The following is a 230,686-nucleotide window of genomic DNA, read 5'->3' as shown; positions in this document are numbered from 1 at the left end:
GAACTCCAAAAGAAGCTCAAATGGTTTTACACAAACAACCGAGAAAACCCTATAGCAGTCTTCATTTCGAAATTGCTAAATGTACAAAAGGTAACCTTAATCATGAATGGCGTAAATATGTTATTGGTATTTAGGCTTCGCTGAATAAGTTACAGCCATTTCTAAAATAACGGGTCGAAAAATACTATTTTTAACAAAAAATACACAATTTTATTCTAAAAAATCATTATAGCAAAGGGCAAGGAACAAAGATAAAATAGAAACTATAGTTGCTCTCTTGGGTTTCATAATGTCCTAATCAACTTATTTTTCGCTATATAATCACCTATTGTTTAACTAATTTTTCTTCTTTTTGAGGTTTTTTTTCTTTAATAGAAGGTATTTCTGGATCAGTCAGATCAATATAAATAATTCTCTCTTTAGGAATTTTAGAAGTAATTATTTTGAGTTTTTCTAAAACCATTAGTTGCTGGGGAAAGTTTGAGTTATAAGCACCAATATGAACTTTTCCTAACTCAGTGTTTAAAACAAGATTTGTAGGATTTTGCCAATCTATTTCCGTAATTTTCACGGTAGATTGATTAATTAATCGATATAAATCTTGCCAATAAGGTAAATAAACTTGTGGTGTCCCTAGAATTTTAAGATTAGGGAGTAGCTCAGTCTTTTTTTGCAACTTCTGATAAACATCACTAGAAACAAAAATACCATCCATATCAACGTATCCAATTTTCTTAAATTCTAGTTTTTTTGTTTTTGGAGATACTACCGTAGCAAAAGCTATAGCTACAGGTTTTTTTTCCTTCACTTTAAGAGTGAGACTTGGAGGTAATAATTCCCTTGTGACAACAATATTGGCTAAGGGAACTTTTTTTTGTAAATCTTCAGTTAATTTAGAAGTTGATAATTTTAAGAGGGATTGAGGATATTCCAAAGGAATTAGGCTACGAAGCTCTTCATCACTAAGTAAATCATTACCCTGTAAATTAATTTGTTGACTATCCTTTATCACCCAATGAGGAAGGGTTAAAACCCAAAAAACCACTCCTGTTAAGGACATAATCATCAAACTACGACTAGACGCTAGGAAATTTTCCCATCTACGTTGATTTTTAATTTCATCACGGCGAGACTTTAATCGAGTGGTAGAAACGGCAGTTTTAGAAGTCATTTCTTTAAAATTAGGAATTAGAATTTAAAACTTAATTATTACATTAAATTTGATTTAGTCATTTATTACTTGGGTAACTACTATTCATTCTCAGATTAGGAATTAAGCTGATTCTGGTTTAGGTAAAGATGATGGATGAAGCAACAATTCTGCGGTACTGCGTTTATCCACCATTTCTTTTGTAATAACACAATGTTGAACATCTTGTCGAGAAGGTAGTTCATACATAACATCTAACATGATTTCCTCTACAATTCCTCTTAATGCCCTTGCTCCTGTCTTACGTCGGTAGGCTTCTTGAGCGATCGCCTGAATGGCTTCAGGTTCAAAATCTAAAGTGACATTATCCATACCGATTAATTTTTGAAACTGTTTAACTAAAGCATTGCGAGGTTGGGTGAGAATCGAAATTAAGGTTTCTTCATTCAAAGAATCTAAAACGGCAACAACGGGCAAACGTCCTGCAAATTCAGGAATTAAACCAAAACGAACTAAATCATCAGGTTGTAATTGACGAGCGGCTTCGGAAACTCGTTGTTCTTTACTAATAGTGTCAGGGGGAATTTCAAAACCTAAAACTTTTTTCTCTTTATTTTGTTCAATGATTTTATCTAAGCCGACAAAAGCTCCACCACAGATAAATAAAATATTACTCGTATCGATAGTTATACAGTCTTGATAAGGGTGTTTTCTACCGCCTTGAGGTGGTACATTGGCTACTGTACCTTCCAACATTTTTAATAATGCTTGTTGTACTCCCTCCCCAGAAACATCTCTGGTTATAGAAGGATTTTCACTTTTACGAGCGATTTTATCGATTTCATCAATATAAATGATCCCTCTTTGAGCTTCCTCTAAATCTAAGTTCGCTACTTGTAATAAACGTAAAAGGATATTTTCTACATCTTCTCCTACATATCCTGCTTCTGTGAGAGTGGTAGCGTCAGCTATAGCAAAGGGTACATCGAGAATTTTTGCCAGAGTTTGTGCTAAGAGGGTTTTACCTGAACCTGTAGGACCAATTAAGAGAATATTTGATTTTTGTAATTCTACAGAATTGTCAGAATTAATTCCAAAGTCTTGATCCTGTTGAGTCACAGTTAGACGTTTATAATGATTATAAACAGCAACAGAGAGTACTTTTTTCGCTTCATCTTGCCCGATCACGAAATCATCTAATTTTTGTTTAATTTCGATAGGTTTTGGCAATTTATGGAAAGAAAGAGGTTTGCGGTTATTAGTGGTATTAGTGGATTTATGATGGGGTTTTGATTTTAAATGATCATTGGATCTGCTTGAGGGCATTAATTCTTCTTCTAAAATCTCGTTACATAATTCTACACACTCATCACAAATATAAACCCCAGGTCCTGCGATTAATTTTCGTACTTGTTCTTGAGATTTACCACAGAATGAACATTTTAGATGAGAGTCGTACTTAGCCATAAAATTAAAATTAAAAAATAAATATTAAAAAAATAGATAACTATAAAAGTTCACTGACATCTATAGATTGACGACTGAGGGGAAGATCTATACCGTCTCGGATAATAACTTCGTCAATGAGTCCATAATCTTTAGCTTCGGTGGAGGACATATAAAAATCTCTTTCGGTGTCTTCGCTAATCTTTTCGATGGGTTGATTAGTATGCTCTGCTAATAATTCATTTAACCTTTGTTTGATATACAGAATTTCTTTTGCTTGAATTTCAATATCACTGGCTTGACCTTGTGCTCCACCAAGAGGTTGATGAATCATAAAGCGAGAATTGGGTAAACCTAAACGTTTTCCTTTTGCACCACCTGAAAGTAAAAATGCACCCATACTAGCGGCAATACCATAACAAATAGTGGAAACATCTGGTTGAATGTGTTGCATCGTATCATAAATGGCAAAACCTGCATAAACTGAACCACCGGGGGAATTAATATAAATATAAATATCTTTCGTGGGATCTTCTGCTTCTAAATAGAGTAATTGAGCCACCACAGAATCGGCTAATTTATCGTCAATAGCTGTGCCTAAAAAAATAATTCTTTCTCTTAGTAATCTTGAATAAATATCAAAAACTTTTTCTCCCATACCTGAAGATTCAACTACCATTGGTACAGCATTGTTAATGATATTTTCTTTTCTGATCGAGTAGAGATTATGTTGATGATTATTGTCGGATAAAATTGGAGATGGTTGCGATTCTAGCATAGCTTTTTGGCAGTTACAGTGAAACCAAGTTTAAGTACTTATACTAAATATTATACTATTTCAGACAAATCTCGGTTATTTAGTCAAAATTTTTGTTAATTCCATTAACTTTTTTTATCGAATTCCCAAGAGATTAATCAAGGTTAATTTAAAATAAATTATGATCATGAAAATATTGAGAAATTGGCGTCGAAATTTACCTAAACCTTTACTTTTTGCTTTTTATGGTGCAATTGGTTGTTTAATCACTTCTTTATTTCTGGGAGAATTATTTTTATCTTTTACCTTTTTAGCATCCACTCCTGTAAGACAACCCCAAGCCATTGTTTTGTTGATTGATGCTTCGGGTAGTATGGATGACGGAAAATTAGAGGAAGTAAAAACCGCTGCCACAAATTTCGTTAAACGGCAAAATCTAACTATCGCTGAAACGAAGGAAAATCAAGATCAAATTGCAGTCATTGGTTTTGGTACAAAAGTTCATGTTACTACTCCTTTAACTTCTAATTTAAACACAATAGAGGAAGCGATCGTATTTGTTAACGATGGTGGTGTTACAAATATTGATTTAGGATTAGAAGCAGGGAGACAAGAATTAAGTCAAACTACTTTTCAGAAGAATCTATTGCTATTTACCGATGGAATCCCTAATTCTCCCATAGAAACCATAAGACAAGGGAAAATGATGATAAATCAAGGTATTAATTTAATTGCGATCGCCACGGGTGACGCTGATACCAAGTTTTTAAAGCAACTAACAGGGGATGAGAATAAAGTATTTTTCGCCAATGCAGGAAATTTTGATCAAGCCTTCCAACAAGCAGAAAAACTCATTTATAGTCAACAATTGATAGAATCAGGGGAATCAGGGAGTTATTCTTTAGTTTTTGGCACTTTACGCATTGGAATTTGGACTGCTTTACTATCTCTAGGTGTATCTCTTGCTCTTATGATCGGGCAAAATCATTATTTACACCGCCGTTTATTATCACCTCAAGAAGTCAGTTTAGGGATTATTGGCAGTTTAATGGCAGGATTGGTGGCTGGTAGTATCGGGCAATTAATCTTTCTTCCCTTGGCAAATATTGAAGTTTTAGCCTTTGTGGCAAGGTTGACGGGATGGGGAATACTTGGGGCATTAGTGGGAGGTGGAATGTCTTTTTTTGTCCCGAATTTAAACTTAGTTCGAGCTTTAATTGGTGGTTTAATTGGTGGTGTATTGGGAGCGATTGTTTTTGTAGTAATCACTAATTATTCCAGTGTAATTATAGGGCGTTTAATTGGTACAGTAATTTTGGGATTTTTTATTGGTTTAATGATAGCTTTAATGGAACAATTTAACCGTCAACATTCTTTAATTGTTCATTGGAATGAGAAGGAAAAACTACTATTTCTTTAGGAGAAAAATCAATACTTTTAGGATGCTCAAAAAATGCTCATATTTATTTACCAAAATCTCAAGGTTATTATCCTATTACCGCTAAAATTTACACTGAGAATAATCAGATAATAATGGAATATGATACAGAATATGCCCAAGCAAAAGGTATGAAAAAATTAAAGCATATTTTAAAGGATAAAGACTTGAGAAAATTAGGTTTTGTTTCTTTAGAATTTAATCAACAAAATAGCTAAGTAGCCATCTTAATCCAAAATTGCTTATATAGCCTCCCAGCTCCAAAGTTTGAGGAAGAATAGAGAAAAAAGTTTCCAAAATTGCTCATTTATTGGCAAAAAAACAATCAAATATATAACAAGATAAAAAATATACTAAACTTATGGAAGTAGAAGAAAAAACCTTAATTACAGCGGTTAAAGGTTTAACGAGACGGGTAAATATTAAAGTAGAACATTTACAAATCATTGATCAGGCTCTGAAATATCATAACTTTAATGGTGAATAATGGGATAAAATTCTCAATCGCAATAATATTAATTTTGCCCTAAAAGATAAGATTTATACGATGTAAATGGTAAGGCTTTTAACTTTAAGAGCGATCATTTCTCCTGATACAAGTATTGAATATTTGAGCTGGTTAAATTTAGGTAAAAAAAGTAATAATAAGCCTTTAAAATATAGTCTTAATTTTCAGCAACAAGTTTATAATATTTTCAAAAATAATAATTAATTATTAGTTATTTACTCTCAATTAAAAGAAGATATTAATATTATTATAAAAGAGCTAAAGAAGCCAAATAAAATTATACAATCATTAGATTAATTTATCTAAGATCATAATAATTTATGAAAAGATTCTTTTAATGGTTATTTATCAACAAAAAAACAATCTCTATTTAACAAAATTATATATGAATATATATTTCTTAAAAAGTTTGTCATTGAAAAGACTTTAACTGGTCATTTTGATAGTATAAATAGTGTAGCATTTAGTCCTGATGGTCAATATTTAGCTAGTGGTAGTGGGGATAATACTATTAAACTTTGGAATGTTAGTAATGGAAAATTAAAACAGACTTTAAATGGTCATTATAATAGTGTAAATAGTATAGTATTTTGTGCTAATAGTCAATATTTAGCCAGTGGTAGCTATGATAATACTATTAAAATTTGAAAGTTAAAATAATGATTTTTAATTAATATCAAAAAATAAGAATAATAAAATATTTTTATTGATTGATAATCATTTTAATATCGATATTTAATACGTAAACAATTTCTGGCAACGTTAATATTATCTTCTCTATTTATAATAAATTTAGAATAAATATTAACTTTTTTTGCTAATTCTTCTACAGTATAATTGACGATGATAAAGATAACAAGATAAATTTATCAAAAATTTTTGTTAACCTTGCATAAATAGGCAAAGTTTGACTGATATATAAAAAAGACTTAAACATCAACATTAAACCATGATTCTCAGTAAAATTTCCTCAAGGCAAAATCTTTTTAAAAATATTCTCGATAACTCGAAACAAGCCTTACAACTAGGTTTATGGGGTGCTTTAGGAGGTGCAATTGGTAGCATTTTTGGGGATATTCTCCTCAGTCGAAACAATGAAAATAACTCTTTTATCGCTGTAGTCATCAGTACAAGTTTTTGGTTTGCTATTATTGGAATGTCGATCGCATTTACTTTATTATTAGGTTATAGTTGGTATTTAAAAAAAGGTTTTCAGTGGTTAGAAAGTCTCAAGTCTGCTTTTTTACCAGGATTATTATCAGGTTTAATAGCTGGAGGTATCGCTCAAACTATATACACCATATTAGGCTCAACGGAAATATTAAGAGTCATATGTTGGGGAATAGCGGGAGGATTATTAGGTTTAGGTTTAAGTTTTCGCATCCCTAATTTAAACAAAATTCGAGGATTAGGAGGTGGATTTTTAGGAGGAATTATTGGTGGTTGTCTGTTTATCGCTTTTAGCCTTTTAGCAGGAGAAATTATTGGGCGTATTTTTGGATTAGCGGCTATCGGCTTTTTTATCGGTTTAATGATAATTTTAATTGAAGCGGCATTTCGGGAGGCATGGTTAATTGTGCATTATTCTGACAATGAGCAAAAAACTGTGACTCTTGGTAATCAACCAGTGATTTTAGGAAGTAGTAATAAAGCTCATATTTATTTACCAAAATCTCAAGGTTATACTCCCATCACAGCTAAAATTTATTTAGAAAATAAGCAAATTTTCATTAAATTCGATGATGAATATGGACAAAAAATGAAACATTTAACTCAAGAGTTAAATAATGGAGATAAAAGAAAGTTAGGTAATATTTCTATTGAAATTAAAACTCAATAAAATAACTATATATCGCTAAAAAAATGGTAGAATATACAGTCATAATTAAAGAAAAAGAAGATAATAAGCAATATAGTTATAGTCTTCAATTAAATCAAGATCAAGAAGACAATCCCGGAGTTATTTTTAGTGCTGAAATTATGACAAGTATGCAAAAACAACTAGAAATAAAAAGTATGGCTATATTTACTCAACATCAATTGCAACAAATAATGAATATTTGGATTGAAGATATAAAAGAGGGTTATCGCAATACTATTATTACTTTAAAATTGAAATCTATACTTGATGAAAGTTTAAAATTATTAAAAGATAATGGTAATCAAGATTTACCTAATTTTGTTGAACCTGATCTCGAAAATATTGAACCTTTAGGAGGTGTTTTACCACCTATATCTAGTATAATTATAAATTAGTATTTCTTTAAAAAATATTGCTAATAATTTATATTTTATATAAACAATTCTATAATCAATATAACCTATTAAGATAATAATTAAAATTTACAATGATACTGGTTCGTGAATAATTTTAAACTTATTATTTATTACTTATTTTTCTTTTCTAAACAAAATGGAATCACAACAACCTTTAATCGTAGAAATAACACCTCATCGAGAATTTTTAGCAGCAGATACTGCAGAGCAAAAACTGTTTATTATGGTTAAATTACGCCCCACAAAAGAAGTGGGAAATACTCGTCCTTCTACTGCCGTCAGTTTGTTAATTGATACCAGTGGTTCAATGTATGAAATTGTATCAGGTAATGCTCAAGCTACGGGCAATTTTATTACCTCTGATGGCAATCAATATCAAGAAGTTATTGGTGGTAAAAGTAAAATTGATGTTGTGATTGAATCTCTTAATAATTTAATTGACTCGGGATTACTTAATCAAGAGGATAGAGTTTGCTTAATTCAGTTTGACGATAAAGCTTCTACTCTTATTAATTTAACTCCGGCGACTCAAAAACAAGATCTTAAAAATGCCATTGCCAGATTGAAAGAATTTAGCGGAGGCACTTGTATGGGAAGAGGAATGGAAGAAGCACTAGGGATTTTAAAACAACAGTCAATGACAAATCGGAAAGCGATAATTTTTACAGATGGACAAACTTTTGATGAATTTGAGTGTCAAGAATTAGCTAAAAATTTTGCAGAAAATGGTATTTCTATCACTGCTTTAGGCATAGGAGAATATAATGAAGATTTGCTCATAAATTTGAGTGATACCACTGCGGGAAAAGTCTATCATATTGTTCAAAAAGAAGCAAAAGGTACACAAATACCAGTTGATAAAGTACCCCAAACAATTTTTGAAGAATATCAACAAACTATAAGTGAAGTTATTAATAATCTTGCCATGGGTATTAAAACTGTGAAAGGAGTAGAAGTAAGTCGTATTACTAAAGTATATCCAGATCAAGCAGAATTTCCTTTAAATCAACAACCCTATCATATAGGTTCGGCAACGGGCAAGGATGAAACTATTTTTATTCTTGAGTTTGATGTGGATAGTAGAGCTAGTTCTAGGGTTAGACTAGCACAATTAGGTTTAACTTATGATGTTCCTGCCCAAAATCGACGAGGGGAATTAACTCCTCAAAATATAGTAGTTCAATTTTTAGCCGGGCAAGGTGCTACTGCCGCAGTAGATCAAGAAGTAATGGGATATGTTCAACAAAGAAATATTAGTAAATTGATTGATGATGCTACAAAAATAGCAGAGCAAAATCCTGAGTTAGCTGAACAAAAAATGGAAACTGCCCGTCGCTTAACCGTTAAAATTGGGAATCAAGATATGTTGGAATCTCTCAATGAAGGCATTATTGAGTTACGTAAAACCCGTAAAATTTCTTCTGGTACTCGTAAAACTGTCAAAATGGGAGCGAAAGGTAAAACAGTAAAAATGTCAACTACTCAAATGAGTGAAACTCTATCTGATGAACAAATTAGACAAATTACAGGTACTTAATCAATTGACTATTTATAATTCACAATTAAAATGTATTTTACCATTGCTTATTATCTATTGTTTTTTATTATTAACTATCAATCATGACTATTACTTGTAACGTTTGCGGCTACGATCAAAATCCTGACGGTTTAGAATTTTGTGATGCTTGTGGTGCAGAATTAACTTATACTACTGTACCTACATCCCCTTCAATATTTCCTTTAACTTCAGAGCCTCATATCCTAGATCCTTTAGAAACTAATCCTACTGTCAAAATTAGCCCTTCTACTTCAGAATCGATTATTCCCAGTAACCCCCCTGAAACTTTTACTACATCAACAGATAATGTTACAGCTACAGCCAAGTTAATTGCGAAAACTCCTAATGCACCGATATCAGAGTTTTTGATCGAGAATTACGCCATAATTGGTATATTTGATCCTGATACTGGTCCTGTTGATGTGGATTTAGAGTATTTTTTGGGTAATGAGACAGTTTCTCGTCAACATGGTGAAATTTACTTCGAGAATAACCAATGGAAGATTAAAGATTTAGGCTCAACTAATGGTATTTTTATCAAAAAAGCAGGGCAAAATCGTTTTAATGCTCGTATTACCACTCCCGAAATTCTCGACAATGGAGATGAAATTGCGATCGCAAAAATTCGTTTTACTTTTACAACCATAAATTAATTGTAGCGTAGGCAATGGTGACGTTTTTTTGTTGAATCAAAGAGAAAATTGTAGAAAAATTAATGGAATTATTAACAATAGAAGAACAAAGTATTATTTTTTTAGAAAATATTGAATTAGAAATTATTAACTATTTAGGAAAACTAAATCCAAATATTTATTACTTTCAAGTTAAGATTATTAAAGGAAAAGAATCGAGTTTAGATAATCAATTAGGATTATTAAGAATAGGTGATATTAATAGTAATTTATCCTTAGAAATTGAATTAAGATCTCAATTACCTAATTATGGGATGATTAGCGAATTATGGGCATCAATAAATCATGACAATGTAATTGTGAATTTATCTAATTCTAATAATAACAAAGTTAACGAAGATGATAAAATGGCTAATCAAGATGATGAAATAGTACAATTATCAGAATTAGAAATAGATAAAGATAAACCTATTATTCATAGTCCTAATTTAGAGATAACAGATTTATATATAGAAAATCAACAGGAAACTAATATATTAATAAAAGATATTGAAGACAAAAAAGATAATTATTTAGAAGAAGAATACTATCCAGAAATAGAAGCTAATAATCAAGAATCCTCCGCAAAATTATTGGTTTTAACACCTTATCCCGATGAAGAAAATAACCTTGCTCAATGGTTAACAAAACCTCATACAGATGAAGAGTATTTATATATCATCGTACAACTTTGTCAATGCTTTTTTTATCTATCTCAAAACAGTTGGTATTGCTTAGATTTATTCGTAGAATTTATTATTGTTGGCACACCGATTAAGTTTTATGATTTAACTCATATTTATCCGAAAAATATTGAATTAAAGATAGGTTTTTTAGGTAAATATTCTGCCCCCGAATTAGCCTATAGTAAAGAGATTAATCAATTTATGAGTAGCTATGTTATCGGTGCATTAATGTATCAAATGTTTCACGATAATAAATTACCTAATCCTGACAATTTAACCATTAATTTAATTCCCAAAATTTATCAAATTTTGCAAGTTTGTTTATATTCTATAACAGAAGAAAGATACCCTTTAAATCAACTTTTAAAGTTACTCATTGAGATAAAAAATGATTTAAAAAAAATTACTATTTCATGGGAAAAAGCAAATAAATCTATACTAGGTTTATCTTTAAAAAGATTAGTTAATGAAGATAGTTATGGGATTAAACAACTAGAAATTAATCAAAATAATATTATTTTAGCGGGAATTGCCGATGGTATGGGAGGAATGGCACAAGGAGAATTAGCTAGTAAATTAGCAATTCAAACGTTATTAGAAACTCCCTTTAATTTTGACTTAAATAATCAAGAGAATCAAACCAATTGGTTAACAGAAATTTTCAATCAAGCTAATCAAAATATCAATAAAAAAGTAGAAGATGGAGGCACAACTTTAAGTGTTATTTTAGCCGTTAACAATCAATTAATAATTAGTCATGTTGGTGATAGTCGAATTTATTTAATTAGAAATAAAGACATAATACAACTCAGTGAAGATCATTCTTTAGTTAATATGATGTTAACTAGTGGGCAAATTACCTATGAAGAAAGTTTAGATCATCCTGACAGAAATGTGTTGATAAAATTTTTAGGCTCAAAATCCGTTTTGAGTGATGGTTATGTGCAAAACTTAAGTAAGAATTTTGATAAAATTTCCCTAACTTTAGAAGATAATGATTTATTAATTTTATGCTCTGATGGAGTTTGGGATTTAATTAGTAACGAAGAGTTTATTGAGTTATTTACTGAAGGAAATAATCTTCATTTTTCCATTGATAAAGTTATAGAAAAAGTTTTACATAAAGGTGCATCTGATAATGCAACAATCATCACTTTAAAATGCTCTATTCATCCTTATAAATTTTAAAACTTTTTAGTACACTCTTCAAAGTTTTCATAATTTATGGAAAAAACAAAGCTAAAGCGATAACTATAAACTTTCTTTTTTATTAATTTAATAATATATTATTAACATGACTATTCAATGTCCTGCTTGTTTAGAAAATAATCCTATTAGTGCAAGTCATTGTCAAATTTGTGGTTATTCTTTAGTTTCTGATAATGATTTTAAAAACCAAGGAAAAACTGTTAATAAAACTAACAATTCTCCTCATCATTTACTACCTAATACCTTATTATTTAATGGGCGTTATCAAATATTAGAAACTATTGGAGAAGGAGGCTTTGGTATTACTTATAAAGGAATATATTTAGCTAATCAAAGCATCGTAGCTATTAAAGAATTGTGGCCTGAAAAATCTGCTAGAGTTGATAATAATATAATTTGGTCATTCAATATTCCTCCTAAAGAAAAACAATTACAAATTTATAAATTTAAACTAGAAGCAGATAATCAAAAAAAGTGCAATCATCCCAATATTCCTAAAATCTATGATTGTTTTGAAGAAAATAATACTGCTTATATCGTCATGGAATTTATTGAAGGTAAATCTTTATTAAGTATTCTCAAAAATGAGGGCGTTTTAAGTGAAAGTAGAATTAAAAAATATTTTATTCAAATAGCAGAAGCCCTAACAATAATTCATCAAAATAATTTTTTACATCGTGATATAAAACCAGAAAATATTATTATTAATTCTCAAGATAAAGCTATTTTAATTGATTTTGGAGCGACGAAAGAATTTATCGATGGCATGACAAGTATCATGAGTACAACTTTAACTTTTGGATATGCACCCTACGAACAATATAGCACTAAAAGTAAAAGATTTGCGGCTACAGATTTTTATGCCTTATGTGCCTCAATGTATGAATTATTAACAGGTAAATTACCTGAAGATGCGGCAGAAAGAGTTGATTCTATTTTACATAATAACGGAAAAGATCCTTTAATTTCTCCTCGTCAATTACGTCCAGAAATTAGTTTTTTAATAGAGAACATTATTTTAACAGGAATGCGTATAAAAGTTGAAGAAAGATTTCAAACTGCACAAGAATTAATTAAGGCTTTACAAGGAAATTTTCTCTCTCCTTTACATAAGAAAGCTCAAGATTTTTTGAATCAAAATAACTTAATAGAATCCATAAAAGCCTATGAAAATTGTTTGCAAAATGAGCCAAATAATGATCAAGCAATGGTAGAATTAGCCTTAGTGCAACTTCATATTAATCCTCAACAAGCGGAAATTACAGCAAATCAAGTCATAAAATTAAATCCTTCTGACGGTAGAAGTTATGGAGTATTAGGATTAATGGCTTGTCGTCAAAAAAATTGGCAAAAAGCAGTATCAGATTTAAAAAAAGCCTCTCAGTTATCACCACAACAAGGATGGATTAAAAGTAATTTAGCATGGAGTTTAGGTAAGTTAGGGAAATGGGGAGAAGCGGAAACATTTATAAATCAAGCCTTATCCTTTGATGGTAATTGTACTTTTTCTTTAGGAGTAAAAGCATGGATTTTGACGCAACAACAACAATGGAAACAAGCCATTTCTCCAGCGACTCAAGCTATTTTTAAATCTAAACAATCTAATAACCGTAATAGTAAAGAATTGCAAACTTGGCTTTATCCTGTCCTTATTTTTGCCTTAAAACACGCAGTTATTACCAAAAATGCTCAAGATGTAGAAAAAAAAATTAATGATTTCTGTCAACAAATCCCTGACAGTGGTTATAGTTGGGCATTAAAGGCGTGGCATTGTGGAAAAGAAGGCAAACTAAATGAAGGGATTAATTATTGTCAAAAGGCTACTTCTTTTAGTAATTTTCCCCATTGGATTTTAATAAATCAAGCCATTATTCAAGAAAACTTACATCAAAGAGAAAATGCTCTTAATAGTTATCGACAATATTCTCAAAAATTTAATGACTATTATTTAGTTTATTTTCGTTTAGGTACTTTATTTGCTAATCAAAAACAATGGCTTAATGCTGAATCATATTTAGAAAAAGCTATTAAATTAAATCCTGATTATGCACCAGCTTATCATAATTTGGCATGGGTTTTATTTAATATTAGATCTAGTGATGGTGACATCGAAAATTCTCGTCAAGTTATGGCTAATTATCGTCAAGCTATTAGTTTATATTCTGCTAATAATTCTATGTATTCTATACAATTAAAAAAACTTTTTGATGATTTAAAAATCAAGATTTAATTACAACTATTTTGGCTAAAAAATAAGTCATTATTGAAGTTATGAAACCAACGATTGATCATTTGAGATTTTTTTTCTGATTTTAATAATGAATTGATAAAATTTTCCCATAATGGATCATTTTTAGAAATAATTAACCCATATTTTTCACAAGTTAATGGTGGTTGTGGTGTCAACACATAATCACTATTTTTGCCAATAAATATCTGTTGTGCCATTGATTGTCCTATTAGTAAAATACCATCATCAGCAAAACCATCTATTCTTTTCTGTATTACTGCTTGTAAAGCTCTTTGCGTACCTCTTATTCCATCAAATAATTGAAATGTTGCTTTAGGATATTTTTCTTTTATAAATACTTCTGTGTTAGTGTTATTTAATAAACCAATTATTAAATTTTTACCATCGGAGTTAATAAATTTTGACGCAATATCTTTTGAGGTAATAAACTGAATACCTGATATAAAAAAAGGTTCAGAAAAAGAAATTTTATAATCATTAATTGTCCTGATAGTGTTAGGTCCACATTCTAAATGAACTATACTATCTTCTACTATTTCAAAACGGTTATTAAGATTAGAAATAAAGACTTTAACGGTAATTATATTTCGATCAATAGTTTTTGTTAATTGTTCTCGAATTAAAGATACTAAATCAAAACAAATTCCTTGTAATTCTGAGTTATTGTTTCTATAACCAAAAGGAATAGCATCACTTCTTATTCCTACTTTTAATAATCCTGTTCGATTAATTTCTTCTAAAATATTTTCTGCTTTTGAAGGTTGTATATATAGGGAATTAGTACTAAAAAATAAGCTTATTATAAATAGCTGAAAAAATAATTTATTCTTCATCTTTGATATTAATAAAAAATATGATATTATTTTATTTTACAATTATATCACTAGAGTCAAATGGAAATATAAATTTAAAGATCTTTTAGGCAAAAAAAGCATATGTAAAAAAGTATATTTGCAATTACTAATGATATATTTTATCTTTATGTTTGAGCCACCCATGAGGATGTTTTCCTTGAGGATCTTTGTGTGTCCAATGAATTACTCCCCCTTGAGCATTCCACTCATATTCACCGAAAAAACTGACAACATCCCCAACTTTTAAGTTGTTAATTCGAGGAGATAAATCAATATTATGTGCTATTAGTAAAGTCTGACCAGTATTTAATTTCAGTATAAATCGTTGATGTTTACCACCTTCTAAATCATCTTTAAGTATTTTTATGACAACACCTTGACTCTGTACTTGAAAATTAGATATTTTTTTATTAAAAGCGTTTTTTAATAATTGATCACTGTTATTATTTTGGGCAATAATATTATCAGCTAGAGTTATTTTTATATGTTGAGGGAAAAAATATATTAAGAGAAAAAAACTAATAATAAAGACTAATTTTTTCATAGATTAATTTCAATAATGTTTAAGTCAATTCTCTCCCAGTATCCTAGTTTTCTATTCCCCTAGTCTCATCTTCAGCGACAATTACATGTCCAACTCCGATGATTAAGGGGGCAATATAATTTATGGATAAAAAGCTAAATTTGGTAAACCTAAATCTTCAGCCCATCCCATCATTAAGTTTAAACATTGAACAGCTTGTCCTGCTTGTCCTTTAATTAAGTTATCAATAGCTGACATAACAATAACTCTACCAGTACGAGGATCAACTTCAATCCCAATATAAGCTAAATTAGTGCCACAAGCCCATTTTGTCTGAGGATAAATACCATTACCCAATACTTTGACAAAAGCAGAATTACGGTAGAAAGCATTATAAATGGTTAGTAAATCTTCAGTCACTAATCCAGGATCTCTTAATGTACCATATACCGTAGATAAAATCCCTCTAGGCATAGGGATTAAATGAGGAGTAAATTGAACTTTTACATCGCTTCGGGCTAAATCTGAGCAAATTTGTTCAATTTCTGGAGTATGTCTATGTTTTGCTACTCCATACGCTCCTAGAGAACTATCTGCTTCTGCTAATAATAAATTAATTTTACCTTGTCTGCCACCGCCCGAAGTACCAGATTTCGCATCAATGATAATTGTTTCAGGCAACACCAAACCTTGTTTTAATAAGGGGGCAAGAGCAAGTAAACTAGCAGTAGGATAACATCCAGCACAACCAATTAAGGAACTATTTTTAATTTGTTCTCGATATAATTCAGGCAATCCATAAACCGCAGTAGCGGCAGTTTGATGATCTTCTCTTTCAGTTTTATACCATGCTGTATAGGTATCTAGATTTTTGAAACGATAATCAGCCGATAAATCTAATACTTTACATCCTTTTTCAATTAATTCTGGGGCAAAATCACAAGCCAATCCATTGGGTAAACCTAAAAATACCACTTCACAACGAGAGGCAATGGTGTCTAACTCAATAGGCTCAATTATCGTCTTAACTCGGTGTTGTAAGTGAGGATATAAATCGCCATATTCTTTTCCAGCACTACTATCACCGCCAAGATAAACTATTTCTATTTGAGGATGTTCTAATAATATTTTAACTAACTGTACACCACCGTAGCCTGACGCACCCACAATTCCCACAGATACTTTTTTTGATTCACCCATGATTGTTAATCTATAATTTCAACTTTTGCTGAATTTTAGTACGAAATCAACATTTTAGATCAATGGACTTTTTTGTGCATCTTATCCTCAGACAAAAATCAAAATATTAACTATATTTAACTCTTACACAAAGTAATGTTTAATATGCTATTTTTGAGGATAGACTTCATTTTATTTAATTGATAATATACTGGAGATAGATAATGAAAACTATTGTTATCGAATCATGAAAAATAATAATTTTGCTTCTTTTAAATCTAACAATGATAGTGAAAATAATCGAGACGAAAAATTAACATCAAATATATCTAATACTATCCCTGATAAACAACAAAAATTAGAACAAGAAATCATAGAAAATACACCCTATTTATATGTATTAATCATAGAGGATGGTAATGACCAGCGTCTGATCTATTTACAAGATAAAGAGTATGATATTGGTCGTCGTCATGATGCAAAAATTATTCTTCATGATCCCGCTGTTTCTCGACATCATGCCACCATTGTAAAAGAATATAATCAAGAAGAAAATATTTTTTTTTATAAAATTTTTGATGGTGATTTTTCTAAAAATTCTAGTACTAATGGTTTAATTATTAATAATAAAAAATATCAAAATAAATATTTAGAACATGGAGATTTTGTTAAGTTCAGTAATTCTGCCATAGCTCGATATTTTGTGATTGATAAAAACTCGGAAATAAAAAATATTTTTCATATTATTGATCAAGATAAACCATATAAAAAAGATGATATTTATAATAAACAAACTTTAACTAATCATTCTTATCATTTTAATGATAAAAACTTAGAAAAAGACAATATTGTTGAGTATATTTCTAAACTTACATCTTTTGCAGAGCTTAGTCCTTACCCTATTATAGAACTTAATTTAGAAGGAAAAATTACCTATTATAATCAAGCCGCTAGTTTATTATTTCCTAATCTAGTCGATGAGAACATAAATCATCCTATTTTATCAAATTTATTAAAAGCACACCATAAAATTCAAGGAAATTTATTTGTAAGAGAAGTTCATTATAATAATAAAATTTTTGAACAATATATTCATTATTTGCCAGATTTAAAACTCATTAGAAGTTATCTTTTTGATTTTACAAATAGGAAAAAAATTGAAGCCCAATTAAAAGACAGTGAAGCAAAATACAGGGCGGTTGTTGAGCAAATTGTTGAAGGTCTTTTTTTATTTACAGCACAAGATTTTATTATTATTGAAGCTAATATATCGGCTACGAAAATTTTAAAATATTCTTTAGAAGAATTAATTGGAGAAAATATTGAAAAATTATTACATACAGAGAAACAAAATTTTATTTATAACTTAGAAATTCTTAAAGAAACAAAAATTAGTTTTAGGCAAGAATTACAGTTCAAGGTAAAAAATAGTAATCCCTTAGATATTGAATTAAGTATAAGTCTAATTAACTATCAAAACAAATTAGTTTTTTGTTGTGTATTTCGAGATATTAGTAAAAGAAAAAAATTAGAAAATCAATTAAAGTATCAGGCTTATCATGATGGTTTAACAGGTTTATATAAACGCAACTTCTTTATGAATTTTTTATCTAAAACTTTAGCTAGTGCTGAAAGAAAAAAAAATATCGTAGCAATAATGTTTTTAGATATAGATTATTTTAAAGAAATTAATGATAATTATGGTCATAATATTGGGGATATATTATTACAACAATTTTCTCAAAGATTAAAAAATGCCCTTCGAGAAAGTGATTGTCTTGCCCGTTGGGGAGGAGATGAATTTGTTGCTTTAATACCAGATATTACTTCTTCTGATGATTTAATTATAATTATTGATCGTATTATAGAATCCGTAAACAATCCTTTTCTATGTGATGAATTAACGATAAAAGCTTCAACTAGTATTGGTGTCGCTATTTACCCTATACACGATGAAAATATTGATTCTTTATTAAAAAAAGCAGATCAAGCATTATATATTACTAAAAAAAATGGCAGAAACGGTTACACTATTTATCGTCAACCATAAATTAATAATAAGAAGAATAATAAAGTAAATATGTTAGAAATACCTCTTAATATTATCGAAAAAATTAATCAGTTAAAAACCACATTACAATCAGCCAGTTATGCTTATTATGTATTAGATAATCCTCTGATGGAAGACGTTATTTATGATCAACTTTATCGAGAATTACAAGAATTAGAAAATGAGTATCCTAGTTTAATTACCTTAGATAGTCCAACCCAAAGAGTTGGAGATAAACTTAATAGTCAATTAGATTCAGTTAAACATAATATCCCTCTTTATAGTTTAGAAAATGCCTTTAATTTTAATGAATTAAAACAGTGGGAAAATCGTTGGCAAAAACAATTAGAAAAAATTACCGAATTTAACTATATTTGTGAATTAAAAATAGATGGTTCGGCTATTGCATTAACTTATGAAAATGGTATTTTTATCCGAGGTTTAACCAGAGGGGATGGTATAACAGGAGAAGATATAACTAATAATTTACGTACAATTCATTCAATTCCTTTAAAGTTAAATATAGATAATCCACCACCAATTATAGAAATAAGAGGAGAGGCTTTTTTACCTTTACAAGAATTTAATCGTATTAATGAAGAAAGAGAAAAAAATGGAGAAAACTTGTTTGCAAACCCACGTAATGCAACGGCAGGAACTTTAAGACAATTAGATCCAAATATTGTTAGTCAAAGAAAATTACAATTTTTTGCATATAATTCTTATTTATTTTCAAAAAATGCAAATATTACCACTCAAAAAGAATCTTTAAATTTTCTTCAAGAAATAGGATTTTTGGTTAATCCTAATTATCAAAGTTTTCAAAATTTAGAGCAAATCAAACAATATTTAGATTATTGGGAAATAGAAAGAAAAAATTTACCTTATATGACAGATGGAGTAGTGGTAAAAATCAATCAATTTTCTTTACAAACAGAATTAGGATTTACCCAAAAATTTCCTAGATGGGCAATCGCAGTTAAATATCCAGCTGAAGAAGTCACAACAACGGTAGAAAAAATTACGATTAATGTTGGACGCACAGGTGCTGTAACTCCCATGGCAATTATGAAACCCGTACAAATAGCTGGGACAACAGTTCAAAGAGCTACTTTACATAATAGCGATCGTGTGCAAGAATTAGACATTAGAGTGGGAGATACTGTAATTATTCGCAAAGCTGGAGAAATTATTCCTGAAGTAGTGGAAGTAATCAAAGATCTACGTCCTTCTAATACGCACCCTTATCAGATGCCAAGTAATTGCCCTGAATGTGGTTCAACATTATTGCGTCCAGAAAATGAAATCGTCACTCGTTGTGTTAATAGTTCATGTCCAGCTATTTTGCGTGGCAGTTTGATTCATTGGGCATCCCGTGAAGCGATGGATATTCGAGGCTTAGGAGAAAAAGTAGTTATCTCTTTAATGGAATATAAATTAGTAAAATCTATTGCTGATATATATAAATTAACGTCGTTTCAAATTGCTGATTTAGACAGAATGGGAGATAAATCTGCTCAAAAATTAATTACCTCTATTGAAGATAGTAAAAAACAATCTTTTAGTAGAGTTTTATATGGTTTAGGAATTCGTTATGTTGGCGCAGTAAATGCTCAAATCTTAGCAGAAAATTTTAGTAATATTGATAATCTAATTCAAGCAAAACAAGAAAATTTAGAAGCTATTTATGGCATTGGGATTGAAATTGCTTCTTCTGTCGTAGAATGGTTTAAAATACCTGAAAATATTATACTCATTCAAGAATTAAAAAGTTTAAATCTTAATTTAGAAACTAAAAATAATACTCAAAAATTAGGCAATTTAGCTAATAAAACTTTTGTTATTACTGGCACATTACCGACCCTAAAAAGAAGTGAAGCTAAAAAATTAATTGAAAATGCAGGGGGAAAAGTTAACAATACAATCAGCACTAAGATTGATTATCTTGTTGTGGGAGAAGATTCTGGTTCAAAATTAGAAAAAGCACAAAAATTACAACTCAAAATTATTACTGAATCAGAATTATTAACTATGATTGATAATTCATAAATCAAGAATTAAAGCAAGGAATTCCTATAAAGTTTAGTAAATATTTTGAAAAATAATTAGAATGTAACGAAAAATTTTTTGGTGAAGGTAAAAGATAGGAGAAATACTTATTTTAAATATATCCCTAAAAACAAAAAATCTCCCAGATATTATAGTATCAGAGAGAAAAAATTAAATTATTTAAAATAGCTCAATATTGTCTGTTAGTTAGTTTTTAAAACAGGTGCTAACTTAATATTTTTTGCTAAACCTAAAAATTCTAAAATTTTGATAGTAAACCAAGTTAAATCAATTTCCCACCAGGCTAAACCATGACGAGCAGAATATTGAAACGCATGGTGATTATTATGCCAACCTTCACCGAAAGTTAGTAAAGCAACCCACCAACAATTACGAGAATAATCATTAGATTCATGACTTACATAACCAAATTTATGAGTAGCACTATTAACAAACCAAGTTACATGAAATACTAATACTAAACGGAGAAAAATACCCCATACTACTAAAGACCATCCACCCCACCAAAATAGAAATAAGCCTAATACAACTTGAATAGGGATAAAATATTTTTCACAAAAAAGGTAAAAAGGATCGTTTTGAATATCTTTTGTATATTTAGGAACATCTTTATTAGCGGGATTTTTAACAAACATCCATCCCATATGACTCCACCAAAAACCTTTATTAGAATCATGAGGATCTCCATCATGATCAGAATATTTATGATGAATACGATGTAATCCTACCCATGAAATAGGACCGCCCTCACAGGCTAGTGTACCACAGAAAACGAGAAAATATTCCAACCATTTTGGAGTATCAAAACTACGATGAGACACTAGACGATGATAACCTAAAGTAACGCCAATACAAGCCGTAAGCCAGTAAAGGAAGAAGGTTACTCCAACGGCACGCCAACTAAAATTACTAGGCAAAAATGCAAATAAAGCTATTAAATGAATAGTCGCCATGTAGATAATAATATGCCATGCGGGGGCAAGTTTTTCGGAAGTTGAAACTGTCATTTTTACGGTAAACTCTACTATATTTTTGTTTTATTATTTTGTATTGTTAAACAAGCTAAAATTATATGATTTTTTTAGATTATAACTGTGGGTAAAACCAAGCAAACAAATACAAAATCGATGCTAAGATTGATCATGCTAGAACAAGTTAAAGTTTCTTATTAGAACTTTAAATCATGACTTTATAGATTATAGACTATAAACCTAGATTAATAAATCATACTTTTTCCTCAAAATCTCTTATAACTATCTGGACTTATATTAACTAAATTTCACCAATTCTAACTTATAAGATGATCGATTAAATTTCACCGAAACACCTTACAATGAACAAAAATTTTTCTATCCGTTTTTTAGAAGAAATCCAAGCGAAACTTAGTCATATTAATCCTCATTCCTTAGAAATTATCGAGTGGGATCAAGTTTTTGATAATAACAATAGGATTAATACTATCAATACCACTAAATATCTACATAGCTATTTAGTTATTCCTGACTCCAAAGTTATACTATCACAATTTTTATCTGTTTGTAACCAAGAAGGGTGGGTAATTTTACCCATTGGCAATGGCACAAAAATTCATTGGGGAAAACCTGCTGATAATTATCATCTGATGGTTAGTACAAGAAAACTTAACGGTATTATTGATCATGCAGTGGAAGATTTAACGGTAACGGTAGAATCAGGAATGAAAATAAAAGATTTACAAAATTTTTTAAAGCTAAAAGGGCAATTTTTACCGATTGATCCTTGTTTTCCTGATTCTGCTACCATTGGGGGTATTGTGGCAACTGCTAATACAGGTAGTTGGAGACAACGTTATGGGGGTGTTAGGGATTTATTATTGGGTATTTCTTTTTTACGGGGAGATGGTGAAGAAGCCAAGGCAGGAGGAAGAGTAGTCAAAAATGTTGCTGGTTATGATTTGATGAAGCTATTTACTGGTTCTTATGGTAATTTAGGAATTATTACTGATGTGACTTTCCGTTTATTTCCTTTACCAGAAAATTCTCTAACTTTGCTCATAACTGGAAATAAAGAATCTATCTATCAGTTACAAAAAACCGTCTTAGCTTCTGGTTTAACTCCTACAGCAGCAGATTTAATGTCAGAATCTTTAGTCAAAACTCTTGATATAGATTCAGGATTGGGCTTATTATTGCGTTTTCAAGGTATAACCGAAAGTGTTGAGCAACAATCTTTACAAATAAAAGAGTATGCTAAACAACTGAATTTATCGATTCTAATCTATGAAAATCAAGCAGAATTAGACCTTTGGCAAGATTTACCTCAAAAAACTTATTTCACAGAATCTGAAGAGATAGTTACTTGTAAAGTCGGTATTTTGCCTAGTGAAGTTGTTAATTTAATGGAAAGAATAGAAGGTTTTGGTTTAATTAATATTAGTAGTGGTATTGGATATTTATGTTTTAATCATGGAATAAAAAGTCACCAAATAATTAATTTACGTAATTTTTGTGAAAATAAAAGTGGTTTTTTATCAATTTTAAGTTCTCCTATATCTTTTAAAAAACAAATTGAACCTTGGGGTTATGTCGGTGATGGTTTAAAAATGATGCACACTATTAAAGGAAACTTCGATCCTAATAATTTACTTTGCGATCGCATTTAATCCCATTTAATTTCATCAAAAATAGACAGGGAATTATTTATCAGCGATACTTTTTGCCGCTAAAATTCCGCCGATAAAACCGAATAAATGTGCTAACCATGAAACATGAGGATTAGAAGGTAAAACACCCCAAATCATACCCCCGTAAAGAAAAATAACGATTAAAGAAAGAGCGATAGAGGCTGGTTTTTTTTGAAAATAACCCCTCAGCATCAAAAAACCTAAATAACCAAAAATAATTCCACTTGCACCAACAGTAATAGAATTTGGTTGAGCAAATAGCCAAACTCCGATACCACTAACTATCATCGAATAAAAACTGACAAAGAAAAAATCATCAGTATCTTGTAACATTACAAGCCAAGCTAAAATAGCAAATGGTATTGTATTAGCAATTAAATGAGGAAAATCTGCATGAAGAAAAGGTGCAAGAATGATGCCTCTCAATCCGACTATATTTCTTGGAATGATACCAAAATAATCAAGGCGATCGCCAAAAAAGATTTGATTAAGAATTTCTATAATCCAGAAAATAGCAATAAAAGTACCAATTATATTGACTTGAGATTTTAACTCCTTAACAAACTCCTTCATATTATCTTCACTCATGAGTAATTTTCCTGTTGAGTTATTATTTCCATTTTATAGCGCTCGAAAGAAATATCTCCATAATTTACAGTTTCCATCGCAAAAATAGTAAAACCACATCGAGAAAAAACGGGTTGAGAAAAAAAACTGGCTTCAGTATAAAATCTAGTAATACCTTTTTTAATACCAATGTCTAAAACGTATAATAATAATTTTGTGCCGTACCCTTGACGAGTAAAATCAGGATGAAGATAAAAAGACGCAATATGTCCATCATTTTCTAAACCACAAAAGCCAATAATTTGATTATTTTTAAGCAATAAATAAGTATTAGCATTGAAAATAAAATCATGAAACTTACTGATATTATCAGGAAAAGATGACCAGGCAATCACTTGAGAAGGAGAATATAAACTAGGGGCAAGTTTTTTGACTGTATAAGTATATATTTCTCTTATCGTTTCAAAATCTTGTTCTATAGCTAAACGAAACATGAAGAATTAGGAATTAGAAATTAAGAATTAACAACAGTCAACTATTAACTGTCTCAATTATCATTTACAATACTTAACAATAACTTATTTTTATCATTAAAAATTATATGAGTGCCAAAGTAGAAATTTATACATGGAGTAGTTGTCCTTTTTGTCTTCGTGCAAAGGCTTTATTAAAACAAAAACAAGTAGATTTTATCGAATATTGTATTGACGGTGATAATCAAGGAAAAATGAAAATGTCAGAAAGAGCGAATGGACGTACTAGTGTTCCTCAAATTTTCATCGATGATAAGCATATTGGTGGATGTGATGACTTACATCAACTTAACGCTACAGGAGAATTAGATCAAATATTATCAGAAATTGATTAAGAATTGCACATAGAAATCAGAATCAGAAAGCAATAAAAATCAAAATCAATAGTTGAAAAATATTGGATTTGTTGAAAAAAAGTACTACTTTGACAATTTTTGTTAAAAACTAAAGATTTTTGACTTAATTTTGAAATAAAAACTTACGTTAAACAAATAATAACACTAAGCTAAAAGTCTTTAAAACCAATTAAATTATCTCAGAATATGAAATTTGTATTTATTATAGATCCCATTGCTCAATTAGATCCCACCCATGATAGTAGCGTAGCAATGATGGAATCTGCTCAAATATTAGGTCATGAAGTTTATATTACCTCCATTAATGAACTTAGTGTCGTTAACGGTAAAGCCTATGCACATTTACAATCCATCAATTTAAAACCCGTAGAATTGGTCAATAATCATTGGCAAGTAGAAAAAAACTGGTATTATCTCGGAGAATCAGCTTTTTCTCCCCTAGAATCTTATGATGTCGTATTAATGCGCAAAGATCCTCCTGTTAATACTCCTTATCTTTATGCTACCTACATTTTAGATTTAATTGACCCTGAGAAAACAAAAGTGATTAATTCTCCTCAGGGAATTCGTGCCGCTAATGAAAAAATGTATGCCTTACAATTTTCTTCGGTTATTCCTTCTACTATTGTTACCCAAAGTAAATCAGTTATTGCCGACTTTCTTGCCGAAAAAGAAGCTATAATTTTGAAACCCCTTGGTGGTAAAGCCGGAGAAGGTATTTTATTCTTACAACAAGGCGATCGCAATTTTAATTCCTTAATTGAAATTAGCACAAAACAAGGGCAAGAACCCATCATGGTACAAGAATATTTACCATCGGCAAAAGAAGGAGATAAAAGAATTATTTTATTAAATGGTAAACCTATTGGTGCAGTTAACCGTATTCCCACAGGAAAAGAATTTAGAGGGAATATGGCAGTAGGTGGTAGAGTTGCTCAAACACAAATAACTGAAAGAGAATTAACAATTTGTGAAGCCGTTGCACCGAGATTGATAAAAGACGGTTTATTTTTCGTTGGAATAGACGTAATTGGAGGGTATTTAACAGAAGTAAACGTTACCAGCCCTACAGGCATCAGAGAAATCGATCGCCTGAATGATGTAAAATTGGGAGAAGAAGTTATTAACGCACTTCTCACCTAGTAAAATATTCTGATAAAACTCAACGGAGAGAGAGGGATTCGAACCCTCGGTGGAGCTATAAACCCCACAACTTCTTAGCAGGAAGCCGCTTTCAACCGCTCAGCCATCTCTCCAAGACACATTTAAAAATTATAACAGAAAATAGTTATTTTTGGCAACATAAGTTTGAGAAAAATTAAGACTTGCTGAACATTTCCATGAAGAAAGTAAAAGATAAAGATACGGAGATAGGAAAAATAGAGAAAAATCGAAGTGTTAAAATTATTATGTTTCCTCGAAATAATTTACAGTTGTATTGTTTTTATAAAACCACCATATTTAACAAAACCAAAAGTTAAAGTTATACCGAGTATCATGAAAGCAATGATTAAAGGATAAAAGTTCATTAACCATAAAGCCATTAAGAATAAAGGAATCAAGTCAGCAAATAAAACAGCTATTTTTTCTGAGAAACTATAGGTTTGAAGACTAATATTTGCTGCTTCAACTACTTTTAATGGGGCAAAAAAATTAAAACAAAGTTGACTAATAATAACTAAAAAAGCTCCCCACCCTACAGAAAATAATGCCCAATAAAATCCCAATAATTCAATGATAATTGTCAAAATAATTACAAGCAGGAATTGAAATAATTTCTTTTGATCTGGATCATTTTTTGCTAAATAATAATATTTTAAGTCAACTACCGCCATTCTTGCTTGTTCTATAGAAAATAAAAAGAAAGCAAAAGAAATTAATTGATGTGATAAAATATTTACACTAAAAGATTGCCATAATAATCCTAAACTAACAGGAAAAAACAATAAAAAAATGATTAATTTAAGCCACAACATAAACTTTGATAATATTATAAATAATTAATAATCTAAATAAGTATCTTAATTTAAAATAAACATTTCTATTGCGAGATAAAAAACACAATTATATATTTTAATTTTATCTATATATTCAGATGACATAAAAAAAGATTGGTGTTAACAAAAAAAAATTTCTCGATAGATACTTAGTATTAAAACATTTCAAAATTATAACCTCCATTGGTTACAAGAGAACATTTAGGTTAGTTTAATTGTGAAAAGAATAGAGGTAAAGACTAATGTAGAATAAGATAAAGAAGTGATTAACTATTTATTTTTGTGACGTTATAACTCCAGTACCACAAAGATTTTATTTATTATTTATTATTAAAAATGACCAAATTTGTATTTGTAACCGGCGGCGTTGTTTCTAGTATCGGTAAAGGTATTGTCGGCTCTAGTTTAGGACGTTTACTCAAGTCTCGCAACTATTCTGTTTCTATCCTTAAACTTGATCCTTATATTAACGTAGATCCAGGGACAATGAGTCCTTATCAACATGGTGAGGTGTTTGTTACCGATGATGGTGCGGAAACCGACTTAGATTTAGGACATTATGAACGTTTTACTGACACTTCTTGTTCTCGTCTTAATAGTGTCACAACTGGATCAATTTATCAAGCCGTGATTAATAAAGAAAGACGGGGTAACTATCAAGGTGCAACAGTGCAAGTAATTCCTCATATTACTAACGAAATAAAAGATCGCATTCATCGAGTCGCAAAAAATAGAAATCCTGATGTAGTAATAACAGAAATTGGTGGTACAGTAGGAGATATTGAATCATTACCATTTTTGGAAGCAATTCGTCAATTTAGGAAAGATGTAGGGCGCGATAATGTTTTATATCTACACGTTACCCTTATTCCTTGGATTGCCGCCGCAGGAGAATTAAAAACGAAGCCCACTCAACACTCTGTGAAGGAATTACGTTCATTAGGTATTCAACCAGATGTGTTAGTATGTCGTTGTCATCAATCAATCCCCACCAATATTAAAGAAAAAATTGCTGAATTTTGTGATGTGCGTAGTGAAGCAGTAATTACATCATCAGATGTCAGCAGTATTTATGAAGTGCCTTTAATATTAGAAAAAGAAGGACTAGCCGAGCAAGTATTAAAATTATTACGGTTAGAAAATCGTACTCCAGACTTAACGAAGTGGGAAAATTTAGTGCAAAAAATGCAATGTCCTGAGCATAAACTAAAAATCGCCATTGTGGGTAAATACATAAAACTCAGTGATGCTTACTTATCAGTGGTGGAAGCCTTAACTCACGCTGGTATTCATTCCCAAGCAGAAATTGAATTACTCTGGGTAGATGCGGAAGAAATAGAATCCCTAGAAGTACAGAAACATTTAGGTAATGTACATGGAATTCTTGTACCCGGTGGCTTTGGGCATCGAGGAGTAGATGGTAAAGTTAAAGCAATTCAATATGCTAGGGAAAATAAAATACCTTTTCTTGGTTTATGTTTAGGAATGCAATGCAGTGTAATTGAATGGGCTAGAAATACAGCTAATTTAGATAAAGCCAATAGTGCCGAATTTGACGAAGAAACACCCTACCCTGTCATTAATTTGTTACCAGAACAACAAGATGTGGTGGATTTAGGCGGTACAATGCGTTTAGGCTTATACCCTTGTCGTTTAGTGCCTGATACTTTGGCTTATTCGTTATATAAGGAAGAAGTAATTTATGAGCGTCATCGTCATCGCTATGAATTTAATAACGCTTTTAGGAATCAGTTTTTAGAAACAGGTTATCAAATTAGTGGCACTTCCCCTGATAGTCGATTGGTGGAAATAGTAGAATTACCTAATCATCCTTTTTTCCTTGCTACTCAATTTCATCCTGAGTTTAAATCTCGCCCTAGTCAACCTCATCCTCTATTTTTAGGATTTATTAAGGCTTGTTTAGCAATTAGCAATTAATAAGCAATTAACAATTAACAATTAACAAATTTTTTCCCCTCTAATGGCATAATCTAATAATTCCATGGGATGAATTACTGTAACTTTTTTACCTTGTAACTGTAAGTGTTTTGATATTTGTAAAGAACACCCCGGGTTAGGAGAAGCAATTATGTCTGCTCCCGTATTTAATAAATTATGAACTTTTTGCTCACCTAATTCATTAGCAACGTCAGGTTGTAAAAGATTATAAACTCCAGCACTTCCACAGCACAAGGCATTATCTAAAGGTTCTTTTAACTCCAAATTAGGTATCATTTGTAATAATTGTCGAGGTTGTAAACTGATTTTTTGTCCATGTAGTAAGTGACAAGCATCTTGATAGACAACTTTAACTTTATCCTCAGTAATAGGATATAAAGTCTTATTTAAACCGACTTCTGCTAAAAATTCTTGTACATCTTTAACTTTATTCACAAAATCTTTTGCCTTTGATAAATAAAGAGAATCATCAGCTAAAATATGATGATATTCTTTTAATGTATGACCACAACCAGCCGCATTAATAATAATATAATCAACTTCTGTATTTGCGAAACTATCAATCATTTGACGAGCAAGACTTTGAGCTTGATTTTCTTGTCCTTGATGAGCAGGTAAAGCCCCACAACATCCTTGAGTTTTCGGAATCACTACTTCACAACCATTAGCCGTTAAAACCCTTACTGTAGCTTCATTAACGGGATCAAAGAATAATCTTTGTACACATCCTAAAACTACTCCTACTCGATACCTTTTTTCATCTTTAGCAGGAATAATATCGGGATATTTTTTGTTAAGAGACTTCAGATTAATACGAGGTAAAATAGATTCCATAGAAGCGATGCGAGGGAAAAATTTCAGAATACCTATTTTTCTGACAAGAGTTTGTAATCCAGAAACTTGGTAAAACCACAGCAGTGGTAAAAAAATACTTAACCTTTCAGGATAGGGAAATAAATTGAAAATAATACTACGAAGAAAATTTTCCCATGGGTTACGAGGTTGATTTCTTTCTACTTGAGGGCGTACGGCGGCAATTAATTGGTCATATTGTACCCCTGAAGGACAGGTACTAACACAAGCTAAACACCCTAAGCAACTATCAAAATGTGGGGCTGTGTTATCATCTAAACTAGCTTCTCCTTTATTAATAGCATTCATTAAATAAATTCTACCCCTAGGAGAATCCATTTCCTTACCAATCACTCGATAACTTGGGCAGGTAGATAAACAGAAACCACAATGTACACATTGATCAACTAAAGATTGTGCTGGAGGATTTTTAAAATCAAAGCCTTTGATATTAGTTTCAGAAAAATTATTATTTTCAGAAGTGGTAGAAGTAATCATGAATTTATTATTATCTATGATAATGATAGATTATAGGAAAATTTAGTAAAAATAATGCTTTTTCTAAGTTACCTTAAATCGAGAAAAAATTTTTTTACTTTTCAAATTTGATACTCTACCCTTCAAAAAAATATTAATTTTAAATATTAACTAAATAATTCAATTTTTTTTTGAATAACTTTGATTCTAATTCAGCAATCTTATTTTCTATAGATTCTTTTTCCCATATTAATCGTTGAAGTTCTGCTTCATATTCTTGATTAATAATCTCATCATTGAAAATTTTTGTTGAGATTTTTTCTGTTATTATTTCACTTTCTGAAAAGACAAAATCATGTTCAGCAATTTTATTTAATTCTTCATTAAAGTTAATAGGAATTTTACTATGAGGAAGTATTTTTTTCTCACAGGGTTTGATATAAAAATAATTACAAAAAACATGATTAACTTTAGTTGTTTCATCAATCACCCATCCTTCAATATTAATCCCTGTTAAAATGGCTTCAAAAAATTGAGCATACACGGCTAAAACACCACTTAAATCAACTTCAGTTAAGTTCGCTTGATTAAAATTAGTCCCAATTAATTGTGCTTCTGTTAAAGTTGCACCTGTAAGATCAGCACCAATTAAATTCGCATTTTTGAGGTTTGCTTTAATTAAATAAGACTCAGTTAAATTAGCTTCACAAAGATTAGCACTATGCAAATTTGCCATACTTAAATCTGTTTCGGCTAAGTAGGCTTTATTAAGATTTGCTTCAGTAAGACAAGTTTTATAACAGTTAGCACGTCGAATATTAGCACTACTTAAGTTAGCTCTATGTAAATTAGCTTTGGTAAAATTAACTTCAATTAAATTAGCATTACTAAAATTCACACCATTTAAGTTAACATCACTTAAATTAATTCCTTGTAAATTATAATTACTAAAATCTGCTCCTGTTAAATCGGGCAATATTTCTGGATGTCTTAAACGCCACTCATTCCACAGCTCAATATCTTCTATCAAGGAAAGATGATTTAGATTCGCCATAATTGATTTTTGCTAAATTAAGTTTTGTGATTATTTAGTTAACATTACTTAATAATTTAACATAAAAAATAAGTTTTGTATGGAATTTGACAATGAATAATTGACAGCATTGTTGACACATAACAGATTTTTCTAAATTTTTTATTTATAAACCACAACTTTGTCTTTCTCTGGTATGTTCAGGTAAAAGCCAAGAATATGCAAAATGGCTAATAGATTCCACTGGTTTTGCTGATGTTCTAATACCTTCCATTTGAGATTCTAAAGATGGGCGTTGACCGTCATTTCTGCCCCAAAATCCAGCTAAAACGGGTTGTACATTCGTTTTTTGAGATGATGATTGTAATACTCTCTTAACTTGCTCAACAATACAGTTAGGATTACCACACAGAGCATAAGACATCGAATGCCATTCCATATTCTGAGAAAAACTATCCCATGGTTGTAAACGAGAATCAAAGCCGATGTCTCCTACCACTTGATTACCATCAGGAAAAAATACTGCACCTGTGATTATTCCTCTTTGTTTTACTTGATTAGAAGCAAAATCGAGAAAATCAATAACCCCTTGAGCGGCATGGGCTACGGTGAAATACCAAATATCTAACTGTAGAGCTGAGAGATTGCTTGGTGCTGAAGCACTTCTACCTTGCCATAGAGGTGTTGATTCATTGGGGTATAAATTACGCATTTGAGCAACGTCATTAGCATTAATAAAACCCTGATTGACATATCTTTCTAACAACCATCTACCTTGTTGATTTTGTGCTCTTTTAAAAAGAGTTTGTTTGGAAGCGTCACTATAAATCCATAAATCTTTTACCTTACCAACAACAGATTCTTGACCACTACCACGAGGATAACGAATATAATCAAATAATACTCCATCAGGACGACGTTGGATCACTGCTTGTAATAATTGAGTATAATCTTGACGAGCTTGGGAGTTGTAAGGATCAATAAAAGCCTGAGATCGATCATGGACAAAATCAATACTGGTTTCGCCTCTACCATTACGAGCTAATACATTTTGGCGATCGGGTCTTTGAGCGTATAAATAACCAAAATTCATGGAAAATAACCAGGCATAGACTTTTAAACCTCTTTCTCGTCCTTTTTGTAGGGCTTCAGCGTATAAATCTCGATTTTCTTGTCCTGCCACATCGACAACACTGGGCCAAGGGGTATAGTTACCATTTTTCGGTAATAATACTTGACTATCAAAAAATACTTCTAAATAAACAGTATTGTATCCTAAATTAACTACATTATCTAATACTTTATCAATTGATCCGGGTTTAACATCGCAAGGATAGAGTCTTACCCAGATAGCTTGTTCTTTTAACCAATTATTACGACGACAATTTCTTAATAAATCTCCATGTTGCTGTAACATTTGCTTATATTCTTGTTGAGCGTTAGGATTTCCCGCAATGGCATTTTGACGAAGAGTTTCTTTTGTGCTGATAGTATTTTGATCCAATTGACAATAAGCGGTATTAGCCCCAGAGGCTGGAAATTTAAGAATAGTTTGACTAACCAGAGAGATTATAGCAAGAGTAAATTTAGTCCAAGGATTTTTTAGCATTTTTAACAATAAAATCTCAATATCTCAAATATGATAGCGGATCTATATAAGGAGAATTTTTATCATTCCAAATTCTTGATTGTTTAATCAGTTTTTAAAACAGGTAACTGAGAAAGTGGAACTGTTAATGTAACGGTTGAACCTAAACTTTCTCCCATACTATAAAAGGAAATTTTACCACCCATCGCTTCAATTAAACGTTTAGAAATAGCTAAACCTAACCCTGTACCACCATAAGTTTTAGTGCGAGAACCATCCACCTGATAAAATGTTTCAAACAGTTTGTCTTGCTTCTCTAAGGAAACTCCAATGCCCGTATCAGCGACATTGATTTTTAGCATCCCCGGAAGTGTAATGTTTTGAAAAGTAACTTTTTTGGGAATAATTTCTGCGGTAATATCAATTCCTCCTTCATGGGTGAATTTTAAAGAGTTGCTCACGAGATTTAGCATTACTTGTAAAAGTCTTTGATAATCGGCATAAAGTAATATTTGATCATAAGTAGAGGGTAAATCAATATTGAAATAGAGATCTTTGTTCTTTCTTTGAGTATGGGCAAATTTATCAATATCTTCACAAATTTTATTAAAAGAAATAGTTTCTAATTCAAATTCTAATTTTCCTGCTTCAATTTTAGCGATATCTAAAATATCATTGATCAAGTTTAGTAAGTGTAAAGCAGAGTTATAGGCTTGATCAATAAATTGTCTTTCTTCTTCTGCATCGTCTGCCATATCATCTAAAACTAATCTTAAAAATCCTAAAATTCCGTTTAAAGGAGTTCTTAATTCATGGCTTGTACTAGCTAAAAATTCACTTTTTAATCTTGATGCTTCCTCTGCTTCTTTATTTGCCTGTTCTAGTTTTTGGTAAATGGTAGCATGGGCAATGGCAGTACCAACTTGATCTGCTAATTCTTGTACTAATTCTAGTTCTGCTTGATTCCATAGACGATGGCGATCGCATTGATGAAGGGCAATAATACCATTAAATTCTTGTTGGTAAAATGTAGGTACTAACAGAACAGACAATGCTTGAGAGGCGGTTTTTCCTTCTAATTCAACAGAAGTAGGTCGTCGAAATAAGATAGCTTCTTTAATTTCTTCATAATTATGAAAGTTGAAACGGTATCCCAATAAAGAGTTGTAATAAGGTTCACAGTATTCAGCTTTTATTTCTAAATACCCATCTTTATCAGTAGGTGCTAATAATAAACAACGATTAACCTGTAAACCTTCTCCAATAGAATCTACCGTTTGTTGCCAAATAGTTTCTAAGTCAAGAGTTCGGCGAATTTTTCTGGCTATATTAGTCAGTAATTGTTGATAAATATCTGGGTTAGTTGGAAATAAGGAAGAATTAGGGGAAATGTTCTTGGCATCACGTAAAACACGTCCCATAACCAACACTAATTCCGCCTCGCCACTAGGAAGAAGAATAGGACTAATAATCAACTCAAAACAGAGGGAGTAAGTCTCATAACATAAAATACAATGACATTGTTCAGGAATTTTACGAGTTAAGACTCGTTTAATACGTTCAAAATAAGTATCTTTGACTAGGGGAAATAATTTGGTCTCCTCCGAATCAATTACAGAACTTAATTCAGATATTGTTGAGCATTCTGAGATGATATTTTGCCATCGCCAATAAAAAGAATGATAATTACCCAAAACATCTTGAGTAAAAACCAATTCAGCTCCTAAATTCGATAAATTTTGACAATTATGTTGAGATTGATTTAATGTCATTGATTTTCAACACAGGAATAAGGAAATTAGCGATAATTAAATTAATATTCATCTAATTCTATTGAAAAGCATAACGAGATAATAACTGAAAAACTTTTAATTTTTCACGGTGAATTTTTAATCATTCCATTCCCCCCTAGGAGGTACAGGAGGATTACGGCGAAGAGTACGAGTTAAATCATCATCTTGAGGTTTTTCACCTTTTAACCATTCTTTCAGTGCCGACTCAATTACTCGACTAGGATCATTTGTAAGATGTTTAATTTTTTCTACCAACTCAGAATCGAGGTGAATCGAAATTTCTACCTTATCAATGCCACGTCCCTCAGACAAAATGTTATTATTCATATATTATTTAACTAATCCTATAATTATTTATTTTACAAAATCATCCTATTTTTATTGTCCTAGATTTTTAGCTATTTTCCTAGGGAGATATTAAAATAAGTTAAGAAACGTTAATTTTTCATTCGCTAAATTTATTGACTCAGAGAAAATAAAACTTATGACTGACGCTCCCGTTAAACGACTGCGCAACTTTTCCATTATTGCCCATATTGATCACGGTAAATCTACTTTAGCAGACCGTTTGTTACAGGTAACAGGCACTGTAGGCGATCGGGATATGAAAGCTCAATTTCTTGATAACATGGATTTAGAAAGAGAAAGAGGCATTACGATCAAACTTCAAGCAGCTCGAATGGATTATAAGGGAAAAAATGGTGAAGATTATGTCTTAAATTTAATCGATACTCCCGGACACGTGGATTTTTCCTATGAAGTATCTCGTTCTCTTGCCGCCTGTGAAGGGGCTTTATTGGTAGTCGATGCGTCTCAGGGAGTGGAAGCTCAAACTTTAGCTAATGTTTATTTAGCCTTAGAAAATAATTTAGAGATTATTCCTGTTTTAAATAAAATTGATTTACCCAGTGCCGAACCAGAAAGAGTTATAAAAGAAATTGAAGATGTTGTTGGCTTAGATTGTACTAATATCATTCATGCTTCTGCCAAGGCAGGATTAGGTATTGATGATATTTTAGAGGCGATCATAGAACGAGTACCACCCCCAGAAGATACCATCGAAAAACCTTTACGAGCTTTAATTTTTGACAGTTATTATGATCCTTATCGGGGAGTTGTTGTTTATTTTCGTGTGATGGATGGCAGCCTTAAAAAAGGCGATCGCATCTTGTTAATGGCATCAGGAAAACAGTATGACTTAGACGAAATAGGAGTTTTATCCCCTACTCAAGTACAAGTAGATGAATTACACGCTGGAGAAGTAGGATATTTAGCCGCCGCCATTAAAGCCGTAGGAGATGCAAGGGTTGGAGATACCATAACCTTAGCGAATAAACCCGCCTTAGAAGCATTACCCGGATACACAGAAGCAAAACCAATGGTATTTTGTGGATTATTTCCCATTGATGCAGATCAATATGGAGATTTAAAAGAGGCTTTGGAAAAACTTAAATTGAATGATGCTGCCCTATCTTTTGAGCCTGAAACTTCTAGTGCCATGGGTTTTGGTTTTCGTTGTGGTTTCTTAGGGTTATTGCACATGGAAATTGTCCAAGAACGCCTTGAACGAGAGTATAATTTAGATCTGATTATTACAGCTCCTTCTGTAGTTTATAGAGTTACTACTACTGATGGCGAAATCATTGAAATTGATAATCCCAGTGCCTTACCAGATCCTCAAAAACGGGTAAAAATAGAAGAACCGTACATCAAGGTAGAAATGATTACCCCCGAAAATTATGTCGGCACATTGATGGATTTATGTCAAACTCGACGGGGAATATTTGTGGACATGAAATATTTTACAATGAACCGCACGAATCTGATTTATGAATTACCTTTAGCAGAAGTGGTAACTGACTTTTTCGATCAATTAAAATCTCGTTCTCGTGGGTATGCGAGTATGGAATATCAATTAATTGGTTTTCGTGAAAATCCTTTAATTCGCTTAGATATTATGGTAAATAAAGATCCTGTCGATGCTTTAGCCATGATTGTCCATCGAGATAAAGCCTATAACGTTGGACGAGCTTTGACAGAAAAGCTAAAAGAATTGATTCCACGTCATCAATTTAAAGTTCCTATTCAAGCAGCAATTGGAGCAAAAATTATTGCGAGTGAACATATTCCTGCCCTAAGAAAAGATGTTTTGGCTAAATGTTATGGTGGTGATATTAGTCGTAAGAAAAAACTATTACAAAAACAAGCTAAAGGTAAAAAACGAATGAAATCTATTGGCACTGTTGATGTACCACAATCAGCATTCATGGCAGTGTTAAAATTAGATTCTTAACAGCTGCAAAAAATGGCGATGCCAAAGTCACCATAAAACTCCATACGAAGTGGCGGAGTGCGATCGCCTCCTTCTTTTTCATCTATCTACAATATTGATGATTTAGATCATTTTTGAGTAAATTAAAATTTTTTCTAGCTAAATCTTGAATAGAGTTTAGCAGACTATAAAAATTTTGCAAAAATTAATTAGTTGTTTTATGCACTTATAAATTTCTCAATTCTCGTTTTTCTAGGGAGAATGATTAATTTTCTTTAAGAGATTAATAATTTTTTGATTATCAGAAGCCCATTGATTAAAATCATCAAAAGCTAAAGAATGAAATATAGTTTTTCTCTTTATTTTAATTCCTCTACTTCTATTACGTTTTTTCTCTGATTTACATTATTTATCCCTTGTATAAGTACATTCTGATTCGAGTCATTTCATAAGTAATCAATTTTATTAACTTCGTAGATAATAATTTCTATTTCTTGATCTCCATAAAGTGTTTTAATTGCCTCAATAATTTGTTGATTTCATTTACTGGCTTTTAAACGATAAGTAGTTTGCATTTTATCTGAAAGTTTAATTATTAAACATCATCTAAATTATAGTTAATCTTTTAAAAAATTTGATCAAACTTCCTCAGTTATTAGCTTAAAAATTTCTTGAATTGGGAATAAATTTAAGCAATAAATATCAAATAAATTAATGTAATAATGATTTAATGTTCTAATAATATTTTTGTTCCTTGTTCTTTAATCTCTATTTTTAATTTATCAAAATCATAGATAATATCATTTACAATATCACTGACATTTTCTAAATTTTTATTTTGTCTTTTATCCATAAATTTTTGAATCAACGTTCTTGATGAAAAACTAATAAAATCTAAATAATATTCACTTAATATAGCTTCTTCTTTACTCGCATTATGGACTATTTTATTTCTAATTCTATATACATAAAGTAATTTTTCTTTCGCTAATTTTTCAAATTTTTCTAAAAGTTTAATACATTCTTCTTCAGAAGCAAAAATATTTTGTAAATATTTTAACTGTTCATATAACAATTCTGACTCATTTACACATTTAATAACATCTTCAAGATGATTTATTAAATTTCCTAAATAAACGCTCTTATTTTCCTTATTCAATCCTATTTTAAGTATTAATTCTTCTGGCATATTTAATATTTTTCTATAATATCCAAAATAGCCGAAATTTTTGATTGCTCGTAGTTTATAAAAATATTTCCAGCAATAGTAATACAACTCTTGAGTTGCTAATAATTTAGGTAATATTTTAAATATTATTTCTGTCCGCTCATGATCTTGTTTAATTAAGTTTTCAATAGTAACCCAAAACCATAATATTTTTTCATTATATGACAAAGATTCAATGGCTTTTCTTTTCCAGTGTAAAGACTCCACAATTTTTTTATCAACAGAGTTAGATAAACTCATCAATTTAGACTGGTAAAAATCAGATAAATACTTTGTACTTTCAGATTCTTCTAACGTAATAGATTCTTCATGAGAAATCCAATCTCCATTAGCACTATAAGAACTACCTATTTCATTTCCATTATCATCAATTGTATAAATTATTTCTTTTTTCACTCTAATAGGTCTCTTATAATCAGAATGATTCGTAACCAAAAAATCAACTACATGATTTAATTGTATAATGGCTTCTTTTTTTCCATATTCCCAATCAACAACATCTAAAGTAACTGCTCCATTACAATATATTAAATCTGGACTTCCAAAAAATTCATCATGAGATTCAATTATAGGTTTTTTGATTAGTTTGGTTTCTTTTGGATTATATATAAGAACATTCCCAAAATTTAAGTTTAAATTTGTATTGGCTTTCAATCCTTCAAGTTGCAATATATAAGTTATCTTGTTTTTTTCTTTATGAAAATAATTCTTTATTGCTAACAATCTTTGACTAATAGTTAAATTATCTAAATAACTTTTCAGTTTTTTCTGGTAAGTTTCAGAAGTAATATCACCATTTTCAGGAACTAAATTATGTGGAAATTTTGTATAAATAATGGGATTATCATAATCTCGTCCTATATCATATTTATCACTGATATTGTAAGAACTAAATATGTCTTCAATTATTCTTTTTATAGTTGTAAGAGAATATTTTTGGTAAATTAGTTGAGAAATTATTAATTGAGTTAAGAATTTTATTTGATCTTTTTGTTGATATAGAATTTTATCTTCTTTAAATAAATTTTTACCATCTTTTTTAAATAAAATATTATCATCAATTTTTTTATCATTAGTTAAAATATTTTCTAGTTCATCAACACAATTTAAAGCTAATTTACTATCATATAATAATTTTGTTATTTCAGAAAGTAGGTGTAATAAATATTGATAGTTAGGATCGTTAAATTGTCCTCGAATTAAAGTTAATGTTGATTTTAAAAAATTTATTGATTCTATTGGTAAGTCCGAAAAACTTTTAATAGTATCTATAAAGAAATTTTTATTATCTTTTTTCTTAAATTGATTTCTGTTTATTTCATCTGCAAATTCTTTAAACAACTCTTGCGGATTATATACAATCATATGTATTTGAGATTTCTCGATACTATTATCACTTAAAAAATCCCTCCAGTAATCGATAAAGTAATTAATTTTATTTTTAATATTTTCATCCATATCTTGTCTATCAAATTATTTATTAATGTCACTTATTATTAATTAATTGTTTTTTCCCTATATCTCTAAAACTTGTTCAGATAATTTCTAATATTCTCTAAAACTTCCTCAAGATTATCATATATTTCTTGATTAGAATAACGAATCACAATAATACCAACACTTTGTAAGTAATTATCTCTAATGTTATCATATTCCATTGCCTCAGCAGTATAGTGACTATCACCATCTAATTCAATAGCTAAATTAGCAGTAGGACAAAAAAAGTCTAAAATATAACGATCGATTGAATGTTGCCGTCTAAACTTAAAACCATCTAATTTTTTACCTTGTAATGCACTCCATAATTTTCTTTCAGCAGGAGTTGCATTGTTACGAAGTTTTCTTCTTAATTCTTTTTTGTCTTTCAGATTACTTACTGCTTTGTATGCAGGTTTTGTTTCGTGGGAATCATTAATCATTTTAACCACCCCTAGCCCCTCCTTTAAAGGAGGGGAATTACTTAGATAAGATAAGTTATTGATAGATGATTCATTATCTTATACAAAAGTCTCCCCTTTCAAGGGGAGATTTAGAGGGGTTAACTTCCTCCGACTCTGGCAACGTCTTGAGAGTTGGCTTCAAATGCCGCATTTAACGCCTCATCTCCGCTTAATCCAGAATTAATTGCCTCTTTTAATGCCTCTAAAACTCGTTTATAATCACGAGGCATTACTTTGACAAATTTACTAATATTTTCCTCCCAATTATCGAGGACTTTTTGAGCTTTTTTACTGTTAGTAAATTGTTGATGTTTGACAATTAATTGTTTGATTTCCGCAATTTCTGACGCATCATCGAGGGTTTCTAAACCAACCATTTCCGTGTTGCAATGAGAAGCAAAATCGCCCTTTTCGTCAAAGATATAGGCGACACCACCACTCATACCGGCGGCAAAATTACGCCCAGTTGAGCCAAGAATTACCACTCGTCCACCTGTCATATATTCGCAACCATGATCGCCTACTCCTTCCACAACGGCAGTTACACCAGAGTTACGTACACAAAAACGCTCCCCAGCAATACCAGAAATATAGGCTTCACCACTGGTTGCACCATAAAAGGCAACGTTACCCACGATGATATTATCTTCGGCAGGGAAGGTAGATTTTTTGTCAGGATAGACGATAATTTTACCACCGCTTAACCCTTTACCGATATAGTCGTTAGCGTCTCCTTCTAATTCGATCGTAACTCCTTTAGGGACAAATGCCCCTAAACTTTGTCCTGCACTACCGACAAAATGCAAATGCACGGTATCTTCGGGTAAGCCTTCCCAATGTTTTTTGGTAATCTCGTTACCTAAGATTGTTCCAACGACACGGTTAATGTTTTTAATGGGTAAGGTGGCTTTAACTTTTTCGCCATTTTCGATCGCACCTTTACACAAATCCAATAAAGTAGTTATATCGAGGGATTGATCTAAACCGTGATCTTGTTTTGTGGTACAATAACGACCAACACTAGGATCAACTTCAGGCTGATAAAGGATAGGTGCAATATCGATACCTTTAGCCTTCCAATGATCGATCGCACCTTTAGGTTCTAATACATCAGTACGTCCTACCATCTCATCCACAGTGCGGAAGCCTAATTCTGCCATAATTTCTCGCATTTCTTCAGCGATAAACTTCATGAAATTGACAGTATAAGCAGGATCACCTGTAAATTTAGCACGAAGATCGGGGTTTTGGGTAGCCACTCCCACAGGGCAGGTATTTAGATGACACACACGCATCATGATACAGCCTAAAGTGACAAGGGGTGCAGTGGCAAAACCAAATTCTTCAGCACCAAGTAAGGCGGCAACTATTACATCTCGCCCTGTTTTCATTTGCCCGTCTGTTTCTACTACAATACGACTGCGGAGGTTATTTAATAACAGAGTTTGGTGGGTTTCTGCTAATCCTAATTCCCAAGGTAGTCCTGCGTGTTTAATAGATGTGCGAGGAGAAGCACCAGTGCCTCCGTCATAACCTGAGATTAAGACTACATCGGCTTTAGCTTTAGCAACTCCAGATGCGATCGTACCTACTCCCACCTCTGACACTAATTTTACGTTAATACGAGCGTCACGATTAGCATTTTTCAAATCATGGATTAACTCCGCTAAATCCTCAATGGAGTAAATATCATGGTGAGGAGGAGGAGAAATTAAACCAACGCCGGGGGTAGAGTAACGCACCTTCGCAATCCAAGGATAAACTTTTTTACCCGGTAATTGTCCACCTTCACCCGGTTTCGCACCTTGTGCCATTTTAATTTGAATCTCTTTAGCTTGAGAAAGGTATAAGCTATTAACGCCAAAACGCCCACTAGCTACCTGTTTAATAGCACTATTTTTCGAGTCTCCTTGTTCATTTGTCCAAGTATAGCGCTCTGGATCTTCTCCTCCTTCCCCTGTGTTAGATTTACCGCCAATGCGATTCATGGCGATCGCCAAAGACTCATGGGCTTCTTTAGAAATCGAACCGTAACTCATTGCACCTGTTTTAAAGCGCTTCATGATGTTTTCAATAGGCTCAACTTCTTCAATGGGGATAGATTCTCGTTGTTTAAACTCCAATAAATCACGAAGTCGAAAGTAATGCTTACCATGATCATTAATCATCTGGGAATACTTCTTAAATAATTGATAATCTCCCAGTTGCACTGCCTGTTGTAAGGTATGGATAGTTTGAGGGTTAAATAGGTGAGATTCACCATCTTTACGCCACTGATATTCACCGCCTACATCAAGGGTATGCCCGTTAACTTGTCTGTCAGGGAAGGCGTGACTATGACGCATAATCGTTTCTTTGGCGATGACTTCTAAATCAACTCCTTGTAAACGGGAAGCCGTACGGGTAAAATATTTGTCAATAACACTTTGATTTAAGCCTACCGCCTCGAAAATTTGAGCACCTCGATAGCTTTGGATGGTAGAAATACCAATCTTGGCGGCAATTTTAATTACTCCTTTGGTAATAGATTTGATGTAGTTATAAACCGCAGTATCATAGTCAACTCCTGTCAACAAATTCTCCTCAATCATCTGATTCAGGGTTTCATAAGCCAAGTAGGGATTAATTGCACCGCAACCATAGCCTAATAATAGGGCGAAATGATGTACTTCTTTTGGCTCGGCGGATTCTAAAATTAAGCCGACAAGGGTACGAGTGCCGTTACGGATGAGATGATGATGTAATCCCGCTACTGCTAATAATGCTGGTATAGGTGCGTTGTTATAATCTACTCCTCGATCACTTAAAATCAAATGGGTGCATCCCTCTTTAATTGCTTTATCAGCTTGATTGAAAATCCCTTTTAAAGCATCTTCTACCCCTTTTACTCCATCTTTGGGGTTGAAAAGAATTGAGATAGCATGAGTTTTAAAACCATCACTGTTTAAATTTTTCAGTTTCGCCAATTCTTCATTAGTGATAACAGGAGTTTTAAGGGCGATAAGATGACAACTTTCGGGCTGAGGATTGAGTAAATTTCCTTCTCTACCGATGGTAGTTTCTGCGGACGTAATGATTGCTTCTCTAATAGAATCAATAGGAGGATTAGTTACCTGTGCAAAAAGTTGTTTAAAATAGTCGTATAAAAGTTTGGGCTTGTCGCTTAACACTGCTAAAGGAGTATCAACACCCATTGCACCTACTGACTCCACACCGGTTTGTGCCATCGGCACTAATAACATCCGCAAGTCTTCAAAAGTATAACCAAAGGCTTGTTGTAAAGGCATGAGATCATCATTACTTCCATCGCCTTGAGAAAGAAGAGCAGGGGGTGAGGATAATTTATCTAAAGTGTATAAATGTTCATCTAGCCATTGTTGATAAGGTTTTTGGGTGATTATAGGTTGCTTTACTTCCTCATCGGCAACGATGCGCCCTGCTTCCATATCCACTAAAAACATCTGCCCTGGTTGCAATCTTCCCTTTGATTCTACCCTTTCAGGCTCAATGGGCAATACACCGGCTTCCGATGCCATTATTACTAATCCATCTTTGGTGACGATATAGCGAGAAGGACGTAAACCGTTACGATCAAGTATAGCACCAATTTGCTTACCATCTGTAAATGCGATGGAAGCAGGACCATCCCAAGGCTCGATTAAGCAAGAATGATATTGATAAAAGGCTTTTTTCTCTGCACTCATGGATTCATGTCCACTCCAAGGCTCAGGAATCATCATCATCACCGCATGGGGTAACGAGCGCCCACTTAATACCAACATTTCTAAGGCATTATCAAAAATAAGGGAATCACTACCTTCCATGTTAATGATAGGCTGAATTTTTGTCATATCTTCCCCGAATAACTCCGATTCAAATAAAGCTTGACGAGCGTGCATCCAATTAGTATTACCCCGTAAAGTATTGATTTCGCCGTTATGGGTGATGTAGCGATAAGGGTGGGCTCTTTCCCAACTAGGAAATGTGTTTGTACTAAAACGAGAATGCACTAAGGCTAAAGCGGTTTGCAATTCAGGGTTATTCAAATCAAGGTAATATTTGCCTACTTGCTCAGGGCGCAACATTCCTTTATAAACAATAGTACGGCTAGAAATGGTGGCTGGATACCAATAAACATCAATATTACTTGCTTTGATGACTGCGTGCGATCGCTTTCTAATCACAAACAATTTACGCTCAAAGGCTAGACTATCAGCAAGATTAGGATTTTTAGCGATAAAAACCTGTTGTACATAAGGCTCACAAATCAATGCACTTTTACCTAAATCTGAGTTATCTGTAGGCACATCACGCCAACCTAAGACTTTTTGCCCTTCTTCAGCGACAACTTGCTCAAATAATGTCCTAGCTTTCAATCTTACATCTTCATTAGGAGAAGTAAAAATCATACCCACTGCATAGTCACCCACTTCAGGCAATGCAAAACCTAATTTCTCGGCTTCTTTGCTCATAAATTCATGGGGTAACTGCATTAAAATTCCCGCACCATCTCCAGTGTTTGGCTCTGCACCACAACCGCCTCTATGATCTAAATTGATTAAAATAGTTAGAGCTTGTTGTACAATTTCATGGGATTTCTTCCCGAATTTCTGCACCACGAAACCCACACCACAGGCATCGTGTTCATTTTGGGGATCGTATAATCCTTGTTTTTCTGGTATTAAACTATATGTCATGATTGCTTCCTAAATTGTTGGTGTTGATCGGGCAAATGTAAAGAAATGATTAAGTCTAGCTTTTTCTTTTTTTTACTCGTTTATTTACACATTATAGGAAGATTAACGAATTTTCTCTCTATGTTTTGTCAGAAATTTAACATAAGATTAAGTTTTTTAACGTTTGAGGGGGGTTGATCGAAAATACTTATTAAAAAAATATCATCTTGATTTCATTTACTAGTTCCAAAGTAAATGTAGTTTTGTATTTTCTTTGAGTAAAGGAAAAATAAATCTTGATGAAATTACAACAATTCGTTCTCCTTCTGCATAACTTCCAACTTGATAAGGATGAAAAAAAATAATGATTCCATTTTCATCAATAACAAAATTATCATAGTTTTCCCAGTTTCTTCCTGCACCATCTCTAACCCATTCATTAGCTTCAGAATCTTGATTTTCAAGTTCAAGAATTTTTATACAATAATCAGATAAAACATCAAGAGCTTTTAATGAGTCAGTAAACAGATGTTCTAAATTAATAGATATTAAAGGGTTACGAAAATAATTAACTCCAGTTGTAAAATGGTTTGGATGAGCTGCACCAGAAGAATAGTAATAAATTGATTGACGAATAGTTATAATACCTTCTGTGTGAACTATTATTTTAAAAGAAGATGCGTATGCGTTTCCTTGTTCTAATAAATTTTTTAATATAAGATTATCGGAGTGATTCGTTTCTGAAAATAACTGTTCAAATGCTCTCAATCGTTCACATAGTAGAGCTTTAATAGCTTGTGCTTCTAATAGAACATTAATTTGTCTTAAATCTCCCATATTTGGAATAAAATGTGGATACTCAAAATCTATTGAATATTTGTATTCATTGTTGTTTTGCTCAGATAACAAAACAGATTGATGACTCTCAATATTAGAAGAAAAATTATTGATACTTTTTTGTGTATTTTCTAGATCTGTTTCTTTTATTTCACGTTTAACTAAACTTGCTTTATACATCAACAAAGATTTTTGATCAATTTCTCCATTATGTACTCTTCTATGACAATTAGGACATAATGCAATTAGATTATTAAAGTTATGTTCCTGACATTTTGCCCAAGGAATAATATGATGAATGTCAACATTTGGATTTTTACAAGTGTGAATTGCACAACGATGCCCTGCTTCAACAAGTACACGACGTTTAATTTCTGCCGGAATATTTGGACGTTTTGTCATACTCAATTCTTAGTATTATTTTGCAATAACCAATGATAAACAATATTCTCACAATAGTTAAGTAAATAAGCACTATTAAATTTATATCTTGAAATAACTAAATATTCAAAAAAGTTACAAGTTTTTCTAAAAAGTAATTATGGGATTTTAAATAATCTTTTTCTATGTTTTACCAAAAATCAGACTTTGTAAAGGATTTCATCAAGATTTCTCACGTTGTTAGCTTTAATATCTGCTTCTGCTTTTGCAATTAATTGATCTAATTTTCCTTGTGCTAAATCTGTTTCTATTTGTTTCTCCTAGTCATCATCTAAATATTCATCTAACCATTGTGGTAGTTGTAAAATTTGATCTTCACTCAATTGTTTAATTACTGTTTCAATCTATATTCAAATTGTCATTGTTCACTTTAAACTTAGTATATTTTTTTATGATAGTCAATAATATATTAATTTTATTAAAAGTTCTAAGGATAATGATTAGAAAGAGAAGGATGCGATTATGATTATTGGGAGAAGTGAAGTTTGTGAATAATTATAAAAAATCTTCTGCGGCGGAAGGAACGGAATTGTTAAGAATGAATGATTTACCTTGTAATTAATCCAAAAATAATAGGCAATTAAATCTTCATTTTTGCTAATAAATTTACAATAATCTAAAAAACTTTATTAATACTTCTTCCGTTATTAGCTTTAAGCCAATTTACAAGTTATAAAATTAAATATAAGCCTCAAAATTAAATTCAAGGCTTATGAAAAATTAACCTAAAATGATGTTAGAAAACTGATATTCAGTTACAACAGATTGCCCATTTTCTTCATTAGTAATACGACGATTAGTAAGAATATAATAACCGTCAATTTTCTCGAAAGTGTCTTGAAAAATAGTTTTACCGCCTTTTGGTTGCTTAGTTTCAGGATCTAAATATATAGAGTCGTAACCTTCGGATAAATACCCCTCATCGGTATTAAGAATTCCAAAAGTATTAATCGCAACAATAGAGTTACCAATTTTACGATAGACAAAAGAAACTGTATTATTATGCACTTTATATTTGTTACCTTGTCCAGCACCGCCAACGAGAATTTCTACTGCACCATTTTCATCTTTAGCACCAAAACTAAAAGTATTTTCACCATGGCTTTTTTCAAAACTATGATTAACTCGATGAATAGTTATTTCCCATAGTTGGCTAGTAATAGCTTTTTTGGCTGTTTCGTCTTCAATTCCCGATACTTCAAATTGTAAGTTCGCCTTAATTTCGCCTTTGGCGGTATAAGTGCCTTGAGGATTAATCAAGGTAATGTCACAGCTATAGCCCGGAAAATCTGCATCCCAAGTATAGCGATTTTCGTAAGCTGATTTAAAAACTGTTTCTGCCGTAAGGGTTAATGTCATTTTCGATCCTCTAATATTTATTAATCATTATATAGCAATTTTGTAAAATAAGTTTTCAGATGTTTATCTTTACAAATACAGATAGACAAAATATTGATGCTACATACAATAATTTTATTATTCATATTATAAGATTTTTAATCTTACTCAGATTTTGTATTCCGTAGAAAAAGAATTAATCCATAGGAAAGGAAACATCAATTTCAAACAAGTTTGATTCTTTCTATCTCAACCTTATCAACTCAAGTTTGATTCAAAAATGATCCCCGTGTCTGATAAACTTTTTGATGACCATATTTTATTAAATTAGATACCAATAAAGTTAATACATATCTTTGGAGGATATAAATGTTAGAAACCACTTTAGGTTTAGAGATTATTGAAGTAGTAGAACAAGCTGCGATCGCATCTTCAAAATGGATGGGAAAAGGGGAAAAAGACATCGCTGATGAAGTAGCCGTAGAAGCCATGCGGGAAAGAATGAATAAAATCAAAATGCGTGGCAGAATCGTTATTGGTGAAGGAGAAAGAGACGATGCACCCATGCTTTATATTGGTGAAGAAGTAGGTATTTGTACTCGCCCTGATGCTGGTAACTTTTGTAATCTTGAAGAATTAATCGAGATTGACATTGCAGTTGATCCTTGTGAAGGTACTAACCTTGTAGCATACGGACAAAATGGTTCGATGGCAGTATTAGCCATCTCCGAAAAAGGCGGACTATTTGCAGCACCTGATTTCTATATGAAAAAATTAGCCGCACCTCCCGCCGCAAAAGGTCATGTTGACATCAACAAATCTGCTACAGAAAACCTCAAAATTATTGCTGAGTGCATGAATCGTAGTATTGATGAATTAGTTGTTGTCGTAATGGATCGTTCACGTCATAATGATTTAGTAAAAGAAATCCGTGAAGCTGGTGCAAGAGTACGCTTAATCAGTGATGGAGACGTTTCTGCAGCCATTTCCTGTGCTTTTTCTGGTAGTAATATTCATGCCCTAATGGGTATTGGTGCTGCTCCCGAAGGCGTGATTTCTGCGGCGGCAATGCGTTGCTTAGGTGGTCATTTCCAAGGACAATTAATTTATGATCCTGAAATCGTCAAAACTGGTTTAATCGGTGAAAGTAAAGAAAGTAACCTTGAGCGTTTACGTAGTATGGGTATTAATGATCCTGATAAAGTTTACAATGCCGAAGAATTAGCATCTGGTGAAACTGTCTTATTTGCGGCTTGTGGTATTACTCCCGGAACTTTAATGGAAGGCGTACGTTTTTTCCATGGTGGCGCAAGAACTCAAAGTTTGGTAATCTCTAGTCAGTCTAGCACTGCTCGTTTTGTTGATACTGTTCATATGTTTGATAACCCTAAAACTATTCAATTAAAATAGTAGTCAAAATGTAGGAGTGCAATATTCTGTACTCCTATCGTAATCAAAAAAGTTTTTTCTTACACTTTCTTTTTCAACTGTTAAAAAAAAACCGTAAAAAATTCTAATTAATTAATAATTTTTTCATCGTTTACCATGTAAAGTCTATGATAATGAAAGAATGAGAATATATCATGACTGTTATTTATGGATAATTTACAACTTTGGCAACGCTATCAAGATTGGCTTTACTATCATCAAGGTTTAGAAATTTATGTAGATGTTAGTCGCATGAGTTTTGATGATGATTTTTATACCTCCATGCAATCCAAATTTTCCTATGCCTTTGATTCTGTCGCTAAATTAGAACAAGGTGCGATCGCTAATCCTGATGAAAACCGCATGGTAGGACATTATTGGTTAAGAAATCCTGATATTGCACCCACTGCACAAATAAAGGAAGAAATCAGTAACAGTTTAATAGAAATCAAAGAATTTGCCCAAAAAATCCATTCAGGCACGATAACAACCCCTCAAGGAGAAAAATTTACAGATTTACTCTCTATAGGTATCGGAGGTTCGGCTTTAGGTCCTCAATTTGTTTCTCAGGCTTTAGCACCTATTGACCCTAGTCTAAATATACACTTTATTGACAATACAGATCCCACAGGAATAGATCGAATTCTTGCAAAATTAGGAACTAAATTAAAAACTACTTTAGTATTAGTTATAAGCAAATCGGGCGGCACACCAGAAACCCGTAACGGGATGTTAGAAGTAAAAAATGCTTATCAAGAAAAAGGATTAGACTTTTCTCGTCATGCTGTTGCTATTACCATGATGGATGACAGTAGTAAACTTTATCACACTGTTAAACAAGAAAATTGGTTAGCTTGTTTTGCGATGTTTGACTGGGTTGGGGGGCGCACTTCTGAATTGTCTGCTGTTGGTTTATTACCAGCACTTTTAGAAGGCATCAATATTGACGAAATGTTAGAAGGTGCAAAAGAAATGGATATTGCCACCAGAGACACAAATGTGAAAAAAAATCCTGCCGCTTTACTCGCCTTGTCTTGGTATTATGCTGGAAAAGGGAAGGGTGAAAAAGACATGGTAGTTTTACCTTATAAAGATAGTCTGTTGTTGTTTAGTCGTTATTTGCAACAATTAGTAATGGAATCATTAGGTAAAGAAAAAGACTTAGATGACAACACAGTTTATCAGGGTATCGCTGTTTATGGTAACAAAGGATCAACAGATCAACACGCCTATGTGCAACAATTACGAGAAGGAATAGCAAACTTTTTTGTTACTTTTATCGAAGTATTAAAGGATAGAGAAGGTAAATCCCTCGAATTAGAAACAGATGTCACTAGCGGTGATTATCTATCTGGGTTACTCCAAGGCACTCGTAAAGCCTTATATGAAAATGGTAGAGATTCCATTACTGTTACCATAAATGAAGTTACCCCAAAAATTGTGGGTGCTTTAATTGCTTTATATGAAAGAGCTGTAAGTATTTATGCTTATTTAGTCAATATCAATGCTTATCATCAACCCGGTGTTGAAGCAGGAAAAAAAGCGGCGGCATCGATTTTAAGTTTACAAACAGAAGTATTAAATTTAGTTAAAAATAGTAACGAATCTTTTACAATAAGCGACATCGCTACAAAATTGGATAAATCAGAAGAAATAGAGGCAATTTATAAAATTTTACGGCACTTATCCGCTAATAATCGAGGAATTATTTTGAAAGGCGATCATACTTCTTTAGATAGTTTACAAGTGGAATATAAATAAAAGTTGGTTGGGTAGAGGAAACAAAACCCAACATTAACTAATTTTATTCTTTAATTTTATTGAGCTTAACTATTCCATTTTTATGGTGATTATTTAGTTTCATTAACTTACGGTATCCCTAACCCAACTTATTATTTTTCAAAAAAATATGAATAGAACTAAACAAATTATAATCAGTTTAATAGTTGGATTTTGGCTTATAGTAATAGCAGTATTTTCTATTCAAAATATACAATTAGTCAGTCTAAAATTTTTTATTTTTGAATCAATTAAAATACCCGTAGGGATATTATTAACCTTTGCTTTGGCTGGAGGTTTTGTTTGTGGTTCAATAATACCTATTTTATTTAAAAATAATAATAATTCGCCACAATCTAAAAATAATAAGAATAGAAAAAAACAGAAAAAATCAGGATTTAAAAAAGATTTTGAAGAAGAAAAAGATCCTATTTTTGATTGGGATTAAGTATAAGGAAAATATTAAACAGAAATTGGTAACAAAATTTGACTTAAGTTTATGGAAAATAAATTTTCTTCACTACCTAAATTAAGTATTATTTTTAAGTGGTAGGATTTATCATTAACTCAAAATTGAATATTAAATAATTTTTTTCAGTCAAAAATCTGTTACTTTAAAAAACGACTTTAAAAGCAATTCCTTCCTCAATAAAATTAGGGGAATTTTGAAGAATATTTTGTCTTTCATCCTCCGTTACATAGAGATAAGTGCCGATTATATCTTGATTTTGGAATCGATAAATATTTTCTCCTTGATTACTCTGGGCACCATAAACATAGAAAGCAATTCCTTCTTCAATAAAATTAGGATAATTTTGAAGAATACTTCCTCTTTCCTCTTCTCCTACATAAAGATAAGTACCTCCTATATCTTGATTTTGAAATCGATAGATGGTAATTAAATTATCATTAGGTTCAATGCCCACATTAAAAGCTATTCCTTTTTCTGCAAAATTAGAATAGTTGTCAAGAATATTTTTTCTTTCTTCTTCTGCTACATACAAAAAAGTGGTTGGTATATCGGTATTTTGAAAACTATATATAGGAGTATTTAATTCAGGAATAGAAACTATTTCAGAGGCTAAATATTGATTTAATGCAGATGTAGGATGTACACCGTCAATAAAAGCAAATTGTTCGATGGTAAGATTTTCTCCCAGATTAGAAGTTCCTGAAATATAATCTACATATGAAACATCAATAATAGGAGATGTAGTCAAATCATTTTGCCATAGATTTAAAGCATCGTTAAAAACTTTAAAACCATCAATTATTTTAACATTTGGTATATCATTATTTTGATTATCAAAAGTAGTGATTAATTTTTCGTTAACTTTTGCGGAAATATCATTTAATAATGCCGTTGTTTGTCCATTAATATCAAGAGGAATATTATTATCTATCTCTTTATCAGTTTCAATGACAAAAGGAGTATTTCCTATCGGTGACAAACCAATTACTGTAATATTTCCTATTTGATTTTCAATATTTTTAATGGCTTGACTAATGTTATTAAAAATATTCTCAACGGTTTTATTAATTAACAGCTCATTATCACCATTTTCTGGAGTTAAGAAAATATTAACAAAATTAGGATCAGCAATAACTTCTAAAACATCGTTACTTCCTGCACTAATAAAAACTTCGATCAAATTATTTAAGCTATTATCACTAATTAAATTCTGTTCAAATAATTGTATTTGAGAACTTAAACCAATAGGAATTGTACCTAAATTATTAGGTTTTGAACCAAATATTCCCGTAGTTGCACCAGCGAAAGCATAAACAACATTATTCTCTGAAGGATTCGGAGGAGTAGAAATGGTTGAGTTACCCACCAAAGAATTAGCATTAATACCTAATCTATCGGCGATAGCTTCTCCTAAAACTTGTCCATCAGATGCTTTACCTTGATTGTAAGGTGGATTGGGAAATGGTTGAAATCCTAAAGAGGCAACCGTAAAACTGAGATTTCCAATATCGAATAAACTATCACCAAGAAAAATAACAGTCATGATTTTTTCTCTTTTAAATATATTTATTAGTAATAAAGAGATCCTAAATCATTTTTCAATAATTAAGTCATCGAATTATGTATTTTGATCTAATTAATATTGAGCTCAATGTTAAAATAACTTTGAGAAAAAAACTGTTTTTAAATCCTCCCCTTCTGAAAAATTAACGGAAACTAAAATAGTTATTATTCTCGCTGTATAAATATAAAACATAAGCTAGTTTGTCAGATAGATAAAGAAAAGAAAACCATGGAAATTTTTAGAATATGTTGTGATTATCAATAAAAATATCTTATCAATTTTTGCTTGAATTTTATGACAATGATAAAATAACGATATATTTTAATTATCGATTATGAAAACTAGCAACGAAATTATTGTTATTGGCGGTGGAATTATTGGACTTTCGATCGCCCTTGAATTAAAATTAAAAGGGTTAGGGGTAACAATCTTAAGTAAAAACTATACTCAAGCCGCTACCAACGCCGCCGCTGGAATGTTAGCACCAAAAGCAGAGCAGTTAGAAGGTGTTATTTTAGATTTAGCGTTGCAATCCCTTGCTTTATACCCCGAATGGACAGGAAAATTAGAACAATTAAGTGGTCAAGATATAGACTATAATCCTTGTGGAATAATCGCACCTGTTTATCATCAACCTTCAACAATTAATGATAATTGGTTAGATAAAGACACTATTCAACTATATCAACCACATCTGGGCAAAGACGTTATGGGGGGTTATTGGTATCCTGAAGAAGGACAAGTTGATCCTCGCAAAGTTGGTAACGTATTATTAAATATAGCCAAGTCATTAGGTATTGATATTAAAGAAGGCGTGGAGGCGATCGCTTTTACCCGTCATCAAGGTAGAATTAAAAATGTCCTCACCAAATCAGGTATATTTTCTGCTGATACTTATATTTTAGCCAGTGGTGCATGGTCAAGTAAATTATTTCCTCTTCCCGTGCGTCCATTAAAAGGACAAATGCTAAGTTTAAAGATAGCCACGGAAAAACCCTTAGAAAGAGTTATTTTTGGAGAAAATACTTATCTCGTACCCAAAAAAGACGGGCGTTTAATCGTGGGTGCAACTTCAGAAGATATTGGCTGGATAGAAGGCACAACCGCCGAAGGTATTAATAGTTTATTAAATCGTGCCATTCGTTTATATCCACCCCTAGCAAGTTGGCAATTAGATGAAATTTGGTATGGTTTTCGCCCTGCTACCGCCGATGAAATTCCTATTTTAGGCTATGGTGATACTGATAACTTGATTTTCGCCACAGGACATCAACGCAATGGTATCCTACTTGCACCCATTACCGCTAAATTAATTAGTAACCTAGTAATTGATCATCATGCAGATCCTTTATTAAAACATTTTACTTACCAACGATTTAACAAATCTCAGCCCCAAATTATGTCTTATCCTACTCCCAGCAGTCCTCAAAATTTTGATATAACCTCTAATAGAAACAATATAACCTCCATGAATGGGAATTTAGGTCATTTTTCTACTAAAAGTGAAAATAATGGCTTTATAGACTCAAATTCTGATGATAATGATCATTTGATCATAGCTGGAAAAAAATTCAAGTCTCGTTTGATGACAGGCACAGGCAAATATCCAAGTATGGAATCCATGCAAAAAAGTGTTATCGCCAGTGGTTGCGAAATCGTCACCGTTGCTGTGCGTAGAGTACAAACAAACGCTCCCGGTCATGAAGGATTAGCAGAAGCCCTTGATTGGAGTAAAATATGGATGTTACCTAACACCGCAGGTTGCACGAGTGCAGAAGAAGCTATCAGAGTCGCTCGTTTAGGTAGAGAAATGGCGAAATTACTAGGGCAGGAAGATAATAATTTCATCAAATTAGAGGTTATTCCTGATTCTAAATATTTATTACCTGATCCCATTGGTACACTACAAGCCGCAGAGCAGTTAGTTAAAGAAGGTTTTGCCGTATTACCCTATGTTAATGCTGATCCTCTCCTTTGTAAACGCTTAGAAGAAGTTGGTTGTGCGACAGTTATGCCATTAGGTTCTCCCATCGGCTCAGGACAAGGTATACAGAATTTAGCTAATATTAAAATTATCATCGAACAAGCAAAAATACCAGTAGTTATTGATGCTGGTATCGGCACACCCAGTGAAGCCGCTTTAGGGATGGAGTTAGGTGCAGATGCTTTATTGATTAATAGTGCGATCGCCTTAGCTCAAAATCCTGTTAAGATGGCACAAGCTATGGGATTAGCTACCCAAGCAGGAAGATTTGCATATCAAGCAGGACGTATTCCCGTAAAAGAGTATGCGTCAGCAAGTTCGCCTCTTGTTGGTGTAGTGAAATAATAAATAATAAGTACTTATGCAAAATTAATTATATAGAAGCAATGGGTTTAAACCCATTGTTACCAAGGTTTTGAGAAAATAAAATACACAATTAATTTTACTCACTCACTTAATTGACTTTGTTTTAAATTTTTTTTGATAAATGCGCATAATTTGAGGAAATGAAACTGATGAATAGATAGAGTTTAAATTTTTGATGAGATAATTTATGATTCAAACTATCGTCGGTAGATATGAAATTATACAAAGTCTTGGTAGCGGTGGCTTCGGTGAAACTTTTTTAGCCAAAGATACTCAAATGCCTTCAGGAAAAAAGGTGGTGGTTAAACGCCTTAAACCTATCAACGATAATCATGTCTCTATGACATTAATTCAAGGTTTATTTGAAAAAGAAGCGAAAGTATTAGAAGAATTAGGCCAAAATAGCTCACAAATTCCCACTTTATATGCTTATTTTACTGAAGATCAGCAATTTTATCTCATACAGGAATATATCAAGGGAAAAAGTTTAGCCGAATTAGGAGTAATAAATACCGCTCAATGTGAATCAATTTTATCATCATTACTTAATACTCTCAAATATGTTCACGGAAATAACATCATTCACCGAGATATTAAACCTGAAAATATTATTATTCGAGACTCCGACAGATTACCTGTTTTAATCGATTTTGGTGCAGTCAAAGAAAGTATGGGAGCAGTAAGTTTAAGTAGTGGCTCAACAGTAAGTTCTGTAATTGTTGGTACGAGAGGCTTTATACCCCCTGAGCAAAGTTTAGGGCGTACGGTTTTTAGCAGTGATTTATATGCCTTAGCTTTGACGATGATTTATAGTTTAACGGGCAAATATCCTATTGAAATACTTAGTAATCAAATGACGGGGGAATTAGATTGGCAAAGTTTAATCCCGAATTTATCGCCGAATTTAAAAATAGTTTTAGAAAAAGCGACAAAAATGGACATAAGTAACCGTTATCTTACTGCTCAAGCTATGTATCAAGCTCTACATAACAGCGAAATGGAAACAATGGCGGTTGTGCCTTCTGTTAATACAATTGATTTATCAAAAAATGTTACTTCTAATTCACCAGCAACGATTTTAATTCCCAATTCTGAATGGAATAATCCTGTTAGTAATATTCATCAAAATTCTGTCAATAATCCGCAAAAAAATAATCTTATTCCCCTTTTAATTACTGGTATATTAGTTGCTTTAGGGGTATCAGGAGGATTTATTATTACTCAACAAAGGGCTCAAACTCTAGCAAAATTAGAAGAAGTTGAGCGAGAAAAAGAGGAAGCGGAAGCAAAAGTTTTAGAAGAGAAACAAAAACGAGAGCAAGAAGAAGCTAAACGACAAGAATCAGAGAAAATGAGGTTAGAAGCTGAACAAGCAAGGGTTAAAGCTGAAGAATTACGAAGACAAGCGGAAGTTAGAGCAAATAATCAACCTAAAACTAGAACTATTGTGGTTAATCCATCTGTAAATAATTCAAGTAGTAACTCTTATGCCAGTATTGGAGGTAAATCAGGAAGTAAAAATATTCGCTCAGGACCAGGTACAAGTTATTCTGTTGTAGGACAAGGCTATACAGGAGAAACAATAGAGATATTAGAGACTGGTTATGATCAAGGCGGTTATCGATGGTATAAAGTATATCATTCCCCGTCAGGTACAACAGGTTGGATTGCGGCACAATTAATTAATTTTTAGGTTTAAAATTCCGAAAATATCATGAAAATCATCAAATCGTTGTTATCTAATTTTCAAATACTTAACTTTTTTCTCGCTTCAGTTATTTTAGGTGGCATTTTCGGTTGGTGGTATATTCCTCAATCTTCTGAGTCTTCCTCATCTTCCATTAAAGATAAAGAATTAAATTCTTCTGTCAAAAGTCCTCTAGAAAATTTCCCCACTATTGAAAATAAATCCCCTGAAATTCCCTCATTACCTACACAACTGAATAATCAATCTCAAACCACTGAATCTCCTACAATTCCCCCTGCCATCGAATCTCAAAAAAAGACTGAAACAGTCAAAACCTCTCCTATTTATCAACAACCAAAAATTGAGAATAAACCGCCTGAAATAATCACAAATCAATCATCTCCTACCATTGCACAATCACAAATTCCTACCATTAATTCTCTTTTATCTAATACTTATTTTGGTCATTTTCCATTTGCAGAAACACCTCGACAAAGTTTAGTTAATATGGGAAATTATTATAATCGTACAGAATTTTTACACCAAGAAGCGGGGAATGCTTTTAACCGTATGAGAGCAGATGCTAAAGTACAAGGAGTAGAATTAGTCTTAATTTCAGGTTTTCGTTCTATATCTGATCAAACAAAACTATTTCAAAAACAAATTCAAAAACGAGGTAGTAAAGAAGCCGCCTCAAAGTTAAGCGCACCTCCCGGACATAGTGAACATCATACAGGATATGCGTTAGATATTGGTGATGGAAAACAACCCTCTCTTGATTTAAAATTTCAATTTGAGTCTAGTCAGGCTTATTCTTGGTTAACAAACAATGCTCATAGATACGGTTTTGAGTTGTCTTTTCCTAAAAATAATATACAAGGGGTGAGTTTTGAGCCTTGGCATTGGCGTTATGTGGCATCCAATCAAGCTAATTCTATTTTTGCTATGCCTAGAAATTTACTATATGTGAATAAATAATAAATAATTTTCTAATTATGTCAATTAATAACCAAAATTTACTATCGAGAATCACTAAATTTTTGTTCTGAAAAATTGAACGAGCAATTTCTTTAAATATAAATATTTTTGGATGTCAATAATCACTGTCAGCCACACAAATACCTTTACATTTTATGCCATTATTAGCCGTGCGTAAGCAGTGTTGACAAAGTATTAATTCATCTTTGATTTGGGCATCAGATTTATGATTCATAAAAATTTTTTTCGAGTTTTTATCGCTGTTAATTGAGTTAGTCATATTTTTTATAAAATTTCTCTACCTAACAATAATTTTCTGACTTCTAACATTGCCGAATAAGTGGGAATAATATATAAAGTTTCGTTAACTGGTGTTAAATCTAAGGCTTTATTGACAGCTTCAGCAAGGTTTTCTTTTACTACTAAATTCATGTCAGATTCAAGGGTATCAAGACTATATTTTAACCTCAATGCCATGTCATAAACTCGATCGCCACTAACTACTATATTACCTCCCGTTTCTACTAATTTTTCTGTATCTACATCCCAAATCCAAGAAACATCTGTACCATCAGGAATGCGATCATTTAAAACCATTAAAATAGTGCTAGATAAATTGATTTTTTTAATGTCATTTACTGCCCTAATTGTCTCATTCATACCCACAGGATTTTTAGAGAGCAAAATACGAATTTTTTTATTATTAATAGTTAATTCTTCTGCCCTACCAAAAGCCGCTTTAAAGTTGGTGATAGTATCGTTAATAATCTTTTTTTCGACTCCGATAGTTTCCGCTACTAATCCTGCGGCTAGGGTATTATATTTATTATAAACCCCGATTAAAATTTGTTGCCAGTCCCCACTATTTACTGATAATTTACTTTTAGTAAAATCGCAATTTGGACAGTCATAATCACCCAAATGGGATAAATAAACTCCTTCATAAATTAGAGAAGTGCCACATTTTGGACAGTAAATAGAATCTACAGCATGGGGTATTTCTTCTAAGTATAATTCTGGTTCATTTAAACCGAAAAATAACACTTTTTGTGATAAATTTTGACCTAAATAACATAAAGTTGGATCATCACCATTAACGATAATAAATGTATCTTTACTTAAAGGCTCAATGGCATTTTGCCAACGATAACTAATAGTGTCAACTTCCCCGTAACGATCAAGTTGATCTCGGAATAAATTTAAGGCTAAAATATGGGTAGGATTACATTGTTTTAAAGCTAAAGGTAAAACGTTTTCATCTACTTCTAAAATGGCATAATCTGCGGTTAATTTTCCCCATAAATTACTATTCATTATCAAACAAGTAACTAAGCCATTAATTAGGTTTGCACCTGCCGAATTGTGAATAATTTTATAACCATTATTAACCAAAATATCTTTTAATAATAAAGAGGTCGTTGTTTTGCCATTTGTACCAACTACTAAGATTAAACCTTTAGTTAATTGTTGAGATAAAAGACGTAATAATTGAGGATGTAAACGTCCTGCAATTTCTCCGGGTAAAACACTAGCGGCTCCTAATTTGAATGTTTTAACAACACCTGTAATTATTTTTGCTATAGCCACAGCTAAACCTAAACGTATTCGATCAAATATGTTCATATTAGTTTTATTTTTTAAATTATTTTGAATAATAAATAATGACTTATTTTTATCTTATACTATATCTTAATCTATTCATTAAATTTATTAATTATTAATGAAAATTAGCAATAAAAATTTTTATTTTTCATCACTAATTAACATTTTTTCCATAGTAGTAAGTAAATCAGAATAATCATCATTTACTTGAGGAATTTTAGTAATAATACTATATTTATACTCGCAATCATAACGATTTTTTATTTCTTTAGAAACTCTCGTAAAAATTTTTTGATTTACCCATAAAGCACCATTATTATCGGTATTTGGTAACATAATGATTAAATAATTCTCTTGATAATGAGCGGCTAAATCTGTGGGGCGTTTAATTTCTTCTTGAAGAATATTTGCTAGTTCAATTATTTTATGATTAGTTAAATCTTCGTCAAAATTGATTGCTATTAAAATTAGAGAAAGGGGTTGTTTTTCACGAGCTAATCTACGCCATTCATAGTCCAAACAATCGAGAAATGAAGAATATTTTGCTAATCCTGTTACATCATCTAATACTTGACAATTTCTTAATTCTTCCCTGAATATTTTGTATTGATCATAGACTATATATCTTTCGATAGCGACAACTAATTGATTAATAATATCCTCAATGACTTTAATTTCTTCTGATTGCCATTCCCTTAAATAGTTATAATCATAAATGAACAAAATTCCCCAAAATTTTATATTACTAATTTCAACTATTTCAGAAGTTTTAATAATAATAGGAATTGCCAACTCTGCTCTTTTTAAAGGCTCTGTTTCTACGTCAAAGTCCAGAGAACTTTGATGGGTATAATAATTAACAGATTCTTGACAGACATAAGATATTATTTTTTGTTCAAGTTGATAATTATCAGCAAAATTATGAGGAGATACTTGACATATATTTCCCTCATTGTCAATAATCTTATCTTGTTCTCCTGCTGAATTTAACTGAGAAATAAAAACCTGTTCACATTTTAAATAATTTTTAATATAGGTTAAAACTTTTGGACAAAATATTGCATAATTAACTGATAAAAAAAAAGACTCAGTAATATTCATAAGAAAATAACCTATTTTTCATCAAATATATATGTTAGAATTCACTGATTAGCTTTTTCAAATTTTAGGCAAAATGACTAAAAAATACTTATTTTTGCAATAATAAGTATGTTAATTGTTAATTGTTAATTGTACATTGTTAATTAATCATTAGCTATTGGTAGGAATTAAACTTAAATAAGCATCAAAATCTTTAATAGCTTCAGCATATTGCTCGTTTACTAAAGACACATTACGATCTTTAGCCGCCGCATCAATTTTTTCAAAATGTACAAATAATTCTTTTGCTAAATTTTGAGCGGTTTTTTGATCTTTTAATAACAATTTTCTCGAAGCCGCTGCCATTTCTTGACGTAATCCACCTAGTGGACCATGAATGAAAGTTCTTGTATTTACCCAATTTTCAGCATCAATAAATTGTTTCAGAGTAGCCATATTTTCTCGTGCTAAAGCAATAGGCTCACGATAAGATTGTAGTTGTGCTACTTTTTCAGGACTGTAAACAGTAGGAATTTTTGCTTGAGTAGGACTACTACAACTAACTAACAAGGTTGTTACTAAAACCAATACTAAAGAGAGAATGGGACGAAATAATCTCATAATCTTATATTTTGATGTTATTTTTTGAATTGTTTATAGTCTATTGTCTATCGTCCATTATCCCTTGTCAATTAAACTGTGCTAAATGAGCATAACCAGCTTTAATCAATGCTTCATTGCGAATACGACAAGAATCACAAACACCACAAGGCTTTTGTCCTCCTTGATAGCATGACCATGTTTCTTGTATTGGTACATTTAAAGTAATAGCTTTTTTGACGATGTCTTCTTTTGATAAGTGGATTAAAGGAGCAATTAATTGAGGTGGTTTGCCTTCAACACCTACTTTTGAAGATAAATTAGCTAATTCTTGAAAAGTTTTTAAATATTCAGGACGACAATCAGGATACCCCGAATAATCCACAGCATTGATACCTAAATAAATTGCTTCTGCTTCTTTGGCTTCGGCTAAAGAAAGAGCGATCGCCACAAAAACTGTATTTCTACCTGGTACATAAGTAGAGGGAATCTCATCAGGCTTTACCCCATCTTCAGGAATATTCATTTTTTCATCAGTTAAAGATGAACCGCCCCATAATGAGAGGTTCACATCGATAATATAATGTTCTTTTATGCCTAATTTTGGTGCTAATTTGTGAGCAATTTCTAGCTCTCTAGCGTGTTTTTGTCCATAACGAAAAGATAAAGCGATAGTATCATATCCTGCTTGAATGGCTATGGCAGCACTGGTAGCGGAATCTAAACCTCCTGAGAATAAGACAATGGCTTTTTTTTGAGACATGATGAATCAAATACGATATAAATTTTTAACTTATTTACTTTTTGATAATGAAATTAATTACTTTTAACTTATTTATCCAGAATTTTGGGCTTAAAACCTAATTGAAACAGGCAAGAATAGTTTGTTCAACAGATTGAGCTAAGGCATCTAAATGATAGCCTCCTTCTAATCCAAAAACAATATTTTTCGTAATTTTTAAGCAATATTTTGTTAAAGTGTAGTAGTCTTGAGGAAATAAAGAAACTCCAGCTAATGGATCTTGATGATTAGCATCATATCCAGCACTAATAATTAATAAATCCGGGGCAAATTGACTGATAAAAGGGATTACTTGATCTTGAAAATATAATTCATACTCTTTGATCGTACTTCCCTCTAAAAGGGGTATATTTAGTACATTATCATATAAACCTCGATCACTTTTTTTTCCTGTGAAAGGATAACAAGGATATTGATGTAAGGAACAATAAATAATATTAGGATTATTAGCAATAATATCCTCTGTGCCATTACCATGATGGACATCCCAATCTAAAATAGCCACTTTTTCAATTCCCTGTTGACTTAAAGCATAATTAGCGGCAATAGCAGCATTAGAAAATAGACAAAAGCCCATGCCTGTATTAGCCGTAGCGTGATGCCCCGGAGGACGAGCTAAAATAAAACAGGGTTGATTATGACTGACAACGTGATTAACACCATCTAACCAACCGCTAATTGCCAATAAAGCCACTTCATAACTTTTTGCGGATACGGGAGTATCCTGATCTAACTTTCCGCCTCCTCGTTGCGCTATGGTTTTAATGCGTTCAATATAGTTAATATCATGGATTTTTGACACCCATTCAAGTGCAGTACTTTCATTTACAGGAGTAGGTTCTATCCATAACAACTTATTTTCCCAAGATTTTCCCGTCAAATTGGCACGAATAGCCGTTAATCTTTGGGGTGATTCTGGGTGATATTTACCTGTTTTGTGATCTAAAAACTGCTCTGAAAAAATAATTTTTAACATTATTGCCAGAAAAACCCTTAATTACCATCTAATGTTAACATTTTTAGTCTTTAATTCTTTAATTCTCAGCCACAGCATCTTGACAAAATCAAAAACATAGTATATATTAAGTTTGTGTGGGGGAGTGAACCAGCAAGAGAGTCGAGACGAAACAAGGTCAGTCGTCGATTCTCTTTCTGAAAAAATCTTAACAAAAAAATAACGCCCCATTCATAGATAATAAAGAATAAGACGATACACTTTACTATTAACTCATCTTTTTTGTATATCTTTCATTAATTATTTTTTGATACACTTTAATTAATTTTTTGGCTATTTTATCCCATGTATAGTTATCAAATATAAATTCTTTAGCTCGATCTCCCATTTTTTTTGCTTCTTCTGGATTTTCTAAACAAGTGATTAAGGCTTTTTCGATACTTCCCGAATTTATATCAACAACATAAGCGGCGTTTGCTTCTCCAGCTTCTGGAAAATTACAACCAGTGGTAAAAATACAAGGTAAACCTGAAGCCATGCCTTCAAGAATCGACATACTAAAACCTTCGGAATAAGAAGGGGCAACATAAATATTAGCCGCCGATAAAGCTGAATATTTTATTTCTCCTGTTAAAATTCCTGTAAATGTTACCGCCGATAAACAGTCTAAATCCTGAAAATATTTTTTTGCAGTAGTTAAATAACCAACATTGTCAGGACCTGCGATAATTAAATGAATATTAGAAAATTTTTGATGAACATTTGCAAACGCTGGTGCTAATAAATCTAAACCTTTTTTGGGATCGATTCTACCTAAAAATAAAATTAATTGCTTGTTTTTTGCTTCAGGAAATTGCTCTAAAAATAAAGATGAAGAAGGTAAATTTTCAAAATTTTCTTTGTTAACACCGTTGGGAATGATAAATAAAGGTGGTTTTAAATTAAGAGCTTGAACTTCATCTTTTTCTGCCGTTGCTAATATTTGAATACCATTTGAGCGATTAATTGCAGGTTTTTCTAGTAAAGAATAGTAAATTTTTTTCTTTCCTGCTTTATAAGATAATGCCCAAGATTGTAACATTCCACGAGGAGTAATTAAGTAAGGAATGTTATATTTTTGACAAGCCCAATAAGCGGGAATATTTGTCAAAGAAAAAATAGCATTGGTGTGGACTAAATTATAATCTTTGACATGAGCATATAACCATTTAGTTAATTTAAAACTAAATTTATAATCTCCTTGACTAATATAGGGAAAATATTGAATACGATACTCATTTTCTCTAATCCAAGTTAATAAAGGTACATCTAATTGATGATCCCCATTCGCTGTGGTGGTGACAATATCTACTTCTATCCCTTGTATTCCAATTGCTTTGGTCAATTCTACTACACTTTTTGATGGACCACCATAAACTGATCCCACAGAAGGTATAACAACTAAAATTTTCATAAAATATCAAAATTTCTATCAATTTTCTCAGTTATTTTGACATAATTTTTTAGCTATGGCGTTGGTGAATTCAGCTATTAACGCTATGGAACGAACTGGTACATCTTTCCAACAAAGATAATCAATAAGCAAACTGACAGACTACATCAACATTTTGACTGATTTTGAATAACACAAAGTTTTTCGGTGTAGTTTTACTAAGTAATGCCTTAATCTTGTATTTTCCCTCTCCACTGTTGTCATATATGTTTTAGTGATAATGAGTAAGATCGAGCTAAGTAATAAACTGTGGAGATACTTTCCAACTATCTGTTACATAAAAATAACAATGCCATTTTTTTACTTGCTCCCACAACGGTCTAAATGTTTTTGCACTTCTATCCCCTATGACCCATTCCAATATACCCTCGTGAAAATGATCTACCGCTGTCCATCGCCAGATTGGTTTTTTTTTGAGCCGACAAAGGTTTGCAATTCATCCAATTCTCCAACTTCTGGTAGCGTTTCTGGATGATAGCTCTGTGGCAAAATTTGACCCACTGCTTTAACCCAAGAGATGATCGTTGTATGATGCACCTGTTTAATCCTCCCAATAGCTCGGAAACCCATACCATTGACGTACATTTTTAAGCATTCTTTTCTGAGATCATCACTATAACCTTTACCACTGAGTTGTTCTGGGGCTATAAATTGTCCGCGACAATGAACACAAATATGATTTTGTTTTCCTTTTTTTATGCCATTTTTATTGATATTCTTGGAGCCACATTCTGGACATTTCATGTTTTTTTACTTCACTTTTTTCCTCTTTCTATCATACCCTCATTCACCAACGCCTAAAAAACTATTAAAATATTGTTTTGTAAATAAACTACCCACATTGACCTAACAGTAGAATTTTAGAGGTCAGAGAATTAGACGAACTGAAGAAATTTGTAGGTAAAAAAATAAAGTATGGATCTCAAAAGCAATAGATCATTTTAAAAGAGGTATTTTACAATGGATGATTGAAGATCACCGTGGAGAAACTTTTGAGCCATTGTGAGCATAAGTACAAAAATGGAATTGCTATTTTTATGTAACAGACGGGTGGAAAGTCTATGGAAACTTTATTCCTGAGGGCGACCAAATCATCTGTAAAACATACATGACCAGAGTGGAGGGAGAAAATACGAGATTAAGACATTATCTTGCTAGACTACATCGAAAAACTTTATGTTATTCAAAATCCATGGAGATTTTAAAGTATTCTGTTTCACTATTGATTCACTATCTCAAATTTAAAGATATACCAATTCCTTTTCGTCCTTTAGGGAGACCTACTTTTAGTCTTCTTCATACCTAAAATCACCAATGCCGTTTTTTAATTTGCGTTACAAATTTTAAAGATAGAGTTTACTGAATGTGGGTTAGAATATATGCACATTGAGTAGATAGGTAAAAACTATGCCACGTCGTTTTAAATCTTCAGGTGTTGGTGCTAACAATGTAGAATTTTCTTATGAAATAAATGGTGCTACCGCTTTCAATCCTAATGATACTGTTGGTTATCGTAACGCTATTTCAGGTTTTTCTATAACTAATTCTGGAAGTACCAGCACGTTTTTTTCCACAGATATTCCAGCTAATTTAGATATTCAGTTTGATGAAAATAATAGATCATTAACCCTGAGAATGAGTAGTATTAGTTTTGGTAATAGAGGCACAATTATTGAGGCTATTTTCAAACATAATCTTCAATTTTTGAATGATGCTGATTTTCAAGCATTAAAAAATTCTGTCACCAGTAACAATTTAGAAGATATTATTAATCGTTTAGCAATATCATCTGGGCTATCAGATAATGGTTCTTATATAACTTATGACTTAACCATGGAGAATTTCTTAAATCAAAATTTTCCTAATTTAATCGACAATGTTGATGATAACGGTGATGGATTAGAGAATACAGCAGGAAGACATAATGATTGGAGCGGACAATTTATTACTGTTTTTCCCGGAGTTGAAATCCCTATAGCGAATAATGATAGTTTTACTGTCAATGAAGATAGCATTTTAAATATTAATTTGCCTGGTGTTTTAAGTAATGATACAGACGTTGATAATGCTAATCTCACTGCTATCATTGAAAATCAAGCTAGTAATGGTACTATCGCTCTCAATGCTGATGGTTCATTTACTTATACACCGAATCCGAATTTTAGTGGGCAAGATACTTTTACTTATAAGGCGAGAAAGACTGCTGACTTCGATCCACGTCCCAATGACGAAAGAATAGGAAATGTAGATTCTGATCTAGCAACGGTAACAATTACAGTTAATGCCTTGAAAATCCCCATAGCGAATAACGATAGTTTTACTGTCAATCAAGATAATATTTTAAATATTACTTTACCCGCAGGTGTCTTAAGTAATGATACGGGCATTGATATTACTAATCTTACTGCCGTCATCGCAACTCAGCCTAGTAATGGTAATGTGACTCTCAATGGCAATGGCTCATTTACTTATACACCAAATTCCAATTTTAGTGGACAAGATACTTTTACCTACATAGCCAGAAAAACTGCCGATGCTAATGTGGTTTCTAATCCTGCAACGGTAACAATTACAGTTAATGCCATTGAAATCCCCATAGCAAATAATGATATTTTTACAGTATTTCAAGATAGCATTTTTAGTATTGCTTTGCCTGGTGTTTTAAGTAATGATACAGACGTTGACAATGCTAGTCTCACTGCTGTCATTGAAACTCAAAGTAGTAATGGTACTGTCTCTCTCAATGCTGATGGTTCATTTACTTATGCACCGAATCCGAATTTCAGTGGGCAAGATACTTTTACCTACAAGGCGAGAAAGATTGTTAACAATAACAATGTAGATTCTAAGACTGCAACGGTAACAATTAAAGTAAATTCTGTTACTCCACCACCCATTGAAATCCCTGTAGCGAATAATGATAATTTTAGTGTCAATGAAAATAGTGTTTTAAATATTACTTTACCAGCAGGTGTCTTAAGTAATGATACAGGAGTTGATATTGCTAATCTCACCGCCGTTATAGCAACTCAGCCTAGTAATGGTAATGTGACTCTCAATGGCAATGGCTCATTTACTTATACACCAAATTCTAATTTTAGTGGGCAAGATACTTTTACCTATAAAGCAAGAAAAACTGCCGATGCTAATGTGGTTTCTAATCCTGCAACGGTAACAATTAAAGTAAATTCTGTTACTCCACCACCCATTGAAATCCCCGTAGCGAATAATGATAATTTTAATGTCAATGAAAATAGCGTTTTAAATATTACTTTACCAGCAGGTGTCTTAAGTAATGATACAGGAGTTGATATTGCTAATCTTACTGCCGTCATCGCAACTCAGCCTAGTAATGGTAATGTGACTCTCAATGGCAATGGCTCATTTACTTATACACCAAATTCTAATTTTAGTGGACAAGATACTTTTACCTACATAGCCAGAAAAACTGCCGATGCTAATGTGGTTTCTAATCCTGCAACGGTAACAATTAGAGTAAATGCTGTTGATACTCCACCTATTAATAATTTAAACGATCCCATCTATCGTTTCCAAAATGGCGATCGCCCTGGTACATACTTATTTGCTGGAGAACAAGAAAGTCAAAGTATTCGTCAAAATTTTCCTCAATTTCGAGAAGAAGGATTCGCCTTTAATGTTAGTAGTGAGCCTAATGATGAATTAATTGTTTTTAATCGTTTTCAAAATACTGCTATACCCGGTACATATTTATATGCAGGACAACAAGAAAGTCAAAATATTCGTCAAAATTTCCCTAATTTTAGAGAAGAAGGTGTTGCTTTTTATGCTTATGATGGCAATGCGAATAAGGGAGTTGACTTTTATCGTTTTCAAAATACACAACAACCTGGTACTTATTTGTTTGTTGGAGAAGAAGAACGTCGCAACATTATAGCCAATTTTCCTCAATTTGTGGAAGAGGGTGTTGCTTTTGAAGTAGGGGTTTAAATATAACTAAATTAAAATAGAATTATCTTTGAGAATAGGGTAATAAGTGATAAGTATTAAGTTTAATAATTGACCTAAAACCTAAAATTAAATACCGAAAGATTATCTATTACTCATGTTAATAACAAAAAAAAAATTATTACTAATATCAGTTATTTTATCTTTATTTAAACCTAATTATATTAAAGCTCAAATCATACCTGATCAAACCTTAGGTCAAGAAAGTTCTATTATAAATCAACTAGAGCAAACTTTACAACATATAGAAGGTGGAGCAATTAGAGGGAATAATTTATTCCATAGTTTTTTAGATTTTAATATCGGTGAAGGAAATGCTACTTATTTTGTAAATCCTTCAGGAATAATCAATATTCTTACTCGTATAACAGGTAATAATAGTTCACAAATTTTAGGAGAATTAGGGGTTTTAGGTTCTGCTAATTTATTTTTTATTAATCCTAATGGTATCTTTTTTGGTCCTAATGCACAATTAAATATTAATGGTTCTTTTATTGCTAGTACTGCTAGTAGTATTTTATTGAGTGACGGTTCAGAATTTAGCGCTACAAATCCTCAAACACCTCCTCTCTTAACAATTAGTGTACCTGTAGGTTTACAATTCAATGGTCTTCCCCAAAGTATCATTAATGAAGCTAGTTTAACCATTGCACCTTCTCAAACTATCGCCCTTGTAGGAGGAGAGATTTTAATAAAAGGTAGTGAAATAACCAGCGAAAGTGGAAGAATCTCATTAGGTGCAGTACAAGAAAATAGCATCGTTAATCTAGCTACGGATAATTTAGGTTGGGTATTAGATTATTCTCAAATCCAAAATGGTGGGGACATTAATATATCGGAAGCCTCATTTTTAAATGTGACTGGTGATACAGGCGGCAATATTGAAATCTACGGACAGAATATTAATGTTACCGAAGAAAGCTATCTTCAAAGTGATACATTAACTTTCGGCAGTGGTTCGCATATATCAATTATGGCATTGGATTCAGTAAATGTCGAGGATTCAGGAATATCTACTGGTATATCTAGTAATAATGAGGCTGAGGTTGATCAAGCAGGAGACATTAATATTACCACAAATCGGTTGAATGTTAATCGATCGCAAATTGGCTCACTAACCGAAGGCACTGAATTAGGTGGTGATGTTAACATAAAAGCTTATGATTCCATTAATTTAAGCGGATTTAGTGAATATGATGATGGTATAGCACCGGGTGGATTATTTTCTCAATCTTTTTCCGATGGAGATAGTGGAAATATATTCATTGAAACTGGCGAGTTAAGGATTCAAAATGGCTCAGTAATTGATACAGCTACTTTTGGGCAAGGAAAATCTGGTAATATTAATATTCAAGCCTCGAAATTAATCACATTAGAAGGTTCAGATATACAAACAGGTATTTTAGCTCAAACAGCAGATGATCCTTCTGCTTTTGGGGATGCAGGAAATATTACCATTGCAACTCAACAACTCAATATTTTAGATGGAGCACAAATATTAGTTGTTTCTCGTAATGGTAGTCAAGGAGGGGAATTAACCGTAAATGCAGATAATTCGATTTTAGTTAGTGCTACTAATTCAATCGCTACCCCAACCAGTGGACAAAGTTCAATTTCAGTCTCTGCTGAACCTGCTAAGATAGATGAAACTGGAAACGTGACGATTCTTCCGGGAGGAAATGGTGGTAATTTACTAATCAATACCAATAAATTAACCGTTGAAAAAGGAGCAAAAATTTCCTCTGATACCTATGGGCTTGGCAATGGAGGTACGTTAACATTAAATGTTAATCAATTAAATTTATTGAATGGTGGTGTAATCAATTCCGGTTCATTAGTTGAAGAAAATTCTCCCACTTTAGAAAGAGGAAATGGAGGTACTTTAACTATTAATGCCAATGAATATATTAATATTTCTGGTAGTGGTACGATAGGTTCTAATTTGATTCCTGTTAATAGTGCCTTAATTACTGAGACTCAAGGTATTAGGGGCAATGCTGGGGAATTATTTATTAATACCCCTCAACTATTTATGTCTAATCAAGGAATTATTACGGCTAGTACTTCAGGAGAAAATGCCAATGCTAATCGTATTTTAATTGATAATGCCCAGTTGGTAATTCTTGATAATAGTCGTATTTTAAGTCTGGTTGATGAAGGAGCAATCGGTAATAGTGGTGAAATTATAATTAACACTAATAATCTTAGATTAGAGAACTCATCAGTAATTTTAACATCAACATCAGGACAGGGAAATGCGGGTGCAATTACCATTAATGCCCAAGATTCAGTTAATATTAAAGGAATCCGTGACGGTTTATTAAGTGCGATTGCATCGGAAATTACCGAAACAGGGAGAGGAGATAGTGGCAAAATCACCATAGAAACAGGTACTTTAACTCTCAATGATGGTAGTTTAATCTCAGCAAATACTTTTGGCATCGGCAATGCAGGATTAATTGACATTAAAGCGACTGATAGTATTACATTATCAGGAGATAACAGTTCTGGCTTTGTTAATGCCATTACTACTGAGGTAGCAAAAAACGCCGAAGGCAATAGCGAAGGTATCAAAATTAACACTTCATCCCTAACCCTCCAAGATGGTGCAGTTATTTCCGCTAGTACTTTTAGTTTAGGGAATACAGGATTGATTGATATTACTGCCACTGATTCTCTCACTATGTCAGGGGAAAATAGTCTCGGTTTTACTAATGCAATTGTTAGTGCTGTCAGAGAAAATGCTCAAGGTGACAGTGAAGGTATTAAAATTAACACATCTTCTCTCATTATCGATGATGGTTCATTAATTTCGGCTAATACTTTCGGAATAGGTAATGCCGGATTAATTGAAATTACAGCTACCGACTCAATTACTATTTTAGGGGAAGATAGCCGAAGTTCTATTAGTGGTATTGCTAGTGAAGTAGGGGAAGGTGGCAAAGGAAATAGCGGAGGAATCAAGATTAATACGGGAGTTTTAACTATCAATGATGGTGGTTTAATTTCTGCCAGTTTATCAGGAGAAGGGAAAGCAGGTGCGATCGCCATTACGGCTACCGACTCTATTACGATTCAAGGAGAAGATAGTCAAGGTTTTGGCAGTGATATTGCCAGTGAAGTAGAAGAAACGGCTATTGGTGATAGCGGAGGAATTACCGTTGATACCTCATCCCTTAATATCAGTGACGGAGGGGCTATTTCTACCGTTACTTCAGGGAAAGGTAATGCAGGTAAAATTGAAATCAAAGCCGATTCTGTCTTACTATCAGGCAAGGATAATAATAATTTGGTGAGTCGTGTTGTTAGTGAAGTAGATGAAACAGGCATAGGAAATAGCAATGAGATTAATATTACAACCACAACCCTAGAATTAAATCAAGGTGCGGCGATTTCTGCCTCTACTTTTGGGCAGGGAAACGCAGGTAATATTAATATTAATGCTACTGATTCTGTTTCCCTTAATGGTACTTCTTTTAATGAAGATGTCAATCGAGAAGTAGGCGGAATTTTTGCTGTCACTTTTACCGATAAAAATGCAGGAAACATTAACCTAGATACAGGAAAACTCACTATATCTGAAGGCTCAGGTATTGAAACTTTTACTGAAGGGCAAGGAAACGCAGGTGATATTAATATCAACACCCGTGACAGTATCATCCTCGATAACGATACCAAATTAATTGTTGAAACCAGAAATCAAGGTAAAGCAGGAAATATTACCATTCACTCACCAACCCTTACCATTGGCAATAATGCGGAATTAAGTGCTAAAAGTACTGACTCTGCTACGGGAGAAAATGCGATCGCCGGTGATATAACTCTAAATGTTAATCAACTTAACATTGCTGGAGAATTAGGCATTTTTGCCGAAACCAATAGCGAAGCCAATGCAGGTAATTTAACTATTCAACCTTATCAAATTATCGGGCAAGATGCCTTTCCTCTTAATACCAATTTAAACATTCAATTTATTGATAACGGCTTTATTTCTGCTCGTACTACTAATAGCGGTGACGGTGGTAGTATTACTATTAATACCCCTGAAAATATCTATATTCGAGGACTTGGGTCGATTACAGCAGAAACATCAGGTAACGGAAAAGCAGGAAACATCAACCTCACCAGCAAAAATATTACCATTACCGATGGAGTTTCTATCAACACCTCGACGGAATCAGCAGGAAATGCAGGTTTAATCATCTTTAATGCCACAGAATCAATATTTTTGACAAATCAAGCTCAAATCATCTCTGAAGTAAAACAAGGGGCAATAGGTGACTCTCAAGGTATCTTAATTAACACTCCTCAATTGACAATTGCTGACAACTCTCAGATTTCCGCCGCTACTCAAGGAGAAGGAAAAGCTGGTAATATTGATATTTTAGCAGAATCCAACGTTACCATCACTGATAATAGCTTGTTAAATGTACAAACTGATAGTATTGGCGAGGCAGGTAACATTAACATTACCACGGATATTTTAACTATTGGGGAAAATTCTGAATTAAGTGCCAAAACAACAATTAACGCTACGGGAAATGCTGGTAATATCAATATTTTTGCTAATTTTCTTGATATAAAAGGAGAGTTAGGAATTTTTGCTGAAACTGACGGGGTAGCTGACGCAGGTAACTTAAATATTAACCCCCATGATAATTCTGATTTAACCGTCACCTTTGGTGATAAAGGGCAAATTTCCGCCTCTACTACTAACTCAGGAAACGGAGGCAATATTAACATTAACGCACCTAAGATAATTAATCTACAAGGAGATGGAATAATCAAAGTTGAAACTCTAGGTAGTGGCAAAGCAGGAAATATCTTGATTAATAGTGAAAATATCAATCTCAGTAATGGATTAGAAATAAATGCCTCAACCCAATCCACAGGAGATGCAGGTAATATTAATCTCTCAGGAAATCAAATTAATATCAGTCAGACAAATATTAACGCCTTCACCGATGGCAAAGGTAACGCCGGAAGCATCCTCATCGACAATGCTGATAATTTGAATGTGACGAATAACACACAAATTTCCACCGAGATAAGAAGTAAAGGAGAAGCCAATCAACCAGCCAATATTACCATTAGCAGTAACCGTTTTAACCTTAATAATTCAGAAATAACTGCTTCCACTTCAGGCATTGGTGAAGGAGGTAATATTTTTATCAATGCTAAAACACCTTTAACATTAGATAATCAGGCAAAAATTACCAGTGCTTTAAATGAAGGAGGTATCGGTAAAGGAGGTAATATCATTATCAATGCCCCTAGTTTAAATTTAGATAATGACAGCCAAATCAATGCGAGTAATGCAGGAAATGGGGAAGGAGGGTTTGTACAACTCATCATTGATGACACAGTTAAACTCAATAATAACAGTCAGATTGCCACCGCCGTAGAAAAAACAGGAGTAGGATTAGGAGGCAGAATAAAAGTTAATACTCAAACATTAAACCTAGATAACCAATCTCAATTAAGGGCGAGTACCCTAGGACAAGGAAATGCTGATAGTATTTTAGTTAATGCCGATAATGTCACCTTAACTAACGGTAGTCGCATCAACACTGAAACAGATGGTCAATTTCAAGCAGGAAATATCACTCTCAACCTCAAAGAAAACCTTTTTATTTCTGGAAACAATAGCGGTTTATTTGCCAATACCCAAGTTAATTCTACAGGGAATGGAGGTAGTATTAACATTAACGCACCCTTACTTAATATTATCAATGAAGGAGAAATTGCCGTTAATAGTTTAGGTAGTGGAGAAGGAGGAGACATAACAGTTAATACGAATAACCTTAACCTCGATAACGGCGATATAACAACTCAAACCCTCAGTAGTGATGGCGGTAACTTAACCCTCAACATTCAAAACCTATTAACTTTATTTAACAGTAGTAATATAACAGCAACGGCAGGTACAGCCCAAGCAGGAGGAGATGGAGGAAATATTCTTCTCAATGCACCTTTCATCATTTCTTCTCCTGCCAATCCTTTTAATGCCATAACTGCCAATGCTTTTGAAGGAGATGGAGGAAATATCGACATTACCACTAATTTAATATTAGGGGGAGAATTTTTTACCATTAGTGCCTCCTCACAATTAGGATTAGATGGAGAAGTTATCATCCGTAACCCCAACGTAGATCCTACCTCTGGTTTAATTAGTTTAGATTCAAACTTTGTAGATGTAGAGAATTTAATTAATCAGAATGCTTGTAAATTCATTGGCAATAAATTAGCAGGTTCATTTTACATTATCAAAAAAGGAGGATTACCAGCACAACCGAATGATTTTAATTATCAAAATATCATCCTTACTCCTTGGCTAAATTTGGATTTCGACACGAAAGAAAAACCGACAAATCTTAGTCTATCTCGTGAAAAATTGACTTTACCACCTTCCCTTTCTTTTTCTTGCGTTACTCAGTAGGTTTAATATTGCCCTTACCCAATTCTGGATATAAATTTAACAATTTAAAAATAAAATCAAGATTTTAATTAAATAAAAATTATGTATAAAATAACTTTTTTTCTCACCCTAATTAGTTTTGTTAGTTATACAAAAATAACCACTGCACAAACTATTCCAAGACTAAATCCTCCACCCCTCAATCCACCTTCTGATATTCAGCCTTTACCTCCCCTTGAAAATGTTTTACCTACGCCTCCCACAGAAACAAATCCTTCTTCACCTTTAGAAAATATTGAGGGAGAAATCATTGTTAAAAAGTTTAAAGTAATCGGGAGTACTATTTTTAGTGAAGAAAAATTTAAGCAAATTCTAGCTAATTATACTAATACTCCCATCACTTTCAGTCAATTGGTGGAAGCACAAGAAAAAATTACTCAGTTGTATGTAGATAATGGTTATATTACTTCAGGAGCTTTCATTCCACAACAAACTATCATCCCAGACAATACCGTGGTGACGATTCAAGTTATTGAGGGAAAAGTAGAATCTATCGAAATCAGTGGTTTACACCATCTTCAAGAAAATTATGTACGTAATCGGTTAGCCATTGGGGCAAAATCTCCCCTAAATCAACAAAAATTACTCCAATCGTTACAATTATTACAGGTTAACCCCCTACTTTCTCAAGTTTCTGCCAAATTAATTGAAGGCACGACTGTTGGTAATAATATTCTAGAGGTTAATGCTATCGAAGCTAAGGCTTTTTTTGCCATGGTAAGTTATGATAATTATCGCAATCCCAGTGTTGGCACTAATCGCATTTTAGGGCAGATAACCCATAATAACCTAATTGGTTGGGGTGATCGATTTAATGTTACCTACTATCATACGGATGGAAGCGATAGTTTAGATGATCTTAGTTATACTTTACCCGTAAACGCTCACAATGGTACAGTAAGTTTTGCCTTTAGGAGTAGCGAATCGAAAGTTATCTATCCCGAAATTTTTGAGCCTTTTGACTTAGAATCTAACTATGAAAAATATGAGTTAACCTATCGTCAACCCATCTATCAAACCGCTAACCAAGAATTTGCTTTAGGCATTACCACCGACTGGCAAAATAGTAGTAACTATTTACTGGGTGAGCCTTTTCCCTTATCCCGTGGTGCGGATGCTGACGGTAAAACCAGGGTGTTTGCTATCCGTTTTTTTCAAGAGTATAACAAGCGTAGTCTAAGAGATGTATTTTTAGCCCGTTCTCAATTTAACTTTGGTATCTCTGCTTTTGGAGCAACTAACAATAATGATGATAGACCCGATAGTAATTTTTTCGTATGGCGGGGACAAAGTCAATACCTCAATTTGTTAACTCCTGATGTCATGTGGTTAGTTAGGGGAGATTTACAATTAGCTAATAAAACTTTACTTCCCGTCGAGCAATTTAGTATAGGGGGGATTTATACCGTCAGAGGTTACTCTCAAGACGCCTTACTTGCAGATAATGGTTTTTTTGCTTCGACAGAATTACGTGCTAACATTTTAAAAATTCCTAAATGGAAAACTACCTTACAACTATCACCCTTTTTTGATTTTGGTACAGTTTGGAATAACGATAATATTCCTTTACAAAAAAATAGTCTTGCGAGTGTTGGTTTAGGTTTAAAACTGTTAATCAGTGATCGTTTTTCTGCCAGAATTGATTATGGTATTCCCCTAGTTAATTTAAATGATGATAATAACACCTTACAGGGAGATGGAATTTATTTTTCTTTTGAATTAAAACCATTTTAGTAGTGAATAATGAGTAATAAATAATTATCCAGATAATTTATTAGAGTTTATTTTTATTAAAGTAAAACTATGAAAATTCAACCATTTTTTAAACTTGCCTTGCTAACATTTTTTTTCACAGTTAATTTTACGGTGAAATCTAATAAAGTTTTAGCATTTGAGATGATGACAGAAGCTGAAATTTTTTATCAAAAAGGAGACTATTCTTCTGCTATTGAAACCTTAAAAAATATTATTTCTCAAGGAAAAGAAAAAAAAGATATTATTTCTCAATCTCAAAGTTTAATTAATCTCGCTTTAATCTATCTTCATCAACAAGAATTTACTCTTGCCGATTCTACTATTAAAAAAGCTTTAAGTGTTGTTAATCAAATCGATGATCAAGATAAGAATAAATCCAAACTACTGAATTTTGCTTTTGAAATTCAAGCAGAAGTAGAAATGGAAATTGCTTCCCCTGAAATTGCTATTCAAACATGGAAAAAAAGTAGTAAAATAGCAGAAAAAAGGGGTGATATTAGTCAATTTATTTATGCTGAAATTAAACAAACTAGAGCATTACAAGAATTAGGATTTTATCGTCAAGCCTTAGATAAATTAACCAGTATTCAAAGTAAATTAGAAAACGCACCTCAAAATATAATAACAGCTCAAGCATGGTTAACTCTAGGGGAAAAATTAAGTACAATTGGTGAGTTTAATCAAGGAGAAATTGCTTTAAATAAAGCCTTAGAAATAGCAGAAAATTATAAGCAAGATTCTTTAATAGCTAATATATTTATAGCTCAAGGAAATTTAGCTTTTTTGATAAAGAAAGAAAATCTTGATTACCGTGTCAATAGTATTAATCAAAGTGAGAATTATTTAGAAAATATCGATTTATTTAAAAATATTGAAGCTGGGACTTATAAAAGTATTATTCAAAACAATAAAAAGCAAATTAATAAAGATTTGAATAATATTAATAACTATTATCAAAAAGCAATTAATATTCAAGATGTTCCCGAAATAAAAGTTATTGCTAAGTTGACTTATTTAGGGTTATTAATTAATTATAATGATCTTCATAATATAGATAATGTAATTGATGAGATTCTCGAAAATATAAATAGAATAAGTATTAAACCAAATAAAAATAGTATTAATTATCGAATAAGTTTAGCTAATAATTTATTAGAAATTGATGCTAAAAAGTATACTCAGTTTATTATACAACAATTAAAATTAGCTTATCAAGAAAGTAATAGTATTAATTATAATCGAGGAAAAAGTAATGCTCTAGGAAATTTAGGAAAGTTGTATTTTTCTTTGAATAATTTTAAAGAATCTCAAAATTTGACATCAAAAGCATTATATTTTAGTCAAGAAATAAAAGCCTCAGATTTAAGTTATCAATGGCATTGGTTATTAGGAAAAATTGCCAGAGAAAATAATCAACGAGATAAAGCTATTTCTTCCTATCAATCTGCTGTAAATATTTTAAAAAATTTGAGGGGTGATTTGGCAGGAATAAATAATGATCTGGAATTTGATTTTAGAACTAATATTGAGCCAATATATCGAGAATTTGTCGATCTTTTATTAAATGATACCGCCACTGATGAAGAAATAAAATTAGCAAGAAATACGATTGATTCTTTACAAGTAGCGGAGTTAGATAACTTTTTTCGTGATGCTTGTTTAGATATAAAACCTATTAATTTAGAGAAGATAATTGATCAAGAAACAGCTATTTTTTATCCCATTATTTTAGAGGATAGATTAGAAGTAATTGTCTCCATCGGAAATAAAACTTTACATCATCATAGTATTAAAATTGATCAGAAAAAAATCAATTCTGAAATCGATATTTTAACTAATAATTTATCGGCTGAAAATCTTCAAGATCTTAATTCTATTCAATTATCATTATATAATTTATATAATAATATTATTGAACCAGTTAAAGAAAAATTAGTTTCATTTCAAGTCAAAAATTTAGTCTTTGTCGCTGATGGAAACTTAAAAAATATTCCTATGTCAGCACTTTTTGATGGTAATAAATATCTTATAGAAAATTATAATATTGCCGTTGCTCCCAGTTTACAATTATTACCGCCAGAAAATTCTAAAAATTCTCAACAAAAAGTAATATTGTCAGGATTAAGTGACATGAATCAAGAAAATGAATTAGGAAAAACTTTTGATCCTTTACCCCAAGTTGCTGTAGAAATAAAAAAAATTAATAATATTATTCCTCAAAGTGAAACTCTTTTAAATCAAGAATTTACCCAAAATCAACTCAAAAAAATCATTAATAATTCTCTTTCACCCATTATACATATTGCTACTCACGGACAATTTAGTTCCGATAAAAATAGTACATTTTTGTTAACGTGGGATGAAAAAATTGGGATCGAAGAACTCACAAGTTTATTTCAAAACTATAATAAAAAACAACCTTTAGAATTATTAGTTTTAAGTGCCTGTCAAACAGCCGTAGGTGATAAAAGAGCAACTTTGGGTTTAGCTGGAATATCTTTGAAAGCAGGTGCGAGAACTACTGTTGCAAGTTTATGGCCCGTAGTAGATGAGTCAACACAATTACTCATAAGTGATTTTTACCAACAATTAAATAATCCCTTTATTTCTAAAGCAGAAGCATTAAGAAAAGCACAGATTGACATGATTAAACATTCCCAATACAGTCATCCTTCCTATTGGTCTGCTTTTATTTTAATCGGTAATTGGTTATAACAGGACTTAAACATTAAAAGAGAAAGAAAAAAGTTACAACCTAAGACGCACTTTAATAGTGTGCAATCACAATACAAAGTTATGTAACAAATGGAAGGAAGTTAACGTTAGACATATAATTATGATTATTGACTGTGTTTTTGAAAAATTTTAGAGAAGATATAACCTTTACGGAGTATGAGTTTTGTTTTCTATAGATTGGAAGTAGGCATCACTAATCAAAAAAAATTAGCACTTTTACTATACGCCTAGATTTTTGAGAGATAATAGGGAGAGAATATCGTTATTATACTTTCAGTCGCCGCTTTTTGAATGTACAACTTACTCTATACACACAGATGGAGTCAAGCTAAACCGATAAATCTTGTTATCCAACAATATTATTTTTTATACACCTACTATAATACAATATTCTATGTAAATATTTACAAACTTGTTTTGCTACATCCATTATTGTTTATGCCTCCCAAGTTTAATTTTTCTTTTTCTACTATTATTTTATTTCCGAACATGACAAAAGAAGGGTATATCCACAGTTTATTCCTGAGGTCGATCTTAACCTATTACTAGTAAAACATATATGACAACAGTGGAGAGGAAAACACAAGATTAAGGCATTACTTAGTAAAACTACACTGAAAAACTTTGTGTTATTCAAAATAAGTCAAAATGTTGACTTATTCTGTCCGTTTGCTTATTGATTATCTTTGTTGGAAGGATGTAACAGTTCCAGATCGTTAATGGCTGAATTCACCAAAGCCATAACTATGTATAGTTATTAATACTTAGACAAAAAGTAATTATCCTAAAAGTAAGACTAGATATTATCATTAGAACAATATAAAAAATGTTTAAGTATCAATAATTAAATGTCTAGCACAATAACCTCTGAGCAAGTCAATCAAATAGTTCATAATTTACATCATGATCCTTTTGAAATACTTGGTTGTCATCTTCTGTCAGAAAACAATGACCAAAAACAATGGGTAATTCGAGCATATTTACCCAAAGCGAATAGTGCATCTGTGGTTATTCCTAATAGTCGTCAAGAATATGCAATGCGATCGCACCATCACCCCAACTTTTTTGAGTGTGAAATCGAAGCACCAGAACTAAATAGTTATCAATTAAGAATAAAAGAAGAAAATCACGAAAAAGTAATATATGATCCCTACCAATTCAAAGAAGGACAATTAACTGATTTTGATATACATCTATTCGGGGAAGGTAATCATCATCGTATCTATGAAAAACTAGGCGCTCACGTTATCGAACAAAACGGAGTTAAAGGGGTATATTTTGCCGTTTGGGCACCTAATGCGAGAAATGTATCAGTATTGGGAGATTTCAACTCTTGGGATGGCAGAGAACATCAAATGCGGAAACGTCAGAATATGATCTGGGAGATATTTATTCCTGATCTTAACTACGGAACTCATTATAAATATGAAATTAAAAATTGGGAAGGACACATTTACGAAAAATCTGATCCCTTCGGATTCTATCAAGAAGTACGTCCCAAAACCGCTTCTATTGTTGCTGATTTAGACTCTTATCAGTGGAATGACCAAGATTGGCTAGAAAAACGCCGTAATACAGATCCTTTAACTCAACCTGTTTCTGTTTATGAACTACACTTGGGATCATGGTTGCACACATCTATTGAAGATCCTTTAAAACAATTTGGTGATGCAGCAGAAGTTGTACCTGTTTCTGAAATTAAGTCCACTGCTCGTTTTTTAAATTACTATGAATTCGCAGAGAAATTAATTCCCTACGTCAAAGAATTAGGCTATACTCATATTGAATTATTACCCGTTGCGGAACATCCCTTTGATGGTTCATGGGGTTATCAAGTCACTGGCTATTATGCGGCAACTTCTCGTTATGGTAGCCCAGAAGATTTAATGTATTTCATCGATGTATGTCATCAAAATGGTATTGGTGTTATAGTTGATTGGGTACCTGGACATTTTCCAAAAGACGGACATGGTTTAGCTTTCTTCGATGGAACGCATTTGTATGAACATGGAGATCCCCGTAAAGGTGAACATAAAGGTTGGGGTACCTTAGTATTTGATTATGGACGCAACGAAGTTCGTAATTTCCTTGTAGCCAATGCTTTATTTTGGTTCGATAAATACCACATCGATGGGATTCGGGTTGATGCAGTAGCGTCTATGCTTTACCTTGACTATGATCGAGAAAACGGAGAATGGGTAACAAATCAATACGGTGGCAGAGAAAACATCGAAGCGGTGGAATTTTTGCGTCAAGTTAACGGTACTATCTTTAATTACTTCCCTGGTATCTTATCTATTGCTGAAGAATCAACCTCATGGGCAATGGTATCTCGTCCGCCTTATATGGGAGGTTTAGGCTTCAATATGAAATGGAATATGGGCTGGATGCACGATATGCTAGATTATTTTGCTATGGATCCTTGGTTTCGTCAATTCCATCAAAATAGTATCACATTTAGTATGTGGTATCATCACAGCGAAAATTATATGTTAGCCCTTTCCCATGATGAAATTGTCCACGGCAAAAGCAACATGATAGGCAAAATGCCAGGAGATGAATGGCAAAAATTTGCGAATATGCGCAGTCTATTCGGTTATATGTTCGCACATCCGGGCAAAAAAACCATGTTTATGAGCATGGAATTTGGACAATGGAGTGAGTGGAATGTCTGGAATGATTTGGAATGGCATTTATTACAATATGACAAACATAAGGAACTTAAAAAATTCTTCGCTGATATTAATACTTTATATAAAAATGAACCTGCTCTATATGAATTAGATTTTGAAGAAGAAGGCTTTCAGTGGATTGATTGTAGTGATAATCGTCATAGCGTTGTTGCTTTTCTGCGTCGTGCTAAAAATGGTGAATTTATTGTCATCGTCTGTAATTTTACTCCTCAACCTCATAGTCATTATCGCATTGGCGTACCTCAAGCAGGATTTTATACTGAAATTTTTAACAGTGATTCTCGTGAATATGGTGGAAGTAATATGGGTAATTTAGGAGGAAAATGGACAGAATCTTGGTTTTTCCATAGCTATGGTGATTCTCTTGATTTATGTTTGCCACCATTAGGGGTGTTAATGTTAAAACTTGATGTTAACATAACGAATTCTGTTCATTCTTAACATTTTTCCTTCATGTAATTAAGCAGTAAGTAATAAGTAACAATATATTATATATGAGTTTAAAAACAGAAATAAATTCAGCAGGATTCCTATATTATTATGACTAAGATCAAGTTTAAGTTTAACTCTTTACTAATTATTTTCAGTATAGCTATTCTTTTGTTTTGTACACAAAGTGTTTTAGCTCATATAATCATACCTTTTGATAAACAAGAAAATTCCTCAACAAAAGTAATATCAGCTGTACCGGCAATTATTGCTCAAAAAAATTTGGATAATGTCAAAATAGAGGTTTATGCGGTAAAAAATCTCTATATGTTGAAGGGAGAGGGGGGAAATATGTTGGCATATGTTGGCAATGATGGAATTATCTTAATAGATAGTCAACTTCCTTCATTATCTGAAAAAATCACAGAGGCAATGGCAAAAATTACTCGTCAACCCATTCGTTACCTTATCAATACCCATTATCATTTTGATCATACGGGAGGAAATGAAAACTTTGCTAAAAATGGTGCGATGATTATTGCCCATGATAATGTCATTAAACAGATGAAAGTTCCTCATACTTATGAAGTTTTAGGAATGAATATTCCCGTATCGAGTAATCAGGCTTTACCGAGAATTACTTTTAATGATCAAACTTCTTTGAATCTTAATGATAATCCCATTAATGCTTTTCATGTTCCCCCTGCACACACTGATGGAGATATAGTAATTCATTTTCCTCAACAAAATTTGATTCATACGGGAGATTTATTCTTTAATGGTATGTATCCTTTTATTGATACAGGTGTTGGTGGTTCAGTACAGGGTATGATTAAAGCCATTGATAAAATATTGTTATTATGCGATGATCAATCTATTATTATCCCTGGTCATGGAGAAATTGCCAGTCCTAAAGACTTAATGGCTTTTCAAGATATGCTAAAAACTGTCAATGAAAGGGTTAAAGAGGGTATTACAAAGAATATGACATTGTCAGATTTAATTGAAGCCAAAACTTTAGCGGATTTAGATGAGACTTGGGGTAAAGGATTTTTAAATTCTAATCAGTTTTTAACTATTGCTTATAACGGGTTAAGTCAAAAATAATAGTGTTTTAAAAAGACAGGCAGATTGTGTTTTTTGTGAATCAAATCAAGAAAATTCTCTCAAAAATGCACAAATAAGTAGGTGAGTATAATTAATTGTGGATTTTATTTTTCCTAAGCCCTTGTTACTCAAGGGTTTTAAACTCTTATCTTCCATTGTCTATACACAATTAATTTTGCCTAAGTACTTATTGAACATTTTTCAACTATTCGACTATTCTAACTGTCCAGCTGTCTAGGTTAGTGAGCGATAGTTGAAGCATCATCATTTTCCTTTTGTTAAACTGAGGTTGGGATTAGGGTTAAACAAATTAACCCAGACTTTTTTGAAAACACTTTCCTGTCTGTTTTCTGGTGATCTAACTCAGATATATTTAAGCAGTGTCACTATCCTTATCTTTATCATCTGTTGATTGTTAATTATCAGTTGCCTATGTTAGTTTAGTGTTGGACTTTTATCTTCATAAGTAATCAAAATCACCATGAAATTGCCTTTCACCCCTTTAAGTTCAAGGTTTAGTATTAGCGGTTTATCTATTCGCCGTCACATCGCTACTATAATGTTAACTTTGGCGGTGATGATAATAGGTATCTTTTTTGTTACCACCATTCAAGTGGATTTATTACCGTCTATCACTTATCCACGCATCGGGGTGAGAGTTGATACTGAAGGCATTGTACCAGAAATTGCCGTTGAAGAAATTACTCGTCCATTAGAAGAGGCTTTTTCTGCCACTGAAGGAGTCGAATTAGTTTATTCGCAAACGAGAGAAAATAGTATTAGTTTAGATTTATTTTTCAGAGTTGGCGGTAATATTGATCAAGCGTTAAATGATGCTACTGCTTCTTTTAACCGTGCAAGAAGTCGTTTACCTGATGATATTGAAAGCCCCCGTATCTTTAAATTTGAGCCTTCCCAGTTACCAGTCTATGAATTTGCTATTACTTCTGAAGTTAGAGATATTTTAGATTTAAGAGTATTTGCTAATCAAGAATTAGCTAGAGAATTAACTGTTGTACCGGGGGTAGCTTCAGTAGATATATCTGGAGGAATAGAAGAGGAAGTTAGGGTAGAAATCGATTTACAACGATTACAGGCGTTAGGTATAGGTTTAAATGATGTTCTCGCTGAAATTCGAGATACAAATCAAGATATAGCAGGAGGGCGCTTATTAGGCGAAAATAATGAGCCTTTAACCCGTGTTGTCGGTAGATTTAAAAGTGCTGAAGAATTAAATAACCTTTCTTTTGCTATTCCTAATTCCTCTCAAAGAGTTTATTTGAATGATTTTGCTAACGTTATCGATGGTGCACAAGATCAACGTATTTTTGTGTATCTTAATGGTACTCCTGCGGTAAAAGTGAGTATGCAAAAACAACCCGAAGCCAATACTATTGAGGTGGTAGAATCTATCAAAGCTAAAATTGAGGAGTTAAAAAAAGCGAATACTATCCCTGATGATTTAACTTTATTACCTACCCTTGACGAGTCTATTTTTATTCGTAATGCTATCAATAACGTTATCAGTTCTGGTTTAATTGGTACAGGTTTAGCTGCGATCGCCGTATTATTATTTTTAGGTTCAATTCGTCAGACTATAATTATCGTCATTTCGATACCTATGGCTACCTTAGCGGCGGTAATTATGATGAAAATATTTGGCTTATCTTTAAACGTCTTCAGTTTAGGTGGTTTAGCTTTAGGGGTTGGCATTGTGGTTGATAACTCTATTGTGATGTTAGAAACCATCATCGAAGGCACAGAAAAAATTATTCATGATCCCATTTCCGACAAAGGAATTTATCGCCGACAAATCCTCGAACAATCTATTCAAAGTTCTTCGGAAGTAGAGTCTGCCTTAGTGGCTTCCACCAGCACTAATTTAGTCGCAGTTTTGCCATTTTTGATGATTGGCGGTTTTATCTCTTTGTTGTTCAACGAATTAGTTTTAACCATTAGCTTTGCCGTTGGTGCTTCCATCGTAGTGGCCGTCACTGTTGTACCAATGCTCACATCACGATTATTGGCGATTCAATTTTCCAGTCAAATTCGTCGTTTTTTCATTATTTCATGGTTTAACAAGGCTTTTAATGCGGCTAATAATAGTTATAGCTTTGTTTTAAGTCTTCTGATCAAAATTCGTTGGTTTTTTGTCCTTGGTTTATTTATTCTCTTAGGCAGTACTAGCTTAAATTTTGCTCAACAGTTACCCCAAGAAATTCTCCCCCAAATTAACACAGGACAAGCCAGTGTTTTTGTCCAGTTTCCTCCGAATACTATCCTCGAAAATAATCAAAAAGTGATGGAATTAGTTGATGGAATAATCTTGAAACAACCTGAAACTTTATACTCTTTTACAACCTCTGGCGGTTCGTTATTTGCTAGTAATGTTAATGAAAATGCTTTAAGAGGTTCAAGTACTATTACCGTTAAAAAAGGTACAAACTTGGATGAATATATAACCAAGCTCAACAAAGCTTTCAATCAATTAAACTTAGTCGATACTCGTATTCGTGTCAATCCTGCTGCGGTAAGAGGTTTATTTTTAAATAATTCGCCTGTAAGAGCAGATGTGGATGTTATCTTACAAGGCAATGATCAAGGTTTATTAGAAGATACGGGCAGAAAAATAGTTGGAATTCTCGATGAAAAGGCAAAATTAGTCCAATTTCGTCCTGATGCTGATCCTGCCCAACCAGAAGTGGCTATTATCCCAGATTTACAACGGTTAGCAGATTTGAATCTAAGTATTATAGATATTACTGATTCCTTACAAACTACGGTGAGCGGTTTAGTTACTTCTCAGTTGCAAAGAGGAGAAAGATTAATTGATATTCGAGTACAACTAGATCAAAATCTGGTTAAAGATGCCAATGCGTTATTAGAAGTACCAATTTTTACCAATGATAATCGCTTAATTCGTTTAGGAGATGTCGCAACGATAAGCACAGAAAAAGCCCCTTCCCAAATTCAAAGAATTAATCAAAGACAAGTATTTATTATTACGGGAAATTTAGCGGAAGGAGCATCTTTAGGACCAGGTTTAGCGGAAGTTAACAGCATCTTAGAAACCATTGAATTGCCTCAAGGTATCCGCATCTTGCCAAGTATCGCCGCCGAGAGTAACAAACAATTACAAGCCTCTCTGCCCATTTTAGGAAGTTTAGCCGCCTTTCTAGTATTTGTGGTGATGGCAGTCCAATATAATTCTATTATTGATCCTTTAGTGATTATGTTTACCTTACCCTTAGCTTTATCGGGAGGAATAATCGGCTTATACGTTACACAAACTCCCATCGGTGCAACAGTTATTGTGGGTGCAGTTTTATTAATTGGGATTGTAGTTAATAACGCTATTATTATGGTAGAGTTAGCCAATCAAATTTATGACAAACAACTCCAAAATCCTCATATTGAAAAGCCTAGTCGTTATACTGCCATCCTTCAAGCCTCGTCTCAAAGATTACGTCCTATTTTAATGACTACCATCACTACTGTATTGGGAATGTTCCCTTTAGCATTAGGGGCAGGGGAAGGAGGAGAATTTTTACAACCATTAGGAATTGTGGTATTTTCAGGGTTGTCTTTAGCTACCTTATTGACACTGTTTCTAATTCCTTGTCTTTATCTGTTACTTCATCAACCCTTGACTTTTTCCACTGAAGAAGTTACTTTTATCGAGAAAAAAAATATCTCTCAGTCTTATACTTATCTCGGTTCGACATCGGAGAAACAATGAAGACAAGGTGAACAAATAGAATAGTTCAATAGTAAAAAACTCTGATAAATAAAGATTTAAGACTAATAAGACACCAAATTTTTCTCGCTGAAAAGAATTAAATTTGATAAATAAGTGTCGAAAATCAATTTTAATAATGTTTAAATCAATTCTTTCCTAGTCACCTAGTCTTCTAGTTTCATCTTTGCCAACAAATTTATATCGAACTCAAATCTAATTTAGATTTCATCCCAACCAGAAACCCCAGAGGACATCATATAACTGGTAACACTAGCCTCAAAGAAATTTGCTTTGGTGTTACCTTCTTTTTTGGTGTCAGAGAATTTTTCAAGATGAGTATAAGGACTTTTGCTATAGAGAGGCTCAGTGTAAAGGGGATCTAAGCCAATTGCTCTTAAACGAATATTGGCAAGGTATTTAGTATAACGCTCAGTACTAGATTCTGTAATACCTAAAATGTTATTACCGACAATATGATTAGTCCATTTGCACTCATGTTGTACTGCTGTATCAAACATTTCATAAATTTGATCTAAAGAATAGTTAAATGTTTGCATTGCTTCGGGGATCAATTTTTGATATAATCTCACATGACTTAATTCATCACGATTAATCATTTTAAATATATCAGCAGAACCCGGCATTAACATTCTAGCGGCTAAATTGTAGAAATAAATAAAGCCATTATAAAAGTATAAGCCTTCTAATAAATAATCACTTAAAAGAGCAATAAAATAATTTTCTTTTGTGGGATTATCAATATATTTTTGATAAAATCCTGCAATAAATTCACATCTTGCTGATAAAACTTTATCTGTGCGCCAAAAATCATAAACTTGATCTCTTTTATCACTAGGAATAATCGTCTCAATCATGTACTGATAGGCGTGATTGTGCATTCCTTCTTGAGATATTTGCTCCGCCATACATAGACTAATTTCAGGGGCTGTAATAGAGCTTTTTAAATGGGGAATATTGCAAGTTTGAACGGAGTCTAAAAAAGTTAAATAAGATAAAATTCCTTCAAAAGCACGACGTTCTTCACTGGTTAAATTCCAATAATCAGTAACATCTTGTGTTATATCAAGTTTCTGGGGAATCCAAAAATTTTCTCTCATCTGCTGATATAAACCAATTGCCCATGAATAGCGAACGTCATTCAATTGCATCAAGTTAGTTGTATTACCAAACCAAACAGTTCTATTTTCTATGCGATCATCACCACTCGGATTAAAAATCGGAGTTAGAGGCATTTTCTGGTTAATTGGGTCAAATGTAGCTACCATAAAAGAAAAAAGAGATAAAATAATTGCGGTGCAACTTAGAATTATAACGGATTATTAAGAATCATTAATTGTTTTCTTTTTCAATGGTCAGGCTATCTTCAATACTCACAAACTTTTGATTATAAAGACTCATAGCTTTCTCAACACCATCTCTTAAGCTCAGACAGATGGCATCATGACTTAACATCATTAATTCCTCAATAACTTTTGCTTCAGTTTTAGAAAATTTACCTAAAACATGACTAACTGTTACCTCTTTATGTTCAGATTTGCCGATACCGATGCGAAAACGAGAAAATTTTTGAGTGCCAACATGAGAAATGATTGATTTCATGCCGTTATGTCCACCTGCTGAGCCTGATAATCTTAATCTAATTTTGCCAAAAGGTAAATCCATATCATCATAGATGACTAAACTTGATTCAGCATCCAACTTATACCAGTCTAATACTGCTCTTACAGATTGACCTGATAGATTCATGTAAGTTAGCGGTTTTACTAATCTAATTTTGCGGCGATTAGGTGAAATTCCTTCACAAAATAAAGCATTAAATTTAGTATTTTTTTGCCAACTAAAACCCCACTTATCAGCTAAGTAATCTACTATTTCAAAACCAATATTATGTCTAGTTTTTTCGTATTTTTTTTCTGGATTTCCTAAACCAATTATTACTTCAGGAATAACTATATTTTTCTCACTCATTTTTCTGAATAAATTATTTAATTACTAATTTCTCATTACTCTACCCAACTACTTCGCCAGGCAGATTCAGCTTGAGCGATCGCATATTGTCTAGTTATTTTTTGATATTCTTCATCAAGAGTGTCTAATTTTTGAAGAAGATTAGTAATTTTTTGTCTCGTCAAATTTAAGGCTGAATTATTAAATTCAATTTCTGTTAATCTTAAACAAATAGCGGTAATAGGTGTAATATCAATATTTTCTGACTTGTCTTCTTTTTCAATTAAAAGACTCAATAAATTAGGTGAACCACTTACAATAGAAGTATTTTCTTCCCCTTGTAATGCCATTTCCAGAATTTTACTTGGTATTTTATTCGGCAAGATACCAGCATTTTGTAAATATTTATTGGTGTGATGAGAAAGATTCATTAAACATTCTTCAATACAGTCTTCAAGATTTATTTGAAATTTAATTAAATCTTGTGGATTTATATCTATATCTGTAGAAATATCCTCATTATTCGAGTATTTTTTTTGGTTATTTTCTTGATTTAAAGATGTTTCATCATCATTTTCCATGACAATTAAAGAAGAAAAAAAGTCAAAAATATCACGATAAAAACTTTGAATAAATTGATTATTAGAACATTCTATTGATTTTAAATTATCGATAAAGTCTTGAATAAAAATATGATTAAAAGTTCTAATTTTTTCCTGTAATTTCATTCTTTCTTGATAACTTAAACGAAGAAAAGAATCAGGATATTTTTGTGTACAAACTTGATAAGTAGCCAATACTAATTGACGATTAACAATGGTACTAAAATTTTGAAAATAATCTTTATATAAACTCTGTAAATTATCGGCTAAATCCTGAATTTTAGTATTTAAAATAGTCAAATCATCACTTAACTTCTTGATTGATTTACTCATTTTTACTTACTATTTAACGAAATCATAAATTGTTAATTGTTAATTGTTAATTATTTAAGTCCTGCTTGAGCGGCAACTTCTTCAGCAAAATTAGTTTCTTGTTTTTCGATGCCTTCTCCTAAGACAAAACGGGTGAAACGACGTACTTGAATATTTTCACCAATCTTAGAAATTTGTTGAGTAATTAATTCTTCTACGGTGATAGCTTGATCACGAATATAGGGTTGACTGAGTAAACACATTTCTCCCAAACGCTTTTGAATTCTACCTTCAACGATTTTTTCTTTAATATTTTCAGGTTTATTACCTAAATCATCTCTACCCATTTCAATTTCTTTTTCCTTCGCAACGATATCTTCAGGAATATCATCAATCTTAACATACTCAACATTAGGACAAGCTGCAATTTGCATAGCGACATTTTTGGCTAAAGATTGGAAATCTTCTCTACGGGCAACGAAGTCTGTCTCGCAGTTGACTTCAACAATAACACCAATTCTACCACCAGTATGAATATAACTTTCGACGATACCTTCGGCGGCAACTCTACCAGCTTTTTTCTCAGCAGAGGTAATACCTTTTTGACGCAACCATTCAGTGGCTTTTGCTACATCACCATCATTTTCTACGAGGGCTTTTTTACAATCCATCATCCCCGCATTAGTCTTGTCTCTAAGTTCTTTTACTAATTTTGCAGATATTTCAGCCATAATATTAATACTATTTTTAGTTTAAATCATCAATAATAATCATTACACGAATTGACCCTAACCCTGAGAGTATTTTCATATTACTCAACAGAGAAAGGGTAAACAACGGAGGAAAACACGAGGAAAATATGATAAATCACTTAAATTCCTAATGCTTTATTCCTCATTCATTATTCTTCTTCACCACCATCAACATTTTCATCATCATCTTCATCATCGTAATCTTCATCATAGTCAACTTCACCACTAGCTAAAGATTCTTCAAATTCATCGAATCTGCCTTCAGCAACTGCTTTACCATAACGTCCTTCATAAATTGCATCAGCTAATTTACCGATAATCAATTTGATGGAGCGAATTGCATCATCATTAGCAGGAATAGGGAAATCTACTAACTCAGGATTACAGTTTGTATCTAACATAGACACAACAGGGAGATTAAGTTTTTGACACTCTTTGATAGCATTATGTTCTCTGCGAATGTCAATAATAATGACAATATCAGGAACACGACGCATATCTTTGATACCGCCGAGATATTTTTGTAACTTAGCAAGTTCACGACGTAAAACAGAAGCTTCTTTTTTTGGTCTTCTGTCTAAAGCACCACTTTCTTCTAATTCTTCTAAATCTTTAAGACGTGCTACTCTGGATTTAATAGTTTCCCAGTTGGTAAGCATACCACCTAACCAACGTTGATTAATGTAAAATGCACCACAACGACTAGCTTCTTGGGCTATAATCCCCGCTGCTTGACGTTTAGTACCAACAAAAAGTACTTTTTTACCACTTTCTGCGGCTTTTTTAACATAAGCATAAGCCTCTTCCATTAACTGTGCAGTTTGCACTAAGTCAATGATATGTACACCATTTCTAGCGGTGTAGATATAAGGTGACATTTTGGGATTCCAACGACGAGTTTGATGTCCAAAGTGAACACCAGAATCTAATAGCTCTTTTAAGCTAACTACTGACATTTTTTTTCTCCTTTTTCGGGTTTATCCTCCATCCGGGTTAGTTCTATTTCTGATTTTTAGAAACACCCGACATCCCAGATGTGCGAATTTAGACAACTTTACAATTTTATCATAAATTTTATTATTTTTCTAGGTATATTGAAGATCTTTTAAACTAACATTTCTAAGATTTCAAAAAAAAAGACTATGACACTTAATAGTATTTGGACACTATTCACAGCCATGGTTATATTGGCTTTAATTCCTAGTATCAGTGTACTAACAGTGATAACAAGAACAACTATGTTTGGGTTTATTCATGGCATTGTTACCATTGGAGGGATATTGATGGGTGATATTATTTTCATCTTGATAGCCATTGGCGGTTTATCTTTTCTCGCTGAAGTTATGGGAGGTTTTTTTGTAGGAATAAAGTATTTTGGAGGTGCTTACTTAATATTTTTAGGAATAAAACTATGTAAGTCAAAATCAAATAATACCATTACGGAAAAATCCATCAACTCTTCTTTATTATCTAGTTTTTTGACAGGATTATCGATTACATTGGCAGATCAAAAAGCTATTTTATTCTATCTTGGTTTTTTTCCTGCTTTTGTTAATTTATCGCAAATATCTTATCTTGACATAGGTATTATTCTAACAACAGCAATTATTGCAGTAGGTGGTGTTAAGATTATCTATGCACTTATGGCAGATAAAATTAGGTTATTTTTTGATGACAAAACTAGAAAAAAAATTAATATTTTAGCTGGTGGAATGATGATTTTTATCGGATTATTTTTATTCATAAAATTTTAGAAAAAATAAAGTTTTATAAATATGAATGATAACTTTTTTTATTTAAAACTCCAGTTTTTGTGCATTAAATAATTATAAATATAAAAAACTATCGCCACCATTAAACTAGCATAAACTATCCAAATGTTCAATATTTTTACAAAAATAAACATTGCCAACAAATTAGCAATAAAACTGGAAGTCATCACAGCATAGTATTTATAAATTTCTTTAAAAATATTAGTATTAGTTACTTTAAAGGTAAAATATTTATTAAGAAAAAAACCCAATAAATTGGAAAAGAAAAAGCCTATAATAGTCGCCATCATTTCTTCCACAGCAAATTTATCAGTCAAAAACCATAAAATAAATACATTGAAAGTTAGGCATAAAGCACCAACTAAAGTAAATTTAATGATTTCTTTTTTTTTATCAATTGTTTTTTTTAAAATTTGCCCATAAGAATTAATTTTCATACATACTTATCTAGTTATCATAAATTCTTTTACTTATCAAGATAATTAAAACAGATTTTTTCTAATTTATCGGCTATTTCTTGCCAATCAAAAGATTTTGCTCTTAATTTCCCATTTTTACTCAATTTTTGCCATTGGGATTCATTATATAATAATTGGGCGATCGCTTCACTTAAATCATGTTCATCAGGATTAACTGCAATACCTTCGATACCATCTCTCACAATTTCTTTCACAGCACTTTCCTGACTATGACAATAAATAACTGGTATTCCTAGTGCCATAGCTTCAAGAGGAAAAATCCCAAAACCTTCCCTTAAAGATGGTTGAATAGCAATTTTTGCTTGACTTATTTCCTGCCAAACTTCTTCTATTGTTTCCAATTTTCCTCGAAATATCACTTTATTTGCAATACCTAATTTTTGCGCTAATTTTTCTAATTCTTCTCTATTATTACCCTCACCAATTATTTGTAAAATTACTCCTTGATGATTATAAATTTCGCTAAAAATTTTCACAGCTTTTAATAATAAATCAACTCTTTTTTCTCTAATTAATCTTCCTGCATAAATTAATGGTGGCATATCGTCAACATGATCGGCATTTAATGATGAGATAAAATCGAGATTAATGCCATTACTAACTATTTCTATTTCATCAGATTTATGTCTAGCTTTCCGTAACTTTTCAGCAGTAAATTCACTAACACAAATAACTTTATTGCCTAATTGTGCTGCTAAAACCTCAATATTATAATAAATAAACCACGTCCAATTTTTTATATAAGACTTCCAATATCTTCCCCAATATTCATGCCAAGTAATAATAATTTTTTTCTTAAGTATTTTTGTCCATAAAATTAATAAAAATAAGTGAATATAAGGAATATTATCTACAAAAATAATGTCAAATTGTTTCAAGGGTAAAGTTAAGATAGCAAAAGCATATTTTAGAGAAATGAAAGCTGTTCTTTGACCTAAACTATTGTATAAATTTTCGGCAAAAGGTAAAGGAATTATTGTTACATTTAAAGGATGTTTTTTTTCTTTCACCCAACCAGCTAAAGTTACATTATGACCTTTTTCTATCAAAAATTTTGCTAGTTGATAATTACGAAATTCAACGCCCCCTAAAGAATCTGGATAAATACAATCATAAATAAAAATAATTTTTAGGTTTTCTTTTTCTTCTTTCATTAGTAAATTAAAATCATGATATAAAATAACTATTTTATAGTAAGCAAACTTTAAATAAAACTATAATATTTAAAATAATAAAATTTTTGAAAAGTTTCACATACAGATCTTTTCATCTTTAAATGTTTTGATCGACAGTATTTTTACTATTATTATATACTATAATAATAATGTTTTTTTCTAAATTTTGAAAGGATTTTGCCAAGTTTTTTTGCCGAAATTTTACTGAACTTTAAATAAAATTTTTCAGTACTGAGGGATAATCTCACACCAGTTTTTAACTTTACCTTCTTTGACTTCTTAATTTATCCTTTTAAAAAATGACTCAAAATCTGGAATATTTAATAATTCTTCCGTTGAATCGAGATTTTTTTTAGCTTCTAATTCTTGGACAAAATCCGCCACTAATATTAACTTTTCAAGAGATAATTCATCTATATATTCTTTTAATTCACTACGAATTTTAGTTGTATTCATTGTTTAAAATATCATCGAAATATAAAAAGTATTGAAAACCCCTTTGCTATGATCAAGACGAAAGTTGCTTATACATCACCAGTGCATCAACTAAGCCTAATTTTGAATGCCTAAACCCATTAGGTAAAATGCCAATTACCTCAAAGCCTTGTTTTTTCCATAGTTGAATAGCTGGTTTGTTCGTAGATACAACTAAATTGTATTGCATATATAAAAAACCGTGAGCAATAGCTTCTCGTTGAGAATGAAGGCACATTTGAGACGCAATACCTTGCCTTCGTGCATTTTGAGCAACAACATATCCACAGTTACATACATGAGAGCCTAGTCCGGGTTGGTTAGGTTTTAAATAATATGTTCCAACAATGTTAGCATTATCATCAATAGCTATATAGGTTTGAGTCGGAATTTCCACCCAAATTGTATAGGCTTCCGCTTCTTTTATATCGGGGGGATAAGGATAAGTTTCACCCTCTCTAAATACTGGTTCAATTATTTCCCATACTTCCTTCCAATGAATTCTGGAAAAAGGAATAACTTTAATCATAAACTTAATTTTATATAGTCAATGTCATTATACTATGAGGTTTTTTGTCTATAGAATGAGTTATTATCAGAATAAAGATAAAATGTAAAACAATGCAAATAATTCATCATCGTCACCTCAAACATTTGTAATTCTAATAAGTAACCTGAGTTTTGGTTAAGCAGATTAAGGTAAAAGCCATTCTAAACGGAGACTCGGCTTTTTTGCTTGGTGAGAATATGCGATTAATCCACATAATAAGTTGACACAAAAATTTATTGGTGAACGATGGCGTGAATGTTCTATTTGTGAGATATTCTTTAATTGATCATTAATGGTTTCGACAATCGATCGCTTACGAGATAGTAATTTGTCGTGAAGACGCATTAATTTGTTTTTCATGTTACGTTTCCTCTTGGCAAAAAACTCGATTCCGTAATCTTTCAAAAGTTTGGTCGTTAATTTTTGAGATACATAACCTCCATCAGCAAACACTTTACCCCAAAGTTTTTGGAGAAGATCAATTACTGGTTTTCGGTCATCCATATTTCCCCTAGTCAGACTCGACTCATATGGAGAATTTCTCCCAGTTCATTGACTACTAGATGAAGTTTAAAACCAAAAAACCAATCCACAGAGGTTTTTCCTCTCGCCCCTAAATCCTGAAATACCTTATGTCGTGAAATACGTCGATTATGACACACTTGAATCTTCGTAGAATCAATAAAACTAATCCCTGTACAATTGCCAAAGCAATGTTTGAGATAAACACCTGAGGGGGCGACAATGAAGGTAAACAGACGATGGCATAAGAGATTGAAGCTGGTAATCTGGATAAAAATAAGATGTTTTTAGTTTTTATATTAATTACTATAGAAAAAGATGTTTCAACTTCCCCAATTTTATCAGGAGTATTTAAAAAAACAGTTTAATTTACCTCAATATTTAACTCTTTGTCTTTTAGTTAATTTACTTCAAAATCTTAAAACTGTTAGGTTAGAAGAAATGGCAAAACTTTTTCCTTATCCGATTAAATTAAGAAGTAGAATTAAAAAGTTACAAAGATTTTTAAGTCTGAAAAATTGGAAAGTTGAAACCATATGGTTTCCGATTTTAAAATCATGGATTATGAACCAATGGGAATCAAACAAAGTAATTTATTTAGTCATTGATAGAACACAGTGGCAAAACATTAATATATTGATGGTAAGTTTAGTTCATCATCAAGGAGCTATCCCTGTATATTTTATCTGATTAAATAAAAAAGGAAGTAGTAATTTATCAGAACAAAAACAAGTATTAGAAGCAAGTATTAATTTATTAATTGAATATAAAATAATCGTTTTAGGAGATAGAGAATTTTGCTCTGTGGATTTAGCAAAATGGTTATCAGTAGAGAAACAGGTTTATTTATCTCTACGTTTAAAAAAGAGTGAATATGTGGAGTTAGAAACTGATATATGGTTTCGATTGAGTGAATTAGGTTTATCTCCAGGATTCTCCGTATATTATCGAGGAATAAAAGTTACAAAAACCAAGGGATTCTCAGGAATTAATTTAGCAGCAAAATGGAAGAAAAACTATAGACATAAATCGAGTAAACAGCCATGGTTTATTCTCACAAATTTAGAAAGTATGTCGGAAACAATCTCTGCTTATTCCAAAAGAATGGGTATTGAAGAAATGTTTAGAGATTTTAAATTAGGAGGTTATAACTTAGAAAGTACAAAACTTGAAAATGAACGACTAATTTCTTTAATTATACTGATAACATTATCCTATAGTTATTCAACATTTATAGGAGAAGAAATTAAAAGAAAAGGAATAAGTGAATATCTAGTTAGACCCACAGAAAAAAGAAGAAGATATAAAAGATATAGTGATTTTTCTATTGGTTTAAATGGGATAAAATGGCTAAGTGAAATCTGCTTTTTTCAAGAACAATTAGATAAGTTAACCTCTTTATTTCCTCAGAAACAGTCCTATTATCGTCAAGGTATGAGGGCTATTTCCCTTATCCAATCTGCATTCTGAATGTTCTGTCGCCCCCTCAGGTACCAAACTTAAAAGTTTTGCCGAAAGTAAGCTCCCGAAGTGTTCTCTGACGCTCAGGAGGATAAACAGTAAGTAACATCAACATCAGGAATTTTTGTAAACTCTTCGCTCTTTGAATATTGTCTTTTGGAGTTTTCTCTAAGTATTGCTTATTGTTTTTTTCTTGTAACGAGTATAAGACGGATACTTACTCATGATAGTGCCTCCTAAACAAAACTAGCAAACCTGTTAATTAAATCCATTACCAACCCCTCACGCCCTTCACTAACAGTAGGTAAAAAACAGAAAACCGCCTCCTCCAACCCCTTAATATTATCCTGAAACCAACCCCTTAAAAAATGTTGCACCTCAACACTCCCCCTATAAAAATCATCCTCCAAAATCTCACAACCATCCAACAAAATAACAATATCCTCAACATCCTTCGACAACCGTAAATCCTTACCCCTTCCCAAAAAAGCCTCCACCTTAGTCGCCAATAGATAAACAGGGGAAAAAATCTCAATCTCTCCTCCACTCGGTAAAACATAATTAATACAATTATTCATGCCCTCACCATACCAACTATTAGTAAAACCCAGAATAGTAGCAGTACAAGGCATAATATCAATAATCAAATTATCATACTGCCACCGACATAAAGGAGCATTTTTTACCCTAGACTCCTCCAACCCTACCTCTCGTAACTTTTGTGCCAAAGCATAATACTCCCCCCGTGAAAAAACCTCTACCACACAATCCACATCTAAAGTAGGGCGAAGTTCATCCCGTAAAATTTCATCCACATATAAAATAATAGTCGCCCCTCCAGTAAAAACAAACCTTGTAGGAATATTTACCAAAAGTGCCGCTATTCTTTCCAAACTTTCAATCTGGGGATTAGTCATCAAACCTCTTACTTAACTCAATAGTTGCCGCTTCCACCTCTCTTACCCTACCAACCCGTAAACTATCCACCAAAGACAACAACTCATAAAACGGCGGATCATTTTCCACCACTTCAGGCACAGAATGATATAAAGGGATAATAGCTTGTCCTTTTACCTTCCCCCTTCCATAAGCCCAAACATAAGCCAAATCATCATTTACCATCAATAAATCCCTTAAAGGTTGAGCCGAATGAGCCGTAGGCACACCACGCACCAATGCCCCCGCCTTCGCAGGAAAAACATACTTTAACCCATGTACCAAAAATTCCAATAAAGCACCCCTAAAAATTTTTCGTCTCTCAAGATGATATAAATGACATTCCTGACAACGTATTAAAGCATCATATACCACCGAAGAACTAGCCTTAATACTTTTTGCCAACTGCTGATAAGTCCACTCATCCCCCAAACAATGAACCTTCAACAACACAACTATATCTTGAGGTTTCAACATTAACATTAACTAAACTAGATCATTTACTCTAATGTTATTCTAAATTCGAGAATAAAGAACAAAACTACTCCAAAAGCACCAATCAGCATAACTACCATATCTATGAATCACCTACCGATAATAATATTCTGTTATTCTAAGGGATAGCGAAGAATCTCAAAGTATTGATTTTTGGTTAAAATACCTAAGTCCTGTAAAAGAGTAAAATTCCTCCTGTTAGTGTATGTATTCCCACCTCTTTCCGTTTCTCCTGATGGAGCAGTCTCGAAAATTGCTAAGGTTACACCACATCCCCCAATATCGCCATAATATCTGACTCCAATACTTTTATATCCGATTCAATTTCCGATAACGATCAAGGTGGCTGATAAACATAAAAATGACGATTCAAAGGAATTTCATAACCCACCTTAATTTTACCTTTACTAAAATCAATCCAACCATCTGGTACATGGGGTAACACTTCCTTTTCAAAATATGCCAGACAATGCCCCTTAACCAAACTAACCAACTCATCCACATTCGCATCCTTAGCATCTTTTACGTAATCCAAAGGCAAAGGCAAACTAATGTCAGATGGTAAAGGTACTATCTCCGTATTCCTTAAATTACTATCAGGCTCAGGATTTCCCTTACTATCCCGACAGATTTCCGCCTTTTCGTCCACTTCCCCTAAAGCCGTAAAAATCGCTGTTAATACCCCCTTTGTTAGTTTTAGACCTTTTTGCTTCAAAACCTTGTTTAAATCCTTACTAAACTTATCATAGTTCAAATAGAGCTTATTTTCATCAAGGGATTGCAATGCCGAAATAATTCTCTGTTGCAAATTTTGCCCTAATTCTATTTCTGACAGCATTGGTGATTTTAGGTATGAAGAAGACTAAAAGTAGGTCTCCCTAAAGGACGAAAAGGAATTGGTATATCTTTAAATTTGAGATAGTGAATCAATAGTGAAACAGAATACTTTAAAATCTCCATGGATTTTGAATAACATAAAGTTTTTCGATGTACTCTAGCAAGATAATGTCTTAATCTCGTATTTTCTCCCTCCACTCTGGTCATGTATGTTTTACAGATGATTTGGTCGCCCTCAGGAATAAAGTTTCCATAGACTTTCCACCCGTCTGTTACATAAAAATAACAATGCCATTTTTTTACTTGCTTCCACAACGGTCTAAATGTTTTTGCACTTCTATCCCCTATGACCTATTCCAATATACCCTCGTGAAAATGATCTACCGCTGTCCATCGCCAGATTGGTTTTTTTTTGAGCCGACAAAGGTTTGCAATTCATCTAATTCTCCAACTTCTGGTAGCGTTTCTGGATGATAGCTCTGTGGCAAAATTTGACCCACTGCTTTAACCCAAGAGATGATCGTTGTATGATGCACCTGTTTAATCCTCCCAATAGCTCGAAAACCCATACCATTGACGTACATTTTTAAGCATTCTTTTCTGAGATCATCACTATAACCTTTACCACTGAGTTGTTCTGGAGCTATAAATTGTCCGCGACAATGAACACAAATATGATTTTGTTTTCCTTTTTTTATGCCATTTTTATTGATATTCTTGGAGCCACATTCTGGACATTTCATGTTTTTTTACTTCACTTTTTTCCTCTTTCTATCATACCCTCATTCACCAACGCCGTCGTTTAGAATGGCTTTTACCTCAATCTGCTTAACCAAAACTCAGGTTAATTAGTCTTGGAAATTGTTTTAGAAATACTAATAAATATTTTTTTAGCCATCCTTCAAAACTTTATGTATTTAAACTTCCTGTAAAAATCATTGAGGCAATAAAGTCTTTTTGTTTTTTCCTTCACTAACGCTAGTCAATTCTCTCTTTTTCCTTATTTTTCTCCATAAACTTTTGTCCCTCTTTTTGATCATCTATAAACACAGCTACTTTCTTCTTCAGATCCTGATTCATCAATGAATACTAAACTTTCTATTCCATCGTAAGTATAACTAATAGCCTATAATAACTTCAAATACTTGAATTTTATCAGAACGAAACAATTGGTTAAATTTGACGAAAAAAGGTTGAAATATATTGAATATATAAGAATTCATCAGTGATTTAAGAATATTTTGAGCATTTTCATTTCAGAATACATTTTTATTCTTAATACTTCCAGTTTTTCAGCTATTTTCAGAATTATCAATTTATTTTTTCTTGATACTTGATTCGGAGTTTAACAGAAGATGATTATAATCTAATTTTCTTCTGCTTTTGTTTAAGTACTAAACTAAGTACCCTAATTTTACTTTTGCCGAATTTAAAACATTGTTATAAATAGATAACATCATTTAATTAACATAACTTTATAAAACTTCTCATAATCTCAATCATCTATGAAAAGCCTATTTTTAAACAGATTACATAGCGACGATCAACCCATGCTAGTATTTGATGGTGCGATGAATACAAATATGCAAGTACAAATTTATGATCTTAAAATCAATTCCTTATTAATTTATCAATAAGATTAGGTTATTATTATTGTAAATTAATCAATTCAACACTCTTAGAGTGAAATATCAACTTGAAGTTTTAATAATTAGGGAATAGAGTTGTAAAACTTGATTTAGGTTTAAATAACGAATCATGCTAATCTTCGATAAAGTTCTTTATTTTTGTCTAAAACATAATTAATTACTTCCTCAAAATCTTCTTCAGATTCGGTTAACTACTCGTTAATTTTTCCTTTCCCGATCGCCTCTAAGCCAGTAGATTGCAGTAAGACAGAAAAAACAACATGAATAATCCAAGTTTTCAATTAATTTATTGAATCATTATCTTTTTCTTCTTCTTTACCTTCTTCTAATAACAAATTTTCTGATTCTTCTAAATATGCTGTTTGAATTTGAGTTTTTTCATTAGCAAAAATGTATTGTTTTTCATTCACCTTCAAACTTGGCTCAAGTAGGTTTTCTAATCTTTCTCCTATTTTATCATGTAACTGATTAATTTTTTTTGTATTTAATTTATGACCTTGTTGTTGAGCTTTGCTAGTAATGTCTAAGTATTGTTCAAAAGCACGTATATCTTCTAATATAGACTTTATTTTTCCATCGTGAGAATTTTTGTTTGCCCAATCAAAAAATTTATCGATGAGATATTTAATCAAATCAATAATGTCTTTTATTCCATCAATTTTAATTTCTAATGATCCTGTTTCTATTTTAATAACTTTGATCGGAAATTCTTTTGAGTTAATATCAAGAATTAAACAAAATTCCTCATAAATCAAATTAATAGCCGATAATTTAGCTGATATTTCTTCTAAAGAAAATTCTCTCTCGAATATCAACACTAATCTTTCATAATTTTCAGGAATTTCTACATTAATAGAAAATTTCTCTATAGAAAAAGTCAAATTCTGGAGAATCAAATTAATTTGAGAGAAAACAAAATGAGCTTGATTTAGAAAAGAAACTAGAGAATTAAAATTATAAGTTCTCGTATATTCATTTAATCTATGTGTTAAAGGTTCAATACTTGATTTTAAATAATTTACTTCTCCACCAGATAAAATATTTTCATTCAAGAATACAGTATCAACATATTGTTGAAATTGATTAACACTGACTGAAAAGCGATAGACATCGATTTTATTTCTTAAAGTTTGATTGATTTGACCAATTTGTGTTTTTGAAGTATTTTGCTGATTATTTTGTAATCTGCAATACTCTAATCCTACCTCTTTTACTTGATCATAATACTGATTAAAATCGATTAAACACTTATAAAAATAATGATTTTCTACATAATTGATAATCTCTGCATATCTTTTTACACTTTCACTTACAAGCATTTGTCTTTTCCTGACTTGATTTTATAATTTAATTACTACCAAATAATTAAGTTACATTATATATTCATTCATTTTCAATTACGGATAACTCTAAATTGAACAAGAGATAGCCCTAAGATTTCTCAGAAATAAGCTAAAGTAGTTATTTAACATAACTTTATAGAACTTCTCATAATCTCAACTATCTATGAAAAACCGATTTTTAGAAAGACTACATAGCACCTCTAGACCCGTGCTAGTATTTGATGGTGCGATGGGTACGAATCTGCAAGTGCAAAACCTCACAGCAGAAGACTTTGGCGGTGCAGAATACGAAGGATGTAACGAGTATTTAGTCCATACTAAACCAGAAGCAGTGGAAACCGTGCATCGAGGCTTTTTAGAAGCTGGTGCAGACGTTATCGAAACCGACACCTTTGGAGGTACTCCCTTAGTTTTAGCAGAATATGACCTAGCCGATCGATCCTATTATCTCAACAAAACCGCCGCCCAACTTGCCAAAAGATTAGCCGATGAATACTCTACCCCAGAAAAACCCCGTTTCGTCGCTGGTAGTATGGGACCAGGTACAAAATTACCAACATTAGGACATATCGACTACGACACCCTTAAAAACGCCTATGTAACCCAAGTACAAGGCTTATACGATGGGGGGGTTGACTTATTATTAGTGGAAACCTGTCAGGATGTCTTACAAATCAAAGCCGCCCTTAAAGCCATTGAAGAAGTATTTGCTCAAAAAGGAGAAAGACTACCCCTCATGGTATCCGTGACAATGGAAACAATGGGTACAATGTTAGTAGGTACAGAAATTAACGCCGCCCTCGCCATTTTAGAGCGCTACCCTATCGATATTATGGGGCTAAACTGCGCCACAGGACCTGATTTAATGAAACCCCACATCAAATATTTAAGCGAAAACTCCCCTTTTGTTGTTTCCTGTGTGCCTAACGCTGGTTTACCTGAAAACGTGGGCGGACAAGCTCATTACCGCTTGACTCCAATAGAGTTAAAAATGAGTTTAATGCACTTTATCGAAGACTTAGGGGTTCAAATTATCGGCGGGTGTTGTGGAACCCGTTACGAGCATATTAGAGCCTTAGCAGAAATCGCTAGTACATTAAAACCAAAAGAAAGACAATATCATTATGAGCCTTCGGCGGCATCCATTTACACCACTCAACCCTATCAACAGGATAATTCTTTCTTAATTGTGGGGGAAAGACTCAACGCCAGTGGCTCGAAAAAATGCCGTGATTTACTCAATGCCGAAGATTGGGATGGTTTAATTTCCCTTGCCAAAGCGCAAGTAAAAGAAGGGGCGCACATCCTCGATGTCAACGTGGATTATGTGGGGCGCGACGGGGTGAAAGATATGCACGAATTGGCTTCCCGTCTGGTGAATAACGTTACCCTTCCCTTGATGTTAGACTCCACCGAGTGGCAAAAAATGGAGGCAGGTTTAAAGGTTGCGGGGGGTAAATGTATCCTCAATTCTACCAACTACGAAGACGGGGAAGAACGATTTTTCAAGGTGTTGGCATTGGCGAAGGAATACGGTGCTGGGGTGGTTATTGGTACAATCGATGAGGATGGTATGGCGCGCACGGCTGATCAAAAAGTTGCGATCGCCCAACGGGCTTATAATGATGTGGTTAACTATGGTATTCCAGCCCATGAAATCTTTTTCGATACCCTTGCTTTGCCCATTTCTACGGGGATTGAGGAAGACAGAGAAAACGGTAAAGCAACGATCGAATCTATCCAACGCATCCATGCAATGTTCCCCGAATGTCATTTCATGTTGGGGGTGTCGAATATCTCCTTTGGGTTGAATCCTGCGGCGAGACAGGTGTTAAACTCGGTGTTTCTTCATGAAGCCATGCAAGTAGGGATGGATGGTGCGATCGTATCTGCTAGTAAAATATTACCATTGGCAAAAATTGACGAAGAAGCACTGAAAATTTGCACTGATTTAATCTATGATAAAAGAGAATTTGACGGTGATATTTGCACTTATGATCCATTAGGAAAATTAACCACCTTATTTGAGGGTAAAACCACTAAAAGTAATAAGAAAAATGTGGCAGATTTACCCATCGAAGAAAGGTTAAAACAACATATTATTGAAGGGGAAAGAATCGGCTTAGAAGATGCTTTAAATATTGCTTTAGAAAAGTATCCTCCCTTAGATATTATCAACATTTATTTGTTAGATGGGATGAAAGTTGTGGGAGAATTATTTGGTAGTGGACAAATGCAATTACCGTTCGTTTTACAGTCTGCTCAAACTATGAAAGCCGCCGTTGCTTTTCTTGAACCATTTATGGATAAAGCAGATACAAATGGCAGTGGAAAAGGCACATTTTTAATCGCTACGGTGAAAGGAGATGTTCACGATATTGGCAAAAATTTAGTCGATATTATTCTCTCTAATAACGGCTATAAAGTGATTAATTTAGGTATTAAACAACCCGTAGAAAATATTATTCAAGCCTATCGTGAATCCAACGCAGATTGTATCGCCATGAGTGGTTTATTAGTAAAATCTACTGCTTTTATGAAAGACAATTTAGAGACATTTAACCAAGAGGGAATTACCGTGCCTGTTATCTTAGGGGGGGCGGCATTAACTCCGAAATTTGTCTATGAAGACTGTCAAAATACTTATCAAGGTAAAGTCGTTTACGGAAAAGATGCCTTTGCTGATTTGCATTTTATGGATAAATTAATGCCTTCTAAAAAAAGTAATCAATGGGATAACTTAGACGGATTTTTAGGCGATTTTACATCAGAAAATAGTATCTTTAAAGGACGTAATTTTGACGAATCGGGAGAAGTAAAACAGGAGGAAAAACAGGCTAAATCTAAATCAGAAATTAAAGAAATTGATACCCGAAGAAGTGAAGCAGTGGATGCAAATATTGAACGTTCAACTCCTCCTTTTTGGGGTACAAAAATCATGTCTCCTGATGAGCTTAATTTAGATGAAATTCTCTGGTATTTAGACTTACAAGCACTCTTTGCTGGGCAATGGCAATTTCGTAAACCTCAAGGGCAACCGAGGGAGGAATATGATCAGTTTTTACAAGAAAAAGTTTACCCTATTTTAGAGGAATGGAAAGCGAAAATTAAAGCGGAAAATTTATTACATCCTACCCTAGTTTATGGTTATTTTCCTTGTCAATCGGAGGGCAATACTTTATATATTTATAACCCAGAAAATCCAGAAGCTAAAGAAGAAATTGCCAAGTTTGAATTTCCTCGTCAAAAGTCTGGTAAAAGGTTGTGTATTGCTGACTTTTTCGCCTCTAAAGACTCTGGCATAATTGATGTTTTCCCTCTCCAAGCGGTGACAGTGGGAGAAGTTGCCACAGAATACGCTCAAAAACTGTTTGCTAATGATGAATATACCAATTACCTCTATTATCATGGTATGGCGGTGCAAACGGCGGAAGCGATGGCGGAATGGTGTCATGCAAGGATTCGCCGTGAGTTGGGTTTTGGACATTTAGAGCCTGACAATATCAAAGAAATCTTTAAGCAACATTATCAAGGTTCACGGTATAGTTTTGGTTATCCTGCCTGTCCGAATATGCAAGATCAGTATGTACAATTAGATTTACTAGACGCTAAACGGATTGGTATGTATATGGATGAGTCAGAACAAATCTACCCCGAACAGTCCACAAGTGCGATCGTTTGTTATCATCCTGTAGCTAAGTATTTTAGTGCTTAAATTATCATTAAGGTGAGCTTTTTGCTCACTAAATATGCTAATAATAATTGATAAATAAAGTTTGACAATTTATAAGTATTTACGATCAAGAAACACTGGATTTTGCCAAAGAACAAGAAGATAAAGTCAAAAAATTTAACTCTCGTTTTCATCAACATCCAGAAGATACGAGAGGAAAGGGCAGAGATGAATATAGAAGGGATTATTCAAGAGTTTTATATTGTTCTTCTTTTCGGAGATTACAAGGTAAAATGCAGTTATTAGGAGTAGATCATACTAATTTTCATAGAAATAGATTAACTCATAGCCTAGAAGTTGCTCAAATTGCTGAGAGTATTGCTACAAATTTAGGATTAGAAAACCCTGTTGTTTCTGAAACTTGTTCTTTATGTCATGATATGGGAAATCCTCCTTTTGGTCATGCAGGAGAAAAAATATTGAATGAATTGGCTGAAGATATTGGAGGTTACGAAGGAAACGCACAAACTTTTAGGATTCTTCATCGTTTAGAAAAAAAACATTATGCTTTTGCAGGATTAAATCTTACTGTAAGAACACTTTTAGGCGTAACTAAATATTTTTATAGAAAAGGTGAAAATCCAGATAAACCAAATAAGTTTTTATATAATGATGATTACCATTTTTTGTATCGAGAAATAAAAGATAAACAAATAGACATTAAAAAAAGTATTGATGCTCAAATTATGGATTTAGCTGATGAAATTGCTTATGCTGCTCATGATTTAGAAGATGCTATTAGCTTTGGTTTTATTACTTTATCCGAAATGATGTATGAATTTGATATTGATGAGGAGTTTAAATCAATTCGTGATGTTTTTAAAAATGAAATTGCAACACCCGCAAGAATTGTGGCATTGAAAGGAAGAGAAAATAATAGACTTAATACATCGGAAGAATATTCATTTATCTTGAGAAAAGAGTTAACTTCAAATATTGTTCATATATTAATGAATGATATTGGATTAGTTGATAAAGATGGATCAAAACAATTGGGATATAAAAATAAAAATTTCATTAAATTAGCAGAGGGACTAAAAAAACTAGTATTTAAAGCATTATTGAGGAAAAAAGATATTCAGCTTTACGAGAAACAAGGAGAACGAATTATTAGAGGACTTTTTGAGGTTTACAGTGATTCTAAATTTAACAAAGATTTATTATTATTACCACCAGAATTAAGAGCAATTACTAAAAATGTATCAGATGATTATTCTATTATAAAAAGAGTCATAATTGACTATATTGCGGGAATGATGGACTCATTTGCTATGCAAGAATATAAAAGGTATTTTGGTTCATCATCTTTGGATATGATATATGATAGAAATCTGTGGAGTAATCAATTCTGAAACACTTAAGTTATTTTAATCCTGATGTAGTTTAATTTTTACCGTGAGGCAACAATAAATGCAATACATTGAACATCAAGTTGGTGGGTTAGTCGTTAGTCAAAGAAAAAATGATGGTTATATTAGTGCTAGTAAACTGACAAAAGCCTATGAAAAACAAACAGGAAAATATAGAAATCCTAATGATTGGTTTGAACGAAATAGAACAATAGAATTTTTAGAACTTTTATCGGATAAAACGGGAATTGAAGTTTATGATTTAGTTCAGAAAAAAGGAGCAGGTAAAAATACAGAAATTTGGTTACATCCTAAATTAGCTGTATCTTTTGCTATGTGGTTGTCGCCAGAATTTGAGATGATGGTATCTGAATGGGTTGAACAATGGCTTTTAATTGGTAAAATCCCTGTTGAACAAACGTTTCAATTATATCCTTATCAACGAGTTTGGTATCAACGCTTAATGTTATTTGAACAAAAAACTCAACTACCGAAAGGTACATGGTGTGTTTTTGAAGAAATAGGTAAATTGATGAGACGATTAGAGGCTAAAGACATACCTTTACATGATAGAGCAACTATTGATATTTCTATTGGTAGAGCATGGTGTCGTTATTTAAGAGAACAAAAAGATTATGATACTTCTAGCTTTGAACAATATATTCATTATTACCCAGATAGTAGAGGACAACAATTAGCCAATATTTATCCCTATGATTTATTAGGAATATTTCATCAATGGTTAGAAGATACTTATATTCCTGAAAAGTTTCCTAAATATGTTAGAGAATTTGTTAGTTCTGAAGAATGTAAGTTAATTTCTGAAGCTATTGGATGTGAAGTAAAACCAATATTAAGAAAAATAAAATCAACTTCTTGAAATTTTAAATTTAGCTTTTAACTTTACCGTGAATAATTTTATAAAAATTCACCTATGATGAATTCACAATATACTGTTCAAAATGAAAAAACAAAAATTATTTTAGGAGATGCTATCACAGTATTAAACGAATATATCGAAAATGAATCGATCGATCTCATATTTGTCGATCCTCCGGCGTTGGTGAATGAGGGTATGATAGAAAGAGGAAAAAAGTGAAGTAAAAAAACATGAAATGTCCAGAATGTGGCTCCAAGAATATCAATAAAAATGGCATAAAAAAAGGAAAACAAAATCATATTTGTGTTCATTGTCGCGGACAATTTATAGCTCCAGAACAACTCAGTGGTAAAGGTTATAGTGATGATCTCAGAAAAGAATGCTTAAAAATGTACGTCAATGGTATGGGTTTTCGAGCTATTGGGAGGATTAAACAGGTGCATCATACAACGATCATCTCTTGGGTTAAAGCAGTGGGTCAAATTTTGCCACAGAGCTATCATCCAGAAACGCTACCAGAAGTTGGAGAATTAGATGAATTGCAAACCTTTGTCGGCTCAAAAAAAAACCAATCTGGCGATGGACAGCGGTAGATCATTTTCACGAGGGTATATTGGAATGGGTCATAGGGGATAGAAGTGCAAAAACATTTAGACCGTTGTGGGAGCAAGTAAAAAAATGGCATTGTTATTTTTATGTAACAGACGGGTGGAAAGTCTATGGAAACTTTATTCCTGAGGGCGACCAAATCATCTGTAAAACATACATGACCAGAGTGGAGGGAGAAAATACGAGATTAAGACATTATCTTGCTAGAGTACATCGAAAAACTTTATGTTATTCAAAATCCATGGAGATTTTAAAGTATTCTGTTTCACTATTGATTCACTATCTCAAATTTAAAGATATACCAATTCCTTTTCGTCCTTTAGGGAGACCTACTTTTAGTCTTCTTCATACCTAAAATCACCAATGCCAATTAAACATAAGGCAGTAGTTAGTTTGATAGTTTGCTATATTCAGCTTACTATTTGCCTGTTTTCTTATCCAAAACTGAGGTTAATTATGGATAATGAACTAATTCATAGAAAAACAGAATAAAAAAATTAGTAGAAATAGCAGATCATAAGATGTTATTTTGCTGATATATTTCCCTAATTTTAACGATATTGAACATGATTTTAGTGCTTTAAAAGAAGCGAGAATTCATCAAGGAGGGGAGATGACTTTAGGTAAAATAATTTTGTAACTATTGTACTGGCTAATTGTCTTATTCTTATTTGAAATGATTATACAATTAATTTTGTGTGGGTACTTAAATCAAATTAGGATAAAAACTTACAATACATTGAAATCTTTGCGTCTTTGCAAGATTTATTCCTATAACTTTTTAACCGACATTAAATGATCAAGATACTCCATATTATCGATAAATTATCAAGCACTGGACCTGCTCGTTCACTAATCGCCTCTGCTAAATATGCTTTGAAACAAAATCTTATTCAAGAACACTGTATTATTACCCTACACTCAGATGTTTATCCTTTAACTCTCATTCAAGCTAAGCAAGCTCAAATCAAGGTTTTTCGTAAACCTGACAGAGAAATTCTGATACAAGAAATTGAAAAGGCTGATATTGTGCAAATTCATTTTTGGAATAATCCCTCAATTTATGAGTTTCTTTCCTTAGATTTTCCGCCTATGCGTTTGTTATTGTGGTTTAAAATTATTGGTGATAAACCTCCTCAAATCATCACAACAGGATTACTTAGTTACTCAGATTTTGCTTTAACTACAAGTCCTTATACTCTTAATTTACCAATATTTGATCACATTTCTGAAAACCAAAAGGATATAGTTTATGGTATTGCTGATGACGATAGACTTAAAAATTTACAACCTCAACCTCATAATACTTTTAATGTCGGTTATATTGGTACGGTTAATTTTGCAAAAATGCACCCTCATTATATTTCTATGAGTGGGGAGGTTTCCATTCCCAATGTAAAATTTATTGTTTGTGGTGGTGGCATTGAAAAACAGTTACAAGAAGAAGTAAATCAACTAGGAATTGCAGATAAATTCGATTTTCGTGGTTATGTGGAAAATATTAAACAGATTTTAGCAATTTTAGATGTTTTTGGTTATCCCTTATGTGAAGATACTTATGCTACTTCGGAAAAAAGTTTACAAGAAGCCATGTATGCAGGAATACCTCCTGTTGTGTTTCCTTATGGCGGTGTTAAATGTCTAGTAACCCATAATCAAAATGGTTTAATTGTTAACAGTGAGTCAGAATATCGAAATGCGATCGAATATCTTTATCATTATCCAGAAGAAAGAATCAGATTAGGAAAAAATGCCCGTCATTATGCCCTAGAAAATTTTAATAGTAAATATTGGGCAAAAAAACTCCATAATATTTATCAACAAATGATGGCATTACCTAAGAGAAAAAGATTATGGCAAGATATCATTAATTTTAGTCAAAATAAAACACCAGCACAATTGTTTATTGAATCTTTAGGAGAGTCAGCACCACAATTTCAAGTAAGTTTAAGTTGTGATGATACCCAAGAATTATTGAGTGCAGAGGCTAAAATTGCCCAATCATCAGTATTATTGTCAGCTGGTGAAGGAGGTATTATTCAATATCGAAATTATTATCCTGATGATGCTTATTTAAGATTATGGTGTGGATTAGTATTACAAAATCAACATAGATATTCTTCTGCTTTATCAGAGTTTGAAATATCGTTAAATTTAGGTTTTAATCATTGGCGAATTTATTGGTATATTGCTCAATGTGCCATCGTTCTTAAAGATTTAGATACAGCTAAAACATCTTTAGAATATATTATTAACAATAATCCTCAATTTATCCTTGCTCAAAAAATGTTAAACTCTCTTTTTACCGAATAAAAAATTTAAAAATAACTATCAAAATACTAAGTTTTTTATGGCAACTAAACCATTAGTTAGCGTGATTATACCTGTTTATAACGGGGAAAAATATCTTGGGGAAGCCATCGAAAGTGTTTTTCAACAGATTTATAATCCTATTGAATTAATAATAGTTGATGATGGTTCAACAGATAATAGCAGAAATATAGCGAAAAGTTATCCTCAAATTCTTTATATTTACCAAGATAATCAAGGAGTTTCTGTAGCTCGAAATACAGGAATTGCGATGGCAAAAGGAGAGTTTATTGCGTTTTTAGATGCTGATGATATTTGGATGAATAATAAACTTGAAATTCAAATAGAATATTTCCTTAAAAATCCTCATATCGGTTATAGTGTCACCAAACAACGTTTTTTTTTGGAGTCAGGGATAACAATTCCTTCATTCTTTAACCAAAAATTTTTATCCATAGATCATACTGGTTATTTAGCAAGTACTTTAGTTGTGAAAAGAGAAGTTTTTGAAAAAATTGGCAAGTTTAATACTAAATATATTTGCGGAGGAGAAGCAACAGAATGGTTTTTCCGTGCTAAAGATTTTGATGTTTTGATGATTGCGATTCCAAAAACATTATTATTGAAGCGTATGCACAGTGATAATGAATCAAACAAAGATCCTGATAGGATTGAAATTTTTAAAATTATTAAGGCTTCTTTAGAAAGAAATAGAAGTTTTTATTAACACTAAAAATTATATTAATTTAATTTAATTTAAAATTGCTCAAATATGGTCTATTCTTTCAAAGAAATCAGAAAAAGAAAAAGAGAGATTATAGCTTATTATTATAATTATTTTGAATATAATAAAATGCCAGATAAAAAGTTTATTATTTTTGCTCAAGGTAGAACAGGAAGTACGTTACTTTATGAACTACTTAATTCACATCCTCAAGTTTTTTGCGACAAAGAAATTTTTTGGGATAATTTTCCGAAATTTATTTTTCCGAAATTATATGCCCAAGGTTTAGCAATAAAAAGTAAACATCAAGTGTATGGATTTCATGTAAAAATTCATCAATTAACAATGATTCAAAAGTTAAATGCAAAAAAATTTCTTACAGAGTTATCTTCTCAAGGTTGGAAAATTATTTTTTTAACTAGAAATAATCTTTTGAAACAAGCCATCTCAAGAATTATTGCTCGACAGAGAAATCAGTGGTTTGATAGAAAAGAAAATCCTTTATCTCAACTAAATTTTGTGATCAATTGTGATGATTTATTAGAAAAAATTAAAGAACAAGAAACTTTACAATATCAAGAAAAAAAGATAATTCAAGATTTATCTCACCTTCCAATTTTTTATGAAAGAGATTTAATAAAAAAAGAAAAACATCAATATACACTTAACAGAATTTTTGATTTTTTAGATATTCCTTCCATGTCAGTTAATAGTACTTTAGTCAAAACAACTCCCGAATATTTATCAAGTTTTATTTCAAACTATCAAGAAATCAAAAATATCATTAATCAAACTCGATATGCTAAATTTTTGGATGAATAATTATTGTACATATAATAAAATTAATCATGATTATAAATAAACTAAATATACCAGTAGTTTTTCTTATTTTTAATCGCCCAGAAACAACCATAAAAGTTTTTGAAACTATTCGCCAAGCTAAACCATCTCAATTATTTATTATCGCTGATGGACCACGTTTAAATATTCCAGAAGATCAAGAAAAATGTCAAATTTCTCGAAAAATTGTTGAAAATATTGATTGGGAATGTAAAATATTTAAAAATTATTCAGATATTAATTTAGGTTGTGGTAAACGAGTTTCAACAGGAATTAATTGGGTTTTTCAACAAGTAGAATTAGCAATTATTTTAGAAGATGACTGCCTTCCTCATCCTGATTTTTTTCGATTTTGTGAAGATTTACTTTTTCAATATCAACTGAATCCCAATATTATGATGATTAGCGGTACTAATGATTTATTAAAATGGAAGAATAAAACTCAAAGTTATCATTTTTCTCATTATGGAAGTGCTTGGGGATGGGCAACTTGGCGAAGGGCATGGAATTTTTATGATTATGAGATGAAACAATGGAATAATCGAGAAAATCAAGAAAAAATAAAATATATTTTACAAGATGAAAAACAATTTAATTACCGCCATAAAATTTGTGAATTAACCTTATATAGAAAAGTTGATATTTGGGATTATCAATGGACTTTTTCTCGTTTATTACAGGGCGGATTAACAATTATTCCCTCAGTAAATTTAATTAAAAATATTGGCTTTAATTCTAACGCAACTCATACAACTAAATTTTCTCTATTTAATGGTGATTTAGATTCTTCTCCTCTTGATTTCCCCCTGTCAAATCCTAACATTATAGAAGTAGATAGAGAATATGACCATCAATATTTTTTAATGCGAATAGGCAAACCTAACTTAAATATATTGTTATCTTTTATTGAGGAATTTCTCGCTATTAATAGAAATATACAGGCTTTAATATTAATCAAAAAAGCACTAACAATTTATCCCAATTTATCTCAATTACATTCTCTTAAAGCTAAAACTATATTGAAACTAAGACAAATTAGCTCAAATTCTAATAATTAGAGATTGCCTCATAGTGGTATAGTGAAAGTAGGGAAGAGGAAAGAGTTTTAATAGTTTTTATTGTTAGAATTTAAGTCTGACGACACATATTACTCATCCAGTTTTTGACTAAATAAGGGGTTTAAACCTCTAGCTAAAACGACACTTTTTTTTTTGCAATGTATTATCTCAAAACCCTTGATTTTATAGCTTTTTGATTAATTCAGCAGATCCTAATTAAAATTATTTTCTGTTAAAAAAATTAAGATAAACTAGCCACTATTACGTTATTTAATAATATCTCGTTGGTTAATAAGTCTTCTACAGTTATTTTTAAAGCTCGTTGTTCATCTACCATAAATAATACTTTAATGCGATCGCTTCCGGGTATGCCTAAAGGATTTAATCTTGCAATGGTTTTTCCTCCCTCATTATCGTTTAAGGGTTGCACTTTTTTCTCTCCTTGAGTGACGTTACGGGTAATAAGGCGATCGCCATCAAAATAAACTTCAGTACTGGTGTTTTGTTCTCCTAATTCTCCGATAATTAATTCAATACTGGGTTGATTTTCCACAGATGCGCCTAAAGTTAACTCAATGGGGTTAGTCATGGGGTAAGGTTGCCCACTGGGAATAATCGTATGCCAATCGTGACGTTTTTGACGACGATTCCAGTAACGAATACCATAACTATGATAAAGAAAATCTTTGACTTGTAAACCTTCTTCTAATTTTAGTGCCCCTATGGCGATCGCAGAAAAAGGTTGATCCTTTTTGATTTTTTTTGGGGAAAAATATTTTTGTAGCCAAGTTTGTACGGCTGGAATTTGTCCACTACCACCCACCAATAAAACTTGGTCAATATTAACAGTGTCAACACCCCTACGTTTTGCTTGTTGTAAGACGTTTTCTATTAATTGGTCTAATTTGTCAAAAAAAAGATTTGCGGTCAAGATTTGCTCAAATTCTGTCCTATTGAGCTTTAAATCATAAGTTTCTAAAGTTCGATCATTAAAAAATACTTCTTGAGCGTTTTTTTGAGTGGATAACTGGATTTTTAATCTTTCTGCTAGTCTTGTGGTGAGGGAAGATTTAACAATACCTTGATTGTTGTGAAAATAGTCTAATATCCAATTATCTAAATCACAACCTCCTAAATTAGTGCCAGTTTTTGCAATTACCTTTGCTAATTTTATTTTTTGATTACTATTTTCTCCTAATAATTTTTCGCCCCATTTTAAAATGAAACCTTGAGTTTTTTTACTTTTTCCTAAGTTTAATTCTACTAAAGAAAAGTCGATTGTGCCGCCACCAAAATCTACGACTAATAATAAATTATCATTTTCAGTACCATAACCTAAAGCAGCCGCTGTGGGTTCATCAATAATTTTAATTTGATTAATATTCCATTTCTCACAAATACCTGTTAACCAGTGACGATAATTTTCAAAACTATCTACAGGCACAGTTAAAATTAAACTGTCGGGAGTTTCTTTTAATTCTTTTAAAATACCTGTTAAAAACCATTCACCTATATTTTCAAAGTTAATATTCTTATTATCTAACTCTGGTAAAAAACCTTGGATTTCTGTTCCAATTCCCCTTTTAAAATTGCGAAAATAACGAAAGTTATTATTAATATCTAAACCTTTATCTCTAACTTTTTGCCCAATAGTTATATCTTCTTTTTCGGCATCATTCACATAGACTAAACTGGGAATTAATGGTGGTATTTTCAGATTATTTTGAGCAATATTTGCTAGTTTGATAATTTCTGTTTCTCCCGTAACTTTATTGATGCGAGTAACGACAGTATTACTTGTTCCAAAATCAATTGCGATCGCCATTATTTTTCAAGTTAAAAGTTGATAGTTATTAAAATGTAAATTATAGTTAATATTTCTATTTTCTAAGAAAAAATATTGATTGATATTCAGGGCAATAAACTTTAACAGAAGCAAAAGTAATTCCCCACGCTATAGCTTCAATTCCATCATGATTATTTGAGTTAATTTCTCCTTTAAAATTATTATATATACTGGAAATATTTCCATCAGAAAATAAATTAGCTACCGTAGAAGCGTTTTCTGTAATGAAAATTAAATATTTGTTTTTATCACTGCTTAACATTTCTTTAAATATAGAAAATTCCTGAGAAAAAGAGTCTTTTTTTTTCAAAAACTCACAAAATTTCTTTCCAGTTATAATAGCTTTGTTCTTACCACCGTAATAATGAAATGTCTGTTGCATTTTTGGTAATAAATCTTTTTCAGTTAATGAATCTTGAGCATATTTATGAAATAATTTAAGAAATTTAAAATTACTATAAAAATTATATATAATAGGTGAAAATAATAAAAAGATAATAACTATTAATAAGAAATGAAAAATAACTTTATTCTTAATATTAGACTTATTTTTTTGATAATTGTTGTGATACTTTTTAGTAAAATAGCCATGGGAATTTTTAATATTAAGACCAGTATCTTTTTTTTGATTAATTTTTCCTTTTAGCTCATTAAATTTCTTATAATCGGCTTCAGCTCTTAAATTAAATCCTTGTTTTTCTAAGACTATCGCTCGATAAAAATAAGCCTCTGTGAATGTATCATCAATTTTTATAGCATTATTAAAATAAGGAATAGCCTCTTCCCATTCTTCATTTTCAGCGGCTAATACTCCTAAATTATAATAATATTTAGAAACATCCTCTTCTATATTAGTTTTAAATTTTGACGATAAATTTTTAGCGTTAAAGTTATCATTTTTATTAATCAATATTTCATAGGCTTCACTAATAACTATAAATTTTTCTTTGGCTAAATTTTGTTGTATTAAATTACCTATAAAATTATCAGGATGCCATTTTTTAGATAATTGCCTATAGGCTTTCTTAATTTGTTCTTTAGAAGCATTTTCTGGTAATTCAAGTATTTTATAATATTTGTTTAAACTTATCATCATTGATTACCTTCTAAGATATATTTATAAAAAATAATTTACTAATAGTTAAATAGTAAGTATATATTTTGCCTAATCTCTAATTATTTAAGTCTTTTATAAGCAGTAACTAACGCATTTTCATCTCCTACATTACCCGGAAATAAAACTACTGGTAAATTAGGGAAAAGATAATGATTATTTGGTGTAATTATAACAGAACATCCTGCTAAAATTTGTCCTAATAATCTTGCTTCTTTTAACGCTAAACCATCACTTAAAACATCATTAGAAGTAATACCACCTTTACTAATTAAAAAGCCAATATCTGAAGGTAAACCTCTCACAATATCCATCAATACTGCCGACACTTGCTTTCCAAATTCAAGTCGAGTTTCGATGTCAGGAAAACTCAATTCTTGACGGCTAGTATAAACTACAGGAGTTTTTCCGTTATTCAAAGTTTCGCTAATTTTATCTAAGGCTGAGTTAATAATCTTGTCTCGACTTTTCAATTTATCTCTTAAAAAAGTCACGTCAATTTCAATGCCAACAATATCAGATTGTTGTAATAACTGTTTTAATTGTTGAGTTGTTTTTTTGACATGAGAACCAACTATAATAACCCCAGATTTAGCGGTAGGTTTATATTTTGCCATGGCTTCCGCTTCAATGGGTTGCTTTCCTAATCCTGCCAAAGAAGTTAAAATACTTGCCGCACTACGAAAAAGGAACTTTTTGCCTTCGGAGGCGATTTGTAGTAAATCAAGGGCAAATTTATCTAAATCCTGTTGATTTTCACCATCTACTACTACACATTGATTATGTTTCAAATTTCGGAGACGATTTTGAGTACCATTTCTAATATCACCTAGTAAAAATCTTTCGACTTTATCGGCGGTAATTTTACCTTTAGTTTTTTCTTCCACATAATCAGGAAGGTAACTATATTGATAACCAAATACGGAGTCTTGGGCAAATTCCGTTTGATGTACAGGAGTTTCAACGCCATTAACTAATAGATAATGAATAGAGTCACGGGTAATTCTTCCACCTTCAAAAAATGCTGGAATCAGGAAATGTGCGTCAAATTCCCCTAATTCTTCGGCAATAACATCAGTTTCTAGGGGATAATGTCCTCTTAAGGTAGAATCTGAGCGACTTACTACTAAATATTCTTTAATATTTTCAAGAGCGAGCGCCTGTTTTAAATTATGACAAACTTCTCGAGTAACAGCTTGGGCTTCTGTAGGAGTTAATGCCCTTGTGTTAGTTAAAATGAAGAAAATAGATGCATCATCTCGTAAACCATCTCGTAAAGTATCTATATCCCATTTCATTAATAATAAACAACTGTGGACTGTTTGAGAACCTGTGGGATCATCATCTAAAACGATTATTTTTGGTTGCTGAGTCATGATAACTAGGAATTTAGGAATAAAAAACTATTATTCATTGTTCATTGTCAATTGTTGATTGTCAATTATTCCTTTAAAACATAGCCAACACCTCTGACGGTTTGAATGATTCTTTTTTCTTTATTAGATTCTAATTTTAATCGTAAATAACGTACATAAACCTCAATAATATTGGAATCACCACCGAAATCATAACCCCAAACTCTTTCTAAAATTTGATCTCTAGTTAAGACTTGTCTTGGGTGTGATATTAAATATTCCATTAAATCATATTCAGTAGCTGTCAATTCAATTAGGCGATCGCCCCTTTTAACTTCACGAGTACGACGATTAAGAGTAAGATCAAGAAACTGTAGTTGATCAGGATCTTCTTCATTACTACGACGTAAATGAGCTCGGAATCTTGCTAATAATTCTTCAATACTGAAAGGTTTAACGATATAATCATCTGCACCAGCATCTAAACCAGCCACTCGATCACTAATTTCATCCTTAGCAGTTAATAATATAATAGGAGTTTTACTACCTGTTAAACGCAGACGACGACAAACTTCTAACCCTGAAATTCCGGGTAACATCCAATCAAGTAAAATTAAATCAGCATTACATTCTCTAGCGGTGCTTAAACCTGACATCCCATCATTCGCCACAATAACTTCATAACCCTCATATTGCAATTCCAATTCCAAAAATTTTGCCAGTTTTTGTTCATCTTCTATCACTAAAATTTTATACATAATTTCTATTATAATTCTAAGTATAGTGTTTATAAACTATAAAATAATAACTAATAATTTTCCAATTTTTGTTGATTCTAAATTTCTCTTTCTCGTTTGCCCTTTTGCTTTTGTGCTAAATTAATAGGACTTAAAATATTATTTAATGTTCTTAATTGTTCTGCTGTACCCATAGACATTAGTGAATCTCCAGCTTCTAAAATAAAATCTCCCATAGGTCCTACTACTAAAGTACCATCATGTCGGCGAATAGCTACCACTAACGCCCCTGATTTTGCCCTTAATTGAGTTTGTGCGAGGGTTTGCCCAATACAAGGACAATTATCTTCGTTTAATAAACATTCTTCTAAATAAAAAGATTTCTCTCCCCCCGCAAAAATACCATCGACAAAATCCATTACCTGTGGACGTAATGCGGCGGCGGCTAATCTTTTCCCTCCTGTTATATAAGGTGAAACAACAGTATCAGCTCCCGCTCGTTCCAATTTCTTAACTGCTTCTTCCGTACTCGCTCTAGCGATAGCTCGAATATCTGGATTAAGAGCTTTTGCTGACATTACAGTATATAAATTATCAGCATCAGAACTTAAAGCCGCAACAATACAAATAGCCGTTTCAATTTTTGCTAAGATTAAAAACTCATCTAAAGTCGCATCTCCTTGTAAAACTAAATAACCTTGTTGTTGAGCTTTTTCTAGTTCATCCAAATCTGAATCAATGATAATAAATGAGATACCTTCGGCAGCAAATTCTCTGGCTACATGATTTCCCGTGCGTCCATAACCGCATAGTATGTAATGGTTAGATAATTTATCAATCACATTCCTCTTTTGTCTTAAACGAATACTTTCTCGAAAATACCCTTGTAAAAACGCTTCCGTAATTCGATTCACTAAATAACCGATAACAATAATACCCATCAAAATTAAAACTATCGTAAATAAACGAGATCGGTCATCAAGGGGATTTACTTCACCAAAACCAACACTAGATAAGGTAATGATAGTCATATAAGCTGAATCTATTAATGACCATTTTTCGACTAACCAAAACCAGAGTGTTCCCGTGATGAAAACTCCTCCTAAAACCACTAACCCACCTACTAATTCTGTTTTTAATCTTTGATAGTTTTTTTCTAATGTGTATGCAGTTACTTCACGCTTTCTAAAAAATATCTTCTTGTTACTCCTTAGTTTTAGTGATTATTTTCTATTTCTTATTGTCCATTATCTGGGGCTGAAATTTTGTTAAAAAATAAATGTCAAGAAATAATAACATTAAAATATTATCAAATCTTATCTCATTGATTAATGTCAGAGAATCTTGATATAATGATCCTTATAACCTATATTTTTGGTTGATCAGCTATAAATAAAAAGTTAAACCCCTTGACGAATGAGGGTTAGATTTTGTTACATAAGGTTAAGTAATTGATCCCCGTGAGGTTAAAAATAATTGAAGCCTCAAAAGGTGTATCTAAGCTAAACCCGTTTAGTGACAAAGTACTATTATGATCTGACTACCGAGAAATAAAAGTAACGAAGATTTAATCTTATGTCCAAGCAACGACCACCTTTAGAGGGAATGACCCTAAGACAACTGCGAAAAGTCGCTAGTTTGTATAACATTCCTCGTTATAGCCGAATGCGCAAAGCACAATTATTAACTGTAATTCAAGAAAAAGAAACTCTATTTATTTCCGCAGATAATATCAATTCCGATAATAAAACTAATTTATTAAATCAAGCTAATATTCAGGAGGCACAAAAAATGGAAGCATCAAAATTTGAAGTAGGTCAAGATGATTTAACAGGAGGTCCTCTAGCTGACGTGGATCAAGATTTTGGTGAATTACCCGGTGGTTACGGTGAAAATCGCATTGTTTTAATGCCCCGTGACCCTCAATGGGCTTATACTTATTGGGATATACCCATTGAAAGCAAAGAAAATTTACGCCGTCAGGGTGGACAACAGTTAGCCCTAAGATTATATGATGTTACTGATATTGACTTAAATCACCAAAGTCCTCACAATATTCAAGAGTATCTTTGTGATGAATTAGCTCGTGAATGGTATTTACCCGTTCCTGTGAGCGATCGTGATTATGTCATTGACATCGGTTATCGTTGTTTTGACGGACGTTGGTTAGTCTTAGCTAGATCTGTTCCTGTAAGAGTTCCCCCGGTTTATCCTAGCGATTGGGTAGAAGACATTTTTGTAACTATCCCTTGGGAAGAAGATTTAAGAACCAAAACTGTTTATAAATTAACTCCTCCAGCCAAAAAAGCGGCATTGGCGGCTCAACAACAACAATATTCTTATCATAATCAGATTCATGATGAGATCTTTGGTTTAGCTCAAAGTGTCGAGGCTCAAAGAGTGGCTGGATCTTTGTATGGCAGTATGCAACAAGCTCCTAGCTCTAGTATTCCTGAAAATGCACTCAGTTCTTATGTATTTCCATCTGGTGCGGGATTATGGGCAGGGAGAGAAAGTTTAGCTAGTGGCTCTGGTATTGGCTTAGGTTTAGCTAGTGGCTCTGGTATTGGTTTAGGTTTAGCTAGTGGCTCTGGTATTGGTTTAGGTTTAGCTAGTGGCTCTGGTGCAGGATTCTCCGCCGATGTGATCCCCAATAAACCACGTAAATTCTGGTTAATTGCAGATGCAGAATTAATCGTTTATGGTGCAACCGAACCTGATGCAAAAGTAACCATTGGTGGTAGAGAAATCAAATTAAATCCTGATGGTACTTTCCGCTTTCAGATGTCTTTCCAAGACGGAAATATTGATTATCCTATCGTTGCCGTTGCGGCTGATGGTGAACAAACTCGTTCGGTACATATGACTTTCGATCGCCATACTCCTTCTCGGAATACTAACACCAAAGAAGAAGCGGTTTTAGAGTGGTTTCCTCCTATTCGATAATCACCGATCAAGAAAACAGGCAGACTCGGCAGACAGGAAGATTGTGTCTTTTAGGAATGAATAAAATTTTCTAAAAAATGCACAAATGTTGAAAATTTTTCTCTCATTCAACTTGTCTTCTAGTCCACCTGTCTTTTTTTTTTCTGTTGAACTGAGTTTACGTTAATTTTTCGTAGCCCCTGGTATTCTATTTCGCTGATTGAATTAATAACCATGTTCCCGTACCTAATCCCAGAAAATTAGGCAACCATGCAGCCATAAATGGGGTTAAAATGCCCCAAACTCCCATAGATTCACTAACAAAAGATAGAAGATAATAAGAGAAGATTAAACCAACACAAATGCCGAAACTGGTTGCCTTATTGGTATTTTGAGGACGAACTCCTAAAGCCGCACCAATTAATCCAAAAACTAAACAGACAAAGGGTAATGCGATTTTTCCTTGAATGCGCACCAAAATTTTGCGAATTTCTTTTTCGTTGGCTTCTAGCTTGACTATTTTTAAATATTCCCGTGCTTGAGCGATACTCATTTCCGAATAACTCGGAGGGCGTTGTGCTAAATCAAGAGGGGCTCTGGATAAAGCTAATTGTTGATGTTCAAAGCGAACTATATTACGGTATCCACCATCAGGAGAAATTAGGTAAATTGTGCCGTTAAAAAAATCCCAAACATTCTCTCCCATATTCCATGTAGCGGTTTGTGAAGTGAGAATTTGATTTACTCCTTCCCTTGATAAATCTAAAATAGTTAAATCTTTCATTTCTTCCCCGTTAAATTCTTCAGCATAAAATAATCTAACTAAGACTGAGTGACGACTACCATCTTCATGGGTTACGGTTTTATATTCAGGATAGAGAATATTACGATCTTTAAAAGTTGGTCGAACTCGATCAAGAGCTTTTTGTAGGGTTAAAGTAGCCTCTCTATTAGCGGAGGGAGTAACTACATCATTAATAAAAAAAGTCATTCCTGTCACCACTAAACTCAGAATAATGGCGGGTATAATTAAACGATAAACATTAATACCAATACTGCGCAAGGCAATAATTTCACTATCACTAGATAAACGACTATAAGCCATTAATGTTGCTAATAATACTGACATGGGAAAGGCTAAAGCAATAAATTCAGGCATTCTCAGTAGTAAAATTTTAATTGCTACGCTGAATAATAATCCTGACTCTGTTACTTTACGAATTAACTCAAATAATGTGCCAATAGATAAACCCAAAGAGGTAAATAAACCAATTCCAAATAGAAAAGGTAGCAATAATTCGATCATAATGTATCGATCCATGACCGATATTTGCGGTAACGATAGTTGGAATTTTGGTTCTTTTTCCATGGGTTTTAGACTTGAAAATTATCTCCTAAATAGTATTGTCTAACTAAGGGGTTGTTGTAAAGCTCTTCTCCTGTACCAGAGGCTAAAATTTGACCTTCTCTCATGATATATGATCTGCTAGTAATAGCCAAAGTTTCCCTGACATTATGATCGGTGATTAGGATACCCATATCTTTCTCTTTGAGATCAGCAATAATTTCTTGTATTTCCGACACCGCAATCGGATCAACCCCTGCAAAAGGTTCATCTAACAACAAGAATTTAGGTCCTTCTTTTCCCACCGCCAACGCCCTTGCTAACTCTGTTCTACGTCTTTCTCCCCCCGATACTTGAGATCCTTTCGTATCTACTACTTTTTCCAGACGAAATTCAGCAATTAACTGTTCTAAACGCATTTTACGGAAACGACCAGAAAAGTTGGTCTGCTCCAATACTAATTGGATATTTTCTTTTACCGTTAAATTACGAAAAATACTTGCTTGTTGAGTCAAATAACCAATACCCAATTTTGCCCTTTCATTCAGTTGTAATTTTGTAATATTTTGATCATCGAGATAAACATTACCCTCATTGGGTTTTACCAAACCTGTTGTAATATAAAATGTAGTTGTTTTTCCAGCCCCATTTGGTCCTAATAAACCGACAATTTCTCCCTGAGAAACTTTAATACTCACGCGATTGACGATACATCTTTTGCCATAAAATTTATGGATATTTTCTAATAATAATTTCATTGTTAATTATTCACTATTACTTATTTTCTGTTTCATCGACTAAATAAACAGACTCTACTTGTTGTTTTGTCTCAGGAGTAGCGATAAATCTACCCTCATCAATTAAATAAGTCATGGTTTCTGATCTCATCGTATTACCCTGCTGAAGTACATAGACGTTACCTGTCAAAACTAAACGTCTTTCTCTGCTAAAGTATTGAGCTTGAGTAGAAGTCGCTTGAAGATCTCTTGCGGGATAGTTAATATAAACATTGCCTCTAGCAGTAATTACTCCTGTTTCTGAGTTAGCTTCTTGTATATCAGATCTTACCGTTAACGGTTGTTTTGGGATGGCTGATTGTGCTTTTACTTGATTAAAGTTAAAATTGCTAGTGATTAGCCAAGGACTTATTAAAGAAATTGCTAATAATGAGGAATAAATGGTTTTTTTAGTTTTGGCAGACATTTGTAAAGATTTCATAGACTTGCATGAAAAAATTAATAATCAATTTTACTTAATTATTTTAACCGATGAAAGTAATTAGTCTCTTTGACGCTATTTTTTCCTTAAAGTTGCCTACAAAAATTATTCATAATCAATGGATTCTCAATATATTATGATTTGTTAATAGTTAATAATACTTTTACACAATTATTTTTAATTAAAAGTTTTATTATTAAAATCAATTTATTAAATTTAAAAACGTTCTAAAATAAAAACATTTCCTTCATTTCCTCTTCCAATTCGCATATTTTCGTCTAAATAGGTAATTTCTAACCATCCTTGCTGATTATTATTATTTAAAAGTTCTAAGTTAAAATCTAAAGGTAAAAAATACTTTCCAGCTTCAATTTTGTCAATAAAATTTTCAGGAGAAAGATACCCTAATATCTTTTGCAATCCAATAATTGATCTCTCAAACTTAACGTTAATTCTTTTTGCAGATACTATTTCAAAATTAGCACTAACACTTACTAATCCATCTAAAAAAGGCAAACCTTTGATTTGTGCTAAATTATAAATTTTGTTTGTGCTTATCCGAATACATTGATAAACTTCCCCTAATCCTAACAGAGGAAGATTATTTAAACCTAAGATACTTCTGCTAGTGGTATAAAGCAATCTCCAATTTCCATCAACTAATGATAAATTATTGAAAGGATCAAGATTGGGATTGTGATCTTCAAGTTTTTCCACCGCCGTTAAAATCTTGACTTTATCGTTTTCCGTTGCTGATAAACCCCGATTTTTGTCTTTGATAGCTTCTAATAATTCTGTTTTTAAACTCATGATAATCAATCTTTACAATACTTTAAATAAATGCTATGATGTTTTGTTGCTTTAATTTAACTATTAATTAGTTTATGAAAAATCCTGCCTTACGTAAAGAGAAACGTTATGAGCCCGCTCCTGTAATACCGTTAAAACAAGATGGTTCTCTTTTAGATTGGTTAGACGCAAATAATCGCATTATCTATCGAGATCGAGAAGAAAAAGAAGAAAAAATATTACCTTTAGGAATGCCAGAAGATGAAGAAATTTCAGATCTTATTGAAGGAGAAGACGATGATTTTGAGGCAGATTTAGATGAAATAGAGGTTGATATTGATGATGATGATATTCTTTAAAAGATTTTAAGCAAAGATTTTTATCAAAAAAAAGTAAAGTATTCTATGACTAATAAAAAAATTAAAATAGGTGTTTTGGGTTTTGGCGGTTTAGGACAAGCGGCGGCAAGAATATTACAACTGAAATCCGAAATGTCTTTAGTTGCCGTGGCAGATCATCAAGGTTATGCTTATAATCCTGAAGGTTTAGATCCTGATGCCTTAATTCCAGTGTATCATCAGGAAGGATCAAGCGGATATTTGCCTAAATTTGGAGTTTTAAGCGATAATAGTATTGCTGATTTAATTTCTAAAAGTGATGTTGATGGTTATTTTTTAGCTTTGCCTAACTTACCCAACACTTTTATGGCAGATGTTACCCGTCAATTTATCTCCTCAGGTTGGCAAGGTGTTTTAGTGGATGCTTTAAAACGGACAAGTGCTGTTGAGCAATTATTACAACTACAAGACAGTTTAAGTAAAGCTGGAATTACATATTTAACTGGTTGTGGTGCAACTCCCGGATTATTAACCGCCGCCGCTTCCATTGCCGCTCAAAGTTTCGCCGAAATTCACCAAGTAAAAATTACTTTCGGCGTTGGCATTGCTAACTGGGAAGCTTATCGTGCAACTATTAGAGAGGATATTGCTCATTTACCTGAATTTGATGTCGATAAAGCAAAATCCATGACAGATGAAGAAGTAGAAGCATTTTTAGATAAAACTAATGGTATTCTCACCCTCGAAAATATGGAACACGCTGACGATATCATGTTAGAGTTGGCTGGTATTTGTCATCGCTCACAAGTTACTGTTGGTGGTATTGTGGATACTCGTAACCCCAAAAAACCTATTAGTACAAATGTAAAAGTAACAGGGCGTACTTTTGAAGGTAAAATTTCTACTCATACCTTTACATTAGGGGATGAAACGAGTATGGCGGCTAATGTTTGTGGCACTGCTTTTGGTTATCTTAACGCTGGAATTAAACTTCATCAACGTCATCTTCATGGCTTATTTACAGCAGCTGAAATTATGCCTTTGTTTGTTAAATAATTAAGTTTTTTTAATATTTAGTTGTTAGCTTTTGATTTTAGAGAAGTTAATTTTAATTTTCTTTGATGTTGGCTAATTGGGTGAAACTAATTCACCCTTAGAAATTTCTCATTATATTAAAAAAATTTTTCCTATCATCCTATAGGTTTTAGCTTTCCCAAATTGCCAATTATTGGAAATTCTATTGATTATGTCTAATCTTCCTCACAAAAAAATAGGTATTGCGGTAATAATTAATGATAAACAGGAGATTTTGATTGATAAAAGATTACCTACTGGTTTAATGGCGAATTTATGGGAATTTCCGGGAGGTAAAATAGAAAAAGGAGAAACTCCCCAAGACTGTATAAAAAGAGAAATTAAGGAAGAATTAGGCGTTGATATTATTATCAATCATCATTTACTCGATATTACTCATCGTTATAGCGAATTTATCGTTACATTATCAGTTTATATTTGTGAGATTATCACAGGTAAACCCAAAACTTTAGAATGTGCAGAAATTCGTTGGGTAACAGTTTCCCAACTAGATGATTTTGAATTTCCTTCTGCCAATCAGGAAATAATTTTAGCCTTGCGAAATCACCATATTTTCTCTTAATTTAAAACTAATAAATAAACATGAAAAAAGTCAGACAAAAAATATCTGACCAGAAAATTTTAGCATCGGGAATGTAGTTTTAGTTAGTGATAAATAATCAATGTAAATTATACCCTAACTAAAAAGTTTTTACTTTAAGTAGTAGCTTTTTTCAGCTTCTAATTGAGCTACCAACGCAGTTTGCCCTTTAGATTTAGCCACTTCTAAACGATGTTCTAAAGTTTGAAGTAAAGTATTTCTATGAGCTTTTCTTGCACTTTCAACAGTTTTTTGGTTAATCATATTTTTACTCCTAAAGATAGTTAAATTAATAAATTATTTGTGTAAATTTTCAAGCAGAATTTAAGATAATAAACTCTAATCTAAAATACTAATAGTAAAATCAAATACTATTCAAGACCAACTTGTTTTGCAGATCTTTCTAACATACTAGCCTGACGATTGTGTTTCCGTTGGCGATTATCAACCATTAATAACCGCGCTTGTTGACTAATTGAACTGAGATTATTTTGTTTAGCGTTCATAATACCGCCTCCTCTAATTTTCGATGGGTTTAGATTCGAGGCGCGTTCCTTCAGAATGTTTACTTCTTACTTCCGTCTGCTTTTGCAGATGAACGATTTATCCTTACTCTTTTAATATAACGAAAAAGTATTAAATTTGACAATTATTTTTTGAAAAAAATGCAAACTTACTCGGTACGCTTTGTAATTTAAAATGCTTTATGAACTTAAAATATACGCCATGGTTGATTTTAAGACTTTCAATTCAAAAGAAATATATTTTTCTAATGATGATTAAGATTTCTTTACATTCAGTTTATAATTACTTTTGATAGCTTTTAGTGGATGATCAGAGATGGTAAAAATTTTAGTAGATTGTAGTTCAATTCGAGATCGTCCTAGTGGAGTTGCTTTTTATACTTATAATCTCATTAAAGCATTAAAGGCGAACGACAGTAGCACATCAAATTCTATCGGCGTTTATCGTCAACCTTCTTTTAAACATTGGCTAACAAATAATCGTGATATTCCTGATATTTTGAAAGATATCTCACCTCTTGAATTTTTATCTTTACCTGTGACAGTTAGTAATTGGTTGGGCAAGTCAGCGAGTTTTTTTGTTAAAAATAACAAGATTTTTTTTGATAATGCAGAGATAATTCATGGTACAGATCATTATGTTTATCCTTTTCCTTACGGCAAAAAAGTGATGACAATTCATGATTTAACTTTTTTAAAATTTCCTTTTTATAGTACTAAAATAGTCAAGAATTATAGTGAAAGAATTAAAAAATGTTTGCAATGGACAGATTTAATAATTACTTTTTCTGAAAATACTAAACAAGATATTATTAATTATTTTAAGGTTGAAAATGATAAAATAGCTATTACTTCTGAAGCAAGTAGATATGATATTAATTATTTAAAAGATAAAAATTGTGAAAAAATAAAAAACACAATAGCTTATGATTTTCAAGAGCCATTTATTTTATTTGTCAGTACAATTGAACCTAGAAAAAATATCATTAATTTAGTCAAAGCCTTTAATATTTTAAAACAAACATATCCCATTAACCATCATTTAATTTTAATTGGTCAAAAAGGTTGGGAATATGAGAAAATTTTTAAAGAAATAGATAATTCTAATTATCGTCAACAAATACACTATTTAGGTTATTTATCTGATGAAGCTGTAGCTGTGTGTTATAATTCAGCCGATGTTTTTGTTTATCCTTCAGTTTATGAAGGTTTTGGGTTGCCACTTTTAGAAGCCATGACTTTAGGTGCACCAGTTATCACCTCTAACACTTCTTCCTTGCCAGAAGTTGCTTCTTCCGCTGCGATGTATATTAATCCTCATGATTATGAGTCAATGGCAAAAACTATTTATGAGGTAATTAGTCAACCAGATTTACGGGAAGATTTGATTATCCGAGGAAAAAATAGAGCAAAATTATATTCATGGAAAACAGTTGCCGAGGAAACTCTTAAAGCTTATAAGTTAGTATTATAAACATGAATAATTAATAATTTTTACCTAAAATGTCATCACGATAATGATTAAATAATTGTTAACTATTAATTAATGCTCAATTTCTTAAAACTATTAATAATTAATTATAAAAATGATACTCACTGACGAGTTATTGCTTCAATATAAACGTTGTCATCGTCGTGCCTTTCTCAATGTTTATACGGAAGAAAGTCAGCAACCATCAGAAAAAAATCAGTTTTTGCTGAAGTTAACTGAAGAAAGAGAATTCCATAGTCAGCAAGTCGTAGAGAATTATGGCTTACCTTATCATCAACCCAAAACTTTAACTAAAGATAAAGAAAATAATCTAACTCTGGCTTTAATAACGGAAAATTTGATGCGTCAAGGAGTTGAATGTATTTATCAGGGAGTTATTATTTATAAAGTTAAAAATTTTATTGATACTAATCAAGAAGTTACTTTTATCGTTTCTCCAACTTTATTAATTAAACAAGATATTCCTTCTCGTTGGGGGGATTGGAGTTATTTTTCTGTTAATACTCATTTGGGTAAAAATATTAAACCTGAATATAAATTAATCTCTGGTTTTCAGGGAGATATTTTAAGTCTTTTTCAAGGTATCAATCTTTCTCATTGCCAAATATTTTTGAGAAATAATCTTAAACCTTATTATCTTAACTTAAGTATTTGGATTCCTGCATCAAGGGAATTAGTCAAAGAATTTACTTTAATGATAGTGCAAAAAAAAGAGCCTGATGTTTTTATTTCTCGTCAGCGTTGCAGTTTTTGTCAATGGTATGATGACTGTTATAGTTTAGCAAAATCTCAACAACATTTATCTTTAATTCCGGGTATTACTCCTAAAAGATATAATTTATTAACCAGTGAAGGTATTAATAATTTAGAAAATCTTTCTCAAGCTAAGATATGGGATTTAAACCGCATTTTAGATAAAGACATGGCTAATAAAATTTATCTACAAAGTCAGTCTTTAGTTTCTCATCAGGCGATTTTAAAAAATCCTACTTTGCCCATTATTCCTTATCATCCTATTGAGTTATATTTTGACATAGAAGCCGAACCTGATCGCAATATCGACTATTTATTAGGAGTATTATTAGTTAATAATGAAACTCAGGAAAAAAAATATTATACTTTTCTAGCAGAAACCTTAATAGAAGAAGAAACTATTTGGCGTGGTTTTCTTAAATTTATTTCACAATATGATGACGCACCCATTTTTCATTATTCTCAATACGAAGTAGAAACTATTAAACGTTTAGCATATCTTTATAAAACTCCCTCTTTGCCATTGCAATCTTTGTTAAATCGTTGCTGGGATTTACACAAAATAATAATTAACTCTTTTTATTTACCTGTAGAAAATTATTCCTTAAAATCTATTGGTAATTGGTTAGGTTTTCATTGGCGAGATCCTAAAACAGGAAAAATATCATCTCATAATGTTAGAATCAGTGGTGATCAGTGTGTTTTTTGGTATGATCAATGGTTAAAAACAAATGATCGCACTTGGCTAAACTACATATTAGTATATAATGAAGATGACTGTCTTGGGACTTATGAGTTAAAAAAATGGATGGATAAAGAATTAAGAGTCAAAAATTAGACAATTTCCAACTCTTAATTTAGATAGGATTTATTGAAAAAAGTGCGATATTTTGGCTATTTTTATTCAAAAACCTAACATTTAAAATCTGATTCCGAAAATATTCTATTTTCCTATTCAATTACAATACCAAGATTAACATCTTTAATTTATAAGTATTTTTTCTAGTCTTCTCATCTCCCATCTTCTAACCTAACCAAAAAACTTTTTCGTCACACCCTAGATAGATTTGTGATTACTTAAACTTTGCACCATTGCCGCTACCACAGCATCACCCCAAACATTTATTGTAGTACGACAACGATCCAGAAACCAGTCTATAACAAGAATAAGGGAAATTCCTTCTACAGGAATATTAACAGCTTTTAAGACTATAACCATTGTTACTAATCCTGCTTCAGGAATACCAGCCGCACCTACAGCCGCTAAAGTAGCTGTTAAAAAAATAATGATTAATTGTCCTGTAGATAATTCAATCCCGTAAATTTGAGCAATAAAAACTGCAGCTACAGCTTCATAAAGGGCTGTACCATCCATATTTACAGTTGCACCTAATGGTATCACAAAATCAGCAATTTTTGGTTCAATTTTATTGTTTTTAATGGCACATTCGAGAGTTACGGGAATTGTCGCTGAACTTGAGGCGGTAGAAAAAGCCGTTGTTAAAGCAGGTAACATTCTGCGAAAAAAAACAAAAGGTGATCGCTTTGTGGTAATATAAAGTAGTATAAATAAAATGCCAAATCCGTGCAAAAATAGACCAAGCATTACTGTACCAGTGTATTTCCAAAGAGAAAGAAACTCTGTAGCAAAACCACTAAAACCTCCCGCCTCTCCTAAACGTCCTGCAATTAATGCACCAATTCCCACAGGTGCGAATAAAAGAATTAAATCGACTATTTTAAGAATAGTGATGTTTAAAGCATCAAAAAACTTAATCAGAATAGTACCTTGATCAAAAGTAGTTAAAATTGCACCAAAAATTAAAGAAAAAATAATTAAAGGTAAAACATCATTATTAGCCATTGCCTGAAATAAATTACGAGGAAGTAAACTTAAAATAACTTGTTTTAAGGTTTCGCTAATAGAACTTTTTTCCTTTCCTGAAAGTTTTTGGGCGATAGTTAAATCAATTTTTAAGCCTTTTCCTTGAGGTTGAGGTATTGTGATTTCATCCTCTGGATTTAGCCATTCTTTTACCGTTATATTTTTTTCATTAAAAGTATCTTCTTTTAGGATAACTCCTGTGGTATTTTGATCTGATAAAGATATTAAATAACGATCATCAAATTGTTTTCTGAAATTGTCATCCAGAAGAGTTAATTGATTATTATTAATAGAATAATTGACATTTTCTAATAATTGTCCTCCTCTTAACAACACTCTTTCATTATCATTGTCAGCAACACCGGGTTGAATAATTATCACTAAAATTAATCCGATAATTACGGCAATTCCAGTAGTTATCATATATAAACTAATAGTTTTAAAACCCATGCCTTTTAATAATCTTAAGTTACCTAAACTGGTTATACTACTAATCATGGAAGTCATAACCAAAGGAGTTACTAGCATTAATAAACCATTGATAAATAATTCTCCTAAAAAGTAAATTTGTTTGCCCCATATGGGAATAAAACCACCAATTAAAATTCCACATAAAATACCAGTAATAATAGGAATTAATAAAGATTTTTGTGATTTTTCTGATAATATATTTTCATTCATAATTATTGATTATTAATAGTAAATAATTCATTGGATATGGATCTTTTTTATGCGAAAAAAAATAATTATACTCAAAGATAAAAATTTTATTTGTTTCTGAATATGTAATGATTTAATTTTCCGATGACATAAGTTTAGTTTAAAATAGTTGAACAGCTAAAAAAATCTTTAGAATTCATCTGTTAATCGGATATGGGGTATGAAAGGTAACATCAAACCAAGAAAATTTAATTCTCAACAAATAACACAAGCGTCCAATCTCAACTTAGAGGATTATTCTCAAAATCGTTTATCTGTATTTGGCATCACCATTGATGATGCTACTACTGTTGATCGAGATGATGGGATTTGGTTGATAGAATTAAATAATAAGTCTTTTGAGTTGCAGATTAGTATTACTGATGTATCAACAATTATTCCTAAAAATTCTCCTATTGACAAAGAAGCCTTATTTAGAGTTGCAACTTTATATCACACAACTCCACCGACTCCTATGCTACCCTGTCATATTAGCACTAATTTAGGTTCATTAGAAGAAGAACAAAAAAGATTAGCTTTAACTATTTTTTTTCAAATAGATAATACTGGAAATGTTAATTCTTTTCATATTAAAGAAACTATTTTTACCAATAAAAAAGCGTTTAGTTATACAGAAGTCGAAAAAATATTAACGAATCCTGATAATATTCCTGAACATCAATTATTACTTAAAATGCAAAAAGTTGCTCAATTGATTGGCAAAAAAAGAGGAGGAAAATCAGGAATTTTAACCGATGATGGTTATGTGGATGAGGATGGAAACTTAATTAAAGAAAATGTTAATACTTATCAGTTAATTGCAGAATTAATGATTTTAACAAATACCACCATTGCTAATTTTTTAGGAAAAAATAATATTCCAGCATTATACCGTACTCAAGACGTAGGTACAACAGATTTTGAGTTAGTAAAAAAAACCATGGGACATCTTTTAGTACCAGCAACCTATGATTCTCAGGTAAAACCTCATGTTGGTTTAGGATTAATGGCTTATACTCATTTTACCAGTCCTTTACGTCGTTTTGTTGACTTAGTTAATCATCGAATTGTTAAAGCCATTATTAAAAAAGATTTATCCCCTTATAGTGTAGAAGAATTAGATAATTTATGCTCACAAATTAATGAATATGATCAAAAATTTAAAGAAGATAAATCTAATTTTTTAAGAAAAAAAAGACAAGCAGAAATAGAGAAAAAATTTAATAATATTGAAAATTTATCCATAGATGAATTATCCCCCGATGAATTTTCAGATTTGATTCAATATGCGGTTTTTAATCATCAAAAAGAAAAAATTATTCCTTACATAACATCTCGTCTTCAAACCTTACAACCTAAAGACTATTATTATTTATGGTTTGTTGGTAAAATTAATCTTTTTTTTGACAATGAAAATATTGATACTATTTCTGTTTTATTAGTAAAGTCTCAAGCGGATAATTCTACTATTGATTATAAAGTAGAATATTGTGAATCTAAAAAACTTTATTTTTCCTATTGTTATCTAAATGGTATGACAACAATAAATCCCTCAGAAGATACTAAAAAAAGTAAAGCAAAACAAAAAGCCGCTTTGGCAACAATTAAAGGTTATTTGAATCAAGAATTAACTTCTCATCCTCATGCCTTTAGTAAATTCATAACAATTAATTCTCAAGAAGAAAATTTACTGGATATTGAGTTTAATAATTTAAATGATAAAGATTTTTCTAAGGTATTAGATTATTGCACTAAAACTAATTTTGATGAGAAAACTATTGTAGAAATCAACAGAAGAATCAACAATTTATTACCTAAAGATTTATATAAAATTTGGTTTCAAGGTAAAATAAATAAGTATTTTGATAACCCTAATCTTGATACTATATCAGTACTTTTAATTCATTCTCAATTGACTGGTGCTGTGGTAGAATACAAAATTGACTATCATCAAAAAACTCAAAAATATATTGCTTATTGTTATGTAAATGAGTTAACCCATCCACAACCTCAATTTGATACAAAAAAAACGAAAGCAAAGCAAAAATCTTCCTTAGCTTATATTCAATCGTATCTTAATAATCAATTAATCGATGAACCAAATTTATTTGCAGTAGAAGAAATTGTTGCGGAGGAAGAATTACCCCATAATATCAAGAATATTGAGTCTATTAATATCGAAGAAAAAGAAGAAAAGAAAAAAGAAAAAAATGTTATCGAAGAATCAGATTGGGTATCTAAATTATACCATTTTTGTCAACTAAATCAATTAGGTTATCCTGAATATAATTTTTTAAATATTGACGGATTTTTTACTTGTACAATTAGCCTAATCTGCGATGATAAAACTATTATCTCTAAAGGTTATGGTAAAAATAAAAAAGATGCCAAACAAAGTGCTTCTCGTGTTATTATTATTCAACATAAACTAACCTTAAGTTAACAGATAATTAGTAATTATAGAACTTACGCATTCAGTCGATCACACCTTACAATTTAAGCATTTGAGAAATAATTTTTCTCACTTCATGAATGGGTAAATCTACGGCTTTGGCAATTTGTTCCGCATTTAAACCTAATTTCATTAAACGGGGAATAGTGTCTCTTTTTATCTTCTTTTGAGCAGAGTCAATTAAAATTTTATCGTCACTAATAACATCCTCATTTTCTTCTATTTTAGGATGGTAATTATGACAAAAATTAAACCTATCAATTTTACTTTGATTAACAACAACACCTTGATTATTTTTTGATATTATTCTATCAATTATCGCCTTAAAATTTGACTTATTTATATCTTCATTGAACGTTTGTGAAAGTAATCTTCACAGTTTATAGGCTTCATCTTTAGCATGACTAGCACTGCATTTATAATCACTCGCAATATCCTGATATTTTTCTCCATTTAAGACACCCTTTAAAATAGCTACTTGCAAACTATCGATGTGCTTACCTGTAGAGTCGTATAGCAATTCATCCAAATAGTTCACCAGTTCTTGAGTATCCATAACTATTATTCAAGGTTGATTTCAGTCTTTACCAGTCATTTTAAGCTAAAAGAAGCTGAGGGGGCGACAGAACATTCAGAATGCAGATTGGATAAGGGAAATAGCCCTCATACCTTGACGATAATAGGACTGTTTCTGAGGAAATAAAGAGGTTAACTTATCTAATTGTTCTTGAAAAAAGCAGATTTCACTTAGCCATTTTATCCCATTTAAACCAATAGAAAAATCACTATATCTTTTATATCTTCTTCTTTTTTCTGTGGGTCTAACTAGATATTCACTTATTCCTTTTCTTTTAATTTCTTCTCCTATAAATGTTGAATAACTATAGGATAATGTTATCAGTATAATTAAAGAAATTAGTCGTTCATTTTCAAGTTTTGTACTTTCTAAGTTATAACCTCCTAATTTAAAATCTCTAAACATTTCTTCAATACCCATTCTTTTGGAATAAGCAGAGATTGTTTCCGACATACTTTCTAAATTTGTGAGAATAAACCATGGCTGTTTACTCGATTTATGTCTATAGTTTTTCTTCCATTTTGCTGCTAAATTAATTCCTGAGAATCCCTTGGTTTTTGTAACTTTTATTCCTCGATAATATACGGAGAATCCTGGAGATAAACCTAATTCACTCAATCGAAACCATATATCAGTTTCTAACTCCACATATTCACTCTTTTTTAAACGTAGAGATAAATAAACCTGTTTCTCTACTGATAACCATTTTGCTAAATCCACAGAGCAAAATTCTCTATCTCCTAAAACGATTATTTTATATTCAATTAATAAATTAATACTTGCTTCTAATACTTGTTTTTGTTCTGATAAATTACTACTTCCTTTTTTATTTAATCAGATAAAATATACAGGGATAGCTCCTTGATGATGAACTAAACTTACCATCAATATATTAATGTTTTGCCACTGTGTTCTATCAATGACTAAATAAATTACTTTGTTTGATTCCCATTGGTTCATAATCCATGATTTTAAAATCGGAAACCATATGGTTTCAACTTTCCAATTTTTCAGACTTAAAAATCTTTGTAACTTTTTAATTCTACTTCTTAATTTAATCGGATAAGGAAAAAGTTTTGCCATTTCTTCTAACCTAACAGTTTTAAGATTTTGAAGTAAATTAACTAAAAGACAAAGAGTTAAATATTGAGGTAAATTAAACTGTTTTTTTAAATACTCCTGATAAAATTGGGGAAGTTGAAACATCTTTTTCTATAGTAATTAATATAAAAACTAAAAACATCTTATTTTTATCCAGATTACCAGCTTCAATCTCTTATGCCATCGTCTGTTTACCTTCATTGTCGCCCCCTCAGTAAAAGAAGTCTTTTGTAATAATTTTTTATAAAAGTCCCTTCTTTATCAGTCTTTGAGCGTATTCCAAAATGTTTTTGAAGGGGTATTCTTAAATTTATATTCAAACGAGAACTTAAAAACAATAATCTAACGAAAAATGGAATCATGAATAAAAAATATTTAGCAACTTTATTGACTTGCACAACTTTGACTTTAACAACGTTAACAAGCATTACTTCCGATACAAAGGCTCAAACAAATTCGCCAAAAAATACAATATTTGTAGGTATAATTCGTAATGATGCAGGTTTTTTGTATAGATTTTCAGGAGGACAAGCAATTAGTGCTGGTAAAGCGAGATGGGATACTTGTCCACAAAATACTGTCTTAGTAGGAAGAGATTTTCAATCCAATGGATTTTGGTTATGTGCCAGTCGTGATATTGCTAATAAAGGAACTTTTTATTTTGGTAATGTGGTTAAAGACACAGGTTATTATTGGGAAGTATCAGGTGGCAAAGCTAAACCTGCTGGTGATGTAAAATGGGATACTTGTTGAGAAGGTACGCTTAGAGGAAGACGATTTGATTCAAATGGGTTTTGGGTATGTCAACCGTAGTAATCCTTTACTAAATATAGGATGGATAATGTCCACCTTTCCACAATTTTTATCTTCGATTGATGTGGGGAGTTATTCAACCATTAAATTAAATCCAACTCGGTTAAATTGGCTTTTTTCATATTTTAACAATCCAATTTTTAAATCTTGATTGCCATGAACAGGAATAGAAATGCTTGTATGATTTTTTTGATAACGATAATGGCTACCTTTTATCCTAATTAATCGCCTACCTTTTTTTTCCAATATCTGCCCTAACTTTTTGCCTGATATTGATTTCATACATTTAACTCAAATACCTGATTCAGAAGGGTTAAGATTTTCGGGTTCGTCTTCGACATATAAGCTGATTATTTCTTGGAGATTTTCTAAAACCTCTTCAATAGTTTCACCTTGGGTATAGCAACCATCAAAAATAGGTACTTCTGCCCAATATCCTCCTTCTTCGGCAGTATGAACTATAGCTTTAATTTTCATGTGTTTTTGTCAAACTATTTATTGCTCGTAATATAGTAATATCCGTCTTTTATTTTATCATGTTATATTATTGAGGTTTTATCGTAACTTAATTTTAATAAAAATATATGTTGTATGGAAAGGGTATTGCCACCGTCTCACAATTTTGAGATTAGATTGATAGTATTGATATTACAACTATTTCTTAAAGGCATCGTTTATGATTGAATAGTTAACTTGATAAAAATTTCAACGAAGATGGAAACCATCAAAATTAATCAACCACAACTTGATTTTCCCAAAATAATTGCTGAGATTAATCAAAAACATCAACCTATTTTGATTGAAGAAACAACGGGTAAGGCAGTGTTAATTTCCGTGCAAGAATGGAACGAAATCCAAGAAACCCTCTATCTTCAATCTATTCCCAGTATGGTAGAATCTATTCATCGAGAAGCATCTACCCCCATTGAAGAATGTATTAATATTCAGGATATTGATTGGTAATGTGGAAAGTTATTCTAACAAAACAAGCCAATAAGGATGCTAAAAAATTAAGTTCGGCGGGTTTAAAACCTCAGACTCAAGAGTTATTGATCATTTTAACAGAAAATCCTTATCAACCTCCCTATGAAAAATTAAGAGGAGATTTATCAGGTTATTACTCTCGTAGAATTAATAAACAGCATCGTCTAATTTATCAAATTTTGTCGCAAGAAAAAATAGTTAAAGTTTTGCGAATGTTGAGTCATTATGAATAAATATAGCACAGTTTTTAAATTAGATTAAGAGTATAGTTTTGCTAAGATTTTTTTCGTCTGATCAGATAAAATTTGATCAATAAATACGATCAAGATTATGATTTAAGAATATGTTAGAAGTTACATTATCAAAAGAATATCAAATTGTTATTCCTCAAGAAATTAGAAAAAGTTTACACTTAAAAGCAGGACAAAAATTCTCCCTAGTCATCAAAGATGATTTAATATCTTTAATTCCCCGAACAAATTCCCTTGAATCCTTTAGAGGTATTTTGAAAGGGGCAAATATTGATAATATTCGAGATATTGACAAAAGAGTACAAAAGTAGTTGATTGTACTTGTAGATGGTTTGAATGGTTAAGAGCCTTAATTATTTATGATTCATCTAAAATATTATTAGAAACTTCTACTGCTTTTACTTCAATAGTACCATCAGGAATTTCTCTTATGAATTTACCCTGTTCTACTTTTAAAACTTCCCCACAATTTGGGCAACGACAATCAGTATTATTAAAACCTGTAAAACTATAATTACATACAGGACAATTATCTGCCACTAAATTTCGTTTTAACCACCAACGAAATCCCCAAATACCAATAATTGGAGTAATCAATAATAAAGCAAAAAAGATTAAAAACCCATTAACAATCCACTGTAAGCCTATTGCACCTAAAAATAAACTGATAATGACTAATGTTAATAAACAACCTAAACCCGAATCATTGATGTTGATAATTTTATTTTGAAAATTTTGTTTCACCCTTATTATTTTCCACAATAATCTTTCTGTTTACTTTAACATTTTGAGTTATCTAATCTCAAAAAATGACAGATAAAATTAACATTTTCTTAATTTAATTTAATACAACATATTTTTATGAAAATAATAAATTAAATATCCTCTTCTTTTCTTCTATATTCCAACAAATTTAATTTCAATCTAATCTTACTCTAGGATCAAGCCATGAATAGGTCAAATCTGCTATAAGATTAAAGATAACGATTAGAATACCATAAATCATTGTTATCGCCATCACGACAGGAGTGTCACTACGATAAATTGATTCAATCAATAAAGCACCAATCCCGGGGATACGAAAAATTTGTTCAGTAACTAATGCTCCAGTGAATATACTAGGAATATCTAAAGCGATTAAAGTGATAACAGGAATCAAAGCATTGCGTAAAACATGATTAACCACCACTTGATAAGTATTTAATCCTTTACTGTAAGCTGTCCGTACATAATCATGATTCAATTCTTCCATCACTGATGATCTCATAAATCGCATTAATACCGCCGTTTGATATAAACTTAATACCATAATGGGCATAATAGACTGTTTAATTTGTGCGAAAAAAGTTGCAAAATTGATAATTTCTAAATTGCTATCATAAATAAAAGGTAGCCATTTAAGTTGTACACTAAAAATTATGATCAATAATAATCCTGTGAAAAAAGGTGGAATTGAATAGCCAAAAAAAGCGATCGCTGTGATAACATTATCGAGTAAAGAATAGCGTTTAACCGCAGAAATTAATCCCATAGGAATTGCCAGAAAAACACTAATTATATAAGCAACACCCACAATCATTAAGGTATTAGGAAGACGCTGTAAAATCAAACCAAAAACTGAGCTTCTACTACTAAAAGAATAACCTAAATCTCCTTGAAAAAAAGCCAAAAGCCATTTAAGATAGCGAATATAAATAGGCTTATCTAACCCTAAAGATTTTCTCAGATTTTCTCTAACTTCCGCCGTAATATTTGGATTAGAAGCAAATTCACTGAGAGGATCACCCGGTGCTAATGCTAAAATAAAAAAAATTACTAGACTAATAGCCAATAAAGTTGGTATGGAAATTAAAACTCTTTTGACAAAATAATTCATTCTCTCTTTTATCTATTTATTAAATATGATTATCTAGTGATTACCATAAGCAAAACTGAATAAAAATAGACACAAGCCACCCCTCCCCGACCGCAAAGGGTCAAGAAAAGGTGGCTCTATTTATTAACTCTATTATAATCAGAAAACATTAAATTTGTCAACTTTTTTGAAATATTTTTTCGACTTATTTTTTCAGAGGAGAAATCATTAAAATTAATTAAATCTATATTAAAAGTTACAAGGAGAGAAAATAAACTTAGGAATAATTATTTATTCGTTATAAACTCCTGAATTAGTACGTTTTAAAAATGTCTTTAATCGTTCACTTTTTGGTGCAGAAAATAAATCTTCAGGTTTACCCATTTCCTCGATAATTCCTTCATTGAAAAATAACACTTTATTAGAAACCTCTCTTGCAAACTGCATTTCATGAGTAACGACTACCATTGTCATACCTTCTTCTGCTAATTGTTTCATGGTCGAAAGTACTTCTCCTACTAATTCAGGATCTAAAGCGCTAGTAGGCTCATCAAATAAAATAATCTCAGGTTGCATACACAAACTACGGGCGATCGCCACTCGTTGTTTTTGTCCTCCCGAAAGTTGCTCAGGATAAAAGTCAGATTTAGCAGATAAACCAACTTTTGCCAAATAATGTAACGCTTTTTCTTTGGCTTCATGAGTAGATTTTTTCAATACTTTTTGTGGTGCTAACATCAAATTTTGTAGAACTGTTAAGTGAGGAAATAAATTAAAATGTTGAAAAACCATACTTACTTTACTTCTCAACTGTCGTAAAGAAATTTCGCTAATTTTATGGGCAGACATATCAACTCCCATAACTTCTAAAGTTCCTGATGTAACAGTTTCAAGACGATTTAAACATCGAATAAAAGTGGTTTTGCCACAGCCAGAAGGACCGATTACCGAGACAACATCACCTTTATATAAAGCAATATTTACCCCTTTTAATACTTCTAAATTTCCAAAACTTTTATGTAAATTGTCACTAATAATTACTGGTATAGGTGAAGACATAATTATGTATATTTTTGATTATTTTGTAAAAGATTTTTGTATTGATAAAGTATTAATGAATTACTTGTAATATAGATAATTTTAATCTGAAAAAATGTGTTTTAGATAACAAAAGATCGTAATTTTTCAGGTCATAGTTAAAGTTGCGATTATTCTTAAGTAAATATTATTAATAGTACCGTAATGATCAAACACTTTCGACATCGATGGATTAAGCCCATTGTTTTGGGGTTACTAGCTTGTCTGACAATAATTTTGATAACTTTTAACCCCTTTACGGTGCAACCAGTCAAAAGTCAGTTAATTGCTTTCAAAGTAGGTACAGAACCAACTTTTCCTCCTTTTGAAATGCCGTCAGAAGATGGTAGCGGTTTGCAAGGTTTTGATATTGATTTAATGAAAGCCATCGGTAATGAAGTTGGGTTGACGGTGGAGTTTGAATCATTACCCTTTGATGGTATTATTCCTGCTTTACAATCAGGCACTCTCGATGGTGCAATTAGTGGTATGACAATTACTGCCGAAAGAGGACGAACTGTAGCATTTTCTAGTCCTTATTTTAAAGCAGGTTTAGCTATTGCCGTTCAAGAAAATAACGATAAAATTAACAGTTTTGACGATTTAACAGGGCGAAAAATTGCCGTACAAATAGGCACAACGGGAGCGATGGAAGCACAAAAAATCCCTAACGCCCAAATAGTCGCTTTTGATTCAGCAGTATTAGCTTTACAAGAGTTAGTCAACGGTAAAGTTGATGCAGTAGTCAATGATGGTCCTGTAACATTATTTGCTATAAAAGAAGCAGGATTACGAGGAGTAAAAGTTGTCGGAGAATTAGTCACAGAGGAGTTTTATGGCATCGCTTTACCCATGAATTCCGAAAAAGTAATGTTACTTAACTATGGCTTGTTCAAAATTTTACGTAACGGCACTTATAAGCAAATTTATCAAAAATGGTTCGCTGGTGAGCCTTTAGTATTACCTTTAATCGCACCCTCTTTAATCGGCACTACGTCTTCGGATTTTACAACAAATCCCCTCAGTGCTAGTAGTAATCAATCGGTATTAACTTTACTCATCCAAAGATTACCTCAAGGTGCAGTTGTCACCCTCACCTTAACGGCATTATCCATCTTTTTTGGCTTAATTGGCGGATCATTCGTCGCTTTTGGCTTAATTTCCGATAACAAATTCCTTAAAAATATTTTACGAGTTTATGTAGAATTTTTCAGAGGAACACCGATGCTAGTACAACTGTTTATTATTTATTTCGGTTTACCTGCTTTCTTTCAAGGTATTGGTTTACAGTGGAGTTTACAACGTCTTCCAGCCGCAGTTATTGCGTTAAGTTTAAATGTTGCCGCTTATCTCGCAGAAATTATTAGAGGAGGTATTCAATCCATAGATAAAGGTCAATGGGAAGCCTGTGAAGCATTGGGAATGAATCGATTACAAACCTTAAAAGAAGTAATTATGCCTCAAGCCTTTCGCCGAATTTTGCCCCCGTTAGGTAACGAGTTTATCACCCTCATTAAAGACACCAGTTTGGTTGCGGTAATCGGTTTTGCTGAATTATTCCGACAAGGGCAATTAATTGTAGCGACTACATTTCAAGCCTTTCAAGTTTATATTGCGGTGGCGTTAGTCTATCTAGTTTTAACAACCTTATCCTCTTTTGGATTTAAGTGGTTAGAACAAAAAATGGACCCTGTAGGACAAGCGAAAAGAAAAACAACACTAAGCAACTCTTTGTAAGCCGGGTAGCAGGAAGTCAAAGCAAACAACCAATTGAGCAATATCGCATCCCTTACACAGCATAAAGTAAAAAGAACAGAAGCCAATAGAATTTCATAGTTACCATGAAGTTGCAGTTAAAAATCACAAAATTGACAACAAAAGTTCAAATTATTTAATTTATCAATAAAAATGACTAATAAACTTAATTATCTCTTATTTTTATCTATTATCTTTAATTTAGGCTATTTTTTAGATGCAAATATGGCTCAAGCACAATCAATCATTGACTCTCAAAGGATGACTGATGATTCCCATAACAATTCCATGAGTCAAATTAATAGCGTTTCACAACTGCGAGATGTATCGCCTACGGATTGGGCATTTGAAGCCCTTAGAAGTCTTGTGGAGCGTTATGGTTGTATTGTCGGTTATCCTGACAGAACTTTTAGAGGTAATCAGGCTTTAAGTCGTTATGAATTTGCCGCAGGTTTGAATGCCTGTTTAAATACAATGGAAAGGTTAATACAAGAAGGCACAACGGTTATTAAAGAAGACTTAGAGAAATTAAAAACATTAGCTAAAGAATATCAACTAGAATTAGCAACCCTTAATACTAGAGTCAATAATTTAGAAAGTAGAATTGCCTTTTTAGAAGATAATAATTTTTCCCCCACCACCACTTTACGAGGGGAAAATATCATTGTTTTTTCGGGAGTTGGAGGTAATGAAACTGCGGCTCTTGGAGTTCCAAAAGGTACACCTATAACCGATGGACAAGTTACTGCTAATTATAGAACTCGTCTTGATTTCAACACCAGTTTTAGCGGTAAAGATTTGTTAAAAGTTCGTTTACAAATGGGTAATTTTTATTTTGCACGAGGAGGAAGTAATTTAACAGATTTTAACTTTAGTGCAGGAGGAGATAATAACACCGCTTTAAATAAAGTACAGTATAACTTTCCTGTAGGCGATCGCCTCAAGTTATTTTTAGCGGGAATTAAAATTACTCTCGATGACATTTCTGATCCTCTTTCTCCTTATACTTCGGATTTTGCCACAGGATCAGTAGCATTTTTTCCCAGTTTAGCACCAATTTACCTCATGAACGACTATGAAGGTCCGGGAGTAGGAGCTTACTATGACATCACCGATAAACTGAATTTAGGGTTTCTCTATTCTGCTCTCAATGGTAGTAATCCTGAAAGCGGAAATGGTTTATTTAACGGAAAATATAATATTGCGGCTCAATTAACTTACAAATTTGAGGGTAATACGGGAATTGCCTTCGCCTATGCCAGAGATTATAGTGGCACGGGAGATTTACAAGATTTTTCCCTCTTGGGTTATACAGGATTAAATAATACTGATGATCCTTTTGATAGTAACGCTGCATCTTCTGACCATTATGCCGTAATTGGGTCATGGCAGATCAACCCTCGTTTTAACGTTTCTGGTTGGGGAATGTACACCTATTCTAAAGCTGAAGGTGGACTGAGAAAGGGAGATTATGCTGATATTTGGAATTGGAAAGTAAGTTTAGCTTTTCCTGACTTATTAAAAGAGGGAAATTTAGGTGTTGTCAGTGTCGGAAGTCCTCCCTATGCGGCTACTTTAACTAATAAAAACAATATTTCTACCGATATTGTTGCTACTAAAGATACACCTTTTCTGATCGAAACATTTTATATGTTTAAATTAACAGACAATATATCAATAACTCCTGCTTTTTGGGTAGCTATTAACCCAGCAAATAACCGAGATCCTTTATATGTGGGTGCTTTGCGGACATCTTTTACTTTTTAATTTTGTTTGAAAACATAAGTAAAATAATATTTATTGAGGGCTTTAGCCCTTTTCTTTTTTTTGCGTGAATACTTGAAATAAATGATATTTACAAAAGATCAAAATAATACTTTGTTAATGTAAATAATAAAAAATTAAGGTTATAAACATAATTTAATTAGATGTAAGATAAACTATAATAGTGTGTATTTTAGTTTCATGTTTTAGGGAATATCTAAAAAAAATTAATTCTCTACAGAATGTTAATATTTTCAATGTCTTTTCAGACTATATTTTTCACATCCAGTGGATTTTAGTCTTAATATTCGTGATGCTTTATTGATTCAGAGATTTCTCAATTTAATCTCATAAAAACATTTTTCTAGTAAACCTTATTTATTTATTTTTACGACATTTTTCAGAACAATATTTAACTTCATCCCAACATTTTGCCCATTTTTTACGCCAAGTAAAAGACAATCCACAAACAGGACATATTTTAGTAGGAAAATCAGCTTTTTTAATATTTTTTGCCATTAAAATTAATTATTAGGGAAAAATTATCCTAAATTTTAAGGATAACATTATTTTTAATAAAATCTATATTTAATATTTTTAATCAAAATTAAACCAATTTTCAACCTCTTTCCAGCCTAACCCTTGGCGAATTACTGATGGTTTATCAGTGGAAAAATCAAGAATAGTAGAAACATCAAATCCTGGATTACTATAATCATCAATAATAATATCAACTTGTTTATCTAATTCATCAAATAAACGAAATTTTTCCCAATTTTCAGCAATAGAGTTTCCATCTTCATCTACAATATGAGCAGAAGTAGAAATAATAGGATTATCAAGAGATTGTAATAATGCTTGACACACGTTTTGATCTGGTACTCTAATTCCTGTAGTTTTACGTTTAGGAGACATTACTAATTTCGGTACTAACTTTGTTGTTGGTAATAAAAAAGTATAAGGACCTGGAATTAAACGTTTCATGATACGATAAGCATCATCACTGACAATGGCATATTCAGAAATATGAGATAAAGAAGAACAAAGAAAAGTTAATGGTTTATCATTAGATAAACGTTTTAAAGTTCTTACTCTTTCCACAGCAGATTTGACATTCATATCACAGCCGATAGCATAAACTGTATCTGTAGGATAAAGCATAATAGCTCCTTTTTTTAACGCTTTAGTAATTTGTTCAATATCACGAGATTGTGGGTTATCAGGATTTAATTCGTATAATGTAGCCATAATAGATAATGAATAATGAATAATAAATAATTGCTAATTGATTGTACCGTAAATGGAAAAAATAGCTTACTTACAATGTCCTACAGGTATCTCTGGCGATATGTTTTTAGGTGCATTGGTATCCCTTGATGTGCCTTTAGCATATCTGGAAAATGGTTTAAAAGGGTTAAATTTAGAAAAAGAATATCGATTAAAAGAAACAAAAGTCTTGAGACAAGGTCAAAGTGCCATTAAAATTAATGTTGAATTAACTCAACACCATCATCACCATCATCGTCACTTGGCTGACATTGAAAACCTAATCAATAATGGCAATTTGTCATCTAAAGTAAAAGCTAATAGTTTAGCTATTTTCCGACAATTAGCAGAAGCAGAAGGAAAGGTTCATGGCATTTTACCTCAAAAAGTTCATTTTCACGAAGTAGGTGCTGTGGATGCCATTATTGATATAGTCGGTACTTGTTTAGGCTTAGAATATCTTGACATTCAAACATTATATTGTTCCCCTTTGCCTACGGGAGGAGGTATAGTAAAAGCTGCTCACGGTGAATTACCCGTCCCCGTACCTGCCGTGCTAGAATTATTGCAGACTAGAGAAATTCCTATTTATAGTAACGGCATTGATAAAGAATTGGTTACTCCCACAGGAGCTGCAATAGCCACTACATTAGTAACAAATTTTGGACAACCACCGCAAATGACATTAAAAAAAATAGGATTAGGTGCTGGTAGTCATGATTTACCTATTCCCAATATTTTGCGTTTATGGTTAGGAGAAAGAGAATCATCTTCCTGTAGCGAAGAAATAGCAGTATTGGAAACTCAAATAGATGACACTAATCCACAAATTTTTGGCTATCTTTTTGAAGAATTATTAAAATTTGGTGCAAAAGATATTTTTACCCAAGCTGTCGGGATGAAAAAAAATCGCCCCGGAATTTTATTAACAGTCATTTGTGATTTAGACAAAATTGACATCTGCGAAACAATTATTTTTCGTGAAACTACCACCATTGGTATTCGTCGCCAAATTCAACACCGTTCAATTTTAGCCAGAGAAATTGAGATAATTAAAACAAAATATGGTGATATTAAAGTAAAAGTAGCAAAAAAAGAAGGAAAAGTGATCAATATTCAACCAGAGTATGAAGATTGTGTCACTATCGCCCGTCAATATAATATTCCTTTGAGTTTAATCACTTTAGAAACCCAACGTTGTTATTATCAAAATTCAATCTAAAATTCCGAACCAAGATAGGAGATAGAATAAATAAAGTATAATAATATTCAGTCGGGTTTAGTAGAGGAGTTGTGATCAAGTTTAAAGTTATCCGATTATTATTTTGTCTTTATGGTCAAATTGATTTAATATGAATACCTTGCACTTAATCCGCAAAACCTTTCAAGATTGGCAAAAAAAGGATAATCAAAACTCTAAATTTTGCGATTCTACTAAAGAGTCTAATAATACTTCTCATGGTGATGAAAATAAACCTGTAATATTAAAATGGGTTTGTAAAGTTCATACTCCGATAATGATACTATTATCGGTGACAAGTTTTACAGGCTCAGTTAGTTATCGTTTTTATAATCAACCAAAATTAGCTGTTGGCACAATTTCCCCTACAAAAATTGTTGCACCCCGTGATGCAGATTTTGTGGATTCTCACACAACAGAAGAATTGCGCAAAAAAACCCGTAGTGGTTTATTACCAATGTTAAAACAGGATGTAAGTTTGACATTAAAAATTCAAACAAGAATTGATAATAAACTCGAACAAATAGATAATCTTCGCAACCTAAATAAAAAAATTACTTTTGTTAATAGTAATTTTTTATCTTCCTCTAACCAAAAATATATTCATTCTCTACCATCATCTCAATGGCAAAAAATTCTTGTCAAAATTAAGACATCATCATTTTTTTCTGTTGATGAATCTTTATCATTAACCGAGAATGAAATTATTAAACAATTATTAACCTATAAAAAATTAGTTAACTCCAAAAATTTTGAAAATTTACTTAGTCAATTAGAACAAAATAGAAACATTTATCAAAGCTTTTCGAGTCAAATTGATCAGTTAAAAATTGGTAGTATTGAAGATGAAGAAAAAAGACTTCTATGGAATATTGACAATATAACTTGGCAAGAAGGAAAAAAAGAAATTAGTCAAACTGTCAGACAAATTTTAGCTGTAGGAATTTCTACAGGATTACCAGAAGACATTCAATTAAAAGCTACAGAAATTCATCTCGAAAATGACATTTCCCCTCGTATAAAAAATATAGCGGTAAACTTAATCACCAATAATTTAGAATCTAATCTTATCATTGACGAAGAAGAAACGAAAAGAAGAGCAGAAAAAGCCGCACAAGCGATACAACCAGTTGTTGTTACCATAGGTAAAGGTGAAGTGATTGTGGATGCTGGGGAGAAAATTACTCAAGAGGATTTTGTTTTATTAGACAATTTTGGCTTAAGTCGTAGAAGCATTAATTGGACTGGGATTGCAGGAACTGTTATTATTATTTCTATCTCCTTAGTAGGATTTATGACGATCACCAATCAAGTGAAAGGCAGATTACGAAGACGAGATCAATTTCTTTTGTGGTTATTAAGTTTATCTGTTCCAATCATAAGTATATTTGATGTAGGATACAATTCTTTACCCGCCCTAGGATTTCTTGTTAGTAGTTTTTATGGTCCAACGGTGGCTGTTACAAATCTTATCATCATGACGGGATTAACCCTTTTTCAAATGGAAATGATGGGATGGGAATATATCATTTCCTCTTTTGCGGGGGGTTTATTAGCTTCTTTTATGGCTAGTCGTCTTCATTCAAGGGAAGAATTAGCATTATTAGGTGCAGGAGTTGGCTTAACCCAAGGAAGTGTTTACTTTATCATTTATTTAATTGGTAGCACAGGGGCTGGGACTTTATGGTATGCTATCTTACCTGCAGCTATATGGCACGGAACAGTCGGCTTAACTTATAGTGTCTTAGCCTTGGGAATTTCCCCTTATTTGGAAAGATTTTTTGATTTAATTACCCCGATACGTCTAGCGGAATTATCTAACCCTAATCGCCCACTTTTAAAGCGATTAGCGACAGAAGCACCCGGCACTTTTCAGCATACTATGTTTGTTGCTAGTTTAGCTGAAGCAGCAGCTCGTAAACTTCATTGTAATGTCGAGTTAGTAAGGGCTGGAACACTCTACCATGATATAGGTAAAATGCACGATCCTCTCGGTTTTATCGAAAATCAGATGGGCGGACCAAATAAACATGATATGATTAACAATCCTTATAAAAGTGCAGAAATTATCAAAAAGCACGTCAGTGAAGGTATTATCATGGCAAAAAAATGTGGTTTACCTCAAGCCATTCAAGATTTTATTCCTCAACATCAAGGCACTTTATTAATCTCTTATTTTTACTATCAAGCTAAAACCCAAGTAGAAGGTGAAGGTAAAGATATTCATAACATTGATGAAACTCTTTTTTCCTATGACGGTCCAATTCCTCAATCGAGAGAAACTGGTATCGTTATGTTAGCTGATGGTTGTGAAGCTGCTTTACGATCGCTAAAAGAAGCAACACCAGATCAAGCTATGGCAATGGTTAACAAGATTTTTAAAGCCCGTTGGCGAGATCATCAATTAGATGAATCTGGCATTAAATATGAAGAATTACCTGTTATTGCGGAAGTATTTGTTAATATTTGGCAACAATTCAACCATCAGAGAATAACCTATCCCAAGGGAGCGTTAGAAATGAGAAGTAGTAGTAACAATTAATTATTAACTATTAGCTATACAGAATGATCTTATTTGAAGATAATTTGTTAATATTTTTAGTTAAAATTTAAGTGTCATTTTTTCTTTATCAATTATGAGTCCATCAAGCCTGTTTCAATTTATTATTGGTTTCTTTTTAGGTGTAATCTTATTTGGTGCGGGTATTGCAGGAGGTGCATATTTTTTCCTTACAAATGTTTCCGTAACTCCTTCTAAACATACTTTTGCGGAAGAAAAACCATCTTCTAATCAATCTAAAAAAGAAGTTTCTACCCCTGAAAATTCCCCTTCAAAAACCGAAGTAGAAAAACCTAAACCAGAAACGGAAGATTTACCGACAGGTGCTTATAAAGCCAGAGTGACATGGTCAACAGGCTTAAGCTTACGTTCTGAAGCCAATACAGATGCTGAAAGAATAGGAGGAGTTGACTACAACGCAGAATTAATTATTTTAAGTACCAGTAATGATAATCAATGGCAAAAAGTTCGTATTCCTAGTAGTGGACAAGAAGGATGGGTTAAGTCAGGAAATGTAGAAAAAATCAATTAATCTTGACATAAATCGACTTCCGAATACTTTGCTAAACTCTCTCAAAAACTTGTACTCATAGTCAGTCATCAAAAAAATACCTCTTTTCTTAATATAAATTACCAATTGTTAATAAACTCAATAGACGAAACTAAAGGTAAGATTAAGGAAAGGTAAATAAATATTTTTACATGATACTATCAGCACATCATCAAGTTCAAAAACAATCTTATTACCATTGTGACCTTGATACTATCTTTTTTCCCAATGGACTAACTTTAATACATCAACACATACCCTCTAGTTCGGTAGTGGTTGCTGATGTGTGGGTTAATGCAGGAGTAACCACCGAGCCTGAATCATGGTCTGGAATCTCTCATTTTTTAGAACATATGATCTTTAAAGGTTCAAAAAATATACTTCCGGGGGATTTTGATTATGTGGTAGAAAGTACAGGAGGTGTCGCTAATGCCGCTACAAGTTATGATTATACTCATTTTTTCTTAACCACTGCTCATCAATATTTACCAGATACTCTACCTTATTTAGCTGAAATTTTATTACAAGCAGAAATTTCTGATGAAGAATTTTATGTCGAAAGAGATGTTGTTTTAGAGGAAATTCGTTCTAGTTACGATGATTATGACTGGATAATTCTTCAAAGTATGGCTAGTAATATTTATCAAACTCATCCCTACCAAAGATCTGTATTAGGTGATGAATCATTATTACTGCAAAATACTCCTAATCAAATGCGATGTTATCATAAAACCTATTATCAACCAGAAAATATGACCGTTGTGTTAGTTGGTAATATCGATAAAGATACATCCATTTCTTTGGTAGAAAATTGTTTTCAAGATTTTTCTGTACGCTCAGAATGTCCGAATGTAAGTTTTGATAGTGAACCACCTATTATTGATGTACGTCGTCAAGAGTTATTTTTACCCCGACTCGAACAACCTCGATTAATTATGGGATGGCTTGGACCTGGTATTGAAAATTTAGAAGGGGCGATCGCCTTAGATATGTTATCTCTAATTTTAACAGGTGGCAGAACTTCAAGGCTAGTAAGGAAACTCAGAGAAGAAGAACATTTAGTCTTAGATATAACCTGTGACTTCTCCTTACAAAAACACTCTAGTTTATTTACCATTTCTGCATACTTATCAAGAAATAATCTGGAACAAATAGAAATGATAATTAGAGACAATATTTACAAGCTACAAAAAGAACCTATTACCGCTAATGAGTTAACAAACTGTCAACGCACTTTATGTCATGACTATATTTTTTCAACAGAAACTCCCGAACAATTGGCAGGATTATATGGTTATTATCAAATTCTTCAAAAGGCAGATCTAGCTTTAAAATATCCTTATATTGTCAAACAATTAACGGTAGAAAAATTACAGGCTTATGCTTGTCAATATCTTTCCCCTGAATATTATGCGGTTTGTCAAATTAAATCTTGTTAAATTTATTTTACATTTTCAAAATAAATAGCATTCGTGTAAGATCTTAATGTAAGTATTTTAGGTTATTTACTCAAACAGGAGAAATAAGAGATATTATTGTAAATAAGACTTATTAGAAAAACTGGCTTACCGTGCTATCATCACTCATCGCAGATTTTAAAATCATATTTGAACGAGATCCTGCTGCCCGTAATTGGTTGGAGGTTATACTCTGCTACCCCGGTTTACAAGCATTAGTTCTTCATCGTTTTTCCCATAAATTATATAATTTAGGTTTACCTTTGATACCCCGTTTAATGTCCCATATCGGCAGATTTTTTACAGGTATTGAAATCCATCCCGGTGCAACTATTGGCAAAGGAGTTTTTATTGATCACGGTATGGGTGTAGTAATCGGAGAAACAGCCATTATCGGTGATTATTGTTTAATTTATCAAGGTGTTACTCTTGGTGGCACGGGAAAACAAAGTGGGAAACGTCATCCTAGCCTCGGCGAAAATGTAGTGGTTGGTGCTGGTGCTAAAGTTTTAGGTAACATATTTATCGGTCATGATGTACGCATTGGTGCAGGATCTGTGGTTTTAAAAGATGTTCCTGCTGATTGTACTGTTGTAGGCATTCCTGGTAGAGTAGTTTATCGTTCTGGGGAAAAAGTTGATCCTCTTGACCATAGTAATTTACCAGACTCTGAAGCTACCGTCATTAGAACTTTATTAGATCGTATTGAGCAATTAGAAAAACAAGTTGTCGAGTTACAACAACAATCTTTAGAAAAACAATATTATAAGTTCTAAATAATTGTGATTATATTAAATGTACCGAGTATTGCCTGTGAAGTTTGTGCGAAAACTATCACTACCGTTCTTAAAAATATAGATTCTGAAGCAAAGGTTCATATTGATGTTAACACTAAAATTGTTCAAATCAATACCACTCAAGCTCTTGATATTATCGAACAAGCTATCATCGAAGCAGGACACACAATTGATAATTAATAATTAATAATTAATATCTGACTTCGATAAATCATTGATGAAACAGAAAATACTGTGCTTAACTGCTATTAATTTAATAAGTTTTACCTTTCCTGTTAATGCTTTAAATGAATCTTTATCAGAAACAGGAATAGATGTTCTGAGACTACAACAAGCACCTTATAATCTACAAGGACGTAAGATTAGTATAGGTCAAGTAGAAATTGGGAGACCGAAAAAATTTGCCCTAGATAAACTTAACCCTTTACACAAAAAATTACCTATAGCTCGTTTATTTTACCGTAACGAACCAGCACAACCAAATACGAATATTGATAATCATGCTATGATGGTTGCATCTATTATGATAAGTAACCACAAAGGCTTAAGGGGAATTGCCCCAAGCGCGAAGTTATACTCAGGTGCTGTGGGATCACTTAAAAGTGCAGGACAACCAGAAGAATGTCTTACTACTCAAAATATTGCCTTGCAAAATAGCGGTAATGTAAGGGCAATTAATTTAAGTTTCGGAGAATCTTTAGCTAGAGATGATAGAGAAACACCACAATTGGACGGTAATGCTTTATTAACTCAGTGTTTAGATTGGTCTGCAAGAGTTCATAATGTTGTTTATGTGGTGGCAGGAAATCAAGGTAGAGGTGGAATTCCCATTCCCACGGATAACTATAATGGCATCACCACCGCTTATAGTATGCGAAAAGATGGTTTTTTTAGTAAAGTTGATTTTGCTAATTTAAGCCTGTCTCCCATGGGTATTGGTAAGGCTCTAATTCGACAAGAAATAAATGTCGGAGCTAGACGTAGTGTTACTTTACTTGCTCCCGGAAATAAAATTAATGTTTATAATGTCGATGGCATAGTTGAACAAGTTACAGGAAGTAGCTTTGCTGCACCTCACATAACTGGTTCTATAGCTCTATTATTAGAGGCAGGAAATAATTTTTTACAACAAAATCCGACAAGTTGGACAAAAGATTATCAAAATCATGAAGTTATCAAGGCTATTTTACTTAATTCTGCGGATAAACTTAAAGATAATGGTGATGGAAATTTACTAGGAATGACTCGTAATGTTTTCACTCAAAATAATAAAACATGGTTAGAAAGTGATGCTTATTTAAACCCTGAAATTCCTTTAGATATGCAAATGGGAACAGGACATTTGAATACGATGAGAGCTTATAAACAATTAAAATCTGGACAATATAATTATAAAGAAAAAGTATCTAATATAGGCTGGAACTATAGCAAAATTGAGATAAAAGATAGTCACGATTATATGATTCAAAAACCATTAAAAGCCAATAGTTATATTTCTATTACTTTAACATGGGATCGCCTTGTGGAATTAAATGATCAAAATAATAACCAAGAATATGATATAGGTGAAAATTTTATTAATAAAGGTTTAAATAATTTAGATTTAGAGTTAATTTCTAATAATAATGGGGAAAAAATAATTTGTTCATCGGTGAGTAAAGTTGATAGTGTGGAACATATTTTCTGCCCTATTTCTGAAACGGGAGAATATAAAATTAGGGTAAAATTTACCAATCAAGTTCATCAAGGAATTCAATCCTATGGTTTAGCTTGGCAAAGTCAAGTCGGACTTTAAAAAAAATCAAGAATTATCTATTTTAAGTTTTATAGTATTTATTAATCCTTTTTTTTGAAGAGTTTAAACAAAAAATATACGATTAATGTTAAAGAATGAAAAGTATTTTTTACAACTAAATTAAACTATTTTTCAGTAGCAATAATATGTAAATCAATTTGTTTTTTGCCAATCAATTTCATCAACTTTTGAGTAAAAGAACCTTTAAAAAACTGTTTCCAAAAAGATTGTTGACTCTCACCAATAACAATTTGAGTAATGTTTTCCCTTTCAGCAACTTCGGCGATCGCATTAGGAACATCATAACTTTGAACCCGTAAAAAATGTCCACCAAAATCGTGACAAAGTTGCTGACAAGTTTCAATATGTAGAGTTTCGATTTTAGAGAGAAAACGATCTGGATGAGCGACAAAAAGAACAAATAAAGAAACATTCATATAGTTAGCTAATCTTGCACCTCTGCGCAATAGACGTACAGAATTGGGATAAGTAGAGATACACACTAAAACTCGTTCTTGAATAGGATAAAAAATACTTGAAGATAAAGATTCTTGTGCTTCTTCTTCCACAGTATTCGCAACTTCTCTTAAAGCTAATTCTCTTAAAGCGATTAAATTTTTACGTTGGAAAAAGTTTGCCAAAGATTGCTGAATTTTGTCTGGGGCATAAATTTTGCCATCTAATAATCTTTGTTCAAGGGTTTCCGCCGTTACATCAATCACCACAACCTCATCAGCCTCTTCTAAAAGACGATCAGGAATACGTTCTCTAACAATTACACCAGTAATTCTAGCAACTAAATCATTTAAACTTTCTAAATGTTGGATATTGACGGTGGAATAAACATTAATCCCCACACTCAAAATTTCTTCAACATCTTGATAACGTTTTGGATGTAGGGAATTTGGTATATTAGTATGAGCTAATTCATCAATCAAAACTAATTGAGGAAAACGCTCGATAATAGCCTGTGTGTCCATTTCTGTCAACGTTAAATTTCCTTGATTAATGGATTGACGAGGGATAATTTCTAAACCATCAGCTTGTAATAAAGTTTCTTGACGATTATGGGTTTCTAGTAAGCCAATAACAACATCAATACCTTCTTTTTTTAAGTTTTTGGCTTCTTGTAACATTCTATAGGTTTTGCCCACACCCGCAGCCATACCTATAAAGATTTTATGTCGTCCACGTTTTTCAGTCATAATTATGTAATTATATACAATATCTCTTTGCAGCTTTGTGCCTTTGCGAGATATTTTTATCCATAAAAAACACAAAGCCTAAAAATATAATTTACTGATATTTTTCGAGAAAATCTAAAGCCTGATTGCGTAACTCATAATATTCGGATGTTTCTCTTAGCTCATGAGCATTTCTGGGGCGAGGCAACGAAATATCGAGAATTTTACCGATCGTAGCATTGGGGCCATTACTCATCATTACCACTTTATCCGACATAAAAATAGCCTCATCCACATCATGGGTAATCATCATTACGGCTTGGCGATGATTTTCCCAAATATCGATGACTTGTTGTTGTAACTTCGGACGAGTTAAAGCATCTAATGCTCCAAAAGGTTCATCTAATAATAGTAATTTAGGACGTGTAGCTAAAGCACGAGCTACTCCTACTCTTTGTTTCATACCGCCTGAAAGTTCATGGGGATATTTATCCGCCGCCGTCATTAAATTCACCATTTGAATATGCTCATCCACGATCGCCATTTTTTCAGCTTTATTAGCTGTTTTAAATACTTCATCTACTGCCAATCGAATATTCTCCCTGACTGTCAACCAAGGAAGTAAAGCATAGCCTTGAAACACCATCATGCGATCGGCACCGGGTTTACGAATCTTTTTACCTTCTAAGGTTACAATTCCAGAGGTTGGCTTTTCTAAACCAGCGACAATCCGCACTAAAGTGGATTTACCGCAACCTGAATGACCGATGACAGATACATATTCTTGTCGTCCTACTGTCATATCAATTCCGTTTAAAACAACAAAATCACTGCCGTCAGGTTTTTTGAAGGCTTTAACGACTTTTTCAACTACTAAAAAATCTTCTGAGTTGGTTTTGGGGGATTTAACTTGATTTTCTGTTGGGAATACCATATTTACTCCTAATTATTTATGTTTGATTATTGGGGTAATTTTTTCTCGCAAAGGCACAAAGAAAGAAAGGCACAAAAGGATTTTAAATCTAACCAAAAATTTGAGGACTATTGGCACGAATGTCAAAACTGTTAATATAGCCGATGGGATCACTAGAATCAAAGGATTTACCGTCAATAAAAGCCTCTCCTGAAACTACTTTATGATCTTCCTTGGGACATTTAATCCCCATTTCTTCTGCTATGTCTCGATATAATTTAGTTTGCCATCCCTGACTAACGATTTCCTCCGCATTTTTCGGAAATTCGGGAATTTGTCCCCATCGTGTGGCTTGAGTCATTAACCAAAAACTATCTGATTGCCAAAGGAAAGTTGAATGATCATTTTCAACGGTAGAAACTTCTGGAGGTATATCAAAAAATAGAGTTGTTTCTAAACTTTTTTTGATGCGAGGTTGATCATCGAATCCCCCATAGTTGAAGTTACCCACAATACCGGGTTCAGTATATTTAGTCTTCGCACCTGTAAACGATCGTTGTGAGATAATTTTAGCAACTTCTTCTCGATTTTCTTGTTTACTACAATATTGACAGGCTTCAATCATGGCTTTAACTAATGAGCGATACGTTTTGGGGTTTTCCTTAATGAAGGATTCTTGTACTGCTAAGAGTCGATCGGGATGTCCTCGCCATATTTCCCGCCCTTGGGCAAAGGTAAAACCAATACCCTCGTTACCACTAATTGCTCTGGTATTCCAAGGTTCGGCTACCATGTAGGCTTGCATTGCACCTATTCTCATGTTACTTACCATTTGAGGAGGAGGAGTAATAATTATTCGTAATTCGTCAATGGGATTTAAACCAACGGAAGCCACCAGATAACGGACAAAATAGTCATAAATAGCAGAACTTAGCACCACCGCCCAAACTCTCTCATTTTGGGGTGATTTTTGCCAAAAATTCCGTAAATCTTGACCAAAAGCATCTAAATTCCCATTATAAGTATTCCAAGGTCTTATTTCCCCTTCCCATAGTTTACGATTCATCGTCAGAGCGTTACCATGACGGTGTATTGTCATCGCCGCACAAAGAGGAAATTTTCTTGCCCCTTCTGCCCCTAATCTGGCATTCATAACTGCCCCTGAAACCACAGGGGAAGCGTCTAATCTGCCGAAAATAATCCCATCTCTGGAATTTGCCCAACTTGCTTCTCTGCTCAAAGTGACGTTTAAGCCATATTTGCGAAAAAATCCTTTTTCCCAGGCGATCGCAAAGGGTGCGCAGTCGTTAACGGGTACAAAACCAACGGTTAAATTCGGTTTTTCCAAGGTTTCAGGTTTGATAATTGGCTCTACCGCTAAAGCACTGTCAGGGATATTTCTAGGTTGTTTGCCCTGTTGATGAGTACAACCGTAAAATGCGATTGCTCCTGCTGTTGCGCCTATTCCTTGTAAAAAGAATCTTCGATTTTGATATTTACTCATCTTTTTAACCTCTTGCCGGGCGATGGGTGATCATAACTTGTAGTTGAGCTAGGGCATAATCAAGAATTAACCCTGTCAATCCAATGACAAATACCGCCAAAAATACGGAACTAACATTGAGGCGATTCCACTCATCCCAAACGAAAAAGCCAATACCAACACCCCCTGTGAGCATTTCTACCGCTACAATTACTAACCAAGCAATACCTAAACTAATCCTTAAACCAGTGAAAATATAAGGCAAACTGGCAGGAAGTACCACTTTAAATAATTGCTTCCAACGGGGCATCTCTAAAACATCTGCAACTTCTAAGTATTCTTTAGGAATATTCATCACTCCTTCGGCAGTATTCATAATAGTTGACCACAAAGAAGTTATAAAAATTACAAAAATAGCTGAAGGTTCGGCAGAATTGAAAATAGCTAGGGCAATGGGTAGCCAGACAAGAGGGGAAACTGGTTTAAATACTTGAATAATCGGATTGATAATTTGCCATGCAGTGTGATTCATTCCAATTAAAAATCCCACAGGAATAGCTACGATCGCACCTAATAAAAAACCGATCAAAACACGGCGCAAGCTAGCTAATAATAACCATCCTAAACCCAAATCACCAGGCCCTCGACGGTAAAAAGGATTTAAAATAAAATCGAGATTTTTTGCTAATGCTTCTGGAGGAGTTGGCATCATTTCCCCACGAAATAAGGCGATAATCCACCAAAGAGCAATAACACCAACAAAACCGATAATTGGTAATAAGAAGTTAGAATTTGTGAAAAAATTGAGAAACTTATTTTTCTTTGCTTTCATAAAAATTAAAAATTATGATTGATTTTTGCTCAATACAGCTAACTTTTTTCTTTCAAAATATATGATCTTCTTACCCTCTCAAATTAAGAAGAGAGAGAAAGCAAAATTTAGCTAAGAAGTTAGTAAATAATTGAAATAGAAATATCTGAAGCGTTTTTTCAATGTTTAAAAGCCGCTTTTTATTAATTACTATAAAATTATTTACACGGAATATAGGTTAGGAAAATACTTTTTTTAAGAAGTAAATTCTTCTAGTTTTCGGACAACAAAATATCAAGTTTTTGTCCTTGAAGTACTATGCAGAAAGTAGTTGAAAAAAATTTTTTGTTAAAAAGAATTCATACAATTAGTTAAACCCCAAAATTCAGTAAAGGTAATCAAATGTAGAGATTTGTCAAAGTCGGAATACCTAAATGAAATTGAGCTAGGAAAAATGCTCATTCTTTAGTCTCCTCTCAATGCCTACGAAGTTAGCTGACGGGCTAGGACTGAGAGATGTCCTTCTTTACTGTTAAAGTAATGATACGCCCCTAAATTGGTTCCCCCGTTTCCGTTTCATCAAATTAATTGATATTTTGGAATTAGGCTGACTCACTCTAAAAATAAATTCTATCCTATTCGTTAAGTTTTTAGTGTGATGAGAAAAACAAAATTAGATTAATTTATCTCGCAAAGACGTTCATGTTAAGTAGTTATACAAAATTAATTGTATAGAGGCAATGGGTTTAAATTCATTGTTACAATAGCTTCGAGAAAAATACAATGCACAATCACTTCTAGTTACTCACTTATTAAAGATGTAAAAGAAATTTTTAGTTTTTTTGCAAACGCATCATAATAACAATACTAGGATGCGTCTAATTTGATTATTAAAAGTAGGCAATGAGTAAGAGTTTTTGTCATTTTCTACTAATTTTAAAATATTGAAGTTAAATAGGTTTTAGCTCAATTACTTTTTGGATTTTTGAGGCACATTTAGATTACTGAACCAACCTTTACGCCAAAAAAAGAAAATCATTGCCCCTCCAACTACTAACATCACTGCCCAAGTAAATACATAACCCCAATACCAGTTTAACTCTGGCATATTAAAAGGCGATTTATCAGGATTAAAATTCATTCCATAAATTCCAGCAATAAAGGTTAAAGGGATAAAAACACTGGAGATAACTGTCAGAGTTTTCATAATCTCGTTCATGCGGTTGCTCACAGAAGAAAGATAAATATCAGTTAAGTTGGAAGCTAAATCCCGATAAGTTTCTACCATATCCAGAATTTGAATGATGTGATCATAACAATCCCGTAAAAAAACTTGTACCTCTTCAGAAATTAACTCATTTCCATCTCTTAGTAAAGAATTAAGAGCATCTCGCAAAGGCCAGACAGCACGGCGTACAAGGAGTAAATCTTGTTGCAGTTGATGAATTTTAGTCAAGGATTGGTGACTAGGATAAGTGACGACTTCATTTTGTAATGACTGCACAAATTCACCATATACTTCCATTACAGGAAAAAATCCATCAATAACAGCATCAATCAGGGTATAGAATAAATAATCAACTCCCTTTTGCCGAATTATTCCTTTATTATTGCGAATCCGTTCTCTAACTCCTCCTAAACAATCGTATTTTGGTTCTTCTTGTATTGTGAGTACATAATGTTTTCCTAGCACAAAACTAATTTGTTCGCTGACGAAAAAATTAGAGCGTTGATCTAGAGTTACCATGCGAGAAATTAGAACTAAATGTTCTTTATATTCCACTACTTTAGGACGTTGAGGAACATTAACAATATCTTCGAGGGCGATGGGATGGAGATTAAATACTTGACTTAAATGCTTCCAAGTAATTTCATCACCTAAACCATCAAGATTAATCCATGAAACTGACTCGGTATCGAGATAAGCCCAACAGTCTAAGGGATTTTTTAATTCTCTGCGAATGGCTTGATTTTCATTATAGTCAATGAGAGTAATTTTAGGGGCGATCGCATTAGAATTAAATTGAAGAGTACCCGGAATGTTGTTAATAGAATTATTAAAGTAGTTGAAATTAGATGCTAGATTGGAAGGGCGAAAATGACTCATAAATAGTAAGTAAGGTAATAGATAAAATAATTAGGACTAAAACCTTTACTATAACGTCAGTTCGATAGAAGACAATAGTTTCCAAGTCTTAATTTATACGAGCTTATATTTTTGACTGTTTGTGACTACTTTACAAGTCCAGGTAATAGCAATTAGAATAGGTATAAAATTTTATTGATAAAAATTATAGTTTATTTAGTTCAATATTGAGTTTAAGAACATTGACACAGGGTTCACCAAAAACGCCTAAAAATCTCCCTTCTGTAGCTTTATTTATTAATAATTCAACTTTATTTGGATCTAAATTTCTAGCAGTGGCAACTCTATTAATTTGATTTTGAGCGGATTCGATACTGATATGGGGATCTAATCCTGAGCCTGAAGTGTAAACTAAATCGGCAGTAGGGTTAATATTAGCTTGTTGAAGTTTCGTAATTTCTGTTTGAATATTCGTGACTAAATCGGGGTTACTGGGGGCTAAATTACTGGCACCAGAAACTCCAGTATTACCAGCATTTTCCCCAGTACTATAATCAATGGTACTAGCGCGACTCCAAAAATATTTATCAGACTGAAAAGGTTGACCAATTAAACTAGAACCAATAATATTACCTTGATCATTTTTAATTAAACTACCATTAGCTTGAAAAGGCACAATTAATTGTCCAAAAAGTAAGATAAGTAAAGGGTAAATAACCGCCGTAATAATCCATAAAATGAAAGTAGAACGAATAGCTTTAGAAAAGTCTCTAACTGAAATCATGGGAAAAATTTCTCCTGTAAAAAAATAAGTATAAAAAACTAATTATTAATCATTTCAAAACAAGCAAAATAATTTAATTTAAGTATTTAAAGGGCGTAACATTTCCGATACTTTAATTTCAGTTTCAGGAAAATTTAAAGGTATGATCGACTCTTGATCACTTAAAATAATGGTAGTTTGATAGTCTTGACTGTTAGATTCTCGATAAACATAGAGTTGACGTTGTTTGAGATCTAATACCCAATATTCAGGTATATTTGCACTAGCGTATAGTTGACGTTTAATTTCCAAGTCAGTTTTTAAAGTCGTGTCGGCAATTTCGATGATTAAATAAACTTCCGTAGCTAAGGGGTGTCGATCGTCGTAATCGAAAGGATCATACTTTACGATGGCAATATCTGGTTCAGGTTCGGAGAAATCGTTAACAATAATCGGTAATTGTAGTCTAATTAAAATTTTATTTAACTGATTATTTAACAAACGATTGGTGCGAGTAATAGCGGCGGCGTGAAAACTTCCTTGGGGTGACATAGTAATAATTTGTCCGTTAATTAATTCTACCTTTTCGTCATGGGTTAGAATACCGACTTCTGCCATGAGATTATATTCTCTGATGGTTAAAAGTCTCAAGGATAAGAAATTTTCGTTATTGGTGGAGGGAGTTTCGGTGATTAGCATATTCATATTTAGATTATAAATAGTATAAAAAATTATAGTTTTTTTTCACGCAAAGGCGCAGAGACACAAAGAAGCTCGCTAAGTTTTTTTGGTGGTGACACAAGCTAACAAAGTTAAAATTTTTCAGGTTGAAAAATAACGACAAAAAGATAAATAAATAGACTGAAAGTAACTAATCCTAATAAACTTAAAGCATAAGATTGTCCTTTAGATAAAATCTGATTTGTACCAGCATAAACTAGAGGGGAAATAATGGTATTAATTACTAGAATTAAGAATAAGTAAACAGAAAACTTTTGAACAAAATATTTAATTTTCATAACCTTAAAAATCATAAAATTAGATACACATTTAAAAAACCCTTTGCACCTTCTTTGCGCCTTTGCTTTCCCATCTTCGCAAGGGGGATAAAAGAGGGTTGCGTGAGATTAACCCAAACCAACGGCACTAACCATCACATCAATAACCTTAATGGCGATAAAAGGAGCAATTACCCCCCCTAAACCATAGATTAAGATATTACGTTGTAGTAATTGATCTGCCGTCAAAGCCCGAAATTTAACCCCTTTAAGGGCGATCGGAATTAAGGCAGGAATAATCAAGGCATTGTAAATCAAAGCGGATAAAATAGCTGATTGAGAACTAGCTAAACCCATAATATTTAACGCCCCAATGCCTGTACTAGCAAAAATTGCGGGGATAATGGCAAAATACTTGGCAACGTCATTGGCGATCGAAAATGTAGTTAACGCACCACGAGTAATTAATAACTGTTTACCGATGGTTACAATATCGATTAACTTCGTGGGATCAGAGTCTAAGTCCACCATGTTAGCGGCTTCTTTAGCGGCTTGTGTACCAGAGTTCATGGCAACTCCTACATTGGCTTGAGCTAAGGCTGGAGCGTCATTTGTACCGTCTCCCGTCATGGCAACTAACTTACCCTTTGCTTGTTCGCGGCGTATTACTTCGATTTTGTTTTCGGGGGTGGCTTCTGCAATAAAATCATCAACCCCAGCTTCTTGAGCTATGACAGACGCAGTAATTTGATTATCTCCCGTTAACATGATAGTACGAATACCCATACGTCTCATTTGGTCAAAACGTTCTCGGATACCGGGTTTAATAATATCTTTAAGGTAAATTACTCCATAAATATCATCCCCTTGACAGACGGCTAAAGGAGTGCCTCCTAAACGGGATACTTTTTCATAGGTGTGATCGAGATCATCTGGAATATTACCACCTCTGGAACGCACAAAACCTTTAATGGCATCCACTGCCCCTTTACGAATTTCGATACCACTATCTAAATCGGTACCACTCATACGAGTACGGGCAGAAAATTCAATGCCTGTCGCCGTATTAATGTCAAAGCCCACCTGAGAGCCTAATTTGTGGGCTAAATCAACGATCGATCTTCCTTCGGGTGTTTCATCAAAAAGACTGGAAATTAAGGCTATATTTGCCACTTCTGTCACCATATGACCATTTACGGGGATAAACTCCTCTGCTAAACGATTACCTAATGTAATAGTACCTGTTTTATCCAATACAAGAGTATTAATATCGCCACAGGCTTCTACGGCTCTACCAGAGGTAGCAATGACGTTAAATTGAGCAACTCGATCCATCCCCGCAATGCCGATCGCACTCAGTAAACCGCCAATAGTGGTGGGGATAAGGGCAACCAACAGAGAAATTAACACAGCGATACTAACAGGATTATTCACATAATTAGCGATCGGAGGCATGGTAGCGATAACGATTAAGAAAACCTGTGTTAAAACCGCTAAAAGAACTGTTAAAGCGATTTCATTAGGAGTTTTGCTTCTTTCTGCTCCTTCGACTAAATTGATCATTCGATCAATAAAACCCTTGCCCGGATCTGCGGTAACTCGGATTAAAAGTTCATCAGAAAGTATTCGTGTTCCTCCTGTAACAGAACTAGCGATGTCAGTACCTGGTTGCTTCAAAACAGGTGCAGATTCTCCTGTAATAGCCGATTCATCTACCGAAGCCATACCACCAATAACCTCACCATCGGCGGGAATAATATCTCCAGCAATCACCTTAATTTGATCATCTCGTTTTAGGCTAGTAGAATTAAACTCTTGAATTGAACCATCAGGAAGAATTAAACGGGCAACAGTATCGCTTTTAGTGGCACGGAGGGCATCGGCTTGGGCTTTTCCTCTACCTTCTGCCACCGCCTCTGCAAAATTAGCAAATAAGACAGTGAAAAAGAGAATTATAGTAATTAAACCGTTAAATAATCTTTGATTAGAGTCATTAAAATCCCCAAAAAGACTAGGATTTATTGTTACTAAAGCCGTGATAATTGTTCCAATCCAGACAAGAAACATGACGGGATTTTTAATAGCAATTTTGGGGTTTAATTTGATAAAAGATTGTTTAATTGCTCTGGTATAAAGTCCTTGATTTTTGGCTTTTGGTGTATGTTTTCGTTGGGAGCGTGGTAATTTATTCATAATAGAATAAGAATGTATAGTTAAAATTGACTAATTATGAAAATTAAAGTTTTAGTGTGGCAAGAGGATGATGTCTGGTGTGCAAGTGTACCTTCTCTTAAAGGTTGTCATACTTGGGGAGAAAGTTATGAACATTTGTTAGAAATGGTGAAAGAGGCGATCGAACTTTATTTAGATGATTCCATTGAATTAGCCTAAAGCAAACCCTTCAGCGATCGCACCTAAAGCCAACACAGGAAAAAATGTCAATGCACCTAAGATCAATATCACTCCTGCGGTTACACTGATAAATAACACCGTGTCTGTCCGTAATGTACCAGATGTTAAAGGTACTGGTTGTTTCCTTGACATATTATCAGCTAACAGCAATAAAGCAATAATCGGCACATATCTACCCATTAATAAGCTAAAGGTTGTACTGAGATTCCACCAAAGAGTATTATCTCCTAATCCTTCCAAGCCTGAACCGTTATTGGCGGCAGCGGAGGCATATTCAAAGACGACTTGAGACAAACCATGAAAGCCGGGGTTACTTATTCCTGCTAAGGTTTCGGGAAAGGCTAAGGTGATGGCACTAGGGATTAAAATAGCGATGGGATGCACTAATAAAATCACACTGGCTAAGACGATTTCAGGTTTTTCGATTTTTCGCCCTAAAAATTCGGGTGTTCTTCCTACCATTAATCCTGTCAAAAATACTGTTAAAATCAGGTAAATAAAGATGTAAGCTGTACCTGTACCTTGTCCTCCCCATATTATCTGTAAAAATAGGTTAAACATGGTGCTAAATCCCCCCGTAGGCATTAAGGAGTCTAACATTCCGTTGACTGCACCGCACATTGTAGCCGTTGTCATCACTGCCCATAAGGCGGTTTGACTCCATCCAAATCTGACTTCTTTCCCTTCTAAATTTGGTTGGCTTTCTCCTAAAAGGTTATTAACAAGGGGATTCCCGTGATATTCTCCCACTGCGGTTATTATGATCAAAAAGGCAAATATACTAAATATCATCCAATATATTAACCATGCTTGACGTTTATTGTTGGCAAATATCCCATAGGTATAAATTAGAGAGGTGGGAATACTCATCATTGCTAATATCGCCACTAGGTTAGAGAAAGGGTTGGGATTTTCGTAAGGGTGTGCAGAATTAATGCCAAAAAAACCGCCTCCATTTTCCCCTAATTGTTTTATGATCTCAAAATGAGCCACAGGCCCGATCGCAATTACTTGATTTGCTCCTTCTAAAGTTGTCACTGTGACAGGTGGAGATAAGGTTTCGGGTACTCCTGATATAAGTAGCACGATCGCCCCTACAACAGAAATGGGTAATAAAATCCGAGTAATAGATAAGGTTAAATCTACATAAAAATTCCCTAATCTTTGCCCTGTTAAACCTCGAATAAATGCGATCGCCACTGCTAACCCTGTACCTGCCGAGGTAAACATCAAAAATCCCAGTGCTAATACTTGAGAAGCATAACTCAAAGTAGTTTCCCCCGAATAATGCTGTTGGTTAGTGTTAGTCAGAAAAGAGATAGTAGTGTGTAAAGCTAAATGCCAACTAGGTGCAGATAAATTAGTAGGATTCAGAGGTAATAAGTTTTGAGTCATAAAAATCCCAAAAACAAAAACCCCCATTATCAGGTTACTCAATAAAACATCTTTTATATATTGTGAACCTGTCGTGTTAATTCCCTCTATCATAGAAAGTTGAAAAAAAGAATATAATCTACTTTCAACAGGTTTTAGTAAATCATCGAGAAAAGTTTTTTCACCGAGAAAGACACTGACTATATATTTGCCTAATATAGGTGTCAATGCAATAACGATTACTAAAGTTAGAGTAATTTGTAAAAATCCTTGCCACATAAGTTGAGGAAAAGAATAAAAGTTGTTAATTTAATCTTAAAAAATTTAACCTCAAAAGTCTCTAAACTCAAGATATAACTTTGCGTTTATCTTTTCTAAACACTCTTTAAACGCTCAAAAATTTTTCTCTTTTTTGAGTTATACTAAATTCTTTTACGATTCAGACTAAGATATTATTTAAACTTTATACGAAAAATATTTATTTATTCTACACCACAAAAAATGTCTTCTCTTGCTATCGAAATTTTTATGATTCTTTTATTAACTTTTGCTAATGGCATTTTTTCAGGCTCGGAAATTGCTGTGGTGTCCGCTCGAAAAGTTCGATTAGAGCAGTTAGCTGAACGTGGCGATCGCAAAGCAAGAGTTGCTCTCAAATTAGCGAATAATCCCAATGATTTTCTCTCTACGGTACAAATTGGTATTACTTTGATTGGTATTTTGAGTGGTGCGGTGGGGGGTGCAACCTTAGCCCAAAGGTTAAAACCTGTCTTTGATGGTATTCCTATTTTACAGCCCTATAGTCAAGGTATTAGTGTTGGTATTGTTGTTACCATTATCACTTACCTATCCCTTGTGATTGGTGAATTAGTGCCAAAAAGAGTCGCTCTTAACGCACCCGAAAAAATTGCCTGTTTCATTGCCCCTCCCATGAGATTTCTTTCTCGTTTAACGACTCCTTTAGTAAATATTTTAGGTGTTTCAACGGATACTCTCCTCAATTTATTAGGTATTAAGGCTTCCGATGAACCTGATCTCACAGAAGAAGAAATCAAAGTATTGATTAGACAAGGGGCAGAATCAGGAATGTTTGAAGAAACAGAACATGATATGGTAGAAAGAGTATTTCAACTAGGTGATCGACCTATCAAAGCTATGATGACTCCTCGCCTCGATGTGGTTTGGTTGGATATTGAGTCATCTGTAGAAGAAAATTTACAAAAAGTAATCAACAATAGTTATTCTCGTTTTCCAGTGGGGGAAGATAGTTTAGATAATTGTGTAGGTGTAATCAGGACAAGAGATTTACTCACTACCCAACTTTTGGGAGAAGAAATAGATTTACGCAAAATAATGAAACCGCCTTTTTATATACCTGAAAATGCTCGTACTCTGAGTGTAATCGAAGAATTTAAAAGAACTGGCATTCATATTGCTTTAGTAACCGATGAATATGGTGGTATTGAAGGCTTAGTAACTCTTAATGATTTAATGGAAGCCATTGTGGGAGATATACCATCTTTAGATCATCACGAAGAACCTTTAATGATTCAAAGAGAAGACGGTTCATGGTTATTAGATGGAGGGCTTGACATCAATGAGTTAAAGGATTTATTTGATTTAGATTTCTTACCCGATGAAAATACTGATCGATTTCATACCATCGGAGGATTTATGATGTATTATTTAGGTCATGTACCACAATCAGGGGAATATTTTGAACAGAATGGATTACGCTTTGAAGTTGTAGATATGGATGGTACGAGAGTTGATAAAGTTTTAGTTTTCCAAGAGGCAAAACCTGATGATGACGCAATCTAAACTATATTAATGAGAAATTTTCAGTTAAGGTAGTGAAAAGAGAACGAGTGACAATAATATTTATAGTCTTAGTCTTGCTTATATTAAATCATACAACTAACTTTAAAACCTTTGCGCCTTTGCGTGAGAAAAACCCCATTAGTTAAAATTATCCTCTATTTCTTCTGGGTTAATGTCATTACTATAATTTGATTGAGCAGTAACATGAGAATCTGAGAGAGAATCAATTAATTTATTACCCCATTCGCTCAATTTTGGATTTTTTAACATTTGGGTAATTAATGCGATCGCACTGGTTGCCATCACCAATTTAGTGGCTTCTCCTGCATCTTGTCCATTTTGATTACCTCCTGCCAAGATAATCGGATTACTACCTAAAACACCGGGTTGGGGTGCTAAAGCGGAGACAACTTCGGGCAATACTTGAATAAATTGTCCCATATATTCTTCTGCTAATTGAATGGTAATCGCTTTAGTTGATAGAGTATTTTGAGCCTCAATCATCGCTTTTTCCCCTTGGGCTTTTTTCAAGGCTTCTTCTAAACTAGCTTCTGCCTGAGTTTTGATTGCTTCGGCTTTTTCAAGGGCGATGGCTTTTTCCACTTCTGCCTCTAAGCGTTTTTGCTCTAAATCCCCCTGTTTAGTAATTAAAGCCGTCTCTTTATTGCGTTGTGCTGTAATTAAGGCTAATTCTTTGACCCGATTTTCTTCTCCCGTTTTGATAGCGGTTTCTTTTAAAACTTCTGCGATCGCAACTTCCTTTTGTTTTTCAATTAAGGCTTTTTCCGCTAAAGCTAACTCTTGATTTTTTTGTCTCAAGGCAACTTCTTTAGCGATTTCCGCTTGTTGTATAGCGACTTGTTTTTCAATATCCTTTTCCTTTAAGGCTTGTTGAGTGAGAATTTGTTGAGTTTTTAAATCTTGATCCTTTAGTGTAAGAGCAATTTGTCGATCGAGTTCAGTTTCTTGAATCGCTTGTTGTTGCTGAATTTCCTTTTCTTGCAATAATTGTTCACTAATAATTTTACCCTCTTGAATTTCTTGGGCTTTTTGAACCTTAATTAACTCCTGCTTCGCTTGTTCCGTTTCCTTGATTTCCAAGACTTGACGGGCATTTTCCGCCTTTAATTGTTCCACTGCTAATGTATTTTGCAATTCTTTCTCAGTAAGAGAACGCTCGGCGGCTAATTGTTTTTCTGTTTCTGTCAACCGTAATTCTGCAATTTGAGTTTGTGTCTCTTGACGCACTTGCTCTAATTCCTTGAGGTTTTTTTGCACGATCGACTCACGAGTTACCACCGCTTGAGAATCAAGATAATTTTTCTCATCATAATCATTTAACTCATCAATGTTAGTGATAGCAATATTCAATAACTCCAAGCCGAAACGCTCTAAATCAACCTTAACCTTTTCTCGCAGATAAGTAGTAACCGTGTCAACCTTGCTTTGCAATTCCCCCAAGCTACTTTGTGCCGCCGCATCTCGTAAATGCCCTTCTAAAATATCATTAACACGGGTTTTAATCTCATTTTCCCCCACTAAAATTTCTTGATCTCCCCTTTTCCCCGCCCCTAATAACATAGCCGCATTCAAAACGCTTTTTTCTTCAGGAAAAACACGGACTTGTAAACTACCATTAAAAATAGCCTTCAATAAATCTTTGGTGCGTAAAGGTTTTTCTCTGGTGCTACCTCTGGTAATAGGTACAGTAACTTGATTTAAAGAAACAACGGTAATAGTTTCAAAACCCGGAAAGAAAAGAGCCGCCCTTGTAATTACTTGTTTATTACGCACAGGACCAGAGATAACAAAGGCTTCATTAGTATTGCAAACTCGATAAAACTTAGCAAATAGTAGGTAAGTAAAGATAACCAAAAAGATTAAACCACCGCCAAAAATACCTACAGGTAATAACCAATTCATCGAATTATTATTGTAAGTATTAGTTTGAGCTAAAATGGGAGGATTAGAAGAAACAGTTATGATTTGTTGGGGTGATTTTATTTGAGATAAGAGAGTTAATTGTATTTTAGGATTCATAAAATTTATCTCCAATTAATTTAAAAATAAGGAATATTTTTTTACTTGTGTTGCTAATTAAATTTTTTATTTTGTGCAGAAGGATTATTAATTATTACTGAAGGATTAGTTAAAAAGAGAGTTAATTTTTATTAATTTATATTGCTAAATTGTAAATTACTGATTAATTTTCTTCGGGATTGAATAAGCGATCGTACTTAGAATGAGAGTTGTTTAACTTTAAATAATCTATACCATTTAGTTTAACAACAGAATAATAATTTGGTTCAAGAAAATCAACCAGATAAACTTTATTTCCTATCTGAAAATCTATATCAATAGCCTGTGAGTAAGGAAGGCAAAAAACATGAAGGGAAAATCGCCCAATTTCATCGTAAACAGAGACTTCTAAAACGCCATTAGCTAAGATTCGGGAAACTTCTCCTTCGATACCAATGAGACGTTCAGGAATTAATTGTACAGTATGAGTGCGAAGAATGTGCCTTAAATTGCCAACAATGTCGATAAAAATGATAGTAGAAAAAATACCAATAAAACGAATAATAAAATAAGGAATCGGTAAAGAAGGATTAATATTTAACCATAATAAACAAACCAGATTACCTGTTAAGCCAATAATACCAATTATAAAAGGATAGATACCTAAGAGAAAAAATAGAGGTAGTTTTCCGATGCCAAAAATAGAAAAAATAACACCAATTAGAGGAATATTAAGAATAGATAATTTGCGATTTATTTCTTCACCTAATAAATCAGGAGCAAGGGCGGTAATAGTTGCAATTAATAGCAATAAAAAACCCATAATTATTGCTAGTATAAATCCATAATTAACCGAATCAAAAATGATATTCATAAAATTTAACTTCAATTATCTTTAATCTTAATCTAAAACTTATGAATAAAACCTTTGCCTCTTTGCGCCTTTGCGTGAGAAAAAACCTCCTCATTATTTCCTTATTTATTATCGTTATTACCTTGGAATTTACGACTTCTCCAGCTTATGTCTTCGGTTATCTTTATACCGGTGCAATTTTATTAGTTAATGTATTTTATGGCGGTAAAGCAACTCTAATCGCCACAACTATTTCCGTATTCCTAACACTTCTGAACTTATATGTGCATATCGGTACTATCATCGAATTGCCAACCCTTGCTAATCGTTTAATTGCTACCTTATCCCTCATAGTTACTGGTTGCCTGAGTAATCGTAATCGTATCTACCAACAAAAAATAGTCGAGCAGAAAACTAAGCTACAGTCTCAGGAAGAATTAGTGGGATTAAGACAGGATTTTGCTTCTACCCTCACCCACGATTTGAGAACACCCTTACTAGGGGCGATCGAAACCATCAAAGCTTTTCAGGATAAGCAATTTGGGGAGATTACATCTATTCAAACAAAAGTCTTAGCTACGATGATTCGCTCTCATCAATCCAGTTTACAATTAGTAGATACTTTGTTAGACGTTTATCGTAATGACTTAGAAGGCTTAAATTTGAGATTATCCCCTTTAGATTTAACGGTTTTAGTGGAAGAAGTCGCTAATAGTTTGACTTCCTTAGCTTCAGCCAATCAAGTTTATCTTACTTTCAACTATGGTGATTCGGATTTTCGTCAATCTTTGTGGGTTAATGGGGATGGTTTTCAGTTAAAGCGAGTCTTGACAAATTTACTCATTAATGCTATTAATCATTCTCGGCGAGGCGATCGCATCGAAATTATTTTATCTTCTCAAAGTAATGGGCTTAATCCCCTTGTAAAAATATTAGATTATGGTTCGGGTATTAAACCAGAAGATTTCTCTTATTTGTTTGAACGTTTTTATCAGGGTAACAGCGATCGTCAAGCTAAAGGCACTGGATTGGGTTTATATCTTTGTCGTCAAATTATTGAGGCTCATAATGGTAAGATTTGGGCTGAAAATAGATACCCCAATGGTGCAATTTTTGGTTTTATTCTTCCTCGCTTATGTCACAATTAGGAATAATTTTTCTCTCGCAAAGGCGCAAAGGATTTTATGTCAATTTTAAAAATTCTTTTGGTTGAAGATGATGAGTTATTTCGTCTTGGTTTATCGGTAAGGTTACAACAAGAAAAAGATTTGCAGATTGTAGCGGAAGCTGAAGATGGTGAAACGGCGGTAAATCTTGCTAATCGTCATTCTTTAGATTTAGTTTTATTAGATATTAGCTTACCTCGTATGAGCGGATTAGAAGCCTGTCAATATATTAAATCACAACATCCTAATTTACCTATTTTAGCTTTAACTTCTCGCTGTGAACCTGCTATGATTAATCGTTTGATTGAGACGGGTATTCAAGGTTATTGTTTAAAAGGTATTCCTGCAGAAAAATTAATTTTAGCTATTCGCTCTGTCGTCACTGGTGCTTCGTGGTGGGATTCTACGGCAACTCAACAAATTCATACGGCTTTTAATGACTCAATTTTATCCACGGAAACGAACACTGTTTTTCAATCTCTAACTAAACGAGAAAAAGAAATTTTACAACTTATGGCTGAAGATAAAAGCAATCAAGAAATTGCTCAAATTCTTTATATCACTTCAGGTACAGTTCGAGTTCATATTCATACTATTTTACAAAAACTTAAGGTAAACGATCGCTCATCGGCAAATTTATTATTTAAAAATAAATATAAACATCTTTGATAGTTAAACTCAAAATTAATTGAAGGCAATAAATTATCAATTAAAATTACTATTGCCTATTTGCTTTTCTGATCAAAAATTTAGTTATTTACATACTAAATCTGAAAGAAATTTATGGTTGAGAAAAAATACCAAAAACAGAAGTATAACCATGTAAAAAAGTATTACCCGATACAGGACCAATTTCACCATTACAGAAAAAACCCGCTAAAGGAATATCTGTCAAATAATCAAGGAATAGTTGTGAGTCGAAGTTAGGTTTACCATACAATCCTTCTCCTCTACCCATACAAGAGAAAATTAGTGCACCCATATTAGAAGTGGAATCAGATTTTTCGTTGCAGTAATTTGTCAATAAAGTCTCTAAGTCATCGGCAGAAGCCTTAGCATCTCTTAAATGAAAGCGAATTCTTTGTCCTGGTCGAATTTTATCACCTACGGCGATCGCACCATATTTAGGATCAACTCCCACCAAATTACGAATCAGAAAATCCCCCGGTTTGAGTTGTAATTTAAACTCGTCCATGGCAATACCGATAAATAAAGAATATTGTGCTAAATCTTGATCTTCTTGAGTTAGAGTTGCGATTAATTCCCTTAACAAATTTAAGGGATTATCTGTTTTACCAGCATTATCAGTCATTTCAATGATAATATTTTTCTCCCCTTGGGTAACTTGATAAGTATTACCAATAGGACGACAACCTTGAGCTACAATGGATTCAATTTTAATATTGCCACTGAGGGCAACTCCCACTGTGCCTTCAGTAAAAAATAAACCGTCGGATTGTGAACCATTAAAATAAAATAACCCACTACTAACACCCATGGTACTCGTACTAGCTAAACCACCAACTTTAGTCGATCCTGCATAGGCAAAGTCTAATCCTTCTAATAACTCATTAATTTTAGTGGAAAAAGGATCAGATAATAAAATAAAATTAGGTTGTTTCTCAGGTGCAACGCCAATCATATTACACCACTTATCTTGTGCACTGTCTAAATCAGGTAAATCTTTAGCCGTTACATGAAAAGGAGTTATTTCTACATCAGGCAAACTGGCAACTGTCAAACTCAAGGCGGGATTTCCTTCAATTTCTCTTGGCTGATAATCATTTTTCATTCCCACTATGCCACCACCACCACAACCAATAACACAAGGCAAAGGTAATTTTTCTAATAAAAGAGGCATTAACCGAGGATAATCACTAGCAAAAGCAGAAGAAATGAAAACAATACCAATATCAGGATTCTGAGTTAGTTTCTCTTCTATTTTCCCCACCACTTCATCAATGGCTTTTTCTAATGAAGATTGAGTGGATAAGGCGTTAATCCATTGAATTTGATTTGACATAAAATATTTTTTTATTGACAATGATAGGATAGTTATAAATACTATTTTAAAAGAAATAACAATAGACTATGAAAGTGATGCTTCTTTCTGATTCTGTGCATTTAAGAAGAAGTTGTACTTTGAAAATTCTTCAATGATGCTAAATTCTATTATGATTTAAACAGTGGTAAAACGAGTTTGAGCATAAATGAGCAATTGGAAAAAAGGAAAACAATTAAATAATGGTCAATATATAGTAGAGTCTATTTTGCCCAGAAGTGGTACAGGATTTTATTATCGAGCTAAAGATACGAAAAATGCTCAATTAGTTACTATTAAAGCCATTAATAGTTTTTGGAAACAACAAGAAAATGCAGAAATAATAGAGCAAAAATTAATTCAACAAGCACAACAAATCGCTAACAATTGTCAAAATCCAAATATTATCAATCTTCATCCCCAAGTATTTTTTGAAGGGGAAAACTCATACATGATTATGGATTATCTTGATGGAATAGATTTAGCCACCTATGTTGATCATAACGGTAAATTTGAACCAGAAGAAGCCTTAAAATTAATTACAAAAATTGGTTCAGCTATTAATATTTTGCATCAAAATAAATGTATTCATCAAGATGTAAAGCCACAAAATATTATCATTGATAGCAATACTAAAGAACCAATTTTAAGTGATTATGGATTAGCAATAAAACTATTTGCTTTAGCACCACGAAAAAATCAAAATGTAATGACTGATTGTTTTTTACCACCTGAACAATTAGATAATCATGGTAAAATTAGACCTTCCACAGATATTTATTCCCTTGCCGCTACTCTCTATGTTTTAGTTACCGCCCAGTTGCCCACCGCTACTAAATTTAGAGAATATAAAGATTTAATTCCCCCTCAACAGTTTAATCCTGATATTAGTGATAATTTTAATCAAGCTATTATTAAAGGAATGGAATTAACTCAAGAAAAACGTCCTCAATATTTACGGGATTTTTTCCAATTATTCAAAGAAAATCCTACTATTATTAATCTTCAAACAACACAAACAAAAGAGATAATAACACCTAACACTCTACCTCAGAAATTGTCAATGGTAGTGGAAAATCAGGAAACCATAGTCCAAAAAACATCACCTCTCAAAGCACCTCCCACAATAATTAACCCCAAAAAAAATTATCCCAATATAGAAGAATTTTCTTTTGAAACAATTATCCTTGAATCTGAAAAAAAATTATTTGGTTTAATGTCAAGTATTAAAAAAAATATGATGACCAAAACAGCACAATTTTTTGTAGAATACATTGGAGAAGGAGTTAATTTAGATATGATATTTGTTCCTTCAGGATCATTTATGATGGGTTCAAATAGTGCTGAAAATGGCAGAGATAAAGATGAAAATCCTCAACATTTAGTTAAATTAAATTCTTTTTATGTAAGTAAATATCCCATAACTCAGCTACAATGGCGTACAGTCTCATCATTTCCAAAAATTAGTCGTCCTCTTAAAAATAATCCCTCTTTTTATAAAGGAGATAATTTACCTGTGGAAAAAGTATCTTGGTTAGATGCTCAAGAATTTTGTAAACGTCTTAGTAAATATACAGGGAGAAATTATCGTCTTCCCACAGAATCCGAATGGGAATATAGTTGTCGTGGTAATACAAAAACTTCTTTCTTTTTTGGGGATATAATCACCCCCGATTTCGCTAACTATAATACTCAAAGTAATGAGAATAAAAATGTCGGGAAAATTGAGAAAAAAACCACCCCAGTAGATAACTTTTATCCTAATTGTTTCGGTTTATATGATTTTCATGGCAATGTCTGGGAATGGTGTGAAGATCATTATGCCAGTAATTATATTCACAAACCAAAAAATGGATCTGCTTTCTACAAAGATAGCATCAATCAACCAAGGGTTGTTAGAGGAGGATCTTGGTCGTTATCATCGGATTACTGCCGCAGTGCAAAAAGAGGAAATTATGCCCCTGACTCTACCTATAATTTTATTGGCTTTCGCATAGTTTGTCTTATGGATAGCTAGGGGCGAAATATATTATCAACTCACTTAAACTATATATCAATAACCGTTATCCAATCTTGATATTCAGAATCTCTATTTTCGGTAATAGCTGTTAATTTTTCTTTAATTTTATTTGTAATCATTTTATCTTGAGGAAGATGATAATTTTCTACTTTTTTAACAGGAGTAACTTTAGCCGCTGTGCCACATAAAAAGACTTCATCGGCAATAAATAATTCAGTTTTATCGATTTCTCTTTGCTCAATTTCAATACCTAAATTTTGAGCAATAGTTAAAATACTATCTCTAGTAATTCCCTCTAAAATATCTTGATCAAAACTAGGAGTGATTAGCTTATTATTTCTCACAATAAAAATATTCATCCCCGTCGCTTCGCACACTTTACCTTGAGAATTCATCAAAATTGCTTCATCGAAACCACTATCAACTGCTTCAGTTTTCGCTAAGGCAGAAGTAATATATGCACCGCTAATTTTACCTCTTAATGGTAAGCTACGATCTTCTTGACGATACCATGAGCTAATACGACAACTAATACCATCAGGAGACAGATAATCCCCCATTTCTAACCCATAAACAAAAAAGTTTTTTTCGATATTGTGAAGTCGTGGTGCAATACCTAAATCTGAAGTATAAACAAAAGGACGAATATAAAAAGGTTTTGTCGGTTTATTTTTCGTCACAAAATCTGTAATTACTTCGTAAATTTTACTTGATGATAAATCATAATGTAAATATTTAGCACTATTACTTAATCTTTGACAGTGGCGATCTAAACGAAATAATAACACTTGTTGAGGATTTGTAGGGTTAATTGTCCCTCTTAAGCCGCCGAATGCACCCGTTCCATAATGTAATGCATGAGTAGCAATTGATATATTAGCATCACGAAAAGGAATAAATTTGCTTTCAAAATAAGCTATAGGTAAAAAATCTGGCATGATTTACGATTTAATAGTTTAATCAATATAAATGTACATAGATCTCCTTATCGTATCATTAAAATAGTTTTTCTCGGAGAAACAAATTAAGAATTGAGTATGAGAAAGTTAACTGCTAATTATCCATGATCTATTATTAAATATATATGTAATTTTATTTAATAACTTATTAATATCAATAATCAATACTGAATAAAAATGCAAAAAATAAATAAGAATAATTCTATGTCCAGATAAGGCATGAAAATACCATACTTTCAAAAATTGATTATCGAAAAAATCTTAACTACACCTTCAAAGGTGGCTAAAACAATGTAACGAGAAGGAATTGAACCACCAAAACGACCATTTTCAGTCCTAGAAATTAGGTAATGAAATTAATTTAGCCACAGCCGTCAATAATCCTGTTACTAAGATTCCTACTATGCTTAAAAACCCGATCGTCAAAGTATTAAGACGGCTATCTAAACCATCAATGCGTTTTTCTATCAAATCTATTCGTTTATTCATTTGCTCATTTTGAGTTTTCAATTTTTCAACATCAATTTTAATTTCTGTTACATCTGATTGAAGTCGATCAATTTTTGTCTCTAAACGAGTTAAAACATCCGATAAATTTACTTCAATTGTTTGATTCATGATACTATTTGATTAAGTTAATAAAAGTGATGGATAGTTTACTCTATCCTTACCTCATATTTTACTTAGTATTTTTCAATGTCTGAAAATGATTATTTGCCTTTGGAGAGGATAAATTCTTTGCAAAATTCCTTGAAATGATCGAATTGTTGCTTGATGATGTTGTGCTGCAAAAGCATTAATTCTTGTGTACTTTGCAATTCTTCCTTAACAGTATCTAATTGCTTTAATTCAGTTTCAATTTTGTCTAGTTGTTCTTTTAAGTTGCTATTGAGATAATGTTGCTTATCTGTAAGATATGTGATGGTTTCTTTTAATACTGTTAGTTTTTCTCGTAAATTTAAAATCTCCGTATCAAATCTTTTGGTAAAACCGGGGGTTGCTGATTTGAAATATGAATTAGAATAGGGCGTTGGTGAATGAGGGTATGATAGAAAAAGGAAAAAAGTGAAGTAAAAAAACATGAAATGTCCAGAATGTGGCTCCAAGAATATCAATAAAAATGGCATAAAAAAAGGAAAACAAAATCATATTTGTGTTCATTGTCGCGGACAATTTATAGCTCCAGAACAACTCAGTGGTAAAGGTTATAGTGATGATCTCAGAAAAGAATGCTTAAAAATGTACGTCAATGGTATGGGTTTTCGAGCTATTGGGAGGATTAAACAGGTGCATCATACAACGATCATCTCTTGGGTTAAAGCAGTGGGTCAAATTTTGCCACAGAGCTATCATCCAGAAACGCGACCAGAAGTTGGAGAATTAGATGAATTGCAAACCTTTGTCGGCTCAAAAAAAAACCAATCTGGCGATGGACAGCGGTAGATCATTTTCACGAGGGTATATTGGAATAGGTCATAGGGGATAGAAGTGCAAAAACATTTAGACCGTTGTGGGAGCAAGTAAAAAAATGGCATTGTTATTTTTATGTAACAGACGGGTGGAAAGTCTATGGAAACTTTATTCCTGAGGGCGACCAAATCATCTGTAAAACATACATGACCAGAGTGGAGGGAGAAAATACGAGATTAAGACATTATCTTGCTAGACTACATCGAAAAACTTTATGTTATTCAAAATCCATGGAGATTTTAAAGTATTCTGTTTCACTATTGATTCACTATCTCAAATTTAAAGATATACCAATTCCTTCTTTTAGTCTTCTTCATACCTAAAATCACCAATGCCTAGAATAGTTTTACTTCTGAGATCATGTGAACATGATGAAGTGTCCAGACTGTCTATCAGAAGATATACGTAAAAATGGTATTAATCATCAAGGGAAACAAAACTATATCTGTGTTAATTGTTCTCGTCAATTTATTGACAGTACTCAAAGACAACGAGGTTATTCCGATTCGTCCTTTAGGGAGACCTAACACATTCGTCGTGATTGCCCAAAGATGTACGTCAATGGTATGGGTTTTTGAGGCATTGAATAGGTTAAAGGTATTATTCATCACACCACAATCATTAAGTGGATTAAACAAGTTGGCAATCTCTTGGCAAATCCTTATCAACCAGAGACTATACCAGAAGTCGGAGAATTAGATGAATTAGAAACATTTGTGGGTGAAAAAAAACAAAATATGGATTTGGACCGCAGTAAATCACTTTCAACAAGGAATTTTAGGTTGGGTAACGGAAGATCATAGTGCACAGACATTTGAAGCATTATGGAAACAAGTAAAAAAATGGAAATGTTATTTTTAGATAACATAGGGTTGGAAAGTATATCCACAATTTATCTCCTAGGTCGATCTTACTTATTATTAGTAAAACATATATTACAAGAGTAGAAGGGGAAAATACAAGATTGAGACATTATTTGGCAAGACTACATCGCAATACACTATGTGATTCTGAATCCGCACAAATGTTGAATTATTCTATTCGCCTCTTAATACATTATTTACGTTGGAAAGATGTACCTTTACCATATTATTCATAGCTTAAATCAGCAACGCTGCTAAAAAAAAATTATGCCGGGAGGCGGAATTGAACCGCCGACACGAGGATTTTCAGTCCTCTGCTCTACCGACTGAGCTATCCTGGCTGACTTATGTCACTTATATAATATAACGAACTTTTGTGAGATTGGCAAGTATTTTTTATTTTTTTGAGATCATATGCCCCATTGATTTATCATCAAGAAACCATAATGTAAATGGGGCAATACTTTGATCAAAATTTCGTTATGAAAATGATATTAAGACATCCATTCAGTGTGGAAGAATTCTCCACGGGGTTTATCGATACGCTCATAAGTATGCGCCCCAAAATAATCCCTTTGTGCTTGAGTTAAATTCTGGGGAAGTCGTTCGAGCCTGTAGCTATCAAAATAATTTAGAGAAGCACTAAAAGCTGGGACGGGAATACCCATTTTAGTAGCTAACACTAGCACATCTCGCCACGCCTGTTGACGATCAAGGATACTTTGTTTAAACTCAGGGGCAAGGAGTAAATTCGGTAAACTAGGGTTATCGGTGAAAGCCTTATTAATTTTGCCCAAAAAACCCGCTTTGATAATACAACCACCTTTCCAAATTCGAGCAACTTCGGGTAAATTGACATCATAGTTATACTCAGCAGAAGCCTTAGCAATTAAAGCCATACCTTGAGCATAAGAGCACATTTTCGAGCAATATAAAGCATCCCTAATTTTAGAGATAAAACTTTCTACATCACCGTCGAATTTTTCGGTAATTCCCGTTAATTCTTTCGATGCGAACACCCGTTCTTCTTTGTAACTAGAAATCGATCGAGCATATACCGCCGCATAAATTGTCGGAATGGGTACGCCCATTTGTAAAGAGTTAATGACAGTCCAACTACCTGTTCCTTTTTGTCCTGCCGCATCGACAATTAAATCAATTAAATGTTTGCCTGTTTCAGGATCTTTTTTTGGGAAAATATTAGCAGTAATCTCAATTAAAAAAGAATTTAGCTCATCGGTGGTATTCCAATCGCTAAATACTTCTCCTAGCCTATCGTTATCTAATCCTAAGCCGTTTTTCAACAGATCATAGGCTTCAGCGATTAACTGCATATCCCCGTACTCAATACCATTATGTACCATCTTAACGTAGTGACCTGCACCACGAGGACCAATATAGGTAACACAAGCACCATCATCGACTTGGGCAGCAATTTTAGTTAAAATAGGTTCAAGCTCATCATAGGCAGCTTTAGTGCCCCCAGGCATCAAAGAAGGACCATTTAAAGCACCTTCTTCACCACCACTCACTCCCATACCCATAAACCCTAAACCAGTGGCTTCTAGCTCATTAGTACGTCTTTCTGTGTCTTCATAGAGGGAGTTGCCACCATCGATAATCATATCTCCTTCATCAAGTAACGGCTTGAGTTGTTGAATAACGGCATCCACGGGTGCACCCGCTTTTACCATTACCAATATCTTACGAGGACGTTCTAAAGTTTGCACAAATTCTTCTAAAGAGTAAGCTGGTTTAACGTCTTTACCCTGTGCTCTTGTAGCCATAAATTCTTCTGTTTTATTTGGGCTACGATTATAAACGGCAATGGGAAATCCTCTACTTTCGACGTTGAGGGCTAGATTTTCACCCATTACAGCTAATCCAATTACTCCAAAGGTTCTTTTGGTCATAAATAATTCCTATCAATAAATCCTTTTACCTTCAGGTTAACTCGATCTTCTGAGAATAGTTCACTAAGATATTCTTAAGATTTATAAAGTTTAACTTCTTCAGATTTGATCTGTTAAGTTTGTTGTTTTGACAAAAGATTTGAGTATTAGTAAAAAAATATTGATCAATTACCTCAAGTTAAAGTATCTAAAATTCTTACATTATATTGCAACTACTCCCAAGTTATTTCTTGTCTTTCGTGTAAAACTAGGTTATACACAGCAACAGTTTGTTGAGCTAATTTTGCCCATTGAAAACGTTTACTTAAATCTTCATAGGCATTATTGACAAGTAATTGTGCATAGTCAGGATTTCTTAACATTTCTAATATTCCCCATGCCAGAGAATCGGGATTGTTGGTTTGAGTCACCATACCAGTATTCCCATGTCTTACCACTTCAGGTAATCCTCCTGTATCAGAAACTACCACAGGGACACGAGAAGCAAAACTTTCTAAGGCAACAATGCCAAAAGGTTCGTATAAACTGGGGAAAACGGCACAATCTGCCACTGTTTGAAATTGGTTGAGATCTTCATCTGACATAAATCCTGTAAAATAACAACGATCCCAAATACCTAAATGATGGGCTAAATCTTTGATGTAGTTGGTATTTCCCCCGCCGATAATGACGAATTTAACTTTTCCTTCTAAGGCTTCTATTATTTTGGGTGCGGCATTTAATAATATATGGATACCTTTTTCATAAGTCATTCTACCGACATAGTAAATTATTTTTTCGTCATCTCTAGCAAATTTTCGCCTAAATTCTGTACAGTCAAAGTTTGGCGATCGCCTTTTCTTTTCAGGGCGAATACCATTATAAACTACATCTATTTTATCCCAAGGACAACCTAAAGCCTGATTAATTTCACGACGCATATATTGACTGCAAACAATTACTCGCCATGATTCATAAACTAAAGTGCCTTCTTTACTAGATATATAAATATGAGTGTCATTATGAATACCGTTATGTCTGCCATATTCTGTAGCGTGAATGGTTGAAATTAAGGGAATTTTAAAATGATGTTTGAGAGAAATAGCACTATCAGCTACCAACCAATCATGGGCATGAATTATATCAAAAGTGCCAATCTTACTAATTAAATTTTCTGACGTTACTCTCATGACATCATTCATAGAAATAACCCAGTCAAAAAAGTTTTCATTAGGAGGAATGGAAATACGATAAATTTTGATGCCTTCGACAACTTCAAATTTAGGTGCGTTAGCAAATTCAAGGGTGATTAAATGTATATCATGACCTAATTGAACAATTTCAGGATATAATTCTGCTACATGACGTGCGATACCTCCTATAATTCTTGGCGGAAACTCCCATGATAGCACCAGTATTTTCACTTTCCTTAATCCCTAAACAGTTTACTACTAATCAATTATTAGTTATTGATGAATAATAATCAATTTTTATTTTTTACTTAATCCATGTTGGAAAATTGGCTATCCATTTTACATAATTATCGTTTAATTGCTGTAATTCGTTGTCATAATTGGGAAATGGGTTTAAAGATGGCTCATATTTTAGCTCAAAGTGGTATTAGACTAATTGAAATTACATGGAATAGTGACCAACCTGCAAAATTAATTACTATTCTTAGAAAAGAGTTACCCCATTGTTATATTGGAGTAGGTACAATTATTACTCATAAAGATTTAATTTGTGCTATGGAAGCAGGAAGCCAATTCTGTTTTAGTCCTCATTTTGACTCAAATTTAGTTAATTTTGCCCATAATCATGATATTCCTTTCATACCAGGGGCTTTATCTCCTTCAGAAATCATCAATGCCTTTAATTCTGGTGCTAAAACCGTCAAAGTTTTTCCTATTCATGGGGTGGGGGGAGTTGATTATCTGAAAACAATTCTTTCTCCCATTAATCATATTCCCTTAATTCCCACAGGAGGAGTGACGATACATTCAGCACCTCATTATATCAAAGCTGGTGCGATCGCCGTTGGATTATCAACAGATTTATTTCCCAAAGATTTAGTAAAAGAAGAACAATGGGAAGTAATTTCTGCTAGAGTAAAGCAAATTCAAGATCTATTGGTTAGTATAAATTTAACTTAAGAGAGTTAGGTTTTTAAATATGACTTCAAGATCTGATATTCGTGTTACTAATGCGGCGGCTGGTTTTTATACTTCTAATCAAACAGAAAAAGAAGATTCTAATTGGGAGTTTTTGTTTACCAGAGCGATAGAATTTCGTCAGGAGACTATTTATTTTATTATAGTAGATCGCTTTTTCGATGGTGATCAGAGTAATAATGAAGGTTTCAATCCTCAACTATCAGATACTTCTCGAAACTTTTGGGGAAAATATTGGGGTGGAGATATACAAGGTATTATCGAAAAACTAGACTATCTAAAAGGTTTAGGTGTCACGGCTATTTGGATTTCACCATTATTTGAGCAAGTGGAATCATTACAATTTGATAATGCACCAATGCACGGATATTGGACAAAAGATTTTAAGCGAATTAATCCCCGTTTTTTGTCTCAGGGTGAAGATAACTCCCTTTTTAAGTGTACCGCTTTTAATCGTTTAGTTAATCAAGCCCATAGTCTAGGAATCAAAATAATTCTTGACATTGTTTGTAATCATAGCAGTCCTGATGTCAGTGGAGAAAAAGGAAAACTTTATGATGATGGTGTCTTAATTGCCGATTATTATGATGATAAGAATAACTGGTATTATCATAATCCTGAAATAACTGATTGGGAAAATGAAGATCAGTTATTACATTATGAAATGGCAGGTTTAGCGACTTTCAACGAAAGTAATATTGAATATCGTAATTATATTAAATCTGCTATTAAACAATGGTTAGATATTGGTATTGATGCTTTACGAATCGATACAGTAAAACATATGCCCCTATGGTTTTGGCAAGAATTTATTGGAGATTTAAAAACCCATCGCCCAGATTTATTTGCTTTTGGAGAGTGGGGTTTTAGCAACCCTAAAGATGGTAAATCTGTTGAATTTGCTAATGATTCGGGAATGTCAATTCTTGATTTTGGTTTATCTGGTGCAATTCGTGAATGTCTAGCAAAAAACGCCCCTGGAGGATTTCAATTAGTACAAGATGTCTTTAATCTGGATTATCTTTACAATACGGCTACGGAATTAATCACTTTTTTTGATAATCATGATATGCCTCGTTTTGGCAGCTTAAACCCTGATGGTAATGCTTTAAGGTTAGCTGTAGCGTTAATCATGACTTGTCGGGGTATTCCTTGCATTTACTATGGCACAGAACAATATTTACATAATGATACCAATGGGGGAGAAGATCCTTATAATCGCCCCATGATGGAAAAATGGGATATGGATACTCCTATTTATCAGGATTTGGCAAAATTATCCAAATTAAGAAGAGTTAATCCCGCAATTTCTCTCGGTAGTCAAGTTGAAAAATATATTAGTGAAGACATTTACTGCTTTATAAGATGCTATCGAGATTTTCGTTCTTTAGTGTGTTTTAATAAATCTTACTATTCTCAAGGGATTCAGTTACAAAACACAGAATTAATGGATGGAGAATATTATTGTATGTTAACTAAGACCAAGATTAAAGTTATCAATGGTCAAGTGAATGATTTAACATTACCGCCTCAAAGTGTTCTTATTTTCAATTATATCGGCGAAAAAGTCAAAGGTAAAACTATTGTTAGAGTGCAAATTAATGGTATTGTCACACAATTAGGAGAATCTATCATCGTAACAGGAGATTGTCCTGAATTAGGCAATTGGGATATTACCAAAGGATATATTCTCGAATACATTAATCCTAACACGTGGTTTGGAGAAATTCCTTTTAATGAAAGTGCAGGAAAAGCTATTGCTTACAAATACGCTTTAATTAAAAATAATCAAGAAGTGATACGAGAAAAAAAATCAGTCCGTCGTTGGATTTTAGCTAATGATGGTATTGCAAAATGGGTGGATATTTGGCAGCAATAGATTCACAAAAAAAAATCTCTAGTGATTCTTTTGTTTTTATTCTTCTTTAAAAAAATTATTGTTTTTTCCTGATTAAAAAATATGTTTGAGTTATTTATTTGTAATAATCTATATTCTGGTAAACTTATAATATATTTTTGATCTTGATTACCCCACTAAATTGAGATTGAATATTCATATTTCATAATTATTTTTTTCCGTTTAAATTATCTAAATTTTTCATCGCATTTTGTATATCTCGCTCTAGATAACAATTTGCATCATTTCCATTTTTCCCTGAAATTGAACGAAAAAAGGTGAGCATTGCCCACCTTACAATTATCTTTCTATTTTAGGGAGAGATAAATCATTAATTATCAGCACCTTCAATGGGTGCAAAACCTTGACGTTGGATATTTTCTGTTACTACACGAGGTTCTAAGAATTGTAACAGATAATCAGGTCCTCCTGCTTTTGAGCCAACACCTGAGAGTTTAAAGCCTCCGAAGGGTTGACGAGCAACGATTGCACCTGTAATACCACGATTAATATATACATTACCTACTTCAAACTCTTTGTAAGCTCGATCAATGTGAGCTGGAGTACGAGAATATAAACCACCAGTTAAAGCGTAATCTGTGCCGTTGGCGATATTTAAGGCATGATCAAAATTGTCAGCTTTGATTACAGCTAATACAGGACCAAAAATCTCCTCTTGGGCAATAGTGGCATTTTCTAAAATATCAACAATCACGGTAGGGGGTACAAAATACCCATTTTCGGGAGTAGGCACTTGAATGGCTAACTTACCTTCTTGTTTACCTTTCTCGATATATTCTAAAATGCGTTTTTGAGCAGTGTCATCAATAACAGGACCAACTTTTGTGCTAGGATTTTTAGCATCACCTACGTTAAGAGATTTTACCCCTTCGACTAAACGTTCCACAAAGCTATCATAAACAGTAGAAAGCACGATGGCACGACTACAAGCAGAACATTTTTGACCACTAAAACCGAAAGCTGATTGTATTACTCCAGCCACCGCTTGATCTAAATCGGCACTTTCATCGATGATAATAGCATTTTTACCACCCATTTCCGCAATGACTCGTTTAAGGTGTTTTTGTTTGGGTTGCAATATCGCCGCATCAGCATAAATTTTACAACCAACTTCCCTTGAACCAGTAAATGCGATTAAATGAATGTCAGGATGTTTAACGAGATAATCACCGACAATTGAACCTTTACCGGGTATATATTGGAAAACTCCGGCAGGAATCCCCGCTTCTACCAAAATTTCTGCTATTTTCGCTCCAATTACCGTACTGGTTGCGGCGGGTTTAAGTAAAGCACAATTTCCAGCGACTAAGGCAGCAACTGTCATGCCTGTGGAAATAGCAAAAGGAAAATTCCAAGGAGAAACGATTAAAGCAATACCACGAGGTTGATAAAAATATCGGTCATTTTCTCCTGCTACGTCGTAATTATAACCTTGATCGAGTCTCTCCATTTCATCGGCATAATATCGACAAAAATCAATAGCTTCTGATACTTCAGGATCACCTTCTTTCAATATTTTACCAACTTCGTAGCACATCCAAGCAATTAATTCATGGCGTTTTTCCTCTATAATATCTGCGGCTTTGCGTAAAATATTCGCCCGTTGTTTAGCAGTGGTTTTACTCCATGTTTTGAAGGCTTCTTTAGCCGAATTCATCGCCTCGTCAGCTTGGGTAAGGGAAATTAAGCCAATTTTCCCCACAACTTCCGAAGGGTTAGAAGGATTCACGGAGTCGATATAACTCTCAGTTTGCACATAGTTGCCGTTAATCAAAGGTAAATAAGTTTTGCCTAGTTGATTATTGACGATAGTTAAGGCTTGTCTTGCTTTTGTCAAGTTAGATTCCCTCCCATAATCAGTATCTGGTGTCCCTTTAAACTTCTCTCGCCCTCTGGGAGAGGGGTTGGGGGTTTCGACTGCACTTAAATCTTCTTTAATCCCCCCTTCTGAAGATTTGTGGGAGGGGATTAGCGTATCATTAGTTGATTCCCCTAAATTCTCCTTAGAAACTGGGATTGGGAGGTTTACAGTGGGAGGTGCGACTAATTCTTCGATAGGTTTTTCTTCTGAATTTTGGCGTAAAAATGAGCTATTAGCCGTATTCTCCAACAAACGACGGATAAGATAAGCCATACCCGGTAATAACCGCCCATAGGGTGCATAAACCCTCACTCGATGCCCTCTTTTAACTATTGCTTTGGCTAAAGTTTCTCCCATGCCGTACAATATCTGACATTCAAAGCGTTTTCTAGGAATTTTCAGGGTTTCTACAATAGCGATGGCATTTGCCTGAGTGCGAACATTATGGGAGGCGATGGCAGCGTTTAAATAATCGTGATTTTCGAGGAGAAGACGAGTTAATTTTTCATAATTAATGTCAGTTTCTGCTTTATCATTAAATACGGGTTGATTCCAGTGATTTTGAAGACATTTAATAGTTTCTTGATCCCAATATGCACCTTTTACCAGTCTTATGGTGATAGGATTACCCCGTTTTTTTGCCCAATTAATCCATTTTTGTAAATCTTTCTCGGAGTCACGCAAGTAGGCTTGTAAGGTAACGCCAATATCTGTACGAATCTTAAATTCGTCTTCCATTAACAACTCTTGTAAAATAGAGATAACTACATCTTTGTAAGCGTATTGTTCTATATCAAAATGTACCGCCGTATTATAATTTTGAGCGTGTCTTAATAAAGTACGAATGCGATCGCAGACTTTAATTTTACCACCTTCAGGATCAATGGGATCAAATTGAGAATAAAATGCGGTTAATTTGACAGAAACTTGAACTTTAGGGAGATTTTCCCCATCTGCGGTGTCAATTTCGGGGATAGTCGCCCATTTTTGAGCTTGATTACTTAATTGAGTGATTAATTCAAGGTAATTTTGTAGGTAAGATTCCGCTTCTCCTTCAGTAATAACAGCTTCTCCTAACAAGTCGATAGAAAAGCACATTTTTTCCTTGCGCATTTTTTCTACCGCCTTAATCACCTCTTTGATGGTTTCTCCCGAAATGTATTTATAAGCTAAGGTTTCTACAGCCTTAGTGATAGTTGAAGAGGCCAGTTGAGCTGGAATAGAATTGGCTTCGGTAAAATTAAGTAAAGTTTTTAATTCATTGGGTAATTCAACTTCTTTCACCGTGAGATATTGTTGCAAATGACGCATAATCTCAGATTTACTCCTTAATGCAGGTAGTGCATCGATAAATCTAAACAGTTGTACTCTCAACCCCGGATTACTCATCGTCCACGCCATGAGTTTATCATCGAACTGTGCTTGTTCTTTCAATTGACTGAAAATATTGCCTTTTTGCCTTGTGGCTTCGATTAATTCTTTGGCGATCGCTTTTGTTGAATCTTCGTAGAATAATGTAGAATTAGCGGAAGCAACCATAAATTTGACCTAATAAATATAGTAAAATATCTTTAATTTTGTCTCAATAATCGAATGCTAAAATACCGATATTGCATAATATTCAGGGTTTTTCAGCCCTACTATTTTATCATATTTAGAGAAGGTATTACTAATTAGGCTTTATCGAAGAAAGATAAGATTGGGAAGAATTAAATTATTTTTTGAAAAATCTAAAAACAACTTATAGAAAAACCATTAGTTTAAGGATAAATGATTGATTAGCAAGGAATAGAGAAGCCTATGAAAAACCATATTTTAAAAAAATGTGCATAATAAAACTATCTTTTTTATTGTAGAAATTATTATGCTTTTAATTGTTTAATTGCTATAAAATAGTGATGATTATTATAATTATTAAGGAGATAGGTAAAAATAAAAATGATAATAATTTATACACCTAAATACTGTTGATGAGGACACATTGCCATCATAGTTTGATCATTTAAAATTTCTCCATAAACTCCTTTAGTCATCCCTCTTAATTTTTTTAACTTATTAATAGAAGAAGGACAATCACAACCAAACATTTTGATAGCAGAATCACTTTCTTCATCAGTAAAATTGAGCATAAAATCACCATTTTCATTTTTTTCTAAGTCAAGTTTATCATCAATTTCTACTTGATCTGGACTAAGAATAGTAATAGTAATTCCTTGACTTTCAGATGCTTTTACTGATTGAGGTTGACAGATGTTAAATAAAAAAGAAGCTAAGATAACAGGAGTTGATAGTAAGCATAATTTAAGAATTTGATTGGTTTTCATTGGCAAAATTTTACTGATTATCATGGTTGAACTAATGTTTGTTTATCTTATTCAATGATTCTTAAGAATGTCAAGTTACCTATTGAGCATATAGGGATAATTAATTGAATTTTGATCAGATATAGACTAATTATAAACTATTCAATATCGAGACAAAATATCAAAAATTAGTAAAATTTAAGAAAAAGTTAAAACTGAGTCTTGACACTATCCCATTAAAATCACATTATCAATAACATGAATTACGCCATTATCTGCCTCAATATCACTTATTAAAACAGTAGCATTTTTCACCTCAAAATTGTCGCTACAATCAATAGAAATAGGCGCACCTTCAACAGAAATGACAGAATCAACTTTTTCTAAATCAGCTTTCATTAATTTTCCTGAAACAACATGATAAGTTAATATTCGAGCTAATTGAGGTATATTTTGCACTAAAGTAGTGATAGTGCCTGGAGGGAGTTTTGCAAATGCCTCATCTGTAGGTGCAAAAACTGTAAAAGGGCCTTCACTTTTTAAAACATCAACTAAATTTGCAGCTTTTACTGCGGTGACTAATGTTTTAAAATTATCGTTACCAACGGCAATATCAACTATATCTGGCATTTGAATTTATCTCCTTTTTTGTGATAATTTTTGTTAAATTTTTTTTGTGCTTTAATAATTTATGATTTAACGATAATCTGCATTTTGAATATCTCTCAATCTTGCTTCTGGGCGTTTAAATCTATCCATCTGCATTTCAAAAAACTGACGATTTTTCATTAAATGCTTAGGATTTTCGTCATCTAAAGGATATAGTAAAGCTGTTCTTAAAGCCTGAATCACAGCCGAAGTGACATTGTACATCGAGCGTTGAAAAGTTACACCCAATTGAATTAACATATCATCTTCTCCTCGACAATGTTTTTGATAGTATTCCACTAAATAAGGCGGTAAAAAGTGCAACATATCATCCATTAGTAAAGTGGGAGGGATTCCTGCACTACCCACAGGAAAGACATCAGCATAAAGGATACCATAATGAAAGTCTTTTTGTTCATGAGGTACTTGATTAGCTTGAGCGTTGTAAGATTTTGTACCTCTAAAAGGGGAGGTGCGATAAAAAACAGCTTCTACATAGGGTAAAGCAGCTTCGTATAACCAAGTAAAACCTTTAGATTTAGGAATAATTTCATAGCATTTACCTTCTACATAGACATGATGATAAATTGGCCTTCCTGCAATAGCAAATATACCATTTACGAGAAAATCCATCGCTTCTTTTACTGTTGTCATCTTTCCTTCGTCAAATAAGTCTGACATTTCAAAAAACACGGGTGCCATTACTTCCCAAAATAACCCTAAGTTACTATAGTATGATGCTTGACGTGCTTGTTCTAAAAACATCTCAGGAAATAGCTTATATAAACCTGCCATGAGGGGATTATTTTTACAGTAGGCTTTGATGGCAACATCGGCATTGGCTTTATATTCATCACTATCGAGATAAGCGTCAAATTTTCCCATGCCCATATCTCTACCATGCCATAACATAGCGCGCATACAAGCCTCAGCAAACTCCATATTAATACGATCATGTAACAAATGATGGAATAATTTGGGCATTTTGGTAGTTTCCCCTTTTTCCATGAAAGCAAGTAACTCAGGATGGGCGGTAGCTTTTCCTCTCCATATTCTCAAATCGGCGGTATCACCTGCGTAATGGTTAGGCAAATCGAGATATTCTTGGGAGATGAAATATTTAAAGAAAGGAAGAGGATTAATAAAAACTCTCTCAGCAATATAGAGTAAATCTCGCCAATAAAAATCCATCGGCACAGCGTATGCTTTATAAATACCGATAATTTGCATCAAATTTTCAGGAGTATCTGGTAACATTGAACCACCAGCTTCTAAACGATGGATAATATCAGCAAATTGGTGTGTAGAGGAAGGAATTTTTTTTGTGATAGTAGTCATGTTATTAAGGTTATAGAAAAAAAGTTGATAGTAAATTGCGAGGGTGATGGAAGCTAACAAGAATAGTAATGTTAGTAGTAAACCATGCACAGGTTATCTTCATCTTAATTAGATGATTAAAGGCTTTAGCCTTCACTACAAACTTTAATTACTCAAAAGTGCGATCGCATTGCTGGTATTTAAACTAAGATTAGTTAGAAGGGATGGTTGTAAACCGAAGAAAATTATAATAACCGCAAGGATGACGGCAGGAATATGCTCAAAATGTTGTACTTTCGGTAAATACCCCGTTTTATTCTCCATTCTCCCAAAAAAGACTCGATTTAAGAGAATAACAAAGTAAACTGCTGTTAAACCAGTAGCAATTAAGCAAATGAGAGTATGAACAGGAAAAATGCTAAAACTTCCTTGAAAAGAAAGAAATTCACCAATAAATCCTATCATACCTGGAATACCAGCACTAGCCATTACAGCTAAAATCATCAAGCCACCAACAAAAGGTAAACCTCGATAAGGATTCATTAAGCCATGTAATTTGGATAATTCTCTTGTACCTGTTTTTTCTTCAATGATACCCACAAGATGGAATAGTAAAGCCACGATTAAACCATGGGCAAACATTTGACAAATTGCGCCTAATATACTTAATGATGTACCTGCGGCAACGGCTAACACTACAAAATTAATATGGGCGAGAGAAGCATAGGCAATCATTTTCTTAATATCTGTTTGAGAAATAGCGACTAATGAGCCATAAATAGCACTAATAACTGCTAAAAGAGCTAAATATGGTGATATATCTGCCCAAACATCAGGAAATAGTTGTAAACCAAAACGGATTAACCCATATGTACCAAGTTTTGAAATAATACCTCCTAACATCATAGATAAAGGTGTAGAGGCTTCAGTGTAAGCATCAGGTAGCCATGTATGAAGAGGGAAAATAGGAATTTTGATGGCGAAACCGATGACAATAGTTAGTAGTAATAAAATTTGTTTAGCTTGGGGTAAAACTTCCGTTGTTATTTTATCAAAGTCAAAACTGCTGCCATCGGTGAGGAAATTTAAGCCTAAAAATGCGGTTAAAACAAAGATGCCAGAAAAAGCGGTATAAAGTAAATATTTCGTGGCGGCATAATTACGTTTATCTCTTCCCCAAATTGATATTAAAAGATAAATTGGCACTAATTTTATTTCATAAAAGAGGAAAAATAATAATAAATTTTGAGCAATTAATGCACCATTTACGCAGGTAGTTAAGAGGAGAATTAAAATATAGTAAAGCTTAGGCTTATTTACGGCATTTTCTTTTGTTTCTCCGTTATAAATGGCAAGGGTAATTATCAGTCCATTTAAGATTATTAAAGGTAAAGATAAACCATCAACTCCAACAGTATAATTTAACCCTAAAAATGGCAACCATTCTATATAAGTTTGATTTTGAAAACTACCATTAGTATAGTCAAAATTAATGACGATTAAAGTACTGATAATAAAAGTAAGACTGCTAAAAATTAAAGCAATATTTTTGCTAACACTACTTTCTTTTTGTCCTGGTATAATTCCTATAATTATTGCTCCAATAATTGGCAATACTAAGGTTGAGTTAAGCATGATTAACGATTATTTATTTAAAATTTATTTGATAAAAAATATTATGAGCTTAATAACCATAGTGAATAATAAATATTTTTACGTATTTGTAATTCACTATTTAGTAATTAGTTCCTAAAATTAACTGATTAAACTAACTTTTCCTGTGGTTAAGTCATAATAACCACCAACAATTTTTAATTTATTCTCAGCTATTAATTGAGCGATAACATTAGATTTTTTAAGAGTTTCTACTTGGAGTTTAACGTTAGCTTTTATAGCTGTTGGTAAGTCTTTTTTTTCTTCGGGAGTAAGGTTATTTAATGCAGGTTTAATGGCATCTAACACTGACTGAATTTGCCCGGGTACAACATTACCTTCAATGGTAGCTTTAACTGCACCACAACTACCATGCCCTAAGACCAAAATAACTTTAGCACCTAAAACTAATGAGCCAAATTCAATACTTCCTACTTCTTCAGGAGTGGCAATATTACCTGCATTTCTTACTACGAATAAATCTCCAAATCCTCGATCAAAAAGTATTTCTACTGGCACTCTTGAATCGGCACAACTTAGTAAAATTGCGAAGGGATTTTGTCCTTTTGCTACTTCTTGAATTCGAGTTAATGAACGATTAATATTAATAGATTTATTATTAATAAAACGTTCATTGCCAGCTAATAATGATTGTAAGGCTTCTTCTGGATTTAAATTAGATGTGACTTCATTTAGAGCAACTATTTCTTTTGAATTAGCTTTACTCATTGCTGTTACAAAGCTACCAGAAACTAAACTTAATGCACCTAATTGTAATAAATTTCTGCGAGATAAATCTATTTTTGTCATGATTTTAGTGCTAATGTTTATTTTTATAAGGGTTTACGTCCTAATAATTCTAGGATAGATGAGTTCATTTTCTTCCTAATTATTATTTTTCTTTACACTTATAAAATATTTTTATTTTTAACTATATTTTATTGAGTTAAACCAAAAACTATCGCTACAAAAACTAATCCTAAAAGAATTGTTAAAATATATAACTGAGATTGTCCAGATGTACTATATTTAAGGGCTTGTCCTCCGAAAATAGTAGTAAAACCCACTAAATTTACTGCACCATCTACGATATATTTATCAAACCAATAAGCTAATTTTGCGGTAACATTTACTATGCCCACAATTGTTATTTTATAAATGTCTTGAATATACAAATCATAGGCGAAGAAATCACGGATAAATTCTGGAATAATTTTTATGGTTTCATCTGTTGATTTTTTACCATAAATTATTATTGCTAATCCCCCACCTATTATGGTTGATAAGGTGAAGAAAATTCCCAATTTTATATCAAAATCAATGAGGTTAAATTGTTCTAAAATTAGAGGTAAATGTAGGGTAACACCAGTTAAAATCATCATCGGTAATACCATTGCCCATAACACTTCTGGCGATCGCACTGTCATTTGTTTTGATTCACCTAGAAATATTAAGGAAAAAGCCCGTAAGAGACTAAAAGCAGTCAAAGCATTCACTAACAATAAAACCGCCAATAACCAAGGTTGAGTTGCTAATAATTCATTGCCAAGACGGGGAAGAATAGAAAAAGCACCCAGGGGAGGAAAAGCCACTAAACCGAATGTGCCTACTAAGAAAGATATACCAGAAATAGGACGACGAGACCATAAACCACCTAATTGAGTTATGTTTTGAGTGATGTTACTAATAATAACAGTACCGATACTCATATAAAGTAAAGCCATGGCAACGGCATAAATCACAATTAACAATAAAGCGGTGTCGGGCTGATTACTGCCAACGGCGATAAATACTAAACCCATATAAGCACTTACAGTATAAGAAAGTACCCGTTTGATGTCAATTTGGGCAATAGCAATTAATGATGATAACACAGCGGTGATAGCACCAATAACCATTACTACTGTTGAAGTGATAGGGGAAATCGTTAAAACTGGTTGTAACTGAATAAGCACATAAGCACCAACTGCCACAACGATAGCATTACGAAGGATAGAAGCAGGTAAAGGACCTTCCATCGCTTCATCTAACCATAATTGTAAAGGAATTTGTGCGCATTTAGCGATCGGTCCCGCTATCAAGGCTAAACATAGTAATGTCGAAAAAGTGGCATCAATGGGAGAATTTTTTGCCCAAAAACCTAGATAATTGTAATTCCACGTACCAGAAAAGGAATAAATAGCAATTACCCCCATTAGTAAGAGAATATCACCGACTCGTTTTGTCCAAAACGCATCCCTTGCACCTGAGATAACGAGGGGTTGTGCAAACCAAAAACCTACTAATAAGTAAGTACCAAGGGTGAGAATTTCTAAATAAACATAGCTAAAGAAAAGAGAATTGCATAAAACTAATCCACACATTCCCGCTTCGAAAAATCCCATCAGTGCATAAAATCTTGCCCATCCCCAATCCATTTCTAAATAACCGATAGCGTAGATTTGACATAAAACATTTAATCCCGTAATTAAAGCTAATGCACCAACGCTGATAGCAGAAATTTGCACATCAAAAGAAATATTTAAACCCGGTGCTTCTAACCATGTAAATCGTAATTCTTGAGCTGGGTTATTCCAAATTTGAGATAAAGCGATGACACTGTGAATAAATGCAAAAGATGTCATCAGGATATTAATATAACCTGCTGGACGTGATCCTGTTTTTCGTATAAGACCGGGAGACCACAATAGAGCAAATAAGCCTCCAATCAATGTATAACAAGGAATAAATAAGATATTTTCACTAAAAAAATTCATGGTTATTCATTAATAATTACAGTAAATTTAGTCATAGCGTATTTTGTTAAGCTGTCTTATTGATTTTTCTGTATTAATAATAATGAATCAATAGATTAATGTCAATGATTATTAGAAAAAAAATTAAATAGTTAAGTTTAGCTTTGCTTATACCTTCATCAGTTGAGTTCTATCAATCAAAAATTCTAAAAAAGTTTTAGCTATAATAGATAGTTGTTTACCCGCTAAATGAGATATATACCAGTGTTTAGCAATGGGGAAATTCTGTATATCAAGAATCGTTAAATCCTCATGACAAGCAAAAGTTAGGGTATGTTTGGACAATACTGAAATTCCTAATCCACCTAAAATAGCTTGTTTGATGGCTTCATTACTACCTAATTCTAGCCGTACTTTTACATTAACATTATGTTGATTAAATAAATTTTGTACTGCTTTTCGAGTTCCAGAGCCAGATTCTCTCATAATAAAAGGATAGGCTTCTAAAGTCTCTAGGGGTATTTGTTTTTGATTAGCTAAAGGGTGATCTTTTTTGGCAATTACTACCAATGGATTATCAATAAAAGATTGACTTTTAAGATCAATTTCTTCTGGTGGTTGACTGAGAATATATAAATCATCTTGATTATTTAACATTCTCTCTTGTATTTGTTTATGATTAGTGACTTGTAAGGCAATATCAATATCAGGATAAAGTAAACAAAATGAACCTAAAATACGGGGAATAAAATATGTTGCTGTGGTAATAACCGATAGACTTAATTTTCCTTCTTTTGTACCTTTAAAATCAGCAATTTTCATCTCAAAATTGTCTAATTGAGTAAAAACATCTTGACAAGTTGTCAATAATTCTTTTCCTGCTTCTGTGAGATAAAGTTGTTTGCCAATTTGTTCAAATAAAGGTAAGCCAATGGTTTTTGTCAATTGTTTAACTTGACTTGATACTGTTGGTTGGGTTATCTCTAATTCTTCTGCCGCTTTAGTAAAACTTCCTAAACGTGCCGTGGTTTCAAATACTTTGAGCTGATGTAAGGTTGCTTGAATCAAACATTTCTCTCCTTCTTCTATTGATATTTATTAATCTATGATAATAAATATATAGATTAATGTCAATAGTTATCCTTAATATCTGATCAAAAACCCTAAATATTTAAGGTTAAATTTCTTTGTTTAATTTTTAAAGGTAAATGCAGAAGATAAAAGAGATTTTGTATAAGAATGTTGAGGATTTTTAAAAATACTTTCTGTGTTTCCTAATTCCACTATTTTACCATGATTCATAACAGCAATACGATCGCATAAAAATCTAGCTACAGATAAATCATGAGTGATGAATAAATAAGTTAAATTAAATTCTTTTTTAAGCTCTAAAATTAAATCTAAGACTTGTGCTTGTACTGTAGCATCTAACATACTTACGGGTTCATCACAAATCACTAATTTCGGGTTAGTAATTAATGCTCTTGCGATGGCGACTCTTTGTTGTTGTCCTCCTGAAAGTTCTTTCGGATAACGGTTATAATATTCTTGAGGGTTTAATCCCACCCGATTTAACATCGTTTCTACTCGTTGCTTATTTTTCTGCTGATTGCCCATTTGATGAATTAATAAAGGCTCAATTATCGATTCTCCTATCGTCATCATGGGATTAAGACAAGCATGAGGATCTTGAAAAATCATCTGTATTTCTTTTCTTATGCTTCTAATTTCCCTTTCAGGTAGAGTAGTTAAATCTCGATTTTCAAAATTAACCTTTCCACTGGTAGCTCTAATTAATTGTAAAATTGTTCGAGAAAGAGTACTTTTGCCACAACCAGATTCCCCCACTAAACCTAAAATTTCTCCTTGCCAAATGGTTAAATTTAGTTCATCTACTGCTTTAATTGTTTGGGATTTTTTGCCGAAAATTTGCTCAATAAAATTACTTTCTAAACTATAGTATTGTTTGAGATTTTTTAATTCTAATAAAGGGGTTTCATTTTCTTTTATTTCTTCGACAACTAATTCTGAGGGTTTATGTAAGTGAAAGGCAGCCGCTAACAGAGATTTTGTATATTCATGATTCGGAGCATAGATTACATCTTGCACTTTACCCATTTCTACCATTTTACCTTGATACATTACCCCAATGCGATCACAGTATTTCCCTACCATCGCTAAATCGTGAGAAATCAATAATAAAGCCATATCTCGCTCACGACACAAAGAAGTTAATTCAGCTAAAATTTCCGAAGCAATAGTGACATCAAGGCTAGTAGTAGGTTCGTCAGCAACGATCAACTTCGGCTCTAATAATAAAGCAAGGGCGATGGCAACCCGTTGACGCATACCACCACTAAACTCATGGGGATATTGATTAAATCTATCAGGAGAAATTTTGACGGTGGCAAGGGTAGATAAGGCTTTTTTTTTCGCTTCTTGTGGTGATAATTTAGGTTGATGAGCTTTCAATGTTTCGATACAATGATCCCCTATCGTCATTAAAGGATCTAATCTTGTCATGGGATCTTGAAATACTAACGCAACTGCTTCTCCTCTAAATTTGCGTAAGGCTTGATTGTCATAGGCAAAAATAGCTTCTCCTTTGAAATTTGCCACACCTTCAACCTTAGTTTTTTCTGGTAATAATCGTATTATCGCCCTGCCTAAGGTGGATTTTCCGCAACCAGACTCGCCGACTAAGGCTAAAACTTCCCCATAATTGAGGTTGAAAGAAACATCATTAACAGCCCAACTAATAGAGTTGGAGTTATCACCGTTATTAGTAGTGCCATAAGCCACTCCAAGGTTAAGGATTTCTAATAAAGGTGAATTCATCATAGATAATATAGAAAATAGAAATTATTAACTATTAATTATCAACTATCAACTATTAACTATCAACTATTTTTTCAACCAGCTAAACATAGCACGTAAATCTTTACCAACTTCTTCTATAGTTTGCTCGGCTTCACGACGACGCATTGCAGTAAATCCGGGTTTTCCAGCTTGGTTTTCTAACACAAATTCTCTAGCAAATTGCCCTGACTGAATTTCGCTGAGAATTTTTTTCATTTCTGCACGGGTATCATCAGTAATAATTCTAGGTCCTCTGGTATAATCACCATATTCAGCGGTATTGGAAATACTACTGCGCATAGTTGCTAAACCGCCTTCAACGATTAAATCAACGATTAATTTAACTTCATGTAAACACTCAAAATAAGCAATTTCAGGTTGATAACCTGCAGATACGAGAGTGTCAAAACCTGCTTTAATTAATTCAGATAAACCACCACATAATACAGCTTGTTCGCCAAATAAATCGGTTTCAGTTTCTTCTCTGAAAGTGGTTTCAAGGATTCCTCCACGAGTGCCACCAATACCTTTAGCATAAGCCATCGCTAAATCACGAGCTTTACCTGTGGCATTTTGATATACTGCGAATAAAGCAGGTACACCTTGTCCTTGTTCGTAAGTCCGACGTACTAAATGTCCAGGTCCTTTAGGTGCAATCATTACTACGTCAACGTCTTCAGGAGGTACAATTTGACCAAAATGAATGTTAAAGCCATGAGCGAATGATAATACTTTACCTTTAGTTAAATAGGGTGCGATCTCTTTTTCATAGATAGTGCGTTGAACTTCATCTGGTAATAAAATCATAATCCAGTCAGCAAGGGAAGAAGCCTCAGCAACGGTATGTACTTTTAAACCAGCAGATTCAGCTTTAGCTTGAGATTTGCTACCTTCATAAAGTCCGACAATAACATTAACACCACTTTCTTTCAAGTTTAAAGCATGGGCGTGTCCTTGAGATCCATAACCAATAATTGCTACAGTTTTATTAGCAAATAAATTTAAGTTGGCATCATCTTCATAGTACATTTGAGCCATTAATTTTTACCTCAATTATAAAATTTTTAATTTAGTGAGCGATCTTACATCATATCTTAAAACTATGAACAATTAGCAATTCAAATCTGATTTACACATTGAGAAAAAAAACTAATTTACCGATAATCCCTTGTAAACCTGTAACTAATATTCCCACAATACTTAAAAATCCAATAGTCATAGTATTTAAATGAGTGTTAACTTCATCAAATTTTTTATCCACACTATCAAAATATTTATCAATAGCATCAAGATGTTTATTTATTTGCTCATCATGACTTTTCTGCTTTTCAAAATCAGTCTCTAATTTATTAATCTTCTCATTTAACTCTAATTTCGTTTCTTATAATTACTCACTTAATTTGTCAATTTTGTTATCTAATTCATCAATTTTACTATCTAATTTACTGAGTATATCCACAAGACTAATTTGTATAGTTTGAGTCATGGTAAAATTTCTTCATCAGTTTAATATTCAAACTTTACTCTTACACTTATTTGTTTATTATTTAACCTAAATATGATTATAGTTGGTTTAATGAGTGGTACTTCTGTAGATGGAATTGATGCCGCCGTTGTCGAAATTAAAGGACAAAAATTAGATTTAGAAGTTAACCTTTTAGTAGGTCAAACTTTTCCCTATTCTCCTTCTTTACGCACTAAAATTCTTCAAGTTTGTGAAGGTGATTCTCTTTCTATGACGGAATTTTCTCAATTAGATTCTGCCATCGCCACTGAATTTTCTCAAGCGGTTTTAAATATAATTCCAGATAATATCAAAGTAGATTTAATAGGCTCTCACGGTCAAACAGTATATCATCAACCGCCCCATAAAAACCAGTTAGGCTATAGCTTACAGTTAGGCAGAGGAGATGTTATTGCTCATTTAACAGGGATTGATACTGTCAATAATTTTCGGGTGGCGGATATTGCCGTAGGAGGACAAGGTGCGCCGTTAGTGTCTAAAATTGATTTGTGTTTATATAATCATCCTCGTCATAGTCGTTGTTTACAAAATATCGGCGGTATTGGTAACGCTACTTATTTACCCTCAACTCATACGCAAAAATGGCAAGAAAAAGTTATCGGTTGGGATACAGGACCAGGAAATGCTTTAATAGATTTAGCAGTACAAAAATTAACAGATAATCAACAGACTTTTGATTTTAACGGTGATTGGAGTCGTCAAGGAAAGCCATGTAAACCTTTAATTAAGCAATGGTTAAAAGAAGATTTTTTTCATCAAAAACCACCAAAATCTACAGGTAGAGAATTATTCGGGCATATTTACTTAGAAAAATGTCATCGAGATGCCCAAAACTATCATTTAAGTGATGCTGATTGGTTAGCGACTTTGACAGAATTAACTGTTGCTTCTATCGCCGATAGTTACCATCGTTTTTTACCTTCGATTCCTCATGAGGTTATTTTAGCAGGAGGAGGTAGTCGTAACAGTTATTTAAAAGAGCGTTTACAAAGTTATCTTCCCGATTCTCATTTACTGATTAGCGATGATTTAGGCATAAGTGGTGAGTTTAAAGAAGCTATAGCTTTTGCCATTTTAGCCTATTGGCACGTCAATAATTATGAGGGCAATTTACCTAATGTTACAGGGGCGAAAAAAGAAGTTATTTTAGGACAAATACATAAAGCAATTTATAATTGAAAATTGAGAAATAATAGTAGTAATTGTTAATTATTTTATTTCTAATTATCTCGAATTTTGAGAAGAATTTATACGTAATTTAATTTTTTTCTGTGCTAAGGTTAACAAGATGTAAATTATTAATAGATAAAGTAAAGCAAGGAGCGGTATTAGCATAAATAAATCTCCGTAAATTTTAAATATTGGGTTAATTAATTAGAATTATTTTAATTCAATAGATACTCAATTTTTTGTTAAAAACTTTAAAATTGTTATTGATTATGATCAAATATTTTTTAACAATCTTTTAATAACATTTTTTACCTTTTTGATTGATAGCAATAGATAAAATTTTGTTGATGTTAAATAAAATAAAAATAGACACATCTTTTACCGCTCAAATAAACTTATCGAAAGGTAACGAGAAAGTCTGAAAGCCTAATTATTCTCAATGTATAAAACACCACAGAATTTAACGGCAAACTCTTTCTTCTTTTATCAAAAACACCAAGAATTACTTTTTTAATGATGTTTCATGAGTCAGATGAACTATCTTAATTTATTTTTATAACTAATATTCCAGTTTTTTCCACCAAAGAAAAACCATTAACTTTTCATTAGTTAACCTTTAGACTGTGAATCATTAGCTATGAAATAAATATATACATACAACCTTTACCAACACTTATATGAGACTAATTCCCCACAATATTTAAGGCTAAGTTGATGAAGGCAACAACGATAATCTAGGATTTTTTTCGTTCTGAGATTTATTGTTACTTATATATATAAAATAACATAGATTGACCTTCAATAGAAGAAGATTAAAATTTTTTTTCTTGAGTGTTAACCCTGATATATCAACATTTTTGTTGTATATTAACTATAATTCGCACAAAAAAACATCCATTGTTATCTCAGTAAGGGAAACCATAGCTTAAAATAATAATAAGATATATGAACTTTCGTAAACTATTTTTATAAATAACTACTCATCAATGACAACTGCAACCTCTCTATTTACTCCTGTAGAAAATGACTTATCGCAACTAATTGATAACTTAACCACCTTGGTAGAGGCACAACATCCTATTTTAGGTGCGGCGGCAGAGCATTTATTTAGTGCTGGGGGGAAAAGAATTCGCCCTGCTATCGTTTTATTAGTTTCTCGTGCTACACTAAAGGGTCAAGATTTAACTCCTAGACATCGACGTTTAGCGGAAATTACGGAAATGATTCATACTGCAAGTCTTGTTCATGATGATGTAGTTGATGATGCTGAAATTAGAAGACAAGTTCCTACAGTTAACACTCTTTTTGGTAATCGTATTGCTGTATTGGCAGGAGATTTTTTATTTGCACAATCTTCATGGTATTTAGCAAATTTAGATAATCTTCAAGTAGTGAAATTATTGTCAGAAGTTATTCGAGATTTTGCGGAAGGAGAAATTCAACAAGGATTAAGTTGCTTTGACACAGATATAACTTTAGAAAAATATTTACAAAAAAGCTATTTTAAAACGGCTTCACTAATTGCCAATAGCGGAAAGGCTGCTGCTGTTTTAAGTGATGCGGGGGAAGAAGTGGCGAATAAAATTTATAGTTATGGGCGTAATCTTGGTTTAGCATTTCAAATAGTGGATGATATATTGGATTTTACGGCTTCTGAGGAAGTTTTAGGTAAACCTGTTGCTTCTGATTTAGTCAGTGGAAATATTACCGCACCTGTATTATTTGCCATGGCAGAAAAACCTTCTTTAAAAATTTTGATTGAAAGAGAATTTAGTGAAGAAGGAGATTTACAACAAGCCCTAGAATTGGTGAATAACAGTGATGGTATTGAAAAAGCTAGGGCTTTAGCTTATCAACATAGTCAATTGGCTTTACAGGATTTAGATTGTTTGCAAAAATCCCCTGCTACAGATTCTTTGGTAGAGTTAACAGATTATGTTTTGAGTAGGATAAAATAAATCTCTTAAATCAAGGGTTTTAAGGTTAATTGGGGTTTGTGCATGGGAATCAGAAAGCTATAAAAATCAGAGGTCAAGAAATACTATATTAACACAAAAATTACAATATTATTTTGGTTATTTTTATTCAAAAACTCAATATTTTTGATTTCATTCCCTAAATAAAATCTTGCTGTATTTAGTTTTAAAACTACATTTGACATCTTTAATTCATAAATATTTCTCAAAATCCTAACTCTTAACTCTTATCTTTTACTCTCATGACACCCTAATTATTAACTCTTCACAATCTCTATAAAATATTTTTTCCTCTCCAATCCAAAAAAAAAACAAAAATATTTGTTAAAAAAGTGCATAAATTCATAAAACGACACTGATAAGTAGATAGGGAAAACAAGTTTGAGGAAAATTTACCTTAATCTACTTTATGAAAATGCAAAAACGCAGTAATCTTGTGGCGCAGTTTTCTTCCTTTCTATGTTTGAAAGAAGAAGATTCTTCTTCGATTATCTACTGGAAAAAACACCCAGAGTTAGAGAGAAATATTCGGTTGTTACAAAGGCAACAGATTATTTCCTCCGAAGAAGATATTGTTGCCCAAGAAATTTTACGGTGGTTAAGACAAAATCAAGACTCACTTCAACATAGACATTTAATTGCTTATTTACAAGAATCTTGTTTTTTTGCTACCGAAAAAGTCTATCAACGACTACAAAATTATTGGGATTTATTTACTTGGCAAGATTATTTTCAATGGTCAAATTTATTAGTTTCTTCCCCTCTTAAATTACTGTCTAAATATGACACAAATTTTGGGGCGAAATTAAAAACTTATGCCAAAAATAAAATAGAATATCAGCTTATAGATCAAGCCTATCAATATATGGGCTGGGAAAGAGCATCTGATTGGGGATTATTAAAACAACTAAAAACTAATCACCAATCTAAATGTTTACAAAGTATCGGAGGATTATCAGGGAAAATTTTAGACCAATATTTATTAATTTGGGGATGTTTTAATCTTATTTATAAGCCTCCTCTTACAAGAAAAAATAAAAAGTTATTATCCCCATCTTTATCTCATTTTATACAAGTTAGTAATGAGTATAATTTGCTAATAAAGAAAAAAAATAGTGTTTTATCTCCTATAAATTCACAACAATGCGAAAATATTTTATTGACTTGTATTAAATTTGCTCGTCAATATTGCAATCCTCTTACTATTCGTAATGAAGAATATTTAGATAATTTAGCTGATGATACTATCTCAAATTTTAATGATGAGGATAAAAATTATCAGAAAAATTATGATGTAGTTAATAAAATATTAACTGAGGCTTTTTCTAAACTTGAATTACCTCAAAAAATTATATTTCAACTGTGGAAAGGAATAGAACTAACTCAAACAGAAATAGCAGAAGTTATGTCTGTAAATTATTCTGATTTTGTCACGACACAACTTCATGTTACTCGTGCAATTACTTCCATTAGAACAATATTACTTGAGTCTCTAATTAAGGAAATATTATTAGATGAAAAAATACAGTTAACTAAAGATAAAATTCGAGAATTAAAAACTCCTTTAGATACCTGGTTACAAGAACATTGTAAACAAATTCTTTGGCAAAGATTATTTTTTATATATCAATCTTTATGTACAGAGGAAAAAGATAAAATTAAAGAATATTTAATTCAAAAATATTGGAATTTGAATGAAGAAATTGAAGAAACATTTTTTCATAAAATCACAATAATTTTTAAAAATAATATTGAGTTAGAATTTAAACTCGTATTCCCTAAAAGTAAACATATTAAAGTTTGTTTTATCCATTTAATCGAAGAATGGATTAATGAATCAGTTTATTCTCTGATTAATAATTAACTTTAAACAATGATTTTGTAAATAATAACAATATTAATATTATGTCTTTAGATTTATTTACAGCTTTTCATTCCGAACATTTATGGCTGAAATTTACTCCTGAAGATTTAGCAAAAGCAACGGCAATGTCTAAAGAATGTTCTCCTAATGGTAGTCAATATCAAGGACTTTTAAATGCTATTTCTTCTATCTGTTTATTGCAATGGTTAAACATCACTTATCCCAATATAAATAATTTTCAATGGGAGTTTGATCACTTTAATTTATTAAGTATTTGGGAATTTGTTAATGGCACTTCTTTTATGATTAATAATAATTCTAGTCGTTTAATTTTATTACCTCAAGAAAGTCAAGACTTAACTGAATTTAATATTCCTCAAGAATGGGTTGATATTCCTCGTTTTTGTGGTGATTATTTTCTACCAGTTCATGTTGATTTAGATAATAATTGGCTAAGATTTTGGGGTTTTTCTAGTCATGAAAAAATTAAAAAATATGCTAGTTATAATGATAATTTTGCTGAATATAGTTTATCAGAATATTTCGTAGAAAGAGATTTGAGTTTATTATTTATATTTGAAAAATATGCTCTTTCTTCTCAACCAAAGTGTGAACCTTTACCCATATTATCTAGTCAAGAAAAAAGTAATTTACTGTTACAATTAAATCAAACTAATAGTTTAACAATACGTATTCGTTTAAATTTTGTCCAGTGGGCTGCCATATTCAGTGATGATATTTATCGTCAATTTCTCTATCAACAATGTCAACCGATTAGTTTAGGTGCATGGTTAAATCATAATTTTAAAGAAGCCTACGCTCAGGGATGGCAACATTTGCGAGATTTAGTTGATAATTTTGATTTAATAACTGATTCTCCCTCTTTTCCTCCTAATGGCATTGTGATGAGATCTGGTGAAATTAATCTACAATATATTTATCAAATTCAAGACGAGCAACAGTTAAAAATTGCCGCCCAACGATTAAGCGTTTTGCCCCCTGATAGTATTCATAAACATCAAGCAATACAAGCTCTTGATTATATCATGACAAAATCTCACGACGATGATACTCGTTGGAATGCGGCGGAGGGCATCTGGCGTTTAGAGCCCAATAATCCTAATGCTGGGTTATGGTGTGGTAAACGTCTCAATTTTGGTGTGGATGTGGGAGGTTTTTCCTTCGCTTTAGTAATTGGTTTATTACCTAAGTCAGAAAATGAAAATAGTATCTTCTTTCGTCTTTATGGTATTAATGACTCTCATACTTTACCCCATAATTTAAAGGTAAATATCATGGATGAAAATACTTATATATTTAAACAATTAGAAGCACGTAATGATGATCGCTTATTACAGTATAAATTTTGGGGTAAAAAAGGAGAATACTTTTGGATACAAATTAGTTGTGGAAGTAGTCAATTAAGTGAAGGATTTATCATTTAAAAATAATAAAATAAGTAATAAGTAATACCCCTTTAATTTTCATCTTTTAATGCTAGTAAAAAATAAATCGATAAACTGAGATGCTGATTAGCTTAATTAAAGAATTTTTGATAAAGTTATGATAGGATAACATTGTCAAAAAAAGGTAATGGGTAAGAAATTAATTATTTTCAAAATCGGAGAGGGTAATTTTGAGTCAGGTTTTCCCGTTAGTATTCGCCTTAGCCAAGATGACACCAAAGAATTATTAGTGGAAACTGAGGGGAGATTACCTCCTGCACCAAACCTCTACAAAAGTTATACTAATTGGCAATCTAGTTATCGTAATTTATCAGTTTCTTTGCGATTAGGTGCAACAGAAACACAAGTAACAAATGTCGCCGTCAGTCAATGTCAGGAATATATTGATACCTTGCAGATAGATCTTAATCATTGGTTAGAAAATTCTCAAGTACAATCATTATTGTTAGATCTTTTTCCTCATCTCAATCAACAAGATTTAATTCGTTTTGTTATTCAAACGGCAGATGTGCGTTTATGGCAGTTACCTTGGTATTTATGGGCAGTGTGGCATCGTTATCCACAAACAGAAATTGCCCTGAGTAAACCAAATTGTCAAAAACCTAATCGAGGGGAAAATACAGATTATTCTCGTAAGGTAAGAATTTTGGCAATTTTAGGTGATCGCCGTGGTATAGATATAGAAAGAGATAGACGTATATTAAACAGTTTACCTAATGCAGAAGTAGTATTTTTAGATCAGCCGAATTTAACAGAATTAACTCCATTATGGGAGCAATCATGGCAAATTTTATTTTTTGCAGGTCATAGTGTTAGTAAGAATAACAGTCAATGTGGTTTATTGCAAATTAATCCCTATGAAACTATTGATATTCAAAGATTAAAAAACACTCTTGCCAAAGCGATTCATAACGGATTAGAATTAGCTATTTTTAACTCCTGTGATGGATTAGGGTTAGGATTTACCCTTGCAGATTTACAGCTACCACAAACCATTATTATGCGAGAAGCAGTGCCTGACGAAGTAGCTCAAGAATTTTTAAAATACTTCTTACAAGCTTATTCTGGAGGAGAAACATTATATCAAGCTGTTAAAGACGGGAAAGCAAAAATACAAGACTTATATCACCTTGAAGAACAAGCACCCGGATCTTCATGGTTGCCTGTTATTTGCCAAAATTTAGCTGTTGATCCGCCTCTTTGGTCAAATTTAACCAAAAAGAACTTTGATAGTTCAAATTTTGCGTTTAATAACATTTTAAAATCTCTTTTTCCTCAAAAAACAATTTTGTTTAGTAGTGTTGCCATTATTTTAACTACTGTATTTTTATTAACAGGATTCGCTCTATATAAAAAATCTTTCTCAAAACAACCTATTCGTAACTCTTTAAAAAATAGTTGTGAATGTCCTTATGATACTGATGCACTAGGTCGAGAATGTGGAAATAAATCAGCTTATAGTCGCCCCGGAGGTACAACTCCTCTTTGTTATTATGGTGATAAAGAAGAAAAATGATGAAGACAAAGTGGACAGGTGGACAAGTGGACAGGTGGACAATTAGAATGGTAGAAAAATTGTCAATATTTGTGCATTTTTAAAATAATTTTATTGATTTTCTCTAAACTTAGAGTCACTATTTACTATCAACTATTATGACTATTTGGGTTAATGAACAAAAAGACGGTTGTGGTATAATTCAGGCTTGTATTGCCACCACTAATCAAAAGGCAGCAGAAGATTGTCATGACAATTGGCTAGAAAAATTAACGCCTCAACAAAAACAACAGGGTTGGGAAGTTACTATTAAAATCGTTGCTTCTTGGGATGAAGTGCCTGTTAATGCTTTAAAACTTAGTTAATGGTCAAATATGGCTATTATTTTATTCATACGATGCTAAAAGTGCATAATAGTTAGTTGGTAACTCACTGAAGATAGAAAATATGTGATAAAAATTACGAAATACCGTTAGATTAACAATTACTCTAAGGAAGATATTATTTTTTTGTTTGATTTATTATCTAATGGTTACTGTTGTTCCTTCACAAAGTTCTATTCTTTTTAATTTAACTAATATTTCCTATGATGATCCTGATGCTATTTCTTTAGAATTGGCTCTAAAAGTTTTAGAATTGGGCAACTTTGAAGAAAAATGGGCGATCGCAAAAATATTGGTAAGATATGGAAAAGAGGTAATAGCACCTTTAAAAGAAATAATTTTAGATGAAAAAGCCAATGTTGAACATCGATGGTATAGTTTAAAAATACTTAATGAAATCAAAGATCCTGAAATTATTTTGATTGTTACGGAGTTACTAACCACAACTCAAGAGGAAGATTTACTTCTGTTAGCTTCTCAAACTTTAGCTAGTCAAGGGAAACAATCCGTTGCTTTTTTATCCCAGTTGTTAGAAAATTCTTCTTATCGTTTTTTAGCTACGAAGGCTTTAGCCCAAATTCCAAGTGTACAAATAGTTAAGCCTTTATTATCGGTAGTTAATGATCAAGATAGCACTATTCGAGCAATAGCGATCGCAACTTTAAGAAATTTTGACACTCCTGAAATTAAATCAGTGATGATAAATGCCCTTCAAGATTATGCTTCATCCGTTAGAAAAGAAGCCATTATCGGTTTAGGATTAAAGTTAAAGTTACCTGAAGAGCTAGAGATAGTAAAATTAATGTTTCCTTTACTATATGACATTAACTTATCTGTTGCACAACAAACAGCAATTTCTTTAAGTCGCAGTAATCATATTTTTACCATAGAATCCTTAAATAAAGTTTTACGGGATGAGCAGATTCCTGAAACCTTAAAAGTTACGATTGTGAGAACATTATCATGGATAGCAACACCCCAAAGCTTAGAATGTTTAAAAGAATACATTTATATATCTAATTTCTCTATAACTCTTGAAATCATTACAGTGTTAGGTAGAGTAACAAAATCGAATTTACAAAATCAAGCAGTGACAATCTTGAGTGATTTTTATCATAGCAATTCCCTCAAGTTAAAATCTCCAGAAATCTTACAATCTCTTTGCTATAGTTTCAAACAACTCAATGCCACCACTACCATTGATATTTTAAAAGCCATAGAAGCTAATGGGAATTCTCAAGTTCGTTTTCATGCCCAAAATGCTTTACAAGAATTAGCAATTAAGTAAGGATAAACAAAATTTTGCGTTAATGCAATAAATAAGAAAAAAGTTATGAAGATGTCTATTCATAGTAAGTTTTTTCCGATAAATTTTCCTATTCGCTTATCAGTGGCAATTTAGCAATTTATGCAATAACCAGAAAATTTACTGTATTATTTCTACTAGCATATTATTAAAAATTATAATTACTTTAGATAATTTTCACTTAAGTTGATACTGAATCATCATTTATCAAAAAGATACCACATCAGTATGAACTTCAAGATTTAGATTAAAAAACTTATTTAAAAAATGAATCAAAAAAATCAAAATACTGCCATTTATTACAAACCAGATGGTTATAATACTCAAACAAAGAGACTTTTAGGCAGACAGTCAGCAGGAGAAGGATTTTTAAAAGCCTATGTTCAGTCCAATGACAAAAATACTCTTTATTGTTATAGTGGTAATGATGAGGAATTTAAGCATTTTCGTCAATTAGTTACTCCTTGGCTCAAAGAATCCTGTGATTTTAAGTTTCTATCTACCACACAACCCCATCAATTAAATGAAGTAAATAATCTTTACATACCAGGGCCTGGTTTAGCTGATTTTGCATGGCAGAGAAGATTTTATGATCAAAGAGCTTATAGTATTTGTGGTGTAACTCATACTATTGCAAGTAAAGAAGCCATAACTAATATTGGTAATTTATTAACAGCACCAATTCAGCCTTGGGATGCTTTAATTTGTACTTCTAATGCGGTTAAAGTTGCTGTGGATAAAATTCTTGATGATTGGAAAGAATATTTGGGAGAAAGACTTAATTCTAATATTAATTTAGACTTAAAGTTACCGATTATTCCTTTAGGAGTTGAAGCAGATAAATTTCAATATAATCCTGAATTTAGAAATAATATTCGACAAAGATTAAATATTGCATCAGAAGATATTGTTATTCTATTTGTTGGTCGTTTAATATTTTATGCCAAAGGACATCCTGTGCCAATGTATTTAGCGTTAGAAAAAGCGGCTAAAAAAGTTAATCATAAACATAAAATACATTTAATCCAATGTGGTTGGTTTGAAGATGATAAAGAAGCTTCCTCTTTTAAAGAAAGTGCAACACTGTTTTCTCCTTCTATTAATCACGTATTTTTAGATGGAAGAAATCCAGAAATTCGTCAACAAATTTGGTCTTCTGCTGATATATTCATTTCTTTAGCCGATAACATTCAAGAAACTTTTGGTTTAACTCCTATTGAAGCTATGGCGGCAGGTTTACCTGTAATTGTTTCTGATTGGAATGGTTATCAAGAATCTATTCGTCATGAAGTAGATGGTTTTAGAATTTCTACGGTTATTCCTACTCAAAATAATGCTTTAGATTTAGCCAGTTATTATCTTTCTGATCATATGAATTATAGTACTTATATCGCTCATGCCTCTTTGGCTACGATGATTGATATTGATGAATGTGCTGCTGCTTTTGTGGAATTAATAGATAATTCTGATTTGAGAGCAAAAATGGGAGAAAATGGAAAACAAAGAGTTAAAGAGATTTATGATTGGCAAAATGTGATCAAATCTTATCGAGAATTATGGCAGGAACTAGCAGAAATTAAAAATATTATACAAATGTCTGTACCAGTAAAAAAAGGTAATCCTTTTCATCCTTTGTGTGATGATCCTTTCAATTTATTTAGTCATTATAGTACCGAATATCTTACTTCAGAAATAAATTTAACATTGGGCTCAATGGCTGAAAATAGTTCTTTAGAAAAAATAAGAAATATTTGGATAACAAATTTTGGTAATAACTATCGTTTGTCTAATAGCGTTATCGATGCAATAATTGTAGATCTCAAAAATAATCAATTTCTAAGTGTTGGTTTTTTTATTTCAATTTATGGCAAAGAAAACCAACACTTATTAATTAGAACTTTGTTATATTTACTCAAATTTGATATTTTAAAAATTAAACACTAATAATATTTTATTTATTTGTTACTCATAATTAGGGTGAAGAATATTCTACAAAATTAACTACTCGCCCTTTCAATATTAATAGACATTCTCAAAAATAAAATTACTCTGAAACGCTTTTACAATATTACCTATTCACCATTTTCTCACTTCCTAGAAAAGTTTAGACTATTATTTATTTCGATCATTACTCCAAGCCCACCACACTTGATCACATTCACATAAATAAAATTCTTGCCATTTACGAGTATAATCTTCTAGCGTCACAGGTGCAGTACGATTAAGCCAAACTCTTTTTGCTTCACGAGAAGAGGCATGACAAAAAGGACAATTAAATGATAAAGCATGAACAGCAGTTTTTGTCCATTCAGGAGCGGCACGAGAAAATGCTTCCATAAAGATTAGGAATTAAAAATTTGTAGGGGTGAATAGCATTCACCCACTAGGAATTAGGAATTAGGAATTATCCTTAATTATTAAGTATATAACACTGTCAAATAATTTGTCATAAATTAAACAAAATAGTTAATAATTATCGAAACAGTTGTTAATTCTGAATTGTGTTTGTTTATTTTCTACTTTTAATAGATTAAAATATCATAACTCAGATAAAATTCTTATATGTCATCAACTCAACCATCAGAAAAACTAAATTTAACCACGAAACTCGCTTTTGGTGCGGGAGATATTGGTCCTGCTTTAACTGCTAATATCTTAGTATTCTTCCTCATGCCTTTTTTTACCAATGTTGCCGGTTTAAGTCCTGCCATTGCTGGTAGTATTTTATTTATCGGTAAGATTTCTGATGCTATTAATGATCCTATTATCGGAGTTTTTAGCGATCGCACTCAAACAAAATGGGGAAGACGTATTCCTTGGATGATTATTGCGGCGATACCCTTTGGCATAACTTTTTTTTTACAATGGGTAGTTCCTAGTTTTACTGATAATTCTTCTTTAAATAATAAGTTTTTATTTATTTATTATCTAATTGTTGGTATTGTTTTTAATCTTTTTTATACAGCAGTAAATTTACCTTATCAAGCCTTAACACCAGAATTGACAACAGATTATAATGAGCGTACTAGCTTAAATAGTTTTCGATTTAGTTTTTCTATTGGTGCAAGTATTATTTCCTTAATTTTAGCAGGAATAATTTTTCAAGTTTATCAAGGGAATAATCAAGAAAAATATTTGGTTTTAGGAGTAATTTCTACGATTTTTTCAACTTTACCATTATTTTGGTGTCCTCTGATTGTTAAAGAAAGAGGTTATCAACCTTTATTAAACTATAAGCAAAGGAAAAAAACAGCTTATATTTTGATAAGTATTGCCACAATTTTAGCTATATTTGGTTTAGCTAACTTAGTGAATTCAACTTCAGGAGAAGATTCTTTTTCTGCTTCAATGTATTTATTAATTGCCGCTTTTATTGCCATCATTGCAAGTAGTTTAATTGTTGCAAAAACTGAATCTCATTTATTACAAGAATCTCCTTTTAATTCAGAGAATAATTCTGAACATAATTTAACCTTTTTTCAACAGTTAAAAATTATTTTTGAGAATAAACCTTTTCTTTATGTTGTTGGTATTTATTTATGTTCGTGGTTAGCAGTCCAATTAACTGCTTCTATTCTTCTTTATTTCGTTGTTAATTGGATGGGATTACCTGATGCTGAATTTCCTAGAGTTGCGATCGCCGTGCAAGGAACAGCTTTAATTATGTTATTTGTATGGCAAAAAATCAGTAATTTTTTGGATAAAAAAATAGTTTATTTTCTTGGTTCAACTATTTGGATTATTGCTCAAATTGGCTTATTTTTAGTACAACCAGGACAAACTTTTTTACTATATGCTTTAGCAATATTAGCTGGATGTGGTGTTTCTGTTGCTTATCTAATTCCTTGGTCAATGATACCCGATGTAATTGATTTAGATGAATTAAATACAGGAGAAAGAAGAGAAGGAATTTTTTATGGATTTATGGTACTTTTACAAAAGTTTGGTTTAGCATTTGGCTTATTTTTAGTAGGTATTGCTTTAGAGGCTTCAGGCTTTATAAAACCTATTGAAGGAGAGGCTATTCCCATTCAACCAGAAAGTGCATTATGGGCAATTCGTCTTGTAGTTGCACCTTTACCTGCCATAGTTTTATTTTTAGGAATAATACTCGCTTATTTTTATCCAATTACCAGAGAATATTATGCTGAAATTCGGTTAAAATTAACAGAGAAAAAATTAATTAAAAATGATTAATTATTCCTCATTAATTAGTAATTATCGATAACAATAATGAGTAACTTTAAAACCGAATTAGATAAATCGAAATTAACTCGTCTAATGTGGTTATTATGGATTTTATCCGCAGGATTAATCGCTCTTGATGGTTTCGATTTTTTTATCATCGGCATTGCTTTACCCTTTCTCGAAAAAGACTTTAATTTAACTTCTCCACAAATAGGTGCGATCGCCGTAGCTGCTATTGTAGGTTCTTTGATCGGTTCTTTAACTTTAGGTGCTGTTACCGATAAAATTGGACGACAAAAAATGTTATTAATTGATATAGCTCTTTTTGTAGTTGCTAGTATTGGAACAGCCCTAGCTTGGGATGCAACTTCCTTAATCTTTTTCCGTTTTTTAGTGGGGGTTGCTATTGGTGCAGATTATCCCATTAGCGTGGCGTATATTACCGAGAATGTACCAGCAAGACTACGAGGTAGGATGGTGATTGGAGCATTTGCTTTTCAGGCTGTAGGAGCATTATTAGGGGCATTGACAGGAGTTTTCGTGATCAATATTTTTACCAATTTTTTCTCTGATTCTGACATAATTATTATTCAATATGGTTGGCGTTTAATGTTAGGAGTTGGCTTAATCTTAGCAATTTTTGTCGGATTTTTGCGGTTACAATTTCTCTTAGAAAGTCCTCTTTATTATATTGCTAAAGGTGATTATCAAAACGCTGAATTAGCGGCTCAAGAATTATTAGAAATAGAGATAGAAGTAACCTCTGAAAGTGATCCTAAACCTGCTGAAAATAATCTTAATTTTATTTCTTTATTCTCCCATAAATATCTCAAAGATACTGCTTTTGCTTCTTTACCATGGTTTTTACAAGATATTGCTACCTATGGTATCGGAATTTTTACCCCAACAATTATTGCTCTTTTAGCTTTTAAGAATGAAAATAATTTTATCAATCGTCAAATACAATCTGCCCAAGGTTCAGCTATAGTTGATATTTTTTTGATTATGGGTTTTTTAATTGCTATTTTATTAGTAGATAAAGTGGGTAGAATTTCTCTGCAAATTATCGGTTTTATTGGTATGGCTTTGGGTTTATTCTTATTGGCTATTTCTGGAGATCCGACTATTAATCAACATCCTAATTTTATACTGGTTTTCAGTGGCTTTTTTATCTATAATTTACTGATGAATGCTGGTCCTAACTCTACAACATTTTTACTTTCAGGGGAAGTTTTTCCTACTTCCATTCGTGCAACAGGGGCTGGTTTAGCGGCGGCGATCGCCAAATTAGGTGCTGTATTAGGAACGTTTTTTTTACCCATAATCAAAGAAGATTTAGGAGTTTCTAATCTTTTATATATTTTAGCTTTTTGTTGTTTATTAGGTGCAATTTTAACTTATTTATTGAGAATAGAAACTACAGGAAAATCTTTAGAAGATGTGAATAATTAGGGTTGATAGAAAAAGTTTTTTTGATGAGAGTAATTATTTATGCAAACTCAGCAGCCATCTCTCCTAGTCTCATGAAAACACCTTTTTAGCAATCTATAATTAGATTTTACTTTCATCAATTTTCTGATGTGAAACTGAAGAAAAATTAAGGGGTTTTCCTTCTAGGTGTGCTGGAATATCAGCACCCATAAGATTTAAAATAGTGGGGGGAATATCTAATACATGACCATTTAATAATTGATCACTTTTAGGAATGTCTTTTCCACAAGCTAAGATAAAGCCTTTTTCTCTGTGACTTGCAGAGCGGTAAAAAGGAAAAGGACCAATTCTTCCATGGGTTGGACTTTCTACGACATCAGTCATATGTTCTTCTCTCCATACTACTACTAAATCCGCAGACGGTAATTTGGGATTGTCATCGCTATAATTTTTACGAGTACGAATAACACGAGTTACCATGGGAAGATCATTTCGTGCATCTTTAAGAGAATAAAGAAGTTGAGAAATTTCTTCACAAACAGTATCATATTCTGAGGGTTCAACAGTGCCTTGAGGCTCTCTTCCTTTGAGGTTTATCCGTACATATCCCTCCGCAAAGCTAGGTATAGCAAAGGCTTTCATTTTTGACCATAAAGGCTGATACCATTGAGCTGGATTCCATGGGACAACTTTTTCACCTTGTTTTCTTAACTGAGTATCAAAAATCAAGTCATCATCAGTGATAGGATCAATCCAAGGCTGAAAAAGATTAAATAATTTAGTGGGGAGTTGATTTCGTAAAAAACGTCGTAAAGGATTAGGATCATATTTTGTACCCCAAATATTTCTTTCCCAATAATTCCATTTCAAGGAAGTGATCATTGGTGGTATAGGTTGAGAAGGATCACTATAACCAAGACAATATTTATTCGGAAAACTGTAACGATAAAGTAATTCAGGAAGAAAAATAAAGCTAGGTAAATCAATTTGTGCTGTACCCATGCCATGAGCTGAAAATAAGATAATATTGGCATTAGAAGGCGCTATTTTTAGTATTTCACCGATGGCGTGGTCAATGGCTTGATAAATTTTGAGTAATGGGTCATGATCAATTAGTGGTTGAAAAATATCATAAAGAGGATGATCTGGTTGACTTAAATGCCAAAAAAGATGTCCTCCTCCATGAGATTCTCCAAAGACAGTATAAAATAAATCCCAAGGCTCTCTACTTAATAAATCTTTACAAATATCTATTCTTCTGGTAATACCAGTTAATAGTCTTTTTTCTACGTCTAATGTTTGTGGTAAGTCTAAGGATAAAGAATAATCTTTGTGTAAAGCGGGATGATTACCATATTTAGAAATAATCTCCTCCCATAAAGATTCAGGTACAGAAGAACTAGGTATTTGAGGGGAATGAGCCCCCCAACCACCTATTTGCAATCCATTAATATCTCCTCTGATTCTTAATTGAGGTACATCAAAAGTAGCAATACGATAATTTTTTAAGTGTGAGAAAAAAGGGGGATATTCCTGAAAATCATAAGCGGCAAGAGTTTCCGTTTTATAAGTTCCTTCTTTTAAACCCATAGCTACCCAATATCCAGTAGTTTTAGGAGAACATCCAGTAGCGATGGTTGTCCAAGCAGTTTCGACATTAGAATCTCGAAAATTCTCCAAATTACCATAAACACCTTTTTCTTTTAAATGAATTAAGTTTGGTAAATACCCTTCTGACATCCATTTTTCCAGTAAGGAAGGTTGTGCAGAATCTAAACCAATGACAATAACAGGATTTTTAGATGAGGAAGTCATTTTTTTATCATCCAAAATTAGATAATTGAACAATTATTTTAATTGATTACATCATAACTAAATTGCTGATAATTTTTGGTTAATATGTTAAGAAATATATAGTTTATTTATTTAAAATTTAAGTAATTCCGTGACTTTTTCCTAATACCCAATGACGGCGAAAAAATCTGTATAAAGATGATTCTTCTAAGGATAAATAAATTGGTCTTCCATGGGGGCAAGTCTGAGGATTTTTGGTTATTTTCCATTCATCAACAATAGTTTGCATTTCTTTTATGGTTAATTTTTTACCATTACGAATTGCACTACGACAAGCGATCGCTACTTGAGCAGTATCTAAGTCACCTCCCCAACTTATTTCTATCAAAGCATCAGAACAATCATCTCGATTTAATAACATTTTGGGAAGACTTCTAATCGCCCATAAATCTTCTCCAAAACAATCTATTTCTAAAGTTAAGTTAGCTAAATTTTCTACTTGTTTAGGTGATAATTTGCTTAAAATAATAGGATTATTAATAGTTACTATTTCCCATGATTTTTTTAATTGTTCATATAATATTCTTTCATGGGCAATATGTTGTTCAATTAACCAAATACCTTCAGGGTGTTCTGCTATAATATAGGTATTACGTGATTGGGCTATTACTTGTAAATTAATTAAGCCTAATTTATTTTTACTTTCTACTATTTCTTTAGATGAACTTTCTAAATTATATATAGCTTTATTTTCAGCAACTTTTAAAATATTTTCTACTCTTTTATTATCAAATTTAGTCGATATATTATGATCAGTTAGTTTAAAAATTTCTTCAATATTTTCTTTAATAGTATCTTGCCAAAATTCAATATTATCTAAATAAATCTCCGCCTTGGCTGGATGACGATTCCAGTCAATTTGTTGGGGTGATGTTTGCAAATGTAAGAAAAATAAAGGATAACGATCTCTTTGTAATGTACGATGAAAACTAGAATAAATAGCAGACTCTAATTCTGGACATTTTACGACTCTACCATTTATGCCAATTTTAACCCAGTCAGCACGAGGGCGAGAAATTTTATCAGGCATTCCTAATAGCAAATTTAATTCAGAAATATGATTTTGACGAGGAGTATTGATTTGAATTTGTTTTTCTTCTAAATCTGAATATTTAACGGTTTTTAATATTTGTGGAAGAATTTTTTTACGGTTATTATTACCGCTAATAGATAAAATTAAACGAGCATCAACTAATAATTGCCACGTCACAAGGGGATGACATAACGACAATTCAAAAATCAAATTTTGGATAGACTTTAATTGTTTTTTAAAACAAGGATTTAATTGTCTTCTTAAGGGAATATTGCCAAATAAATTAGTAACATTAATAATTGTGCCAACAGCGATGGCTTTCGGATAGGATTTAATTACCTCTGTTTGATGGGTAATAATTTGCCAACCGCAACTATCTTTAACTCGACTGATTATATTTAAGTCAGCCAATTGTGCGATACTATGCAATGCTTCCCCACGAAAGCCCAGGGTATTAATCTTTGCTAAGTCATCGCTAGAATTAATTTTGCTAGTGGTATGAGGTTGAATTGCCATCAATAAATCATTTTCTCCCATTCCTTCACCATTATCCGCAACCTGTAAACTCCATGATTCAGGGTAAACACAGATAACAATACGAGTGGCTTTAGCGTCTAAACTATTTTCTACTAATTCTCTTACCACTGCAGTAAAAGAATCGATAACTTCTCCAGCGGCAATTAATTTAATAACGTTAGTGGGTAATTTTTTAATAGTCATATTGACCCATTCTAGATAAAATTTGTGAGAAGAAAGCTCTTCTATGGAGAGAAATAACTTGATTTGCGACTTGGTAATAAATATGATCTTACCTTAGTTCTATATAAATTTGTTAGCAAAGATGAGATTAGAAGACTAGGATAAAATAGACTTAAACATTATTAAAATTGATTTTTTGTAATTCTTGATCAAATTTTATTATTTTAAGTGGGTAAAATTTTGTCTGTCATCAGTCTTAAACTTTTATTTCTCAAGGTTTTTTACATCATACTGAGATGATTTTAATCATAATAAACCATAGTAGCCTTACTATGTGAGTTGTGAGATTTTTAAAGGTGTTAACTATCAACTTTCAGATACAGTAAAATTAAAATTTATACATTAGTTAAAAGCATTTTCAATATAGTCAATGATACAAAATTGATAACCTTGATAGCTGATATTTTTATCATTGATAATGAAAGTAGTTTCTTCTTGATTAAAAGAAGATTTTTTATAATAGTTTAATAGTGCAATATCGAAACGACAATTAAGATTAGAAAAAGAAGAATTTTCACTTAAAAAAGTTTCAGCAGTTAATAATAATTTTTCTTGCTTAGTATCATTAATCGCAAAAATACCATCACTATCCCAGTTACGAATTTTACGAGTTTTAACTTCAATAAATATCAAAATATCAGATTTATTATCTTTCGCAATTAAATCAATTTCTCCCCATCGACAACGCCAACGAAAATATAAAATATCATAGCCTTTTCTGATTAACCATTGAGCGATAACTTTTTCTCCTAAATGCCCAATATTTTCCATTTTAATTTTTTTTACTATAATTGATTATTTATTTTCAATTTTTAAGAGTTAATTGTTTCAGTTTTTTATTCGCAAATTCTTTTAATTTTTGTGCTTCATTATAAGAAGTTGTACCTTTTTCCACTTGATTTAATTGGTTGATAATATCTTGAATATCAGCAATAGTTTGATTCAGATTTAATTCATTAGAATTGCTAGGATTATTTGCTACTAATTTTTGTATTTCACTCTTTGCATAATTTAAAGCAATAATTGAGTTTTCTTCTTGAGTTTTGCGTAGTTTTATTTCTGATAAATTAGCTTCATATTCTGCTATTAATTTTTTTGCTTTTATATATCCTTTTCCATCATCGATAGAAACTTGCTGTAATTCATCAATTGCCATTTGCCATAATTTTGCAATTTCTGTCCATTTTTCAGGTTTATAAGGAGGATTTTTAGATAATATAGCTGCTTTACTAGAAAATTGTTGAGATGAAGCTATTATTGTCGTTAATTTTTCTGTTTCTGCAATATTTCCTACTATTGCTTCTAATTCTTCTCGATGACGATTAAGTTTTTGCTGTGCTTTTTTTCCTGCTAAAGTGCTTACGGGAATTTCTTCTAAATTATTAATTGCCGATCGCCATTGTATGATAGCCTGTTGTTGTTGATTAGAATTTTCAGCATTTTGATAATTATTTTTAGCTTCATTAAAAGCTGATTCAGCTTTTTGCAAAAGAGTTTGAGCATTTTTTTCTTGAAAAACCTTAGCTTCTAATTCCCCTACTTGACGACGCATTTCCTGAAAGCCAAAAATAGAAAAACGCCAATTATAACCATAACCATAACTACCACCAAGCAAGTCATTACCATAGTTAACGGGAATAGCATTTAAACTTTGTTTTGCTTCGAGTAACTTTGTTTCCCCTAACCGAAAATCGTCAATACTGGTAGCATTATCAATTAATTGTTCTGCTTGTTCCACTAAACTGATAGATTTTTTAAAATGATATTCAGTGTAAATTTGACTTGGTAATAACAGCATAGGCATTTTTGCTGATATAGGGCGACGAATGGCTGGATAAGGAAGATTGACAATATATAAAATAGTGACTGGAATGCCAATTAAAAAAGTTGTTTTAATTAATTTATTGCCTAAATTTTTGAGATGTTGTACTGGCGAAACTGATATTTTAGGATTATTAGAAAGATTTTCCATGGTAACAGTAACTTAGATTAATTATTTTATATTGTAACAAAAAGTATTTTAAATAATTTTGGACGTTTTTGCTTCTATGTAGTAAAAAAGATTTACCATGATAAAAATATTAGTTTTGTAATAAATTATGGTTTACAATCTAAGAATTGCCGATTTACCTTTAAGTGAACGTCCTAGAGAAAGATTAATGGAGTTAGGAGCTAAAAATTTAAGCTCTGCGGAGTTAATTGCTATATTATTAGCTACAGGACAAGGAAAAGGCAAATTATCGGCAGTTGGCTTGGCACAATATATCCTGAATCAACTTAGTCAAAATAAACAAGATCCTCTTGATGTATTGCGAGAAATTTCACCTTTGGAATTAATGAAAATTCAAGGAATTGGACCAGCTAAGGCTACAACAATCCTTGCAGGTATAGAATTAGGTAAACGTACTTTCCAATTTCGCCCTTCTATTAAAGCTATTATAGATAGTCCAAATGCCGCGGCATCTGCCTTTAGTCACGATTTAATGTGGCAAAATCAAGAACGTTTTGCAGTATTATTATTAGATACGAAAAATGCCTTAATTAGTACTCAAGTTATTACTATCGGCATTGCTACAGAAACATTGATTCATCCCCGTGAACTATTTCGTGAGGCAATACGTAAATCAGCTACCAATGTCATTATCGCCCATAATCATCCTTCTGGCAATCTTGAACCTTCCATACAAGATTTAACATTAACAGAACAGTTACTACAAAGTGCAAAAATCATTGGTATTCCTATATTAGATCATTTAATTATCGGTAATGGTGACTATCGCAGTATTCGTCAAAATTGTACTCTTTGGGATCAATATCCGCAAGAATAATTGACAATTAACAAGGGACAATTGACAATAAAATTATCTTTATTTCCTAATTTTTTGATGATTGACAAACTTAGAAATCTTTTTACTTCTGCTTTAATTCAAGCCTTTGGCGATGAACTTTCAAGTATAGATCCTTTAGTAGTACCCGCTAGTAATCCTAAATTTGGCGACTATCAATGCAACGTTGCTTTATCTTTAGCAAAAACCTTACAACAACCTCCAAGATTGATCGCTCAGACTATAATCAATAATGTTAAATTAGATAATTTTTGTGAACCTTTAGAAATTGCAGGACCTGGATTTATTAATATAAAAATTAAACCTGAATATATTGCTAAAAAAATAAAATTAGCTTATCAAGATGATTATTTAGGAATAACAAAAAGTGATGAATCTTATAATATTATAGTTGATTTTTCCAGTCCAAATATTGCGAAAGAAATGCACGTTGGACATTTAAGATCTACTATTATTGGTGATAGTATTGCTCGAATATTAGAATTAAGAGGTTATAATGTTTTAAGACTAAATCATGTGGGGGATTGGGGTACTCAATTTGGGATGTTAATTAACTATTTAAGAACAGAAAAACCAGAAGTTTTAACTACTGCAAATGCTGTTGAAATAGGTGATTTAGTTACTCTTTATAAACAAGCAAAAATAAAATTTGATCAAGATTTAGATTTTCAAGAACAAGCACGTCAAGAAGTAGTAAAATTACAGAGTAAAGATCCTGAAAGTATCAAAGCATGGCAATTATTATGTGAGCAATCTCGTCGAGAATTTGAAATTATTTATCAACTATTAGACATAAAATTAACTGAAAGAGGAGAATCTTTTTATAATCCTTTTTTACAAGATATTATTACTGATTTAGAAGATGCTAATATTTTAACAGAAGATCAAGGGGCAAAATGTGTTTTTCTCGATGGTTTTGTCAATAAAGAAGGTAATCCATTACCCTTAATTGTACAAAAATCTGATGGTGGATATAATTATGCAACTACCGACTTAGCCGCTTTAAAATATCGTATCAATGAAGATAAAGCACGTCGAATAATTTATGTAACTGATGCAGGGCAATCTAATCATTTTGCTCAAGTTTTTCAAGTAGCAAAAAAAGCTAATTTTATCCCTGAAAATGTAGAATTAGTTCATGTACCTTTTGGTTTAGTTTTAGCAGAAGATGGCAAAAAAATCAAGACAAGATCTGGTGAAACTATTCGCTTAAAAGACTTATTAGATGAAGCTGTCAATCGAGCCAAATTAGACTTACAAAAACGTTTGCAAACTGAAGAAAGAAATGAAACGGAAGACTTTATTAATCAAGTAAGTAAAATTGTGGGTTTAAGTGCTGTAAAATATGCAGATTTAAGCCAAAATCGTACCACTGATTATAAATTTAGTTATGATAAAATGTTATCTTTACAAGGTAATACTGCACCTTATCTTTTATATGTTTATGTTAGAGTGCAAGGTATTAGCAGAAAAGGTAATATTGATTTAAATAATCTCAATTCTGAAACTCCTATTATTTTTACACAAGACAGTGAATTAGTATTAGCAAAACATCTTTTACAATTAGATTTTATTATCAAAGAAGTAGAAAAAGATTTATTACCTAATCGTCTTTGTTTATATTTATTTGAATTAAGTCAAAAATTTAACCAATTTTATGATCAATGTCCTATTTTACAAGCGGAAGAAAAAATTAAATTATCTCGTTTAGTTTTAGCTGATTTAACGGCAAAAGTTATTAAATTAGGTTTATCTTTATTAGGAATTTCAGTGTTAGAAAGAATGTAAATAATTAATTAACTGGTAAGGGTGAATACCATTCACCCAAAAATAAATAATAGTAATGCTATTTTTTTATTGATAAATATAAGTCATAAATTAGCTATTTTCCGTTGGTATTCTTCTTTGGTAATAATTCCATTATTGAAAGCCTCTTTTAACTTAATAATTTTGATTTTATTTCGTTCTAATCGTCTTTCTTGTAAAATTGTTTCTCTCATATTAGCTTCTAGTTCATGAACTTTTTCTTCATATTCCATCTGATCTAATATACCTTGAGAAAAAGCATCTTGCAATTTAGCAATTTTTTCTTCGATAACTAAATTAACTTCATAATCATCAATTTTTCTTTCTAAAATAGCTTTTTTTCTGGTAAATTCTGCTTCTGTTAAAATTTCATCAGTAAAAGCAATTTCTAGTTTATTAATTTCTGCTTCTAATTCATTAATGATACGCTTTTCTTCTGTATTTTGAGAAATATTCGTAGAAGTATTGTTATTATTAGGTCTGGAAATATCTTGATTATCCTCATTAGAAATATCTGTATTAACTCGCTTAAAATTAAGTTCATTTTCGAGGTAAGCAATTAACTCATTTTCTAGCAAAAATCCCCATCCAGCAGTAGCAATACCAGTCATAATGGTAAAGCCACTGGTGAAAATACCAGCAAAACTCGCCCCAGCAATATTTTGAATCCATTTTCCCCTTGTAGTTTCGACTATTAATTCTTTATTATTAATCAATTTATCATTAGAGAAATAAATCTGAATTTTAAAGGCTAAATTTGAACCTAATAATGTTCTAATTGTACTCGTTTTTCTAGCTTGAATCAAATAAATACCTTGTTTTTCCGTTCCTTCTACTTCATATTGTTTTCCTTTAAACCATAAAATAGTTGTGCGATAAATTTTTTCTAAATCTTGATTGCTATGACTAATAAAATAAGTTTTTGCCATAATTTTGTACTAAATATTCCAGATAGATTATGATAATAAATAATAAAATTGAATAGCTTAATGATTTAATTATTACCCATTTCTATTTCTATATTTTTTATACCTTTTTTTCATGAATAATTAACTATACTAAAATTCAAAGTAATTTTTTATCTCTATCAAAACTTTTTTCCTAAGTCAATTATAGAAAATTGACAATGGTATCAGAATCTTTTATAGAGAAATCTGATCATTGATTAACACATTGCTATAAGATTGATCCCATATGTTTTGATGATTAATATCAATATAAAAAAGTAAGAATGATAGATTTTTTAGTACATTATATTTGGTTAGTGCCTTTATATGGTTTATTGGGTGCAGTTTTAAGTCTGCCTTGGGCATTAGGTTTTATTCATAAGACAGGGCCACGACCAGCCGCTTATATCAATATCTTTATGACAGTACTATCTTTTATACATGATAGTATTGTTTATGCTCATATTTGGCACAAACCAGCTCAAAATATTATTTTTCCTTGGTTTAGTATTGCTGATTTAGATTTATCTTTTGCTATCGAAATTTCTCCTGTTAGTGTTGGTGCATTGCAGTTAGTGAGTGGTATCAGTCTTCTGGCTCAAATATTTGCGTTAGGTTACATGGAGAAAGATTGGGCGATCGCCAGATTTTTTGGTTTAATGGGATTTTTTGAAGCAGCATTGGGAGGATTAGCATTAAGTAACTCTCTTTTACTAAGCTATGGATTGTTAGAGTTACTAACTCTTTCCACATATTTATTAGTAGGTTTTTGGTATGCACAACCATTAGTTGTTACTGCCGCTAGAGATGCCTTTTTAACAAAACGAGTAGGAGACATTCTTTTATTGATGGGAATTGTCGCACTTTCGAGTGACGGAGCAGGACTAAGTTTCTCAGAACTGCAAAAATGGGCAGAAATTTCTCCTTTACCTACTTTTACAGTAACTTTGATTGGTTTAGCTTTAATTTCTGGACCTATCGGCAAATGTGCTCAATTTCCTTTAAATCTCTGGCTAGATGAAGGTATGGAAGGACCAAATCCTGCTAGTATCATGAGAAACTCTATTGTTGTTTCTGCTGGTGCTTATGTATTAATAAAATTGGAGCCAGTTTTTAACCTTTCCCCTGTCGTCACAAATACTTTAATCGTTATCGGTGGAATTAGTGCTATTGGAGGCTCATTAATTGCCTTGGCACAAATAGACCTCAAGCGTACTCTTTGTCATTCTACCAGTGCTTATTTAGGTTTAGTATTTATCGCTGTGGGTATGGGTCATGTGGATATTGCTTTTTTGATATTATTTACTCATGGGGTGGCAAAAGCTTTATTGTTTATGAGTGCAGGTTCAATAATTTTAACAACCACTAGTCAAAATATCACCGAATTGGGAGGAATTTGGTCAAAAATGCCCGCAACAACATTGGCTTATATGACAGGAAGTGCTGGAATTGTAGGGTTATTACCTCTAGGAATGTTAATGACTTTTAGTCGTTGGTTTAACGGTAACTTAAAAGTTACGTGGTGGTTATTAATTATTTTATTAATCGTTAATTTTGTTAATGCCTTGAATTTCACCAGAGTTTTTCGTTTAGTCTTTCTCGGTAAACCTCAAGCAAAAAGTCGTCGTGCACCAGAAGTACCTTGGCAAATGGCCATACCGATGGTATCTTTAACGATCATTACTTTAGTTGCACCTCTTGTACCTTTAAATTATTCTCAGTGGTTAAATAATATTACTCCTATTATCAATAACGATAGTTTTCCAACCAATTACGGATTATTTTTGATAATAGCTTCTGGCTTAATTGGTTGCTTGATTGGTACTTTTGCTCCTTTAAGAAGAGGATGGAATCGCCCCGTAGAGAAGTCTATTCGTGTTATTCAAGATCTTTTAGCCTACGATTTTTACCTTGATAAAATCTATCAGTTTACAGTAGTAGCTTTTGTGTCTAATTTAGCTAAACTTACCACATGGTGCGATCGCTATGTTATTGATGGAATAGTCAATCTTGTGAGCTTAGTAACCATTTTTAGCGGTAATGCTCTTAAATATAACACTTCTGGACAATCACAATTTTATATCATGACTATTCTTATTGGTGTTAGCTTATTGATGTGGTTAATTTTAAGCGGACAATGGGAAAATATTATCAATTATTGGTCATTATTTTAATAGACTTCTTGTAGAAGTCAGGCAATAGGCAATAGTTATTAAAATTGATAATTTTTCACTTAAAATAGATTTTTAAAAATTTTACACTTGTGTCTAATGCTTACTTGCTGGAGTTAGGAATGAGAAATTAATAAATAAAATTCTCCTAGTCTTCCAGTCTGCTAGTCTTTTTAATCACTATTTATTAATAAAAATGCTGAGTTTATTTATTTGGATTCCTATAGTTTCTGCTATTGTTATTTGTTTTTTACCTAGCTTTAAAAATGCTTTAATTTATAAAAATATTTCTTTAATAATAGCAGTAATCATCTTTAGTCTTAATATTATATTAGGATTAAATTTTAATACTGAAATTACTGATTTACAATTTACTGAAAATTTTGTCTGGTTAAATTGGCTTGGCTTGGGGTATGATTTAGGCATTGATGGTTTATCTTTTCCTCTCCTTTGCCTCAATAGTTTATTAACACTAATTGCCCTTTATATTACTCCCAAAGATATACAGCGCCCTCGTTTTTATTATGGAATGATTTTACTATTAAGTGGAGGTGTTGCGGGCGCATTTTTAGCCCAAAATTTACTTCTCTTTTTCCTTTTCTATGAAATAGAAATTGTGCCGTTATATTTTCTTATTGCTGTATGGGGTGGTGCAAAAAGAGGTTATGCGGCGATGAAATTTTTACTCTATACCGCCTTATCAGGATTTTTAGTCTTAATCTCCTTCCTCGGTTTAGTCTGGTTAAGTGGTGAAACAACTTTCGCATTTGAGCCCTTAAAATCTCATTCATTGACATTAAATAGTCAAATTTTGCTATTAATTCCCCTTTTAATCGGTTTATTTATCAAAATCCCGATATTTCCCTTTCATACTTGGCTACCAGATGCCCACGTAGAAGCTAGTACTCCTGTTTCTGTTTTATTAGCTGGAGTCTTACTAAAACTCGGCACTTATGGATTATTACGTTTTGGTATCGGCTTTTTCCGAGATGCTTGGGTAATTTGTGCACCTTACTTAGCAATTTTAGCGGGAATAAGTGCTTTATATGGTGCTTGTTGTGCCATTGCCCAAAAAGACATGAAAAAAGTAGTCGCTTATTCATCAATTGCACACATGGCTTACATATTGTTAGCCGCCGCCGCAACAACCAGACTAAGCATTAATGCTTCCATCTTACAAATGATTAGTCATGGCTTAATTTCCGCAATGTTATTCATTTTAGTCGGCATAGTGTACAAAAAAACAGGTAGTCGAGATGTTGACTATTTAAAAGGCTTACTCAATCCTGAAAAAGGCTTACCCATAACTGGCAGCTTAATGATTGTAGCAGTTATGGCTAGTTCTGGCATTCCGGGTATGGTGGGTTTCATCTCAGAATTTCTTGTTTTTCGAGGCAGTTTTCCTGTATTTCCTATTCCTACTCTATTATGCTTAATCGGCACTGGATTAACGGCAGTTTACTTTTTATTAATGGTAAATAAAGTATTTTTCGGGCGTTTAACTCCCGAATTAAGTAATTTACCAAAAGTTTTATGGAGTGAAAAAATACCAGCTTTAATTCTTGCTTTTATTATTGTTATTTTTGGTTTACAACCTCATTTAATGACTCGTTGGAGTGAAACTCAAGCCACGGCAATTTTATATGGAAATCAACAGGTAACAATTAATCATTCATAATTAACAATTAACAATTAACAATGATTAAATTCCTTATTCGTAACTCTTAATTACTTTTCATTGATAAGCTGATTCTATTTAACTTTTCATTCACCTCTAAAACTCGCACTTTTACTACCTGCCCAACCTTAACAATTTCGTTAGTATCACTGACAAATTTATCTGCTAATTGAGATATATGTACTAAAGCATCTTGATGTACTCCGATATCAACAAAAGCACCAAAATTAACTACATTAGTGACAATTCCTTCTAACTCCATTCCTACTTTTAAGTCTCGAACTTCTTTGATGTCATCCCTAAATGTTGCATATTGAAACTTTGCACGGGGATCTCTACCTGGTTTCTCTAATTCTTTGATTATATCTTGTAACGTAGGGAGTCCAATATTTTCAGTTATATATTGTTTTAAATTTATATTTTTAATCTTTTCATTGATATTGGTAAGATCAGATAAAGATATTTTTAAATCAGAAAAAATTGTTTTCACAATATCATAACTCTCAGGATGCACTGCTGTATTGTCTAAAGGGTTTTCACTATCACGAATACGTAAGAATCCTGCCGCTAATTCAAAGGTTTTTGCTCCTAATTTTTTTACTTTTAATAATTCTTTTCTATTTTTAAATGTGCCTTTTTCATTACGATAACTAACAATATTATTCGCAATTGTCTGATTAATTCCTGACACAAACATCAACAATTCTTTAGAAGCAGTATTCAAATCCACACCAACATAATTAACACAACTTTCGACGGTTTCTTCTAAGTTTTTCTTCAGCAATTTTTGATCCACATCATGTTGATATTGTCCCACACCAATGGACTTTGGATCAATTTTGACTAACTCTGCTAAAGGATCTTGTAGTCTTCTACCAATACTAATTGCACCTCTGATGGTTATATCTAAATCAGGAAACTCAGAAATAGCTACATCACTAGCAGAATAAATAGATGCACCGGATTCATTTACCATAACTTTAATGGGTTTTTTGTCGAGATTTGCCAAAACTTCCGTAATAAATTCTTCTGTTTCCCTGCCTGCTGTGCCGTTACCGATGGCAATTAACTCAATATTATATTTATGGATGAGCTTTTTTATGTTATCTTTCGCAAAAGCTCTTTTTTCATCACCACTATGGGGAAAAATTGTCTGATATTCTAAAAATTGCCCTGTTTCCGAAAGAATCGCAACTTTGCAACCTGTACGAAATCCGGGATCAATCGCTAAAGTTGATTTCATACCCGCAGGGGGAGACAATAATAATTCTCGTAAATTAGCTTCAAAGATTTTAATAGATTCGACATCCGCCCATGTCTTGATTTCCGAACGTACATCCCTAATTAAAGCAGGTTTGAGCAAACGGTTAAAACTATCTTTAAGCATTTCTCGATAAAATTCTTTTACCCTATTAATTTTTGTGTCAATTATCTTTGACTCTAAGTAATTCAACACTCCAGACTCATCAAAATCAATATCTACCATG

General features: G+C 32.4%; 181 protein-coding genes, 2 tRNA genes, 8 pseudogenes and 2 riboswitches (2 of these 193 cut by a window edge). Of the genes and pseudogenes, 88 read left to right on the top strand and 103 right to left on the bottom strand.

The features are described 5' to 3' along the window. On the top strand, positions 1-134 hold the 3' end of the coding sequence (locus GM3708_RS02615; RefSeq protein WP_066343890.1) for an HNH endonuclease. 364 nt of this gene lie to the left of the window's left edge; 134 of the gene's 498 nt are visible here — the last part of the coding sequence; its start codon lies off the left edge, out of view; the stop codon is at positions 132-134. A 191-nt stretch (positions 135-325) separates the two neighbouring features. Here GM3708_RS02615 and GM3708_RS02610 read toward each other — a convergent pair whose 3' ends face one another. The 3 genes from GM3708_RS02610 to clpP all read right to left on the bottom strand — a co-directional run bounded on the left by GM3708_RS02610 (position 326) and on the right by clpP (position 3,374). Next, a complete protein-coding gene (locus GM3708_RS02610) occupies positions 326-1,171 on the bottom strand; it encodes a cell division protein FtsQ/DivIB (protein ID WP_066343888.1) in 846 nt (281 codons plus the stop codon). A gap of 102 nt (positions 1,172-1,273) precedes the next feature. Continuing rightward, the gene (gene clpX, locus GM3708_RS02605) at positions 1,274-2,617 is read right to left on the bottom strand and encodes an ATP-dependent protease ATP-binding subunit ClpX (protein ID WP_066343887.1); all 1,344 of its coding nucleotides are present in this window, start codon (positions 2,615-2,617) and stop codon (positions 1,274-1,276) included. A 40-nt stretch (positions 2,618-2,657) separates the two neighbouring features. Continuing rightward, on the bottom strand, positions 2,658-3,374 hold the full coding sequence (clpP, locus tag GM3708_RS02600) for an ATP-dependent Clp endopeptidase proteolytic subunit ClpP (RefSeq protein ID WP_082713983.1): 717 nt from the start codon (positions 3,372-3,374) through the stop codon (positions 2,658-2,660). Positions 3,375-3,540: 166 nt separating this feature from the next. Here clpP and GM3708_RS02595 point away from each other — a divergent pair, with 166 nt between their 5' ends. The 11 genes from GM3708_RS02595 to GM3708_RS02565 all read left to right on the top strand — a co-directional run bounded on the left by GM3708_RS02595 (position 3,541) and on the right by GM3708_RS02565 (position 13,930). Next, complete coding sequence (locus GM3708_RS02595; RefSeq protein ID WP_197671682.1) at positions 3,541-4,773, top strand: VWA domain-containing protein; 1,233 nt, start codon at positions 3,541-3,543, stop codon at positions 4,771-4,773. A 113-nt stretch (positions 4,774-4,886) separates the two neighbouring features. Then, the gene (locus tag GM3708_RS19590; RefSeq protein ID WP_255358414.1) at positions 4,887-5,009 is read left to right on the top strand and encodes a hypothetical protein; all 123 of its coding nucleotides are present in this window, start codon (positions 4,887-4,889) and stop codon (positions 5,007-5,009) included. A 143-nt stretch (positions 5,010-5,152) separates the two neighbouring features. Further along, complete coding sequence (locus GM3708_RS19585; protein WP_255358413.1) at positions 5,153-5,278, top strand: hypothetical protein; 126 nt, start codon at positions 5,153-5,155, stop codon at positions 5,276-5,278. Between the two features lie 66 nt (positions 5,279-5,344). After that, entirely contained in the window at positions 5,345-5,503 is a 159-nt protein-coding gene (locus tag GM3708_RS18640; RefSeq protein ID WP_158505845.1) for a hypothetical protein, read from the top strand. A 174-nt stretch (positions 5,504-5,677) separates the two neighbouring features. Next, the gene (locus tag GM3708_RS17765) at positions 5,678-5,947 is read left to right on the top strand and encodes a WD40 repeat domain-containing protein (protein WP_082714188.1); all 270 of its coding nucleotides are present in this window, start codon (positions 5,678-5,680) and stop codon (positions 5,945-5,947) included. Positions 5,948-6,248: 301 nt separating this feature from the next. Next, positions 6,249-7,139, top strand: a complete 891-nt coding sequence (locus tag GM3708_RS02590; protein WP_066343884.1) for a hypothetical protein — start codon at positions 6,249-6,251, stop codon at positions 7,137-7,139. A 23-nt stretch (positions 7,140-7,162) separates the two neighbouring features. After that, positions 7,163-7,555, top strand: coding sequence for a hypothetical protein (locus GM3708_RS02585; RefSeq protein WP_066343883.1), 393 nt, complete (start codon positions 7,163-7,165; stop codon positions 7,553-7,555). A 157-nt stretch (positions 7,556-7,712) separates the two neighbouring features. Continuing rightward, positions 7,713-9,113 (top strand): VWA domain-containing protein, encoded by a 1,401-nt coding sequence (locus tag GM3708_RS02580; protein ID WP_066343882.1) that lies wholly within the window; start codon positions 7,713-7,715, stop codon positions 9,111-9,113. Positions 9,114-9,196: 83 nt separating this feature from the next. Next, on the top strand, positions 9,197-9,787 hold the full coding sequence (locus GM3708_RS02575; protein ID WP_066343881.1) for an FHA domain-containing protein: 591 nt from the start codon (positions 9,197-9,199) through the stop codon (positions 9,785-9,787). A gap of 62 nt (positions 9,788-9,849) precedes the next feature. Then, the gene (locus GM3708_RS02570; RefSeq protein ID WP_066343879.1) at positions 9,850-11,679 is read left to right on the top strand and encodes a PP2C family serine/threonine-protein phosphatase; all 1,830 of its coding nucleotides are present in this window, start codon (positions 9,850-9,852) and stop codon (positions 11,677-11,679) included. A gap of 106 nt (positions 11,680-11,785) precedes the next feature. Continuing rightward, on the top strand, positions 11,786-13,930 hold the full coding sequence (locus GM3708_RS02565; protein WP_066343877.1) for a serine/threonine-protein kinase: 2,145 nt from the start codon (positions 11,786-11,788) through the stop codon (positions 13,928-13,930). On the opposite strand, the gene GM3708_RS02560 is transcribed toward GM3708_RS02565, so the two are convergent. From GM3708_RS02560 to argC, 3 genes are all read right to left on the bottom strand, one after another. Then, the gene (locus tag GM3708_RS02560) at positions 13,927-14,784 is read right to left on the bottom strand and encodes a transporter substrate-binding domain-containing protein (protein ID WP_066343875.1); all 858 of its coding nucleotides are present in this window, start codon (positions 14,782-14,784) and stop codon (positions 13,927-13,929) included. The two genes, GM3708_RS02565 and GM3708_RS02560, sit on opposite strands and share 4 nt — an antisense overlap. 127 nt (positions 14,785-14,911) lie before the next feature. Further along, positions 14,912-15,349, bottom strand: coding sequence for a DUF3465 domain-containing protein (locus GM3708_RS02555; protein WP_066343872.1), 438 nt, complete (start codon positions 15,347-15,349; stop codon positions 14,912-14,914). Positions 15,350-15,469: 120 nt separating this feature from the next. Then, positions 15,470-16,528, bottom strand: a complete 1,059-nt coding sequence (gene argC, locus GM3708_RS02550) for an N-acetyl-gamma-glutamyl-phosphate reductase (RefSeq protein WP_066343870.1) — start codon at positions 16,526-16,528, stop codon at positions 15,470-15,472. A gap of 226 nt (positions 16,529-16,754) precedes the next feature. Between argC and GM3708_RS02545 the strand changes: the two genes are divergently transcribed. Together GM3708_RS02545 and ligA are read left to right on the top strand one after the other, a co-directional pair. Next, positions 16,755-18,557: a diguanylate cyclase domain-containing protein gene (locus GM3708_RS02545; RefSeq protein WP_066343869.1), complete on the top strand. Its 1,803-nt coding sequence runs from the start codon at positions 16,755-16,757 to the stop codon at positions 18,555-18,557. 30 nt (positions 18,558-18,587) lie between these two features. Beyond that, positions 18,588-20,606 carry an NAD-dependent DNA ligase LigA gene (gene ligA / locus GM3708_RS02540; protein WP_066343868.1) on the top strand — a complete coding sequence of 673 codons (2,019 nt, stop codon included), beginning with the start codon at positions 18,588-18,590 and terminating at the stop codon, positions 20,604-20,606. Positions 20,607-20,809: 203 nt separating this feature from the next. Here ligA and GM3708_RS02535 read toward each other — a convergent pair whose 3' ends face one another. Further along, positions 20,810-21,634 carry an acyl-CoA desaturase gene (locus GM3708_RS02535; RefSeq protein WP_066343867.1) on the bottom strand — a complete coding sequence of 275 codons (825 nt, stop codon included), beginning with the start codon at positions 21,632-21,634 and terminating at the stop codon, positions 20,810-20,812. A 326-nt stretch (positions 21,635-21,960) separates the two neighbouring features. Between GM3708_RS02535 and GM3708_RS02530 the strand changes: the two genes are divergently transcribed. After that, complete coding sequence (locus tag GM3708_RS02530; protein WP_066343864.1) at positions 21,961-23,268, top strand: FAD-binding oxidoreductase; 1,308 nt, start codon at positions 21,961-21,963, stop codon at positions 23,266-23,268. Between the two features lie 33 nt (positions 23,269-23,301). Here the strand turns inward: GM3708_RS02530 and GM3708_RS02525 are convergent, their stop codons facing one another. Further along, positions 23,302-23,877, bottom strand: a complete 576-nt coding sequence (locus GM3708_RS02525; RefSeq protein ID WP_066343863.1) for a rhomboid family intramembrane serine protease — start codon at positions 23,875-23,877, stop codon at positions 23,302-23,304. After that, a complete protein-coding gene (locus tag GM3708_RS02520; RefSeq protein WP_066343862.1) occupies positions 23,874-24,350 on the bottom strand; it encodes a GNAT family N-acetyltransferase in 477 nt (158 codons plus the stop codon). The genes GM3708_RS02525 and GM3708_RS02520 overlap by 4 nt, the downstream gene beginning before the upstream one ends. A gap of 107 nt (positions 24,351-24,457) precedes the next feature. On the opposite strand from GM3708_RS02520, the gene grxC reads away from it, so the two are divergent. Both grxC and gshB read left to right on the top strand, forming a co-directional pair. Beyond that, entirely contained in the window at positions 24,458-24,724 is a 267-nt protein-coding gene (gene grxC / locus GM3708_RS02515) for a glutaredoxin 3 (RefSeq protein ID WP_066343861.1), read from the top strand. Positions 24,725-24,931: 207 nt separating this feature from the next. Beyond that, complete coding sequence (gene gshB, locus GM3708_RS02510; RefSeq protein WP_066343860.1) at positions 24,932-25,888, top strand: glutathione synthase; 957 nt, start codon at positions 24,932-24,934, stop codon at positions 25,886-25,888. A 23-nt stretch (positions 25,889-25,911) separates the two neighbouring features. Here the strand turns inward: gshB and GM3708_RS02505 are convergent. Next, positions 25,912-26,001: transfer RNA gene (locus GM3708_RS02505), tRNA-Ser, on the bottom strand. Positions 26,002-26,172: 171 nt separating this feature from the next. Then, positions 26,173-26,721: a hypothetical protein gene (locus tag GM3708_RS02500; protein WP_066343858.1), complete on the bottom strand. Its 549-nt coding sequence runs from the start codon at positions 26,719-26,721 to the stop codon at positions 26,173-26,175. A 357-nt stretch (positions 26,722-27,078) separates the two neighbouring features. Between GM3708_RS02500 and GM3708_RS02495 the strand changes: the two genes are divergently transcribed. Continuing rightward, positions 27,079-28,680: a CTP synthase gene (locus tag GM3708_RS02495; RefSeq protein WP_066343856.1), complete on the top strand. Its 1,602-nt coding sequence runs from the start codon at positions 27,079-27,081 to the stop codon at positions 28,678-28,680. A 21-nt stretch (positions 28,681-28,701) separates the two neighbouring features. Here GM3708_RS02495 and GM3708_RS02490 read toward each other — a convergent pair whose 3' ends face one another. The 5 genes from GM3708_RS02490 to GM3708_RS02470 form a co-directional block, all read right to left on the bottom strand. Then, entirely contained in the window at positions 28,702-30,051 is a 1,350-nt protein-coding gene (locus GM3708_RS02490; RefSeq protein WP_066343854.1) for a (Fe-S)-binding protein, read from the bottom strand. Between the two features lie 139 nt (positions 30,052-30,190). Beyond that, the gene (locus GM3708_RS02485; protein WP_066343853.1) at positions 30,191-31,084 is read right to left on the bottom strand and encodes a pentapeptide repeat-containing protein; all 894 of its coding nucleotides are present in this window, start codon (positions 31,082-31,084) and stop codon (positions 30,191-30,193) included. A 145-nt stretch (positions 31,085-31,229) separates the two neighbouring features. Beyond that, positions 31,230-32,672 carry a family 10 glycosylhydrolase gene (locus tag GM3708_RS02480; protein ID WP_066343852.1) on the bottom strand — a complete coding sequence of 481 codons (1,443 nt, stop codon included), beginning with the start codon at positions 32,670-32,672 and terminating at the stop codon, positions 31,230-31,232. An 83-nt stretch (positions 32,673-32,755) separates the two neighbouring features. Further along, a complete protein-coding gene (locus GM3708_RS02475) occupies positions 32,756-34,423 on the bottom strand; it encodes an ATP-binding protein (protein WP_066343850.1) in 1,668 nt (555 codons plus the stop codon). A 117-nt stretch (positions 34,424-34,540) separates the two neighbouring features. Next, positions 34,541-34,771, bottom strand: coding sequence for a type II toxin-antitoxin system CcdA family antitoxin (locus GM3708_RS02470; RefSeq protein WP_066343847.1), 231 nt, complete (start codon positions 34,769-34,771; stop codon positions 34,541-34,543). Between the two features lie 157 nt (positions 34,772-34,928). On the opposite strand from GM3708_RS02470, the gene lepA reads away from it, so the two are divergent. Continuing rightward, entirely contained in the window at positions 34,929-36,737 is a 1,809-nt protein-coding gene (lepA, locus tag GM3708_RS02465; RefSeq protein WP_066343846.1) for a translation elongation factor 4, read from the top strand. 706 nt (positions 36,738-37,443) lie between these two features. On the opposite strand, the gene GM3708_RS02460 is transcribed toward lepA, so the two are convergent. From GM3708_RS02460 to GM3708_RS02440, 5 genes are all read right to left on the bottom strand, one after another. Then, positions 37,444-39,402, bottom strand: a complete 1,959-nt coding sequence (locus GM3708_RS02460; RefSeq protein WP_066343845.1) for a hypothetical protein — start codon at positions 39,400-39,402, stop codon at positions 37,444-37,446. A gap of 65 nt (positions 39,403-39,467) precedes the next feature. After that, positions 39,468-39,863 (bottom strand): endonuclease domain-containing protein, encoded by a 396-nt coding sequence (locus GM3708_RS02455; RefSeq protein ID WP_071827568.1) that lies wholly within the window; start codon positions 39,861-39,863, stop codon positions 39,468-39,470. A 119-nt stretch (positions 39,864-39,982) separates the two neighbouring features. Further along, positions 39,983-44,581 (bottom strand): glutamate synthase large subunit, encoded by a 4,599-nt coding sequence (gltB, locus tag GM3708_RS02450; RefSeq protein WP_066343844.1) that lies wholly within the window; start codon positions 44,579-44,581, stop codon positions 39,983-39,985. Positions 44,582-44,800: 219 nt separating this feature from the next. Continuing rightward, complete coding sequence (locus tag GM3708_RS18635; RefSeq protein ID WP_066343840.1) at positions 44,801-45,799, bottom strand: DUF3298 domain-containing protein; 999 nt, start codon at positions 45,797-45,799, stop codon at positions 44,801-44,803. Between the two features lie 759 nt (positions 45,800-46,558). Next, a complete protein-coding gene (locus GM3708_RS02440; protein ID WP_066343838.1) occupies positions 46,559-47,197 on the bottom strand; it encodes a DUF3386 domain-containing protein in 639 nt (212 codons plus the stop codon). 348 nt (positions 47,198-47,545) lie between these two features. Here GM3708_RS02440 and glpX point away from each other — a divergent pair, with 348 nt between their 5' ends. From glpX to GM3708_RS02425, 3 genes are all read left to right on the top strand, one after another. Continuing rightward, on the top strand, positions 47,546-48,586 hold the full coding sequence (glpX, locus tag GM3708_RS02435; protein ID WP_066343837.1) for a class II fructose-bisphosphatase: 1,041 nt from the start codon (positions 47,546-47,548) through the stop codon (positions 48,584-48,586). A 186-nt stretch (positions 48,587-48,772) separates the two neighbouring features. Further along, the gene (locus tag GM3708_RS02430; RefSeq protein WP_066343835.1) at positions 48,773-50,365 is read left to right on the top strand and encodes a glucose-6-phosphate isomerase; all 1,593 of its coding nucleotides are present in this window, start codon (positions 48,773-48,775) and stop codon (positions 50,363-50,365) included. A gap of 148 nt (positions 50,366-50,513) precedes the next feature. Beyond that, positions 50,514-50,831, top strand: coding sequence for a lipopolysaccharide assembly protein LapA domain-containing protein (locus GM3708_RS02425; protein ID WP_066343833.1), 318 nt, complete (start codon positions 50,514-50,516; stop codon positions 50,829-50,831). A 166-nt stretch (positions 50,832-50,997) separates the two neighbouring features. On the opposite strand, the gene GM3708_RS02420 is transcribed toward GM3708_RS02425, so the two are convergent. Beyond that, positions 50,998-52,398, bottom strand: a complete 1,401-nt coding sequence (locus GM3708_RS02420; RefSeq protein WP_066343831.1) for an SGNH/GDSL hydrolase family protein — start codon at positions 52,396-52,398, stop codon at positions 50,998-51,000. A gap of 355 nt (positions 52,399-52,753) precedes the next feature. Between GM3708_RS02420 and thiO the strand changes: the two genes are divergently transcribed. From thiO to GM3708_RS18210, 3 genes are all read left to right on the top strand, one after another. Further along, a complete protein-coding gene (gene thiO / locus GM3708_RS19690) occupies positions 52,754-54,748 on the top strand; it encodes a glycine oxidase ThiO (protein ID WP_066343830.1) in 1,995 nt (664 codons plus the stop codon). A 208-nt stretch (positions 54,749-54,956) separates the two neighbouring features. Beyond that, on the top strand, positions 54,957-56,462 hold the full coding sequence (locus GM3708_RS02410) for a serine/threonine protein kinase (protein WP_066343829.1): 1,506 nt from the start codon (positions 54,957-54,959) through the stop codon (positions 56,460-56,462). A gap of 21 nt (positions 56,463-56,483) precedes the next feature. After that, positions 56,484-57,434 carry a D-alanyl-D-alanine carboxypeptidase family protein gene (locus GM3708_RS18210; RefSeq protein ID WP_082713979.1) on the top strand — a complete coding sequence of 317 codons (951 nt, stop codon included), beginning with the start codon at positions 56,484-56,486 and terminating at the stop codon, positions 57,432-57,434. Between the two features lie 115 nt (positions 57,435-57,549). Here the strand turns inward: GM3708_RS18210 and GM3708_RS18810 are convergent, their stop codons facing one another. The 8 genes and pseudogenes from GM3708_RS18810 to GM3708_RS17755 all read right to left on the bottom strand — a co-directional run bounded on the left by GM3708_RS18810 (position 57,550) and on the right by GM3708_RS17755 (position 64,709). After that, on the bottom strand, positions 57,550-57,714 hold the full coding sequence (locus GM3708_RS18810; protein WP_173644989.1) for a hypothetical protein: 165 nt from the start codon (positions 57,712-57,714) through the stop codon (positions 57,550-57,552). A gap of 5 nt (positions 57,715-57,719) precedes the next feature. Further along, positions 57,720-59,057 (bottom strand): Mur ligase family protein, encoded by a 1,338-nt coding sequence (locus tag GM3708_RS02400; RefSeq protein WP_066343827.1) that lies wholly within the window; start codon positions 59,055-59,057, stop codon positions 57,720-57,722. Positions 59,058-59,177: 120 nt separating this feature from the next. Beyond that, the gene (locus GM3708_RS02395) at positions 59,178-60,137 is read right to left on the bottom strand and encodes a diguanylate cyclase domain-containing protein (protein ID WP_066343825.1); all 960 of its coding nucleotides are present in this window, start codon (positions 60,135-60,137) and stop codon (positions 59,178-59,180) included. A 150-nt stretch (positions 60,138-60,287) separates the two neighbouring features. Then, entirely contained in the window at positions 60,288-60,737 is a 450-nt protein-coding gene (gene psbQ / locus GM3708_RS02390) for a photosystem II protein PsbQ (RefSeq protein ID WP_066343824.1), read from the bottom strand. A gap of 67 nt (positions 60,738-60,804) precedes the next feature. Further along, the gene (gene queC, locus GM3708_RS02385; protein WP_066343823.1) at positions 60,805-61,479 is read right to left on the bottom strand and encodes a 7-cyano-7-deazaguanine synthase QueC; all 675 of its coding nucleotides are present in this window, start codon (positions 61,477-61,479) and stop codon (positions 60,805-60,807) included. Between the two features lie 97 nt (positions 61,480-61,576). Continuing rightward, complete coding sequence (locus GM3708_RS02380; RefSeq protein WP_066343821.1) at positions 61,577-62,494, bottom strand: histone deacetylase; 918 nt, start codon at positions 62,492-62,494, stop codon at positions 61,577-61,579. A gap of 247 nt (positions 62,495-62,741) precedes the next feature. Beyond that, complete coding sequence (locus GM3708_RS02375) at positions 62,742-63,926, bottom strand: glycosyltransferase (RefSeq protein WP_066343819.1); 1,185 nt, start codon at positions 63,924-63,926, stop codon at positions 62,742-62,744. 141 nt (positions 63,927-64,067) lie between these two features. Continuing rightward, positions 64,068-64,709: pseudogene (locus GM3708_RS17755) on the bottom strand (IS1 family transposase). Between the two features lie 119 nt (positions 64,710-64,828). Here GM3708_RS17755 and GM3708_RS19195 point away from each other — a divergent pair. The 8 genes and pseudogenes from GM3708_RS19195 to GM3708_RS02335 all read left to right on the top strand — a co-directional run. Next, positions 64,829-65,271: pseudogene (locus tag GM3708_RS19195) on the top strand (IS1 family transposase); the annotation flags it as partial. A gap of 101 nt (positions 65,272-65,372) precedes the next feature. After that, positions 65,373-67,934: an Ig-like domain-containing protein gene (locus GM3708_RS02365; protein ID WP_066343818.1), complete on the top strand. Its 2,562-nt coding sequence runs from the start codon at positions 65,373-65,375 to the stop codon at positions 67,932-67,934. Positions 67,935-68,049: 115 nt separating this feature from the next. Then, positions 68,050-74,391 carry a filamentous hemagglutinin N-terminal domain-containing protein gene (locus GM3708_RS02360; protein WP_066343817.1) on the top strand — a complete coding sequence of 2,114 codons (6,342 nt, stop codon included), beginning with the start codon at positions 68,050-68,052 and terminating at the stop codon, positions 74,389-74,391. Between the two features lie 81 nt (positions 74,392-74,472). Next, a complete protein-coding gene (locus GM3708_RS02355) occupies positions 74,473-76,164 on the top strand; it encodes a ShlB/FhaC/HecB family hemolysin secretion/activation protein (protein WP_066343816.1) in 1,692 nt (563 codons plus the stop codon). Between the two features lie 69 nt (positions 76,165-76,233). Continuing rightward, positions 76,234-78,900 (top strand): CHAT domain-containing protein, encoded by a 2,667-nt coding sequence (locus GM3708_RS02350; protein WP_066343815.1) that lies wholly within the window; start codon positions 76,234-76,236, stop codon positions 78,898-78,900. A gap of 869 nt (positions 78,901-79,769) precedes the next feature. Beyond that, complete coding sequence (glgB, locus tag GM3708_RS02345) at positions 79,770-82,055, top strand: 1,4-alpha-glucan branching enzyme (RefSeq protein WP_066343814.1); 2,286 nt, start codon at positions 79,770-79,772, stop codon at positions 82,053-82,055. A 99-nt stretch (positions 82,056-82,154) separates the two neighbouring features. After that, positions 82,155-83,150, top strand: coding sequence for an MBL fold metallo-hydrolase (locus tag GM3708_RS02340; RefSeq protein WP_066343813.1), 996 nt, complete (start codon positions 82,155-82,157; stop codon positions 83,148-83,150). Positions 83,151-83,631: 481 nt separating this feature from the next. Beyond that, complete coding sequence (locus GM3708_RS02335) at positions 83,632-86,889, top strand: efflux RND transporter permease subunit (protein WP_066343812.1); 3,258 nt, start codon at positions 83,632-83,634, stop codon at positions 86,887-86,889. 218 nt (positions 86,890-87,107) lie between these two features. Here the strand turns inward: GM3708_RS02335 and GM3708_RS02330 are convergent, their stop codons facing one another. The 5 genes from GM3708_RS02330 to rpsB all read right to left on the bottom strand — a co-directional run bounded on the left by GM3708_RS02330 (position 87,108) and on the right by rpsB (position 91,479). After that, the gene (locus GM3708_RS02330) at positions 87,108-88,142 is read right to left on the bottom strand and encodes a ribonucleotide-diphosphate reductase subunit beta (protein ID WP_144439348.1); all 1,035 of its coding nucleotides are present in this window, start codon (positions 88,140-88,142) and stop codon (positions 87,108-87,110) included. A gap of 97 nt (positions 88,143-88,239) precedes the next feature. Next, the gene (gene pth / locus GM3708_RS02325) at positions 88,240-88,878 is read right to left on the bottom strand and encodes an aminoacyl-tRNA hydrolase (RefSeq protein WP_066343809.1); all 639 of its coding nucleotides are present in this window, start codon (positions 88,876-88,878) and stop codon (positions 88,240-88,242) included. 35 nt (positions 88,879-88,913) lie between these two features. After that, the gene (locus GM3708_RS02320) at positions 88,914-89,792 is read right to left on the bottom strand and encodes a hypothetical protein (RefSeq protein ID WP_066343808.1); all 879 of its coding nucleotides are present in this window, start codon (positions 89,790-89,792) and stop codon (positions 88,914-88,916) included. Between the two features lie 50 nt (positions 89,793-89,842). After that, positions 89,843-90,502: a translation elongation factor Ts gene (gene tsf, locus GM3708_RS02315; protein WP_066343807.1), complete on the bottom strand. Its 660-nt coding sequence runs from the start codon at positions 90,500-90,502 to the stop codon at positions 89,843-89,845. Positions 90,503-90,672: 170 nt separating this feature from the next. After that, positions 90,673-91,479, bottom strand: coding sequence for a 30S ribosomal protein S2 (gene rpsB / locus GM3708_RS02310; RefSeq protein WP_066343806.1), 807 nt, complete (start codon positions 91,477-91,479; stop codon positions 90,673-90,675). A gap of 186 nt (positions 91,480-91,665) precedes the next feature. Here rpsB and GM3708_RS02305 point away from each other — a divergent pair, with 186 nt between their 5' ends. Further along, positions 91,666-92,277, top strand: coding sequence for a LysE family translocator (locus tag GM3708_RS02305; RefSeq protein ID WP_066343805.1), 612 nt, complete (start codon positions 91,666-91,668; stop codon positions 92,275-92,277). A gap of 38 nt (positions 92,278-92,315) precedes the next feature. Here GM3708_RS02305 and GM3708_RS02300 read toward each other — a convergent pair whose 3' ends face one another. The 5 genes and pseudogenes from GM3708_RS02300 to GM3708_RS02285 all read right to left on the bottom strand — a co-directional run. Continuing rightward, on the bottom strand, positions 92,316-92,732 hold the full coding sequence (locus GM3708_RS02300; protein ID WP_066343804.1) for a GtrA family protein: 417 nt from the start codon (positions 92,730-92,732) through the stop codon (positions 92,316-92,318). 29 nt (positions 92,733-92,761) lie between these two features. Continuing rightward, positions 92,762-93,928 (bottom strand): glycosyltransferase family 4 protein, encoded by a 1,167-nt coding sequence (locus tag GM3708_RS02295; RefSeq protein WP_066343802.1) that lies wholly within the window; start codon positions 93,926-93,928, stop codon positions 92,762-92,764. 300 nt (positions 93,929-94,228) lie between these two features. After that, positions 94,229-94,405 carry a hypothetical protein gene (locus tag GM3708_RS18805; protein ID WP_173644988.1) on the bottom strand — a complete coding sequence of 59 codons (177 nt, stop codon included), beginning with the start codon at positions 94,403-94,405 and terminating at the stop codon, positions 94,229-94,231. Positions 94,406-94,457: 52 nt separating this feature from the next. Continuing rightward, positions 94,458-94,952, bottom strand: a complete 495-nt coding sequence (locus tag GM3708_RS02290; RefSeq protein ID WP_066343801.1) for a GNAT family N-acetyltransferase — start codon at positions 94,950-94,952, stop codon at positions 94,458-94,460. A gap of 165 nt (positions 94,953-95,117) precedes the next feature. Next, positions 95,118-95,710, bottom strand: a pseudogene (locus GM3708_RS02285) (IS982 family transposase); the annotation flags it as partial. A 103-nt stretch (positions 95,711-95,813) separates the two neighbouring features. Between GM3708_RS02285 and GM3708_RS19190 the strand changes: the two are divergent. After that, positions 95,814-96,185, top strand: coding sequence for a hypothetical protein (locus GM3708_RS19190; protein WP_231933031.1), 372 nt, complete (start codon positions 95,814-95,816; stop codon positions 96,183-96,185). Positions 96,186-96,200: 15 nt separating this feature from the next. Continuing rightward, positions 96,201-96,965: pseudogene (locus GM3708_RS19185) on the top strand (IS4 family transposase); the annotation flags it as partial. A gap of 227 nt (positions 96,966-97,192) precedes the next feature. On the opposite strand, the gene GM3708_RS02275 reads toward GM3708_RS19185, so the two are convergent. From GM3708_RS02275 to GM3708_RS02255, 5 genes and pseudogenes are all read right to left on the bottom strand, one after another. After that, positions 97,193-97,873: a nucleotidyl transferase AbiEii/AbiGii toxin family protein gene (locus GM3708_RS02275; RefSeq protein ID WP_066343800.1), complete on the bottom strand. Its 681-nt coding sequence runs from the start codon at positions 97,871-97,873 to the stop codon at positions 97,193-97,195. Continuing rightward, a complete protein-coding gene (locus tag GM3708_RS02270; RefSeq protein WP_066343799.1) occupies positions 97,866-98,369 on the bottom strand; it encodes a hypothetical protein in 504 nt (167 codons plus the stop codon). Before GM3708_RS02270 ends, GM3708_RS02275 begins: the two co-directional genes overlap by 8 nt. Positions 98,370-98,724: 355 nt before the next feature. Beyond that, complete coding sequence (locus GM3708_RS02265; protein WP_066343797.1) at positions 98,725-99,225, bottom strand: hypothetical protein; 501 nt, start codon at positions 99,223-99,225, stop codon at positions 98,725-98,727. A gap of 8 nt (positions 99,226-99,233) precedes the next feature. Further along, a pseudogene (locus tag GM3708_RS17745) lies at positions 99,234-99,967 on the bottom strand (IS1 family transposase). 1,187 nt (positions 99,968-101,154) lie between these two features. Next, positions 101,155-102,192 (bottom strand): hypothetical protein, encoded by a 1,038-nt coding sequence (locus tag GM3708_RS02255; protein ID WP_066343795.1) that lies wholly within the window; start codon positions 102,190-102,192, stop codon positions 101,155-101,157. Between the two features lie 187 nt (positions 102,193-102,379). On the opposite strand from GM3708_RS02255, the gene metH reads away from it, so the two are divergent. The 9 genes from metH to GM3708_RS02210 all read left to right on the top strand — a co-directional run bounded on the left by metH (position 102,380) and on the right by GM3708_RS02210 (position 113,719). Continuing rightward, positions 102,380-105,931, top strand: a complete 3,552-nt coding sequence (gene metH, locus GM3708_RS02250) for a methionine synthase (RefSeq protein WP_066343794.1) — start codon at positions 102,380-102,382, stop codon at positions 105,929-105,931. A gap of 71 nt (positions 105,932-106,002) precedes the next feature. Beyond that, positions 106,003-107,301, top strand: a complete 1,299-nt coding sequence (locus GM3708_RS02245) for a deoxyguanosinetriphosphate triphosphohydrolase family protein (protein ID WP_197671699.1) — start codon at positions 106,003-106,005, stop codon at positions 107,299-107,301. A 58-nt stretch (positions 107,302-107,359) separates the two neighbouring features. After that, a complete protein-coding gene (locus GM3708_RS02240) occupies positions 107,360-108,178 on the top strand; it encodes a KilA-N domain-containing protein (RefSeq protein ID WP_066343791.1) in 819 nt (272 codons plus the stop codon). Positions 108,179-108,232: 54 nt separating this feature from the next. Continuing rightward, entirely contained in the window at positions 108,233-108,397 is a 165-nt protein-coding gene (locus GM3708_RS18440; RefSeq protein ID WP_197671681.1) for a hypothetical protein, read from the top strand. Positions 108,398-108,408: 11 nt separating this feature from the next. Then, a protein-coding gene (locus GM3708_RS17740; protein WP_231933035.1) for an IS1 family transposase occupies positions 108,409-109,142 on the top strand; the annotation gives its coding sequence in 2 pieces (ribosomal slippage) (positions 108,409-108,747 and positions 108,750-109,142; 732 coding nt in all). A 440-nt stretch (positions 109,143-109,582) separates the two neighbouring features. Continuing rightward, complete coding sequence (locus GM3708_RS02225; RefSeq protein WP_066343787.1) at positions 109,583-111,100, top strand: glycosyltransferase family 4 protein; 1,518 nt, start codon at positions 109,583-109,585, stop codon at positions 111,098-111,100. Positions 111,101-111,137: 37 nt separating this feature from the next. Beyond that, positions 111,138-111,824: a glycosyltransferase family A protein gene (locus GM3708_RS02220; RefSeq protein ID WP_066343786.1), complete on the top strand. Its 687-nt coding sequence runs from the start codon at positions 111,138-111,140 to the stop codon at positions 111,822-111,824. 126 nt (positions 111,825-111,950) lie between these two features. Next, complete coding sequence (locus GM3708_RS02215; RefSeq protein ID WP_158505844.1) at positions 111,951-112,643, top strand: sulfotransferase domain-containing protein; 693 nt, start codon at positions 111,951-111,953, stop codon at positions 112,641-112,643. Positions 112,644-112,669: 26 nt separating this feature from the next. After that, the gene (locus GM3708_RS02210; RefSeq protein WP_071827565.1) at positions 112,670-113,719 is read left to right on the top strand and encodes a glycosyltransferase family A protein; all 1,050 of its coding nucleotides are present in this window, start codon (positions 112,670-112,672) and stop codon (positions 113,717-113,719) included. Between the two features lie 241 nt (positions 113,720-113,960). On the opposite strand, the gene GM3708_RS02205 is transcribed toward GM3708_RS02210, so the two are convergent. From GM3708_RS02205 to GM3708_RS02185, 5 genes are all read right to left on the bottom strand, one after another. Continuing rightward, complete coding sequence (locus GM3708_RS02205) at positions 113,961-115,544, bottom strand: Hsp70 family protein (protein ID WP_066343783.1); 1,584 nt, start codon at positions 115,542-115,544, stop codon at positions 113,961-113,963. A 55-nt stretch (positions 115,545-115,599) separates the two neighbouring features. Then, positions 115,600-116,661, bottom strand: a complete 1,062-nt coding sequence (locus tag GM3708_RS02200; protein WP_082713977.1) for a DnaJ domain-containing protein — start codon at positions 116,659-116,661, stop codon at positions 115,600-115,602. An 80-nt stretch (positions 116,662-116,741) separates the two neighbouring features. After that, complete coding sequence (locus GM3708_RS02195) at positions 116,742-118,055, bottom strand: four-carbon acid sugar kinase family protein (protein WP_066343780.1); 1,314 nt, start codon at positions 118,053-118,055, stop codon at positions 116,742-116,744. A 65-nt stretch (positions 118,056-118,120) separates the two neighbouring features. Next, a complete protein-coding gene (locus GM3708_RS02190; protein ID WP_066343779.1) occupies positions 118,121-118,792 on the bottom strand; it encodes a response regulator transcription factor in 672 nt (223 codons plus the stop codon). Between the two features lie 77 nt (positions 118,793-118,869). Then, entirely contained in the window at positions 118,870-119,967 is a 1,098-nt protein-coding gene (locus GM3708_RS02185; RefSeq protein WP_066343777.1) for a TrkA family potassium uptake protein, read from the bottom strand. A 379-nt stretch (positions 119,968-120,346) separates the two neighbouring features. Here GM3708_RS02185 and GM3708_RS02180 point away from each other — a divergent pair, with 379 nt between their 5' ends. Further along, positions 120,347-121,717, top strand: a complete 1,371-nt coding sequence (locus GM3708_RS02180; protein WP_066343776.1) for a DUF4912 domain-containing protein — start codon at positions 120,347-120,349, stop codon at positions 121,715-121,717. Between the two features lie 187 nt (positions 121,718-121,904). On the opposite strand, the gene GM3708_RS02175 is transcribed toward GM3708_RS02180, so the two are convergent. The 4 genes from GM3708_RS02175 to GM3708_RS02160 form a co-directional block, all read right to left on the bottom strand. Then, complete coding sequence (locus GM3708_RS02175) at positions 121,905-123,065, bottom strand: LptF/LptG family permease (RefSeq protein ID WP_066343775.1); 1,161 nt, start codon at positions 123,063-123,065, stop codon at positions 121,905-121,907. A gap of 5 nt (positions 123,066-123,070) precedes the next feature. Then, on the bottom strand, positions 123,071-123,799 hold the full coding sequence (gene lptB, locus GM3708_RS02170; protein ID WP_066343774.1) for an LPS export ABC transporter ATP-binding protein: 729 nt from the start codon (positions 123,797-123,799) through the stop codon (positions 123,071-123,073). A 16-nt stretch (positions 123,800-123,815) separates the two neighbouring features. Next, positions 123,816-124,259, bottom strand: coding sequence for an LptA/OstA family protein (locus GM3708_RS02165; protein WP_066343773.1), 444 nt, complete (start codon positions 124,257-124,259; stop codon positions 123,816-123,818). Between the two features lie 216 nt (positions 124,260-124,475). Further along, positions 124,476-125,069 (bottom strand): PAP/fibrillin family protein, encoded by a 594-nt coding sequence (locus tag GM3708_RS02160; RefSeq protein WP_066343772.1) that lies wholly within the window; start codon positions 125,067-125,069, stop codon positions 124,476-124,478. A 74-nt stretch (positions 125,070-125,143) separates the two neighbouring features. Between GM3708_RS02160 and GM3708_RS02155 the strand changes: the two genes are divergently transcribed. The 3 genes from GM3708_RS02155 (at position 125,144) to mutT (ending at position 127,043) form a co-directional block, all read left to right on the top strand. Beyond that, a complete protein-coding gene (locus GM3708_RS02155) occupies positions 125,144-125,407 on the top strand; it encodes a DUF3134 domain-containing protein (protein ID WP_066343770.1) in 264 nt (87 codons plus the stop codon). Between the two features lie 45 nt (positions 125,408-125,452). After that, positions 125,453-126,442, top strand: coding sequence for a saccharopine dehydrogenase-like oxidoreductase (locus GM3708_RS02150; RefSeq protein WP_066343769.1), 990 nt, complete (start codon positions 125,453-125,455; stop codon positions 126,440-126,442). A gap of 190 nt (positions 126,443-126,632) precedes the next feature. Next, entirely contained in the window at positions 126,633-127,043 is a 411-nt protein-coding gene (gene mutT / locus GM3708_RS02145; protein WP_066343767.1) for an 8-oxo-dGTP diphosphatase MutT, read from the top strand. Between the two features lie 129 nt (positions 127,044-127,172). On the opposite strand, the gene GM3708_RS18800 is transcribed toward mutT, so the two are convergent. Both GM3708_RS18800 and GM3708_RS19580 read right to left on the bottom strand, forming a co-directional pair. Then, a complete protein-coding gene (locus GM3708_RS18800; RefSeq protein ID WP_173644987.1) occupies positions 127,173-127,325 on the bottom strand; it encodes a hypothetical protein in 153 nt (50 codons plus the stop codon). Between the two features lie 107 nt (positions 127,326-127,432). Continuing rightward, positions 127,433-127,567 carry a hypothetical protein gene (locus GM3708_RS19580; RefSeq protein ID WP_255358411.1) on the bottom strand — a complete coding sequence of 45 codons (135 nt, stop codon included), beginning with the start codon at positions 127,565-127,567 and terminating at the stop codon, positions 127,433-127,435. Positions 127,568-127,606: 39 nt separating this feature from the next. Next, positions 127,607-127,664: riboswitch (Glutamine riboswitch) on the bottom strand. A gap of 237 nt (positions 127,665-127,901) precedes the next feature. Between GM3708_RS19580 and GM3708_RS02140 the strand changes: the two genes are divergently transcribed. Next, positions 127,902-129,059 (top strand): glycosyltransferase family 1 protein, encoded by a 1,158-nt coding sequence (locus GM3708_RS02140; protein ID WP_066343765.1) that lies wholly within the window; start codon positions 127,902-127,904, stop codon positions 129,057-129,059. 112 nt (positions 129,060-129,171) lie between these two features. Next, positions 129,172-130,668, top strand: coding sequence for a TM0106 family RecB-like putative nuclease (locus GM3708_RS02135; RefSeq protein ID WP_066343763.1), 1,497 nt, complete (start codon positions 129,172-129,174; stop codon positions 130,666-130,668). Between the two features lie 219 nt (positions 130,669-130,887). On the opposite strand, the gene GM3708_RS02130 is transcribed toward GM3708_RS02135, so the two are convergent. Continuing rightward, complete coding sequence (locus GM3708_RS02130; RefSeq protein ID WP_066343762.1) at positions 130,888-132,396, bottom strand: dicarboxylate/amino acid:cation symporter; 1,509 nt, start codon at positions 132,394-132,396, stop codon at positions 130,888-130,890. Between the two features lie 199 nt (positions 132,397-132,595). Here GM3708_RS02130 and GM3708_RS02125 point away from each other — a divergent pair, with 199 nt between their 5' ends. Beyond that, on the top strand, positions 132,596-134,857 hold the full coding sequence (locus tag GM3708_RS02125; protein ID WP_066343761.1) for an RNB domain-containing ribonuclease: 2,262 nt from the start codon (positions 132,596-132,598) through the stop codon (positions 134,855-134,857). A 382-nt stretch (positions 134,858-135,239) separates the two neighbouring features. Here GM3708_RS02125 and GM3708_RS19175 read toward each other — a convergent pair whose 3' ends face one another. The 3 genes and pseudogenes from GM3708_RS19175 to GM3708_RS19165 all read right to left on the bottom strand — a co-directional run bounded on the left by GM3708_RS19175 (position 135,240) and on the right by GM3708_RS19165 (position 136,649). Further along, on the bottom strand, positions 135,240-135,422 hold the full coding sequence (locus GM3708_RS19175; RefSeq protein ID WP_231933033.1) for a hypothetical protein: 183 nt from the start codon (positions 135,420-135,422) through the stop codon (positions 135,240-135,242). Positions 135,423-135,497: 75 nt separating this feature from the next. Then, positions 135,498-136,262: pseudogene (locus tag GM3708_RS19170) on the bottom strand (IS4 family transposase); the annotation flags it as partial. A gap of 15 nt (positions 136,263-136,277) precedes the next feature. After that, positions 136,278-136,649: a hypothetical protein gene (locus GM3708_RS19165; protein ID WP_231933031.1), complete on the bottom strand. Its 372-nt coding sequence runs from the start codon at positions 136,647-136,649 to the stop codon at positions 136,278-136,280. A 255-nt stretch (positions 136,650-136,904) separates the two neighbouring features. Between GM3708_RS19165 and GM3708_RS02110 the strand changes: the two genes are divergently transcribed. Continuing rightward, positions 136,905-137,297, top strand: coding sequence for a hypothetical protein (locus GM3708_RS02110; protein ID WP_066343760.1), 393 nt, complete (start codon positions 136,905-136,907; stop codon positions 137,295-137,297). A gap of 132 nt (positions 137,298-137,429) precedes the next feature. Here the strand turns inward: GM3708_RS02110 and GM3708_RS02105 are convergent, their stop codons facing one another. Both GM3708_RS02105 and GM3708_RS02100 read right to left on the bottom strand, forming a co-directional pair. Beyond that, a complete protein-coding gene (locus GM3708_RS02105; RefSeq protein WP_396229643.1) occupies positions 137,430-137,639 on the bottom strand; it encodes a type II toxin-antitoxin system HicA family toxin in 210 nt (69 codons plus the stop codon). A 9-nt stretch (positions 137,640-137,648) separates the two neighbouring features. Continuing rightward, on the bottom strand, positions 137,649-137,834 hold the full coding sequence (locus GM3708_RS02100; protein WP_066343759.1) for a type II toxin-antitoxin system HicB family antitoxin: 186 nt from the start codon (positions 137,832-137,834) through the stop codon (positions 137,649-137,651). Positions 137,835-138,071: 237 nt separating this feature from the next. Between GM3708_RS02100 and GM3708_RS02095 the strand changes: the two genes are divergently transcribed. From GM3708_RS02095 to GM3708_RS02085, 3 genes are all read left to right on the top strand, one after another. After that, positions 138,072-138,320, top strand: coding sequence for a type II toxin-antitoxin system Phd/YefM family antitoxin (locus GM3708_RS02095; protein ID WP_066343757.1), 249 nt, complete (start codon positions 138,072-138,074; stop codon positions 138,318-138,320). Beyond that, positions 138,320-138,574, top strand: coding sequence for a Txe/YoeB family addiction module toxin (locus GM3708_RS02090; protein WP_066343755.1), 255 nt, complete (start codon positions 138,320-138,322; stop codon positions 138,572-138,574). The genes GM3708_RS02095 and GM3708_RS02090 overlap by 1 nt, the downstream gene beginning before the upstream one ends. A gap of 110 nt (positions 138,575-138,684) precedes the next feature. Continuing rightward, positions 138,685-138,903: an AbrB/MazE/SpoVT family DNA-binding domain-containing protein gene (locus tag GM3708_RS02085; protein ID WP_066343754.1), complete on the top strand. Its 219-nt coding sequence runs from the start codon at positions 138,685-138,687 to the stop codon at positions 138,901-138,903. A 46-nt stretch (positions 138,904-138,949) separates the two neighbouring features. Here GM3708_RS02085 and GM3708_RS02080 read toward each other — a convergent pair whose 3' ends face one another. The 3 genes from GM3708_RS02080 to GM3708_RS02070 form a co-directional block, all read right to left on the bottom strand. Then, positions 138,950-139,336, bottom strand: a complete 387-nt coding sequence (locus tag GM3708_RS02080; RefSeq protein WP_066343751.1) for a hypothetical protein — start codon at positions 139,334-139,336, stop codon at positions 138,950-138,952. 175 nt (positions 139,337-139,511) lie between these two features. Next, the gene (locus GM3708_RS02075) at positions 139,512-140,468 is read right to left on the bottom strand and encodes an ABC transporter permease (RefSeq protein WP_066343749.1); all 957 of its coding nucleotides are present in this window, start codon (positions 140,466-140,468) and stop codon (positions 139,512-139,514) included. Positions 140,469-140,738: 270 nt separating this feature from the next. Next, positions 140,739-141,506: an amino acid ABC transporter ATP-binding protein gene (locus GM3708_RS02070; protein WP_066343747.1), complete on the bottom strand. Its 768-nt coding sequence runs from the start codon at positions 141,504-141,506 to the stop codon at positions 140,739-140,741. 183 nt (positions 141,507-141,689) lie between these two features. Here GM3708_RS02070 and GM3708_RS02065 point away from each other — a divergent pair, with 183 nt between their 5' ends. Beyond that, positions 141,690-143,261, top strand: coding sequence for an ABC transporter permease subunit (locus GM3708_RS02065; RefSeq protein WP_066343746.1), 1,572 nt, complete (start codon positions 141,690-141,692; stop codon positions 143,259-143,261). A gap of 171 nt (positions 143,262-143,432) precedes the next feature. Beyond that, positions 143,433-145,046 (top strand): iron uptake porin, encoded by a 1,614-nt coding sequence (locus GM3708_RS02060; protein ID WP_066343744.1) that lies wholly within the window; start codon positions 143,433-143,435, stop codon positions 145,044-145,046. Between the two features lie 375 nt (positions 145,047-145,421). On the opposite strand, the gene GM3708_RS17735 is transcribed toward GM3708_RS02060, so the two are convergent. Continuing rightward, the gene (locus tag GM3708_RS17735) at positions 145,422-145,562 is read right to left on the bottom strand and encodes a DUF2256 domain-containing protein (protein ID WP_071827563.1); all 141 of its coding nucleotides are present in this window, start codon (positions 145,560-145,562) and stop codon (positions 145,422-145,424) included. A 78-nt stretch (positions 145,563-145,640) separates the two neighbouring features. Further along, a complete protein-coding gene (locus GM3708_RS02055; RefSeq protein ID WP_066343742.1) occupies positions 145,641-146,291 on the bottom strand; it encodes an L-threonylcarbamoyladenylate synthase in 651 nt (216 codons plus the stop codon). 52 nt (positions 146,292-146,343) lie between these two features. Here GM3708_RS02055 and larC point away from each other — a divergent pair, with 52 nt between their 5' ends. The 7 genes from larC (at position 146,344) to GM3708_RS02020 (ending at position 154,708) form a co-directional block, all read left to right on the top strand. Then, a complete protein-coding gene (larC, locus tag GM3708_RS02050) occupies positions 146,344-147,531 on the top strand; it encodes a nickel pincer cofactor biosynthesis protein LarC (protein ID WP_066343740.1) in 1,188 nt (395 codons plus the stop codon). 130 nt (positions 147,532-147,661) lie between these two features. Continuing rightward, positions 147,662-150,091 (top strand): HD family phosphohydrolase, encoded by a 2,430-nt coding sequence (locus GM3708_RS02045; protein ID WP_066343738.1) that lies wholly within the window; start codon positions 147,662-147,664, stop codon positions 150,089-150,091. Between the two features lie 94 nt (positions 150,092-150,185). Then, a complete protein-coding gene (locus tag GM3708_RS02040) occupies positions 150,186-150,641 on the top strand; it encodes an SH3 domain-containing protein (RefSeq protein ID WP_066343736.1) in 456 nt (151 codons plus the stop codon). Between the two features lie 170 nt (positions 150,642-150,811). After that, complete coding sequence (locus GM3708_RS02035; RefSeq protein WP_066343735.1) at positions 150,812-152,098, top strand: pitrilysin family protein; 1,287 nt, start codon at positions 150,812-150,814, stop codon at positions 152,096-152,098. A 131-nt stretch (positions 152,099-152,229) separates the two neighbouring features. Further along, on the top strand, positions 152,230-152,892 hold the full coding sequence (gene cysE, locus GM3708_RS02030) for a serine O-acetyltransferase (protein ID WP_066343733.1): 663 nt from the start codon (positions 152,230-152,232) through the stop codon (positions 152,890-152,892). 6 nt (positions 152,893-152,898) lie between these two features. Beyond that, complete coding sequence (locus tag GM3708_RS02025; RefSeq protein WP_231933029.1) at positions 152,899-153,093, top strand: heavy-metal-associated domain-containing protein; 195 nt, start codon at positions 152,899-152,901, stop codon at positions 153,091-153,093. A 37-nt stretch (positions 153,094-153,130) separates the two neighbouring features. Continuing rightward, entirely contained in the window at positions 153,131-154,708 is a 1,578-nt protein-coding gene (locus tag GM3708_RS02020) for a S8 family serine peptidase (RefSeq protein ID WP_066343729.1), read from the top strand. A 125-nt stretch (positions 154,709-154,833) separates the two neighbouring features. Here the strand turns inward: GM3708_RS02020 and GM3708_RS02015 are convergent, their stop codons facing one another. From GM3708_RS02015 to kdpB, 9 genes are all read right to left on the bottom strand, one after another. Next, positions 154,834-155,913, bottom strand: coding sequence for a histidine kinase (locus GM3708_RS02015; protein WP_066343728.1), 1,080 nt, complete (start codon positions 155,911-155,913; stop codon positions 154,834-154,836). Between the two features lie 91 nt (positions 155,914-156,004). Next, the gene (locus tag GM3708_RS02010) at positions 156,005-156,826 is read right to left on the bottom strand and encodes an ABC transporter ATP-binding protein (protein WP_066343726.1); all 822 of its coding nucleotides are present in this window, start codon (positions 156,824-156,826) and stop codon (positions 156,005-156,007) included. Between the two features lie 88 nt (positions 156,827-156,914). Further along, entirely contained in the window at positions 156,915-158,309 is a 1,395-nt protein-coding gene (locus GM3708_RS02005) for a CmpA/NrtA family ABC transporter substrate-binding protein (protein ID WP_066343725.1), read from the bottom strand. Between the two features lie 4 nt (positions 158,310-158,313). Continuing rightward, positions 158,314-159,120 carry a nitrate ABC transporter permease gene (gene ntrB / locus GM3708_RS02000; RefSeq protein ID WP_066343720.1) on the bottom strand — a complete coding sequence of 269 codons (807 nt, stop codon included), beginning with the start codon at positions 159,118-159,120 and terminating at the stop codon, positions 158,314-158,316. A 444-nt stretch (positions 159,121-159,564) separates the two neighbouring features. Then, positions 159,565-159,718: riboswitch (cyclic di-AMP (ydaO/yuaA leader) on the bottom strand. 351 nt (positions 159,719-160,069) lie between these two features. Further along, the gene (gene corA, locus GM3708_RS01995; RefSeq protein ID WP_066343716.1) at positions 160,070-161,206 is read right to left on the bottom strand and encodes a magnesium/cobalt transporter CorA; all 1,137 of its coding nucleotides are present in this window, start codon (positions 161,204-161,206) and stop codon (positions 160,070-160,072) included. Positions 161,207-161,390: 184 nt separating this feature from the next. Further along, positions 161,391-161,969 (bottom strand): K(+)-transporting ATPase subunit C, encoded by a 579-nt coding sequence (kdpC, locus tag GM3708_RS01990; protein WP_066343714.1) that lies wholly within the window; start codon positions 161,967-161,969, stop codon positions 161,391-161,393. Between the two features lie 78 nt (positions 161,970-162,047). Next, positions 162,048-162,647 carry a Uma2 family endonuclease gene (locus GM3708_RS01985; RefSeq protein ID WP_231933027.1) on the bottom strand — a complete coding sequence of 200 codons (600 nt, stop codon included), beginning with the start codon at positions 162,645-162,647 and terminating at the stop codon, positions 162,048-162,050. A gap of 113 nt (positions 162,648-162,760) precedes the next feature. Continuing rightward, positions 162,761-162,967, bottom strand: coding sequence for a K(+)-transporting ATPase subunit F (kdpF, locus tag GM3708_RS01980; RefSeq protein WP_066349311.1), 207 nt, complete (start codon positions 162,965-162,967; stop codon positions 162,761-162,763). A gap of 108 nt (positions 162,968-163,075) precedes the next feature. Then, on the bottom strand, positions 163,076-165,139 hold the full coding sequence (gene kdpB / locus GM3708_RS01975; protein ID WP_066343710.1) for a potassium-transporting ATPase subunit KdpB: 2,064 nt from the start codon (positions 165,137-165,139) through the stop codon (positions 163,076-163,078). A gap of 36 nt (positions 165,140-165,175) precedes the next feature. On the opposite strand from kdpB, the gene GM3708_RS17730 reads away from it, so the two are divergent. Continuing rightward, positions 165,176-165,337, top strand: coding sequence for a type II toxin-antitoxin system HicB family antitoxin (locus tag GM3708_RS17730; RefSeq protein WP_071827561.1), 162 nt, complete (start codon positions 165,176-165,178; stop codon positions 165,335-165,337). Here GM3708_RS17730 and kdpA read toward each other — a convergent pair. Further along, a complete protein-coding gene (kdpA, locus tag GM3708_RS01970; protein ID WP_066343707.1) occupies positions 165,329-167,011 on the bottom strand; it encodes a potassium-transporting ATPase subunit KdpA in 1,683 nt (560 codons plus the stop codon). The genes GM3708_RS17730 and kdpA overlap by 9 nt on opposite strands. A 222-nt stretch (positions 167,012-167,233) precedes the next feature. Here kdpA and GM3708_RS01965 point away from each other — a divergent pair, with 222 nt between their 5' ends. After that, positions 167,234-168,553, top strand: a complete 1,320-nt coding sequence (locus GM3708_RS01965; protein ID WP_066343705.1) for a hemolysin family protein — start codon at positions 167,234-167,236, stop codon at positions 168,551-168,553. A 138-nt stretch (positions 168,554-168,691) separates the two neighbouring features. Here GM3708_RS01965 and GM3708_RS01960 read toward each other — a convergent pair whose 3' ends face one another. Next, positions 168,692-170,593 (bottom strand): SPFH domain-containing protein, encoded by a 1,902-nt coding sequence (locus GM3708_RS01960; protein ID WP_066343704.1) that lies wholly within the window; start codon positions 170,591-170,593, stop codon positions 168,692-168,694. A gap of 163 nt (positions 170,594-170,756) precedes the next feature. Further along, positions 170,757-171,446: a hypothetical protein gene (locus GM3708_RS01955; RefSeq protein ID WP_066343703.1), complete on the bottom strand. Its 690-nt coding sequence runs from the start codon at positions 171,444-171,446 to the stop codon at positions 170,757-170,759. Positions 171,447-171,487: 41 nt separating this feature from the next. Here GM3708_RS01955 and GM3708_RS01950 point away from each other — a divergent pair, with 41 nt between their 5' ends. Beyond that, complete coding sequence (locus GM3708_RS01950) at positions 171,488-172,573, top strand: sensor histidine kinase KdpD (protein ID WP_066343702.1); 1,086 nt, start codon at positions 171,488-171,490, stop codon at positions 172,571-172,573. Between the two features lie 36 nt (positions 172,574-172,609). Further along, on the top strand, positions 172,610-173,260 hold the full coding sequence (locus tag GM3708_RS01945; protein WP_066343701.1) for a response regulator transcription factor: 651 nt from the start codon (positions 172,610-172,612) through the stop codon (positions 173,258-173,260). Positions 173,261-173,372: 112 nt separating this feature from the next. Here the strand turns inward: GM3708_RS01945 and GM3708_RS01940 are convergent, their stop codons facing one another. Continuing rightward, the gene (locus GM3708_RS01940) at positions 173,373-174,614 is read right to left on the bottom strand and encodes an FIST N-terminal domain-containing protein (RefSeq protein WP_066343699.1); all 1,242 of its coding nucleotides are present in this window, start codon (positions 174,612-174,614) and stop codon (positions 173,373-173,375) included. Positions 174,615-174,801: 187 nt separating this feature from the next. Here GM3708_RS01940 and GM3708_RS01935 point away from each other — a divergent pair, with 187 nt between their 5' ends. Continuing rightward, the gene (locus GM3708_RS01935) at positions 174,802-176,649 is read left to right on the top strand and encodes a bifunctional serine/threonine-protein kinase/formylglycine-generating enzyme family protein (RefSeq protein ID WP_066343689.1); all 1,848 of its coding nucleotides are present in this window, start codon (positions 174,802-174,804) and stop codon (positions 176,647-176,649) included. A gap of 29 nt (positions 176,650-176,678) precedes the next feature. On the opposite strand, the gene GM3708_RS01930 is transcribed toward GM3708_RS01935, so the two are convergent. The 3 genes from GM3708_RS01930 to GM3708_RS01920 form a co-directional block, all read right to left on the bottom strand. Beyond that, positions 176,679-177,590 carry a branched-chain amino acid transaminase gene (locus GM3708_RS01930; protein WP_066343686.1) on the bottom strand — a complete coding sequence of 304 codons (912 nt, stop codon included), beginning with the start codon at positions 177,588-177,590 and terminating at the stop codon, positions 176,679-176,681. A gap of 357 nt (positions 177,591-177,947) precedes the next feature. Next, positions 177,948-178,229 carry a hypothetical protein gene (locus tag GM3708_RS01925; RefSeq protein ID WP_066343684.1) on the bottom strand — a complete coding sequence of 94 codons (282 nt, stop codon included), beginning with the start codon at positions 178,227-178,229 and terminating at the stop codon, positions 177,948-177,950. A 92-nt stretch (positions 178,230-178,321) separates the two neighbouring features. Then, positions 178,322-178,693 (bottom strand): hypothetical protein, encoded by a 372-nt coding sequence (locus tag GM3708_RS01920; RefSeq protein ID WP_066343681.1) that lies wholly within the window; start codon positions 178,691-178,693, stop codon positions 178,322-178,324. Here GM3708_RS01920 and GM3708_RS17725 point away from each other — a divergent pair. Together GM3708_RS17725 and GM3708_RS01910 are read left to right on the top strand one after the other, a co-directional pair. Next, positions 178,692-179,404, top strand: a pseudogene (locus tag GM3708_RS17725) (IS1 family transposase). The gene GM3708_RS01920 and the pseudogene GM3708_RS17725 overlap by 2 nt on opposite strands. Positions 179,405-179,452: 48 nt before the next feature. Beyond that, positions 179,453-180,180 (top strand): annotated as a pseudogene (locus tag GM3708_RS01910) (IS1 family transposase). A gap of 32 nt (positions 180,181-180,212) precedes the next feature. Here GM3708_RS01910 and GM3708_RS01905 read toward each other — a convergent pair. From GM3708_RS01905 to GM3708_RS01895, 3 genes are all read right to left on the bottom strand, one after another. Next, a tRNA-Phe gene (locus GM3708_RS01905) sits at positions 180,213-180,285 on the bottom strand. 153 nt (positions 180,286-180,438) lie between these two features. Continuing rightward, positions 180,439-181,857 carry a decarboxylating NADP(+)-dependent phosphogluconate dehydrogenase gene (gnd, locus tag GM3708_RS01900; protein ID WP_066343658.1) on the bottom strand — a complete coding sequence of 473 codons (1,419 nt, stop codon included), beginning with the start codon at positions 181,855-181,857 and terminating at the stop codon, positions 180,439-180,441. Positions 181,858-182,069: 212 nt separating this feature from the next. Next, positions 182,070-183,260, bottom strand: a complete 1,191-nt coding sequence (locus tag GM3708_RS01895) for a glycosyltransferase family 4 protein (RefSeq protein ID WP_066343656.1) — start codon at positions 183,258-183,260, stop codon at positions 182,070-182,072. A gap of 84 nt (positions 183,261-183,344) precedes the next feature. Between GM3708_RS01895 and GM3708_RS01890 the strand changes: the two genes are divergently transcribed. Further along, entirely contained in the window at positions 183,345-183,989 is a 645-nt protein-coding gene (locus GM3708_RS01890) for a bifunctional 4-hydroxy-2-oxoglutarate aldolase/2-dehydro-3-deoxy-phosphogluconate aldolase (protein ID WP_173644986.1), read from the top strand. A 19-nt stretch (positions 183,990-184,008) separates the two neighbouring features. Next, positions 184,009-185,886 (top strand): alpha-amylase family glycosyl hydrolase, encoded by a 1,878-nt coding sequence (locus tag GM3708_RS01885; protein WP_066343655.1) that lies wholly within the window; start codon positions 184,009-184,011, stop codon positions 185,884-185,886. 349 nt (positions 185,887-186,235) lie between these two features. Here the strand turns inward: GM3708_RS01885 and pruA are convergent, their stop codons facing one another. From pruA to ilvC, 10 genes are all read right to left on the bottom strand, one after another. Further along, positions 186,236-189,325, bottom strand: coding sequence for an L-glutamate gamma-semialdehyde dehydrogenase (gene pruA, locus GM3708_RS01880; RefSeq protein WP_066343654.1), 3,090 nt, complete (start codon positions 189,323-189,325; stop codon positions 186,236-186,238). Between the two features lie 410 nt (positions 189,326-189,735). After that, positions 189,736-190,110 (bottom strand): hypothetical protein, encoded by a 375-nt coding sequence (locus GM3708_RS01875; protein WP_066343651.1) that lies wholly within the window; start codon positions 190,108-190,110, stop codon positions 189,736-189,738. Positions 190,111-190,317: 207 nt separating this feature from the next. Beyond that, positions 190,318-190,719, bottom strand: a complete 402-nt coding sequence (locus GM3708_RS01870; protein ID WP_066343649.1) for a fasciclin domain-containing protein — start codon at positions 190,717-190,719, stop codon at positions 190,318-190,320. A 66-nt stretch (positions 190,720-190,785) separates the two neighbouring features. Beyond that, positions 190,786-192,075 (bottom strand): CO2 hydration protein, encoded by a 1,290-nt coding sequence (locus tag GM3708_RS01865; RefSeq protein ID WP_066343647.1) that lies wholly within the window; start codon positions 192,073-192,075, stop codon positions 190,786-190,788. Positions 192,076-192,219: 144 nt separating this feature from the next. Continuing rightward, positions 192,220-193,689 carry an NADH-quinone oxidoreductase subunit M gene (locus GM3708_RS01860; RefSeq protein WP_066343638.1) on the bottom strand — a complete coding sequence of 490 codons (1,470 nt, stop codon included), beginning with the start codon at positions 193,687-193,689 and terminating at the stop codon, positions 192,220-192,222. 120 nt (positions 193,690-193,809) lie between these two features. Further along, the gene (locus GM3708_RS01855) at positions 193,810-194,517 is read right to left on the bottom strand and encodes a carbonic anhydrase (RefSeq protein WP_144439263.1); all 708 of its coding nucleotides are present in this window, start codon (positions 194,515-194,517) and stop codon (positions 193,810-193,812) included. A 128-nt stretch (positions 194,518-194,645) separates the two neighbouring features. Then, positions 194,646-196,463 (bottom strand): NAD(P)H-quinone oxidoreductase subunit F, encoded by a 1,818-nt coding sequence (locus GM3708_RS01850; RefSeq protein ID WP_066343635.1) that lies wholly within the window; start codon positions 196,461-196,463, stop codon positions 194,646-194,648. A gap of 147 nt (positions 196,464-196,610) precedes the next feature. Continuing rightward, entirely contained in the window at positions 196,611-197,510 is a 900-nt protein-coding gene (locus GM3708_RS01845) for a LysR family transcriptional regulator (RefSeq protein WP_066343632.1), read from the bottom strand. Positions 197,511-197,633: 123 nt separating this feature from the next. Continuing rightward, entirely contained in the window at positions 197,634-199,280 is a 1,647-nt protein-coding gene (locus tag GM3708_RS01840) for an ABC transporter ATP-binding protein (protein WP_066343630.1), read from the bottom strand. 66 nt (positions 199,281-199,346) lie between these two features. Then, positions 199,347-200,339 carry a ketol-acid reductoisomerase gene (gene ilvC / locus GM3708_RS01835; protein WP_066343627.1) on the bottom strand — a complete coding sequence of 331 codons (993 nt, stop codon included), beginning with the start codon at positions 200,337-200,339 and terminating at the stop codon, positions 199,347-199,349. 520 nt (positions 200,340-200,859) lie between these two features. On the opposite strand from ilvC, the gene GM3708_RS01830 reads away from it, so the two are divergent. From GM3708_RS01830 to GM3708_RS01795, 8 genes are all read left to right on the top strand, one after another. After that, positions 200,860-202,005, top strand: coding sequence for an anhydro-N-acetylmuramic acid kinase (locus tag GM3708_RS01830; RefSeq protein ID WP_066343625.1), 1,146 nt, complete (start codon positions 200,860-200,862; stop codon positions 202,003-202,005). 977 nt (positions 202,006-202,982) lie between these two features. After that, positions 202,983-203,954: a solanesyl diphosphate synthase gene (sds, locus tag GM3708_RS01825; protein ID WP_066343622.1), complete on the top strand. Its 972-nt coding sequence runs from the start codon at positions 202,983-202,985 to the stop codon at positions 203,952-203,954. Between the two features lie 427 nt (positions 203,955-204,381). Beyond that, on the top strand, positions 204,382-205,836 hold the full coding sequence (locus GM3708_RS01820) for a sigma-70 family RNA polymerase sigma factor (protein WP_231933025.1): 1,455 nt from the start codon (positions 204,382-204,384) through the stop codon (positions 205,834-205,836). Positions 205,837-205,877: 41 nt separating this feature from the next. Next, complete coding sequence (locus GM3708_RS01815; protein ID WP_066343619.1) at positions 205,878-207,281, top strand: DUF1822 family protein; 1,404 nt, start codon at positions 205,878-205,880, stop codon at positions 207,279-207,281. Positions 207,282-207,429: 148 nt separating this feature from the next. Then, the gene (locus tag GM3708_RS01810; RefSeq protein ID WP_066343618.1) at positions 207,430-208,818 is read left to right on the top strand and encodes a CHAT domain-containing protein; all 1,389 of its coding nucleotides are present in this window, start codon (positions 207,430-207,432) and stop codon (positions 208,816-208,818) included. A gap of 137 nt (positions 208,819-208,955) precedes the next feature. Further along, positions 208,956-209,162, top strand: coding sequence for a glycogen debranching protein (locus GM3708_RS01805; protein ID WP_066343616.1), 207 nt, complete (start codon positions 208,956-208,958; stop codon positions 209,160-209,162). A 163-nt stretch (positions 209,163-209,325) separates the two neighbouring features. Next, positions 209,326-210,468, top strand: a complete 1,143-nt coding sequence (locus tag GM3708_RS01800) for a HEAT repeat domain-containing protein (protein WP_066343614.1) — start codon at positions 209,326-209,328, stop codon at positions 210,466-210,468. Positions 210,469-210,753: 285 nt separating this feature from the next. Further along, positions 210,754-212,430, top strand: coding sequence for a glycosyltransferase family 4 protein (locus GM3708_RS01795; protein ID WP_066343607.1), 1,677 nt, complete (start codon positions 210,754-210,756; stop codon positions 212,428-212,430). Between the two features lie 168 nt (positions 212,431-212,598). Here the strand turns inward: GM3708_RS01795 and GM3708_RS01790 are convergent, their stop codons facing one another. After that, positions 212,599-212,823 carry a hypothetical protein gene (locus GM3708_RS01790; RefSeq protein WP_066343605.1) on the bottom strand — a complete coding sequence of 75 codons (225 nt, stop codon included), beginning with the start codon at positions 212,821-212,823 and terminating at the stop codon, positions 212,599-212,601. Between the two features lie 225 nt (positions 212,824-213,048). Here GM3708_RS01790 and GM3708_RS01785 point away from each other — a divergent pair, with 225 nt between their 5' ends. Both GM3708_RS01785 and GM3708_RS01780 read left to right on the top strand, forming a co-directional pair. After that, positions 213,049-214,683 (top strand): MFS transporter, encoded by a 1,635-nt coding sequence (locus GM3708_RS01785; RefSeq protein ID WP_066343603.1) that lies wholly within the window; start codon positions 213,049-213,051, stop codon positions 214,681-214,683. Positions 214,684-214,719: 36 nt separating this feature from the next. Further along, entirely contained in the window at positions 214,720-216,126 is a 1,407-nt protein-coding gene (locus GM3708_RS01780) for an MFS transporter (protein WP_066343601.1), read from the top strand. A 99-nt stretch (positions 216,127-216,225) separates the two neighbouring features. Here the strand turns inward: GM3708_RS01780 and GM3708_RS01775 are convergent, their stop codons facing one another. The 4 genes from GM3708_RS01775 to GM3708_RS01760 form a co-directional block, all read right to left on the bottom strand. Further along, positions 216,226-217,920, bottom strand: a complete 1,695-nt coding sequence (locus tag GM3708_RS01775) for an alkaline phosphatase family protein (protein WP_066349306.1) — start codon at positions 217,918-217,920, stop codon at positions 216,226-216,228. A 118-nt stretch (positions 217,921-218,038) separates the two neighbouring features. Further along, positions 218,039-219,712 carry a DNA mismatch repair endonuclease MutL gene (gene mutL, locus GM3708_RS01770; protein WP_066343599.1) on the bottom strand — a complete coding sequence of 558 codons (1,674 nt, stop codon included), beginning with the start codon at positions 219,710-219,712 and terminating at the stop codon, positions 218,039-218,041. A gap of 381 nt (positions 219,713-220,093) precedes the next feature. Further along, a complete protein-coding gene (locus GM3708_RS01765) occupies positions 220,094-220,522 on the bottom strand; it encodes a YraN family protein (protein ID WP_066343597.1) in 429 nt (142 codons plus the stop codon). Between the two features lie 34 nt (positions 220,523-220,556). Continuing rightward, the gene (locus GM3708_RS01760) at positions 220,557-221,723 is read right to left on the bottom strand and encodes a hypothetical protein (protein ID WP_066343595.1); all 1,167 of its coding nucleotides are present in this window, start codon (positions 221,721-221,723) and stop codon (positions 220,557-220,559) included. Positions 221,724-221,850: 127 nt separating this feature from the next. On the opposite strand from GM3708_RS01760, the gene radC reads away from it, so the two are divergent. Further along, the gene (radC, locus tag GM3708_RS01755; RefSeq protein ID WP_066343592.1) at positions 221,851-222,579 is read left to right on the top strand and encodes a DNA repair protein RadC; all 729 of its coding nucleotides are present in this window, start codon (positions 221,851-221,853) and stop codon (positions 222,577-222,579) included. 57 nt (positions 222,580-222,636) lie between these two features. Then, the gene (gene argS / locus GM3708_RS01750; protein WP_066349301.1) at positions 222,637-224,385 is read left to right on the top strand and encodes an arginine--tRNA ligase; all 1,749 of its coding nucleotides are present in this window, start codon (positions 222,637-222,639) and stop codon (positions 224,383-224,385) included. Between the two features lie 83 nt (positions 224,386-224,468). Here argS and GM3708_RS01745 read toward each other — a convergent pair whose 3' ends face one another. Continuing rightward, complete coding sequence (locus tag GM3708_RS01745) at positions 224,469-225,332, bottom strand: SHOCT domain-containing protein (protein ID WP_066343590.1); 864 nt, start codon at positions 225,330-225,332, stop codon at positions 224,469-224,471. A gap of 302 nt (positions 225,333-225,634) precedes the next feature. Here GM3708_RS01745 and GM3708_RS01740 point away from each other — a divergent pair, with 302 nt between their 5' ends. Both GM3708_RS01740 and GM3708_RS01735 read left to right on the top strand, forming a co-directional pair. Next, positions 225,635-227,524 carry an NAD(P)H-quinone oxidoreductase subunit F gene (locus tag GM3708_RS01740; RefSeq protein ID WP_066343588.1) on the top strand — a complete coding sequence of 630 codons (1,890 nt, stop codon included), beginning with the start codon at positions 225,635-225,637 and terminating at the stop codon, positions 227,522-227,524. 193 nt (positions 227,525-227,717) lie between these two features. Further along, a complete protein-coding gene (locus GM3708_RS01735) occupies positions 227,718-229,199 on the top strand; it encodes an NADH-quinone oxidoreductase subunit M (protein WP_066343585.1) in 1,482 nt (493 codons plus the stop codon). A gap of 46 nt (positions 229,200-229,245) precedes the next feature. On the opposite strand, the gene GM3708_RS01730 is transcribed toward GM3708_RS01735, so the two are convergent. Further along, positions 229,246-230,686, bottom strand: partial view of a Tex family protein gene (locus tag GM3708_RS01730; protein ID WP_066343583.1) — the 3' portion only. The gene runs 707 nt beyond the window's last position; only the last 1,441 of its 2,148 coding nucleotides appear in the window; its start codon lies beyond the right edge, outside the window — the gene reads right to left on this strand; its stop codon occupies positions 229,246-229,248.

This window comes from Geminocystis sp. NIES-3708, from assembly GCF_001548095.1.
Classification (GTDB): Bacteria; Cyanobacteriota; Cyanobacteriia; order Cyanobacteriales; family Cyanobacteriaceae; genus Geminocystis.
This window is presented reverse-complemented; position numbering and strand designations above follow the sequence as displayed.

Coding starts and splice junctions, on each gene's coding strand:
- gshB (WP_066343860.1), top strand. CDS start 24,932: ATGAAATTTGTATTTATTATAGATCCCATTGCTCAATTAGATCCCACC.
- GM3708_RS02225 (WP_066343787.1), top strand. CDS start 109,583: ATGATCAAGATACTCCATATTATCGATAAATTATCAAGCACTGGACCT.
- GM3708_RS02430 (WP_066343835.1), top strand. CDS start 48,773: ATGGATAATTTACAACTTTGGCAACGCTATCAAGATTGGCTTTACTAT.
- GM3708_RS02195 (WP_066343780.1), bottom strand. CDS start 118,055: ATGACTCAGCAACCAAAAATAATCGTTTTAGATGATGATCCCACAGGT.
- GM3708_RS02200 (WP_082713977.1), bottom strand. CDS start 116,661: ATGATGATAAGTTTAAACAAATATTATAAAATACTTGAATTACCAGAA.
- thiO (WP_066343830.1), top strand. CDS start 52,754: ATGAAAACTAGCAACGAAATTATTGTTATTGGCGGTGGAATTATTGGA.
- GM3708_RS01805 (WP_066343616.1), top strand. CDS start 208,956: ATGACTATTTGGGTTAATGAACAAAAAGACGGTTGTGGTATAATTCAG.
- kdpA (WP_066343707.1), bottom strand. CDS start 167,011: ATGTGGCAAGGATTTTTACAAATTACTCTAACTTTAGTAATCGTTATT.
- GM3708_RS02410 (WP_066343829.1), top strand. CDS start 54,957: ATGATTCAAACTATCGTCGGTAGATATGAAATTATACAAAGTCTTGGT.
- GM3708_RS02125 (WP_066343761.1), top strand. CDS start 132,596: ATGAAAGGTAACATCAAACCAAGAAAATTTAATTCTCAACAAATAACA.
- ligA (WP_066343868.1), top strand. CDS start 18,588: ATGTTAGAAATACCTCTTAATATTATCGAAAAAATTAATCAGTTAAAA.
- GM3708_RS01955 (WP_066343703.1), bottom strand. CDS start 171,446: ATGAATATCATTTTTGATTCGGTTAATTATGGATTTATACTAGCAATA.
- GM3708_RS02610 (WP_066343888.1), bottom strand. CDS start 1,171: ATGACTTCTAAAACTGCCGTTTCTACCACTCGATTAAAGTCTCGCCGT.
- GM3708_RS02425 (WP_066343833.1), top strand. CDS start 50,514: ATGAATAGAACTAAACAAATTATAATCAGTTTAATAGTTGGATTTTGG.
- tsf (WP_066343807.1), bottom strand. CDS start 90,502: ATGGCTGAAATATCTGCAAAATTAGTAAAAGAACTTAGAGACAAGACT.
- GM3708_RS02565 (WP_066343877.1), top strand. CDS start 11,786: ATGACTATTCAATGTCCTGCTTGTTTAGAAAATAATCCTATTAGTGCA.
- GM3708_RS02290 (WP_066343801.1), bottom strand. CDS start 94,952: ATGATTAAAGTTATTCCTTTTTCCAGAATTCATTGGAAGGAAGTATGG.
- GM3708_RS02335 (WP_066343812.1), top strand. CDS start 83,632: ATGAAATTGCCTTTCACCCCTTTAAGTTCAAGGTTTAGTATTAGCGGT.
- GM3708_RS01740 (WP_066343588.1), top strand. CDS start 225,635: ATGATAGATTTTTTAGTACATTATATTTGGTTAGTGCCTTTATATGGT.
- argC (WP_066343870.1), bottom strand. CDS start 16,528: ATGGGTGAATCAAAAAAAGTATCTGTGGGAATTGTGGGTGCGTCAGGC.
- gltB (WP_066343844.1), bottom strand. CDS start 44,581: ATGACATATAGTTTAATACCAGAAAAACAAGGATTATACGATCCCCAA.
- GM3708_RS02105 (WP_396229643.1), bottom strand. CDS start 137,639: ATGAAATCAATATCAGGCAAAAAGTTAGGGCAGATATTGGAAAAAAAA.
- GM3708_RS02300 (WP_066343804.1), bottom strand. CDS start 92,732: ATGAAAATTAATTCTTATGGGCAAATTTTAAAAAAAACAATTGATAAA.
- GM3708_RS02365 (WP_066343818.1), top strand. CDS start 65,373: ATGCCACGTCGTTTTAAATCTTCAGGTGTTGGTGCTAACAATGTAGAA.
- argS (WP_066349301.1), top strand. CDS start 222,637: ATGATTGACAAACTTAGAAATCTTTTTACTTCTGCTTTAATTCAAGCC.
- clpX (WP_066343887.1), bottom strand. CDS start 2,617: ATGGCTAAGTACGACTCTCATCTAAAATGTTCATTCTGTGGTAAATCT.
- lepA (WP_066343846.1), top strand. CDS start 34,929: ATGACTGACGCTCCCGTTAAACGACTGCGCAACTTTTCCATTATTGCC.
- larC (WP_066343740.1), top strand. CDS start 146,344: ATGGAAAAAATAGCTTACTTACAATGTCCTACAGGTATCTCTGGCGAT.
- GM3708_RS02340 (WP_066343813.1), top strand. CDS start 82,155: ATGACTAAGATCAAGTTTAAGTTTAACTCTTTACTAATTATTTTCAGT.
- GM3708_RS19165 (WP_231933031.1), bottom strand. CDS start 136,649: ATGTTTCAACTTCCCCAATTTTATCAGGAGTATTTAAAAAAACAGTTT.
- clpP (WP_082713983.1), bottom strand. CDS start 3,374: ATGCTAGAATCGCAACCATCTCCAATTTTATCCGACAATAATCATCAA.
- GM3708_RS02150 (WP_066343769.1), top strand. CDS start 125,453: ATGACTAATAAAAAAATTAAAATAGGTGTTTTGGGTTTTGGCGGTTTA.
- GM3708_RS02320 (WP_066343808.1), bottom strand. CDS start 89,792: ATGAGTAAATCAATCAAGAAGTTAAGTGATGATTTGACTATTTTAAAT.
- GM3708_RS02490 (WP_066343854.1), bottom strand. CDS start 30,051: ATGATTACTTCTACCACTTCTGAAAATAATAATTTTTCTGAAACTAAT.
- GM3708_RS17735 (WP_071827563.1), bottom strand. CDS start 145,562: ATGGCAAAAAATATTAAAAAAGCTGATTTTCCTACTAAAATATGTCCT.
- GM3708_RS02380 (WP_066343821.1), bottom strand. CDS start 62,494: ATGTTAAAAATTATTTTTTCAGAGCAGTTTTTAGATCACAAAACAGGT.
- grxC (WP_066343861.1), top strand. CDS start 24,458: ATGAGTGCCAAAGTAGAAATTTATACATGGAGTAGTTGTCCTTTTTGT.
- GM3708_RS01765 (WP_066343597.1), bottom strand. CDS start 220,522: ATGGAAAATATTGGGCATTTAGGAGAAAAAGTTATCGCTCAATGGTTA.
- GM3708_RS02570 (WP_066343879.1), top strand. CDS start 9,850: ATGGAATTATTAACAATAGAAGAACAAAGTATTATTTTTTTAGAAAAT.
- GM3708_RS02560 (WP_066343875.1), bottom strand. CDS start 14,784: ATGAAGAATAAATTATTTTTTCAGCTATTTATAATAAGCTTATTTTTT.
- mutL (WP_066343599.1), bottom strand. CDS start 219,712: ATGACTATTAAAAAATTACCCACTAACGTTATTAAATTAATTGCCGCT.
- GM3708_RS01815 (WP_066343619.1), top strand. CDS start 205,878: ATGTCTTTAGATTTATTTACAGCTTTTCATTCCGAACATTTATGGCTG.
- GM3708_RS01890 (WP_173644986.1), top strand. CDS start 183,345: ATGTTGGAAAATTGGCTATCCATTTTACATAATTATCGTTTAATTGCT.
- GM3708_RS02085 (WP_066343754.1), top strand. CDS start 138,685: ATGTTAGAAGTTACATTATCAAAAGAATATCAAATTGTTATTCCTCAA.
- GM3708_RS02130 (WP_066343762.1), bottom strand. CDS start 132,396: ATGAATGAAAATATATTATCAGAAAAATCACAAAAATCTTTATTAATT.
- GM3708_RS02270 (WP_066343799.1), bottom strand. CDS start 98,369: ATGTTGAAACCTCAAGATATAGTTGTGTTGTTGAAGGTTCATTGTTTG.
- GM3708_RS02210 (WP_071827565.1), top strand. CDS start 112,670: ATGATTATAAATAAACTAAATATACCAGTAGTTTTTCTTATTTTTAAT.
- GM3708_RS02240 (WP_066343791.1), top strand. CDS start 107,360: ATGCAATACATTGAACATCAAGTTGGTGGGTTAGTCGTTAGTCAAAGA.
- GM3708_RS02155 (WP_066343770.1), top strand. CDS start 125,144: ATGAAAAATCCTGCCTTACGTAAAGAGAAACGTTATGAGCCCGCTCCT.
- GM3708_RS01945 (WP_066343701.1), top strand. CDS start 172,610: ATGTCAATTTTAAAAATTCTTTTGGTTGAAGATGATGAGTTATTTCGT.
- GM3708_RS01810 (WP_066343618.1), top strand. CDS start 207,430: ATGGGTAAGAAATTAATTATTTTCAAAATCGGAGAGGGTAATTTTGAG.
- GM3708_RS02400 (WP_066343827.1), bottom strand. CDS start 59,057: ATGAACATATTTGATCGAATACGTTTAGGTTTAGCTGTGGCTATAGCA.
- GM3708_RS02480 (WP_066343852.1), bottom strand. CDS start 32,672: ATGCTAAAAAATCCTTGGACTAAATTTACTCTTGCTATAATCTCTCTG.
- GM3708_RS18635 (WP_066343840.1), bottom strand. CDS start 45,799: ATGACAAAACGTCCAAATATTCCGGCAGAAATTAAACGTCGTGTACTT.
- GM3708_RS01875 (WP_066343651.1), bottom strand. CDS start 190,110: ATGAAAACCAATCAAATTCTTAAATTATGCTTACTATCAACTCCTGTT.
- GM3708_RS01850 (WP_066343635.1), bottom strand. CDS start 196,463: ATGAATTTTTTTAGTGAAAATATCTTATTTATTCCTTGTTATACATTG.
- pth (WP_066343809.1), bottom strand. CDS start 88,878: ATGAGTGAGAAAAATATAGTTATTCCTGAAGTAATAATTGGTTTAGGA.
- psbQ (WP_066343824.1), bottom strand. CDS start 60,737: ATGAGATTATTTCGTCCCATTCTCTCTTTAGTATTGGTTTTAGTAACA.
- GM3708_RS02100 (WP_066343759.1), bottom strand. CDS start 137,834: ATGAAAATTAAAGCTATAGTTCATACTGCCGAAGAAGGAGGATATTGG.
- GM3708_RS01865 (WP_066343647.1), bottom strand. CDS start 192,075: ATGACTACTATCACAAAAAAAATTCCTTCCTCTACACACCAATTTGCT.
- GM3708_RS01935 (WP_066343689.1), top strand. CDS start 174,802: ATGAGCAATTGGAAAAAAGGAAAACAATTAAATAATGGTCAATATATA.
- GM3708_RS18440 (WP_197671681.1), top strand. CDS start 108,233: ATGATGAATTCACAATATACTGTTCAAAATGAAAAAACAAAAATTATT.
- GM3708_RS01965 (WP_066343705.1), top strand. CDS start 167,234: ATGTCTTCTCTTGCTATCGAAATTTTTATGATTCTTTTATTAACTTTT.
- pruA (WP_066343654.1), bottom strand. CDS start 189,325: ATGGTTGCTTCCGCTAATTCTACATTATTCTACGAAGATTCAACAAAA.
- GM3708_RS01930 (WP_066343686.1), bottom strand. CDS start 177,590: ATGCCAGATTTTTTACCTATAGCTTATTTTGAAAGCAAATTTATTCCT.
- GM3708_RS02580 (WP_066343882.1), top strand. CDS start 7,713: ATGGAATCACAACAACCTTTAATCGTAGAAATAACACCTCATCGAGAA.
- radC (WP_066343592.1), top strand. CDS start 221,851: ATGGTTTACAATCTAAGAATTGCCGATTTACCTTTAAGTGAACGTCCT.
- GM3708_RS01760 (WP_066343595.1), bottom strand. CDS start 221,723: ATGGAAAATCTTTCTAATAATCCTAAAATATCAGTTTCGCCAGTACAA.
- GM3708_RS02530 (WP_066343864.1), top strand. CDS start 21,961: ATGAACAAAAATTTTTCTATCCGTTTTTTAGAAGAAATCCAAGCGAAA.
- GM3708_RS02090 (WP_066343755.1), top strand. CDS start 138,320: ATGTGGAAAGTTATTCTAACAAAACAAGCCAATAAGGATGCTAAAAAA.
- GM3708_RS19590 (WP_255358414.1), top strand. CDS start 4,887: ATGGAATATGATACAGAATATGCCCAAGCAAAAGGTATGAAAAAATTA.
- GM3708_RS02355 (WP_066343816.1), top strand. CDS start 74,473: ATGTATAAAATAACTTTTTTTCTCACCCTAATTAGTTTTGTTAGTTAT.
- kdpB (WP_066343710.1), bottom strand. CDS start 165,139: ATGAATAAATTACCACGCTCCCAACGAAAACATACACCAAAAGCCAAA.
- GM3708_RS02420 (WP_066343831.1), bottom strand. CDS start 52,398: ATGACTGTTATTTTTCTTGGTGATAGTTTATTCGATATTGGAAATCTC.
- GM3708_RS02545 (WP_066343869.1), top strand. CDS start 16,755: ATGAAAAATAATAATTTTGCTTCTTTTAAATCTAACAATGATAGTGAA.
- GM3708_RS02455 (WP_071827568.1), bottom strand. CDS start 39,863: ATGATTAATGATTCCCACGAAACAAAACCTGCATACAAAGCAGTAAGT.
- GM3708_RS02045 (WP_066343738.1), top strand. CDS start 147,662: ATGAATACCTTGCACTTAATCCGCAAAACCTTTCAAGATTGGCAAAAA.
- GM3708_RS01800 (WP_066343614.1), top strand. CDS start 209,326: ATGGTTACTGTTGTTCCTTCACAAAGTTCTATTCTTTTTAATTTAACT.
- GM3708_RS19175 (WP_231933033.1), bottom strand. CDS start 135,422: ATGGATACTCAAGAACTGGTGAACTATTTGGATGAATTGCTATACGAC.
- GM3708_RS01840 (WP_066343630.1), bottom strand. CDS start 199,280: ATGAATTCACCTTTATTAGAAATCCTTAACCTTGGAGTGGCTTATGGC.
- GM3708_RS19585 (WP_255358413.1), top strand. CDS start 5,153: ATGGAAGTAGAAGAAAAAACCTTAATTACAGCGGTTAAAGGTTTAACG.
- GM3708_RS01780 (WP_066343601.1), top strand. CDS start 214,720: ATGAGTAACTTTAAAACCGAATTAGATAAATCGAAATTAACTCGTCTA.
- GM3708_RS01885 (WP_066343655.1), top strand. CDS start 184,009: ATGACTTCAAGATCTGATATTCGTGTTACTAATGCGGCGGCTGGTTTT.
- GM3708_RS02165 (WP_066343773.1), bottom strand. CDS start 124,259: ATGAAATCTTTACAAATGTCTGCCAAAACTAAAAAAACCATTTATTCC.
- GM3708_RS02350 (WP_066343815.1), top strand. CDS start 76,234: ATGAAAATTCAACCATTTTTTAAACTTGCCTTGCTAACATTTTTTTTC.
- GM3708_RS01950 (WP_066343702.1), top strand. CDS start 171,488: ATGAATAAAACCTTTGCCTCTTTGCGCCTTTGCGTGAGAAAAAACCTC.
- GM3708_RS02060 (WP_066343744.1), top strand. CDS start 143,433: ATGACTAATAAACTTAATTATCTCTTATTTTTATCTATTATCTTTAAT.
- GM3708_RS02065 (WP_066343746.1), top strand. CDS start 141,690: ATGATCAAACACTTTCGACATCGATGGATTAAGCCCATTGTTTTGGGG.
- GM3708_RS02075 (WP_066343749.1), bottom strand. CDS start 140,468: ATGAATTATTTTGTCAAAAGAGTTTTAATTTCCATACCAACTTTATTG.
- GM3708_RS01860 (WP_066343638.1), bottom strand. CDS start 193,689: ATGCTTAACTCAACCTTAGTATTGCCAATTATTGGAGCAATAATTATA.
- GM3708_RS01735 (WP_066343585.1), top strand. CDS start 227,718: ATGCTGAGTTTATTTATTTGGATTCCTATAGTTTCTGCTATTGTTATT.
- kdpF (WP_066349311.1), bottom strand. CDS start 162,967: ATGAAAATTAAATATTTTGTTCAAAAGTTTTCTGTTTACTTATTCTTA.
- gnd (WP_066343658.1), bottom strand. CDS start 181,857: ATGACCAAAAGAACCTTTGGAGTAATTGGATTAGCTGTAATGGGTGAA.
- GM3708_RS02485 (WP_066343853.1), bottom strand. CDS start 31,084: ATGGCGAATCTAAATCATCTTTCCTTGATAGAAGATATTGAGCTGTGG.
- GM3708_RS02140 (WP_066343765.1), top strand. CDS start 127,902: ATGGTAAAAATTTTAGTAGATTGTAGTTCAATTCGAGATCGTCCTAGT.
- ilvC (WP_066343627.1), bottom strand. CDS start 200,339: ATGGCTCAAATGTACTATGAAGATGATGCCAACTTAAATTTATTTGCT.
- GM3708_RS17730 (WP_071827561.1), top strand. CDS start 165,176: ATGAAAATTAAAGTTTTAGTGTGGCAAGAGGATGATGTCTGGTGTGCA.
- GM3708_RS02585 (WP_066343883.1), top strand. CDS start 7,163: ATGGTAGAATATACAGTCATAATTAAAGAAAAAGAAGATAATAAGCAA.
- GM3708_RS02265 (WP_066343797.1), bottom strand. CDS start 99,225: ATGCTGTCAGAAATAGAATTAGGGCAAAATTTGCAACAGAGAATTATT.
- sds (WP_066343622.1), top strand. CDS start 202,983: ATGACAACTGCAACCTCTCTATTTACTCCTGTAGAAAATGACTTATCG.
- GM3708_RS19190 (WP_231933031.1), top strand. CDS start 95,814: ATGTTTCAACTTCCCCAATTTTATCAGGAGTATTTAAAAAAACAGTTT.
- GM3708_RS02395 (WP_066343825.1), bottom strand. CDS start 60,137: ATGAATATTACTGAGTCTTTTTTTTTATCAGTTAATTATGCAATATTT.
- GM3708_RS01960 (WP_066343704.1), bottom strand. CDS start 170,593: ATGAATCCTAAAATACAATTAACTCTCTTATCTCAAATAAAATCACCC.
- GM3708_RS02160 (WP_066343772.1), bottom strand. CDS start 125,069: ATGAGTTTAAAAACAGAATTATTAGAAGCTATCAAAGACAAAAATCGG.
- GM3708_RS02520 (WP_066343862.1), bottom strand. CDS start 24,350: ATGTTTCGTTTAGCTATAGAACAAGATTTTGAAACGATAAGAGAAATA.
- GM3708_RS02035 (WP_066343735.1), top strand. CDS start 150,812: ATGATACTATCAGCACATCATCAAGTTCAAAAACAATCTTATTACCAT.
- GM3708_RS02070 (WP_066343747.1), bottom strand. CDS start 141,506: ATGTCTTCACCTATACCAGTAATTATTAGTGACAATTTACATAAAAGT.
- GM3708_RS02055 (WP_066343742.1), bottom strand. CDS start 146,291: ATGGCTACATTATACGAATTAAATCCTGATAACCCACAATCTCGTGAT.
- GM3708_RS02590 (WP_066343884.1), top strand. CDS start 6,249: ATGATTCTCAGTAAAATTTCCTCAAGGCAAAATCTTTTTAAAAATATT.
- rpsB (WP_066343806.1), bottom strand. CDS start 91,479: ATGTCAGTAGTTAGCTTAAAAGAGCTATTAGATTCTGGTGTTCACTTT.
- GM3708_RS01830 (WP_066343625.1), top strand. CDS start 200,860: ATGATTATAGTTGGTTTAATGAGTGGTACTTCTGTAGATGGAATTGAT.
- GM3708_RS01745 (WP_066343590.1), bottom strand. CDS start 225,332: ATGGCAAAAACTTATTTTATTAGTCATAGCAATCAAGATTTAGAAAAA.
- GM3708_RS18800 (WP_173644987.1), bottom strand. CDS start 127,325: ATGATTAACCAAAAAACTGTTGAAAGTGCAAGAAAAGCTCATAGAAAT.
- mutT (WP_066343767.1), top strand. CDS start 126,633: ATGTCTAATCTTCCTCACAAAAAAATAGGTATTGCGGTAATAATTAAT.
- GM3708_RS02005 (WP_066343725.1), bottom strand. CDS start 158,309: ATGAGTAAATATCAAAATCGAAGATTCTTTTTACAAGGAATAGGCGCA.
- GM3708_RS02295 (WP_066343802.1), bottom strand. CDS start 93,928: ATGAAAGAAGAAAAAGAAAACCTAAAAATTATTTTTATTTATGATTGT.
- GM3708_RS02360 (WP_066343817.1), top strand. CDS start 68,050: ATGTTAATAACAAAAAAAAAATTATTACTAATATCAGTTATTTTATCT.
- GM3708_RS02215 (WP_158505844.1), top strand. CDS start 111,951: ATGCCAGATAAAAAGTTTATTATTTTTGCTCAAGGTAGAACAGGAAGT.
- GM3708_RS02205 (WP_066343783.1), bottom strand. CDS start 115,544: ATGGCGATCGCAATTGATTTTGGAACAAGTAATACTGTCGTTACTCGC.
- GM3708_RS18210 (WP_082713979.1), top strand. CDS start 56,484: ATGAAAATCATCAAATCGTTGTTATCTAATTTTCAAATACTTAACTTT.
- GM3708_RS19580 (WP_255358411.1), bottom strand. CDS start 127,567: ATGAACGCTAAACAAAATAATCTCAGTTCAATTAGTCAACAAGCGCGG.
- GM3708_RS01790 (WP_066343605.1), bottom strand. CDS start 212,823: ATGGAAGCATTTTCTCGTGCCGCTCCTGAATGGACAAAAACTGCTGTT.
- GM3708_RS02575 (WP_066343881.1), top strand. CDS start 9,197: ATGACTATTACTTGTAACGTTTGCGGCTACGATCAAAATCCTGACGGT.
- GM3708_RS02525 (WP_066343863.1), bottom strand. CDS start 23,877: ATGAGTGAAGATAATATGAAGGAGTTTGTTAAGGAGTTAAAATCTCAA.
- GM3708_RS02440 (WP_066343838.1), bottom strand. CDS start 47,197: ATGACATTAACCCTTACGGCAGAAACAGTTTTTAAATCAGCTTACGAA.
- GM3708_RS02375 (WP_066343819.1), bottom strand. CDS start 63,926: ATGAAAATTTTAGTTGTTATACCTTCTGTGGGATCAGTTTATGGTGGT.
- GM3708_RS02500 (WP_066343858.1), bottom strand. CDS start 26,721: ATGTTGTGGCTTAAATTAATCATTTTTTTATTGTTTTTTCCTGTTAGT.
- kdpC (WP_066343714.1), bottom strand. CDS start 161,969: ATGATTTCAGTTAGAGACTTTTCTAAAGCTATTCGTTCTACTTTCATT.
- GM3708_RS02220 (WP_066343786.1), top strand. CDS start 111,138: ATGGCAACTAAACCATTAGTTAGCGTGATTATACCTGTTTATAACGGG.
- GM3708_RS01775 (WP_066349306.1), bottom strand. CDS start 217,920: ATGACTTCCTCATCTAAAAATCCTGTTATTGTCATTGGTTTAGATTCT.
- GM3708_RS02095 (WP_066343757.1), top strand. CDS start 138,072: ATGGAAACCATCAAAATTAATCAACCACAACTTGATTTTCCCAAAATA.
- GM3708_RS18810 (WP_173644989.1), bottom strand. CDS start 57,714: ATGACTAACTCAATTAACAGCGATAAAAACTCGAAAAAAATTTTTATG.
- GM3708_RS02535 (WP_066343867.1), bottom strand. CDS start 21,634: ATGACAGTTTCAACTTCCGAAAAACTTGCCCCCGCATGGCATATTATT.
- GM3708_RS02460 (WP_066343845.1), bottom strand. CDS start 39,402: ATGGATGAAAATATTAAAAATAAAATTAATTACTTTATCGATTACTGG.
- GM3708_RS01940 (WP_066343699.1), bottom strand. CDS start 174,614: ATGTCAAATCAAATTCAATGGATTAACGCCTTATCCACTCAATCTTCA.
- GM3708_RS02470 (WP_066343847.1), bottom strand. CDS start 34,771: ATGAATAATAACATTTTGTCTGAGGGACGTGGCATTGATAAGGTAGAA.
- GM3708_RS02175 (WP_066343775.1), bottom strand. CDS start 123,065: ATGGAAAAAGAACCAAAATTCCAACTATCGTTACCGCAAATATCGGTC.
- GM3708_RS02305 (WP_066343805.1), top strand. CDS start 91,666: ATGACACTTAATAGTATTTGGACACTATTCACAGCCATGGTTATATTG.
- GM3708_RS02110 (WP_066343760.1), top strand. CDS start 136,905: ATGAATAAAAAATATTTAGCAACTTTATTGACTTGCACAACTTTGACT.
- lptB (WP_066343774.1), bottom strand. CDS start 123,799: ATGAAATTATTATTAGAAAATATCCATAAATTTTATGGCAAAAGATGT.
- GM3708_RS01785 (WP_066343603.1), top strand. CDS start 213,049: ATGTCATCAACTCAACCATCAGAAAAACTAAATTTAACCACGAAACTC.
- GM3708_RS02555 (WP_066343872.1), bottom strand. CDS start 15,349: ATGAAAAAATTAGTCTTTATTATTAGTTTTTTTCTCTTAATATATTTT.
- GM3708_RS01820 (WP_231933025.1), top strand. CDS start 204,382: ATGAAAATGCAAAAACGCAGTAATCTTGTGGCGCAGTTTTCTTCCTTT.
- queC (WP_066343823.1), bottom strand. CDS start 61,479: ATGTCTCAAAAAAAAGCCATTGTCTTATTCTCAGGAGGTTTAGATTCC.
- GM3708_RS02255 (WP_066343795.1), bottom strand. CDS start 102,192: ATGCTTGTAAGTGAAAGTGTAAAAAGATATGCAGAGATTATCAATTAT.
- GM3708_RS01795 (WP_066343607.1), top strand. CDS start 210,754: ATGAATCAAAAAAATCAAAATACTGCCATTTATTACAAACCAGATGGT.
- GM3708_RS02010 (WP_066343726.1), bottom strand. CDS start 156,826: ATGGTATTCCCAACAGAAAATCAAGTTAAATCCCCCAAAACCAACTCA.
- GM3708_RS01855 (WP_144439263.1), bottom strand. CDS start 194,517: ATGACAAAAATAGATTTATCTCGCAGAAATTTATTACAATTAGGTGCA.
- GM3708_RS01985 (WP_231933027.1), bottom strand. CDS start 162,647: ATGCTAATCACCGAAACTCCCTCCACCAATAACGAAAATTTCTTATCC.
- GM3708_RS02275 (WP_066343800.1), bottom strand. CDS start 97,873: ATGACTAATCCCCAGATTGAAAGTTTGGAAAGAATAGCGGCACTTTTG.
- corA (WP_066343716.1), bottom strand. CDS start 161,206: ATGAGTCATTTTCGCCCTTCCAATCTAGCATCTAATTTCAACTACTTT.
- GM3708_RS02040 (WP_066343736.1), top strand. CDS start 150,186: ATGAGTCCATCAAGCCTGTTTCAATTTATTATTGGTTTCTTTTTAGGT.
- GM3708_RS02190 (WP_066343779.1), bottom strand. CDS start 118,792: ATGTATAAAATTTTAGTGATAGAAGATGAACAAAAACTGGCAAAATTT.
- GM3708_RS02595 (WP_197671682.1), top strand. CDS start 3,541: ATGAAAATATTGAGAAATTGGCGTCGAAATTTACCTAAACCTTTACTT.
- GM3708_RS02020 (WP_066343729.1), top strand. CDS start 153,131: ATGAAACAGAAAATACTGTGCTTAACTGCTATTAATTTAATAAGTTTT.
- GM3708_RS02330 (WP_144439348.1), bottom strand. CDS start 88,142: ATGCCTCTAACTCCGATTTTTAATCCGAGTGGTGATGATCGCATAGAA.
- glpX (WP_066343837.1), top strand. CDS start 47,546: ATGTTAGAAACCACTTTAGGTTTAGAGATTATTGAAGTAGTAGAACAA.
- GM3708_RS01870 (WP_066343649.1), bottom strand. CDS start 190,719: ATGCCAGATATAGTTGATATTGCCGTTGGTAACGATAATTTTAAAACA.
- GM3708_RS18640 (WP_158505845.1), top strand. CDS start 5,345: ATGGTAAGGCTTTTAACTTTAAGAGCGATCATTTCTCCTGATACAAGT.
- ntrB (WP_066343720.1), bottom strand. CDS start 159,120: ATGAAAGCAAAGAAAAATAAGTTTCTCAATTTTTTCACAAATTCTAAC.
- GM3708_RS02475 (WP_066343850.1), bottom strand. CDS start 34,423: ATGACATTAAATCAATCTCAACATAATTGTCAAAATTTATCGAATTTA.
- GM3708_RS01925 (WP_066343684.1), bottom strand. CDS start 178,229: ATGAATCAAACAATTGAAGTAAATTTATCGGATGTTTTAACTCGTTTA.
- metH (WP_066343794.1), top strand. CDS start 102,380: ATGAAAAACCGATTTTTAGAAAGACTACATAGCACCTCTAGACCCGTG.
- GM3708_RS02495 (WP_066343856.1), top strand. CDS start 27,079: ATGACCAAATTTGTATTTGTAACCGGCGGCGTTGTTTCTAGTATCGGT.
- glgB (WP_066343814.1), top strand. CDS start 79,770: ATGTCTAGCACAATAACCTCTGAGCAAGTCAATCAAATAGTTCATAAT.
- GM3708_RS01920 (WP_066343681.1), bottom strand. CDS start 178,693: ATGTTTTTTTACTTCACTTTTTTCCTTTTTCTATCATACCCTCATTCA.
- GM3708_RS02180 (WP_066343776.1), top strand. CDS start 120,347: ATGTCCAAGCAACGACCACCTTTAGAGGGAATGACCCTAAGACAACTG.
- GM3708_RS18805 (WP_173644988.1), bottom strand. CDS start 94,405: ATGAATACAACTAAAATTCGTAGTGAATTAAAAGAATATATAGATGAA.
- GM3708_RS02015 (WP_066343728.1), bottom strand. CDS start 155,913: ATGACTGAAAAACGTGGACGACATAAAATCTTTATAGGTATGGCTGCG.
- GM3708_RS02135 (WP_066343763.1), top strand. CDS start 129,172: ATGATACTCACTGACGAGTTATTGCTTCAATATAAACGTTGTCATCGT.